Annotated in this window: 209 protein-coding genes, 1 tRNA gene and 1 riboswitch (1 of these 211 cut by a window edge); of the genes, 111 read left to right on the forward strand and 99 right to left on the reverse strand. The window is 62.3% G+C overall.

The genetic code is table 11. From position 1 onward, the window contains the following. From dnaA to gyrB, 5 genes are all read left to right on the forward strand, one after another. Positions 1–1,431 (forward strand): chromosomal replication initiator protein DnaA, encoded by a 1,431-nt coding sequence (gene dnaA, locus E0H22_RS00005; RefSeq protein ID WP_233023744.1) that lies wholly within the window; start codon positions 1–3, stop codon positions 1,429–1,431. Between the two features lie 215 nt (positions 1,432–1,646). Then, complete coding sequence (gene dnaN, locus E0H22_RS00010) at positions 1,647–2,765, forward strand: DNA polymerase III subunit beta (RefSeq protein WP_233023745.1); 1,119 nt, start codon at positions 1,647–1,649, stop codon at positions 2,763–2,765. A 196-nt stretch (positions 2,766–2,961) separates the two neighbouring features. Then, positions 2,962–4,098 (forward strand): DNA replication/repair protein RecF, encoded by a 1,137-nt coding sequence (gene recF / locus E0H22_RS00015; RefSeq protein WP_233023746.1) that lies wholly within the window; start codon positions 2,962–2,964, stop codon positions 4,096–4,098. Positions 4,099–4,176: 78 nt separating this feature from the next. Then, positions 4,177–5,328 carry an FUSC family protein gene (locus E0H22_RS00020; protein ID WP_233023747.1) on the forward strand — a complete coding sequence of 384 codons (1,152 nt, stop codon included), beginning with the start codon at positions 4,177–4,179 and terminating at the stop codon, positions 5,326–5,328. 192 nt (positions 5,329–5,520) lie between these two features. Next, the gene (gene gyrB / locus E0H22_RS00025; RefSeq protein ID WP_233023748.1) at positions 5,521–7,962 is read left to right on the forward strand and encodes a DNA topoisomerase (ATP-hydrolyzing) subunit B; all 2,442 of its coding nucleotides are present in this window, start codon (positions 5,521–5,523) and stop codon (positions 7,960–7,962) included. Between the two features lie 127 nt (positions 7,963–8,089). Here gyrB and E0H22_RS00030 read toward each other — a convergent pair whose 3' ends face one another. Next, positions 8,090–8,608 carry a MarR family winged helix-turn-helix transcriptional regulator gene (locus tag E0H22_RS00030; protein WP_233023749.1) on the reverse strand — a complete coding sequence of 173 codons (519 nt, stop codon included), beginning with the start codon at positions 8,606–8,608 and terminating at the stop codon, positions 8,090–8,092. Between the two features lie 163 nt (positions 8,609–8,771). On the opposite strand from E0H22_RS00030, the gene E0H22_RS00035 reads away from it, so the two are divergent. The 5 genes from E0H22_RS00035 to E0H22_RS00055 are packed head-to-tail and all read left to right on the forward strand — an operon-like array spanning position 8,772 to position 13,809. After that, positions 8,772–9,236, forward strand: a complete 465-nt coding sequence (locus E0H22_RS00035; protein ID WP_233023750.1) for a RidA family protein — start codon at positions 8,772–8,774, stop codon at positions 9,234–9,236. 49 nt (positions 9,237–9,285) lie between these two features. After that, the gene (locus E0H22_RS00040) at positions 9,286–10,836 is read left to right on the forward strand and encodes a sugar ABC transporter ATP-binding protein (protein ID WP_233023751.1); all 1,551 of its coding nucleotides are present in this window, start codon (positions 9,286–9,288) and stop codon (positions 10,834–10,836) included. Further along, entirely contained in the window at positions 10,833–11,810 is a 978-nt protein-coding gene (locus E0H22_RS00045) for an ABC transporter permease (RefSeq protein ID WP_233023752.1), read from the forward strand. Before E0H22_RS00040 ends, E0H22_RS00045 begins: the two co-directional genes overlap by 4 nt. Then, positions 11,807–12,787: an ABC transporter permease gene (locus tag E0H22_RS00050; protein WP_233023753.1), complete on the forward strand. Its 981-nt coding sequence runs from the start codon at positions 11,807–11,809 to the stop codon at positions 12,785–12,787. The genes E0H22_RS00045 and E0H22_RS00050 overlap by 4 nt, the downstream gene beginning before the upstream one ends. A gap of 47 nt (positions 12,788–12,834) precedes the next feature. After that, positions 12,835–13,809, forward strand: a complete 975-nt coding sequence (locus E0H22_RS00055; protein WP_233023754.1) for a sugar ABC transporter substrate-binding protein — start codon at positions 12,835–12,837, stop codon at positions 13,807–13,809. Positions 13,810–14,585: 776 nt separating this feature from the next. Here the strand turns inward: E0H22_RS00055 and E0H22_RS00060 are convergent. Further along, positions 14,586–15,566 (reverse strand): Bug family tripartite tricarboxylate transporter substrate binding protein, encoded by a 981-nt coding sequence (locus E0H22_RS00060; RefSeq protein ID WP_233023755.1) that lies wholly within the window; start codon positions 15,564–15,566, stop codon positions 14,586–14,588. Positions 15,567–15,702: 136 nt separating this feature from the next. Beyond that, on the reverse strand, positions 15,703–16,920 hold the full coding sequence (locus tag E0H22_RS00065) for an FAD-dependent oxidoreductase (RefSeq protein ID WP_233023756.1): 1,218 nt from the start codon (positions 16,918–16,920) through the stop codon (positions 15,703–15,705). Between the two features lie 181 nt (positions 16,921–17,101). On the opposite strand from E0H22_RS00065, the gene E0H22_RS00070 reads away from it, so the two are divergent. Then, on the forward strand, positions 17,102–17,995 hold the full coding sequence (locus E0H22_RS00070; RefSeq protein WP_233023757.1) for a LysR substrate-binding domain-containing protein: 894 nt from the start codon (positions 17,102–17,104) through the stop codon (positions 17,993–17,995). 20 nt (positions 17,996–18,015) lie between these two features. Here the strand turns inward: E0H22_RS00070 and E0H22_RS00075 are convergent, their stop codons facing one another. Continuing rightward, positions 18,016–18,879, reverse strand: a complete 864-nt coding sequence (locus E0H22_RS00075; protein ID WP_233023758.1) for a DMT family transporter — start codon at positions 18,877–18,879, stop codon at positions 18,016–18,018. 121 nt (positions 18,880–19,000) lie between these two features. On the opposite strand from E0H22_RS00075, the gene E0H22_RS00080 reads away from it, so the two are divergent. Further along, positions 19,001–19,825 (forward strand): LysR substrate-binding domain-containing protein, encoded by an 825-nt coding sequence (locus tag E0H22_RS00080; RefSeq protein ID WP_347340817.1) that lies wholly within the window; start codon positions 19,001–19,003, stop codon positions 19,823–19,825. A gap of 27 nt (positions 19,826–19,852) precedes the next feature. On the opposite strand, the gene E0H22_RS00085 is transcribed toward E0H22_RS00080, so the two are convergent. Beyond that, positions 19,853–20,554 (reverse strand): GntR family transcriptional regulator, encoded by a 702-nt coding sequence (locus E0H22_RS00085; RefSeq protein ID WP_233023759.1) that lies wholly within the window; start codon positions 20,552–20,554, stop codon positions 19,853–19,855. Positions 20,555–20,729: 175 nt separating this feature from the next. On the opposite strand from E0H22_RS00085, the gene E0H22_RS00090 reads away from it, so the two are divergent. The 4 genes from E0H22_RS00090 to E0H22_RS00105 all read left to right on the forward strand — a co-directional run bounded on the left by E0H22_RS00090 (position 20,730) and on the right by E0H22_RS00105 (position 24,922). Beyond that, positions 20,730–21,590, forward strand: coding sequence for an ABC transporter ATP-binding protein (locus E0H22_RS00090; protein ID WP_233023760.1), 861 nt, complete (start codon positions 20,730–20,732; stop codon positions 21,588–21,590). Then, on the forward strand, positions 21,591–22,364 hold the full coding sequence (locus E0H22_RS00095) for an ABC transporter permease (RefSeq protein WP_233023761.1): 774 nt from the start codon (positions 21,591–21,593) through the stop codon (positions 22,362–22,364). A gap of 26 nt (positions 22,365–22,390) precedes the next feature. Next, positions 22,391–23,416 (forward strand): ABC transporter substrate-binding protein, encoded by a 1,026-nt coding sequence (locus E0H22_RS00100; RefSeq protein WP_233023762.1) that lies wholly within the window; start codon positions 22,391–22,393, stop codon positions 23,414–23,416. Between the two features lie 72 nt (positions 23,417–23,488). Next, the gene (locus tag E0H22_RS00105) at positions 23,489–24,922 is read left to right on the forward strand and encodes an amidohydrolase family protein (RefSeq protein ID WP_233023763.1); all 1,434 of its coding nucleotides are present in this window, start codon (positions 23,489–23,491) and stop codon (positions 24,920–24,922) included. A gap of 19 nt (positions 24,923–24,941) precedes the next feature. On the opposite strand, the gene E0H22_RS00110 is transcribed toward E0H22_RS00105, so the two are convergent. From E0H22_RS00110 to cyoA, 7 genes are read right to left on the reverse strand one after another with little or no spacing between them, the layout of a single operon-like run. After that, positions 24,942–25,475 (reverse strand): response regulator transcription factor, encoded by a 534-nt coding sequence (locus E0H22_RS00110; protein WP_233023764.1) that lies wholly within the window; start codon positions 25,473–25,475, stop codon positions 24,942–24,944. Further along, positions 25,465–26,847 (reverse strand): ATP-binding protein, encoded by a 1,383-nt coding sequence (locus E0H22_RS00115; protein WP_233023765.1) that lies wholly within the window; start codon positions 26,845–26,847, stop codon positions 25,465–25,467. Before E0H22_RS00115 ends, E0H22_RS00110 begins: the two co-directional genes overlap by 11 nt. Positions 26,848–26,905: 58 nt before the next feature. Beyond that, entirely contained in the window at positions 26,906–27,658 is a 753-nt protein-coding gene (locus E0H22_RS00120) for an SURF1 family protein (protein ID WP_233023766.1), read from the reverse strand. Beyond that, positions 27,658–28,047, reverse strand: a complete 390-nt coding sequence (gene cyoD / locus E0H22_RS00125) for a cytochrome o ubiquinol oxidase subunit IV (protein ID WP_233023767.1) — start codon at positions 28,045–28,047, stop codon at positions 27,658–27,660. The genes E0H22_RS00120 and cyoD overlap by 1 nt, the downstream gene beginning before the upstream one ends. Further along, positions 28,044–28,673, reverse strand: a complete 630-nt coding sequence (cyoC, locus tag E0H22_RS00130; RefSeq protein ID WP_233023768.1) for a cytochrome o ubiquinol oxidase subunit III — start codon at positions 28,671–28,673, stop codon at positions 28,044–28,046. The genes cyoD and cyoC overlap by 4 nt, the downstream gene beginning before the upstream one ends. Next, positions 28,670–30,697, reverse strand: a complete 2,028-nt coding sequence (gene cyoB, locus E0H22_RS00135) for a cytochrome o ubiquinol oxidase subunit I (protein ID WP_233023769.1) — start codon at positions 30,695–30,697, stop codon at positions 28,670–28,672. The genes cyoC and cyoB overlap by 4 nt, the downstream gene beginning before the upstream one ends. Before the next feature lie 15 nt (positions 30,698–30,712). Continuing rightward, on the reverse strand, positions 30,713–31,870 hold the full coding sequence (cyoA, locus tag E0H22_RS00140) for a ubiquinol oxidase subunit II (RefSeq protein WP_233026565.1): 1,158 nt from the start codon (positions 31,868–31,870) through the stop codon (positions 30,713–30,715). Between the two features lie 181 nt (positions 31,871–32,051). On the opposite strand from cyoA, the gene E0H22_RS00145 reads away from it, so the two are divergent. Beyond that, on the forward strand, positions 32,052–33,386 hold the full coding sequence (locus tag E0H22_RS00145) for an MFS transporter (protein WP_430715192.1): 1,335 nt from the start codon (positions 32,052–32,054) through the stop codon (positions 33,384–33,386). Positions 33,387–33,460: 74 nt separating this feature from the next. On the opposite strand, the gene E0H22_RS00150 is transcribed toward E0H22_RS00145, so the two are convergent. Continuing rightward, positions 33,461–34,201, reverse strand: a complete 741-nt coding sequence (locus tag E0H22_RS00150; RefSeq protein WP_233023770.1) for an SDR family oxidoreductase — start codon at positions 34,199–34,201, stop codon at positions 33,461–33,463. Between the two features lie 81 nt (positions 34,202–34,282). On the opposite strand from E0H22_RS00150, the gene E0H22_RS00155 reads away from it, so the two are divergent. Continuing rightward, complete coding sequence (locus E0H22_RS00155) at positions 34,283–34,933, forward strand: TetR/AcrR family transcriptional regulator (RefSeq protein WP_233023771.1); 651 nt, start codon at positions 34,283–34,285, stop codon at positions 34,931–34,933. Positions 34,934–35,026: 93 nt separating this feature from the next. On the opposite strand, the gene E0H22_RS00160 is transcribed toward E0H22_RS00155, so the two are convergent. Further along, on the reverse strand, positions 35,027–35,401 hold the full coding sequence (locus E0H22_RS00160; protein WP_233023772.1) for a nuclear transport factor 2 family protein: 375 nt from the start codon (positions 35,399–35,401) through the stop codon (positions 35,027–35,029). Positions 35,402–35,567: 166 nt separating this feature from the next. On the opposite strand from E0H22_RS00160, the gene E0H22_RS00165 reads away from it, so the two are divergent. Both E0H22_RS00165 and E0H22_RS00170 read left to right on the forward strand, forming a co-directional pair. Next, positions 35,568–36,041: a DUF2867 domain-containing protein gene (locus E0H22_RS00165; protein ID WP_233023773.1), complete on the forward strand. Its 474-nt coding sequence runs from the start codon at positions 35,568–35,570 to the stop codon at positions 36,039–36,041. A 59-nt stretch (positions 36,042–36,100) separates the two neighbouring features. Then, complete coding sequence (locus E0H22_RS00170; RefSeq protein WP_233023774.1) at positions 36,101–36,595, forward strand: hypothetical protein; 495 nt, start codon at positions 36,101–36,103, stop codon at positions 36,593–36,595. On the opposite strand, the gene E0H22_RS00175 is transcribed toward E0H22_RS00170, so the two are convergent. Next, entirely contained in the window at positions 36,579–37,706 is a 1,128-nt protein-coding gene (locus E0H22_RS00175; RefSeq protein ID WP_233026567.1) for an FUSC family protein, read from the reverse strand. The genes E0H22_RS00170 and E0H22_RS00175 overlap by 17 nt on opposite strands. A 141-nt stretch (positions 37,707–37,847) precedes the next feature. Between E0H22_RS00175 and E0H22_RS00180 the strand changes: the two genes are divergently transcribed. From E0H22_RS00180 to E0H22_RS00195, 4 genes are all read left to right on the forward strand, one after another. Next, a complete protein-coding gene (locus E0H22_RS00180) occupies positions 37,848–39,212 on the forward strand; it encodes an MmgE/PrpD family protein (RefSeq protein WP_233023775.1) in 1,365 nt (454 codons plus the stop codon). A 154-nt stretch (positions 39,213–39,366) separates the two neighbouring features. Then, positions 39,367–39,966: a 3-keto-disaccharide hydrolase gene (locus E0H22_RS00185; RefSeq protein WP_233023776.1), complete on the forward strand. Its 600-nt coding sequence runs from the start codon at positions 39,367–39,369 to the stop codon at positions 39,964–39,966. 74 nt (positions 39,967–40,040) lie between these two features. After that, entirely contained in the window at positions 40,041–40,958 is a 918-nt protein-coding gene (locus tag E0H22_RS00190; protein ID WP_233023777.1) for a pirin family protein, read from the forward strand. A gap of 63 nt (positions 40,959–41,021) precedes the next feature. Next, complete coding sequence (locus tag E0H22_RS00195) at positions 41,022–41,939, forward strand: phosphoribosylaminoimidazolesuccinocarboxamide synthase (protein WP_233023778.1); 918 nt, start codon at positions 41,022–41,024, stop codon at positions 41,937–41,939. A gap of 144 nt (positions 41,940–42,083) precedes the next feature. Here the strand turns inward: E0H22_RS00195 and E0H22_RS00200 are convergent, their stop codons facing one another. Next, the gene (locus E0H22_RS00200) at positions 42,084–43,553 is read right to left on the reverse strand and encodes an NAD-dependent succinate-semialdehyde dehydrogenase (RefSeq protein WP_233023779.1); all 1,470 of its coding nucleotides are present in this window, start codon (positions 43,551–43,553) and stop codon (positions 42,084–42,086) included. Between the two features lie 116 nt (positions 43,554–43,669). Continuing rightward, positions 43,670–43,999, reverse strand: a complete 330-nt coding sequence (locus tag E0H22_RS00205; RefSeq protein WP_233023780.1) for a hypothetical protein — start codon at positions 43,997–43,999, stop codon at positions 43,670–43,672. A 271-nt stretch (positions 44,000–44,270) separates the two neighbouring features. On the opposite strand from E0H22_RS00205, the gene E0H22_RS00210 reads away from it, so the two are divergent. Continuing rightward, positions 44,271–45,455, forward strand: coding sequence for a serine hydrolase domain-containing protein (locus E0H22_RS00210; protein WP_233023781.1), 1,185 nt, complete (start codon positions 44,271–44,273; stop codon positions 45,453–45,455). 2 nt (positions 45,456–45,457) lie between these two features. Here E0H22_RS00210 and hppD read toward each other — a convergent pair whose 3' ends face one another. Further along, positions 45,458–46,582 (reverse strand): 4-hydroxyphenylpyruvate dioxygenase, encoded by a 1,125-nt coding sequence (hppD, locus tag E0H22_RS00215; RefSeq protein WP_233023782.1) that lies wholly within the window; start codon positions 46,580–46,582, stop codon positions 45,458–45,460. 137 nt (positions 46,583–46,719) lie between these two features. Here hppD and E0H22_RS00220 point away from each other — a divergent pair, with 137 nt between their 5' ends. Continuing rightward, positions 46,720–47,196 (forward strand): Lrp/AsnC family transcriptional regulator, encoded by a 477-nt coding sequence (locus E0H22_RS00220; RefSeq protein ID WP_233023783.1) that lies wholly within the window; start codon positions 46,720–46,722, stop codon positions 47,194–47,196. 51 nt (positions 47,197–47,247) lie between these two features. Here E0H22_RS00220 and E0H22_RS00225 read toward each other — a convergent pair whose 3' ends face one another. Continuing rightward, complete coding sequence (locus E0H22_RS00225) at positions 47,248–48,057, reverse strand: N-acyl homoserine lactonase family protein (RefSeq protein ID WP_233023784.1); 810 nt, start codon at positions 48,055–48,057, stop codon at positions 47,248–47,250. A gap of 246 nt (positions 48,058–48,303) precedes the next feature. On the opposite strand from E0H22_RS00225, the gene E0H22_RS00230 reads away from it, so the two are divergent. The 5 genes from E0H22_RS00230 (at position 48,304) to E0H22_RS00250 (ending at position 55,687) form a co-directional block, all read left to right on the forward strand. Further along, the gene (locus E0H22_RS00230) at positions 48,304–49,791 is read left to right on the forward strand and encodes a caspase family protein (protein ID WP_233023785.1); all 1,488 of its coding nucleotides are present in this window, start codon (positions 48,304–48,306) and stop codon (positions 49,789–49,791) included. Between the two features lie 166 nt (positions 49,792–49,957). After that, positions 49,958–50,617 (forward strand): OmpA family protein, encoded by a 660-nt coding sequence (locus E0H22_RS00235; RefSeq protein WP_233023786.1) that lies wholly within the window; start codon positions 49,958–49,960, stop codon positions 50,615–50,617. A gap of 169 nt (positions 50,618–50,786) precedes the next feature. Beyond that, positions 50,787–51,680 (forward strand): efflux RND transporter periplasmic adaptor subunit, encoded by an 894-nt coding sequence (locus tag E0H22_RS00240; RefSeq protein WP_233023787.1) that lies wholly within the window; start codon positions 50,787–50,789, stop codon positions 51,678–51,680. Next, positions 51,681–54,788, forward strand: coding sequence for an efflux RND transporter permease subunit (locus E0H22_RS00245; RefSeq protein ID WP_233023788.1), 3,108 nt, complete (start codon positions 51,681–51,683; stop codon positions 54,786–54,788). A 38-nt stretch (positions 54,789–54,826) separates the two neighbouring features. Next, complete coding sequence (locus E0H22_RS00250) at positions 54,827–55,687, forward strand: efflux RND transporter periplasmic adaptor subunit (protein WP_233023789.1); 861 nt, start codon at positions 54,827–54,829, stop codon at positions 55,685–55,687. 43 nt (positions 55,688–55,730) lie between these two features. Here the strand turns inward: E0H22_RS00250 and E0H22_RS00255 are convergent, their stop codons facing one another. Next, positions 55,731–56,597, reverse strand: a complete 867-nt coding sequence (locus E0H22_RS00255; RefSeq protein ID WP_233023790.1) for a caspase family protein — start codon at positions 56,595–56,597, stop codon at positions 55,731–55,733. 338 nt (positions 56,598–56,935) lie between these two features. On the opposite strand from E0H22_RS00255, the gene E0H22_RS00260 reads away from it, so the two are divergent. From E0H22_RS00260 to E0H22_RS00275, 4 genes are all read left to right on the forward strand, one after another. Continuing rightward, positions 56,936–58,687, forward strand: coding sequence for a hypothetical protein (locus E0H22_RS00260; RefSeq protein ID WP_233023791.1), 1,752 nt, complete (start codon positions 56,936–56,938; stop codon positions 58,685–58,687). Between the two features lie 94 nt (positions 58,688–58,781). Beyond that, a complete protein-coding gene (locus E0H22_RS00265) occupies positions 58,782–59,507 on the forward strand; it encodes a thermonuclease family protein (protein ID WP_233026568.1) in 726 nt (241 codons plus the stop codon). Between the two features lie 60 nt (positions 59,508–59,567). Beyond that, positions 59,568–60,428 (forward strand): LssY C-terminal domain-containing protein, encoded by an 861-nt coding sequence (locus tag E0H22_RS00270; RefSeq protein ID WP_233023792.1) that lies wholly within the window; start codon positions 59,568–59,570, stop codon positions 60,426–60,428. 68 nt (positions 60,429–60,496) lie between these two features. Then, complete coding sequence (locus tag E0H22_RS00275) at positions 60,497–61,675, forward strand: pyridoxal-phosphate-dependent aminotransferase family protein (protein ID WP_233023793.1); 1,179 nt, start codon at positions 60,497–60,499, stop codon at positions 61,673–61,675. Positions 61,676–61,890: 215 nt separating this feature from the next. On the opposite strand, the gene E0H22_RS00280 is transcribed toward E0H22_RS00275, so the two are convergent. From E0H22_RS00280 to E0H22_RS00295, 4 genes are all read right to left on the reverse strand, one after another. Further along, a complete protein-coding gene (locus E0H22_RS00280; protein WP_430715296.1) occupies positions 61,891–63,168 on the reverse strand; it encodes an MFS transporter in 1,278 nt (425 codons plus the stop codon). Between the two features lie 66 nt (positions 63,169–63,234). Further along, on the reverse strand, positions 63,235–63,735 hold the full coding sequence (locus E0H22_RS00285) for a PRC-barrel domain-containing protein (protein ID WP_233026570.1): 501 nt from the start codon (positions 63,733–63,735) through the stop codon (positions 63,235–63,237). A 256-nt stretch (positions 63,736–63,991) separates the two neighbouring features. Then, positions 63,992–66,193: an amylo-alpha-1,6-glucosidase gene (locus E0H22_RS00290; RefSeq protein WP_233023794.1), complete on the reverse strand. Its 2,202-nt coding sequence runs from the start codon at positions 66,191–66,193 to the stop codon at positions 63,992–63,994. 72 nt (positions 66,194–66,265) lie between these two features. Next, positions 66,266–68,032, reverse strand: a complete 1,767-nt coding sequence (locus E0H22_RS00295) for an ABC transporter ATP-binding protein (protein WP_233023795.1) — start codon at positions 68,030–68,032, stop codon at positions 66,266–66,268. A gap of 301 nt (positions 68,033–68,333) precedes the next feature. Here E0H22_RS00295 and E0H22_RS00300 point away from each other — a divergent pair, with 301 nt between their 5' ends. From E0H22_RS00300 to E0H22_RS00315, 4 genes are all read left to right on the forward strand, one after another. Further along, complete coding sequence (locus E0H22_RS00300) at positions 68,334–69,398, forward strand: glycosyltransferase family 4 protein (protein ID WP_233023796.1); 1,065 nt, start codon at positions 68,334–68,336, stop codon at positions 69,396–69,398. A 169-nt stretch (positions 69,399–69,567) separates the two neighbouring features. Beyond that, on the forward strand, positions 69,568–71,148 hold the full coding sequence (locus E0H22_RS00305; RefSeq protein ID WP_233023797.1) for a Na+/H+ antiporter: 1,581 nt from the start codon (positions 69,568–69,570) through the stop codon (positions 71,146–71,148). A 105-nt stretch (positions 71,149–71,253) separates the two neighbouring features. After that, positions 71,254–72,003 (forward strand): glucose 1-dehydrogenase, encoded by a 750-nt coding sequence (locus E0H22_RS00310; protein WP_233023798.1) that lies wholly within the window; start codon positions 71,254–71,256, stop codon positions 72,001–72,003. Between the two features lie 167 nt (positions 72,004–72,170). Further along, positions 72,171–72,350 carry a hypothetical protein gene (locus E0H22_RS00315; RefSeq protein WP_233023799.1) on the forward strand — a complete coding sequence of 60 codons (180 nt, stop codon included), beginning with the start codon at positions 72,171–72,173 and terminating at the stop codon, positions 72,348–72,350. On the opposite strand, the gene E0H22_RS00320 is transcribed toward E0H22_RS00315, so the two are convergent. The 5 genes from E0H22_RS00320 to E0H22_RS00340 form a co-directional block, all read right to left on the reverse strand. Further along, the gene (locus tag E0H22_RS00320) at positions 72,347–73,723 is read right to left on the reverse strand and encodes an FAD-containing oxidoreductase (protein WP_233023800.1); all 1,377 of its coding nucleotides are present in this window, start codon (positions 73,721–73,723) and stop codon (positions 72,347–72,349) included. The genes E0H22_RS00315 and E0H22_RS00320 overlap by 4 nt on opposite strands. A gap of 86 nt (positions 73,724–73,809) precedes the next feature. Then, positions 73,810–74,742, reverse strand: a complete 933-nt coding sequence (locus tag E0H22_RS00325; RefSeq protein WP_233023801.1) for a glutathione S-transferase family protein — start codon at positions 74,740–74,742, stop codon at positions 73,810–73,812. A 19-nt stretch (positions 74,743–74,761) separates the two neighbouring features. Then, the gene (locus E0H22_RS00330; RefSeq protein WP_233023802.1) at positions 74,762–74,968 is read right to left on the reverse strand and encodes a hypothetical protein; all 207 of its coding nucleotides are present in this window, start codon (positions 74,966–74,968) and stop codon (positions 74,762–74,764) included. Between the two features lie 110 nt (positions 74,969–75,078). Next, entirely contained in the window at positions 75,079–76,359 is a 1,281-nt protein-coding gene (locus tag E0H22_RS00335; protein WP_233023803.1) for an MFS transporter, read from the reverse strand. A gap of 86 nt (positions 76,360–76,445) precedes the next feature. After that, entirely contained in the window at positions 76,446–78,725 is a 2,280-nt protein-coding gene (locus tag E0H22_RS00340) for an FdhF/YdeP family oxidoreductase (RefSeq protein ID WP_430715297.1), read from the reverse strand. 196 nt (positions 78,726–78,921) lie between these two features. On the opposite strand from E0H22_RS00340, the gene E0H22_RS00345 reads away from it, so the two are divergent. Further along, positions 78,922–80,031 carry an alkene reductase gene (locus tag E0H22_RS00345; RefSeq protein WP_233023804.1) on the forward strand — a complete coding sequence of 370 codons (1,110 nt, stop codon included), beginning with the start codon at positions 78,922–78,924 and terminating at the stop codon, positions 80,029–80,031. 114 nt (positions 80,032–80,145) lie between these two features. Then, positions 80,146–82,275 (forward strand): molybdopterin oxidoreductase family protein, encoded by a 2,130-nt coding sequence (locus tag E0H22_RS00350; RefSeq protein ID WP_233023805.1) that lies wholly within the window; start codon positions 80,146–80,148, stop codon positions 82,273–82,275. A 90-nt stretch (positions 82,276–82,365) separates the two neighbouring features. Here E0H22_RS00350 and E0H22_RS00355 read toward each other — a convergent pair whose 3' ends face one another. Further along, complete coding sequence (locus E0H22_RS00355; protein ID WP_233023806.1) at positions 82,366–84,009, reverse strand: GMC family oxidoreductase; 1,644 nt, start codon at positions 84,007–84,009, stop codon at positions 82,366–82,368. Between the two features lie 293 nt (positions 84,010–84,302). Here E0H22_RS00355 and E0H22_RS00360 point away from each other — a divergent pair, with 293 nt between their 5' ends. Next, positions 84,303–85,382 carry a CaiB/BaiF CoA transferase family protein gene (locus E0H22_RS00360; protein ID WP_233023807.1) on the forward strand — a complete coding sequence of 360 codons (1,080 nt, stop codon included), beginning with the start codon at positions 84,303–84,305 and terminating at the stop codon, positions 85,380–85,382. Between the two features lie 70 nt (positions 85,383–85,452). Here E0H22_RS00360 and E0H22_RS00365 read toward each other — a convergent pair whose 3' ends face one another. Next, on the reverse strand, positions 85,453–86,454 hold the full coding sequence (locus tag E0H22_RS00365) for an adenosine kinase (protein ID WP_233023808.1): 1,002 nt from the start codon (positions 86,452–86,454) through the stop codon (positions 85,453–85,455). A gap of 129 nt (positions 86,455–86,583) precedes the next feature. On the opposite strand from E0H22_RS00365, the gene murJ reads away from it, so the two are divergent. The 4 genes from murJ to E0H22_RS00385 all read left to right on the forward strand — a co-directional run bounded on the left by murJ (position 86,584) and on the right by E0H22_RS00385 (position 90,889). Next, positions 86,584–88,131: a murein biosynthesis integral membrane protein MurJ gene (gene murJ, locus E0H22_RS00370; protein ID WP_233023809.1), complete on the forward strand. Its 1,548-nt coding sequence runs from the start codon at positions 86,584–86,586 to the stop codon at positions 88,129–88,131. 91 nt (positions 88,132–88,222) lie between these two features. After that, on the forward strand, positions 88,223–89,299 hold the full coding sequence (gene trpS / locus E0H22_RS00375; protein ID WP_233023810.1) for a tryptophan--tRNA ligase: 1,077 nt from the start codon (positions 88,223–88,225) through the stop codon (positions 89,297–89,299). Positions 89,300–89,554: 255 nt separating this feature from the next. Further along, complete coding sequence (locus E0H22_RS00380) at positions 89,555–90,049, forward strand: universal stress protein (RefSeq protein ID WP_233023811.1); 495 nt, start codon at positions 89,555–89,557, stop codon at positions 90,047–90,049. A gap of 273 nt (positions 90,050–90,322) precedes the next feature. Continuing rightward, positions 90,323–90,889, forward strand: coding sequence for a NifU family protein (locus E0H22_RS00385; RefSeq protein ID WP_233023812.1), 567 nt, complete (start codon positions 90,323–90,325; stop codon positions 90,887–90,889). A gap of 255 nt (positions 90,890–91,144) precedes the next feature. Here the strand turns inward: E0H22_RS00385 and E0H22_RS00390 are convergent, their stop codons facing one another. Next, complete coding sequence (locus tag E0H22_RS00390) at positions 91,145–92,755, reverse strand: methyl-accepting chemotaxis protein (RefSeq protein ID WP_233026572.1); 1,611 nt, start codon at positions 92,753–92,755, stop codon at positions 91,145–91,147. Between the two features lie 446 nt (positions 92,756–93,201). Between E0H22_RS00390 and tsaB the strand changes: the two genes are divergently transcribed. From tsaB to E0H22_RS00445, 11 genes are all read left to right on the forward strand, one after another. Further along, the gene (tsaB, locus tag E0H22_RS00395) at positions 93,202–93,903 is read left to right on the forward strand and encodes a tRNA (adenosine(37)-N6)-threonylcarbamoyltransferase complex dimerization subunit type 1 TsaB (protein ID WP_233023813.1); all 702 of its coding nucleotides are present in this window, start codon (positions 93,202–93,204) and stop codon (positions 93,901–93,903) included. Next, positions 93,900–94,388 carry a ribosomal protein S18-alanine N-acetyltransferase gene (gene rimI / locus E0H22_RS00400; protein ID WP_233023814.1) on the forward strand — a complete coding sequence of 163 codons (489 nt, stop codon included), beginning with the start codon at positions 93,900–93,902 and terminating at the stop codon, positions 94,386–94,388. The genes tsaB and rimI overlap by 4 nt, the downstream gene beginning before the upstream one ends. Positions 94,389–94,430: 42 nt before the next feature. Next, entirely contained in the window at positions 94,431–94,883 is a 453-nt protein-coding gene (locus E0H22_RS00405; RefSeq protein ID WP_233023815.1) for a Fur family transcriptional regulator, read from the forward strand. After that, entirely contained in the window at positions 94,880–95,608 is a 729-nt protein-coding gene (locus E0H22_RS00410; protein ID WP_233023816.1) for an HAD family hydrolase, read from the forward strand. Before E0H22_RS00405 ends, E0H22_RS00410 begins: the two co-directional genes overlap by 4 nt. Before the next feature lie 381 nt (positions 95,609–95,989). After that, positions 95,990–97,417: a tRNA (N6-isopentenyl adenosine(37)-C2)-methylthiotransferase MiaB gene (gene miaB, locus E0H22_RS00415; RefSeq protein ID WP_233023817.1), complete on the forward strand. Its 1,428-nt coding sequence runs from the start codon at positions 95,990–95,992 to the stop codon at positions 97,415–97,417. A 4-nt stretch (positions 97,418–97,421) separates the two neighbouring features. Continuing rightward, positions 97,422–98,477 carry a PhoH family protein gene (locus E0H22_RS00420; protein ID WP_233023818.1) on the forward strand — a complete coding sequence of 352 codons (1,056 nt, stop codon included), beginning with the start codon at positions 97,422–97,424 and terminating at the stop codon, positions 98,475–98,477. A 65-nt stretch (positions 98,478–98,542) separates the two neighbouring features. Next, the gene (gene ybeY / locus E0H22_RS00425) at positions 98,543–99,073 is read left to right on the forward strand and encodes an rRNA maturation RNase YbeY (protein ID WP_233023819.1); all 531 of its coding nucleotides are present in this window, start codon (positions 98,543–98,545) and stop codon (positions 99,071–99,073) included. A gap of 1 nt (position 99,074) precedes the next feature. Continuing rightward, entirely contained in the window at positions 99,075–100,193 is a 1,119-nt protein-coding gene (locus E0H22_RS00430; RefSeq protein ID WP_233023820.1) for a hemolysin family protein, read from the forward strand. Continuing rightward, positions 100,190–101,797 (forward strand): apolipoprotein N-acyltransferase, encoded by a 1,608-nt coding sequence (lnt, locus tag E0H22_RS00435; RefSeq protein ID WP_233023821.1) that lies wholly within the window; start codon positions 100,190–100,192, stop codon positions 101,795–101,797. The genes E0H22_RS00430 and lnt overlap by 4 nt, the downstream gene beginning before the upstream one ends. 272 nt (positions 101,798–102,069) lie before the next feature. After that, positions 102,070–102,486: a helix-turn-helix domain-containing protein gene (locus E0H22_RS00440; protein WP_233023822.1), complete on the forward strand. Its 417-nt coding sequence runs from the start codon at positions 102,070–102,072 to the stop codon at positions 102,484–102,486. Between the two features lie 120 nt (positions 102,487–102,606). Continuing rightward, positions 102,607–103,305, forward strand: a complete 699-nt coding sequence (locus E0H22_RS00445) for a tRNA (guanine(46)-N(7))-methyltransferase TrmB (RefSeq protein WP_233023823.1) — start codon at positions 102,607–102,609, stop codon at positions 103,303–103,305. A gap of 133 nt (positions 103,306–103,438) precedes the next feature. Here the strand turns inward: E0H22_RS00445 and E0H22_RS00450 are convergent, their stop codons facing one another. Further along, positions 103,439–104,443 carry a 2-hydroxyacid dehydrogenase gene (locus E0H22_RS00450; protein ID WP_233023824.1) on the reverse strand — a complete coding sequence of 335 codons (1,005 nt, stop codon included), beginning with the start codon at positions 104,441–104,443 and terminating at the stop codon, positions 103,439–103,441. A gap of 214 nt (positions 104,444–104,657) precedes the next feature. On the opposite strand from E0H22_RS00450, the gene E0H22_RS00455 reads away from it, so the two are divergent. Then, positions 104,658–105,182, forward strand: a complete 525-nt coding sequence (locus tag E0H22_RS00455; protein ID WP_233023825.1) for an SH3 domain-containing protein — start codon at positions 104,658–104,660, stop codon at positions 105,180–105,182. A gap of 4 nt (positions 105,183–105,186) precedes the next feature. Further along, positions 105,187–105,951 carry an SGNH/GDSL hydrolase family protein gene (locus E0H22_RS00460; RefSeq protein WP_233023826.1) on the forward strand — a complete coding sequence of 255 codons (765 nt, stop codon included), beginning with the start codon at positions 105,187–105,189 and terminating at the stop codon, positions 105,949–105,951. Between the two features lie 290 nt (positions 105,952–106,241). Here E0H22_RS00460 and irrA read toward each other — a convergent pair whose 3' ends face one another. Continuing rightward, positions 106,242–106,709 (reverse strand): iron response transcriptional regulator IrrA, encoded by a 468-nt coding sequence (gene irrA, locus E0H22_RS00465; protein WP_283818847.1) that lies wholly within the window; start codon positions 106,707–106,709, stop codon positions 106,242–106,244. 331 nt (positions 106,710–107,040) lie between these two features. On the opposite strand from irrA, the gene fabA reads away from it, so the two are divergent. Both fabA and fabB read left to right on the forward strand, forming a co-directional pair. Beyond that, on the forward strand, positions 107,041–107,574 hold the full coding sequence (gene fabA / locus E0H22_RS00470) for a bifunctional 3-hydroxydecanoyl-ACP dehydratase/trans-2-decenoyl-ACP isomerase (protein ID WP_233026575.1): 534 nt from the start codon (positions 107,041–107,043) through the stop codon (positions 107,572–107,574). 81 nt (positions 107,575–107,655) lie between these two features. Then, complete coding sequence (gene fabB, locus E0H22_RS00475; protein WP_233023827.1) at positions 107,656–108,882, forward strand: beta-ketoacyl-ACP synthase I; 1,227 nt, start codon at positions 107,656–107,658, stop codon at positions 108,880–108,882. 263 nt (positions 108,883–109,145) lie between these two features. Here the strand turns inward: fabB and E0H22_RS00480 are convergent, their stop codons facing one another. After that, positions 109,146–109,781: an RluA family pseudouridine synthase gene (locus E0H22_RS00480; protein ID WP_233026577.1), complete on the reverse strand. Its 636-nt coding sequence runs from the start codon at positions 109,779–109,781 to the stop codon at positions 109,146–109,148. A gap of 154 nt (positions 109,782–109,935) precedes the next feature. On the opposite strand from E0H22_RS00480, the gene ftsY reads away from it, so the two are divergent. Together ftsY and E0H22_RS00490 are read left to right on the forward strand one after the other, a co-directional pair. Next, positions 109,936–110,880 carry a signal recognition particle-docking protein FtsY gene (gene ftsY / locus E0H22_RS00485; protein WP_233023828.1) on the forward strand — a complete coding sequence of 315 codons (945 nt, stop codon included), beginning with the start codon at positions 109,936–109,938 and terminating at the stop codon, positions 110,878–110,880. A gap of 126 nt (positions 110,881–111,006) precedes the next feature. Then, positions 111,007–111,606, forward strand: coding sequence for a septation protein A (locus E0H22_RS00490; RefSeq protein ID WP_233023829.1), 600 nt, complete (start codon positions 111,007–111,009; stop codon positions 111,604–111,606). Here E0H22_RS00490 and E0H22_RS00495 read toward each other — a convergent pair whose 3' ends face one another. Further along, positions 111,607–112,398, reverse strand: coding sequence for a crotonase/enoyl-CoA hydratase family protein (locus tag E0H22_RS00495; RefSeq protein WP_233023830.1), 792 nt, complete (start codon positions 112,396–112,398; stop codon positions 111,607–111,609). Between the two features lie 84 nt (positions 112,399–112,482). Here E0H22_RS00495 and E0H22_RS00500 point away from each other — a divergent pair, with 84 nt between their 5' ends. After that, on the forward strand, positions 112,483–113,064 hold the full coding sequence (locus E0H22_RS00500) for a TetR/AcrR family transcriptional regulator (protein WP_233023831.1): 582 nt from the start codon (positions 112,483–112,485) through the stop codon (positions 113,062–113,064). Between the two features lie 201 nt (positions 113,065–113,265). Here E0H22_RS00500 and E0H22_RS00505 read toward each other — a convergent pair whose 3' ends face one another. The 3 genes from E0H22_RS00505 to E0H22_RS00520 form a co-directional block, all read right to left on the reverse strand. Beyond that, on the reverse strand, positions 113,266–114,012 hold the full coding sequence (locus tag E0H22_RS00505) for a superoxide dismutase (RefSeq protein WP_233023832.1): 747 nt from the start codon (positions 114,010–114,012) through the stop codon (positions 113,266–113,268). A 185-nt stretch (positions 114,013–114,197) separates the two neighbouring features. Then, positions 114,198–115,322: an OmpA family protein gene (locus E0H22_RS25995; RefSeq protein ID WP_347340818.1), complete on the reverse strand. Its 1,125-nt coding sequence runs from the start codon at positions 115,320–115,322 to the stop codon at positions 114,198–114,200. 1,363 nt (positions 115,323–116,685) lie between these two features. Next, positions 116,686–116,892 carry a hypothetical protein gene (locus tag E0H22_RS00520; protein ID WP_233023835.1) on the reverse strand — a complete coding sequence of 69 codons (207 nt, stop codon included), beginning with the start codon at positions 116,890–116,892 and terminating at the stop codon, positions 116,686–116,688. 136 nt (positions 116,893–117,028) lie between these two features. On the opposite strand from E0H22_RS00520, the gene E0H22_RS00525 reads away from it, so the two are divergent. Beyond that, the gene (locus tag E0H22_RS00525) at positions 117,029–117,415 is read left to right on the forward strand and encodes an MAPEG family protein (RefSeq protein WP_233023836.1); all 387 of its coding nucleotides are present in this window, start codon (positions 117,029–117,031) and stop codon (positions 117,413–117,415) included. 29 nt (positions 117,416–117,444) lie between these two features. Here the strand turns inward: E0H22_RS00525 and E0H22_RS00530 are convergent, their stop codons facing one another. From E0H22_RS00530 to E0H22_RS00545, 4 genes are all read right to left on the reverse strand, one after another. Beyond that, the gene (locus E0H22_RS00530; protein ID WP_233023837.1) at positions 117,445–119,571 is read right to left on the reverse strand and encodes a hybrid sensor histidine kinase/response regulator; all 2,127 of its coding nucleotides are present in this window, start codon (positions 119,569–119,571) and stop codon (positions 117,445–117,447) included. A 156-nt stretch (positions 119,572–119,727) separates the two neighbouring features. Further along, on the reverse strand, positions 119,728–120,498 hold the full coding sequence (locus E0H22_RS00535; protein ID WP_233023838.1) for an ABC transporter permease: 771 nt from the start codon (positions 120,496–120,498) through the stop codon (positions 119,728–119,730). Continuing rightward, positions 120,495–121,283 (reverse strand): ABC transporter ATP-binding protein, encoded by a 789-nt coding sequence (locus E0H22_RS00540; protein ID WP_233023839.1) that lies wholly within the window; start codon positions 121,281–121,283, stop codon positions 120,495–120,497. Before E0H22_RS00540 ends, E0H22_RS00535 begins: the two co-directional genes overlap by 4 nt. 34 nt (positions 121,284–121,317) lie before the next feature. Then, on the reverse strand, positions 121,318–122,334 hold the full coding sequence (locus tag E0H22_RS00545) for an ABC transporter substrate-binding protein (RefSeq protein WP_233023840.1): 1,017 nt from the start codon (positions 122,332–122,334) through the stop codon (positions 121,318–121,320). A 614-nt stretch (positions 122,335–122,948) separates the two neighbouring features. Next, a riboswitch (guanidine-I (ykkC/yxkD leader) is annotated at positions 122,949–123,056 on the forward strand. A gap of 78 nt (positions 123,057–123,134) precedes the next feature. Here E0H22_RS00545 and E0H22_RS00550 point away from each other — a divergent pair. The 6 genes from E0H22_RS00550 (at position 123,135) to uca (ending at position 130,919) form a co-directional block, all read left to right on the forward strand. Further along, positions 123,135–124,211 (forward strand): putative urea ABC transporter substrate-binding protein, encoded by a 1,077-nt coding sequence (locus E0H22_RS00550; RefSeq protein ID WP_233023841.1) that lies wholly within the window; start codon positions 123,135–123,137, stop codon positions 124,209–124,211. A gap of 35 nt (positions 124,212–124,246) precedes the next feature. After that, positions 124,247–125,065 carry an ABC transporter permease gene (locus E0H22_RS00555; RefSeq protein WP_233023842.1) on the forward strand — a complete coding sequence of 273 codons (819 nt, stop codon included), beginning with the start codon at positions 124,247–124,249 and terminating at the stop codon, positions 125,063–125,065. Further along, a complete protein-coding gene (locus E0H22_RS00560; RefSeq protein ID WP_233023843.1) occupies positions 125,062–125,802 on the forward strand; it encodes an ABC transporter ATP-binding protein in 741 nt (246 codons plus the stop codon). Before E0H22_RS00555 ends, E0H22_RS00560 begins: the two co-directional genes overlap by 4 nt. An 86-nt stretch (positions 125,803–125,888) precedes the next feature. Further along, entirely contained in the window at positions 125,889–126,722 is an 834-nt protein-coding gene (locus E0H22_RS00565; RefSeq protein WP_233023844.1) for an urea amidolyase associated protein UAAP1, read from the forward strand. Positions 126,723–126,727: 5 nt separating this feature from the next. After that, positions 126,728–127,384 carry an urea amidolyase associated protein UAAP2 gene (locus E0H22_RS00570; RefSeq protein WP_233023845.1) on the forward strand — a complete coding sequence of 219 codons (657 nt, stop codon included), beginning with the start codon at positions 126,728–126,730 and terminating at the stop codon, positions 127,382–127,384. After that, a complete protein-coding gene (uca, locus tag E0H22_RS00575) occupies positions 127,374–130,919 on the forward strand; it encodes an urea carboxylase (RefSeq protein ID WP_233023846.1) in 3,546 nt (1,181 codons plus the stop codon). Before E0H22_RS00570 ends, uca begins: the two co-directional genes overlap by 11 nt. Before the next feature lie 148 nt (positions 130,920–131,067). On the opposite strand, the gene E0H22_RS00580 is transcribed toward uca, so the two are convergent. From E0H22_RS00580 to sdhC, 4 genes are read right to left on the reverse strand one after another with little or no spacing between them, the layout of a single operon-like run. Then, positions 131,068–131,850 (reverse strand): succinate dehydrogenase iron-sulfur subunit, encoded by a 783-nt coding sequence (locus tag E0H22_RS00580; protein WP_233023847.1) that lies wholly within the window; start codon positions 131,848–131,850, stop codon positions 131,068–131,070. Between the two features lie 20 nt (positions 131,851–131,870). Next, positions 131,871–133,709 (reverse strand): succinate dehydrogenase flavoprotein subunit, encoded by a 1,839-nt coding sequence (gene sdhA, locus E0H22_RS00585; RefSeq protein ID WP_233023848.1) that lies wholly within the window; start codon positions 133,707–133,709, stop codon positions 131,871–131,873. A 3-nt stretch (positions 133,710–133,712) separates the two neighbouring features. After that, positions 133,713–134,111: a succinate dehydrogenase, hydrophobic membrane anchor protein gene (gene sdhD / locus E0H22_RS00590; protein WP_233023849.1), complete on the reverse strand. Its 399-nt coding sequence runs from the start codon at positions 134,109–134,111 to the stop codon at positions 133,713–133,715. Beyond that, positions 134,108–134,506 (reverse strand): succinate dehydrogenase, cytochrome b556 subunit, encoded by a 399-nt coding sequence (gene sdhC / locus E0H22_RS00595; protein ID WP_233023850.1) that lies wholly within the window; start codon positions 134,504–134,506, stop codon positions 134,108–134,110. The genes sdhD and sdhC overlap by 4 nt, the downstream gene beginning before the upstream one ends. Positions 134,507–134,751: 245 nt before the next feature. On the opposite strand from sdhC, the gene E0H22_RS00600 reads away from it, so the two are divergent. Both E0H22_RS00600 and E0H22_RS00605 read left to right on the forward strand, forming a co-directional pair. Beyond that, the gene (locus E0H22_RS00600) at positions 134,752–135,600 is read left to right on the forward strand and encodes a sulfite exporter TauE/SafE family protein (RefSeq protein ID WP_233023851.1); all 849 of its coding nucleotides are present in this window, start codon (positions 134,752–134,754) and stop codon (positions 135,598–135,600) included. A 155-nt stretch (positions 135,601–135,755) separates the two neighbouring features. Then, a complete protein-coding gene (locus E0H22_RS00605) occupies positions 135,756–136,718 on the forward strand; it encodes a cation diffusion facilitator family transporter (protein WP_233023852.1) in 963 nt (320 codons plus the stop codon). Between the two features lie 154 nt (positions 136,719–136,872). Here the strand turns inward: E0H22_RS00605 and E0H22_RS00610 are convergent, their stop codons facing one another. Further along, entirely contained in the window at positions 136,873–138,381 is a 1,509-nt protein-coding gene (locus E0H22_RS00610) for a malonate--CoA ligase (protein ID WP_233023853.1), read from the reverse strand. 291 nt (positions 138,382–138,672) lie between these two features. On the opposite strand from E0H22_RS00610, the gene E0H22_RS00615 reads away from it, so the two are divergent. The 3 genes from E0H22_RS00615 to E0H22_RS00625 all read left to right on the forward strand — a co-directional run bounded on the left by E0H22_RS00615 (position 138,673) and on the right by E0H22_RS00625 (position 140,882). Continuing rightward, positions 138,673–139,257, forward strand: coding sequence for a fasciclin domain-containing protein (locus E0H22_RS00615; protein WP_233023854.1), 585 nt, complete (start codon positions 138,673–138,675; stop codon positions 139,255–139,257). Positions 139,258–139,459: 202 nt separating this feature from the next. Further along, positions 139,460–140,089, forward strand: coding sequence for a cytochrome b/b6 domain-containing protein (locus E0H22_RS00620; RefSeq protein WP_233023855.1), 630 nt, complete (start codon positions 139,460–139,462; stop codon positions 140,087–140,089). A 10-nt stretch (positions 140,090–140,099) separates the two neighbouring features. Then, positions 140,100–140,882 (forward strand): molybdopterin-dependent oxidoreductase, encoded by a 783-nt coding sequence (locus E0H22_RS00625; RefSeq protein ID WP_233023856.1) that lies wholly within the window; start codon positions 140,100–140,102, stop codon positions 140,880–140,882. 8 nt (positions 140,883–140,890) lie between these two features. Here E0H22_RS00625 and E0H22_RS00630 read toward each other — a convergent pair whose 3' ends face one another. Further along, complete coding sequence (locus tag E0H22_RS00630; protein ID WP_430715254.1) at positions 140,891–142,075, reverse strand: YbfB/YjiJ family MFS transporter; 1,185 nt, start codon at positions 142,073–142,075, stop codon at positions 140,891–140,893. A 132-nt stretch (positions 142,076–142,207) separates the two neighbouring features. On the opposite strand from E0H22_RS00630, the gene leuB reads away from it, so the two are divergent. Further along, the gene (leuB, locus tag E0H22_RS00635) at positions 142,208–143,320 is read left to right on the forward strand and encodes a 3-isopropylmalate dehydrogenase (protein WP_233023857.1); all 1,113 of its coding nucleotides are present in this window, start codon (positions 142,208–142,210) and stop codon (positions 143,318–143,320) included. 198 nt (positions 143,321–143,518) lie between these two features. On the opposite strand, the gene E0H22_RS00640 is transcribed toward leuB, so the two are convergent. Continuing rightward, on the reverse strand, positions 143,519–143,902 hold the full coding sequence (locus E0H22_RS00640) for a hypothetical protein (protein WP_233023858.1): 384 nt from the start codon (positions 143,900–143,902) through the stop codon (positions 143,519–143,521). A gap of 508 nt (positions 143,903–144,410) precedes the next feature. Here E0H22_RS00640 and E0H22_RS00645 point away from each other — a divergent pair. Beyond that, complete coding sequence (locus E0H22_RS00645; protein WP_233023859.1) at positions 144,411–145,448, forward strand: aspartate-semialdehyde dehydrogenase; 1,038 nt, start codon at positions 144,411–144,413, stop codon at positions 145,446–145,448. Positions 145,449–145,644: 196 nt separating this feature from the next. On the opposite strand, the gene E0H22_RS00650 is transcribed toward E0H22_RS00645, so the two are convergent. Then, a complete protein-coding gene (locus E0H22_RS00650) occupies positions 145,645–146,298 on the reverse strand; it encodes a carbonic anhydrase (RefSeq protein WP_233023860.1) in 654 nt (217 codons plus the stop codon). Between the two features lie 198 nt (positions 146,299–146,496). Here E0H22_RS00650 and E0H22_RS00655 point away from each other — a divergent pair, with 198 nt between their 5' ends. Then, positions 146,497–147,375 (forward strand): HpcH/HpaI aldolase/citrate lyase family protein, encoded by an 879-nt coding sequence (locus E0H22_RS00655; protein ID WP_233023861.1) that lies wholly within the window; start codon positions 146,497–146,499, stop codon positions 147,373–147,375. A gap of 939 nt (positions 147,376–148,314) precedes the next feature. Here the strand turns inward: E0H22_RS00655 and leuD are convergent. Then, entirely contained in the window at positions 148,315–148,920 is a 606-nt protein-coding gene (gene leuD / locus E0H22_RS00660; protein ID WP_233023862.1) for a 3-isopropylmalate dehydratase small subunit, read from the reverse strand. Between the two features lie 165 nt (positions 148,921–149,085). After that, complete coding sequence (locus E0H22_RS00665; protein ID WP_233023863.1) at positions 149,086–149,487, reverse strand: metallopeptidase family protein; 402 nt, start codon at positions 149,485–149,487, stop codon at positions 149,086–149,088. 168 nt (positions 149,488–149,655) lie between these two features. Here E0H22_RS00665 and E0H22_RS00670 point away from each other — a divergent pair, with 168 nt between their 5' ends. The 4 genes from E0H22_RS00670 to E0H22_RS00685 all read left to right on the forward strand — a co-directional run bounded on the left by E0H22_RS00670 (position 149,656) and on the right by E0H22_RS00685 (position 151,883). Beyond that, the gene (locus E0H22_RS00670; protein ID WP_430715193.1) at positions 149,656–149,955 is read left to right on the forward strand and encodes a hypothetical protein; all 300 of its coding nucleotides are present in this window, start codon (positions 149,656–149,658) and stop codon (positions 149,953–149,955) included. Between the two features lie 202 nt (positions 149,956–150,157). Beyond that, positions 150,158–150,451 carry a hypothetical protein gene (locus E0H22_RS00675; RefSeq protein WP_233023865.1) on the forward strand — a complete coding sequence of 98 codons (294 nt, stop codon included), beginning with the start codon at positions 150,158–150,160 and terminating at the stop codon, positions 150,449–150,451. 188 nt (positions 150,452–150,639) lie between these two features. Beyond that, complete coding sequence (locus tag E0H22_RS00680) at positions 150,640–151,059, forward strand: hypothetical protein (protein WP_233023866.1); 420 nt, start codon at positions 150,640–150,642, stop codon at positions 151,057–151,059. Between the two features lie 194 nt (positions 151,060–151,253). Then, the gene (locus E0H22_RS00685) at positions 151,254–151,883 is read left to right on the forward strand and encodes a hypothetical protein (RefSeq protein WP_430715194.1); all 630 of its coding nucleotides are present in this window, start codon (positions 151,254–151,256) and stop codon (positions 151,881–151,883) included. 99 nt (positions 151,884–151,982) lie between these two features. Here E0H22_RS00685 and E0H22_RS00690 read toward each other — a convergent pair whose 3' ends face one another. From E0H22_RS00690 to E0H22_RS00715, 7 genes are all read right to left on the reverse strand, one after another. Further along, on the reverse strand, positions 151,983–153,152 hold the full coding sequence (locus E0H22_RS00690; protein ID WP_233023868.1) for a winged helix-turn-helix domain-containing protein: 1,170 nt from the start codon (positions 153,150–153,152) through the stop codon (positions 151,983–151,985). 197 nt (positions 153,153–153,349) lie between these two features. After that, entirely contained in the window at positions 153,350–153,559 is a 210-nt protein-coding gene (locus tag E0H22_RS00695) for a cold-shock protein (protein ID WP_233023869.1), read from the reverse strand. Positions 153,560–153,887: 328 nt separating this feature from the next. Further along, complete coding sequence (gene leuC, locus E0H22_RS00700) at positions 153,888–155,300, reverse strand: 3-isopropylmalate dehydratase large subunit (protein ID WP_233023870.1); 1,413 nt, start codon at positions 155,298–155,300, stop codon at positions 153,888–153,890. 113 nt (positions 155,301–155,413) lie between these two features. Beyond that, positions 155,414–155,542 (reverse strand): hypothetical protein, encoded by a 129-nt coding sequence (locus E0H22_RS25905; RefSeq protein WP_256438178.1) that lies wholly within the window; start codon positions 155,540–155,542, stop codon positions 155,414–155,416. 117 nt (positions 155,543–155,659) lie between these two features. Continuing rightward, positions 155,660–156,058, reverse strand: coding sequence for a 50S ribosomal protein L19 (gene rplS / locus E0H22_RS00705; RefSeq protein WP_211911229.1), 399 nt, complete (start codon positions 156,056–156,058; stop codon positions 155,660–155,662). Positions 156,059–156,167: 109 nt separating this feature from the next. Beyond that, entirely contained in the window at positions 156,168–156,923 is a 756-nt protein-coding gene (gene trmD, locus E0H22_RS00710; protein ID WP_233023871.1) for a tRNA (guanosine(37)-N1)-methyltransferase TrmD, read from the reverse strand. Positions 156,924–157,965: 1,042 nt separating this feature from the next. Then, positions 157,966–158,388, reverse strand: a complete 423-nt coding sequence (locus E0H22_RS00715; RefSeq protein WP_233023872.1) for a winged helix-turn-helix transcriptional regulator — start codon at positions 158,386–158,388, stop codon at positions 157,966–157,968. A 132-nt stretch (positions 158,389–158,520) separates the two neighbouring features. Here E0H22_RS00715 and E0H22_RS00720 point away from each other — a divergent pair, with 132 nt between their 5' ends. Continuing rightward, positions 158,521–159,387 carry an SDR family oxidoreductase gene (locus tag E0H22_RS00720; protein ID WP_233023873.1) on the forward strand — a complete coding sequence of 289 codons (867 nt, stop codon included), beginning with the start codon at positions 158,521–158,523 and terminating at the stop codon, positions 159,385–159,387. 144 nt (positions 159,388–159,531) lie between these two features. Here the strand turns inward: E0H22_RS00720 and rimM are convergent, their stop codons facing one another. The 3 genes from rimM to ffh are packed head-to-tail and all read right to left on the reverse strand — an operon-like array spanning position 159,532 to position 161,961. After that, on the reverse strand, positions 159,532–160,062 hold the full coding sequence (rimM, locus tag E0H22_RS00725; protein ID WP_233023874.1) for a ribosome maturation factor RimM: 531 nt from the start codon (positions 160,060–160,062) through the stop codon (positions 159,532–159,534). A gap of 3 nt (positions 160,063–160,065) precedes the next feature. Beyond that, entirely contained in the window at positions 160,066–160,389 is a 324-nt protein-coding gene (gene rpsP / locus E0H22_RS00730) for a 30S ribosomal protein S16 (protein ID WP_233023875.1), read from the reverse strand. Between the two features lie 42 nt (positions 160,390–160,431). Next, entirely contained in the window at positions 160,432–161,961 is a 1,530-nt protein-coding gene (gene ffh, locus E0H22_RS00735) for a signal recognition particle protein (protein ID WP_233023876.1), read from the reverse strand. 326 nt (positions 161,962–162,287) lie between these two features. On the opposite strand from ffh, the gene E0H22_RS00740 reads away from it, so the two are divergent. Next, positions 162,288–163,343 (forward strand): MBL fold metallo-hydrolase, encoded by a 1,056-nt coding sequence (locus E0H22_RS00740; protein WP_233023877.1) that lies wholly within the window; start codon positions 162,288–162,290, stop codon positions 163,341–163,343. 67 nt (positions 163,344–163,410) lie between these two features. On the opposite strand, the gene E0H22_RS00745 is transcribed toward E0H22_RS00740, so the two are convergent. Both E0H22_RS00745 and E0H22_RS00750 read right to left on the reverse strand, forming a co-directional pair. Further along, positions 163,411–164,121, reverse strand: a complete 711-nt coding sequence (locus tag E0H22_RS00745) for an SIMPL domain-containing protein (protein ID WP_233023878.1) — start codon at positions 164,119–164,121, stop codon at positions 163,411–163,413. A gap of 58 nt (positions 164,122–164,179) precedes the next feature. Then, positions 164,180–164,920 (reverse strand): GyrI-like domain-containing protein, encoded by a 741-nt coding sequence (locus E0H22_RS00750; RefSeq protein ID WP_233023879.1) that lies wholly within the window; start codon positions 164,918–164,920, stop codon positions 164,180–164,182. Between the two features lie 124 nt (positions 164,921–165,044). Between E0H22_RS00750 and dapF the strand changes: the two genes are divergently transcribed. Further along, positions 165,045–165,917 carry a diaminopimelate epimerase gene (gene dapF / locus E0H22_RS00755; protein WP_233023880.1) on the forward strand — a complete coding sequence of 291 codons (873 nt, stop codon included), beginning with the start codon at positions 165,045–165,047 and terminating at the stop codon, positions 165,915–165,917. 145 nt (positions 165,918–166,062) lie between these two features. Here dapF and E0H22_RS00760 read toward each other — a convergent pair whose 3' ends face one another. Together E0H22_RS00760 and katG are read right to left on the reverse strand one after the other, a co-directional pair. Next, positions 166,063–166,671 (reverse strand): glutathione S-transferase family protein, encoded by a 609-nt coding sequence (locus E0H22_RS00760; protein ID WP_233023881.1) that lies wholly within the window; start codon positions 166,669–166,671, stop codon positions 166,063–166,065. A gap of 260 nt (positions 166,672–166,931) precedes the next feature. Continuing rightward, complete coding sequence (gene katG, locus E0H22_RS00765; protein ID WP_233023882.1) at positions 166,932–169,121, reverse strand: catalase/peroxidase HPI; 2,190 nt, start codon at positions 169,119–169,121, stop codon at positions 166,932–166,934. Between the two features lie 223 nt (positions 169,122–169,344). Here katG and E0H22_RS00770 point away from each other — a divergent pair, with 223 nt between their 5' ends. Beyond that, on the forward strand, positions 169,345–170,247 hold the full coding sequence (locus tag E0H22_RS00770) for a LysR substrate-binding domain-containing protein (RefSeq protein ID WP_233023883.1): 903 nt from the start codon (positions 169,345–169,347) through the stop codon (positions 170,245–170,247). A gap of 63 nt (positions 170,248–170,310) precedes the next feature. Here the strand turns inward: E0H22_RS00770 and E0H22_RS00775 are convergent, their stop codons facing one another. The 6 genes from E0H22_RS00775 to ccmA all read right to left on the reverse strand — a co-directional run bounded on the left by E0H22_RS00775 (position 170,311) and on the right by ccmA (position 173,878). Further along, entirely contained in the window at positions 170,311–170,682 is a 372-nt protein-coding gene (locus E0H22_RS00775; RefSeq protein ID WP_233023884.1) for a ComEA family DNA-binding protein, read from the reverse strand. A gap of 241 nt (positions 170,683–170,923) precedes the next feature. Continuing rightward, a complete protein-coding gene (locus E0H22_RS00780; protein WP_233023885.1) occupies positions 170,924–171,508 on the reverse strand; it encodes a DsbE family thiol:disulfide interchange protein in 585 nt (194 codons plus the stop codon). Then, a complete protein-coding gene (gene ccmD / locus E0H22_RS00785) occupies positions 171,505–171,687 on the reverse strand; it encodes a heme exporter protein CcmD (RefSeq protein ID WP_430715195.1) in 183 nt (60 codons plus the stop codon). Before ccmD ends, E0H22_RS00780 begins: the two co-directional genes overlap by 4 nt. Further along, the gene (locus E0H22_RS00790; RefSeq protein ID WP_233023886.1) at positions 171,684–172,421 is read right to left on the reverse strand and encodes a heme ABC transporter permease; all 738 of its coding nucleotides are present in this window, start codon (positions 172,419–172,421) and stop codon (positions 171,684–171,686) included. The genes ccmD and E0H22_RS00790 overlap by 4 nt, the downstream gene beginning before the upstream one ends. A gap of 82 nt (positions 172,422–172,503) precedes the next feature. Beyond that, positions 172,504–173,178, reverse strand: coding sequence for a heme exporter protein CcmB (ccmB, locus tag E0H22_RS00795; protein ID WP_233023887.1), 675 nt, complete (start codon positions 173,176–173,178; stop codon positions 172,504–172,506). A gap of 97 nt (positions 173,179–173,275) precedes the next feature. Continuing rightward, complete coding sequence (ccmA, locus tag E0H22_RS00800) at positions 173,276–173,878, reverse strand: heme ABC exporter ATP-binding protein CcmA (RefSeq protein WP_233023888.1); 603 nt, start codon at positions 173,876–173,878, stop codon at positions 173,276–173,278. 227 nt (positions 173,879–174,105) lie between these two features. Between ccmA and acnA the strand changes: the two genes are divergently transcribed. The 3 genes from acnA (at position 174,106) to E0H22_RS00815 (ending at position 178,565) form a co-directional block, all read left to right on the forward strand. Next, the gene (gene acnA, locus E0H22_RS00805) at positions 174,106–176,823 is read left to right on the forward strand and encodes an aconitate hydratase AcnA (RefSeq protein WP_233023889.1); all 2,718 of its coding nucleotides are present in this window, start codon (positions 174,106–174,108) and stop codon (positions 176,821–176,823) included. A gap of 232 nt (positions 176,824–177,055) precedes the next feature. Further along, positions 177,056–177,826 carry a DUF1223 domain-containing protein gene (locus tag E0H22_RS00810; RefSeq protein WP_430715196.1) on the forward strand — a complete coding sequence of 257 codons (771 nt, stop codon included), beginning with the start codon at positions 177,056–177,058 and terminating at the stop codon, positions 177,824–177,826. A gap of 379 nt (positions 177,827–178,205) precedes the next feature. Then, on the forward strand, positions 178,206–178,565 hold the full coding sequence (locus E0H22_RS00815) for a DUF2794 domain-containing protein (RefSeq protein WP_233023891.1): 360 nt from the start codon (positions 178,206–178,208) through the stop codon (positions 178,563–178,565). A 40-nt stretch (positions 178,566–178,605) separates the two neighbouring features. On the opposite strand, the gene E0H22_RS00820 is transcribed toward E0H22_RS00815, so the two are convergent. From E0H22_RS00820 to E0H22_RS00835, 4 genes are all read right to left on the reverse strand, one after another. After that, positions 178,606–179,130, reverse strand: coding sequence for a GNAT family N-acetyltransferase (locus tag E0H22_RS00820; RefSeq protein ID WP_233023892.1), 525 nt, complete (start codon positions 179,128–179,130; stop codon positions 178,606–178,608). A gap of 83 nt (positions 179,131–179,213) precedes the next feature. Further along, the gene (locus E0H22_RS00825; RefSeq protein ID WP_233023893.1) at positions 179,214–179,999 is read right to left on the reverse strand and encodes a Bax inhibitor-1/YccA family protein; all 786 of its coding nucleotides are present in this window, start codon (positions 179,997–179,999) and stop codon (positions 179,214–179,216) included. Between the two features lie 296 nt (positions 180,000–180,295). Further along, positions 180,296–182,860 carry an ABC transporter permease gene (locus tag E0H22_RS00830; RefSeq protein WP_233023894.1) on the reverse strand — a complete coding sequence of 855 codons (2,565 nt, stop codon included), beginning with the start codon at positions 182,858–182,860 and terminating at the stop codon, positions 180,296–180,298. Continuing rightward, complete coding sequence (locus E0H22_RS00835) at positions 182,860–183,570, reverse strand: ABC transporter ATP-binding protein (RefSeq protein ID WP_233023895.1); 711 nt, start codon at positions 183,568–183,570, stop codon at positions 182,860–182,862. The genes E0H22_RS00830 and E0H22_RS00835 overlap by 1 nt, the downstream gene beginning before the upstream one ends. Here E0H22_RS00835 and E0H22_RS00840 point away from each other — a divergent pair. The 6 genes from E0H22_RS00840 to sucD all read left to right on the forward strand — a co-directional run bounded on the left by E0H22_RS00840 (position 183,569) and on the right by sucD (position 190,044). Beyond that, positions 183,569–184,261 carry an arylesterase gene (locus tag E0H22_RS00840; protein WP_233026583.1) on the forward strand — a complete coding sequence of 231 codons (693 nt, stop codon included), beginning with the start codon at positions 183,569–183,571 and terminating at the stop codon, positions 184,259–184,261. The genes E0H22_RS00835 and E0H22_RS00840 overlap by 2 nt on opposite strands. A gap of 242 nt (positions 184,262–184,503) precedes the next feature. After that, positions 184,504–185,055: an RNA 2',3'-cyclic phosphodiesterase gene (gene thpR, locus E0H22_RS00845; protein WP_233023896.1), complete on the forward strand. Its 552-nt coding sequence runs from the start codon at positions 184,504–184,506 to the stop codon at positions 185,053–185,055. Between the two features lie 274 nt (positions 185,056–185,329). After that, entirely contained in the window at positions 185,330–186,514 is a 1,185-nt protein-coding gene (gene zapE / locus E0H22_RS00850) for a cell division protein ZapE (protein WP_233023897.1), read from the forward strand. 267 nt (positions 186,515–186,781) lie between these two features. Continuing rightward, positions 186,782–187,747, forward strand: coding sequence for a malate dehydrogenase (gene mdh / locus E0H22_RS00855; RefSeq protein WP_233023898.1), 966 nt, complete (start codon positions 186,782–186,784; stop codon positions 187,745–187,747). Between the two features lie 208 nt (positions 187,748–187,955). Further along, a complete protein-coding gene (sucC, locus tag E0H22_RS00860) occupies positions 187,956–189,152 on the forward strand; it encodes an ADP-forming succinate--CoA ligase subunit beta (RefSeq protein WP_233023899.1) in 1,197 nt (398 codons plus the stop codon). A 4-nt stretch (positions 189,153–189,156) separates the two neighbouring features. Further along, on the forward strand, positions 189,157–190,044 hold the full coding sequence (sucD, locus tag E0H22_RS00865; protein WP_233023900.1) for a succinate--CoA ligase subunit alpha: 888 nt from the start codon (positions 189,157–189,159) through the stop codon (positions 190,042–190,044). A 196-nt stretch (positions 190,045–190,240) separates the two neighbouring features. Here the strand turns inward: sucD and E0H22_RS00870 are convergent, their stop codons facing one another. Both E0H22_RS00870 and E0H22_RS00875 read right to left on the reverse strand, forming a co-directional pair. Further along, a complete protein-coding gene (locus tag E0H22_RS00870; protein ID WP_233023901.1) occupies positions 190,241–191,461 on the reverse strand; it encodes an ABC transporter substrate-binding protein in 1,221 nt (406 codons plus the stop codon). A gap of 56 nt (positions 191,462–191,517) precedes the next feature. Continuing rightward, positions 191,518–192,249, reverse strand: coding sequence for a TetR/AcrR family transcriptional regulator (locus E0H22_RS00875; RefSeq protein WP_233023902.1), 732 nt, complete (start codon positions 192,247–192,249; stop codon positions 191,518–191,520). 84 nt (positions 192,250–192,333) lie between these two features. On the opposite strand from E0H22_RS00875, the gene E0H22_RS00880 reads away from it, so the two are divergent. Continuing rightward, a complete protein-coding gene (locus E0H22_RS00880) occupies positions 192,334–193,068 on the forward strand; it encodes an SDR family NAD(P)-dependent oxidoreductase (protein WP_233023903.1) in 735 nt (244 codons plus the stop codon). A 64-nt stretch (positions 193,069–193,132) separates the two neighbouring features. Here E0H22_RS00880 and E0H22_RS00885 read toward each other — a convergent pair whose 3' ends face one another. From E0H22_RS00885 to E0H22_RS00895, 3 genes are all read right to left on the reverse strand, one after another. After that, a complete protein-coding gene (locus tag E0H22_RS00885) occupies positions 193,133–194,011 on the reverse strand; it encodes a sulfurtransferase (RefSeq protein ID WP_233023904.1) in 879 nt (292 codons plus the stop codon). 76 nt (positions 194,012–194,087) lie between these two features. Then, complete coding sequence (locus E0H22_RS00890) at positions 194,088–195,212, reverse strand: acyl-CoA dehydrogenase family protein (protein WP_233023905.1); 1,125 nt, start codon at positions 195,210–195,212, stop codon at positions 194,088–194,090. A gap of 133 nt (positions 195,213–195,345) precedes the next feature. Continuing rightward, complete coding sequence (locus E0H22_RS00895; protein WP_233023906.1) at positions 195,346–195,888, reverse strand: OsmC family protein; 543 nt, start codon at positions 195,886–195,888, stop codon at positions 195,346–195,348. Between the two features lie 233 nt (positions 195,889–196,121). Here E0H22_RS00895 and E0H22_RS00900 point away from each other — a divergent pair, with 233 nt between their 5' ends. The 7 genes from E0H22_RS00900 (at position 196,122) to E0H22_RS00930 (ending at position 205,094) form a co-directional block, all read left to right on the forward strand. Next, positions 196,122–196,793 carry a TetR/AcrR family transcriptional regulator gene (locus E0H22_RS00900; RefSeq protein ID WP_233023907.1) on the forward strand — a complete coding sequence of 224 codons (672 nt, stop codon included), beginning with the start codon at positions 196,122–196,124 and terminating at the stop codon, positions 196,791–196,793. Positions 196,794–196,973: 180 nt separating this feature from the next. Next, positions 196,974–199,907 (forward strand): 2-oxoglutarate dehydrogenase E1 component, encoded by a 2,934-nt coding sequence (locus E0H22_RS00905; protein ID WP_233023908.1) that lies wholly within the window; start codon positions 196,974–196,976, stop codon positions 199,905–199,907. A gap of 144 nt (positions 199,908–200,051) precedes the next feature. Continuing rightward, positions 200,052–201,290, forward strand: coding sequence for a 2-oxoglutarate dehydrogenase complex dihydrolipoyllysine-residue succinyltransferase (odhB, locus tag E0H22_RS00910; RefSeq protein WP_233023909.1), 1,239 nt, complete (start codon positions 200,052–200,054; stop codon positions 201,288–201,290). 119 nt (positions 201,291–201,409) lie between these two features. Next, entirely contained in the window at positions 201,410–202,165 is a 756-nt protein-coding gene (locus tag E0H22_RS00915; protein WP_233023910.1) for an SDR family oxidoreductase, read from the forward strand. Between the two features lie 43 nt (positions 202,166–202,208). Beyond that, positions 202,209–203,612 (forward strand): dihydrolipoyl dehydrogenase, encoded by a 1,404-nt coding sequence (gene lpdA, locus E0H22_RS00920; RefSeq protein ID WP_233023911.1) that lies wholly within the window; start codon positions 202,209–202,211, stop codon positions 203,610–203,612. 39 nt (positions 203,613–203,651) lie between these two features. Continuing rightward, positions 203,652–204,182, forward strand: coding sequence for a hypothetical protein (locus tag E0H22_RS00925; RefSeq protein WP_233023912.1), 531 nt, complete (start codon positions 203,652–203,654; stop codon positions 204,180–204,182). Between the two features lie 18 nt (positions 204,183–204,200). Continuing rightward, positions 204,201–205,094 carry an alpha/beta fold hydrolase gene (locus E0H22_RS00930; RefSeq protein ID WP_233023913.1) on the forward strand — a complete coding sequence of 298 codons (894 nt, stop codon included), beginning with the start codon at positions 204,201–204,203 and terminating at the stop codon, positions 205,092–205,094. Between the two features lie 85 nt (positions 205,095–205,179). On the opposite strand, the gene E0H22_RS00935 is transcribed toward E0H22_RS00930, so the two are convergent. Beyond that, positions 205,180–205,770 (reverse strand): DUF4337 domain-containing protein, encoded by a 591-nt coding sequence (locus tag E0H22_RS00935; protein ID WP_233023914.1) that lies wholly within the window; start codon positions 205,768–205,770, stop codon positions 205,180–205,182. A 563-nt stretch (positions 205,771–206,333) separates the two neighbouring features. Continuing rightward, the gene (locus E0H22_RS00940) at positions 206,334–207,323 is read right to left on the reverse strand and encodes a tyrosine recombinase XerC (RefSeq protein WP_233023915.1); all 990 of its coding nucleotides are present in this window, start codon (positions 207,321–207,323) and stop codon (positions 206,334–206,336) included. 139 nt (positions 207,324–207,462) lie between these two features. Here E0H22_RS00940 and E0H22_RS00945 point away from each other — a divergent pair, with 139 nt between their 5' ends. From E0H22_RS00945 to E0H22_RS00960, 4 genes are all read left to right on the forward strand, one after another. Beyond that, entirely contained in the window at positions 207,463–209,661 is a 2,199-nt protein-coding gene (locus E0H22_RS00945; RefSeq protein ID WP_233023916.1) for a primosomal protein N', read from the forward strand. Positions 209,662–209,713: 52 nt separating this feature from the next. Next, on the forward strand, positions 209,714–210,916 hold the full coding sequence (locus E0H22_RS00950; RefSeq protein ID WP_233023917.1) for a divergent polysaccharide deacetylase family protein: 1,203 nt from the start codon (positions 209,714–209,716) through the stop codon (positions 210,914–210,916). 88 nt (positions 210,917–211,004) lie between these two features. Next, the gene (locus E0H22_RS00955) at positions 211,005–211,508 is read left to right on the forward strand and encodes an RNA pyrophosphohydrolase (protein ID WP_233023918.1); all 504 of its coding nucleotides are present in this window, start codon (positions 211,005–211,007) and stop codon (positions 211,506–211,508) included. 4 nt (positions 211,509–211,512) lie between these two features. Beyond that, positions 211,513–212,016 (forward strand): RNA pyrophosphohydrolase, encoded by a 504-nt coding sequence (locus E0H22_RS00960; protein WP_233023919.1) that lies wholly within the window; start codon positions 211,513–211,515, stop codon positions 212,014–212,016. A gap of 50 nt (positions 212,017–212,066) precedes the next feature. Here the strand turns inward: E0H22_RS00960 and E0H22_RS00965 are convergent, their stop codons facing one another. The 5 genes from E0H22_RS00965 to E0H22_RS00985 form a co-directional block, all read right to left on the reverse strand. Then, a complete protein-coding gene (locus tag E0H22_RS00965; RefSeq protein WP_233023920.1) occupies positions 212,067–212,474 on the reverse strand; it encodes a F0F1 ATP synthase subunit epsilon in 408 nt (135 codons plus the stop codon). Positions 212,475–212,577: 103 nt separating this feature from the next. Further along, the gene (gene atpD, locus E0H22_RS00970) at positions 212,578–214,005 is read right to left on the reverse strand and encodes a F0F1 ATP synthase subunit beta (RefSeq protein WP_233023921.1); all 1,428 of its coding nucleotides are present in this window, start codon (positions 214,003–214,005) and stop codon (positions 212,578–212,580) included. 64 nt (positions 214,006–214,069) lie between these two features. Continuing rightward, positions 214,070–214,945, reverse strand: coding sequence for a F0F1 ATP synthase subunit gamma (locus E0H22_RS00975; protein ID WP_233023922.1), 876 nt, complete (start codon positions 214,943–214,945; stop codon positions 214,070–214,072). Between the two features lie 141 nt (positions 214,946–215,086). Next, on the reverse strand, positions 215,087–216,619 hold the full coding sequence (gene atpA, locus E0H22_RS00980) for a F0F1 ATP synthase subunit alpha (RefSeq protein ID WP_233023923.1): 1,533 nt from the start codon (positions 216,617–216,619) through the stop codon (positions 215,087–215,089). Beyond that, the gene (locus E0H22_RS00985) at positions 216,619–217,179 is read right to left on the reverse strand and encodes a F0F1 ATP synthase subunit delta (RefSeq protein ID WP_233023924.1); all 561 of its coding nucleotides are present in this window, start codon (positions 217,177–217,179) and stop codon (positions 216,619–216,621) included. Before E0H22_RS00985 ends, atpA begins: the two co-directional genes overlap by 1 nt. Positions 217,180–217,872: 693 nt before the next feature. Here E0H22_RS00985 and E0H22_RS00990 point away from each other — a divergent pair. Then, positions 217,873–218,400 (forward strand): septal ring lytic transglycosylase RlpA family protein, encoded by a 528-nt coding sequence (locus E0H22_RS00990; protein WP_233023925.1) that lies wholly within the window; start codon positions 217,873–217,875, stop codon positions 218,398–218,400. Between the two features lie 317 nt (positions 218,401–218,717). Then, positions 218,718–219,683 carry a hypothetical protein gene (locus tag E0H22_RS00995; protein ID WP_233023926.1) on the forward strand — a complete coding sequence of 322 codons (966 nt, stop codon included), beginning with the start codon at positions 218,718–218,720 and terminating at the stop codon, positions 219,681–219,683. A gap of 260 nt (positions 219,684–219,943) precedes the next feature. Here the strand turns inward: E0H22_RS00995 and E0H22_RS01000 are convergent, their stop codons facing one another. The 10 genes from E0H22_RS01000 to E0H22_RS01045 all read right to left on the reverse strand — a co-directional run bounded on the left by E0H22_RS01000 (position 219,944) and on the right by E0H22_RS01045 (position 230,396). Continuing rightward, a complete protein-coding gene (locus E0H22_RS01000) occupies positions 219,944–221,356 on the reverse strand; it encodes a S41 family peptidase (RefSeq protein ID WP_233023927.1) in 1,413 nt (470 codons plus the stop codon). Then, on the reverse strand, positions 221,353–222,735 hold the full coding sequence (locus E0H22_RS01005; protein ID WP_430715197.1) for a murein hydrolase activator EnvC family protein: 1,383 nt from the start codon (positions 222,733–222,735) through the stop codon (positions 221,353–221,355). The genes E0H22_RS01000 and E0H22_RS01005 overlap by 4 nt, the downstream gene beginning before the upstream one ends. A gap of 19 nt (positions 222,736–222,754) precedes the next feature. Beyond that, positions 222,755–223,237, reverse strand: a complete 483-nt coding sequence (rlmH, locus tag E0H22_RS01010) for a 23S rRNA (pseudouridine(1915)-N(3))-methyltransferase RlmH (RefSeq protein ID WP_233023929.1) — start codon at positions 223,235–223,237, stop codon at positions 222,755–222,757. Between the two features lie 139 nt (positions 223,238–223,376). Continuing rightward, positions 223,377–223,790 (reverse strand): ribosome silencing factor, encoded by a 414-nt coding sequence (gene rsfS / locus E0H22_RS01015; RefSeq protein ID WP_430715255.1) that lies wholly within the window; start codon positions 223,788–223,790, stop codon positions 223,377–223,379. A gap of 366 nt (positions 223,791–224,156) precedes the next feature. Continuing rightward, positions 224,157–224,747: a nicotinate-nucleotide adenylyltransferase gene (locus E0H22_RS01020; RefSeq protein WP_233026587.1), complete on the reverse strand. Its 591-nt coding sequence runs from the start codon at positions 224,745–224,747 to the stop codon at positions 224,157–224,159. Between the two features lie 65 nt (positions 224,748–224,812). Next, on the reverse strand, positions 224,813–226,105 hold the full coding sequence (locus E0H22_RS01025; protein WP_233023930.1) for a glutamate-5-semialdehyde dehydrogenase: 1,293 nt from the start codon (positions 226,103–226,105) through the stop codon (positions 224,813–224,815). Between the two features lie 108 nt (positions 226,106–226,213). Beyond that, positions 226,214–226,289 (reverse strand) — tRNA-Thr (locus E0H22_RS01030). A 232-nt stretch (positions 226,290–226,521) separates the two neighbouring features. After that, a complete protein-coding gene (locus E0H22_RS01035) occupies positions 226,522–228,249 on the reverse strand; it encodes a heme biosynthesis protein HemY (RefSeq protein ID WP_233023931.1) in 1,728 nt (575 codons plus the stop codon). A gap of 7 nt (positions 228,250–228,256) precedes the next feature. Further along, complete coding sequence (locus tag E0H22_RS01040) at positions 228,257–229,429, reverse strand: COG4223 family protein (protein ID WP_233023932.1); 1,173 nt, start codon at positions 229,427–229,429, stop codon at positions 228,257–228,259. A gap of 235 nt (positions 229,430–229,664) precedes the next feature. Then, positions 229,665–230,396, reverse strand: coding sequence for a uroporphyrinogen-III synthase (locus E0H22_RS01045; RefSeq protein ID WP_233023933.1), 732 nt, complete (start codon positions 230,394–230,396; stop codon positions 229,665–229,667). A 174-nt stretch (positions 230,397–230,570) separates the two neighbouring features. Here E0H22_RS01045 and tsaD point away from each other — a divergent pair, with 174 nt between their 5' ends. Beyond that, positions 230,571–230,686, forward strand: the start of a protein-coding gene (gene tsaD / locus E0H22_RS01050; RefSeq protein ID WP_233026589.1) for a tRNA (adenosine(37)-N6)-threonylcarbamoyltransferase complex transferase subunit TsaD. The gene runs 958 nt beyond the window's last position; only the first 116 of its 1,074 coding nucleotides appear in the window; its start codon is at positions 230,571–230,573; the stop codon falls past the right edge of the window.

The following is a 230,686-nucleotide window of genomic DNA, read 5'->3' on the forward strand; positions in this document are numbered from 1 at the left end:
ATGTCGAACATGGAACAGGATCACTGGACTCGCGTGAAGGGCCGTCTGCGCTCGAGCGTCGGCGAGGACGTTTTCTCGAGCTGGTTCGCACGTATGGATCTGGAAGCCGTACAGGACGATTCCGTGCACCTTTCCGTGCCGACCCGCTTTCTGAAGAGCTGGATCCAGGCTCATTATGCCGAGCGTGTACTGGACGCCTGGAAAGCCGAGATGCCCAAGGTGTCGCGCGTCGATCTCTCCGTGCGTTCGGCCATGCGTAATGTGGCCCCGGTCAGGGACATGGCCCCGCAGGCCGAGCCGCGCCGCAACGAGCCGACGAGCAATCGTCCCGCCGCCGAACTGCGCAGCACCGCAACCGCGCCGGTCTCCGCAAGCCATGAAGCGCTCGGTGGCTCACCGCTCGATCCACGCCTGACCTTTGCCAGCTTCGTGCTCGGTCGCGCCAATACGCTCGCGCATGCAGCCGCGCGCCAGGTCGCCGAAGGTCGCCGCGGCGACCCGGTGATGTTCAACCCGCTTTACATCCATGCCGGCGTCGGCCTCGGCAAAACGCATCTGCTGCAGGCGATCACCTGGGCAGGCAATTCCAGCCCTGACCGCAAGGTGCTGTATCTGACTGCCGAGAAATTCATGTACGGCTTCGTTGCCGCGCTGAAGACACAGACGGCGCTCGCCTTCAAGGAAGCGCTGCGCGGCATCGATGTGCTTGTCATCGACGATCTCCAGTTCCTCCAGGGCAAAACTACTCAGGCCGAGTTTTGTCATACGCTGAATGCACTGATCGATGCCGGGCGCCAGGTGGTGATCGCCGCCGACCGGCCGCCGTCGGATCTGGAAAGCCTCGATGAACGTGTGCGCTCGCGCCTCGCCGGCGGTCTCGTCGTCGAAATGAGCACGCTTGGCGAGGAACTGCGCCTGGGCATTCTGAAATCGCGCGTCGCGGCAGCGCGTGTGCATCACGCCTCGTTCGACGTACCGGAAGCGGTGCTGGAATATCTCGCGCGCAGCATCACCCACAATGGCCGCGATCTCGAAGGCGCGATCAATCGCCTGCTCGCCCATTCGAAGCTGAATGCCACGGCGGTGACGCTGGAAATGGCCGAGCGGGAAGTGCGCGATCTCATTCGCCCGATGGAGCCGAAGCGCATCAAGATCGAGGATATCCAGCGCGTCGTAGCGCGGCAGTATAATGTCAGCCGCTCGGATCTTCTGTCCTCGCGTCGCACCGCCAATGTGGTGCGCCCGCGCCAGGTGGCGATGTATCTGGCCAAGACGCTGACCCTGCGTTCGCTGCCGGAAATCGGCCGCCGCTTTGGTGGCCGCGATCACACCACCGTGCTGCACGCCGTTCGCAAGATCGAGGCGCTCGTCGGCAAGGACACAACGCTGCAGGACGAGGTCGAGAGCCTGAAACGGCAGCTGGCGGAGTAGCCGCTTGAGGATCGTAGCCCGGACGGAACGCCATGAAATCCGGGCTACGCATGCGCATGGGGAATGACGACACCCGTGTGACCATAAACGTGGGGAGGTGCACAGCAATTCATCCCCAAATCTCTTGCACTTCCCGCGCTTTACCGTCACCTTGCGGTCCCCGCGGCGCTCTTCCGGCTGCCCGGAACTCCCATCGGTAATCGGGCGGATTTACTATGAAGGTCACGGTCGAACGCGCGCAGCTCCTCAAGTCGCTCAGCCACGTCCATCGTGTGGTTGAGCGCCGGAACACGATTCCGATCCTCGGCAACGTACTGATCCGTGCCGAAAATGCCCGCCTTTCGCTCAAGGCCACCGACCTCGATCTCGAAGTCACCGAGACGCTCGCTGCCGAAACCGGCACGGCTGGCTCCACCACCGTTCCCGCCCACATGTTCTACGACATCGTCCGCAAGCTGCCGGATGGTTCGCAGATCGTGCTCGAGGCCGACGGCGATCGCTCGGTCATGGCCATTCGCGCCGGCCGCTCGCGTTTCACGCTGCAGACGCTGCCGGAGAATGATTTTCCGGATCTGGCAGCGGGCGAAATGACGCACTCGTTCGCGCTGCCGGCCGCCGACATCAAACGCTTGATCGACCGCACCCAATTCGCGATTTCGACGGAAGAGACCCGCTATTACCTGAATGGCATCTATCTCCACGCCGCAGGCACAGACGCCGCAGCGACTCTGCGCGGCGTCGCCACCGACGGCCACCGTCTGGCGCAGATCGACCTCAAGCAGCCGAAAGGTGCCGAGGGCATGCCGGGCGTGATCGTGCCACGCAAGACCGTCGGCGAAGTGCAGCGCCTAATCGAGGACACCGAAGCCGAGATCACCGTTGAACTGTCGCAGGGCAAGATCCGCTTCACCCTTGGCAATGTGGTGCTGACCTCGAAACTGATCGACGGCACATTCCCTGATTATGGCCGCGTAATCCCGCAGAACAACGACAAGGAACTGGTGATCGACAAGAAGGATTTCGAGAATGCGGTGGACCGCGTCTCGACGATCTCCAGCGAACGGGGCCGCGCCGTGAAGCTGGCGCTGTCGGCCGGAAAGCTGGTCCTGTCCGTCACCAATCCGGATTCGGGCAGTGCAACGGAAGAGCTCGAGGTTGAATATGCCTCGGACGCGCTCGATATCGGCTTCAACTCGCGCTACCTGCTGGACATCGCCGCGCAGATCGAAGGCGAAGTCGCCGTGTTGCGGCTGGCAGACCCGGGTTCGCCCACGCTGGTCCAGGACAAGGACAATAAGGGCGCGCTGTATGTGCTGATGCCGATGCGGGTGTGACGCTGCGCAAAGAGAATGCTGTTGTCGTCACCCGGTCGTGCGCGCAATACGCGCCGGGATCGGGATGACCCAGTAAACATTGACAACTCTGCGGTACACCGGCTCCGGCGTTTGCTGGATCGCCCGGACCAGCCGGGCGATGGCAGGACGAGCTTGGGGCTCACAGATCCATTTGCACTGAGTCCCATCATTACCCATGACCGCCTCCCGTATCCATCGCCTCTCCCTCGCCAATTTCCGCTCCTATCGCGCGGCGTCGCTGGAGACGTCGGCGGACATGGTGGCGCTGGTCGGCCCCAATGGCGCCGGCAAGACCAATTGCATCGAGGCGATCTCGTTTCTTTCACCCGGCCGCGGACTGCGACGCGCCACACTGGAAGATGTCGCCAACAAGGACGGTGACGGCTCGTGGGCCGTTTCGGCGACGGTTGAGGGCGAAGTGGGCCTCGCGACCCTTGGAACGGGCATCGATCCCCCGATCGAAGGCGTATCAAACTCCCGGCGCTGCCGGATCGACCGTGAGCCGGTGGGCTCAGCGGCCGCGTTCGGCGACCACCTGCGCATGGTGTGGCTGACACCGGCAATGGACCAGTTGTTCATGGGCGCCGCCTCGGAACGGCGGCGCTTCTTCGACCGGCTGGTACTGGCCATCGACAAGGATCACAGCAGCCGCGTCTCCGCACTGGAACGCAGCCTGCGTTCGCGCAATCGCCTGCTCGAGGAGCGCAGCAACGACGGACATTGGCTCGACGCGGTCGAGCGCGAGACGGCAGAACTCGCAGTGGCTGTAGCGGCGATGCGCAGCGAGACGGTAACGCGGCTTGCCGCAATGCTGCATGCTCGCGGGGAAGCGTCCGCCTTCCCGTCGGCAATCGTTTCACTCGACGGATGGATGGAGCAGGCGCTTCGCAGCGAGCCGGCAACAGCGGTAGAAGATCGCTACCGCGCCGTTCTGCGCGATAACCGCCCGCGCGATGCCGCCGCCGGCCGCACACTGGACGGTCCGCATCTCACCGACCTGCAGGTAATCTACGCACCGAAAAACATGCCGGCACGCGATGCCTCCACCGGCGAACAGAAAGCTCTGCTGATCGGCCTGATCCTCGCCCATGCCACTCTGGTGGCGGAGATGACCGGCATCACGCCGCTGCTGCTGCTGGACGAAATCGTGGCGCATCTGGACCCCGACCGTCGCAAGTCGCTGTTCGGCGAGCTCGCGACCCTTGGTGCGCAGGTCTGGATGACCGGCGCCGACCCCGCGGCCTTCATCGATATCGGGCCGATGGGCGAACTGTTCGATGTCGTGCAGGGACGCATCGCACGACGCGGTTGAGTGCCATCTGCCCTCATCCTGCGGCCATGATCGATCATCGCTTGCCGCCCATTCCGCATCGCTGCAAGCTATGCTGCGATGCTGACCTTTCTCTTCCTTCATCTCGCGCAGATCGCGAGCGCTTTCTGGACCGAGCTGCGCACGCTGCCTAAACCCGGCCCGCGCATGATCGACGAAATCGAATGCGCGCTCTCGGTGCTGCTTGCAATTCTGATCTCGCACCAGATCGGCGCCGAGAATGTCGGCTGGGCCGCTTTCTCCGGCTATATGGTGATGCGTTCACATGTGGCCGAAAGCTTTGCCCGCGGCGTGCTGCGTGTGATCGGCACGCTGATCGGCGCCGGAGGCGCGCTTTTGCTGGCACCATTTCTGCTGCCGTCAACGCTCCTGCTGAGTCTGGGCTTGATGGTCTGGGGCGGCGTCACGCTCTATTTCGCCATTGTCGGCAAGCGCGCCTACGCCTGGCTGTTCACGGGCCTGACCTTTCTCATGGTCCTGATCGAAGCCATGGAACATGCGAACGAGCCGATCCGGCGCTTCGCCACAACGCGCGTCCTGGAAGTGCTGGCTGGCACCATCGCCTGCGTCATCGTCAGCGCGATCTCGACCTGGACGATCCGGCGCCGGCTGCCCAACCCGGATCAGAACCTGCGCGCCAAGCCGGTCGGCTTGCCAGCCAAGCAATGGCAGGCAACGGTGGCACGCCACGCGCTCACCGGCGCGATCGCGCTGGCGTTAATTCCCGCGGTCTGGCTTGCCTTCGGCATTCCGGAACTCAGCCAATCCGCTATCACGATCTTCGCTGTCATGCTGGTGCCAGCCGCCGCGCTGGCTGGCGGCATCCTGAGCCCGGTGTCATCTCGCGTGATGCAGCGGCTGGTCGGGTGTCTCGTAGGCGGCTTCCTCGGCGGTGCGATCCTGCTGCTGAGCCAGCACTCTCCCACCGCCATGACCATCGGCCTCGTGCTCGGCATCATCATCGGCCGCCATATCGAGAATGGGCCAGCCTCCATGAGCTATGCGGGCCTGCAATTCGTGCTCGCCTTCGTCGTGGTGCTGGTGCCCGACAATTACGCCAATGCGGCCCTGCAGCCCGGCTATGAACGGCTGCTCGGCATCCTTTTCGGCATGGTGCTGCTGGAGCCCGTGGTGCTTGCCGCGCACCTGATCGCACGGCGCGGAGGCCGCAAGGAACCGCGAAATCCGGCGCCAGAAGGAGCCGGACATTAGCGTTTTGCCACGCTCGGAATCCGACTTCCAAAACAGCCGTTCAACGGCTTGAAAATCTGCCTGAAAACCTCATCTATTCAACAGCTTGCTGCGCATGACTTTGCGCTAGTTTCGATGCCGGTTTCGTGGCACAAATAGCGTCCATCAGACGACGTTTCCCGCGCTGATTCGGCACATCTTCGAAGGCATTCCATGACTGAACCAGCCCGGCAGCCCATCGCCGAAACCGAACATGTCGTTCCCGCCGAGTATGGCGCGGAATCGATCCGAGTCCTGAAGGGTCTCGACGCCGTTCGCAAGCGGCCGGGCATGTATATCGGCGACACCGACGACGGTTCCGGCCTGCACCACATGGTCTATGAAGTCGTCGACAATGCCATCGACGAAGCCCTGGCCGGGCATGCCAGCGCGGTTGAGGTCATCCTCAATGCGGATGGCTCGGTAACCGTGCGCGACGACGGCCGCGGCATTCCGGTGGACATCCACAAGGGCGAAGGCATTTCGGCGGCCGAGGTCATCATGACCCAGCTCCATGCCGGCGGCAAATTCGACCAGAACTCCTACAAGGTGTCGGGTGGCCTGCACGGCGTCGGCGTGTCCGTGGTGAATGCGCTATCGAGCAAGCTGATTTTGCGCGTCTGGCGCAACGACAAGGAGCACTACATCGAGTTCGCCCACGGCGAAGCCGTCGCGCCGCTGGCTGTCGTCGGAGACGCCAATGGCAGGCGCGGCACCGAGGTGACGTTCTATGCGTCGGCCGAAACATTCACGATGGTGGAGTATGACTTCGCCACGCTGGAGCATCGCCTGCGCGAACTCGCCTTCTTGAATTCCGGTGTCAACATCAAGCTCTCGGACCTCCGTCATCCCGAGGAGAAGCACGAGACCATGATGTATGAAGGCGGCGTCGAGGAATTCGTCAAATATCTCGACCGTAACAAGAAGGCGATGGTGCCGGCGCCGATCGTGATGCGTTCTGAACAAAACGGCATATCGGTGGAAGTGGCCATGTGGTGGAACGACAGCTATCACGAGAACGTGCTGTGTTTCACCAACAACATCCCGCAGCGCGATGGCGGCACCCATCTCGCCGGGTTCCGCGGCGCGCTGACGCGCCAGGTCAATGGCTATGCCGAGGGCATCGCGAAAAAAGAGAAGATTTCGCTGACCGGCGACGATTGCCGCGAAGGTTTGACGGCGGTTCTTTCCGTGAAGGTGCCGGATCCGAAATTCTCGTCGCAGACCAAGGACAAGCTGGTGTCCTCGGAAGTCCGTCCGGTGGTCGAGAACGGCATCAACGAGGCGCTGGCCGCATGGTTCGAAGAGCATCCCACCGAGGCCAAGACCATTGTCAACAAGGTGATCGAAGCCGGCGCCGCGCGCGAAGCCGCCCGTAAGGCACGCGAGCTGACACGGCGCAAGGGGGCGCTGGATATCGCCTCGCTGCCCGGCAAGCTCGCCGACTGTCAGGAGCGCGATCCCGCCAAATCCGAACTGTTCATCGTCGAGGGCGACTCGGCAGGCGGTTCGGCCAAGCAGGGGCGCAACCGCGAGTTCCAGGCGGTGCTGCCGCTGCGCGGCAAGATTCTCAATGTCGAACGCGCGCGTTTCGACAAGATGCTGTCGTCCGAGCAGATCGGCACGCTAATTACCGCGCTCGGCACCGGCATCGGCCGCGATGATTTCGATCTGTCGAAACTGCGCTACCACAAGATTATCCTGATGACGGACGCCGACGTCGACGGCGCGCATATCCGTACGCTGCTGCTGACCTTCTTCTTCCGCCAGATGCCGACCTTGATCGAGGGCGGTTATCTCTATATCGCGCAGCCGCCGCTCTACAAGGTGACGCGCGGCAAGTCCGAGCAGTATCTGAAGGACGAACGGGCGCTGGAAGACTATCTGATCGAGACCGGTCTCGACGACTGCCTGTTCCGTATGGCCTCCGGCGAAGAACGCACCGGACGCGACCTGCTGGCGCTGGTGGAAGATGCGCGCGTGATCCGCACGACGCTGAACAATCTGCATTCGCGCTATAACCGTGCAGTGGTCGAACAGGCCGCGATCGCCGGCGTCCTCAATGTCGAGGTGACGCGCGATCTTGCCAAAGCCAATGAGGCTGCGACCTATATCGCGCATCGTCTTGACGCCCTGGCCGATGAAGTCGAGCGCGGCTGGACCGGCGCGTTCCGCGAAGGAGAAGGCTTCTTCTTCGAGCGCACGATTCGCGGTGTGAAGGATGTCGCCTTCCTTGACGATGCTCTGCTCGGCTCGGCCGATGCCCGCAAGCTTGAGGAATATGCGCAGCGCCTGCAGGAGGCCTATCCGAAATCCGGCATCCTGCGCCGGAGAGATGCCGAGTTCATTATTCACGGTCCGGTGTCGCTGTTCGAGGCCGTCACCGATGCCGGCCGCAAAGGCGTAGCGCTGCAGCGTTACAAAGGACTCGGCGAGATGAATCCCGGCCAGCTCTGGGAAACCACACTCGACACCAACGAGCGTTCACTGCTGCAGGTAAGGGTGAAGGAAGTCGATGAAGCCGACGATATCTTTACCAAGCTGATGGGCGACGTCGTCGAACCGCGCCGCGAATTCATCCAGGACAACTCGCTAAGCGCAAATGTGGACGTTTAAACGAGATAAGACAGGCACATTCAACCAGCGCAATGCCATTCTGGTTAAAGACATGACAGCGTGGATCTGCGCAAACATTGCCCGCAGTAACAGGCTAGCTAAAGCCCAAGATAACTTCGGAAGATAACTACGGTTCTGAACGCTCGTTCGAGACCAAGAGTTTTCGCAACAAGCGCGTCAAGGTCTTGCGCTCACTATCTGTCAGCACGGCATCGACCGAGCGTGAAAGCTTGAAATGCCGCGCGATCGCTTTGTCTACTGCACTTCGGCCCTTGGCCGTCAGTGTGATCCGCGCTCCGCGGCCATCATCGGGATCCTGACGCCTGATGATAAAGCCGTCCTGTTCGGCACGGCGCAGTCGTGCTGTGAGCCCTCCCGACGACAGCAGGCACTCGGCATAGAGATCTGTGGGACGCACGCCGCTGCTGCTCTCTGCCTCCCGGCGATAAATCGTCAGCAGCAGGTCGAACAGCTCCCAGTTGAAGCCCTGCTCCTGCAGCGCCGGCTCGATGGCACTGCGCATATGCACCGACAGTCGCATGATCCGACCGACGACGTCGAGATGGCCCGCGTCGAGGTCGGGGCGGCGACGAAGCCAGCCTGCGATGATCTGATCAATCGAATCGTTGCTCATAAAGCGAAGCATATAGGCATATCGCCCGGAATATATGCAAGCTCGCCGACGGTGACTTAAACACGCTTACCTTTGCCAAAAGATATTTTATCTTGACTCAAAGACAATCTGCCATCACGCTCGACCTCGATTAAGCAGGCAGCCGACAGGTTGTCCGGTACCCGAGGATAATACGATGACAGCCAAGCCGGCCTTTGCGACCTCTCCAAGCAATCAGCATGTCAAGGAAATCCAGACGCAGCCGGAGCGGAAACCGGACATGCCCTATGCGCCTGCGATTCGTGTCGAAGTCCCATGCGGCATGCTCTTCATCTCCGGAGCCACGCCATCGCCGCTCTATCACAAGCATCCGCATGTGCTTGAAGAGCACGACCATCCCAACTCGATCGAAGAACAGACCCATCGCGCCATGAAGACGATCCAGTCGATCCTCGATCACGAAGGGTTGGCCTGGACCGACATCGTCAAGGTGACGAAGTACCTCACCGACATCCGTGACCAGGACGGCATGGTGAAGGTGATGAAGGAATATTTCGGCGATTGGACGCCGGCCAGCACCACCATCTGCATCAACCAGCTTTCGACCCAGGGCGCCCGTGTCGAACTCGACATGATCGCCGCCATCCCCCCGGGAAAGTAACCGACTCCCGCCCGGCCCCGGGGTCCCGGGCCGAACGAGGCCGACAACGATGCACGGCACCGACATTCGAGATACACAGGAAGATCGCGCGCTGGATGCGGCGGCAACAGGCGCTGCATCCGCGCCGCTGCTGCATCTGAATGCGATCGACAAATCCTTCCCCGGCGTGCATGCGCTGAAAGGTGTGTCGCTCGACATTCACGCCGGCGAGGTCCACGTCATACTCGGCCAGAACGGCGCCGGAAAATCAACCCTGATCAAGGTGCTCTACGGTGCCTATGCCGCCGATAGCGGTCATATCGAGCTCGAAGGCCGACCAGTCGTCATTTCGAGACCAGCGGATGCAAGCGCGCTCGGCATTGCCGTCATCTTCCAGGAATTCTCGCTCGTCCCCTATCTCAACATCGCGCAGAACATTTTTCTCGGCCGCGAAGGCGTATTCAGCCGCTTCGGCTTCATCGACTCGGCAGCCATGCATGCCGCGGCGCACGTCATCCTCGACGACCTCGGGCTCGACTACAACACCCACGCCTTTGCTGCCGAACTTGGTGTGGCACAGCAGCAGATGGTGGAAATCGCCAAAGCATTGTCGCAGAACGCGCGGGTGCTGGTGATGGACGAGCCGACCGCCGCAATCTCGGAGCGGGAATCCGAACGCCTGTTCCAGACAATTGCCCGGTTGACCGGACGCGGTGTTGCGATCGTCTATATCTCCCATCGCATGAAGGAAGTGCAGATGCTCGGAGATCGCGTCACGATCCTGCGCGATGGTGCCGTGGTGACTAGCATCCTGCGCGGTGAGATGAGTCAGGCCGGAATGGTCGGCGCGATGATCGGCCGTAGCTCCGGCTCGCAATTTGTGCGGACACCACGCCCAGCCGGCGAGCCTATCCTGTCCGCGACGAACATCAGCACAGCGAAACTGTCCGATATTTCCATCGAGATCCGTGCCGGCGAAGTCGTGGGGCTGGCGGGCCTTGTCGGATCCGGACGAACCGAGGTCGCACGTGCCGTGTTTGGTGCCGATCCGATCACGAGCGGCGAGATCGCCTTGCGGGGAACACCGGTGCCCTCGGCGCTCGACGCACGCGTGCGAGCCGGCATGGCGCTGCTGCCCGAGGACCGCAAGCAAGAAGGCCTAGCACTCCCGCTCGACATTCGCGACAATGCCACCGTCGCATCGCTGTGGCGCAGCTTCACCTCCGGCTGGTTTTCCCCAGCCGTGGCTGAGCGCAACACCGGTCGGCTGATCTCGCAGTTGGCCATCGCCGCCCACGGCACCCGCCAGACTGTCCGCACGCTCAGCGGTGGCAATCAGCAGAAAGTCGTGCTGGCGAAATGGCTCGCAGCCGGGGCGACTTTGTTTTTGCTCGACGAGCCAACGCGCGGCGTCGATGTCGGCGCGAAGGCTGAGATCTATCGCCTGATCGATCAACTGGTTGATGGTGGCGCCGGTGTCGTCGTCATCAGCTCGGAACTGCCAGAACTCGTGCAGCTATGCGACCGCGCCTATATCATGCGCGACCACCGCATTGTTGGTCATCTCGCAGGCGACGGGTTGACGGAACGGGCCATCCTCGAACTTGCGGTGCACCAATGAGTGTAGTGAGCCAGCCAGCGCAAGCGCCCGGCCTTGCGTTTCGCCTTAGCAGCATCCCCGGCGCCGGCGTCCTGCTCGTGCTGATGCTGGTGCTGTTCACGATCGCCAATCCGCGCTTCGTATCCCAGACTAACCTCGTCAATGTGGGTCTGCAGACTTCGCTGCTGCTGATGATCGCCCTGCCCATGACGCTCATCATTCTCACTGAAGGCCTTGACTTGTCGGCTGGCGCGCTGCTCGGACTGAGCGGCGTGATCGTGGCCGAGGCGTTGTTGGCCGGCTGGGGCATATTCACCTCCTGCGCGATCGCAATTGTGATCAGCATCGCATTCGGCGTACTCAACGGCTTCCTGATTGCGTATCTGACGCTCCCTGCATTCGTGGTCACCCTCGGCACGATGGGACTGATGCAGGGCATCGCCCTGGTCATGACCAATGGCGACCCGGTCGGCGGCTTTACGCCGGCCATCGAGACCTTTTACCGGTCGCAGTTGGGTTTCATCCCAACCCCCATCATCGTTGCCATCATTCTCTACCTCGCGCTCTGGGTGCTGTTGTACCGGACGCGGATCGGCAACTACGTGGTTGCGGTCGGTGGCAACAAGGACGCGCTGCGTCTCGCCGGCATCCGCGCCGATCTGGTGCACCTCGCCGTCTACGTGTTCGGCAGCGCGATCGTCGGTCTGTCCGCGGTGCTACTGATCGGACGCACCAATTCGGCGCATCCGACCGTGGGCATCGGTATGGAATTCGAGGCGATCGCCGCGGTGGTGCTCGGCGGCACGTCGTTCGAAAAAGGCCAGGGCTGGCTGTTTGGTGCGGTCCTCGGCGCGCTGGCCATTACCGTATTGCGCAACGGGCTCAACATTCTGTCCATCGACTCCTCGCTGCAGGTGGTCTGTATCGGCATCCTCCTCATCCTAGCTCTGTTGATCGACCAACGGCGTAAGCAATTCCTGAGGCAGGCAGCATGACAATCTCTGTCGCATCCAGCACTCAGCCCGCACATCTCTCGGCTGAAACGACGGCGTTACTCGGCCGTCTGATCCTGATCTTACTGATCGCTGGCGCGTTGACCGTGGTCGATCCCGGCTTTGCCTCGGTCAGCAATCTCCTCAATATGCTGCGGCAGGCAAGCCTGCTGTTCCTGATCGCATCCGGCCTGACGCTCGTCATCATCGGCGGCGGCCTCGACCTTTCCGTTGGCGCCAATCTCACATTGTCGGCCTGTCTTGCGGCGGCGGCGATCAAGACCACCGGTAATCCCTGGTATGGCGTGGTCGTCGCCATCGTCACCGGCACGCTGATCGGCTCCGTCAACGGACTGATGATCAACCGGCTGCAGTTGCCGCCATTTCTCGCCACTTTCGGCATGCTGTGGGTGGCACAGGGCGTCGCCTACTGGTTCATGGCCGGCCAGACCATCTATGGCATGCCGACCTCGTTCCGCTATTTCGGCACCGGGTTCCTTCTCGGCGTGCCGCTGCCGATCTGGATCATGCTGGCAGTCTGTCTCGCCTGCAGCATTCTCCTTCATCGCACGACCTTCGGCCGCGAAGCTTACTTCATGGGAGCCAACCAGTCCGCGGCGTTTCTCTCCGGCGTTCCGGTCGAGCGGCGGCGTCTCCTGCTTTATATGCTGAGCGGCCTGACATCCGGCATCGCCGCCCTCGTCTATCTCGCCCGGCTCAACGCAGCTGAACCCGGCATCGGCGAGCCTTTGCTCCTCCCGGCCATCGCGGCCGTGCTGGTGGGCGGCACGTCTCTGTTCGGCGGCAGCGGCAATATCGTCGGCACCGTGCTTGGCGCCGTTCTGCTCACCATCATCGTCAACGGCCTTAATTTGCTGAATGTGGCCGCCACCTGGCATCCGTTCGTCAACGGCGCCGTGGTGCTGATCGCCATCCTCGCGGACCTCGTCATCAGCCAACGCCGGTCAGGGAGCACCTGACCCAAGATCATCCAATCGTTTCGTCATCTACAACCAAAGGGGCCATCATGCGAACCACCAGACTATTCCGATGTGTTCTCGCCGCACTCATCTGCGGCACCCTGTCCCATTCGGCGGCGCGGGCCGATGGCGAAACGATCGCTGCATTCACCAAGAACCAGGTGGACCCGCATTTTGAAGGCGTGCGCGCCGGTGTCGCGCAGATGGCCGAGAAGATGCGCGCGACGGTGAAATACTATACACCGACCAAGCCCAACAACATCACTGAAGGCATGTCCCAGCTTGAGGACGTCGGTGTGACCAAGCCGAAGCTGATGCTGTTCATGCCGATCGATGCCAAGGCGCAGGTACCGACCGTCAAGCGCCTGATCGAATCAGGCCTTCCCATCATCAACTACAACGACCGCGGCGGCGATGCGCCTTACCTCTCCTTCATCGGGCAGGACGACTACAAGCTCGGCTACGACATTGCCAAGACTCTTTTCGATCATCTCGGCGGCAAGGGTAACGTTGTCATCCTCGAAGGCGTCAAAGGCTCGACCACCGGCGACGAGCGCAAGCGCGGCTTCGATGCCGCCGTGAAGGACTATCCGAACATCAAGGTGCTGGCCTCGCAGCCCGCAAACTTCCAGCGCCTGCTCGGCATGCAGACGATGGAAAACCTGATCCAGCAATTCAGCAGCATCGACGGCGTGATCTCCGCTGCCGACGCGTCGGCGTTGGGCGCCATCGAAGCGCTCAACGCCGCCGGCCGCAAGAATGTCGCGGTCGTTTCAATAAACGGCGTTCCGGAAGCCGTCGAGGCTGTGAAGGCAGGAAGCCTGCTGGCCATTGCCGAGTTCGACGGTTTCAAGATCGGCTGTGTCGCCACCGCAGTCGGCCTGAACGCCATTCGCGGCCAGAGCGTTCCAAAGCAGGTCATCATCCCTGGTGCGATCATCACGAAAGCCAACTACGCCCCTTGGCTAGTACCGTATAAAGACCGCACTTGTCCCCCCGCCGATGCGTACAAGGGGGGTTAAGCCCAACCGATGCCGTCTGCAGACCCAAGGCACTCAAGCTTATTCTGCAAAGGACGTCCATTTGCCGAGATCGTATGCAAGCATCTGACCTCGGCAGACCCCCTTTCAAAAAATCTCTCTTCTCCACTGCGAGCGATTACTTGCGTTTCGCACATATGATGATGAATGGAGACGAGCTTGACGGGGTCAGAATCCTATCGCCGCGGACAGCCGAGTTCATGACCATCGATCACATCCGCGATCCTGGCGGTTCGACAACTTCGATCGCTGGGCCGCGGGGTATGATTTCGGATTGGGATTTGCAGTTCGTCGCGAGACTAGAATGGCGGTCGTAACGGGTAGTCCTGGAAACTTTAAATGGCCGGGCATCTCCGGGACTTCATTCACCGTCGATCGCAAGCAGCGCGTGGTCGCCCTCACGCTAGTCCAAGCTCCGTCAAACCGCATACAAGCCCGCCACTTCTTCAATGGCATGATCTATTCGGCGATCCCTCGCGACTAGAGGTATTGGGCAGGCTTCAAGCGCCAGTGCACTGATCTTCGATTGTATCAGCGTGTCGGCAGCGTCGGTTTAAGATGGTCATCACCGGTCTGACGGTAGCGCCGTGACAGGAAATCGAGGCGAGAACGTTCTACCACTCCGCCGACACATGATGAGTCTGAATCGGCCGAGACGAGCCAATAATACAAAACGCCCGCTCCATTCTTCGTGAAGCCGGCGTTTTCTTATTGAATGTCTTTGGCTCGGGTGCGGCAGCCGCCTTCCTGTATCCTGCTTAGTTCGAAATCTTCGCTTTCGCGCGCGTCACGATGTTTTCCATTCGCGCCGATTCCTTCTGGATGAACGCCCCGAATTCCTCGGGCTTGTCCGCGATCACGGTTAAGCCAAGACCTTCCAGACGAGATTTGACGGTAGGATCGTGCAACGCATCGACGATGGCTTTGTTGAGCTTCTCGACGATGTCCTTCGGGGTCGCAGCCGGAGCGACGAAGCCGTACCAGATGCCTGCCAGAAGATCGGGCGTGCCTGCCTCCGATGACGACGGCACATTCGGTAATTCCTTTTTGCGCTCCGGCGCTGTGACCATGATCGGCTTCAGCGCGCCGCTTTGCGCCTGCTGGACGACGTTCGAGAAATTGTCGCAGATCATATTGACTCGACCGCCGAGGACGTCCTGAATCGCCGGCGCCGGTCCCTGATACGGGATATGCGTGATGTCGACGCCTTCAAGCACCTTCAGAGTTTCGCCGCAGAGATGACTGGTGCTGCCGTTGCCGGCGGAAGCGAAGGTTAGCTTGCCGGGCTCGGCTTTCGCGAGCGCCACAAGTTCTTTCAGAGTATTGGCTTTCACCGAAGGATCGACGACGATCATGTTGGGTGTGGAAGCTGCATTGGCGATCGGCGTGAAATCTTTCGCCGGATTGTAGACGGGCTTTTCATAGATCCACTGATTGATCGCAAGCACACCGGTGGTTCCGAGCAAGATCGTGTAGCCATCTGGCGGTGCAGAGGCGACGCGGACGGCGCCAATCGTGCCATTGGCACCACCGCGATTTTCAATGATCACCGGAACGCCATTAAGCGACTTGGAGATGAGCGGCCCGAGCAGTCGCGGAATCGAATCGCTGGTGCTTCCCGCCGGGAACGGCACCACGATCGTAATCGGCTTTTCAGGAAAGCCGTTCGCCTCTGCACCCGAGACCGCGAGAGAGAGCGGCGACAACAGCGCCGCAACAACGAATATCGTCAGTTTCATCGATCGATCCTTATTTCGCATTCCGAACACTCTGCATGACATCTTGAGAACCACGGCCTCGGTGCCTTCCCCCGCGTAATTCCTGTCCAGCCAACGGTCGCATGCCGTCGATCATCGTCTCAAAGGCCGTCGACAATCATTCGGACGAACCGAGATGCAACGCCGCGGCGCGATCGAGCGAATCGAGCATCGCGATCCGGCGCAGCAGCGCACGCCCCTTCTCGGGATCTGCTGCCGCAGCACGGATATCGTCCCTGAAGCGGGCGCGATCGGCTTCGTCCTTCGCTTCGAGGTTTTTCTTGTTACGAATCGTGTCCCCCTGGATCGCCTGCATCGTCACCGTGCGACGCTGCAGGTCATAGTCGGCGAGGATGGCTTCGCTATCTTTGCCGTTGATCACTGCGCCGAGCTTCGAGGTCAGGTTCAGCGCATCGTGGATACCCCCATTCATGCCCATGCCGCCGAGCGGATTGTTGATATGAGCGGCATCGCCGGCCAGGAAGGAACGGCCCTTCCGAAAATTGGCAGCGACACGCTGATGCACACGATAAAGCGTCGTATGGGTGATCGGCGCTTCCACATCGTCAGGCACCACGGACCGGATCGACGACGTCACATACTTCTCCGAAAGTGCCTCTTTGTCGGAGATTTCGGCCGGCACCGGCATCATCACGCGCCACGCACCGATGATACGCAGCAGGAAATACCAGCGCTCGGGATCCGCGACATAGCTCACAGACGACACGCCTGGACGCAGCGCGGTGAAATCCACCGGTGTCGTCATGACCAGAAAACGTTCGGGCCAGGTGAAACCTTCAAATTCCATATCCTGACTGCGGCGAACAATGCTATTGGCGCCGTCGGCGCCAATCAGCCAGTCGCAATCATAGATCTTGTCTTCGCCGCTCTTGGTGACCTCGAGAGCGACCGCGTCGCTGGTCTGCGATACGGATTTCACCTCGCAGCCGAACGCGATGGTGAACAACGGATGGTTCTTCAGCCCATCGAGAATGATGCGAGTAAGCTTGAACTGTTCGGCCTGCAGACGGAACGGATGCCGAACTAGATCCGAGATTGCACCGAAATCGAAGGTGCCGAGGACACCGTCGGAAGAGGAAGAATATTGGACAGTCGGCGCTTTCAGACCCTGCGCAATCAATTCCTTGGCGAAGCCGAGATCGTCAAGCATATCGAGCGTCGGTGGATGGAAGGTCGAAGCGCGCGACTCGCCGCTCAGCGTATCGTTCTTTTCCAGCACCAGGACCGGAATGCGTTGACGCACCAGATCGGCAGCCGCGACCATGCCGACAGGGCCGGCGCCAGCGATAATGACCGGGTACTTTTTCGCGCTCATTCGTCCACAACCTCAATTTATGATCGATCGCAGCACCCCCGCGCAGTCGGATCGATCTGTCAGCGGGTGGAGACATGGTCAGCCTCCAATGCCGCCTTTCATCGTAAGGCAAGCTAGGTGCCTTGCGCTTAGGCATGCAAACAATTTAATCTGCAGATATCTTGCGTTTTTGGAATGAACTATGCGCCGCAGAATTCCGAGCCTGGGCGCGCTGATGGCGTTCAGCGCGGCCGCCAAGCATCTCAGCGTCACCCGCGCCGCCGATGAGCTGGCGCTGACAGAAAGCGCAGTGTCGCGCCAGATTGCGCAGCTGGAGGCCCAACTCGGTGTCAAACTCTTTCATCGCATCAAGAAGCGGATCACGCTGACCCGCGCCGGCGCTGCCTACAGCACCCGCGTGGCGCAGACCATCGAGCGGATCGAACGCGATGCGCTGGAAATCATGGGCTATGAGGCGGACGGTACGGTGCTCGATGTCGCGGCGTTGCCCACTGTGGGCACGCAATGGCTGATCCCGCGCCTACCGGACTTCTACGCACGCCATCCGGGCATTGCCGTCAATGTAAGCGCGCGCAATACGCGGTTCTTTTTCAGCGAGACCGCCCTCGATGGCGCGCTTTACTTCGGCCAGCCCGACTGGCCCGGTACGCAGGCCGACTATCTGTTCGACGAAGTGCTGCTGCCGGTCGGCTCACCCGCTTTGATCGGCAGGCGCGGCGAATTGCCCGCGCATGAAGTCGCCGAACTGCGGCTCTTGCATCTGGTCACGAGGCCAGACGCCTGGCGACGCTGGTTCGACGCAGCAGAGCTGGAGGGCACCAATGTCATCCGCGGGCCGCGCTTCGACATTCAATCGACCCTGATCAGCGCAGCAAGCTCCGGCCTCGGCGTCGCGCTGCTGCCGGAGTTTCTAATCTCCGATCAATTGAGGTCGGGCAAACTGCGCGTGGTGTCGAGCCGGGCGCTGAAAAGCGTCGGCTCGTATTACTTCGCCTGCCCGGAGGAAAAAGCGGAAAACCCTTTGCTGCAGGCGTTCCGCGCGTGGCTGCAATCCCAAGCGCAAACCTCGACATAGGTCGCCCACGACAGGCGCCGTTACGACGTCGCCACAAAGATCCCAACGAACACCGCGACAATCCCGGCGGCCAGGTTCCAGCTCAGCGGCTCGCCGAGCATGACGGCGCCGACCAGCGAGGCGGTGACCGGATTGACGGTTACAGACACCGCCACTCGCGTTGGCGTCGTTCGCTCCAACGCAAATGCCCAGAGGTAGAAGACGAGCGCACTGCCGATCGCACCGAGATAGATGGTCGCGAACCATTGCGCCTCTGCGAAAGCAGGCACCGGCGCAAAACTGCCACGCACCCCGGCGATGAGCACCAGAACCGCAGTGCCGACACCCATGGCCATGGTCGTGAAGGCGATCGGCCCGGATCGGCGCATCACCGCTTTCGACCAGATGCTGTACAACGCCATGCACAGTGCTGCGGCGATCATCAACAAATCGCCGCGCCAGGCATCGAGCGGCGCCATTGCCAGGCCGTTCAGCAGCGCAAGCCCGACACCGCCCATGGCGATCAGCACGCCCACCGTCTTGCGCTGGGTCAGCGGCTCGCTGCCGAGCGCAGCGCCGGCTAGCATGGTGAGCAGGGGCAAAGTCGAGAGCGCCAGCGCCCCACGCGCGGCCGTCGTGTAGATCAGCGACGCGTTGAACAGCAGCGGAAACACCGCGAAGAAAAGACAGCCGAGCCCAGCCACTGCCGGCCAGTCATTCCGCGCCGGCCATGCCAAGCCGCGCCACAGCATCAATGGCAGCATCAACGCGAAACCGATGCCGAACCTGAAGGAGCCGATGGCGAACGGATCGACGGTCCCAACCAGATAGCGCGTGGCCCCGATTGCCGTACCCCCGATCCCGCTCGACATGATCGCGGCCAGTATCCCGTAAAGTTCCGCCATCAAGCCCGTCCACTTGCATTGAGGGACAGAGCCGTACCGACGCGAGCGTCATCATGGAATGGAATTGTTTTTATGACCTTGATAACATTCCATGATGAGACCACGCGCACTCGATCCCGATTTGCTGGCCGCTTTCGTCGCGGTGGCCGACCATCGTTCGTTTACCCAAGCGGCTACTGCGCTCAACCTGACCCAGTCGGCCGTCAGCATGCAGATCCGGCGCCTCGAGGATCGCGTGCAAGCCGAGCTGTTTCGGCGCAGCACGACCCATGTGGCGCTGACCGATGCGGGCGAAAGCTTGCTCGGCTATGCTCGCCGGATCCTGTCGCTGAGTGACGAAGCCATGGGTAGATTACGGAACCATGGCATCAAAGGCCGTGTCCGCCTGGGCGTGATGGAGGACTACGGAACGCATGTCGTGCCGCCGTTGCTCGCGCGCTTCGCGGCGAGTCATCCCGCGATCAGCGTCGAAATGGAGACCGGGCTCACCAGCTTGATGCCAGAACGCCTTGGAGAGGATTTCGATCTGGTGATCGGCATGCATGCAGAAGGCAGCAATAGCGGTCAGTTGCTACGCCATGAACGCGCGGTTTGGGCCGGCAGCGCCGGCCATGACGTACCCGACCGCACTCCGCTTCCGCTCGCGCTCTATCCGCAGGGCTGCCTGTTTCGAAAATGGGCGATGGATGCGCTGGATGCGGCGGGACGTCCGTGGCGGCTTGCTTTCGTGAGTCACAGCCAGGCCGCCGTCGCTGCCGTCGTCGCGCAAGGTCTCGCGGTCACGGTTATGAAACAGGGCACGTTTCCCTCACAGTTGCGGCCGCTGTCGGAGAAAAACGGCATGCCCGGGCTGCCCGTGGCCGAGATACGCCTGCACCGCGCCCCAAACGCTCCCGTTGCCGCCAGCCTATTCGCTGACCACCTGACGGCGTCGATCACACCGTAACTCGCCGATCCCCACTGGCGAAAGACGTCAGCCCGTCTCTTCCGCATAGGGCGCCAGCACATCGACGAGATCGCGGCCGCGCGCCGGGCTTGGCTCAACCAGCGCGCGGTTCGCGACTTCGCCGAGATGCGAATGCATCAGCGCCATTGCCTTGTCGGCATCACCGCTCTGCAGGGCATCGATGATGGCAATATGCTCGTTGATGCCGCATTCGGAAGAATGCGGACGACTGAACAGCGAGAGTGTCAGACAACAACGATAGGCGACCTCGCTGACATAGCGGACCAGCACCGGGCTGCTGGTCATCGACGCCAATAGGATGTGGAACTCGGTAGCGAGGCGGATCGAGACGGCGCTTGGCCCTTCATGCGCCTCCTGCTCGGCCGCCACATGCGCCTTCAGGCGCGCGATCTGGGCCGGCTTCAGCTTGCCCGCTAACTTGCGCACGATCAGGCGTTCCAGCTCCATGCGGATATCGAAGATGTCGCGCGCATCCTGCCAGCTCGGCGTCACCACCACGGCGATCCGGTTTCGGCGGAGCTCGACGAGGCCTTCGGAGGCCAGCTGCCCGAGCGCGTGGCGCGCGATGGTGCGGCTGACGCCAAAGCGTTCCCCCAGGGCATCCTCGGGCAGCTTCGTGCCTGGCTCCAGCGCCTGCTCAATGATCGCACGGCGCAGGGCACGGCAGATCATCCCGACTTTGTCTTTGGGATTTGGCGTCTCTGGCATTCTGTCGAACCTGTATCATTCCTCGCATGCAAGCGCTTGCGCGAAGTGCATGCACTTTCGAGCGTCTGTGCCCAATAATTTCGCACAGGAAACATCGATAGAAGCAATTTGAGGTCGATTCGTTCAAGACTCAAGCGTGTCTCAGGTGGCACCTCAATTGCATACACTTATCGCCATGATCAGTATGCAAGAGAACGGGGCCCTAGCCCAGACTACGCTGCGCGCCCCGACCGCCATTGAGCTGTCGCGGACATCGGTGACCTTCGGCCGCGGCGCCAGCGCGACACCGGCATTGTCCGAGACCAACCTTATCATTCCCGATGGCGAATTCCTCGCCCTTGTCGGCCCCTCCGGCTGCGGCAAGTCGACGATTCTCAAGCTGGTCAGCAACCTCATCCGCCCGACCACCGGTGTGGTCATTGTCGGCGGCCGCGAGGTGGCGGCCAAGGCGTTGCGGATCGGCATGGCATTCCAGAACCCGACCATGCTGCCCTGGCTGACCATCGAGCAGAACATCATGCTGCCGCTGAAGATTGTGCAGCCGTTCCGCGCTGAATATCGGCAGAAGCGCAAGACCGAGTTTCGCGACAGAGCGCATGCGCTGCTCGCGCAGGTCGGGCTCAAGGACTTCGGCAAGAAGTATCCATGGCAGCTCTCCGGTGGCATGCTGCAGCGAGCAAATCTATGCCGCGCGCTGATCCACGAGCCGCGCATGCTGCTGCTCGACGAGCCCTTTGGCGCCCTCGATCAGTTCACGAAGGAAGAGCTGTGGTCGATCCTGCAGGAACTATGGCTGCAGCATAAGCCGACGGTGCTGCTGGTTACGCATGATCTGCGCGAAGCCGGTTTCCTCGCCAGCCGCATCTGCGTGATGAGCGCACGGCCAGGCCGCATCCTCGACGACAGCCCGGTGGATTTCCCGCGGCCGCGCGCCATTCCGATGACGTTCGAACCTGACTTCGTTGCGCTGAACCAGCGCCTCCGCGAGCTCATCGTCAACGCGCGCACCAGCGCGTCAGCAACGCAGGAGGCATAAATGAACCTCGGCCTTCGTCAAAAGCTCTGGTCGCTCGGGCTGATCATCGCCTTCTTCGTCGGTTGGCAGCTGTTCTGTATCGTCTCGGGGATGTCCGATTTGATCCTGCCGCGCCCGACGGACGTTCTCGCGACGTTGATCGCGCGTTTCCCGGTGCTATGGCCGCATATCGTGCAAACCCTGGTCACCACCATGACCGGTTTCGCGCTCGGCGTCGGCCTCGGCGTCGTGCTCGGCGCAATCATCGGCGTGTCGAAAGTCGCCTATGACACTGCTTATCCGCTGCTCGTCGGCTTTTCGTCCATCCCCAAAGTCGCGGTCGTGCCGATCTTCGTGCTCTGGTTTGGATCCGGCTCGGTGCCGGCCATCCTCACTGCGTTGTCGATCTGCTTCTTTCCCATCGTTGTGAATATCGCCACCGGCCTCGCCACCACCGAACCGGAAATGGAAGACGTGCTGAAAGCGCTCGGCGCCAGCAAGATGGACATTCTCTGGAATGTCGGCCTGCCGCGCACGATGCCGTTTTTCTTCGCTTCGCTGAAGGTGGCGGTCAGCTACGCCTTTGTCGGCGCGGTGCTGGCAGAGACGGTCGCGTCCAATCGTGGCATCGGCAATGTGATGATGAGCGCATCATCTAACTTCAATGTACCGCTCGTCTTCGCCTGCCTGTTCATTCTCGCGATCCTCGGCGTCGCCCTCTACGTCATTTTCTCCCTGATCGAAGCGCGCGTGACTGGATGGGCCACGCGCAAGAACGATCTCGTCGCGACCTGATCAACACCATCAACCAGGAGACTGTCATGTTGAAGAGATTGACTGCCCTCGCCTTCTCGAGTGTCTTGCTTGCGAGCACCGCGTCCGCGCAGGAGACGACCATCAAATTCACGCTCGGCTGGAAGACGCAAGGCAGCGATGCCGCTTTCTTCTATGCAAAGGACAAGGGTTATTTCAAAGAAGAAGGCCTGAACGTCGTGATCGATCAGGGCGAAGGGTCGGGCGCTACCGTGACCCGCATCATGTCCGGCGCCTGGGATGCCGGCTTCGGCGACGTCAACGCCATCATCCAGAACTCATCCACGCGACCGCAGGATGCGCCGGTCATGGTCTATATGATGTGGAACCAGCCGCCCTTCTCGATCGTCACCAAGAATTCCAGCGGCATCAAGACCATCAAGGATTTCGAAGGCCGCACGCTCGGCGGCGCGCAGGGCACGCCGACGACACGCCTATTGCCGGTGTTCATCCAGAAGAACGGGCTCGCCGCCGACAAGATCAAGGTATCGAACATGGCGCCGAACCTGCAGGAACCGATGCTGATCAAGGGCGACATCGACGCGGCGCTCGTGTTCAACATCACCAGCTACTTCAATCTGGTGTTGAACCGCCAGGATCCCGACAAGGACTTCAAGTGGTTCTCGTTCGGTGAATTCGGTCTCGATCTCTATTCCAACGGAGTGATGGTCTCGCAGAAGCTGCTGAAGGACAATCCGAAGGCGGTGACCGGTCTCGTCCGGGCGATCAACAAGGCAAATATCGCCATCGCCAAGGATCAGAACGAAGCCATGAAGTCCGTCGTCGCCTATGACAATCTGGTCGATGTGCCGGTCGAGAAGCGCCGCATGCAGTTCGCCTTCGACAAACTGATAGTTTCGCCGGAGATGAAGGAAATCGGCATCGGCGACATCAAGGATGACCGCATGGCCCGCGCCATCGGCATGGTGGTCGAAGGCTATGAGCTGAAGCGCACCCCGACGCCGAAGGAAATCTTCTCGCGCGACTTCCTGCCGCCGCGTAGTGAGCGCGAACTCGTCTATACCGCGAATTGACATCCCTTTTGTCCCTGGCGCGATGCGGCACCTCGTGCCGTATCGCGTCCGGGGCACGTTTGGAGTTCAATCATGGTCAAGACGCTGTCTACGGCACACGCCTTCACCGGCACCGCCCTCGTGCCTCAGACCGACATCACTTATACGAACGGTCTGATCACGAAAGTGTCGGCAGGCGCTGCGACCACGCCGCAGGCGAACCACCTCATCATCCCTGCGCTGGTCAACGCCCATGACCATGCACGTCCTTCCATGACCTCCTTCGGCGCGTCAGGGATGCCGTTGGAATCGTGGATCCTTCGCTCGGTTTTCGGTACACCGCCAGACGCCTATCTCGCTGCCGCCGTTTCGCTCGCCCGCTCGGCGCGCGCCGGCTGTGGTGGCGCGATGATCCATTATACCCGCCCGAGCGGTAAATTACCGATTGTCGACGAGGTGATCGCAATCGGGCGGGCCGCACGTGATGTCGGCATCCGGATCGCGTTCGCCCTAGCGATGCGCGACCAGAACCCGCTGGTCTATGGCGATAGCGCAGACGTACTTTCGACTTTGTCCGATGAAGATCGCAGCACGATCCAGGACTTGTTCATCCGCCCGAGCCCCTCAGCGACCGAGTATCTCGACCGCGTCGATGCGATCCATGCCACCATCGCCGGGCCGATGACCGACGTGCAATACGGGCCGGCCGGCGTGCAGTGGTGTTCGCCTGCCTTGCTCGAAGCGATTGCAGAACGTTCCGCAACCACCGGCCGACGCGTCCATATGCATCTGCTGGAGACCATCTATCAGCGGCAATGGGCCGACCGCGCATTTCCGGGTGGCGTGGTACGCTTTCTCAAGAATATCGGCCTGCTGTCCGAGCGTCTGACCATTGCCCACTGCATCCATGCCCGACCGGACGAGCTCGACATGATCGCAGAAGCCGGTGCGACCATCGTAACGAATTTCAGCTCCAACCTGCATCTGCATTCCGGCTTCCCGCCCATCGCGGATGCGCATCGTCGTGGCTGCAGAATTGCGGTTGGTATCGACGGCGTTGCACTTGACGAGGATGACGATGCGATCCGCGAAATGCGGCTCGTGCAAATGGCCCATGGCGGCCTAGGCTTCGAGCGAACCTGGAGCCGCGGAGAGTTTCTATCGCTCGCTGTTCGCAACGGCCGGCGGTCGATCGGCGCACCCGGCCCGGGCGCGCTCGCCGCCGGCGAGGCTGCGGATTTCGTCGTCCTCGATATCGGCCAACTCGACCGCGATGCAATCATGCCGGTGGATCCAATCGACATGCTGTTTGCGCGCGGCAATAGCAGCTGCGTGCGTGAGGTCATCGTCGATGGTCGCACGATCTGCCGCGACGGCAAGCTCACCGGCGTCGATCTCGACGCGATGGAAGCCGAAATCCGCAAGATGTATCGGGCGAGCGCACCGCAGTTCAAGGCGCTTGAGCATGCCTGGAAACCACTTGAAGGCGCGCTGACGCATTGGTTCCGACATCAAGGCTGTTGTTAGCCGAAGATATTCGAACGCCTCAATTCACCTGTCGCTTTTCGAGTTTCCGCGCCAGCGTCCGACGATGCATGCCCAGACGGCGGGCGGTTTCGGAAATATTGAAATCGCTCTCCACCAGCGTCTGGTGAATGCGTTCCCATTCCAGGGTCTTGATGGAGGTCGGACGCTCGGTAAGCGCCACCTGCGTATCGCCAGCAGCTTTCTGGAAAGCCTCCTCGATATCGTCGGTGTTCGACGGCTTCGCGAGATAATGACAGGCGCCGAGCTTGATGGCCTCGACCGCAGTTGCGATGCTGGCATAGCCTGTGAGAACAACGATCAGCATGTCCTCGCTCAACGCATGCAGCGCCTCGACGCAGGCAAGACCGGAGGCCCCGGCGAGCTTGAGATCGACCACCGCATAACCCGGCACCTTGTCGCCGAGCACTTCGGTAAGCGTTTCAAAACCTTCCGCATGCAGCACATTGTAGCCGCGGCGCTCGAACGAGCGCTTGAGGGTGCGGGCAAAGCCTTCGTCATCTTCGACGATGATCAAGAGACGTTCATCGGACATGTCTGTGTGCTCCTATCGCAAGGGCAGACAAAGGCAGGGACAGCGTGACAACGGCACCGCCGACCGGTCGATTATCCGCCACGACCGAACCGCCCAGCTTGCGGACGGCATTGACCACCAGGAACAGGCCCAGCCCGCGGCCCGGCCGGCCTTTGCTCGAATTATAGGGCTTGCCAAGATTTGCCAGCATCTCCGCGGCAAAGCCCGGCCCCATATCGCTCACTTTCAGCACCAGCATATCGCCCGCCCGTTCCAGCGCGATGCGGATCCAGAGCGGCGAGACCTCATTGGCGTTGTCGAGCACATTGAAGATCGTCTGCTTCAAGGCTGAGTCGGAAACGATCGGCATATCCTCGCCGAAGTTGTTCTCGTAAACCAGCGTGCCGCTCGACCGCGCCATCCGCCAATCCTCGACGAGTTCACCAAAGAAATCATTCACGGATGTCACTGCAGGCGCCTCGCCGCGCATGTCTCCGGCCGACATCAGGATGCCGGTCACGATCGATTTGCAGCGTTGCACCTCGGCTTGCATTTCGGCGATCTCTTCCATCAGCTCGGGATTGCTGGCGAGCGCCGGCATGCGTCGCCAATCGCTGAGGATCACAGAGAGTGACGCCAGCGGCGTGCCGAGTTCGTGCGCGGCGCCAGAGGCAAGAAGCCCCATGCGGACGATATGGTCTTCCTCGGCAGCCTGCTGACGTAATGCAGCGAGACCATTGTCGCGGTCACGCAGGTTGCGGGCGATACGCGTCATGAACACGACGATCAGCGCCGCATCGAGCACGAAGCAGATCAAGGTGCCGACGATGTGGATCTGGAACAGATGATCCGCCATCCCGGCTGGTAAAGCCAGCGGGCGATGAAAGATGATCAGCCCTGCGAAGCACAGGCTGGCGACGATCACAATCACCCAGGTGAAGCGGGCATTGAGCAGCATCGCACCAAGCGTGACCTGCAGCAGATAGAGCGACACGAAAGGGTTGGTGGCGCCGCCGCTGAGATAAAGCTGCGCCGTCAGCGCGGCGACATCAAGCAGCAGGAGCAGAAGCAATTCGCGATCGCGCGCATCGGTCTGCTTGCGCAACCATTCCTGACTGATGACATTGAGAAAGATCGAACCGCACAGCACCGAGATCATCGGCATCAGCGGCAGCTCGACGCCCATCACGAAATGGACGAAGCCGATGGTGACCACCTGACCAATCACGGCGATCCAACGCAGCTGGATCAGCTGGTTGATGTTCTTGACGTTGGTGGTTTCGTCGAGCGGCAGGGTGACAGGCGAAACGGTGACAGCGCGCGGAACGGCATCCGGACCGACACCGGCGCCGTCCGATCCAATTATGTTGCCAGAAACTCCGAAACCCTGCATTTCGCACCGTCATGCGCGATGTGCACGATCCTGCCTGATCGGCGCGACATCTGTCATGTCATACGCGAGATGGTGATTTTTTCCGAATCTTCCACTCGTGGCGCCCGACATGGACAGCGCCGGCGGCGAGCATCAAAGCCAGCCCGAACCAGGTCAGCGCGTAGACGGCGTGATTGTTCGGGAAGGAGACGACCGTCAGGCCCCCATGGGGCTGACCGGGCGCATCGAGGGACTTGTCGGCATCAATGAAATAGGGCGCGACCACGGCGAGATTCTGGCTCTCGGCGATTGCAGCGACATCCCTGGAAAACCAGCGGCCCGCGGCAGGATCGTTGTTGCGCAAGAAGCCACCTTTGGGCTCGGAGATGCGCAACAGGCCGGTCACAGTTACGGACGATGCGGGAGGTGCAAAAGCACCGGCCTTGCGCTCGTCCGGGCTGACAAAGCCGCGATTGACGAGAACCGTGAAGCCAGTATCGGTGCGCAACGGGGTCAGAACCCAAAAGCCCGCGCCGAGATCGGACACGGCCTGCACCATCACGTCCTTGCCCGGCACGAATGTGCCCGACGCTGTGACGCGGCGATATTCGTCAGTCGTACGGGAAATGGCCAGCCACGCCGCGGGCCCGGGTGCAGCAGCGGGCGCGGCGTGGCTGCGCTGATCGACACGTTCGATCAGATCCAGTTTCCAGGCACGGCGCTCGACCTGCCAGATACCGAGCGCTGTCAAGCCTGCAATCCCGAGGATGGCGAGAATCGCCAGCACCGAAAGCGTCACCGTGCCGCGCGGGGCGCGGTCGGTGTCGCTCATCAGGGCATGTTCCTCATGTCGTGGACGGGCATCATGTTCACGTTCAGATGGTACATCACCCACAACGAGCCGGCGAGCGCGATCACCACGACGATGACGGTGAAAATGAGCGCCATCATGGTCCAGCCGCCGTCCGACGTCGTATTCATGTGCAGGAAGTAGACCATGTGAACCACGATCTGCACCATAGCCATGGCAACGATGATCGCGATGGTCCAGTTCTTGTTCTCGATCGCACCGGTCATCACCAGATAGAACGGGATGGCGGTGAGAATGACCGAAAGAATGAAGCCGGTCATGTAGGACTTGAACGAGCCGTGGTCGCGGCCGTCATCGTGGCCATGCGCGTGATCGTCGTGACCGTGACCAGCGTGTGCGTCGGCGTTCATCGCACGACTCCCATCAGATAGACGAAGGTGAAGACGCCGATCCAGACGACGTCGAGGAAGTGCCAGAACATACTGAGACACATCAGGCGCCGCTGATTGGCCTCGATAAGGCCGAACTTCGCCACCTGCACCATCAACACCACAAGCCAGATGATGCCGAAGGTGACGTGCAAACCGTGAGTGCCGACCAGCGTGAAAAAGGACGAGAGGAAAGCGCTGCGCCACCAGCCCGCACCTTCATGGATCATATGGTGGAACTCGTAGAGCTCAATTCCCAGGAAGGCGAGCCCGAACAGGCCGGTAATCGCCAGCCACATCTGGGTCGCGCCGACCTTGCCCTTCTGCATCTCCAGCATGGCGAAGCCATAGGTGATGGAGGAGAACAGCAGCATCGCGGTGTTGAGCGCGACCAGCTTGAGATCGAACAGATCCTTCGGTCCCGGACCGGCGGCGTAGCTCGTGCCGAGCACGCCGAAGGTCGCGAACAGCATCGCGAAGATCAGGCAGTCGCTCATCAGATAGAGCCAGAAACCGAGCATGGTGCTCTGGCCGGGCGGATGATCGTGCTCGTCGGCGACGTAGAAGACCGGCGCCTCGCCGTTCATGGTTTGGGTCGGTGCGCTCATGATGCGGCCTGTGCTGCCAAGAGCTTGGTACGCTCGGCTTCCGTGTTGATGACCTGATCCACCGGGATGTGGAAGTCACGCTTGTAGTTGAAGGTGTGATAGATGGCGCCGGCGATGAGCGAGACGAAGGCGACCACGGCCAACAGCCACATGTGCCAGATCAGCGCGAAACCCAGTGCAGTCGCAAAGCCTGACAGGATGATGCCAGCACCGGTGTTCTTCGGCATATGAATCGGCTTGAAACCCTCCAGTGGACGTTGATAGCCGCGCTGCTTCATGTCGTACCAGGCGTCATTGTCATGCACGACCGGCGTGAAGGCGAAGTTGTAGTCCGGCGGCGGCGACGAGGTGGCCCATTCCAGGGTACGGCCGTTCCATGGATCGCCAGTATTGTCGACCAGTTGCTTGCGCTGCCAGACGCTGACGGCGATCTGCAGCAGCAAGGCGCCGATGCCGGCCGCGATCATCGCCGCACCGATGCCGGCAATGACGAACCAGATCTGCAGCGACGGGTCGTCGAACACGCGCATGCGGCGGGTGACGCCCATGAAGCCGAGCACATAGAGCGGCGTAAAGGCGACCCAGAAGCCGACGACCCAGAACCAGAACGACACCTTGCCCCAGAACTCATTAAGCTTGAAGCCGAACGCCTTCGGGAACCAGAAATTAATCGCGGCGAACACACCGAACACCACGCCACCGATGATGACGTTGTGGAAGTGAGCGATCAGGAACAGCGAGTTATGCAGCACGAAGTCGGCCGGCGGAATCGCCAGCATGACGCCGGTCATACCGCCGATGACGAAGGTCAGCATGAAGGCCACGGTCCACATCATCGGCAGATCGAACCGGATTCGGCCACGATACATCGTGAACAGCCAGTTGAAGATCTTCGCGCCCGTCGGGATCGAAATGATCATGGTCGTGATTCCGAAGAAGGAATTCACGCTGGCGCCCGAGCCCATGGTAAAGAAGTGATGCAGCCAGACGAGATAGGACAGGATCGTGATGACGATCGTGGCGTAGACCATCGACGTGTAGCCGAACAGCTTTTTGCCTGAGAACGTCGAAGTCACTTCCGAGAACACGCCGAACAGCGGCAGGATCAGAATGTAGACTTCCGGGTGGCCCCAGATCCAGATCAGGTTCACGTACATCATCGGGTTGCCGCCGAGATCGTTCGTGAAGAAGTTGGTGCCGACGTAACGGTCCAGCGACAGCAGCGCCAAAACCGCGGTGAGCACCGGGAAGGACGCGACGATCAGGACGTTGGTGCAGAGCGAGGTCCAGGTGAAGACCGGCATCTTCATCATGGTCATGCCGGGGCAGCGCATCTTCACGATGGTCGCAATCAGGTTGATGCCTGATAGTGTCGTGCCGACACCCGCGACCTGCAGCGCCCATATGTAATAATCGACGCCTACATCCGGGCTGTAGCCGATATTCGACAGCGGCGGATAGGCCAGCCAGCCGGTCTTGGCGAATTCGCCGACGAACAGCGAGATCATCACCAGCACGGCGCCACCGGTGGTCATCCAGAACGAGAAGTTGTTCAGGAACGGGAACGAAACGTCGCGGGCGCCGATCTGCAGCGGCACGATGTAGTTCATCAAGCCGGTCACAAAAGGCATCGCCACGAAGAAGATCATGATCACGCCGTGGGCGGTGAAGACCTGATCGTAGTGGTGGGCGTTGAGATAGCCCTCAGAGCCACCGAAGGCGAGCGCCTGCTGCAGACGCATCATGACTGCATCGGCGAAGCCGCGCAGGAACATCACGAGACCGAGGATCATATACATGATACCGATCTTCTTGTGGTCCACGCTGGTGAACCATTCCTTCCAGAGATAACCCCAGAGACGGAAATAGGTCAGGCCAGCCACGAGCGCGATGCCACCGAGCGCAACGGCGCAAAAGGTGGCGACGACGATCGGCTCGTGCAGCGGCAACGACTCGAAAGTAAGGCGGCCGAAGAGAATCTTCGCCAAGCCGGTGTTTTCAGCAATTCCGGTAGCAGCAGACATGGGACTCGATCCGGATCAGGTGTTGGAAGCGCGTCGCTCAGCGGACGACGGCACAGGCGTGAATTGAAATGGTGCGGGCGCACGGGTGCGCGACAAGCCGGCGCCACTCATCGGCGTCGGATCGCCCGGCGTGAATGTGCGGTCGGCCGCTTCGCGGACGGCGTCGGCGACGGTGCAGACGCTGGCGACGTAGTTCTTGACCGAAGCCGAACCGTCGAGTTGCGAGACATTGTACTTCAGCGGCAGGATGTTGCGGGCGCTGGCGAGGCCCATGCCGCCCTTGCTGTCGATCGCCATCATTTCGCTCATGCACATCTTGCCGGGCTGGGCGCACTGATTGAGGATCAGCTTGTACAGATCGGCATCGACGCTGCTGTAGAGCTTCACCGGCACCTTCTCGCTCGGCTTTTCGAGCTCGAGATAGATGTCGCGGCTCAACTTGTCCTGACTCCCCTTGGCCTTGGCAATCCAGGCATCGAAGCCGGCCTGATCGACGCCGTGGAAGGCGAAGCGCATATTGGAGAAGCCGGCACCCGAATAGTTGGCCGAAAAGCCTTCATACTTACCGGGCTTGTTGATGACGGCGTGAAGCTTCGTTTCCATGCCGGGCATCGCATAAATCTGGCCGGCCAGCGCGGGAATGTAGAACGAGTTCATCACCGAAGTGCCGGTGATCTTGAAGCGGATCTGGCGATCCAGCGGGGCGACGAGCTCGTTGACCGCAGCCACGCCATATTCCGGATAGATAAAGAGCCACTTCCAGTCGAGCGCCACAACCTCGACGACAAGCGGATCGTTCAGAGTCGCGGCCTGGCCCGGCGCGATACGATCGAGGCGACGATACGGATCGAGGAGATGAGTGCTGCTCCAGGTTACGGCGCCGAGGCAGATGATGATCAGCAGCGGCATCGACCAGATAACGAGTTCGAGATGGGTGGAGTGATCCCAATCCGGCTCATATGGAGCGGCGGTATTCGACTGGCGGTACTTCCAGGCGAAGAACACGGTGAGCGCCATCACCGGGATAATGATGAGCAGCATCAGAACCACAGAAACGACTACGAGGTCGCGCTGTTGCACTGCGATGTCACCCGCAGGATTCATGACCACGAAATTGCAGCCGCCCAGCAAGGCAACCAAGGGCAGCAGAAGGAGGATTCTCAGGCGGCTCAAGGTCTTACCCATTCGATAATGTCCGTTCGCGCGCACGGTTAGGCGCATTTGCTGCAGGGCAACATTGGACAATTTGTCCAATGGTTCGGAACTGAGCTTCACGACAAATCGTCAACTGGCCGGCATGCATTCTTGCGCCGAATTCAGTATATGCAACCTACGATACGAATGGATTGAAGATATGGCGCAAGCGACATCGACGATGGAACAGGATGCGCGTCGCCTCAACGCGGACAGCCATGGTCAGGTGAATCCGGGCGAGATCGCCATCGGCGTGATCATCGGGCGCACGTCGGAATTCTTCGACTTCTTCGTCTATGCGATCGCCTCGGTGCTGGTATTTCCGAAGCTGGTCTTCCCGAATCTCGATCCGCTGACCGGTACTCTCTATTCTTTCGCGATCTTTGCGCTCGCCTTCATCGCGCGCCCGATCGGCACCATCATCTTCACGGAGATCGACCGCCGTCAGGGCAAGGGCGCGAAGATGACCGTGGCGCTGTTCCTGCTCGGCGTCTCCACCGTCGCCATCGCGTTCCTGCCCGGCCACGAGACCATCGGTGTCGCGTCTGCCTGGCTGCTTGCCGCTGCGCGCATTGGCCAGGGCCTCTCCTGGGGCGGCACCTGGGACGGTCTCGCTTCGCTACTCGCGCTGAACGCGCCGGAAGGCCGCAAGGGTTGGTACGCCATGATCCCGCAGCTCGGCGCCCCGATCGGCCTGATCGTCGCTTCGGCATTGTTCGCTTTCTTCGTCGATACCCTGTCGGCGGAAGACTTCCTCGATTGGGGCTGGCGCTACCCGTTCTTCGTCGCTTTCGCCATCAACGTGGTCGCGCTGTTCGCACGCCTGCGCATGGTGGTGACCCCGGGCTACACCGAACTGTTCGAAAGCCGTGAACTCGAACCGTCGTCGGTGCCGGAAACCCTTGCACAGCAGGGCCGTACCATCGTTGTCGGCGCCTTCGCGCCGCTGGCTTCTTTCGCCCTCTTCCATATGGTCACGGTGTTTCCGCTGTCCTGGGTGTTCCTGTTCACGCGTGAAACGCCCGGCCGCTTTCTTGTGATCGAATGCATCGGCGCCGTAGTCGGCATCATCGCGATGCTGTTCTCGGGCTATATCGCCGACAAAGTCGGCCGCCGTACCCTGCTTGCAGGCTCGGCAATCGCGATCGCGGTGTTCTCCGGCTTCGCTCCGCAGATGCTGGACGGCGGCCTCGTCGGCGAACTCGCCTTCATGGTCCTGGGCTTTGTATTGCTCGGCCTGTCGCTCGGCCAGTCCTCGGGCTCGGTCGCATCGAGCTTCCGCAAGCGCTATCGCTACACCGGCTCGGCACTCACCACCGACCTCGCCTGGCTGTTCGGTGCCGGCTTCGCGCCGCTGGCCGCGCTTCTGCTGTCGAGCCATTTCGGCCTGTCATCGTCGGGTGTCTATCTGCTTTCAGGCGCGGTCTGCACGCTGCTGGCGATTTCAATCAACCGCCAGTTCGCCAGCCGCGACGCTGAAGCGGTTCAGCCGTGAACACGGCAGAGCAAGCCAGATAACAAAAAGGGCCCGGCATCTGCCGGGCCCTTTTCGTTTACCCCCGCAAACGCTCAGGCGTTGGCGCCGCCATCCACCAGAAGGCCGGTGCCGGTGATCTGACGCGCGGCAGGACTCGCCAGGAAAGCAACCGCGGCCCCGATATCTTCCGGCTTGCCGTAATGCCCCAGCGCCGAAAACGCGCGCTGCGCATCCGATGTCTCGCCCTCGGCCGGATTCATATCGGTATCGGTCGATCCTGGATGGACAAGATTGACTGTGATACCGCGTGGGCCAAGCTCGCGGGCCAGACCGCGGGTGAAAGACAGTAGCGCTGATTTCGACATCGAGTAGACGGTGATCCCTGGGAACGGGACGCGCTCGGCAAGATTGGAGCCGATCGAAATGATGCGGCCGCCCTGCCCAAGCAGCGGAATGGCAGCCTGCGAAGCCAGCACCACCGAGCGCACATTGACGTCGAGGATGGCATCGATATCGGCGAGGCTCATCTCGGCCACCGGGCCGCCGCGGGCGATGCCGGCATTATTGACGAGAATGTCGAGGCCACCGAGCTTCTCAGCGGCGTCCTTAACCGACCGCTTCACGGCGTTCGCATCGGCGCTGTCAGCCCGGATCGCAAAGCCATGTCGGCCGAACGTTTCGATGGCGCGGACGACCTCCGCGGCCTTGTCGGCGGAGCGCTCGTAAGTAATTGCAACGTCAGCCCCTTTTGCCGCGAGCGCTTTTGCTATGGCCGCGCCGATGCCGCGTGATGCGCCGGTGACTAGGGCGCGCTTTCCAGTCAGATCGTTCATGCTTTTTCTTTCTGTAGTGAACAATATAGAAATCAGCTAAGCGCATTGCGGCGGACGGTCAAGGGAATTATATAACGATCGATGCAGAAAACGGATAACACGCTCTCGACCACTCCGGCCAAGCCCAGCCGTGGCCGCCCGCGCGCTTTCGACCGCGAGGCCGCGCTGGCGGCAGCAACGCGTCTGTTCTGGCAAAAAGGCTATGCCGCTACCTCCATTTCGGAGCTCACCGAGGCCATGGGGATTGGAACGCCGAGCCTCTATGCGGCCTTCGGATCGAAAGAGGCGCTGTACGGCGAGGCGCTGCGTTATTATGGCCAGAATTACGAAGGGCTGGTCTGGGGCAATTTCGCCAAGGCCCCAACGGCGCGCGAGGCGATCGCGGCACTCCTGATGGATTCGGCTGCAGCCTTGACCGCTTCGGTTGGACGCTGCGAGCCGCTTGGCTGCATGGTCACGCTCTCGACGGTGGGCAGCGAAGGACAAGTAGAGCTGGGCGAAACCGTGCGCGCAGCGCGCGCGGGTGGGCTCGAAAGAGTCAGCGAGCGACTTCGCCGTGCGGTCGATAACGACGAGCTCGATGCATCGATCGATATCAACGGGCTCGCGCGGTTCGTGCTCGCCGTGCAGAACGGCATGTCGCTGATGGCGCGGGATGGGGCGAGCCGGGAAGAATTAGAGGCCGTGGCCCGCCACACGATGCGTGGCTGGGACAGCCAAACCGGCGCCTGACACAGCATCGGATATATGGCGCCGCGAGGCGCGGAGCGATTGATTCAGGTCCAACTGCCAGAGTCGTCAGGTGGACTCGCTCCGGCCGAAGGGTCAGTCCCGCAAATCGTAGCGATAAGATTTCGAGACGATTTGCCAGCCGTCGGCGAGCTTCATCGCGACCAGATAGTCGGTGAAGTAGCGCGGCGGCAATTGGCAGCGCACCTTGATAAAAGCTGTCTTCTCATCGGAGCGATCGACCGTAACGATGAAATCCTCGCGCGCCTTGCCATCGGCCTTGCCGGAGCTCCGCTTGCGGACCATCGCCATCCAGTCCGGCACAGTGAGAACCTTGAGCTCACCATTCTCGACCCAGCGCAGATCTGCGCTCGGATGGAAGATCGCGCCGAGCTTATCGGCATCAGCTTCGTAAAGGCCATCAAAATAGTGCTGGATCACGGCTTCGACGGTCGAACGATCATAGGTCACGGCATTCCTCCACGCACGATTTGCCTTGCCTGTATGACATGGAAGTCATGGCGGGCATACCCTGCCGGTCAACCGCCGGTACGCACGGGGCCTATGACAATTTGTCTAGGCTTCATGACGGCAAAGCAGGCGCACAATTCTAGCCAGCCATTGCTGGAGTTTCGAGATGGTCTCAGCAGTCCAGCCTACCGCCGACATCGACGCATTCCTTGCCGGCGCGCAATTCGCCGATGCCTTCTGCATCACGACCGCTACGACGCTGTCCGCGCGCGAGGCCGCCGAACGCATGCTCAGCCGCTCGCCGTGGTGGGTGGACGCGCTGATGAAGCTCCGCGACGCCATCGTCACGCCACTTGGGTTGAAGACGGCGAAATCGGCACGCAATGAAAAGGTTGAAAAGGTGGGTTTCTTCCCGCTGCTGAGCGAGACGCCGCAGCGCCTGGTGGCTGGCTTCAATGACAGCCACCTCGATTTTCGCGTGGTGATCGACGTCGCATCCCTCGAAGCCGGCCAACGCGTGACGGCAACGACCATCGTACTGACCCATAACTGGATTGGCCGGACCTATCTCACGATCATCACACCGTTCCACCGTATGGTCGTCCGTTCCATGCTGAAGCAGGTGCAACAAAAACCGTGAACCAGCCGATCTGACGCAGACCAAGCTGGAACGGCTGCGCTGCCCCTCGGTTAATGCGCATGACATTTTCAGAGTTCGACCTCCAGCGCGACGAGAACGTCCATCTTACGCTGGCCCGTGCCTTCGATGCGGCCTGGGAACCGTTCATCGCCCGTGAAGGTGATACCGTCGATACCCACGACAATCGCCGCCGCCTTGCCGCACGTATCGTCGCGCTGGCCCGATCCGGGCAAACCGATGAGAACGAGCTCGGAGAGGCTGGCCTGATCTATATGCGGGTGCTGACCGACGCGGCCCGCCTTTCCGAGCGCATCCGCGAAATGCCGTCGCCTGCACTGGTGCCTCAGGATGCGGATCATCGAGAGTTTGGCCACGATGCCGTCGAGGCGATGTCGTCGGCTCTCGATCTATGTATCGAGGAATTGCCACTGTTCATTCCCGCCGATGCCGTTCAGGTCCTCTCGAACTGCATCGTCGATGAAGCCGCTCGCGGCGAGCGCGATCCCGAGCGATTGCATTTTCACGCCATGGCGACGCTCATGTCGCGTCAATGACTTTCTTGCCCGCCAGCGGCGGATCGGCCTCGGCCCATTCGGAAACGCAACGCTCGAGGTCCTTCAGGTTCTGCCTCATCTGCTCCAGCGAAAAACCGATGGCAAAAAAGCGCTCGGCCATATCGCCGGGCAGGCCGCGCGTCAGCCCTTCCTGACGGAGTTTGGCGACCTCCTCTCCGTAGAGTTTCAAGGCCGTCTGCACCGGATAAATGGCCGGCGCACCGGTACCGCTACGCAGCGCCACCGCGGTCGAATGCAGGAAGGTTGCCATTGCCTCGCTCACCCGCGCCAGCGGGCCGGCAAGCCTGACCTGCAACGGCGATGGCAGAGGCACAACGGTGGAACGCCCGATCATGACCAGATCGTGGCGCAGACGCAGCGTGGTGCGCAGTAGCGGACCGGTATCGGGTCCCTTGGAGAGGTGCGCCGCACGTTCGCGCTCGGCTTCGGCACCGATCGCCTGCAGGCTGGTGATCGCATGACCGATGCCATCCTGAAGCCGATGCAACGCTTCGTTATCGCGACCACGCGTCAGCGCGGCCAAAAGCTCGGAGAGAGCCGTGGCGATCAGATCGAGCGCGTGCGCCGCATTGATCCGGACCTGGCTATGCGCGCGCGAGGGCAGTACGATGAAGGACACGAGCAAACCGGTGATCGCGCCGACGGTGACTTCGAGCACCCGATCGATGGCAGACTCCAGCGGCGTGTTGTGGTTCATTAATGGCAACAGCAGCACGATGATGGCCGTCACCGGCGCGACATTGAGGCTGGGATTGATGGCGGCGATGAAGGCCAGCGGCGCCACTGCCAGCACCAGGACGAGCAGCAGCATGCTCTCATTGGAATGTGGAATCAGGATCGCCACGGCGCCGCCATAAACCGCGCCACCGATGGTACCGATGAGATAATCGCGCGTCGCTTTTAGCGAGCGCCCCACGCTCATCTGGGTGACGATGATTGCAGTCAGCACCGCCCAGAGCGGCAGCTTGAGCCCAAATGTCAGCGCCACGATCAGCGACGTCAGCGCGGCCGCCGTCACCCGGATGCCAAGCCCGAGTTCGATCGTATGGGCGCGGAAGAAGGCCGCCACACGTTTCAGCACTCCAAACATTTCCCGGAATACGGACATGTGACGATCGATCCCTGACGCGGATAATGGCCGGCTCGCATGGCTGGTCCCCGCGCCGCCATACCAGCTTGAAACGCCGATTGTGCTTGCTTAAGGCTAATTCGATAAGAGTGAGGAAACACAATGGCCAACGAGACCGCAACGCTTGCCGCCTATGTCGCCAGCCTGAAATTCGACGACATTCCACAGGAGGTGCTGGAACGCGCCAAGTGCCTCATTCTCGATTATCTCGGCAGCACCATCCGCGCCCGCAGCGAAGCCGAATCCACGCCCTCGCTCCTGAAGATGCTGGAAACCCTGTCGCTGGACGGCAAGGGTGGCTCCACCGTGTTCGGCGACAGCAAGACCTGGACGCCTGCCGTGGCCGCCCTGCTCAACGGCGCGCTCGGCCACTCGCTCGATTTCGACGACACCCATGCCGACTCCTCGCTGCATCCCAGTGCCCCGGTCGTCCCGGCAGCCTTCGCCGTCGGCGAGATGGTTGACGCTTCAGGCAAGGACGTACTGACCGCCATCGTCGCCGGCTATGAAGTTTGTTGCCGGCTCGGCAACGCGCTCGACCCGACGTCGCATTACGCCAAGGGTTTCCACCCGACAGCCACTGCCGGCACCTATGGCGCCGCCGCAGCTGCGGGAAAGCTGTTCGGCCTGTCCAAGAAACAGCTGATCTCCGCCTTCGGCGTGTCGGGCAGTCAGGCCGCAGGTTCGTTGCAATTCCTGGTCAATGGCGCCTGGAACAAGCGCTACCAGGTGGGTGCCGCGGCCATGAATGGCGTGATCGCAGCCACACTGGCACGCAACGCATTCATCGGCGCGACGGAATCGGTGGAAGGCAAACATGGCCTGCTGGTGGGCTATAGCGACGACGCCCATCCGGAGAAGGCCACAGCTGATCTCGGCTCGGTCTACGAGACCATGAAAATCGGCGTAAAACCCTATCCGAGCTGCCGCTACACCCATGCTGCCATCGACACACTGATCGCCATGCGCCGCGAGCACAATCTCACGCCCGAGCAGGTCAAGCGCGTCGAGATCGGCCTGCATCGCAACGGCATCACGCTGACCGGCGACGCCGCCACCAAGCGCCACCCAACCTCCATCGTCGGCGGCCAATTCTCAATGTTCTTCACCGGGGCGCTGGCGCTGGACCAAGGCTCGTTCGGCTGGGACGATTACAAACGCCTGGGCGATACGGCCATCGATAGGCTGGCCGACCGCTTCGACGTGGTTCAGGACGAGCGCCTGGAAGGCAAGCGCCATCCCTTCGGAGCGCGCGTGAGCATCCACACAGAGGACGGCGTGCACGAGCGCATCGCGCCCGATCCGTCGGGCGAGCCGGACTCCTTCCCGGACGCAACCGCCATGCAGCAGAAGTTTCTGCAGCTTGCACGTCCCGTACTCGACAAGCGCGCCGACACATTTGCAGATGCGATCCTGACGCTGGAGCAGTTCGATCGCGTGACGACCGCCACGGCGCTGGGGCGCTAATTCCCCGCAATCGTGTCCCGGACTCGACGCGTCGCGCGGGGACACAGAACGCGCCTTAGCATCCGCACAATCGAAAGTCGCTGCGCGCGCGTTTACACCTTCCCGCTCCCGTTGCTATCGTTGCGACAATAAGAAGCAACGGGAGGAGACCACTATGAAGCGTATATTTGCGATCGTGGCTGTCGCTGCGGTCGGCGTAAGTGCCATTGTCGCCATTCAGCCGGCATCGAGCCAAGACGGCTGGGTGACACTGGTCGATGGCACCAAGATGGGCGACTGGGACAAGGTCGCCGATGCCAACTGGACCATGAAAGACGGCGCTCTGGTCGCCGACAAGCTGACCGCGGGCAAGGATCCCGCTTATCTCGTCAGCAAGAAGTCCTACAAGGATTTCCAGATCAAGGCCGAGTTCTGGACCGATGAAGACGCCAATAGCGGCATCTTCATCCGTTGCAAGACGGCCAAGGTGATCGACTCCAAGGAGTGCTACGAGGTCAACATCTTCGACAAGCGCCCCGACCCGACCTATGGCACCGGCGCCATCGTCGATGTGGCCAAGGTCAACCCGATGCCGAAAGCGGCGGGCAAGTGGAACACCTATGAGATCACCGCCAAGGGGCCGAAGATGACGGTCATCCTGAACGGCCAGAAGACCGCGGATGTCGAGGACGGCAAACTCGCCAGCGGCCCGATTGCCCTGCAATACGGCTCCGGCGTGGTGAAATTCCGCAAGGTGCAGATCAAGGAACTGTGATCCGCCAGGGCGGACAGAGCGTCGCGAAATCTGCGACTACTCCCGCCCGGCCTTTTCCTGCTAGGGTGCCAGCCATGAGCTGGCACCCTTCCAACGACCCCATCCTCGGCGATCCCTTCACCTGCGACGCGCTTGAGCTCGCCATCGTCCCGCGCACGCGCGACCTCGGCGACGGGTTTGCCGTCCGCCGTGCGCTGCCCCACGGCAAACGGCAGATGGTCGGCCCTTTCATCTTCTTCGACCATTTCGGCCCGATGCAGTTCATCGCCGGCAAGGGCATGGATGTGCGACCGCATCCGCATATCGGCCTCGCTACCGTCACCTATCTGTTCGACGGCGCCATCATGCATCGCGACAGCGAGGGCAATGTCCGCGAGATCCAGCCCGGCGCCATGAACCTGATGACGGCCGGCCGCGGCATCGCCCATTCCGAACGTACCCCGGACGTCCAGCGCGCCAATGGCCAGAAGATGCTCGGCCTGCAGAGCTGGATTGCCCTGCCGGCCGGCTCGGAAGAGATCGATCCGTCGTTCCAGCACTATGGCGCGGACAGCCTGCCGACCGTGCAGGACAATGGTTTTTCCGCCCGCGTGATCGCCGGCAAGGCGTTCGGCAAGGCTTCGCCCGTGTCCATGGTGTCACCGTGGTTCTATGTGGAGGTCACTGCCAATGCCGGCGCCACGCTGCCGCTCGATCCCGATCACGAGGAGCGCGCGATCTATGTAGTGGATGGCGAAATCGACATCGCCGGCGACCGCCATGAAGGCCCGAAACTGCTGATCTTCCGTCCTGGCGACGAAATCACCATCAAGGTGCAGCGCGACACCCGCATGATGTTCCTCGGCGGCGACGCGCTGGAAGGGCCGCGGCATCTGTGGTGGAATTTCGTGTCCTCCAGCAAGGAGCGCATCGAACAGGCCAAGCAGGACTGGAAGACCGGCCGCTTCGCCCATGTGCCCGACGAACACGAATTTATCCCGCTGCCGGAATAGGGTAACGTCGTCGCCACGACGCCCCGGCAAACGGCCGGTGCCCTGATTTCGAAAGTGACTGACATGACCACGATGGCCTCGAGCGACCTGCCCCTTCCCAAGATCGGGCGTGGCAAGGTCCGCGATATCTATTCCGTCGGCGAGGACCGCGTGCTGCTGCTGACCACCGACCGCATCAGCGCCTTCGATGTGGTCATGAACGAGACCATCCCGATGAAGGGTGCGGTGCTGACGCAGATCAGTGCCTGGTGGTTCAACCAGCTCAACGGCGTGGTGCCCCATCACATGCTCTCCGTCGATGCCGACGAGATCATCAGCGAAGTGCGCGCTCTGGAAGGTCATCGCGACGCCATCGTCGGCCGCGCCATGCTGTGCAAGCGGACCACCGTCTTCCCGATCGAATGTGTGATCCGCGGCTATATTTCAGGCTCGGCCTGGAAGGAGTATGCCGCATCGGGCACGCTGGCCGGCGAGAAGCTCGAAGACGGGCTGCTCGAAAGCCAGAAATTCGCGCAGCCGGTGTTCAGCCCGGCCACCAAGGCCGAGACCGGTCATGACGAGAACATCACCGTCGGCCGCATGCGCGAGATCGTCGGCGAGGAAGACGCCTTCACGCTCGAGAGCATGACCCGCGCCATCTACACCCAGGGCGAGGAGATCGCCCGCGAGGCCGGCATCATCATCTGCGATACCAAATTTGAATTCGGCCGCGACAACGCCGGCCGCATCATCCTGATCGACGAGGTGATGACCCCCGACAGCTCGCGCTTCTGGGCGGCCGACGTCTACAAGCCCGGCCAGCCGCAGCCGAGCTTCGATAAGCAACCGCTGCGCGACTGGCTTGATGTCGAGCGCAAGGCCGGGCGCTGGAACGGCGAGGCCCCACCGCCGACGCTGCCGCAGGAAGTGATCGATGCCACCAGCCGGCGCTACCTGGACGCCTATCGCCGCCTCACCGGCGCCGAACTCACTGTCGAATAGGCGCTTTGCCGAAGAGGCCGCCTTCAACGCCCTATTGGTAGAACCTCAATACCGGACGATCGTGGTGTGCGGTGTTAACAGTCAGCGCGATGCCCGGCACCAAGCCGGACATCTCGTGCATTCCTGATGCCGAAGGCAGGAACGTTAGATCCCCGACATCATGATGTATTTGATCTCGACATATTCTTCCATGCCGTGACGGGAGCCTTCGCGGCCGAGGCCCGACTCCTTCACGCCGCCGAACGGCGCGACTTCCGTCGTGATCAGGCCGGTATTGACGCCCACCATGCCTGATTCCAGCGCTTCAGCAACGCGCCAGACGCGGCCGAGATCCCGCGAGTAGAAGTAGGATGCCAGACCGAAAGGCGAGGCGTTGCACATGGCGATGACGTCGGCTTCGTCCTTGAAACGAAACACCGGCGCCAGCGGACCGAAGGTTTCTTCCTGCGCGACGATCGCATCCGGCTTTACATTGGCGAGCACGGTCGGCTCGAAGAATGTGCCGCCTAGCGCATGGCGCTTACCGCCGGTCACGATCTTGGCGCCGCCCTTTACCGCATCGGCGATATGGCGCTCGACCTTCTCCACCGACTCCATGTTGATCAGCGGCCCCTGGGTAACACCCTGCTCGGTGCCGTCGCCGATCTTCATCGCGGCGACCTTCTTCGACAACTTCTCGACGAACTGGTCGTAGATGCCATCCTGGGCATAGAGGCGATTTGCGCAAACGCAGGTCTGCCCCATGTTGCGGTACTTCGAGACGATCGCGCCTTCGACGGCCGCATCGATATCGGCGTCGTCGAAGACCACGAAGGGCGCGTTGCCGCCGAGTTCGAGGCCGAGCTTCTTCACGCCGACCGAGGCTTGCTTGTAGAGAATCTTGCCGACTTCGGTCGATCCGGTGAAACCGACGAAGCGCACCGCCGGATGCTCGCACAGGACGAGGCCGATTTCCGACGCCTTGCCGGTGATAATGTTGAGCACGCCCTTGGGCACGCCCGCCCGCTCGGCGAGCTCAGCCAGCGCCAACGCCGACAGCGGAGTCTCGTTGGCCGGCTTGAGCACCACGGTGCAGCCGGCAGCAAGCGCTGGCGACACCTTGCGGGTGATCATCGAGTTCGGGAAATTCCAGGGCGTGATGGCGCCGCACACACCGATCGGCTGCTTGATCGCAAGCAACCGCGCATCGGCGCGCTGGGTCGGGATGGTTTCGCCGTAAACGCGGCGGGCTTCCTCGGCGAAAAATTCAATATAGGCCGCGCCGATATCGACTTCGCCAAGAGCCTCGGCCAATGGCTTGCCCTGCTCCGAGGTCAGGATCAGCGCGAGATCTTCGCGGTTGGCGATGATCAGTTCGAACCACTTGCGCAGGATGTTGGAGCGCTGCTTGGCGGTGAACTTCGCCCAGGCCGGAAAAGCCTTCTCAGCCGCTTCGACGGCTTGCGTCGTTTCCTTGGCGCCCATGTTCGGCACCTTGGCAATCTCGGACATGTTGACCGGATTGGTGACCACGGTCTCGCCGGTGCCGACCCAGGCGCCGTCGATGTAGCACTTGTCGCGCAGCAGCGAGGGGTCCTTCAGGCGGGTGGCAAGCGAGGAAGTGGCGGGTGACATGGGCTATTCTCCTGCAGAAAATCTCGCGGACGTATAGCCGCGGAATAATGCCGGAGTACAGGCCCGATTACCATCGCGCGGCGAATGGCAGCTATCGCGCCCCGGGCCGTCTGCGATCAGGCTGCGCCGCGCATATAGGCTTCGCGCCGATCAACCATCCGCTCGAAAGCAATCTTCGCTGTCGCGCGGCTGGAAGTCGGGAAAGTCCGATATTCGAGATCCGGCAGCATCGCTGCATCGCGGCGGCCGAACCAGGAAATGAATGATTTGGACGGCGCCGAAATTTTCGCCAGCGCTTGCGCCAGATTGTCGGTGGCTTCGAAAGCAAACAGCGCTCCCGTTTGAGCGACCCTGACCTCGAAGAGGCCCGCACCGATCGGAGCTTCGATGATCTCGCCACGCGACGCGCGGGGATAGCGCTTCCATTCGGTCCAGTTCGCAATCATACGTCGTACTCCGCAGCTCGGCGCTACTCGTTAGTGTCGGAAGGCGCTTTCACGTTCAGATCGAATTTTGAACATGGTTGCGCCGATTTTGTTCCGGCGGGGATCGTGTGATCGTCACATAAAGCCAAATGGGTGTGACGAAGCGCCAAAACCAGCACCTTTTAATCACTTCCTGGCGATCACCCGCTTTCGCAATGCGCCGGAAAGCCGGTAGCATGATCCAAAATAACACTTCAACGTTCCTCATGAACGTTCCTTGGGGAGGACATCCATGCCGTCCAGTACCGATATCGACCGGATCATGCAGCAGGCCTGTGACAGCGGCGTCATTCCTGGAGCAGTCGTGATGGCCGCAACCGGCGATGAGGTGATCTATCAGGGCGCCTTCGGCAAACGCGACATCAGCAAGGATGCCGCGATGACCACCGACAGCGTGTTCTGGATAGCCTCAATGACCAAGGCAATCACCGGGGCGGCGGCGATGCAGCTGGTTGAGCGCGGCAAGCTGTCACTGGATGCGCCGATCGGCGAGGTGCTGCCCGACCTCTCTGCCATTCAGGTACTGGATGGGTTTGATGCCGATGGCGAACCACTGTTGCGGCCGGCCCGGCGCCCGATCACGCTCAGGCAGCTTCTTACCCATACTGCCGGCTTCTGCTACGACATGATGAATGCCGATATGGGACGCTGGTTGGAAAAGACCGGCACGCCTGTCTTCCGAACCGGCCTCAATGCCGCGATGCGGGTGCCGATCATGACCGATCCCGGCACACGCTGGGAATACGGCACCAATATCGACTTCGTCGGCAAGGCCGTGGAAGCGGCGAGCGGACAAAGGCTGGACCTGTATTTTCGCGAGCACATCCTCGATCCGCTTGGGATGTCCGACACGGCATTCAGGATTGGCGATGCGCAACGCCAGAGGCTGGTGAAAGTGCACCGGCGCAATGCCGACGGCTCGCTATTGCCTATCGATTTCGAAATCAAGCAGGATCCGGAATTCTTCGCCGGCGGCGGCGGCCTGTATGGCACCGCACCAGACTACATCAAATTCACGCGGATGATGCTGGGCAAAGGCATTTTTAACGGCAACCGCTTGCTGCAACCGGAAACCGTCGCCCTGATGAGCGAGAATCATATCGGTGACCTGCATGTCACACCGATGCTGTCAGCACTGCCTGCCGTCACCAACGACGCTGAACTCTGCCCGGGGATCGAGAAGAAACACGGCCTCAGCTTCGTGATCAACGTGGCCCCGACGCCCGAAGGCCGCAGCGCCGGCAGCCTGGCATGGGCGGGCCTCGCCAACACCTATTATTGGATCGACCCGGTGCGCGATGTCACCGGCGTGATCCTGATGCAGGTGTTGCCCTTTGCGGACCGCGCCTGTCTTCAGGTATTCTCGGATTTCGAACGCGCCGTCTATGCAAGGGTGGATGCAAGGAAGGCGGCGTAACTCTACGCCGCACTCTTGTCGCTCACGTGCAGCACGCCACGCCGAATCTGGTCCTCCTCGATGGACTCGAACAGGGCCTTGAAGTTGCCTTCACCGAAACCATCGTCGCCCTTCCTCTGGATGAATTCGAAGAAGATCGGACCGATGGCGTTGGCGGAGAAGATCTGCAGCAGCACCTTGGTCTCGCCGCCGTGGACCACGCCTTCGCCATCGATAAGGATGCCGTTCTTCTGCAGGCGCGGCACATCCTCGCCATGCTTGGGCAGGCGCGTATCGATCTTCTCGAAATAGGTATCCGGCGGCGACGGCATGAAAGGCAGGCCGTCGGTGCGCAGGCGTTCGATGGTGGCGTAAATATCCTTCACGCCGCAGGCGATGTGCTGGATGCCTTCGCCGCGATAGGTGTTGAGATATTCTTCGATCTGGCCGCTATCGCCGGCATCCTCGTTGATCGGAATGCGAATCTTGCCGTCCGGGCTAGTCAATGCCCGTGAAAACAGGCCGGAGGCGCGACCCTCAATGTCGAAGAAGCGTATCTGGCGGAAATTGAACAGCTTCTCGTAGAAGCCCGTCCACACATCCATGCGGCCGCGATGGACGTTGTGGGTGAGGTGATCGAGATAGAACAGGCCGGCGCCGACAGGGCGCGGATTCTTGGTGCCGAGCCATTCGAATTCAAGGTCATAGGCAGAGCCCTTGGTCCCGTAGCGCTCGACAAAATAGAGCAGACTACCGCCAATACCCTTGATGGCAGGGACGTCGAGGGTCTTTTCAACCAAGCTCACGTCGGCTGGCTCGGCACCGAGAGCGATAGCGCGCTTATAGGCCTTGTCTGCATCGACAACGCGAAAGGCCATGGAGGGCGCACAGGGACCATGTGCGGCGACGAACTGGAAACCATGGGTACCCGGCTCTTCGTTTACGAGATAGTTGATATCGCCCTGGCGATAGACCGTGATCTTTTTCGTCCTGTGCCTCGCAACCGGCGTGTAACCCATCAGCTTGAACAGCACGTGCAGCTCTTCGGGATTGGGATGGGCGTATTCGACGAATTCGAAGCCGTCGGTGCCCATCGGATTGTCGGCCGAAATCGTGGCGGCTGGTGCGTCGTGCGGAAACGGACCCATCTTCGTTCTCCCTGGCCTGCTGCGGGCATATGTTGCTTGAGGGAAGTCTGGAACGTCCGGCATGCAAAGTGCGTGCAATCTCGATTGCGAAGTGCCACGATCATGCACGATCTGTGCGTAAAAGGAGCGAAACTCGCATGACCGAGGTAGATTCGTTCGATCTGAAGATGTTGGCCGCGCTGCAGGACGATGGTCGGCTGACCAATCAGCAACTCGCCGATAATGTCGGCCTGTCCGCCTCGCAATGCTCACGGCGCCGGATGCGTCTCGAAGATGAGAAGGTGATCTCGGGCTATCATGCTGATCTCGCGCCGGAAGCGCTCGGCTTCGGTGTGGTCGCCTTCATCCAGGTCACGCTCGCGACCCACTCGCCTGACAATGCGAAGAAATTTCGCACGCTGGTGCAGCGCGTGGACGAAATCCAGGAAGCCTATTCGCTCACCGGCGATGCCGATTATGTGCTGAAGGCAATCTTGCGTGACCTCAAAGGGCTATCCAATCTCGTCAATGACGTGCTGATGCCCCATCAGAGCGTCGCGCATGTACGCTCGTCGATCGTGTTGGATCGGTTGAAAGAAACCAGCAAGCTGCCACTCAAGGTGCTGCGATCGTAGACCGCAGGACGGCTTACTGCGCTTGCACTCAACCGATCCTGCGCATACTCCTCACCTTTCGACGAAGGAGCGCGATGGCGGCCGATGCACGGCATAGGCATCTGCCGTGCCATCCACACGCGGATAGAGTTCGCGCACAAGCGGATCGTGACCGGGGATGATGCGATCGGGATGGCCGGCGAGACGCTCGCAGGTCCGCCAGCCATCGACCATGTCACCAATATTGTAGACAATCGGAAACGGACTGCGGCGATGCAGATTGCCATAGTAGTGCGCTGCGTCCGAGGCCAACACCACCGGGCCGCGTTCGGTCTCCACACGCACGACCTGCAAGCCATCGGAATGGCCGCCGACGCGATGCAGGGTGATGCCGGGAGCGACCTCGCCCTCGCCATTATGGAAGGTGACACGCTCACTATAAACGTGGCGGACCATCAAGGTGACATCCTCGGCCGAAAACGGATGCCGGAGCAGGCCGTTGCACATGCAACGACCCGTGGCATAGGCTATCTCGCGATCCTGCAAATGAAAGCGCGCGTTTGGAAACCGATCGAGATTCCCCGCATGGTCATAATGCAGATGGGTGACGACAACGTCGCGAATCACCGCCGCGTTCACACCGAATTGCGTCAGCGCATCGACCGGATTGATCGCCAGCGCACGATTGCGCTCTTTGGCCGCAACTTCGTTGAAACCGGTATCGACGAGAATATCCCGCCCGCCACCACGGACGAGCCAGACGAAGTAGTCGAGATCGGCCGCCGTGGCCTCATGCGGATCGGGCGACAGGTAGTTCATCGCCGGCGTCCGCGGTGTCATTGTGGCGTAGCGGATAGCAAAGATTTCATAGGTCGGCTTCATGGAGCGTCATCCCGCGCTTCTGTTGTTGCAGCCACCAAGCCAGTTTCATGCGCAAAAATCAAACCGTTCCAGCCTTCGGAACGTCCGCCTTCGTGAGAAGCCGAACACGATGAAACGCGATACTGCATAAAGAAAAGCAATGCGCTGACGGCCACAACACGGATGGTTTGATAATACATATTGCGTGGACTAAGGTCGCCGCGGCGCGGGGTCGTTGCCGCGTCTTTTGTATTGGACCGGCTCACTATGAAGATTCGAATTGCGCTGATCGCTTTGCTGGCGCTCTCCACCGCTCCCGTCAGGCACGCCACCGCTGCCGAGGACCGCGTTCCGCGGATCGCTCTGGTGATCGGCAATGCCAAGTATCCGGACGCCGAAGCCCCCCTCAAGGAACCGATCAACGATGCCCGCGACATTGCGGCCGAGCTGAAACGTGCCGGCTTCGAAGTCGAGACCGGCGAGAATCTCAGCGGCGATGGCATGCGCCGCGCGTTGGAAAAACTCTATGGCAAGGTGACGCCGGGCACGGTGGCATTGGTGTTCTTCAGCGGTTACGGCATCCAGTCGTCGCGCCAGAGCTATATGATCCCGGTCGATGCGCAGATCTGGACCGAAGCCGACGTCCGCCGCGACGGCTTCAGCCTCGAGACGACGCTCAACGAACTTAACGGCCGCGGCGCCGGGGTGAAGATCGCCTTGCTGGACGCATCGCGCCGCAACCCATTCGAGCGGCGGTTCCGCAGCTTCTCCGCCGGCCTCGCGCCGGTGATCGCACCCAGCAACACGCTGGTGATGTATTCCGCCGCCCTCAGCTCTGTGGTGAGCGAGGCCGGCTCCGATCGCAGCCTGTTCGCAACCGAACTGCTCAGAGAGATCAAGGTCCCGGACATTACGGCCGAACAGACCCTGAACCGCACCCGCGTTAACGTTACGCGCGCCTCGCGCAGCGAGCAAGTGCCGTGGATATCGTCGTCGCTGGCAGAAGATTTCGCCTTCATCCCAGGTGCGCGTCCCTCATCCGCGGCCGTTACCACTGCGCCAGCGACTGAGCCAACCCCGGCGCCAACCGTATCGCCGCGTCCCGCGCCTGTCGCACCTGCGCCCGCCAAACAGGCTGCCGTCACTCCCACCCCTCAGCCGGCCGCGCCAGCTCCAGCGCCGCCTCCGGCGACCGCGCCCGCAGCGCCACCGGCCGCCGACGCACCACGCGATGAAAACAAGATCCTGCTGACGCTGGCCGACGATCCGACGGTAAAATCTCTGAACAGCAAGATCGCCGAAAACACTGAAGATGTCGGCGCGCTTTATAGGCGCGGCCAGGTGTATGCCAGCAAAGGTGCTTATTCCGCCGCTCTGAAGGACTTCGACGCAACCATCAGACTCAGCCCCAAGGACGTCGAAGCCTATAACAACCGGTGCTGGGTCCGTGCCGTGACCAACGATCTTGCCGGCGCGCTCAAGGACTGCAACGAAGCGCTGCGGTTGCGGCCGAATTTCGTCGATGCGCTGGATAGTCGCGGCCTGGTCAATCTCAAGAACGGCCAGAGCAAGAATGCCGTTACCGATTTCGATGCAGCCCTGAAGATCAACCCACAACTGACGTCCTCGCTCTATGGGCGCGGCCTTGCCAAGCAGCGCCTCGGCCAGACCGCCGAAGGCGAACTCGACATTAACAATGCCAAGGCAATGGACCCCGATATCGTGAAGGAATTTGCCGCCTACGGCGTGCGCTGAGACCCCGGCAAGGCGACACACAATTTTGCCAAAATGGGCTTGAACCAACGTAGCGCAGACGGACACTACTGAACAACAAGCCGGACGCCGACCTTGTCAGACGGCCGGGAAACGACTTCGGAGTGAGCCTCGCGCCTGTTGCGCGATCGAAAAGAGAGATGCTGTCATGTCGAGATCGTCCACACGCTTTAGCGTCAATGTCATCCGCGCGGCCTTCATCGCAGGCGCTACCATCACCTTTACTGCCGGCACGGTAGTCGCGGCCGATGACATCACATCCGATCAGATTCTCCGCGCGCTGGCGCCGAAGAAGCCGCTCACCCGAGGCCTCTCGATGACTCCTCCGACCGAGCCAGCTATCAATGCTGCCGAAGGCAAGTTCATGGATTCGATTCGCAACCGCAGTACCCGCTCGTTGTCGATGGGCGAGCGCGAACAGATCGCTACCATCGCGCAGACCAAGCCGGCGATCGATCTGGAGATCAATTTTGACTACAACTCGGCGAATATCAGCAAGCGCTCAATGTCGTCGGTACTGGCGCTTGGCAAAGCGTTGAGCAGCCCCGACCTCAAGGGCTCGACCTTCGTGGTCGCCGGTCACACCGACGCCGTCGGCGGCGAAGAGTACAATCAGGACCTGTCGGAGCGCCGTGCAGATTCGATCAAGCGCTATCTGATCGAGCGCTTCGGCATCGCCGGCGCCGATCTCGTGACAGTCGGCTATGGCAAGACCAAGCCGAAGAGCGGTCTTGCGCCGACCGACCCGACCAACCGCCGCGTTCAGGTCGTGAATATGGCCAATAAAGCAACCGCCTCGTCACAGTAATGCGCTGAGGTACACATCACCGCTGCGGATTGACGCATGACAGCGTTCCGGCCTCACGGAGCGCTGTTTGCTTTTGGCGATCATACACATCCCGTATAGGATCGCCCCCACCCTGCCGAGGCACCGCGCATTGACCGGTGTCCGCCCTGCCAAGTGGACCTATTCGACAATGAAGGCCTCTGCCCGCACCGCCCCGGCCCTTGCTATCCTGTCGTTGGCGACGGCAGCCGTCGCCGCCGATCCCGCTCCGGGCGGATCGCCCAACGGCGCGGTCGTGACCGTCGCCAAGGCGACCAATGCCTGTTTCTCCGATCAGGTGCGAGTCACCGGTTTCGTCGTGCCGCGACGCGAAGCGCAGGTTGGCGTCGATACCGAAGGCTCTCGCGTCTCTGAAGTTCTGGTTAAGGAAGGAGACATGGTCACCGAGAACCAGGAGCTCGCACGATTGCTTCCGCCGCCATCCGCCAGCAACGCGCGCCCCAATGCGGTACCGTTGCGCGCTCCCGCCGCTGGCCTCGTGACGACGGTGCAGACCCAGGCCGGCGCGCCGGCATCGCCGCAGGCCGGGCCGATGTTCAAGATCGCGATCAACAATGAGCTTGAACTCGACGCCGAAGTGCCAAGCATTCACATCCTGAAGCTCAATCCCGGCGCCACCGCGCGGATTAGTCGAGACGACCATGCAGACGTGTTCGGCAAGGTGCGGGTAGTGTCTCCGCAAATCGATCGCACCACGCAGCTTGGCCATGTCCGACTGTCGCTCGCGCCCAATCCGTCGATCAAGGTCGGCATGTTCGCGCGCGCCAATATCGATGCGCGCCGCAGCTGCGGTGTCGCCGTTCCGCGCTCGGCCATCGAGCACTTCACCGTGCAACTGGTGAAGGGCAATGTGATCGAGACGCGACGCGTGAAGGTCGGTCTGGTCTCCGACAGTTCCACCGAAATACTCGAGGGTGTCGAGGTCGGCGACATCGTCGTCGCCGATGCCGGCACATCGCTGCATGACGGCGACAGAGTTCAGACCATCTTCGTCGACGATCTCGACCGTTCGCGAGTGCGCTAAATGGCAATGAATATCTCGGCATGGTCGATCCGTCATCCGCTTCCCTCTGTCGTCTTTTCGATCATCCTTCTGCTGCTGGGCTGGGTGAGCTTCACCAAACTGGCGATCACGCGACTCCCGAGTGCGGACATTCCCGTGATCTCCGTCGCGGTGGCGCAATTCGGCGCCGCGCCCGCGGAACTCGAGGCGCAGGTCACTAAAACGATCGAGGACGGCGTCTCCGGCGTGGAAGGCGTCCGGCATATTTCATCCTCGATCACCGACGGCCTATCGGTCACCACCGTCCAGTTTGCTCTGGAGACAAACACCGACCGCGCACTCAATGACGTGAAGGACGCCGTCACCCGCGTCCGCGCCAACCTGCCGCAAAACGTCAACGAACCGCTGATCCAGCGAGTGGACGTGATTGGCTTGCCGATCGTCACTTATGCCGCGATCTCGCCGGGCAAAACGCCTGAACAACTCTCCTGGTTCGTCGACGACGTCGTGAAGCGCGCGCTACAAGGCGTTCGCGGCGTGGCACAGGTCGAGCGCATCGGCGGTGTCGAGCGCGAAATCCTCGTTTCGCTCGATCCTGATCGGCTGCAGGCTGCCGGCCTGACCGCAGTGGACGTCTCACGCCGCCTGCGCGGCACCAATGTCGATCTCGCTGGCGGCCGCGCCGAAATCGGCAGGAATGACCAGGCGATCCGCACGCTTGCGGGCGCCAAGACGCTGAACGAACTCGCGGGCACTATGATCAGCCTGCCTTCCGGCGGCGAAGTACGGCTGGAAGACCTCGGCACCGTGACCGACACCATCGCCGATCGCCGCACCTTCGCACGTCTCAATGGCGAACCCGTCGTGGCGCTCGGCATTAAGCGCTCCAAGGGAGCCAGCGACGTGGTGGTCGCGGAAGCCGTACAGAAACGTATCGACTCGTTGAAAGAATCCTATCCGGATGTCGATCTGAAATTGATCGACACGTCAGTGGATTTCACCAAAGGCAATTACGACGCCGCCATGAGCACCCTGTTCGAGGGCGCGGCACTGGCGGTCATCGTCGTATTCCTGTTCCTGCGCGATCTGCGCGCTACCGTGATCGCCGCGGTCTCGCTGCCGCTCTCCATCTTCCCGGCATTCTGGGTGATGGACATGCTCGGCTTTTCGCTCAATCTCGTGAGTTTTCTGGCAATCACGCTGTCCACCGGCATTCTCGTTGACGACGCCATCGTCGAGATCGAGAACATCGTGCGGCACATGCGCATGGGCAAATCGCCCTATCGCGCTGCGCTGGAAGCCGCTGACGAAATCGGTCTCGCGGTGATCGCCATCAGTCTCACCATTATCGCGATTTTCGCGCCCGCCAGCTTCATGTCCGGCATCGCCGGCCAGTTCTTCAAGCAGTTCGGCATCACCGTTTCGGTGCAGGTGTTCTTCTCGCTGCTTGCTGCACGCTTCGTCACGCCTGTGCTCGCGGCCTATTTCATGAAGGATCACAAGCACGACGATCCACCGCCTGGCCGCATTCTGCAGCTTTACCACAAGCTCGTGACCCTCTCGGTGAAGCGCTATTATCTGACCGTGCTATTCGGTATCGGCGTCTTCGCATTGTCGATCCTGAGCATCCAGCTGCTGCCGCAAGGTTTCCTGCCGGCGCAAGACACAGCCCGTTCGCTGTTGGCAATGGAACTACCGCCCGGATCGCAGCTTGCTTTCACGGAAAAGACCACGGAAGCGATCGTCCAGCAGCTGCGCAAACGGCCGGAGATCAAAAGCGTCTTTGTCGATGGCGGCCGCGTGCCGCCCGGCATCTCCGAAGTCCGCCGTGCCTCGCTGATCATCAACTATACTCCAAAGGGCGACCGCAAGATCTCGCAGCGCGAACTCGAACTCGCGATTGGCGAAGAACTGCAAAGCGTCCCTGACATCCGCTACTGGTTCCTCGATGAGAATGGCCTGCGCGCCATCTCACTGGTCGTAACAGGACCTGACATCAATATCGTCAGCAACGTTGCGAACGAACTCGCGACCCAGATGAAGCGCATTCCGCTGATCGCCAATGTGATCTCGGAAACCTCGCTTGACCGCCCTGAACTGCGCGTCCAGCCGCGCGCCGACCTCGCAGCACGTCTTGGTGTTTCGACCGAAGGGCTTTCCGAGACCATCCGCGTCGCCACCATCGGTGACGTCGGTCCGGCATTGGCAAAGTTCGATGCCGGCGATCGGCTTGTGCCTATTCGCGTGCAACTCGAGGACAGCGCACGTTCCGACATCCAGGTCCTGGAGCAACTTCGCGTGCCAATCGGCGGCGGGCGCGGTGGTGTGCCGCTGTCGGTCGTCGCCGACATCAAGCTCGATCAAGGACCGACCAGCATCAATCGCTACGATCGTGAACGTCAGGCCACCGTCGCCGCCGATCTTGTCGGAACCGCAGCGCTCGGCGATGCCCTGAAGAAGATCTACGAACTGCCTGTCATGAAGACGCTGCCGAAGAACGTCAGCGTCAAACAATCCGGCGATGCCGAAAGCCTGAACGAACTCGCGGACGGCTTTGCGACCGCGATCTCAGCCGGCTTGATGATGGTCTATGCGGTGCTGGTGCTGCTGTTCGGCACCTTCCTGCAACCGATCACCATCCTGTTCTCATTGCCGCTCTCCATCGGCGGCGCGATCATGGCACTCCTCGTTACCGGCAAGCAACTGACCACGCCGGTCTGGATCGGCATCCTGATGCTGATGGGCATCGTCACCAAGAACGCAATCATGCTGGTGGAATTCGCGGTGGAGTCGATTCGCGAGGGCAAGCCGCGCGATGTCGCCATCATTGATGCCGGCATGAAGCGTGCGCGGCCGATCGTGATGACTACCATCGCCATGGCGGCAGGTATGATGCCTTCGGCTCTGGCTTGGGGCGCAGGCGGCGAATTCCGCTCGCCGATGGCGCTCGCCGTGATTGGCGGCCTGATCTTCTCCACGCTGCTGTCGCTGATCTTCGTACCCGCGATGTTCCTGATGATGGATGATGTCGGCAACCTGTCGTGGCGCTTCGGCCGCAAACTGCTGGTTTCCAGCGGCGAGGAAGATCGCAGCCATCCGCCGACCAGCCATGAACAGGTTGACCGATGATCGTGTCGCGCACCTCCTCCACGCAACGGACCAGCGTCATGTTGAAGCGCCTCCTGCTCGCGACAGCTCTCTTTTCACTCGCGACGCCGTGCCTTGCCGCCGACGAGACCGACCTCGCCAAGGGCGCCACCGTTACCGTGCTGGCAGCATCCAAGCAGTGTTTCGCCGATACGGTCGATGTCGCAGGCCTGCTGCTGCCGCGCGAGGAAATCTCGATCCGGCCCGACCGGCCCGGCCTGAAGGTCGCCGAAGTGACGGTCGACGCCGGCGAGACTGTCACCGCCGGCCAGATCCTTGCAAGGTTGACCTCACCGGATGGCGGTTCTGTCCAGCTTCAGGCGACTGTCGCCGGTCTCGTCAGCTCATCGACAGCCGTGGTGGGCACCATGGCCTCAGCCCGCGGCGAAGCGCTGTTCAACATCATTTCGCGCAGCGAATTCGACTTCATCGGTCAGGTGCCCACCCGCGATCTACCGAAGCTCAAGGTCGATCAGACCGCGAAGATCAAGGTCATCGGCATCGGTGAACTCGATGCGAAAGTCCGCCGCGTCGCTCCGTCGGTGGAACCGAACAGCCAGCTCGGTCAGGTGGTGATCGCGCTGAACTCGCCGCGCCGGCTGATGAGTAACTCCTACGCGCGCGCGATGATCAAGACCGGGGAAAGCTGCGGCGTCGCGCTGCCACTTACCGCGATCCTCTATAGCTCGGGCGGTACCGTCGTGCAGGTGGTGCGTCGCCACCGGATCGAAACGCGGCGCGTCGAGGTCGGACTGTTGTCCGGCGGACAGGTCGAAATCCGCGAAGGCCTCAATGAAGGCGATATCGTCGTCGCACGCGCAGGCGCCCTGCTGCGCGAGGGCGACCCGGTACGGCCAGTGACGGCGACTGCAGGGAAATGATCCGGTCCGCGGCGCGGGACGATAACGTTCACCCAGATGGAGTTTAGCTGCCCGCGCGAGCCGTCACAGCGGCGCCGAACTTAACGTCGTCGATGAGCGACGACGACACGGCAGGCACCTGCTCACCGTCCGAGGCGCGGGTGACAGCGGTACGGGTATTCGTGAACGCGGCTTCGGCGCTGACCGGCTTCGCCTTCAAGTTCTTCAACAGTTCGGTGGCAAGCAGGCTGTTCTGGCCTTCGATATCGTCAGCGACCTTGCCCGGCGTTGCCGAGGTGAGGATCAATGCCTTCTCGGGCAGATCGATGGGTGCGAGACCGCGCGAATAGGCGCGGAAGCGGCGCTCGTAGGGATTGCGGCGGGATGCATCGAGCACCACCAGCTTGGCCTGTGCCCCTTGCTCCTTCATCACATCGAGTACGGATTCGACGCTCATCCCCTGACGCCGCACATCGCGTTCGCGCCAGATCGCCGCATCGACCGGGATCATGTAGCTCTGGCGACCGACCTGCACACCGTAACCGCCGAAATACAGCATCACCGTGCTGTCGGGCTTGATCTTGTTCTTCAACCGCTCGACGGCGCGGATCATGTCATCGCGCGTGGCATCTTCGATTACATCGACATCGAAACCATCCTGACGCAGCGCATGTGTGACAGCGCGTGCATCGTTGATCGGCTGCTGTAGCGGCGAGCCCGCATCCGGATAGTGACCGTTGCCGATAACCAGGGCCAGACGCGAGCTGTTCGCAACGCTCTGCGTCGTCTCAAGACCGACGGCAGCGCGGGCGGAATCCATCACATGCTTGTTCAGCGCGGCATGAGCGCCGAGCGCGAGCGAGACCAGACCGGCAAACGCCACGGTGATGGTGATCGATCGACGGGAGATGCGAAATTGCCCTAAGTGCATAACGTCGTTTCCTGCTCATCATCTACGCGCAACCATTTGGTCGTACGGACGTCTGATAGGTTTGATGGGATGCCGAACCAATGAGGAGCAAATGTGCTCAACTTGCGGCACCGCAACGAACCCGCTGTTAACCCGTCAGGATCAACCGGGCAACGGGTAAAGGGCTCCATTTAAGACAGGGTTACCGACGCACCGGAACCGTCATGCGTCTTCAACAATTGCGGTTCCTGCGAATTCATGCTGGATTTCAAGGGCTTGCAGGTGTCGGGAGACATTTCGGCGCATTTGGCGGCGGTCCATTTCAAGACGTGCGCAGACGTCGCACCGAAAGATGCTCCATGACTGTGACCCAGTTGGTTCGCGCCGCCTTCGAAACGCTGACTGCCCGGAAGAACGGACCGACACTCTATGACCTGTGCGACCCCATTCTTCGCCATCCTGGTACCGGCGACGCCCATATCGTCAAATTCTACAATACGGCGCTCGGGAACCCGGCACTTCGGTCATTGCTGCGACGGACCGGCCTGCCCGAATTGAGCGATCCCGACCGTTTCAAAGCCCTCCAGAACGCTCTGATCGCTGCCCGGGACGATGCCATGCCGGATTGGGCGGCAATCGGTCGGCCAGTGGCCGAGCTGCTTGATACCGTCAGCCTGACGCATCCGGCTCCGCCTCAAGTACCGGCGGCCGGTTGCGCACCCCCGATCGATCAGATCGACGACGTGATCCGCAGTTGCGGCAAGCATCTGCTGGGCTCTTTTGAAAAAAATGGCTTCATCCCGACCTATGCGGCCTTCAATCTGATCGGCGATCCCGACATGCATGGCAGGGAGTTCCTGATGGCGCTGACCGGGTTGAATGCCCGCGGTTACAAGAACTCGACCCTGCTGTTTACGCTCGCACGCATCTTCATCGCCCGCTCGCCCGCGGCGAAACTGATCAATCCGCCCTGGACCGGTATTGCCGAGCTGATGTGGGAGCCGGTGCAGATTCGCCATCGCTCCGCCTATTACGACGCCTTTTTCACCGAGGCCCTGCTTGCTTTCGGCGAGACCGGACTATCAACCCGCGATCAGCTCGCAAAATCGCGCTGCGCCATCGATGCGATGATCGAGTTCTGCCTTGTCACTTCACGCGAGGAGGTGAAAGCGCATGACGGCAGCAGGGTCCATGTGGTCACGGCACTGGCGCCGCCCCCGCATCCACGCTTCAGTCGTTTCTTCGCACAGATCAAACAGGATCTCGGCTTCGGCATCTATGTGCCGGACTGCGACACCACGGCTTGCTCGTTTTCTGCCGCAACGCAGGCCGGTTCGAACGATCCTGTTCTCGATCAACCGCTGCTCGACTTCTATGCGGGTTATCAGGTCAACGAAGGCAGCAACGAACCGCTCGTCACGGTGCCGATCAACGACACCATCAATTATGACGGCGCCATCGCCACCTGGATCGACAATCTCGACGGCCAGCGCCCCTATGGCAACGATCTGGACCCCACACTCAATCTCGATGTGCTCGAAGTTTCGTTCCGCAACTGCACCCGCTGGCAGATACTGGAAACACCCAAGCGGCTGTTAACAGTGCAGCGAATTATCGGTTTTCAACGACGGCTCGTCGAATCCGGCGCCTTCGCCGATCCGAAATCGCATATCTATTATCTGCCGGAGCTCTACTGCGCTTATTTCGGCCGCTGCTACGCGGCATTTCGCGCACTGCCCGACGATGCGCAACGCAAGCTCGATCCCGACAATACATTCGAATTCATCAAGCCACACATTCTCGCTTATGTCGCAGAGGAAATGATCGCCCGCGAGATGAACGTGTTCGACGCGGCCCTCGCACTGATGACGCTGGGCCATCTCGGCGGCGACATCGCGCTCTTTGTTCCGCCGTTGCAATGCATCATTCGCAACCATGGCGAAGGCGGCCGCAAGGGACCTTTCAAGGCCTATGAATGGAACAAGATGAAGACACCTACCCGCATTCTGGTTGGCGGACCTGAAGTCACTTCGGCTTTCGTACTTATGGGTCTTGCCCTGGCGCGGCCCGTACTACAGAGCCGCCAATCGTCTCCGCTCGCGCGGAGTTGAGACAATCTATCCATCGCGCTCTGGCATCCGCGACGAAATGGCGGCACTGTTCTTCGATTGTCGTCACGATCCTGTAATTCAAGGCCTCATGCGCATGTCCCGCCTGTTCTGCTTCGTCCTCCTCATTCTCAGCCTGCCGACATTGGCTGAGGCCGCCGATGTCACCGGCGTTCCGAAGATCCGCGACGCCAATCAGGTCACCATCGGCAACACGCGTATCCGTCTCGCGGGATCCGACGCTCCCGGGCTCGATCAGCTATGTCTCAATACTGATAGCGAACGCTGGAACTGCGGCGTCGCCGCCCATGATGCGCTGGTGGCGCGGGCGAGCGACAAGATTTGGACCTGCCGCCCGCAACGTACCGATCGTTTCGGTCGCACCATCGCCAAATGCGAGGCCGACGGTGAAGACATCGCGCAATGGCTGGTGAAGAACGGCTGGGCGCTGTCCTATGTTCGTTTCTCCCATGCCTATGATGCGGACGAGAAAACGGCTCGCGAAGCACCGATCGGACTTTGGACCGGCGCCTTCGTCGCGCCGTGGGACTGGCGTGTCCGCAATAAGAAAGCGGGGACACTCGGCGCAGTCAAACCGACGCCCGAGACGCTACCGATCCTGCTTGCATCGGCATCTGGCGCCACACCGCCCTCGCCAGCCTGCCGGATCAAGGGAAATGTCAACCGCTCCGGCGTCTGCATCTATCACACTCCGGAAAGCCGCTGGTATGCCAAGATCAAGATGCGCGTCAGCAAGGGCACACGCTGGTTTTGTTCTAAAGAAGAGGCCGAAGCCGCCGGTTGCCGCGAAACTCGTCGATGATCCAATCGCCCGGCGATGACATCACGGCGCTGACGTGGCAGGGTCCGCCGGCGATTCCCCATGGGCGAGATCTTGGACCAGCCGGACAGCCATCCCATAGCAGAGCAGCAGCGCCGTAGCCGGACCTATCGGGCGCTGCGGCTGACGCTGCTTGCCGGGATCATCTATGGCGGCATCGCATATTTGCTGTTGCCCGAACTCTGGACTCACTATGAGCACCAGCAATCGCTGGCCGGCATGCCGATGACCACCATGACCCCGCAGGGCATTCCCGGCGATCCCATCAATATTGGCCTGATCGGCGACAGGAAGGACGTCATCTGCGCTATGCATGCGGCAGGCTGGTATCCGGCCGATCCGGTGACGCTGAAATCGTCGCTCGAGATCATCGGCAGCGTGCTGCTCGATCGCCCCTATCATAACGCGCCGGTGTCACCGCTGATCTATCTTGGCCGCCGCGAAGATCTCGCTTTCGAGAAACCGTCCGGCACCAGTCCCGATCGTCGCCATCACGTGCGACTCTGGCTGGTGCTTGAGAAAGGGCAGGAGGATCGCCCGGTTTGGCTCGGCGATGCCACCTTCGATCGCAGCGTCGGCATCAGCAAGTACACCGGGGCCATCACCCATCATATCGCCGCAGATGTCGATGCCGAACGTGCGCTGCTCGCCGACGATCTCGAAAAGGCAGGTATGGTGGAGGCCAAGTATCAAGTCACCGGTGTCGGTCCCACTATCGCCGGCCGTAATGGCGGCGGCGATCTGTACTTCACCGACGGCGAGATCTGGATCCAGCGTCTCGTGGTCGGCTGCGCGAAGCGCAGCGAGCCACCCGAAACGATCCCGAGCCCGGCCGCGACCGAAATCAAGGACCAGATCTTCCGCGCCGTCGCGAACGTGATCGGCCCGACATCGACAAACTGATGACGTCACAATATTGATTTTGCCCCGTGCCATGCGACGATGGCCGATCAATTCAACAAGGACAAAAAATGGTCGTTCGCGCAGGTCGTGAGTTTCTCGCCATCCCCGGCCCTACCACCATGCCAGACGAAGTGCTGCGAGCAATGCATCGCCCGCCGCTGGACATCTATTCAGACGCCATGGTGCAGCTTACTCACGGGCTGCTCGACGACCTGCGTACAGTGTTCGCGACCAAAGGCCGAACCTATATCTACATCGCCAACGGTCATGGCACATGGGAAGCGACTCTCACCAATGTCTTGTCGCGTGGCGACAGGATTCTGGTGCTTGAGAGCGGCCGTTTCGCCGTCGGCTGGGGTAATGCAGCGCGCCTCATGGGCGTCGACGTCCAGAGCCTGAAGGGTGACTGGAATCGCGCCATCCGGCCGGCCGAGGTCGAGGCGGCGCTGCGCCAGGATGTCGAGCACAAGATCAAGGCTGTCCTCGCCGTGCAGATCGACACGGCATCGGGTGCCTATAACGATATCGAAGCGATCGGTAAGGCGATCAAGGCTGCGGGCCATCCGGCGCTGTTCATGGTCGATGCGGTCGCTTCGCTCGGCTGTATGCCGTTCGAGATGGATGCCTGGGGCATCGATGTCGCGATGTCCGCCTCGCAGAAGGGGCTGATGACGCCGCCAGGCCTCGGCTTTGTCGCAGCCAACGACCGCGCCCGCGAAGTGCACAAATCGGCCGGCTTGCGCACACCCTATTTCGACTGGACCGAGCGCGACGGCAATGAACATTACCAAAAGCATTCCGGCACGGCGCCGGTGCATCTGATGTTCGCCCAGCGTCAGGCGCTCGACATGCTGTTCGACGAGAAACTGGACAACGTATTCCAGCGCCACCGCTTGCTGGCGGATGCTGTGCGGCGCGCGGTAACCGTCTGGGCGGAAGGTGGCGCACTCAGCTTCAACATTACCGCGCCGAAAGAACGCGCCAACACCGTCACGACGATCAAGATGGCGAATCCGGCGCCACTGCTCGCCTATTGCCGGGAGAAATGCGGCGTCATTCTCGGCGTCGGCATCGGCGATCTGCAGGGCAAGGCGTTTCGCATTGCCCATATGGGCCACGTCAATGCACCGATGATCCTCGGAACGCTCAGCGTTGTCGAAATGGGCCTGCAGGCGCTCGGCATCCCGCATGGCAAGGGCGGCGTGACGGCGGCCATCAACTATCTCGGCGAGAACGTGAAACCTTAGATCGTTTGCGACCATGATAGAGCCGTGTCCCGGGCGCGCTGCAGCGCAGGCGATGCGACGCGTCGCCGACAACGCTGCTGCGCAGAACCGGGACCGTGCAAAGCGTGGCGTTTGTTGCGGTCCCGGCTCTGCGGAGCGGCATGCCTGCGAAGCTTCGCTTCGCTTGGAATGCCGCGTCGCGTCCGGGACACGATTCCATCAAAACAAAAACTGCGCTAGGCCTCGCCCGCTTCACGATGATCTCGCCTGGTTTCCGGCATCACCAGCAGGATGAGCAGAAAACCCAGCGCTGCGACACAGGACAGGCCGACAAAAGCGACCGGCGCACCGAACCTGTCCGCCACATAACCCGCGGTGACGGTGCTGAGCGATGCACCGATGCCGGTCGCGGTACCAATGATCCCCTGCGCCAGATTGAATCGACCGCGACCGAAAGTGATATCGGATACGATCAGCGGAATCATCACGGCAAAGACCGCTGCGGTGATGCCATCGAAGATCTGCACGGCAACGAGCGCAAACGGATCGGTCACTACCGAGAATAGCAGACCGCGGATCGCGAGCGCTGTGAACGCCGCCAACAACAATGGCCGGCGCCCCCATTGCTGGGCTTTGCGGCCGATCGTCGGCGAGGTCGCAGCGACAAAGGCCTGCGGCACCACGATACAGAAAGCGATGAGCGCCGGGGCCCAATCGGCCGAGCGCGTGGTGACGACGCCGGCCATCAACGGCAGCATGGCCGCATTGGCGAGCTGGAGCAACAGCACGGCGCAGCCAAAGATCAGCAAAGGTTTCTGGCGCACGAGATCGCGGAAGCGAAACGGTGGGGTGTTCTCGTTCTGCCCGGTCGCCTGACCATGAGCACGCGCCGGATCGATCTCCTGATGGCGAATACGCGACAGCGCATAGAGCACCGGAATCGCCAAAAGGAACGTGACGATGAACACCGAACGGCTCGACAACAGATAGCCGCAAGTCCCCATCACCGCGGCCGCCACGCCATTGCCGAGCGATGCGAAGCGCGCATTCCGACCGAGACGTTCACCGATGCGCATCGGCCCAACCAGACCGAGACTGATCGCAGCTATCGCAGGGCCGAGCACGCAGCTCGCCATGGCATGCAACGTCGCGGCCGTGGCGACGACAGGGAAAATCGGCAGCGCCGCATAAGCGAGCGCACAACAGGCGATCGTGCATACCGCGGCGCCAGCGACGAGCCGTGTCGAACGCACGGCATCGATGATAGCGCCACCCGGGATCTGGCCGAGCAGCGCGATGATGCCGCCGATCGACAATACGAAGCCGATTTCGACCTGTGTCCACTTCTGCGTGGTCAAGTAAACTGCGACGAAAGGCCCGAAGCCGGTCTGCACATCGGCGAGGAAGAAGATGAACCAATCGAGCCCGCGCAGACTCTGTCTCGAAGGCTCCGGCGGTCGGCGATCCGGCCTCTTGTCTTCAGTCTCCGGAGCGATCCGGGGAGCGCACGCAATCTCCGGCACCGCCTCGTTCTCGGGCCGGATACGGTCGGGAGCACGTGTGGTCGCCTGAACCGCCAATTATCGCTCCTGCATGGTAATGGGCGGAAATTTCAGCGGCGTCAGCGTACCGGACGCACCGAGAACGACGATCGGTTGATCGTCCTTGTATTCCGGCGCGGCCCGCACCTGTTCGCGCGTCAGATCGAGCGTAATGCTCGCGGTCTTATCGGCCACGTTCCAGAAATGCAGCGCTGCCCAATCGACCACGATCTTGCGCGAGCCGACACCGAGAAACCCGCCGAAGTCGATGACGGCGCCGCGCACCTGCCCAGCGCGGTCGACGATGACATCGGCGATGCGGCCCATGTTCTCGCTGGCCGGACTGCGCACATCCCGCCCGAGAATCCCTTTGGCATCGAATGCATCGATCACCGTCACCGACGGCGGCTTGGCGGCAGGCGGCACCGCATCGGGCTTTGCGGCATCCTGCCGTGGTGCGAGAGCCGGAGAAGCGGACTTCGCAGGATCACTCGCAGCAGGCGGCGCAACCGCTTGCGCAGGCGGCGACTGCTGCTCCAATGTCGGCGCGGGTGGCGGAACCGCTTGCTGCGATGGCGGCGGTGCCGGGTTGGCGGCAGGCGTCGAATCCGACGGCGCAGCCGGTGACGATGGCGTCGTATCGGAGTTGGACGATGGCACAGGTGCATCCGCCGCGAAGGCCGCAGCATTCACCGCCAATACAGCAAGCATTCCGGCAACAAGACGGATTGCGGGCATGAACAGTTCCTCACTCAGACTCGTCGCTGACACCAAACGCGACAGCGACCCGAACGCATCAATGCGTCAACACCATCGAAACCCGGATCTGGCCGCGGCTGCGAAGCACCTCCAGCGATACGTCGTCATGATGCTTCCGCAGGCATATATCGACGCTGGATTCGCCGAGCCGTACATCGCGCAGGATCACCTGCTGCAGAAACGATGGCAGCCGTGGATCGCGGAAGCGGATTTCGCCGCGCGCAATGTCGAATTCAATTCCGAGCGCCGCCTCGAGCAGGGTGAACGGCGTCGCGCTCGCCCAGGCCTGCGGCGCGCAGGCCACGGGATACAACGTCGGACCACGGCGTTTCTCGCGCTGGAAGCCGCAAAACAGCTCCGGGAGACGACGCAAATCCATGTAGGTCGCCGTGTCGAACAGGCCCTTGAACACCGTTTCGACCGAATGTTTCAAACCATAGCGTGCCAGGCCCAGCGCGATCAGGGCGTTGTCATGCGGCCATATCGAGCCGTCATGATAGGACATCGGGTTGTAGCGAGCTTCACCGCGAGCGATGGTGCGAATGCCCCAGCCGGTGAAAAAATGCGGTCGCATCAAATCCGCGGCGACCATCCGCGCGCGCTCTTCGCGCACCATGCCGGTAAACAGCAACTGACCGGCATTGGACGAGCGGACCACACAGGGCAGCTTGGCGCCGTCCAGAGCCAGCGCATAGGTGCCGATCTCCTCGCACCAGAACGCGGCCTCGAAGCGATCGGCGAGTTGCCGGGCTTCGGCCTCAAGTTGTTTGGCGCGCTCTACCAGCTGCAGTCGCAGTGCCATCCGCGCGGCGAGGTTCTTGGCCGCATAAACATAACCCTGCACTTCGGCCAGCGCGATATTGCCTTCGGCAAGCTTGCCATCGGCATGAAAGATCGCGTCATACGAATCTTTCCAACCCTGATTCTGCAGTCCTTGTTCGGTGGCACGCTGATATTCGACGAAGCCATCCTGGTCGGGGTCACCGGGCCCATCGATCCATCCCAATGCGGCCTCCACGGCCGGCCACAGCGCGCGCAGCGTCTCTTCGTCGCCCGTGCGTTCGACATAGAGGCCGGCCAGCAGCACGAAAAGCGGTGTCGAGTCGACACTTCCATAATATTGCGCGAACGGAACCTCGCGCAGCGCCGCCATTTCTCCGCCGCGCATTTCATGCAGGATCTTGCCGGGCTCGGCATCGTTCTCAGGGTTGATTTCTCTCGCCTGGAATGCCGCCAGACGCGACAGCACACCCTTCGCCACGCGCGGATCGATCCATAGCATCTGCAACGCAGTGATCAGGCCATCGCGGCCGAACGTGGTCGAATACCAGGGAATGCCGGCATAGGGGTAACGCCCCTGCGGCGTATTGGTCATGAGGATATTGAGATCGCCCATGGCCTGACACAGCACCTCGTTGAAAATGTCGTTCGAGGTCTCGATTGTGGTTGCACCCTTGCTGAAATTGCGCATCTCGCGACGATGCGCCAGCAGGCCACGGAGAAACGGCACTGGCTTGTGATCAAGCTCGACATTGCAACTCGCCGCAACGAACAGCGACGTCACTTCCTGCGGCTCAAGCTCGAAACGATAGGTCGCCTTGTTTGCCGACAATTGCGACGGACGCGGATCGAAAGACAGCATCGTGCGCAGCGGCTTGCCGTCGAGACCGGTATATTCCAGCGCGACATGGCCGGGATCGACGAGACGGCTTGTCGCGACACCGCGATGTTTTCTCTTTTCGCCGCGAACTTCGAACAGATCGGCGAAGTCGTTGTCGAAACAGAGTGTCAGATCGAAGCCGGCACGCGCGTTGCCGTGATTCTGCAAGCCGATCCGCTGATAGGCCGCACCGCGCCATAGAAAGACGGTGCGCACGATATGCAGCATATCCTTTTGCAGGATGATGCGCCCGTTGCGATAGATGTCCGGATTGGTGAGATCGATGGTGAGCGAGGAGTTGTCGTCGCGCAGATTGGAACCGAGCAGAAGCGGCTGGACATCGTTCAGCGCGAGTTCGAGGCGAGCCAGATAGCGCGTATCCTCGTTAAACAGGCCATCCGGCCCCCCAGCGGAAGCGCCGATGTCGCCATGACTGTCGAGCACGGCGAAGGTATCGTCGTGCTTCAGCGCGCGCCGCGGCCGCGAGGCGGGACCTGTCATCGGAATGTAGAACGGCGACTCCGCGACCTTCTGATCTGCGAGTACATCGCGTTTGGCAGCGGCGGCTTCGACGGGCATGGATGACCTCGGCCAGTTGAATGGACATAGCGATACGCATGCGGAAACGCATCACGCAGATTAGCTGAGTCGTCAGGCCGCGTGGGCGGCGAGACGGCTCATTTCCTGCGTCACGAGCTCGCGATACGGCCCTTGTCCCTGCATCAGGATGTCCGGCTTTCCGTCCTCGATGATCTTGCCGCTGCGCAGCACGACCACGCGGTCGAAATTGCGCAAGGTCGCCAGACGATGCGCGATGGCGATCACCGTGCGACCGCGCATCAGACGCGCCAATGCCTCACGGATGGCTTCCTCCGACTCGCTGTCGAGCGCGGCCGTCGCCTCGTCGAGCAGCAGAATAGGTGCGTCCTTAAGGAAAGCGCGCGCGATGGCGATGCGCTGCCGCTGTCCTCCCGAAAGCTTGACGCCACGATCGCCGACCATGGTGTCGAGGCCTTCCGGCAGCTGCTCAATGAAATCGCAACGCGCATCGATGGCAGCCTGCATGACCTCTTCGTCCGTCGCATTCGGGCGGCCGTAACGGATGTTTTCGAGAATCGAACGGTGGAACAGCGAAATATCCTGCGGCACGACCGAAATGGCATGGCGCAGACTCTGCTGTGTGACGCGCGAAATATCCTGGCCGTCGATGCTGATGTTACCTTCCTGTACGTCGTAGAAGCGCTGAAGCAACACGAACAGACTCGACTTGCCCCCGCCGGACTGGCCGACCAGACCGACACGCTGGCCGGCATTAAGCCGCAACGTGAACCTGTCGAACACCTTGTGTCCACCGGGATACTGGAAGGTGATGTTGTTGAAGGCGATGGCTGCACCCGACTTCACCAGCGGTTCGGCCTCCGGATGGTCGCGCAGTTCATGCGGCACCAGCAGCGTCGCAACAGCCTCCGACAGACGGGCGATGTGCTGGGTGACGTCCACCAGCGCAACGGCGAGATCGCGTGTGGCATGGAGAATGGAAATACCGAGCGTGCAGATCAGCACCACTTCGCCTGTCGAAGCACCGCCGCGCTGCCAGAGCAGGATGGCCCAGCCAAGAAGACCGACGGTCAGCACCACAGTAATCGCCGCGTGGACAAGACGCAGACGTTCGAGATAGCGCAAGCTGCGACCGCGTGCGTAAAGCTCGCGATCCACGGTGTTGTCGAAACGTTTGTGTTCGAAGTTCAGTCCGCAGAAGGCACGAACGAGCGGCAGATTGTTCACCACATCGACCATTTCGCCATCGACCGATGCGGCCTTGTCGGCAAAATCGTTGTGCAGGCTCTTGCCGGCGGCGGCCATCCTGAACATCAGAGCGACGACGGCGCCGGCAATGACCGTGAGACCCGCCGCCATCGGCAGACTGACCGTTCCAATCAGCAGGATGGCAGCGAAGGTCGCCACAATCGGCGGCATCACGTTCCAGATGAACATGTTCTCGATGGTAAAAACCGCGTTCGACGTTGCCGTGATCCGGCTGGTCAGCATGCCCGGCAGACGATCCGTGAAATAGTTCGGCGCATGCCCGGTGAGATGGCGAAAGATATCACGCCTGAGATCACCGGTAACATTGACGAAAGTGTAGCTGGCGATCCAGCCGGCAAGGCGCCACAAAAACATATCCGCGGTAATCAACGCGATCAAAATACCGAATGCCCACCAGATCAGTGTTCCTGCATTCGACGGGCCTGCAGAAAGACCATCGACCAGATTCTTGATTCCGTATTGCGTGCCAACCGAGCAGGCGACGGCACCGAGAATGGCTGCCAGGATGATGGAATGCGAGAGCGCGCGCTTTCTGATGTACCGCATCACGAAAGCGAAAGGGCGGTGCGCATAACCGGAGAGACAATCCATTGCGTTACTAAACCCCTTGAACAGCGATGAAACTAACGAACGGCGGCGCGACCCGTGAACGACGGCGCTTCAATCGCAAATTCCCCATGCTCTCGCCTTTCCGGCGCAACAATCGACCTGCACCACTGGTTCCGCGAAACTGAAAGAGCGTGATGGCAACAGCAAGACGACAGTGTGAACGAAAATCGCCGACGCAGAAGGAACTTCGCAGCTGCGAGAACGTTCCGTCGCCTGGCAAATCCGTTCCCGCCGACGTCTCCAGGTTCGCTAGCCCCTCACTTCCAACATGGGAGATATGTAAATGCGCATCGCGCAAGTGGCTCCACTGACTGAAGCCGTTCCGCCAAAGCTTTATGGCGGCACAGAACGTGTCGTGCATTGGTTGACCGAAGAGCTTGTCGCGCAAGGGCACGACGTCACGCTTTTCGCCAGCGGCGATTCACAGACAACTGCCAGGCTCGATGCCGGTTGGCCGAAGGCTTTACGCCTCGATGGCTCGGTACGCGATCCCAACGCATTGCACATGGAAATGCTCGAACGCGTCCGTCGCAAATGTGACGACGGGGAATTCGATATCCTGCATTTCCACCTCGACTACTATCCGTTCTCACTCTTTTCCCGACAACCGACGCCATTCGTGACGACGCTCCATGGCCGCCTCGATCTGCCTGAGCACCAACCGACTTTCACGACCTTCTCGAAGATTCCTGTCATCTCGATCTCCGATGCGCAGCGTCGTCCGGTGCCGCAGGCAAACTTCATCAAAACCATCTATCACGGCCTGCCCGAGACTCTGCTGACACCCCAGGCCGTCAAGCCAGGTTATCTGGCCGTCCTCGGCCGCATCGCGCCCGAGAAGGGCGTGGATCGCGCCATCAAGATCGCCATCCGCGCCGGCGTACCGCTGAAGATCGCCGCCAAGATCGATCGGGCCGACGAGGAGTATTACGAGGTCGTGGTGAAGCCCCTGATGGATCATCCGCTCGTCGAGTTCATCGGCGAGATCAGCGATCGCGAAAAGCCGGAATTCCTGTCGGGGGCCTATGGACTGCTGCTGCCGATCGACTGGCCCGAGCCATTCGGCCTCGTGATGATCGAAGCCATGGCCTGCGGCACGCCGGTGATTGCGTATAATCGCGGCTCGGTGCCGGAAATCATCGATCAGGGCCTCACCGGCTTCATTGTCGAGGACGAACTCAGCGCCGTGAACGCCGTCGGCCGCCTGGCCGATATGGATCGGGCGGCGATTCGCAGGCATTTCGAGACGCGGTTCACAGCGCGTCGCATGGCGCAGGACTATGTCGAGGCCTATCGCAGCCAAATGGAGCAGAAGACACAGCTCCGGCTGGTCAGCAGCGCCGAATAATCAGCGATTATTCCAACGACGAAGAGAGCGGCCGCAAGGGCCGCTCTTTTCGTATGCGGCGACCATCGCCAGATCGCTGCCGCCATCGCAGTTTTGCGAGACGACAGAATGGACTGCGACCTTCGGTCGCGCCATAAATGGGGCGTCCTCTGCAGCCCGATAGGTCCTCATGTCCGCCGTCGTCCGTTTCGAAGTCATCCTGCTTCTGATGGCCGTCATCGTCGGGCTCGATCTCGTGGCCCGGCGTCTGCAGCTGCCGCGCGCGGCCGCGCTGATCCTGGGCGGCATTGGTCTTGCGCTGATCCCTGGCACACCGGATCTCGAAATCGATCCTGAACTCGTTCTGGTGCTGTTCCTGCCACCACTGCTCATGTCGAGTGCCTGGTTCACCTCGTGGCGCGATTTCCGCGCCGATCTGCGCATCATCCTGCAGCTCGCGGTCGGCGCGGTGTTCTTCACCACGCTCGTCGTCGGCGTCGTCGCACACCTGGTGATACCGGACCTGCCATGGGCCGCCTGTTTCGCGCTTGGTGCGATCGTTTCGCCGCCGGATTCCGTCGCCGCCAAGGCAGTGCTGCAGAAGGTCGCATTACCTCACCGGATCATCGTGTTGCTGGAAGGCGAGAGTCTCGTCAACGATGCATCCGGGCTCGTGCTGCTGCGGTTCGCCGTTGCCGCGGCGTTGACGGGCTCGTTCAGCGCCGGCGCCGCGACTATCAGTTTCTTCACGGTCGCGATCGGCGGCCTGGCGGTCGGCGTCATCTTCGCGTTTGGCGCGCTGATGGTGATCAAACGCATCAAGGAGATCGATCTTGCGATCGCCTGGACCTTCCTGATCGCCTGGATTTCCTATATCGCCGCCGAACGGCTGCATGTCTCCGGCGTGCTCTCGACGGTGGCCTGTGGCATGATCCTCGGCTGGAAACAACACGAATTCTTCGGCGCCGCTCTGCGCACCCGCGCGACGGCGACATGGAGTGTCGTCGTTTTCGTACTGGAATCTCTCGTGTTCATCCTGATCGGCCTGTCCCTGCGCGGCGTGCTGCATCGTCTTGGCGGGCCTGACGCGCTGGCTGCAATGGCGCCAGCGACGGCCGCGATCATCGCCGCGGTGATCCTCGCCCGGTTCGTGTGGATGTATCCCGGTACATATCTTCCGCGCATGTTGATGCCGAAACTCCGCGCCCGCGACCCCGCTCCGCCATGGTCGATGCCATTCGTCATGAGCTGGGCCGGCCTGCGTGGCGTTGTCAGTCTCGCCGCCGCGCTGTCCCTGCCGGAACAGTTTCCCGGCCGTGACATGATCCTGGCGATCACATTCGCCGTGATCCTGGTAACGGTGTTGATACAGGGGTCGACGCTGGCGCCGATCGTTCGCTTCCTGATGAAGGGCGATTACAAGACGCATCACCGCTCCAGACTCAGCGAAGCGCAGGCCCGTGCACGCGTCGCCGCCGCGCAGTTTGCTGCGATCGAGAAAGCGTCGCGCAATGACGATGGCACCCATCGGCACCCGCGCCTGTTCGAGCAATACACCTACCGGAAGAGCGCTGCAGCACGTTATGCCGAGGAGGCCGAAACGCTGTCTTCGCAACGCACCGACCACTATGCGACCGTGCTCGCCGCCATCGAGGCCGGCCGCCATGAGCTCCTGCGGATGCATCGTGCCGACGAGATCCATGACAGCGTGTTGCAGGCCATCGAGGAAGGACTCGATCTCGAGGAAGTCAATGCGAGACGGCATCTCTGACCCATGCCGAAGCTTCCCACCAAGCGCATCAGCCTCTAATCTTTCGCCATTGCTGTCAGTTCACACAACACGCGCGGCCAGCGCGCGGCAATGGGAGAAAACCTCATGAGACTTCAGGGCCTGTCCACCATCGTCACCGGCGGCGCATCCGGCTTCGGCGCCGAGATCGCGCGCGCCTATGCGCGCGAAGGCGCCAGGGTCGTGATCTTCGATCTAAATGCCGATGGCGCAAGGAAAGTGGCTGACGAGATCGGCGCCAGCGCAATCGCGCATGGCGGCAGTGTCGCCAACAAGGCCGACGTCGATGCCGCTGTGAAACTCGCGGTCGACAAATTCGGCAAGCTCGATGTGGTCGTCAACAATGCCGGCTGGACCTTCCGCAACAAGCCGATGCTGGAGGTGACAGAAGAAGAATTCGATCGGGTCTTCGACGTCAATGTGAAGTCGATCTTCCTGATGACCAATGCCTGCGTACCCGTCATGAAGAAACAGAAGAGCGGCCGCATCATCAATATCGGCTCCACCGCCGGCGTGCGCCCACGCCCCGGCCTCACCTGGTACAACGCCTCCAAGGGCGCGGTGAACCTGATGTCGAAATCGATGGCCGTGGAGCTTGCGCCCGACGGCATCCGCGTCAACTGCATCGCACCCGTCATGGGCGAAACCGGCCTGCTGGAAGCGTTCATGGGGGTGCCGGACACGCCGGAGAATCGCGCCAAGTTCATCGGCACCATTCCGCTCGGCCGCATGTCTCGCCCGTCGGATATCGCCAATGCCTGTGTCTATATGGCGGGCGAGGAATCCGAATTCCTCACCGGCGTGATCCTGCCGGTCGATGGCGGCCGAACCATCTAGGAAATTCGTAAACCATCGAATCCGGTGAGATTCGATTCACCAATTCCTTTAAGCAGTTCAGCCCAGGTTCATGCGATGATGTCTGCATGATCGAGGGACAAACCTCGGCAGGGAAGGCGTCAGGGTCAGGCCGGTCAACGGCCTGGCCCCGCTCTTTGGGGATCATCATGGCAGCAAAGAAGAAAGTGGCTCCGCGCAGGAAAGCGGCGTCATTTGAGCCCGTGCATCCGGTTTTCGCCGTTTTGCGCACCGCGACCCGCAGTGTCGTCAACATGGCGGTCGTCAGCACGGCCTGTGGCATGACGCTGCTGACCTTGATGGGCGTGTTGAAGTTCCAGCTCGCCTAGGCACTCTTCATACTGCCCAGCAGTGTCGGGATCAGTTCCGACACCGTGGGATGCACCGGCACCGCCCATTGCAGTTCAGTATAGTCCGCGCCGGCATTCATGATATCGAGAATGCCGTGAATGGCCTCATCGCCTGAGGTGCCTAGGATCGCGGCGCCGAGAATTTTCTTCGACTGCGCATCGACGATCACCTGCATCTTTCCGAAGGTCTCACCTTTTTCCACCGCGCGGCCCACATGTTTCATCAGCCGCTCGCCGATTAGCAGCCTTTTGCCCGTGGCTTTCGCCTGCGTCACCGTCATGCCGACGCGTCCAAGCGGCGGATCGATAAACAGCGCATAGCCGGGAATACGATCGCTGACTTTCCGCCTCTGGCCGTCGAGAAGATTGGCGACGATAATTTCGAAATCGTTGTAAGCGGTATGCGTGAAAGCACCGCGACCGTTGCAATCGCCCATTGCGTAGATGCCAGGGACACCGGTCGCAAGACCATCGTCGACCTTGATGTAGCCACGCTCGTCCACTTCCACGCCGGCTTTGTCGAGACCGAGATCGTCGGTGTTCGGCTGCCGTCCCACGGCTAGCAGCACATCGCTGCCGATGACCTCTGGCTCCCCCTCGCTGCAATCGACGCCGACGGCAACGCCATCCGGATGCGGCTTGAAAGTGATGCATTCGGCGCTGGTCCGAACATGAATGCCTTCGGCTTCCAGAATCTCGCGGATCATCTCGGAAATATCGGAGTCCTCGCGCGACACCAGACGCGGTCCCTTCTCGACCACCGTCACCTCCGCGCCGAAACGGCGGTACATCTGCGCAAATTCGAGACCTATATAGCTGCCGCCGACCACGACGAGATGTTTTGGCACCCTGTCGAGCTTCAGCATGCCGCTATTGGTGAGATACGGCACATCGTTCACACCCGGGAAATCCGGCACCACGGGACGACCGCCGACATTGACGAAGATCTTCGGCGCCGTCAGCAGCTCATCGCCAACGCGCACGGTGGTTGCGGATTCGAAACGCGCATGACCGTCGAACACCGTGCAATTCGTCATCTTGCGCAACCAGACTTCGACTCCGCTCCGCGAGTCCATAGTGACCTTGTCGGCACGCGCGCGCACCCTGACCATGTCAATGCGCACGGGCGCATCGATCATCACGCCGTATTCGCTGCCACGTCTTGCAAGATGCGCCGCATATGCACTCGCCACCATGGTCTTGGTCGGCTTGCAGCCGGTATTGACGCATGTGCCACCGAACAGATGACGCTCGATGACGGCCACTTTCTGCCCGGCCGCTGTCAGGCGACCAGCAAGCGGAGGACCCGCCTGACCGGTACCGATGATGATGGCGTCAAATTGATGTGCCATGTCCAGACAGCCTCCAAATGAATGCGAGCTTCCGTTCAAACCTTATTGGCACATATTCCAAGCGAAAAAACGGCGTCTGGCTCCGCTCAGGCCGCGGCCACGGCCACGGCCACGGCGAAGCCGATGCGTGGGAAATGAACCGCGACCACTCCGATTTCCGGATCTTCGCGGCGGATGATCACGCGCTCGCGATTTGCTGCGAGACATGTGCCTTTCACGGTATCGAAACCCCAGTCGGTCGGCGTCACCACCAGCGGCATCCCGATCGGCCACTCTGATGCCGTATCGCTCACAGGCTCCGGTTCGATGGCGCGAGCCACATCGAGCGCTGCGTCCGGTGTCATTGTCTGAGCGCCGCCATGCCCGAGGGCAGCGATACGATCCATCCATGTCAGCACGCCCGGATAATCGGACAGGCCTTCGTTCTCGCCGAGATTGCCACGCGCATACCACAACGGGTGATAGACGGCGACATCGGCCAGTGAAAGCTGTTTGCCGAGAATGAAGGGACCGCCCTCGGCAAGACATTGATCAATCCATGCCAGATGGTATCGAAACTGATCGCGCAACGATGGCACGCGTGGACGCATCTTTTCGCTGTCCCAGCCATCGAACCTGCCGGCAGTGAATGTCGCGCGATCGGCGTGCAGTTCCGGCGGAAAACGATCGCCATTGATGCCGAAGACGAGACCGAGCGATGTCGCGAACAAGGCCTGGTCTGCCCAGCCAGCGATCATGTCGGCACGGCCGCGTGCCCCAAGCGGATACAATGAGGGATCGGGAAAGCGCCGCTCGAGTTCGGCAAGGATCAGCCGCGTATCACAATAGATGTCGGCGCCAATCTGCAGCACGGGAATGCGCCGATAGCCGCCTGTCAACGGGATAAGCTGCGGCTTCGGAGCCATGCGTGGCTGCTCCACCGAGCGCCAGCGCAGGCTCTTCGCCCCGAATGTGATCCGGACTTTCTCGGCGAATGGCGAACGCGAATAGTGATGAAGAATGAGATCTGGCGCTGCCACCCGCGAGACGATCCGTCAGTCAGTGTTTGGTCGCTGACGATGCATCCTGCATCGCCTCGAATTCGGCGAGCGGATAGACGAGGCCGTCCGGGCTCGTGATCTCGATATCCCAGCTGCCATCTTCCAGCAGCTCCTTGGCTTTCTTGACGGCGCCCGCAGCGTTGTCGCGGCGGAGTGATACGGTGCCGGACGTGTCAGTCCCTTTGACGAAGAAAGGCAAGTTCATCCTCCCTCTGCAAATCTACTGTCCGCGGCATCATCGCCGCGTCACACGATATCTGATCACAAGCCGATGCGTCGCGCCAGCAACTTGAAAGTGACGCCAGCGCGACATCTTCACGGTTTCGCGCGCAAGGTAGACGGGCGTGTCAGTGCGAAGAAGATTAAAGCGCCGGTGGTCAGACATACCGCCATGACAATCAGTACCGCCGGCAGTCCCCAATAGGCGGCGACTGGACTGGTAATCGACTGCATGACTGCCGTGCCAAGAAAGAAGGCCAGATTGGAGGCCGACAACGCCTTGCCGATGTTCTCGGGTGCAACGGCTTGACGGACCATGCCATAGATGAGCGGCTGCATGGCAACGAGGAAACCGAACGTTACCAGCAACACGCTATCGACAGCCACCGGCAGCAACGGAACACCGAGCAGACGCGCAAGCGGGTAGCCGGGTGCGCCGGACGCCATGATCAGCAGCAGAGCGGCGGCAACCAGATGCACGCCGAGCAACAGCACGCGGCGGCCGCCGAACTTGCGATCGATGATGCCCGATACCACCGGCGCGATCACCAGCGCGATGGTAAATAGCAGCAGCACATTGCCGGCCTCGATGCGCGACAGGCCCTTGATTGTCATCAACCAGGGCCCGGCCCAGAGCCCGCGCAGCACAAGCTGCATTGCCAGCGATACGAAAGCGAGGATGATGATGCCGCGCAGTGCCCGCGACAGACCGAGACGCAACACCGAAACCATTTCAACACCGAGAGCCCGCTGCTGTCCCTCCGGCCGCACGATCGGCACGATCACGGCAATGAGACCTGCCACGATGACGGCAGCGGCGGCCGCAGTCCAGTAACCGGCACGCCAGCCCCAGTGCTCGACGACATAGGCCAGCGGGCTGGCGGACAGCAGCAGGCCGGAATTCCCGAAGGACAGGATGATACCCGACCACAAGCCGAACTGCGCCGCCGTCAACCGCTTGGCCGCGAGCGTGATCGGGCACATCAGCATCCCCGACGTCGCCATACCGATCGTGGCCTGCGAAACGAAGAAGGACAGCGGGCCGGTCGAGAAGGCAGCGATCGCCGCACCGACGATCGTGCCTGCGAACAGCACCAGCGACACTGAGCGAATGCTGTAGCGATCCAGCGCAACACCGACCGGGATCTGCAGCATGGCGAAGAAAAAATGATAGGCTGAGGTCAACGCCGCCAATGTCTGCGGGGTGACGCCGAGATCGGGCGCCATCACGTCGATCGCCAGAGCCGGCGTGGTCCGCAGCATGTTGGACAGCACGTGCCCGCAAGTGAGAATGAGCAGCGCAGCCATCAGCGCCACGCTGACGCGCGGTTCGGCAGCTTCGGGCTTTGCGGGAGACAGAGTTTCGGCAGCAGTCATAATGACGCTCGCCTACGAGATAATGTCGCAGGCGACAACCGCCACGAAAGCCGTGGCGGTCATGCATGACCCATGCTGCACCGCAGCTAAGCTGCGGCGGCAATCTTTACCGGCACCGACTTGTAGGCGGGCGTACCTGAACGCGCATCATGCGCGTCAAGCGCAACCAGCACATTGGCTTCGGGATAGTAGACCGCGATCGAGCCTTTCGGGATGTCATAGGCCACCGCCGTGACGCCGCGCATGGCGCGTACCGGACCATTTGGCGCATCCAGGACCACATCGATGACATCGCCATGGGCGAGGCCGCGGCTGACGAGATCGTCTGCATTGACGAAGACGATGTCACGACGTCCGGTAATGCCGCGATAGCGGTCGTTCATGCCGTAAATCGTCGTGTTGTACTGATCATGGCTGCGCAATGTCGTCAGCGTCAGCGCATGCTGATCCGACCCGTCTTCATAGAATCCCGGAAACACCAGGAACTGGGCCTTTCCGCTTTCCGTCAGCCATTCGCGTTCCGACGCAGCATTGCGCAGGCGGAAACCGCCGGGCTTCTTGATGCGCTCGTTATAATTCTCGAAGGCGGGAAACACCGATTCGATGGCGTCGCGAATCCTGTTGTAATCGGCGACAAGGTCGAGCCAATCCACTTTCGTGTTCGGCAACGTGGCAATCGCCATGTCCGCGACGACACGAGCTTCCGAGCGCAGATGCTCCGACGCCGGTTGCAACCCACCCCGCGAGCCGTGCACCATGGACATCGAGTCTTCCACGGTGACGAGTTGCTTGCCCGTCGCCTGAATGTCGACCTCGGTGCGACCGAGGCAAGGCAGGATGATCGACTCCTTCGCGGTCAGCAGGTGCGAGCGATTCAGTTTGGTGGCGATATGCACGGCGAGATCGAGGCTGCGCATCGCTGGATAGGTCACCTCCGGATCCGGCATCGCCACCGCGAGGTTGCCGCCGAGCGCGATCAGCGCCTTGGAGCGCCCATCGCGGATCGCCTTCACCGACGCAACCGCATCATGCCCATGCGCGCGCGGCGGATCGAAACCGAATACACGCTTGATGCCATCGAGCAATGCATCATTCGGCACTTCGGTGATGCCGACGGTCCGATCTCCCTGCACGTTCGAGTGCCCGCGCAGCGGCGAAATGCCGGCGCCCGGGCGGCCTAAATTACCGCGCAACAGCAGCAGATTGGCGATGTGCTGCACATTCGCTACGCCCTGCCGATGCTGGGTGATGCCCATGCCGTAATTGATGATGACGCTCTTGGCATTGGCATAGATACGGCCGAGATGCTCGATCTCCGCACGCGTCAGGCCCGACGATGCTTCGACCGCTTGCCATGAGGTCGCATCGAGATCGGCAAGAAGCCCTTCGATGCCTTCGGTGTGTTCGGCGATAAAAGCACGATCGAGCACATCCGGCCCGCCAGCGGCACGGCTCTCGGCATCGAGCGCCACCACCGCTTTCATCATGCCCTTCAGCACTGCCAGATCGCCACCGACCTTGATCTGGTAATAGACCGACGACAGCTTCGTCGCATGACCTGTCAGCATTTCCGACGGATGCTGCGGCGAGATGAAACGTTCCAGCCCGCGCTCGCGCAGCGGATTGATCGAGACGATGGCCGCGCCACGCTTGGCGCAGGCACGCAGCGTGTTGAGCATCCGCGGATGATTGGTGCCGGGATTATGACCGATGCAGAAGACGGCGTCCGCATGATCGAAATCCTCCAGCGTCACCGTACCCTTACCGATGCCGATAGACTTCGGCAGGCCGACGCTGGTCGCCTCGTGGCACATGTTCGAGCAGTCGGGAAAATTGTTGGTGCCGTATTCGCGCACGAACAACTGATACAGGAACGCGGCTTCGTTGGAGCAGCGGCCCGACGTATAGAACTCCGCCATGTTGGGATCGGGCAATGCGCGCAAACCGGCACCGATGCGCGCCATCGCGTCTTCCCACGAGATGGGTAGAAACTTGTCGCTCGCAGCGTCATACGCCATGGGATGAGTCAGACGCCCCTGATTTTCCAGAGCGTGGTCGTGCCATTCCCACAGCTCGCTCACCGTATGCTGCGCGAAAAATTCCGGCGTGGTGCGTTTGGCCGTCGCCTCCCAGGCCACGGCCTTGGCGCCGTTCTCGCAAAACTCGAAGGACGAGGTGTGTTTCGGATCGGGCCATGCGCAGCCCGGACAATCGAAGCCTGTCGGCTGATTCATGGTGAGGAGGCCGCGGGTCTCATCGACCACCGCGAGCTGGCTGCGTACCGCATCGGCCACAGCGCGCAGCGCGCCCCAGCCTCCGGCCGCGCTCTGATACTCGCCGACGCCCTCGACCTTCTTCTTCACCAACTCAGCCATCGCGAGCCTTTCCAGTTTCCCGGCCCATATGGCCGCCATTATTCCGTCTCGTAGCACTATTCGTTGCATCGCAGCGAATAGACCTTCTCAACTTTGATTGACCAGCGGTGCTTGCGTATTGGACCATATGTTCTCGAAATATAATCTTCGTGCCTATCGCCCGATTGAATTTTTGAATGGAGCCCGGATGTCCTCGTCGCTGTTCGCCCCGCTGAAAGTTGGTCCTTTTACATTGAGCCACCGCGTTGCCATGGCCCCGCTTACGCGCATGCGCGCTGAGAAATCGTCGCTCGCCGCCCGCGCGCTCAATGCCGAGTATTACGCACAGCGCGCCAGCCAGGGCGGGCTCATCATCGCCGAAGCCTCGCAGGTGATGCCCGAGGGACAAGGCAGTCCGAACACGCCGGGCATCTATTCGCCAGAGCAGATCGCCGGCTGGAAACAGGTGGTCGACGCGGTCCATGCCAAGGGCGGCGTTATCTTCCTGCAGCTCTGGCATGTCGGCCGCGTCTCGCACTCCTCGCTGCAGCCTGACGGCAAGTTACCTGTCTCGGCTTCAGCCATCGCGATCAACGGTACCACGCGGCTGGTCTCCGGGGAGACCGTGCCTTATGAAACGCCGCGCGCGCTGGAGACGAACGAAATCCCGGGCATCATCGAGGCCTACCGGCAAGCCACGCGCAATGCCCACGAAGCGGGCTTCGACGGCGTCGAGGTGCATGGCGCCAATGGCTATCTGCTCGAACAGTTCCTGCAGACCCGCAGCAATCAACGCACCGATCAATATGGCGGCTCCATCGAGAACCGCGCCCGGCTGCTGCTCGAAGTGACCAGGGCTGTGGTCGATGCCTGGAGCGCCGACCGTGTCGCGGTGCGGATTTCACCCTATGGCGTATCGAACGATTCCGGCGAAGCCGATCCGATGCCGCTCTACAGCTACGTGGTCCGCGAACTTGACAAGCTCGGCCTCGCTTACCTGCATCTGGTCGAACCGCGCACCAGTGGTGTCGGCCGCGCCGAGGTGTTCCACGAAAATGTGCCGAAGGCCTATGAGCTGTTCCGCCCGCTCTGGAACGGCGTGCTGGTCACCGCCGGCGGTTTTGACGGCGCTTCTGCCCAGGAGGCCGTCGCATCGGGGAATGTGGACGTCGTCGCCTTCGGCCGCCCGTTTATCGCCAATCCGGATCTGCCGGAACGCATCAGACTGAAGGCGCCGTTTACGCCCTACAACCGCGCCACCTTTTATGGCGGCGAGGAAAAGGGCTACACGGATTATCCGTTCCATCGGGTTGGGTAGACGACAACTTCCTTCACCCCGCATCTTGCGCGGGGAAAGGTTAGGCACAGCACCGCCGAACATATACGCAGGACCACGGCTTCCCCTGCCGCGGCCCTGTGCTAGTTTCTGCATATGAACATCCAGTCCAAGATCGCGATCAAGCACTCCACCTGCCCGCATGACTGTCCATCGGCCTGCGGGCTCGATATCGAGGTGATCGACGGCCGATCAATCGGCCGGGTCCGCGGCTCCAAGCAACAGACCTACACCGCCGGCGTCGTCTGCGCGAAAGTCGCGCGCTATGCCGAGCGCATCCATCATCCCGAACGGCTGATGCATCCGATGCGCCGCACCGGCCCGAAGGGGTCCGGGCAATTTGCACGCATCACCTGGGACGAGGCGCTGGACGAGATCGCCGCCAAGTTTAACGCAGTCGAGCGCGACTTCGGCGCGGAATCCGTCTGGCCCTATTACTATGCCGGCACCATGGGCCTGGTGATGCGCGACGGGCTCAACCGCCTGACGCATGAAAAGAAATATTCGCGCTTCTACGGCACCATCTGCTCGACCATTGCCTGGGCCGGCTTCGCCGCCGGCACCGGCAAGATCGCCGGTGTCGATCCGCGCGAGATGGTGAAGTCGGACCTGATCGTGATTTGGGGCACCAATCCGGTCTCGACCCAGGTCAATGTGATGACCCATGCGACGAAGGCCCGCAAGGAACGCGGCGCGAAGATCGCGGCCATCGATATCTACGACAACGACACCATGAAGCAGGCGGACATCAAGATCCTGCTCCGCCCCGGCACCGATGGCGCGTTCGCCTGCGGTGTCATGCATGTGTTGTTTCGCGACGGCTTTGCCGATCGTGCCTATCTCGAAAAATTCACCGACGCCTCGCCCGAACTGGAATCGCATCTGGCGACACGCACGCCGGAATGGGCGTCGGCCATCTGCGGTGTACCGGCGTCGGAGATCGAAGCCTTCGCGCATCTGATCGGCAACACGCCGCGCAGCTTCTTTCGCCTCGGCTATGGTTTTACCCGCAGCCGCAACGGGGCGGCGCAGATGCATGCGGCGCTCTGCATTCCTGCCGTCACCGGCGCCTGGCAGCATGAAGGCGGCGGCGCCTTCTTCAACAATGGCGCGATCTGGAAATTCGACAAGACGTTGATCGAGGGCCTTGATCTCGTCGATCCCAAAGTGCGCCGCCTCGATCAATCCAGGATCGGCCGCATCCTCACCGGCGATGCGGAAGCCCTGCAGAACGGCCCGCCGGTCAAGGCGATGCTGATCCAGAACACCAACCCCGTCACCGTCGCGCCGGAGCAGGCGCTGGTCCGGCAGGGCTTTGCCCGCGAGGACCTGTTCGTCGCCGTGCATGAGCAATTCATGACCGAAACGGCCATGATGGCCGATCTCGTGCTGCCGGCCACCATGTTCATGGAACATGACGATCTCTATTACGGCGGCGGCCATCAGCACATCTCGGTCGGAGCAAAGCTGATCGATGCGCCGGAAGAGTGCCGGTCCAATCACGAAGTTCTGCAAGGTCTCGCCTCACGCCTTGGCGCCACGCATCGCGGCTTTGCGATGACATCGCGCGAGATGATCGACGAAACGCTAAGGAGCAGCGGCCGCGGCGGCATCGACGCGCTTGAGGCCGATATCTGGCGTGACCTGCAGCCGGATTTCCGCACGTCGCACTATCTTGACGGCTTCGCCCATGCAGACGGCAAATTCCATTTCAAGGCCGACTGGGCCAATGTGCCCCTCGCCAATGCCGGCCTGATGGGCGCGTGGGAAGACATGCCGTCCTTCCCCGACCACTGGGCCGTGATCGAGGCGATCGACGAGGCGCATCCGTTCCGCCTCGCCACCAGCCCGTCACGCAGCTTCCTGAATACGAGCTTCAATGAAACGCCGTCATCCCAGGCCCGCGAAGGAGCGCCGACGGTGATGATTCATCCGGTGGACGCTGCCGATCACGGCATCGCCGACGGTGACGCCGTAACGCTCGGCAATCCGCGCGGCGAGACCACACTGACCGCACGCATCTTCGATGGCGTCAGGCGCGGCGTGCTGATTGCGGAATCGATCTTCCCGAACAAATCCCATTTCGGCGGCCGCGGCATCAATATGCTGACGGGCGGTGAAGCGGTTGCACCCTATGGCGGCGCCGCATTTCACGACAACAAGGTGTGGGTGAAGAAGGCGCAACCCCGAACTGTCATCGCCCGGCTTGACCGGGCGATCCAGTAGACACCGACCTAAGTGATTGAACACTCCAGTCGGTGTATACTGGATCACCCGCTTTCGCGGGTGATGACAAGCGAGGACGTGATCAGCAACTCACCGCGTATCCTCCAGAATCATATCCGACGCCTTCTCCGCGATCATGATCACCGGCGCGTTGGTATTGCCCGACATCAGATCCGGCATGATCGACGCATCGATCACGCGCAACCCTTCAAGTCCTCGCACACGCAGTCGCTGATCCACCACCGCCCGCGCATCGCTGCCCATGCGGCAGGTCGAGGTCGGGTGATAGACCGTGCTGCCACGTTTGCGACAGAAAGCGAGCCAATCCTCGTCGGTCACCACACCCGGGCCAGGATCGACTTCTTTGGTGACGAACGGCTTCATGGCCGGCGCATTCAGGATCTTGCGCAGGATCTTGAGCCCTTCGACATTTGCGGTGCGATCCGTCTCCGTCGCCAGATAGTTGATGCGGATTTCCGGCGGCACCGAAGGATCGGCGCTCTTGATCTTGAGCGAGCCACGGCTCTCCGGACGCAACTGGCACACTGACGCCGAATAGCCCGAAAAGGTATGCAGTTTCTCGCCCATCTTGTCGGTCGAGAACGGAAGGAAGTGGATCTGGATATCCGGCGAGGCCATGCGCGGATCGGTCTTGAAGAACGCGCCGGTGGTCCCCGCGGCGTAGGTCAGCGGTCCCTTGCGAAAGGCGGCGTATTTCAGCCCCATCATCACCCGGCGAACCGGATGATTGACGTAATCATTGAGCGTAATCTTCTGCGGGCACTCCATCACCATGCGTACCTGCATGTGATCCTGCAGATCCGCACCGACGCCCGGCGCGTCGAGCAGAACATCGATCCCGTGCTGTTTCAACAGATCTGCGGGGCCAACACCGGAGAGCTGCAGCAACTGCGGCGAATTATATGCGCCGCTCGATATCAGCACTTCCTTGCGCGCGAAGGCCGTCTTGACCTTACCATGCTGCTTGAACTGCACGCCCACCGCACGCTTACCCTCGAAGACGAGACGCTGGGCCGGCGCATCGGTCTCGACACGCAGATTGCCGTGGCCGTTCTTCAGCGCCGGCCGCAGATAAGCGCGCGCCGTCGAGGCACGGCGACCGCCTTTGGTCGTGGTCTGAAACCAGCCGGCACCTTCCTGCGTCGCACCGTTGAAGTCGTTGTTCACCGGAAGGCCGGTCTGCGCCGCCGCGACGATAAACGCTTCCGACAGCGGATCGGGACAGCGCGAATCCGACACCGGCAGCGGACCGCCGACACCGTGATAGTCGTCAGGCCCCCGCGCCTGATTCTCCGCTTTCTTGAAATAAGGCAGCACGTCGTCATAGCCCCAACCTGCATTGCCGAGTTGCCGCCAGCGATCGTAATCTTCGTGCTGGCCGCGCACATAGAGCAGGCCGTTGATGGAGCTGGAGCCGCCAAGCACCTTGCCGCGCGGCTGAAACACCTTGCGGTCGTTGAGACCGGGCTCGGGTTCGGTCTCATACATCCAGTTGACGGATTTTTCCTTGAACAGCTTGCCGTAGCCAAGCGGGACATGGATCCAGATGTTGCGGTCCTGCGGGCCGGCCTCGAGCAGCAGCACCGAGAATTTGCCTGATGCCGACAGGCGATTGGCGAGCACGCAGCCGGCCGAGCCGGCTCCCACAATGACGTAATCGGCCTCGATGGCATCCGCCGGCAATCGTCGCGCCGACGCAGTTGAACCGTTCATGTTTCCCCCGAATGGTTTTCAGCAACTGAAAACGGAAATCAGAGGGAAGTAAATGGGACGAAAATCGGCGCATGGCCGGCATGCGCCGCTTTCCGCCCGTGGTGCGATTGCCCAATGCGCGGAGTGATCGATGCACGACCACTTTGGTAGCGACAGGCTGCGATTTTGTGCGCTGCCGCGTGCATAGCCGCATGCGTCGCCGCGGCCAAATGATGCTTGCCCTTGCCACGCGGCGCGGTAACAGTTTTCCGCAATAAACCGGCACCGCCGGACCAACAACACGGGAAACGCACGTGACGGACGCCAAACTCTCCGGCCCGCTGAAGGGCACGCGCATTGTCGAATTCGCCGGCATCGGCCCTGGTCCCTTCGCCTGCATGCTGCTTGCCGATATGGGTGCCGAAGTCATCACGCTGGTACGTCCCAAGCAAATGCCGAAAGGCGCGGCCGCGCGCGGCCGCAAGATCGTCGAGGTCGATCTCAAGGATAAAGCCAGCATCGCGCAGGTGCTGTCGCTGCTCGATGGCGCCGATGCGCTCGTCGAGGGCTATCGTCCCGGCGTGATGGAGCGCCTTGGCCTCGGGCCTGATGTCGCGCTCGGCCGCAACAAAAAACTCGTCTATGGCCGCATGACCGGCTGGGGACAGGACGGCCCGCTCGCGCAAGCCGCCGGCCATGACATCAACTACATTTCCATTACCGGCGCTCTCGCCGCCATCGGCGGCGCCGACAAACCGGTGCCGCCGCTCAACCTCGTCGGCGATTTCGGCGGCGGCTCCATGTATCTCGTGATGGGCATGCTCGCCGCGATGCTCGAAGCCAACAAGTCGGGCCAGGGTCAGGTGGTGGATGCCGCCATGTGCGACGGCGCGGCCTCGCTGATCACCATGTTTTTCGATATGACCGCGGCCGGCCGCTGGAAGGAACAGCGCGAAGCCAACATGCTGGACGGCGGCGCGCATTTCTACGGCGTCTATGAATGCAGCTGCGGCAATTTCATCTCGATCGGCTCCATCGAGCCGCAATTCTACGCGCAACTGCGGGAGCTCGCCGGCCTCGGTGAGAGCTGCTTCGATGCGCAGATGGACCAGAAGCAGTGGGCCGCCCTGAAAGACAAGCTCGTCGCCGTATTCAAGACCAAGAGCCGCGACGAATGGTGCAGGATCATGGAAGGCACCGATGTGTGCTTCGCACCGGTGCTGACCATGTCGGAAGCGACCAGGCATCCGCATATGGTGGCGCGCGAAGTCTTCATCCAGCACGACGGCGCGACGCAGCCGGGACCAGCGCCGCGCTTCTCGCGCACGCCATCAGCGGCACGCATGCCAGTGAAGGCGGAGCTGGGTGAGGCCGTGAAGGACTGGGCAAACTAGAGCACTCTCGAAGAGGAAGCGCGCCTCTTATCCCTCCCCGGAGCGAAGCGACTGGGGAGGGAAAGAAAGATCAAACCGGCAGGCCGTTCTTCTGCGCCAGCTCCTTCAGCGACACCTGCGGGCGGGCGCCGATATGCTGGATCACTTCGGCCGCCGCGAGCGCGCCGAGCTTGCCGGCATTTTCATAACCGACATTGCGCACGAGACCGAACAGGAAGCCAGCCGCGAACAGGTCGCCGGCACCCGTGGTATCCACCAGCTTCTCGATCTTGTGTGCGGGCACGGCCACCACGCCTTCGGCCGAAACCACGACACAGCCCTTCTCGCTGCGGGTGACGACGCCGAGCCGGATATCCTTGCGGAGTTCGCCGAGCGCCGCGTCGAAATCATCGGTCTCGTAGAGCGAGCTCAGCTCGGACTCGTTCGCGAAAATAATATCGACGGTGCCGTTGCGCATCAGGTCGAGGAATTCGCTGCGATAGCGGCCCACGCAGAACGCGTCCGACAGCGTCAAGGCGACCTTTCGGCCGGCGTCATGAGCAATCTTCGAAGCCTTGATGAAGGCTTCCTTGGCGCTGGTCGGATCCCACAGATAGCCTTCGAGATAGATATATTGCGAGGCCGCGATCGCCGCCGGATCGATATCCTCCGGGGTCAGGTCCTGCGCGGCGCCGAGATAGGTGTTCATGGTGCGCTCGCCATCCGGCGTCACCAGGATATAGGAACAGCCGGTGGCCGGGCCGGCCGCCGCCGGCTTGGTCTCGTAGGCCACGCCGGCGGCGCGGATGTCGTGGATATAGAGCGTGCCGATCTGGTCGTCCTTGACCTTGCCGACATAAGCGACGCTGGCGCCGAGGCTGGCGAGGCCAACGATGGTGTTGGCCGCCGAGCCGCCCGACATTTCCGTGGCCGGGCCCATCGCGTCATAGATCGCCTTGGCACGGGCTTCGTCGATCAGCGCCATGCCGCCCTTGTTCATCTGATGGGTGGCGAGAAATGCGTCGTCGGTCTGCACCAGCACGTCGAAGATCGCGTTGCCGATCGCAAGCACGTCGTATTTCGCTGAAGTCATTAAGATTATCCCGTTGCGGCGATTGCGGGGGCGGGGCGAATGGTTTTCAACTCATCCCGCTGCGGCCTGATGGCTGCGACTATCACACCCCGCCCGGCGCCAGCAAGGATGCCTCCCCGTGACGGTTCCATGATCCGCTCCATTTTGATGGTTTCCACGGGCACGCTGGCCTCGCGCCTGCTCGGTTTCGTGCGCGACGCCATGGTCGCGGCATTGCTGGGCGCGGGCGCCGTTGCGGATGCCTTTCTGGTGGCGTTTCAGCTGGTCAATGTGGTGCGCCGCCTGCTCACCGAGGGGGCGCTGAATGCCGCGCTGATTCCGGCATGGGCGCGCATCGACGCCCGCGAAGGACCGGAGGCTGCTGCGGCTTTTGCGGGCCGTGTCCTTTGCACCGTCGGCGTGGCCGTGCTCGTTGCCGCGCTCCTCATCGGCCTGGCGATGCCGACGGTCATTGCGCTGGTTGCGCCTGGCTTTATCGGCCATCCCGCGCTGCAGCTGGCAGTCGATCATGCGCGGCTGATGCTGCCTTATCTCGCCTTTGCTGGACCGGTCACCGTGATGATGGGGCTCTACAATGCGCAGGGACGGTTCGCGCTCACGGCGTTTTCTCCGCTGTTGTTCAATGGCGCGTTGATTGCGGTGATGACGCTACTGCTGGCGTTTCCGCAGGCCGCGACCACTGCCGCTATGGCCATGGCGGCGACCGTCGGAATCGCCGGTTTTCTGCAGTTGTCGATGCTCTCGCTGCGGCAACACGGCGGCAGACTTGCGGCACCCTTGCGACTGTCGTTCGATCACCAGATGCGCGATTTTTTCCGCAAGGCACTGCCCGGAATGGTCGCCAGTTCCGGCCCGCAGCTCCTCATCGTCGGCGCCGCCATCGTCGCCTCGACAATGCCCTCAGCCGTCTCATGGCTGTACTTCGCCAATCGCCTGATCGAACTGCCGCTCGGCATCGTCGGCACCGCGATGGGCACGGTGCTGATCCCGGAATTGACGCGCGCGGCGCGCGAGGACGATCACGCGATGATGACCCATGCGCAATCGCGCGGGATCGAACTGGCCATCGGCCTCACATTGCCGGCGACACTGGGACTCATCGTGCTGAGCGAGCCCATCGTCCGGCTGCTGTTCGAACACGGCGCCTTCACCGCGCATGACGCGGCGGCCACCGCCCAGGCATTACTCTGGCTCGCGCTTGCATTGCCGGCGCATGTGCTGATCAAGGCGCTGTCGCCGGCCTTTTTCGCGCGCGAGAACACGCATACGCCACTGGTCGTGACGCTGGTCGGTCTGGCGGTCGCGATCGTCGCCGCTTATTTGCTCGGCGCATCTTTCGGCGCAAGCGGCATCGCGGCGGCGATTGCGCTGGCGGCGTGGAGCAGTGCGGCCGTGCTGATGATCCAGGCCGGCCGCACGTTCGGCTGGGCGATCGATGCGGATGCGAAACGGCGGCTGCCGGTTATCGTGCTGGCGGCGGCTCTCATGGGCGCGCTGCTGTGGCTGCTAGCGCAGGCGATGCCCACCGCCGATCACAAGCTCGGCCGGGCAGCTTTGCTGGCGCTCCAGATCGCATGCGGGCTGGCGATCTACGCGGTACCGCTCATGCTCACCGGCACATTGCGCTGGCGGGATGTCCGCGCATCGCTCAAGAAGTCACGCGACACCGCTGCATGACCTCACGAGATTGATCATGGACGCCGCGCGGCGCCTGTGGCAAGGGACGCCGCGGCCCGCATTCCACCACGGGCCTAGAAGGAACTCGGCTATGTCATCTGCTTCAACGGCATCCACCCCCGCATTTACCCAGCGCGTCTTTTCCGGCGTCCAGCCGACCGGCAATCTGCATCTCGGTAACTATCTCGGCGCCATCGTCAACTTCGTCAAATTGCAGGAGCAGTACAGCTGCCTGTATTGCGTCGTGGACATGCATGCGATCACCGTAGCCCCCAGTGTCTGGGGCGGCCCGGACGAGCTGCGCCGCTGCACCCGTGAAGTCACCGCCGCCTTCATCGCCGCGGGCATCGATCCGAAAAAGCAGATCATCTTCAACCAGAGCCAGGTCGCCGGCCATGCCGAGCTCACCTGGGTGTTCAATTGCGTCGCACGCCTCGGCTGGCTGAACCGCATGACCCAGTTCAAGGAGAAGGCCGGCAAAGACCGCGAAAACGCGTCCGTGGGTCTCTACGACTATCCCGTACTGATGGCCGCCGATATCCTGCTGTATCGTGCCACGCATGTGCCTGTCGGCGAAGACCAGAAGCAGCATCTCGAACTCGCACGCGACATCGCACAGAAGTTCAATAACGACTTCTCCGAATCCATCGCGAAGCAGGGCCACAAAGGTTCCTACTTCCCGCAGCCCGAGCCTGTCATCACCGGCCCGGCGACGCGCGTGATGAGCCTGCGCGACGGCACCAAGAAAATGTCGAAGTCCGATCCGTCGGATTATTCGCGCATCAATCTCACCGATGACGCCGACGCCATCGCGCAAAAAATCCGCAAGGCGAAGACCGATCCGGAGCCGTTGCCGTCCGAAGAAAAGGGCCTCGAGCCGCGGCCGGAAGCCGACAATCTCGTCGGCATCTACGCCGCGCTGTCGGGCCGCAGCAAGGCCGACATTCTTGGCGAATTCGGCGGCGCGCAGTTCTCTGGCTTCAAGGCCAATCTCGTCGACCTCGCCGTTGAAAAACTGTCGCCGATCGCAAACGAGATGAAGCGGCTGTCGGCGGATCACGCTTATGTCGACGCCGTGCTTGCCGACGGCAGCGACCGCGCGCGGGCGATTGCGGATGAAACCATGGTATCCGTGAAGGATATCATGGGCTTTGTACGCAAACGGTAATCATACGGAACCGTGCCCCGGGCGCGATGCGGCGCGGAGTGACGCTTCACGTCCCGGGGCACGATCTTCCTTTCAACGCGACCGATTCCATTTCTTCGCCACAATCGTCGCGGCGCAGGCTTATGCCTGCGTCGCGCTTGTCGAATGCGCATGCGCCGTGGCAGCATGAGGGAGTGAGCCAGTTTTTCTCAGAACATGATCTGATCCGAAACCGGTATCCACTTTTCGGGATCATGCTCTAGCATCGGGACATGCATGAGCGCACAGCGACGTAGTTACGAAAGCGGCCACAAGCCGAAATGCCTCGTGGTGGTCGACGACAGCGAGGAATGGGATCGCGCGGTGTATTACGCCAGCCGCTGGGCCGTGCGTGTCGGCGGCGGCGTGGTGATGCTGCGGGTCATCGAGACCGAAGACCGTAACCAGCAATGGCTCGGCGTTGCCGAGGTGATGCGCGCCGAAGCCGAGGAAGGCGCCAATGCCGCGCTCGACCGCGCCTCCGGCCGCGCCAACGGCCTCGCCGCCATCACCCCGGAGCGTGTGATCCGCGAGGGCGAGCCGACCGCGCAGATCCTCGACGTGATCGACAAGGACGTGGACATTTCCATGCTGGTGCTGGCGGCCTCCGCCGGCGCCGAAGGGCCGGGGCCGATCGTCACCATGATCTCGAAGATGGTCGGGACATTTCCGGTGCCGGTGGTGGTGGTACCGGGCAGCCTGACGGATCTGGATATCGACGGGCTGTCGTAGGCCCAAACACCGGCCTCAGACCCCAAACACCGCTCTCATGGTGAGGAGGCGCGAAGCGCCGTCTCGAACCATGAGCTGGCCTGGCTCCGGGTCTGCGGCTCCCCTTCGAGACGCGCGCGATGCGCGCTCCTCAGGGTGAGGGCGGAGTTTTCTCAGAATGAGAGACGGAGTGTGCGAGAAGAGGTAAAAGCACCTTGATTCGTGCCTTTTCCGTCGCCATCTGCTACGGACAGCCCACGCGCCGGCCTTGAACCGGCGACGCAGGAGAGATCGATGTTCATCCAGACCGAAGCGACCCCCAATCCCGCCACGCTGAAATTCATTCCGGGCCGGGACGTGCTGACCAGCGGCACCATGGAATTTACCTCTCCCGAAGCGGCGTCCCGCTCGCCGCTCGCGGAAAAACTGTTTGCCGTCAAGGGCGTCACCGGCGTGTTCTATGGCGCCGATTTCGTCACCGTGACCAAGGATGACAGCGACTGGCAGCACCTCAAGCCCGCGATTCTTGGCGCCATCATGGAACACTACATGTCCGGCGCACCGCTGCTCGCCGATGGCAGCGCGCCCGAAGGTGACATTTCCGATGACGACGAGTTCTTCGACGATAACGATGCCGAGACCGTCGATACCATAAAGGACCTGATCGAAACCCGCGTGCGCCCGGCCGTCGCCAATGACGGCGGCGACATCACCTTCCGCGGCTTCAAGGACGGCGTGGTTTATCTCGCAATGAAAGGCGCCTGCTCGGGCTGCCCGTCATCGACGGCCACGCTGCAGCATGGCATCCAGAATCTGCTGAAGCATTTCGTGCCGGAAGTACAGGAAGTGCGGCCGATCTAGCATCGGCCCTCACGGCGAGGAGGCGCCATGGGCGCCGTCTCGAACCATGAGATGTGGGAGCTCCATCTCCATCCTTCGAGACGCGCGCCGTGCGCACTCCTCAGGATGAGCGTGGAGGTACTTGGTTGATACCGTCCTCGCTCGGCTCGACCGGGCGCTCCAGTAAACTCTAAACTCTGCCGCCGCAGTTCAATCGAGAAGCTCGCGTGTACTGGATCGCCCGCTTTCGCGGGCGATGACAGTCAGAGCGAACAATTATCTTCCGATGCCCGCCGCCTCTTCCGCGGCGCGCTGCATGCTTGATGACATCTCGTTCGTCACCACGCTCTGCTCTTCCACCGCCGCAGCAGTCGCGGTGACATATTCACTCACGTGCTGGATCTCGCTCTTGATCGCGTTTAGTGCATTGACGACATCCGCCGAAATGCCGTTGAGGCTGCCGATCTCGCTGGATATCCTGTCGGTTGCCTGCTTCGCCTGGGTCGCAAGATTCTTCACCTCGGATGCGACCACGGCAAAGCCGCGTCCGGCCTCGCCTGCCCGTGCCGATTCGATCGTAGCATTGAGCGCCAGCAGATTGATCTGGCCGGTGATATTCCCGATCAGATCCAAGATGCCACTCATCGCCTGCGCGGCCGCCGACAGGCGCTGTGCCTGACTGTCGGCCTCATCGACCTTGCCAACCGCCGACATCGCCGTCTCGCGCGACTTCGTCATCGCTTCGGAAATCTCGCGCACCGACGCATTGAGTTCTTCCGCCCCCGCCGCGACCGATTCCATCATGTCGCGCACACGCTCGCTCTTCTTCCGCGCGATCACCTGCGCGGTGACGTCGGACGCGTATTTAACCACCTTGTAGGGCGCGCCGTTGAGATCGAAGATCGGATTGTAGGACGCCTGAATCCAGACCTGCTTGCCGTTCTTGCCAACCCGCTTGTATTCGGCAGCCTGATATTCGCCGCGCCGCAGGCTCGCCCAGAACGCCCGGTAGGCATCGCCGCCGCGCTCTTCATCCGGCACAAACATGCTGTGATGCTTGTCCTGAATCTCGGACAGCACATAGTCCATGACCGACAGGAAGTTCTGATTCGCATTGAGCACGATGCCATCGAGATTGAACTCGACCACCGCCTGCGACTTTCCGATCGCCTCGATCTGCCCGGAGAAGTTCGCGGCGCGCAGTTTCTGTTCGGTCACGTCGGAGGCGAATTTGATGATCTTGAGAGGCTTGCCGCTCTCATCAAGGATCGGATTGTAGGTGGCCAGTATCCAGACCTCCCTGCCGCCCTTGCCGATCCGCTTGTATTCGGCGGCCTGATATTCGCCCCGGTTGAGGCCGGCCCAGAAATCGCGATAGGCAGCGCCGTTGCGATCTGCCGGCGTTACGAACATGCTGTGGTGCTTGCCGCGAATTTCATTCAGCGAATAGCCCATGACATCGAGAAAGATCTGGTTGGCATCGAGGATAGTTCCGTCCAGATCGAATTCGATGACAGCCTGCGCACGCTCAATGGCGGCGATCTTACCCCTGTCCTCAAGGCTGCGAACCTTCTGCACGGTGATGTCGCTGCAGAACTTGACGACGCCCATGGGCTTTCCCGCTTCGTCCAGAATCGGGTTGTAGGAACCATGGATCCAGACCTCTCGGCCATCCTTGCCAAGGCGCTTGAACTCGCCGGATTGATAGATGCCGCGATTCAACACGCCCCAGAAATCGCGATAGGCGGCGCTGTTGCGCGTGTCGGGCATCACGAACATGCTGTGATGCTTGCCCCGAATTTCGGCGAGCGTGTAACCCATCGTCGCCAGAAAATTCTCATTGGCCGTGATGATCGTGCCGTCGAGATTGAATTCGATCAGCGCCATCGACTTGTTGATCGCCGCCGCCTGGGCAAGCGCGTTGCGCGCGGCCTTACTCGTCAACCAGTGCATCTCGAAGGCTTTCTCTTTTAATAGTTTCCGGGAAATCGTTTCGTCAAAAACAAATAAGGCCGGCGAAGGTGAAGTCGGACACGGCTCCGCTGGCTGGTATCCTTCTCCCACGCATCTGCGAAAAATTGATTAAGTGCGCCCACCGCATGAGGCACAGAGAGACTCCAGCGGCTTGCAGATTGAGCGACAAAACCGCAATCGTCCGTAAGTCTCGGGTTTTCTTGCTATCTTTCAATCAAAGGTAATTTCTATAGGTTTGCGGTACGACGTTCGCCAGGCCGCGAGTCATGAGCGAGAGCGGCATGGCTTTACCTGCATTCGAATATTATAGGTATGTGACCGGCCCGATCCCGCCGGCCTGACGAGACCACGAATCGCCCATGATTATCCTCGCCATCGATACGGCACTCGACGCCTGCGCCGCCGGTATTTTAGATACCGGCACCGGGCACTTGATCGCGCATGAATCGCTACCGATGGCGCGCGGCCATGCGGAAGCGCTGATGCCGCTGCTGGCGCGCGTGATGACGCAATCCGGGATCGCCTTTGCCGAGCTCGACCGCATCGCCGTTACCACCGGGCCAGGCAGCTTTACCGGCCTGCGGGTGGGGCTTTCCGCCGGCCGCGGCATCGGGCTTGCCGCCGGCAAGCCCGTGGTCGGCGTCACCACGCTGGCGGCCTATGCGGCGCCGGTGGTGAGTCGAAATGGTGATGTCCCGGTGATCGCCAGCATCGATGCGCGACACGACCATGTGTATTTCCAGGCGGTGAGCGGCAATGGCACCTCGCTGCAGCGACCTTGCGTCATTCCGATCAACGAGGCGATCGAGGCGGCGCGCTTCGGGGCACCGCATCTGGTCGGCAATGCCGCAAACCTGCTGGCTGCGCGCTGGCCGGCCGACGCGCTGCAACCGGTTGCCATCGATGAACAGGCCGCGCCGGAGATATCCTGGGTGGCGTGGCTCGGCGCCGCCGTCGATCCGCAGACCGCTCTGGCGCGTCCATTCTATCTGCGCGCGCCCGATGCCAAGCCGCAATCGAGTCTGATGGGCGGCCTCCACCAGACGCAGCCAGCGCCATGACACTGCTGTCCTGGTTACCATCCTTTCGTCCCGCGCCGGCGGTGGTCGAGCCGGCAGTGCCAAAGGATGCCGCGCAACTCGCACGCCTGCACGCCGCATCGTTTCACCGCGGCTGGGGCGACGGCGAGTTCGAGCAGATGCTGCACGAGGAGAACACGCTGATCCATCGCCTGCGACAGGGCCGCCATCTCATTGGCTTTGCGGCATCGCGGCTGGCCGTAGACGAAGCGGAAATCCTCTCCATCGCGGTAGCGCCGGAGCAGCGCGGCCGCGGCCTGTCACGCGATCTGCTTCTCACCCACCTCGGCCATCTCGCCGGCCGCAGCGTGCGCACCGTGTTCCTCGAAGTGGAGGAGAACAATATGCCGGCGCGGCGGCTCTATGACCGCACGGGTTTTACGGTGGTCGGGCGGCGCGAGCGCTATTACAAGGAAGCGAACGGCGTCGAATTGAATGCCCTGATCATGCGCCGCGACTTGTCCTGACGCCGCCCGGATGGCAAAAGAAGCCACGGCGAGACCAGACCTATGAATGTTTTGAAATCGACATCTTCCAAAGTGAGCGGCATCGAAGCGCGCTGCGCTGCAACGGGCATGCGCATGACGGAACAGCGCCGCGTGATCGCGCGCGTGCTGGCGGAAGCCGACGATCATCCCGACGTGGAAGAACTCTATCGCCGCTGCGTCGCCATCGACGACAAGATTTCGATCTCGACGGTGTATCGCACCGTCAAACTGTTCGAGGATGCCGGCATCATCGAACGTCATGACTTCCGCGAAGGCCGCGCGCGCTACGAGACCATGCGCGACACGCATCACGATCACCTGATCAATCTGCGTGACGGAACCGTCATCGAATTCACTTCTGAAGCGATCGAGAAGTTGCAGGCTGAAGTCGCCGCCAAGCTCGGCTACAAGCTCGTCGATCACCGGCTCGAGCTGTATTGCGTACCGCTCGACGAGGACAAATCGGGCAAGTGACGGCGCTTTCTTCCCCCAACCCTTCTTCCAGCTTCGATCTCGTCATCTTTGATTGCGACGGTGTACTCGTCGACAGCGAGGCGCTGGCCTGCGTGGTGCATGCGGATGTGCTGACGGCCTATGGCTATGCCATCACCGCCGCGCAGGTGCATGAACGTTTCCTCGGCCGTTCGGCGCGCGAGGCGCGGGCGGAAGTCGAGGCCGAGATGGGCCGCGTGCTGCCGGACGCGTATACGGACTCGCTGCGTTCCACCATCGATCGGGTGTTCGGCGAGCAGCTGCAGCCGGTTCCGCATATCGGTGACGTGCTGACAAGCCTCACGCAGAAGAAATGCGTGGCTTCGTCCGGCACGCCGACGCGGATTCGCAGCAGCCTCACCACCACGAAACTGATCCACCATTTCGGCGAGCACCTCTATTCGGCGCTGCAGGTGGAGCGGGGCAAACCGGCGCCGGACCTGTTCCTGTTCGCGGCAGCGCAGATGGGGATCGATCCCGCCCACTGCGTGGTGATCGAGGACAGCATCCACGGCGTCACGGGAGCCGTGGCGGCAGGCATGACGGTGTTCGGCTTCCATGGCGGCACTCATTGCAGCCCGGCCACCGCAGGGGCCCTGCAGGCCGCCGGCGCGCATCTCGTCTTCGACGACATGCGCCGGCTGCCGGCGCTGATCGAGGCTGGCGTGCCTGGCTCACGCGCCTTCGATCCGGACGATCGCATGTAAAGCATGAGATGGCCGCAGGCTCCGAGCCCGGCAATCTCATGGTTCGAGACCGCGCTGCGCGCCTCCCCACCATGAGGGACGGAGGACAGACCGCATTTTCAGTCAGACTCTCAGGACGAGGGCTGATGGCTGAGGATGGCGCCGTAGAAGACCCTCATGGTGAGGAACCCGCAAAGCGGGCGTCTCGAACCTATGCAGGCCAAGCACTATCGCCATCGCTCAAACACCATATGCGATAGCCCCAGGGCAGATCCCGCGTAACCTGTTGTAACGATTATATTTTGTTGCAGGCGCTGGATTTATCGGGCGCGAGCCTATAATTGAACGTCGCGCGCAAGACGCGCCTTTCTCCAGTTTTTCGGGTTCCAGAAAACTTACGCAATGACCGCGCCGCGCAAGCTGCACATCAAATCCTTCGGCTGCCAGATGAACGTCTACGATGCCCAGCGCATGGTGGACACGCTGGCGCCTGAAGGCTTCGTCGAGACGGCCAGCGCCGACGATGCGGATCTGGTGATCCTCAACACCTGCCACATCCGCGAGAAGGCCTCGGAGAAGGTCTATTCGGAGCTGGGCAAGCTGCGCCTCGCCAAGGCCGAGGCGGCGCAAAGCGGCAAGCAGATGAATGTCGTGGTGGCCGGCTGCGTCGCGCAGGCCGAGGGCGACGAGATCATCCGTCGCGCGCCCGTGGTCGATGTCGTGGTCGGGCCGCAGAGCTATCACAACCTGCCGCAGCTGCTCGCCAAAGCGAAGCAGGGCGAACGCGCGCTGGATACGGACTTTCCGGTCGAGGACAAGTTTGGCTTCCTGCCGGCGCCAAAGCCCGCGGCGATCCGCGCCCGCGGCGTCTCCGCTTTCGTGACGGTGCAGGAAGGCTGCGACAAGTTCTGCACGTTCTGCGTCGTGCCCTATACGCGCGGCGCGGAAGTGTCGCGCCCGGTGGCGCAGATCGTCGAGGATACAAAGCGCCTCGCCGACAACGGCGTGCGCGAGATCACGCTGATCGGCCAGAACGTCAACGGCTATCACGGCGAAGGTCCGGACGGGCGCCCGTGGGCGCTGGGCACGCTGATCTTCCGCCTCGCCGAGATTCCCGGCATCGCCCGCATCCGCTATTCCACCAGCCATCCGCGCGATGTCGAGGATACGCTGATACAGGCGCATCGCGATCTGCCGCAGCTGATGCCTTTCGTGCATCTGCCGGTGCAGTCCGGTTCGGACCGGATTCTGGCGGCCATGAACAGAAAACACACGGCAGACGACTATCGCAGGGTCATCGACCGTTTTCGCGCCGCACGGCAAGACATTGCTTTTACGTCGGATTTCATTGTCGGCTTTCCCGGCGAGACGGAACCGGACTTTGCCGACACACTCGCACTCGTCACACAAATCGGTTACGCTGGCGCGTATTCCTTCAAGTATTCGCCGCGGCCGGGTACGCCGGCTGCGGAATTGCAGGAGACGGTGTCACAGGCCGACATGGACGAGCGACTGACGCGGCTACAGACTCTGATCGACAGCCAGCAAGCGGCCTTCAACAAGGTTGCCATCGGCCAGACTGTCGATGTGCTGTTCGAGCGCGCCGCCCGCAATCCGGGCCAGATCGTCGGCCGCACCGCCTTTCTCCAGCCCGCTCATGTGATGGCGTCCGAGGACATCATCGGCCAGGTGCTGCCGGTCCATATCGAAAGCCTCGAGCGTTACAGCCTGATCGGCACGCTGGCGCAAGGTACCTCCGCATCAGCTTCGCGCCCTAACCTTTCACCGCCTGAGTTATCGCAGCCAGTCCTCACCGCCACGGGAGCCTGAATTCTTGGCAAAGAGTGCATCGGATTCGTCTACGCTCGCTGCTCGCAAACCCGACTTCACCGCTTCAGCCGAGACGCAGGTCGTCATCGACTTCGATGACAACCGCGCGGCTTCTGCACTGGTCGGCCCCTACGGCCAGAACCTCGCGCTGATCGAGCGACGTCTGAATGTCGTCGTCGATTCGCGCGGCAATCACATCACCCTCACCGGCACCCGCGACGCCTGCGACGCCGGGCGGCGCGTGCTGGAAATGCTCTATACGCAGGCCGCGCAGGGCATCGAACTCGCGCAGGGCGATGTCGAAGGCGCGATCCGCGCCACGCTGGCGCAGGGCTCGCTGTTTCCGTTCGATCCGAAGCATCCGTCGAAACCGATCTCGAATTTCGAGGCGATCAATCTGCGCAAGCGCCCGGTGCGGGCGCGCACGGCAGCACAGGATTCCTATATCCGCGCGCTGAAGAGCAACGAACTCGTGTTCGGCGTCGGCCCGGCCGGCACCGGCAAGACCTGGCTCGCGGTGGCGCATGCCTGCATGCTGTTCGAACGCAAGGAAGTCGATCGCATCATCCTGTCGCGCCCCGCCGTGGAAGCCGGCGAGCGCCTGGGCTTCCTGCCCGGCGACCTCAAGGAAAAGGTAGATCCGTATCTGCGTCCGATCTATGACGCGCTCTACGACCTGATGGATGCGCGCATCGTCGAGCGCGCGCTGCAGGCCAACGAGATCGAAATCGCGCCGCTCGCCTTCATGCGCGGCCGCACGCTGACCAACGCGGCGATCATTCTCGACGAAGCGCAGAACACCACATCGATGCAGATGAAGATGTTTCTGACGCGTCTCGGCGAGAACAGCCGCATGATCATCACCGGCGACCCGTCGCAGGTCGACTTGCCGAACGGTCAGGTCTCCGGCCTGTCCGAAGCCGTGCGCCTGCTCGACGGCGTGCAGGGCATCGCGCAGGTGCATTTCAAGGGCGAGGACGTGGTGCGCCATGAGCTGGTGGCACGCATCGTCGCCGCCTATGAGGGAGCGGCACCCAAAGCCCAGGCTGCCAAGAGCTGATGCAAATATCCAAGACGAACGGCGGAGACAGGATATGCTCCGTCGATGAGAAAACCTATCGACCCATGACCATCCATATTCCACCCGCGACCGAAGTTCTCGTCGTCGCCGATTGCTGGTCCGCCGAGCCCGAGGCCGACGCGATCATTCACCGTGCCATCGAGGCCGCATCGGGCATGGTGGAGGACGACACCGCCGATGCCGAACTCGCCGTCATGCTCACGGACGACACCGGCATCCGCACGCTGAACAACAACTGGCGCGGCTTCGACAAGGCCACCAACGTTCTGTCGTTTCCAGCCCTGCAGCCGCCCGAAGGCGCCGAGGTGCCCGACGACATGCCGAAAATGCTCGGCGACATTGCCATCGCCTATGAAACGACACGCCGCGAGGCCGACGAGGAAGCGAAACCGTTCGCCAATCATCTCAGCCATCTCGCCGTGCACGGCTTCCTGCATCTCGTCGGTTACGATCACGAGAATGAAGAAGAAGCCGAGGAAATGGAGCAGATGGAGCGCGAGATTCTGGCGACGCTCGGAATCCCCGACCCCTATGCGGATAGCGATCCGCAAGCCAGCCGGGGCGAGGTGATCTGACATGCCGGAGGGCGATAGTAACAACGGCAAGCCGAACGGGACGACCAATCTGCCTGCGGTGGTGCATGACGGCGAGGTCATGCGCCCCGCCGCCGAAAGCTGGCTCACACGCGCCATCCGATCGCTGTTCGGATGGAAGACCGGATCGGTGCGCGCCGATCTGCAGGTGGTGCTCGATGCATCCGAACCGGAGGAGACCGGCTTCTCCACCGTCGAGCGCACCATGCTGCGCAACATCCTCGGCCTCAACGAACGCCGCATTGCCGATGTGATGGTGCACCGCTCCGATATCGTCGCGGTGAAGCAGGACATTTCGCTCGGCGAGTTGATGAGCCTGTTCGAGAGCGCCGGTCATTCGCGCCTCGTCGTCTATAACGAAACGCTCGACGATCCCGTCGGCATCGTTCATATCCGCGACCTGCTCGGCTACATGACCATCAAGGCCCGTAGCGAACCGAAGCCCAGCGTTGCAAAGCGCAAGAAGCCGCTGCCTGCGGGCCTCGACCTGCGCAGCGTCGATCTGGCGCAAACCGTTGCGGAGACCGGCATCATCCGCAAGCTGCTCTATGTGCCGCCCTCCATGCGCGCCATCGACCTGCTGGCGCAGATGCAGGCCGCACGGCTGCATCTGGCGCTCGTGGTAGACGAGTATGGCGGCACCGACGGCCTCGTATCCATCGAGGACATTGTCGAGCAGATCGTCGGCGAGATCGACGACGAGCACGACAGCGAGGAGCCGCCCTCCATCGTCAAGCAAGGCGACTACTTCATCGCCGATGCGCGCACCAGTCTGGACGACGCACGCAAGATGATCGGCCAGGATTTCGAAACCGGCGAAGACGGCGAGGATGTCGAAACACTGGGCGGCTACATCGTCACCCATGTCGGTCGCCTGCCCGTGCGCGGCGAAGTGATTGCCGGCCCCGGCGAATTCGAGATCGAAGTGCTCGACGCCGATCCGCGCCGCGTCAAGCGGCTTCGCATCGGCCCGCGCAAGGAGCGCCCCGCTCCGCGCGTCCGCGAACCGCGCAAGCGCGGCGCTGCACCCGACACCGCTCATTCGCAAGCGAACGCTCCTGCGAATCCGCCCCCCTCCGGAGACAGCGCGGGAACGCCGTGATCCCCAAGCAGCTACGCAATATCGCACTCAGCATCATTCTTGCCTGGGGCTGGAAGCGCGCCGCCATCGCCTTCCTTGCCGGCGCAGCCTCATCGCTGGCGATGGCGCCGTTCAATGCGTGGCCAATCCTCTTCATCACATTCCCGGTCGTCGTCTGGCTGATCGACGGCGCGGCCGCCGGCAAGATGCGGGGCATCCCTGCAGCCGCGATGGCGGGCTGGTGGTTCGGCTTCGGCTATTTCGTGCCCGGCCTCTACTGGATCGGCTATGCCTTCCTCGTCGATGCCGAGACGTTTGCCTGGCTGCTGCCGGCTGCAATCTGCGGCCTGCCCGCTTATCTCGCCCTGTATTCTGCGCTCGGCTTCGCCATCGCACGCCTGCTGTGGACGAAGGATGCCTCGCGCGTGCTCGCGCTCGCGGCCAGTCTGACCATCGGCGAGTGGCTGCGCGGACATCTGCTCACCGGCTTTCCCTGGAATGCTTTCGGCTACGCGCTGACCGAGCCGCTGCCGCTGGCGCAGACCATGTCGCTGATCGGGCTATGGGGCATGACGTTCCTTGCCGTCGCGATCTTCGCAGCGCCAGCAACACTGACGGATAGCTCCTCGCGCACGCAGCGGCCATGGCTTGCGCCCGTGCTGGCGGCGATGCTGCTGATCGCGATGGGAGTCTATGGCGCCATCCGCCTTGGAAACACGCCGACACAATTCGTCGCCAATGTGAAGCTGCGCATCATGCAGCCTGCGATCTCGCAGGACAAACGCTTCAACTATTCCGCCAAGGCGGACGTGATGAGCAAATATCTTGCGCTCTCCAATCGTTCGACCGGCCCCGAGAATAACGGCGTCGGCTCGGCTAATGTGCTGATCTGGCCGGAATCCGCTTTCCCGTTCTTCCTGTCGCGTGAGGCCGATGCGATGGCGCAGATCGCCGATCTGCTGCCAAAGGGCACCGTGCTGATTACCGGCGCCGTACGACCACCGGACCAGCCGCCCGGTACGCGCGTCACCCGCGCCTATAACTCGATTTATGTCATCGACCATGACGGCACGATGCTGTCCGTCTATGACAAGCTGCATCTGGTGCCGTTCGGCGAATATCTGCCTTGGCAGAGCCTGCTGGAGAGGATCGGGCTGCAGCAACTCACCAAGGTGCATGGCGGCTTCATCCCGGGCACGCGGCGCAAGCCGATGGATGTGCCCGGCGCACCGCCGATGCTGCCGCTGATCTGCTATGAAGCCGTATTCCCCGATGACATCGTGATCCAGAACGACCGTCCGGGATGGATCGTGAATCTCACCAATGACGGCTGGTTCGGAATTTCCACCGGCCCCTATCAGCATCTCCAGCAGAGCCGGATTCGCGCGATCGAAGAAGGACTTCCGCTGGTTCGTGCTGCGAATACCGGGATTTCCGTCGTCGTCGATCCCGTCGGCCGCATCATCGCGCAGCTCGGTCTCGGCGTCGAAGGCGTCCTCGACTCCCGCCTGCCTGCGGCGATTCAGCCCACCTTTTACGGGAAGACAGGTGATCTCCCTGCCATGATCGGTATCGCAATGACGATCATTTTCGTGGCCCGCCGTCGCGTAAGGTCCCGCGACTGATTGGTATCTCAAGTATCTGAGATAGTTAGGACCGGTTTCGATACTCCCGCCCGATGCCTAAGCCTGAAGGCTTTATGAGCTAGCTTTATTAGCTCTATTTCTCGTCAATTGAGAAATTAAGCATTCCGGCGCCCAAATTTCTACTTAGGAAGATTTACGCCGCTGCTATATAGTCTATTAGGATACCGCCGGCTCGCCACTGACGCCGACCAGCGACGGACATCTTCTCTGCTCCGTCTTTCTCATTTTGTTTGTGATCAGGAGTATTTGAGATGTCGACGAAAGCGCCCAATCCTGTTGACAAATATGTCGGCAGCCGTGTGCGCATGCGCCGTATTATGCTGGGCATGAGCCAGGAGAAGTTGGGCGAAGCCCTCGGACTCACATTTCAACAAGTCCAGAAATACGAGAAGGGCACCAACCGCGTCGGTGCCAGCCGCCTGCAGCAAATTTCGGAGATTCTGCAAGTGCCGGTCTCCTTCCTGTTCGAAGGCGGCCCCGGTGCTATCGAAACCAGCAACGGTTTTGGCGAAGCGGCATCCCCCACTTATGTATCCGATTTTCTCGCCACCTCCGAAGGTCTTGCACTGACGCGCGCATTCACGCGCATCTCCGACAGCAAGCTCCGCCGCAGCATCGTCGATCTCGTCGAGCAGATCGCTGCCCGCGAAATAACGGAAGTGAACTAAGTCACGTAGGGTGGGCAAAAGCGCGTAGCGCTGTGCCCACCCTACAGTCGACGATCATTAAGCCGGTATTCGTCAATACATCGATGGCGCAAGGCGCATTTCGGCGCTATCAACCGCGCCATGACGACTGACGACACCAAACGCTACACCGGCTCCTTCTTCGGCCGCCGCAAGGGCCACAAGCTACGCGACCATCAGGCCGGCCTGATGACCGAACTGCTTCCTGCTCTCACGGTCGATATCACCCAGCCCGCCCCCGACGATTTGCGCATGCTGTTCGGCGGCGATGTCGAGGCGGTTCGCCTCGAAATCGGCTTCGGCGGCGGCGAGCATCTGGTGGCCGAGGCGCTGGCCCATCCACATATCGGCTTCATCGGCTGCGAGCCCTATATCAACGGCATGGCCAAGATCCTGGTGCAGATCGAGGCGCAGAACATCCGCAACATCCGCCTCGTCGCCGGCGATGCGGCGGAACTGCTGAACTGGGCGCCATCGCAGTCGCTGAAGCGCATCGACCTGATCCATCCCGATCCATGGCCGAAGAAGAAGCACTGGAAGCGCCGGTTCGTGCAGGACGCCACGCTGGCGACGATGGCACGCGTGCTGGCGCCGCAGGGTGAGTTTCGTTTCGTCTGCGATATCGAGAGTTATGTGGCGTGGACGCTGTGGCATGTGACGCGGTCGCCGGCCTTTATCTGGCTCGCTGAACGGGCAGATGATTGGCGCCTGCCGTGGCCGAACTACACCATGACGCGCTATGGACGGAAGGCCACGCGCGAGGGGCGGAAAGCCAGCTATCTGATGTTCCGGTTGAAGTAGGAAAACTTGTCCCGGACGCGATGCGGCCCCCTTGTGCCGCTTCGCAGAGCCGAGACCGTTCCAGCCTCCGAGCTTTGCGCGGCCCTGGTTCTGCAAAGCAGCGTTATGCGCTGCATTGCGCCCGGGACAAGGATCACAGCATGTTCGGCAGCACACGATCCGGTGGCTTGTGCGCGTCCAGGAATGTGCGGATGTTGATGATCACCTTCTCGCCCATCTCGACGCGGCCTTCCACCGTGGCCGAGCCCATATGCGGCAACAGCACCACCTTGCCGGCCTTGGCGAGACGCACCAGCTTCGGATTCACCGCCGGTTCATGCTCGAACACGTCGAGCGCGGCGCCGGCGATGTCGCCGCTTTCGATCAGCTTGGTCAGCGTCTCCTCGTCGATCACCTCGCCGCGCGCGGTGTTGACGATATAGGCGTCCTTGCGAATCAGCTTGAGACGGCGCGCAGACAAGAGATGGAACGTGGCCGGCGTGTGCGGACAGTTCACCGAGATGATGTCCATGCGCGCCAGCATCTGGTCGAGCGAATCCCAGTAGGTCGCATCGAGTTCGTCGGCGATCTTCGGCGCCACCGGTTTACGGTTGTGATAGTGGATCTGCAGCCCGAAGGCCTTGGCGCGGCGTGCCACCGCCTGGCCGATGCGGCCCATGCCGATGATACCAAGGCGCTTGCCGCCGAGACGCTTGCCGAGCATCCAGGTCGGCGACCAGCCCTGCCAGTCCTCCCGCCCTTCGGTGAGGATCGCGGCGCCCTCGATGAGGCGGCGCGGCACCGCGAGGATCAGCGACATGGTCATGTCGGCCGTATCCTCGGTGAGCACTTTGGGCGTGTTGGTGACGGTGATGCCTTTTGCCTGCGCAGCAGCGACGTCGATATTGTCGACGCCATTGCCGAAATTGGCGATCAGCCTGATCTTGCAGTCGGGCTGATCGAGCAGTTCCTTGGTGATCTCGTCGGTGACGGTGGGGACCAGAACATCGGCGGTGCGGATCGCCTCGGCGAGCTGTTCCTGCGTCATCGGCACATCGTCGACGTTGATGCGCGCATCGAACAGCTCGCGCATCCGCGTCTCGATGGACTCCGGCAGACGGCGGGTGACGACAACGAGGGGCTTCTTCTTGACCGTCATATCCTGCTCACTCGCCCCTTGTCCGTTCAGTCCGCATTAACCCGGTTGATCGAAACTCCGGCAGCCGCACAAATGCACCGTTTCCTCGGGTTCCCCGACACTTAGCCACGTGTCCCCGGGTCCAGGTTCTCTCTAGCAGAGAACCGGGCCGAAACAAGAACCCGAAGGCCTGCGTGCAATGCGACAGGAATGGAATGGAACGAGGTTGGGTTAAATGTCGAGGCGTTGTGCGTATGCGGGTTTGGCGGCTGTGGCATTCGTCGTCGCGGTGATCGATCCGGTCCTCGCCGCCAACACCGTCCCGCTCGGCGCCAGCGGCCTGCCGGTGCCGCGCTATGTCAGCCTCAAGTCCGACCATGTGAATGTCCGCGCCGGCCCGACCAAGGACAACGACGTCGCCTGGGTCTATACCAAGGCCGGCCTGCCGGTGGAGATCACCGCCGAATTCGAGAACTGGCGCCGGGTCCGCGATTCCGAGGGCTCCGAAGGCTGGGTCTATCATTCCCTGCTGTCCGGCCGCCGCACCGCGGTGGTGACCATGAAGAACAAGGACGAGCTGGCGGCCATCTATGACGATCCCGATGCCAGGAGCGCTGTCGCGGCACGCCTGCAGGCCGGCGTGGTGGCGCAGGTGAGGCGCTGCCGCGATAGCTGGTGCCGCGTGACCGGCAACGGCTTCGACGGCTGGATCGAACAGCAGCGCCTGTGGGGCGTCTATGCCGACGAGAAAGTGAACTGAGCGGATGCGCACCGGGCTGCTGGCCCTCGCTCTCGCGCTCCTGCCTCAGCTTGCCCTGGCGCAGCCGGTCGTCGAGCAATGCCTCGCCACTGGGCAACGCCTGACAGACGCCGCACCGCTCTCGCGCACATCCGCGCAGCTCCGTGCATTTGGACCGCTGCGCATCGTCGCGATCGGTTCGTCATCGACGCGCGGGCTGTGGCAATCCGATCCTGCATCGACCTATCCGGGCATGCTGAAGTCCGAGCTGGAGCGGCTGAAGCCGGGCCTGCAGGTGTCCATCGTCAATAGCGGGCGCAATGCCGACACCATCCCCGGCAACGTCGCACGCTTCGAACGCGACGTCTTCGCGCACAAGCCCGATCTCGTGATCTGGCAGATCGGCACCAATGACGTGACCTGGCTGCAAAGCAGCGACCGCCTGACCGGCAGGATCGTCGACGGCATCCGGCAGCTCAAGGCCGCGGGTGCCGATGTGGTGCTGCTGGACCAGCAATATGCGCCGGCGCTTCTGGCGACCAACTACAGCAAGATGCAGGCGAGTATCGCGGAGGCCGCCAGGCGGGAGAATGTGCCGCTGTTCTCGCGCTTCGAGCTGATGCGCCGCGCCGTCGACGGCGGGCTGCCGATGACCGCGCTGACGAGCTGGGACGGTCTGCACAGCTCCGCGGCCGGCTATGAATGCACCGGCCGCGCATTGGCGCGCGCGATCATGGCCACGATGCCTGCAAAAGAAAACGCGCCAGCGAAACGCCAGCGCGGGAGATAGTCCCCAGTCCGCCCTCATGGTGAGGAGCGCGCAGCGCCGTCTCGAACCATGAGATGGCTTGGCTCGGCGCTCTTTTGCCATCCTTCGAGACGCCGCTACGCGGCTCCTCAGGATGAGGGGGAGCTCGTTATGTTTGATTCCTAGGATGGGAAGAGCCAACGGGACGCGCGAAGCGCGCCCGATCATAAACTCCGCGAAACCCATCATTCCGCCGTCGCGGCAACGGCCGCCGATGGGATTCGCTCCGGCGCTATCGCACCTGCGCTCTACCCATCCGACACACAGCGCAATTAGCGCTTCTTGCGCAGGCGGACGACCATGTCGATGCGGCTGATCTCGAAGCCCTCCGGAACGTCCGGCATCTTGGCCAGCACGAGGTTCTGGTTCGGGATATCGACCAGCTCGTGATTGTTCTCGAAGTAATAGTGATGATGCGTCGTCACGTTGGTATCGAAATAGGTCTTCGTACCATCGACACTGACCTGACGGAGCAGGCCGGCGTCGGTGAGCTGGTTGAGCGTGTTGTACACGGTCGCCAACGACACCGGCACCTTGGCCATCGTGGCTTCTTCATACAACATTTCAGCCGTCAGATGGCGGGCGCCCTTGCCGAACAGCAGCCAGCCCAGCGCCATGCGCTGGCGGGTGGGACGCAGGCCGACCGACTGCAGCATTTCGTTGACGTCATGCCACGGGCAACCAGTCAGGGCCGGCTGGCGGCCATGGCTGATTTCCGCAACCGCGGTTGCGTCATCCATCGTCGAAATGCTGTCGCTGATATCCACGTCAGTAACCCTGCCACATCCACGCAATTCTACTCGGAAATTCCCCAATAATATAAAAACGCATGGCTCTAGATGCAAGATTCTCGCAACTAGGCGCTTTCGGACGCGGAACCCCGCACTGCAGCACTATGCCCGGGCGCGAATATGCCGTTAAAAGCGGGCGATACGCCGCTTTGCCGCCTTATGAGCGTATGATAGAGAGCCCCCCACCGGGACAGGTTCCCGCGTGATTTTGAACGATTCTATACGGCTGCCTTGGTTAAAATGGCCGTTTGACAGGAAAAGACCCGGAAAGCCGAGCATGTTGCAGGAACGACGAAACAGCTACGCCTATGAAGACTTGCTGGCCTGCGGCCGCGGCGAGCTGTTCGGACCAGGCAACGCGCAGCTGCCGCTGCCGCCCATGCTGATGTTCGATCGCATCACCGAAATCAACGAGACCGGCGGCGAGTTCGGCAAGGGCTTCATCCAGGCCGAACTCGACGTCAATCCGGACCTCTGGTTCTTCTCCTGTCATTTCAAGAACGACCCGGTGATGCCGGGCTGCCTCGGCCTTGACGCCATGTGGCAGCTGGTCGGCTTCTTTCTGGGCTGGTCGGGCGGCATCGGTCCCGGCCGCGCCCTCGGCCTCGCCGATCTGAAATTCACAGGTCAGGTTCTGACCAACGTCAAGAAGGTCGTCTATACGATCGATGTGAAACGCGTGATGCGCTCGAAATTGTGGCTCGGCATTGCCGATGGCTCGCTTTCCGCCGATGGCGAGATTATCTATCGGGCAAAGGATCTGAAGGTCGGCCTGTTCAAGCAGGATGCCGCCGCAACGCAGCCGGCAGCGTAAGAGTCGCTGCATCTCGACGGCGGTTTCCGAGGGGGTAACCGCCAGGTCCACAACAACGTAAATTCAGAGGGCGAGACGATCATGAGACGGGTTGTCGTCACCGGGATGGGCATTGTCTCATCCATCGGAAACAACACTCAGGAAGTGCTTGCGAGCCTCCATGAGGCCAAGTCCGGCATTACGCGCGCCGAGAAACATGCGGAGCTGGGCTTTCGCTCGCAGGTGCAGGGCGCGCCGACCATCAATCCCGCCGACGTGGTCGATCGCCGCGCGATGCGCTTCCTCGGCGAAGGCGCCGCATGGAATCACATCGCCATGGAGCAGGCGATCCAGGACTCCGGCCTCTCGCCGGAGGATGTGTCCAACGAACGCACCGGCATCATCATGGGCTCAGGCGGTCCGAGCGCACGCACTATTGTCGATTCCGCCGACATCACCCGCAGCAAGGGCCCAAAGCGCGTCGGCCCGTTCGCCGTACCGAAGGCGATGTCGTCCACCGCGTCCGCAACGCTCGCGACATGGTTCAAGATCAAGGGCGTGAACTATTCGATCTCGTCCGCCTGCGCGACCTCGAACCACTGCATCGGCAACGCCTATGAAATGATCCAGTGGGGCAAGCAGGATGTCGTGTTCGCTGGCGGCTGCGAAGAACTCGACTGGTCGCTGTCGGTGCTGTTCGACGCCATGGGCGCGATGTCGTCGAAGTATAACGACACGCCGGCCACCGCATCGCGTCCCTATGACGTCAATCGCGACGGTTTTGTCATCGCAGGCGGCGCCGGTGTTCTCGTGCTCGAAGAGCTCGAACACGCCAAGGCGCGCGGCGCCAAGATTTATGGCGAGATCATCGGCTATGGCGCGACCTCGGACGGTTACGACATGGTCGCGCCGTCGGGCGAAGGTGCCGAGCGCTGCATGAAGATGGCGCTGGCCACCACCGGCGGCATCAAGATCGACTACATCAATCCGCATGCCACCTCGACGCCAGCCGGCGATCCACCGGAAATCCAGGCGATCCGCAACGTGTTCGGCACCGGCGACAAGTGCCCGCCGATCTCGGCGACCAAGGCGCTCACCGGCCATTCGCTCGGCGCCACCGGCGTGCAGGAAGCGATCTATTCGTTGCTGATGATGCAGAACGGCTTCATCTGCGAAAGCGCGAACATCACCGAACTCGATCCGGTGTTCGCCGACATGCCGATCGTGCGCAAGCGTATCGACAATGCCAAGCTCGGCGTCGTGCTGTCGAACTCGTTCGGCTTCGGCGGAACGAACGCGACGCTGGTGTTCAAGCGGCTGGATGCGTAACGCCGGCCCTCATGGTGAGGAGCGCGCACTTGCGCGCGTCTCGAACCATGAGATGAGGAGCTCCACTGCCATCCTTCGAGACGCGCGCCAACTGGCGCGCTCCTCAGGATGAGGGCGGAGATGGAAGTCAACAAGCTCCGCAGCTGTAGGATGGGTTGAGCGCAGGCGCGACGCGAAAACTCATCGGCGGAGCTTGCCACGTCGTTCGGTCGATGGGGTTTCGCTTCGCTCAACCCATCCTACGGCCTCGACGCTTTCTGCCCCTACTCCCCATTCCACCCACACGCCCGCATCCTCTGCTGCAGATGCGGCGGCACCGGTGCCGTCACCCGCACCGGATCCTTGTTGCGCGAGATCGGAATCACGATCTCCCGCGCATGCAGATGCAAGGTCGGCTCGCCGAAGCGGGGGCCATTGCCATAGATGTTGTCGCCGACGATCGGATAGCCCGATGCGGAGGTGTGCACGCGTAGCTGATGCGTGCGGCCAGTGACCGGCTCCAGCGCCAGCCAGCTCATGCCGCCGCCGCGGCCCAGTACCTTGAAATTCGAGACCGATTTCAGTCCCTCCGGGTCCGGCTTCATCCACCAGCCGCGGTCCGCGTTGAGACGCCCGAGCGGCATGTCGATGACACCCTCGTCGGCCTCTGGCCCACCTTCCACCACCGCCCAATAGGTCTTGGAAATGCGGCTGTGCTTGAACAGGAGCCCCAGCGAGGCCGTGGCCTTGCGATGGCGGCCCAGCACCAGGCAGCCGGAGGTGTCGCGATCGAGCCGATGCGCGAGCACGGGCGGGCGCGGCAGGCCGTATTGCAGGAACTTGAAGGAATTCTCCAAATTCGGCCCACCTTTGGGACCACGATGCACCGGCAAGCCGGCCGGCTTGTCGATTACCAGCATCAGGCCGTCCCGGTGCAGCACCCGCGACAGAATGTCGGCTTCGGTCAGATCGCCGACAAGAGAGGGCTCGACGACCGCAATCGGCAGGGCGTCGACGTCACTTTCACTGGCATTACTTTGATTCATGGCGCGAAACGGCTAACACACCCCCGACATGAGCGACACTCCCCAAACGCCAAAACAGAGCTGGTGGCGACGGCTCTCCGACGGCCTGAAGCGTACATCGAGCTCGATCGGCTCGGCGGTGGCCGATCTCGTGACCAAGCGCAAGCTCGACCGCGCGATGCTCGAGGATATCGAGGACGTGCTGCTGCGCGCCGATCTCGGCTCCGACGTGGCCGCCCGCATCGCCAAGGCGGTCGGCCAGGGTCGCTTCGACAAGGCGATCTCCGCCGATGAAGTGAAGGCCGTTGTCGCCGCCGAGGTCGAGAAGGTGCTGGCGCCCGTCGCCAAGCCGCTCGAAATCGACGGCAGCAAGAAGCCCTTCGTCCTGCTCGTGGTCGGCGTCAACGGTTCCGGTAAGACCACCACCATCGGCAAGCTGGCCTCGAAACTCACTGCCGAAGGCCGCAAGGTGATGCTCGCCGCCGGCGACACGTTTCGCGCCGCGGCCATCGAGCAACTGAAGGTCTGGGGTGATCGCAACAAGGTGCCGGTGATCGCCGGAACACAGGGTTCGGACTCCGCAAGCCTCGCTTTCTCTGCCGTGACGGCTGCCCGCGACGACAATCGCGACGTGCTGCTGATCGACACCGCCGGCCGCCTGCAGAACAAGGCCGAGCTGATGAACGAGCTCGAAAAGGTCGTGCGCGTCATCAAGAAGGTGGACAGCACCGCGCCGCATGCGGTGCTGCTCGTGCTCGATGCCACGGTGGGACAAAACGCGCTGTCGCAGGTCGAGGCATTTCATCGTACGGCTGGCGTCACCGGCCTTGTCATGACCAAGCTCGACGGCACTGCCCGCGGCGGCATCCTCGTGGCGCTGGCGGAGAAATACAAGCTGCCGGTGCATTTCATCGGCGTCGGCGAAGGCATCGACGATCTCGCGCCATTCACGGCGAAAGATTTTGCGAAGGCTGTGGCCGGCATTGAGTCTTAGCCGCCATCCTTCGAGACGCGCGCCCATTGGCGCGCTCCTCAGGATGAGGGTGGAGTGTGAGGTAAGAGCCCTCACCCTGAGGAGGCGCGAAGCGCCGTCTCGAAGGGCGAGGGCGTGAGAGGATCGATGGACAAGCAACAACCGCATCCCCTGTTCAAGCTCGCCACCGAACTCGGGCCGCTGATCGTCTTCTTCGTGGCCAATTCGAAATTCGGCCTGTTCGCCGCCACCGGCGCCTTCATGGTGGCGATCGTGGCGGCGATGATCGCCTCCTATGTGGTGGTGAAGCATGTGCCGATCATGGCGATCGTCACGGCCTTCGTGGTGCTCGTGTTCGGCGGGCTGACACTGTGGCTGCATGACGAGACCTTCATCAAGGTGAAGCCGACCATCATCTATGGCCTGTTCGCCGTGGTGCTCGGCGGCGGCCTGCTATTCGGCCGCTCTTTCATCGCCATCATGTTCGATCAGGTCTTCAATCTCACGCCCGAAGGCTGGCGCGCGCTGACGCTGCGCTGGACGCTGTTCTTCGCCGCCATGGCCGTACTGAACGAGGTAATCTGGCGCACCCAGAGCACCGATTTCTGGGTGACATTCAAGGCCTTCGGTGTGATCCCGATCACCATGCTGTTCGCCGTCTTGCAGATGCCGCTGATCAAACGCCATGGCGCCGAGCCGGCAACGCTTGCCGAGAGCGAGCGCGATGCGGGTGATGTGACGAAATAGTCACCGGCCCTCGAAGACCGGCACGCGACGGTCCACCCATGCGTCCAGGCCTTCGCCGAGATCGTGGGTCGGCGCCATCCGCGCAAATTGCTCGCACTCGACTTCAAGCCCTTCACCGATCGACAGATTGATCCCCCGCGTCACCGCGGTAATCACGCCGGTTACCGCAAGCGGCGAATGGCGCAGGATGCGCTGTGCCAGATCATGTGCCGCAGACAGCAACCGGTGATGCGGCACTACCTTATTGACGAGACCGATCTGCAGCGCGTGGGCGGGTGAAAAACTATCGCCGGTCAGCAGCAATTCCAGCCCGCGCTTGCGGCCGGCGAGCCGCGGCAGGCGCTGGGTGCCGCCAAAGGTTGGCGGCATGCCGAGCCTGATTTCGGGCTTGGCGAAAGTCGCCTGCTCACTGGCCACCGCCAGATGCACGGCCTCGGCGATCTCGCAGCCGCCGCCATAAGCGAGACCGTTAATCGCCGCGATGACCGGCTTGGGAAAGGCCTCCAGCCGCGCGGTCATCGCCTGCCCGCGGCGGACGAATTGGCGCAGTGCTTCCTGCGTTCCCCGCTTCACACTGTCCCTGAATTCCGGGATATCCGCGCCAGCGGAAAATGCTTGCTCGCCCGCGCCTGTGAGAATCATGGCACGGATATGGTCGGTCAGTTCAATCTGGTCGAGCAGTGCCATTAGGCGATCGATCAACGCGTAATTCATCGCATTGAGCTGGTCAGGACGGTTGAGCGTCAACAGTGCGACGTCCCGATCGACGCGCATGGTCACGAATTCGGTCATATCAAGCTCCGGTCTTGCGATCTGCGCGCGATCGTAAGAAGCTTGGCTCTTCGTGTATATTCACTGGGCAGTATACATCCGGCCATGACCGCCAGACCGACCAAGGACCGTATCGTCGCAGCCGCCAGCAAGCTGTTCTATGACGAGGGAATTCGCGGCGTCAGCGTCGATGCCGTAGCCGAGAAGGCCGGCGTCACCAAACGGACGTTGTACTATCACTTCAAGAGCAAGGACGACCTGATCGCCGCCTATCTCGAAGGGCGCGACCAGCCGAATCTCGCATTGTTCAAGCGCTGGTTCGACGAGGCCGTTGGCGGGCTGGCTGCGAAAGTGCAAGCCATCTTCGACAATCTCGCGCGGGCGGCGCGGCACCCGAAATGGCGCGGCTGCGGCTTTCTGCGAACGTCAGCCGAACTGGCCAATATGCCCGGCCATCCCGCGATGAAGATCGGCGCTGCGCACAAGAAGAAATTCGAAGCGTGGCTGCAGGCGGAGTTCGAAGCGGCCAAACTATCGGATGCGCCGTTGCTTGCGCGACACGTCGCGCTTCTGCTCGACGGATCATTCGCGACAGTGCTGCTGCACAGGGACCCTGCTTACATGGAAGCAGCAGGTCTTGCTGCGCACAAGCTTGTCAGCGCCGCGAAACCGAAGCGGCGCTCTTGAATTCACATTCGATCGCGGAAGAGCTTGAGGCCATCCTTCGAGACGCGGCCTAAGATGGCCGCTCCTCAGGATGAGGAAAGAGCATAGCGCTATAGAAGACCCTCATGGTGAGGAGCCCGCACAGCGGGCGTCTCGACGCCATGCAGACCGAGCACTATCCTCATCCATGGGTTCCCCTGCGCAAAATGCAGGGAGAAAGATTCACACAGCCAGCGTACCGGCCTTTGCTGCGGCGTAGCGTTCGGCGACCTTGGTCCAGTTCACCGTATTCCACCAGGCCTTCAGATAGTCCGCGCGTCGGTTCTGGTAGGAGAGATAGTAAGCGTGCTCCCACACGTCGTTGCCCATCAGCGCGCGCTTGCCGTCTATGATCGGATTGTCCTGGTTCGGACGCGTCTCGATAGACAGCTTGCCGGCCTTGTCGACGATCACAAAAACCCAGCCGGAACCGAACTGACGACCGCCGGCCGCATTGAAGTCGGTCTGGAATTTTTCCATGCCGCCAAGATCGCGATCGATGGCGGCAAGTACCTCGCCTTCCGGCTTGCCGCCATTCGGGCCCATGATCTGCCAGAACATGGTGTGATTGGCATGGCCGCCAAGATTGTTGCGCACGCCGGTGCGGATATTATCCGGCACGCTGTTAAGATTGCCGAGCACCTCGACGACCGGTTTCTCGCCGAGCATCGGATTGTCCTTGGCAAAAGTGTTGAGATTGGCGACGAAGGCCGAGTGATGCCGGCCGTGATGGATTTCCATCGTCTTGGCGTCGATATGCGGCTCGAACGCATTCACCGGATAGGTAAGCGGCGGCAACACGAAAGGCGCGGTGCCGGCCGGCGCTGCCGCAGGCGCAGCGGCCTGGGCAAAAGCGAGGCGTGGCGCGGCGACCGCGGCAGCCATGCCGGTCGCAGCGAACATCAAGTGGCGTCGGGACATCGATGGCATGGGGGCTTCTCCTCGGTTTTGCTGGCCGTCACATGCGGCCTTGGCAACTACGTGCGGTTGATGTGCCAGTTTCATATGCGGTCATTGTGACGCAGCGGCGCAATGGCATCACGTCCCGGAGAGGTCGAAGCGCCTCAAGCAAAACGGCCGGGATCTCTCCCGGCCGTCGGTATCCAGCAACTTGCTCAGCGGCGTGGCGGAGCCGTACCCGGGGGCGGCGGCGGCAGCGAGGCCTGACCGCCGTTGAGCAGCGGGGTGATGTTGCGGATGGTCACGCGGCGGTTCTGACGCTCCGGACCGTCGGTCTGGATCTTCAGATACTGCTCGCCATAGCCTTGCGACGTCAGGTTCTCCGGGGGCACCTGGAACTGCTGGGTCAGCAACTCGGCCGCCGCTTCCGCGCGACGATCCGACAGCGACAGATTGTCGATGTCGGAGCCGACCGCGTCGGTGTGGCCCTCGATTAGGAACACCGCCTTCGGATTGCGCGAGATGGCACGGTTCAGGCCATCGGCGATCACCTGCAGTTTCGACGCCTGGTCGGGCGAGATGGTCCAGGAGCCGGTATCGAAGTTGATCGAATCCAGATCGATCGACGGCATGCGCTGGCGCACCATCGGGCTGTAGCGGATTTCATCCAGCGTATAGCGGCGCTCGATGCGATCCACAGGCGGTGCGATCAGCGTGTCGTAGACCAGCTCCGGCGAGGCCTGATCGTAGTCCACGATGTAGCGATTCTGCGGGATGCGGATCACCGGCGGCGGCAGATCGACATAGAAGTTGCCGGGACCACGCGGATCGCGGAACGAATTGTCGATGATGATGATCTCCTGCCCGTTGCGATCCCTGCGGATGCGGCGCAGCAGCTGGCCGTCGCGGCCGACCACCGTGATGATCTGCGAGCCGTCCGGCCGCACGATGATGGTGCGATCGTCACCACCGACACGTTCGGTGCGGATGTCGCGCGCCCCATAGCGGAAGCGATCGAGTTCGTTGTGGCGGATGAAGGCCTGTCCGGTCGGATCCTGCACGATGATGCGCCCAGGTTCCGTATAGACGGTGCGCCCGCCTTCCTGGCGTTCGCTACGCTGACCGCGGAAATCCTCCAGACGGCGCGGTCCTTGCGGAGCGGCACCGGGTGCGATCGGCGTCAGGGTCGCCGCTGGCGGCGGCGCGGGCGGGATCGGCGCGGTCACCTGCGGAGCCGGCGGCTGCACGACCTTGATATTGCCCCCGCCGGGAGCGACCACGACAGGCGCGGCACTCGGCGTGGCTGGCGGAGCGGCTGCCGCGGGTGGGGCGGCGGGCACCGCCGGAGCGGGTGGAGCGCCAGGCGCGGCCGCATTCGGCGGGGTCGACGGGGCCCCCGGTGCGCCAGGCGCACCCGGACCGCCGGAACGACGGCCTTCGCGACCCTCACGGCCTTCCGGTCCGCCTGGACGACCCGTGGGCGGCGTGCCGGCGGGCGGCGTTGCCGAAGGCGCGGGCGCTGCCGCAGGCGGCGTGGCGGCTGCTGGAGGCGTTGCCGGAGCCGCCGCGGGCGGCGGCGCCGGACGGGCAGCTGGCGGTGTCACGGGCTGGGCGGGAGTCTGAGCGGCAGGTGGCGTAGCCGGAGGAACCGGACGCGCACCAGGCTCGCGCCGCTCGCCGGGTTCACGGCGTTCACCGCTCGGACCTTCCCTGCGTTCGCCGCCGGGGGGTTCACGGCGCTCGGGGCGTGCGGCGGGAGGCGTCGGGGCAGCCGGCGGCTCGGCGCGCGGCGCCGGTGCGGCAGCCGGAGGTGCGGGCGGCGTCGGGCGTGGGGTCGGTGCAGCCTCGGGAGCCGGGCGCGGCTGAGCAGCCGCAGGAGGCGCGGGTGGGGTCGGACGCGGCGCTGCTGGCGGCTCGGCACGTGGCGCTGGCGCGGCAGCCGGAGGCGCGGGTGGGCGTGGCGCTGCTGGAGGTTCGGCGCGCGGCGCTGGCGCCGCGGCGGGAGGCGGAGCCGGACGGGCGGCGGGCGGCGCCTCACGCGGATGAGGTTCGCGCGGTGGGGCGCCGGCACCCGCCGGCGGCGCAGGACGCGCGGCTGGTGGCGGTCCCTTTGGGGGCTCCTTGCGTTGTTCGCCCTCCGCAGCGGGGGGCGCCGCCTGCGCGAGCAGGACGGGTGCATCGCTGCTCGATGCATGAGATGCAGTGACTGCAATCTGCGTTACTCCGAACGCAGTTGTCGCCAGCAGGACGAGACGAAGTTTTGTCATGATGAGCTAGGGCCCCTCGCTAAGAACAGGTCGGCAAAAATCATTTTATCAGCCGAACAAATCGGCAGATCGATGAACGAATAAGCATGGGGCCGGAATGTGGCGGCCCGCAAAGCCACAGTCGTATTTATTTCACGCAGAACAAAGGCCCGAACGCACATTGTTCATGGCACGTTCAGGCCGTTTATTTAGTAGCGGCATCCGGACATCACCGCCGGTGGCTGCTGTCCCGGCACCTCGTCCGGATTTGGCATCGGAATATCCGCGGGTAGATCGCCCGGTAACTCATCCGGTCGCGAAGGCTCGCCCGGCTCCCTCATAGGCGGCGGCACTTCCGGACGCGGATTGCCTGGCGGGCTTTCCTGCGGCGGCTCCGAAGGCTTGCCCGGCGGAAGCGGCGGGTCCTCGACAGGCTTGTTACCAGATTCTACGCGGCTCATCGGGTCGCAACCTTATCGGCGAAGACTGACATCGTGCCGCTCGCGAGAGCGTAGGTTTGGTTGTCCGCATCGGCAGCACAATCGATACAGACGGCCATCGGACGGGCACGAAGCTTTTCACCGTCGATGACGAGCAGGTCGAGATTGCCTCTCTTCATCAATCCCGAGGAACGTTCGGTATCGCGAGCACTGTCATTCGCCATATGCGTTCTCCCTTGTGGAGGTAACGGATGCGAGCAGACGATGTTCCCGGCACGACCGGACGGCTCCGGGATTTGACAGCGGATCAGGAACCCCCCATCACGAATCATGCGCGTCATCACACCGGGGGAACATTCAATGCCGTTTGCCTATTGGAGCATTCTGATTGCCGCAGCGCTTCCATTGCTCATCGTCGGCTATGCCAAATCCGGATGCCGCGACAACAACACACCACGCGACAGCGCCGACAATCTGACCGGTGCCAGGCGCCGTGCCTACGCCGCGCATCAAAATGCGTTCGAGAGTTTGCCGTTCTACGCCGCTGCAGTGCTCGGCGCGCTGACCTTCGGCGCTTCAGCGAAAACCGTCGGCGTGCTGGCCGCGGTCTATCTCGTGTTCCGCATCGCCCATGCCTTGTTCTATATCGCAGACAAAGCGACACCGCGGTCGCTTGCTTATGCAGGAGGCTTCTTCACCAATGTCGGGATCTTCGCGCTGCCGGCACTGCAGATCAATTTCATCTGAAACCGTCATTGCGAGGCGTGCCCGAACCGTCAGGCTGTTTCGCGCCGGGCCTTGCGCCAATTGCCGGCCTTGGTCAGGACGCGCGAGAGCTGTTCGATGGAATAGGGTTTCTGCAGCAGCTCGAAGCCGAAGGTGCCGTTCTGTGCCAGAACATGGCTATAGCCCGACGTCAGCACGACGGGCAGGTCCGGATGAAGTTCGCGTATCTGCTGGGCAAGTTCGATTCCGCTGGTGCCGGGCATCACCACATCCGAGAACACGACATCGTAGCGATCGGCATGACTCGTGATCTCATCCAGCGCTTCCCTGGCGCTTTGCCTGAGCTCGGTCGTATAACCGAGCTCGCGCAACGCGTCGGTCGTGAAGGTGCCCACGTCGCGATTGTCCTCGACCACCAGCACCGATAGTCCATTGCCATCGACCAGCGGCGCTTCGTCCGTGGGCGGGGGCCGCACGGCGCTGCCGGCGACCCGCGGCAAGTAAAGCGTGAAGATGCTGCCTTTGCCGACTTCGCTGGCCACGACAACTTCACCGCCTGACTGCTTGGCGAAACCGAACACCTGCGACAGACCCAGACCTGTACCCTGCCCGACTTCCTTGGTGGTGTAGAACGGTTCAAAGATGCGCTCGAACTGATCGGGGGAAATACCGCAGCCGGAATCTGCGATGGCGACGGCGACGTAGCCGTCCTTGCGTGGCATCGTCGCCGACGGGAGCCATTCGCTGGCGGTGACGCTGATGGCAAGCCGTCCTTCGCCCTTCATCGCATCGCGGGCGTTGACGGCGATGTTGATCAGCGCCGTCTCGAACTGGCCGAGATCGGCATCCGCGTAAAGGGGCTTGTCAGGGAGATGCGTGACGATTTCGACCGAGGCGCCGGTCAGCGTCCCGATGATGTCCGTGACCGAACTCACGCATTGCCCAACATCGAATACTTCCGGCTTCAGAGTCTGCCGACGCGCAAAAGCAAGCAGCTGGGCCGTGAGCTTCGCCGCGCGGGTCACCGTATCGGAGATTGCGGCCACATAGCGGGCGCGGCGCTCGGGCGCGAGATCGGGCCGCTGCAACAGGTCTACGGACGAGCGAATTACCGTGAGCAGATTGTTGAAGTCATGCGCGACACCGCCTGTCAGCTGTCCCAGCGCTTCGAGACGCTGACCATGTTTCAGAGCTTCTTCAGCTTCACGCCGTTTCGTCGCCTCGAAGTTCAGACGACGCGTGCGCCGCAGGGCGAACAATAGAAGCCCGAACAACAGAGCGGTCGCTGGAATACCGAAGATCAAATGATAGCCGATCGCCTTCAGCCAGCGATCGCGAATGGCTGAGGTTTCAAGGCCCGCCGAAACATACACCGGATAGCCAGCGAGCCGCCGATAGCCGATGCGGCGTTCGATATTGTCGCCGGGCGCGCGGATGGTTATGAGGCTGCCATCCGGGTTTTCCGACAACGAGCGCCCCACGGGTCCCTTGGGATCGAGCCGTGCGCTGCGTTCGAGATTGGGATAACGCGCGAGGACCGACCCGTCGGTCAGTCCCAGCGCGAAAAAACTGCCCGGCGCGCGGCCGATGCGCGCATAGAACTTCTCGAAATATTCCGGAAGTACCGAGGCCTGCACGACGCCGGTGAAATGCCCATTGAGGCTGACGCGGCGACGGCTGACACCGAAGAATGGCGCTCCCTGATAAGGCGGCCGGGGCAGCAGGTTCGCACCGATAAAGGTGCCGACATCGCTAGCCACGTGAGCCCTGTAGTAGTCGCGATCGGAGAAGTCGATGTGGGGCAAAGCGAGATCGAGGCTGTTGATCAGGGCGCGGCCCTTGTTGTCGAACACCCAGACCGATTTGAGCTGCGGCAGCGCGTCCGTCAGCTGCTTGAGCCGCGCCGACATCGCGTCGACATTGGCGCGAAGCTCGTCGTCGGAACGACCGCGGACAATCTCGTTGATTTCCGACAGACTGCGATCGATCGTCTCGAACACTTTTAATGCATGTTCGTGTGCGACATCGAGCGTGCGCTCGATTTCACGATCGGCATTCTCGTTGGTGGAGAACCAGGAATTGCTGGCGGCGAAGACGAACAGCGCAACGGGAAAGGCCAGGGACGCGGCCATCATCCACTGGAGCATTCTCAGAGAATTGTGCTGTTCTGTCTTCACAGTCCCTGCCCGCTTCGCGCCAATCTAGCGCATGGAGCGGGATCGACCAACCCCGCACCGCGGCAGGAACCTCCGTGCGCGGAATGACGCAGCAGAGCTGAATTTCTGCGCTGCATCGTGCCCGAGAAGCAAGATGCCGTCCAGACCAGACTTGCGCTAGCCGGCGCTCATCTGCGAACGGAAGGCCCAGCGGGTGGAACGCTGCTCGATCCACGCGAACACGGCATACATCAGCACGCCCTCGAAGGCGAGCAGCAGCAATGCGGCATAGACATTCGCCATGCGGAAACTGGCGCCTTCCTGCGCGATCAGAAAGCCGAGGCCGGCATTGGCGCCGAGGGTTTCGGAAACGACGGTGCCGACAAAGGCCAGTGTGATCGCAACTTTCAGCGAGCCAAAGAAGTAAGGCAGCGCGCGCGGAATGCCGACTTTCAGCATGATATCGAGCTTGCGCGCGCCAAGCGCGCGCAGCACGTCCTCGAGCTCCGGTTCCGTGGTCGCGAGGCCGGTGGCGATGTTGACCACGATCGGGAAGAAGGAGATCAGAAACGCCGTGACGATGGCCGGCACTTCACCGATCCCGAACCACAGGATCAGCAGCGGCACGATGGCGACTTTCGGGATGGTGTTGAAGCCGATCATCACCGGATAGAGCCCGCGATAGATCGTCCGCGACCAGCCGACCACGAGACCGAGCATGACGCCGAACACCACGGCCAACGCGAAGCCGACCATCGTGACCCACAGCGTGACCCAGGAGTGATAGAGGAACACCTTCCACAGCTTGAACATCGCCGCGAAGGCTGCCGATGGCGGCTGCAGCACCGAGGTGTTGATCTTGAAGGCCGCGCAGGCGCCCTCCCAGATGAGGAAGAGCGCGACGGTGAACATCCAGGGCGCGAGTTTCTCGACGAGACGCGACGTCATGACTTACGCACCTCCGCGATCTTCAGGCGCAGTTCATGCACGATATCGCCGAATTCCTTGTGATAGGTAACTTCAAGATCGCGCGGGCGCGCAAAATCGACCGGCTTGATCTGCACGATGTGGCCGGGACGCGCGCTCATGACATAGATATTGTCGGCGAGGAACGCAGCCTCGCGCAGGTCGTGCGTGACGAGGATCACCGTGAAGCCGAGGCGCTGCCAGAGGTCGCGCAGCACGCACCACAGTTCCTCACGGGTGAAGGCATCCAGCGCCGCGAAGGGCTCGTCGAGCATCAGCAGCGCCGGCTCATGGATCAACGAGCGACACAGCGAGACGCGCTGCTGCATGCCGCCGGAGAGCTCCCACGGATAACGATCGCCAAACCCCGCGAGCCCGACGGTCGCGAGCAACTGCTCGGCCTTGGCGCGGAACTCGGCTTTCTTCGACCGGAACTGCGAGCGATGGGGTTCGACGATTTCCAGCGGCAGCAACACATTGTCGATGACCTTGCGCCACGGCAGCAGATTGGCGTGCTGGAACGCCATGCCGGCCATTTTGACCGGCCCTTTTACTTCCTTGCCATCGATGGCGATGGTGCCGGCGGTCGGCCTGTGCAGGCCGGTGACCAGCCGCATCAAGGTGGATTTGCCACACCCGGACGGCCCGACCACGGCGGCGAATTCGCCGCGCGCGATCTTCAACGTCGCGTCCTGAAGGGCAGTGATCTCCCCGGTGGCGCCGCTATATTTCAGCGTCACGCCATCGATATCCACGAACCTGTCCATGCGTGTCCGATCCCGACCTCTTGTCTTGCCGGGATCAGAGCTTGCGTTCGCCGGCCGGCGGCAGATATTCCGACGTGAACAGATCGCCCGCCTTCGGCTTCGGATTCTTGAACTCGTAGGTCACCGCGATCTGCTCGATGGCGTCGGTCATGCGTTTCTCGTCGATGCCGCCGACGCCGTTGGCCTTCACCCACGGGGTGATGAAATTGTCCTTCAGCGACATCTTGAGGCGTGCCAGCTCGATCTTCTCGTCTGCGGTCTCGTTGCGCTTCATCACCGACTTGATGGCGGCGTCGGGGTCCTTCGCGGTGTCGATGATTCCCTTGATAGTGGCGCGCACAAAGCCGGCAACCGCCTTCGGATTCGCCTTGGCGAATTCCGGATTGACCATGATGGCGTTGCCGTACAGCACGAGGCCGTAATCGGACATCAGCATCACCTTGATGTCCTTCTCGGCGATGCCCTTGGCCATCAGGTTGAAATAAGACGAGAACGAGAAGCCGGTGATGGCATCGACCTTGCCATCGGCAAGCATCGGCTCGCGTACGGGGAAGCCGACATTCTCGATCTTCACCTTTGCATCGTCGATCTTGTTCTCCTTCACAAAGGCTTTCCACTGTGCGAAGGCGCCGTCCGGCGCCGGTGCACCAAGAATCTTGCCTTCGAGATCCTTCGGCACATTGATGCCGGCCCTGGTGACGGAGACGATGGAGAAGGGCGGTACATCATAGACCATCAGCACGGCCTTGACGTCCTTGTCTGGATTCTGGTCGCGGAAGCGCGCCAGCGAATTGATGTCGAAGAAGCCGATCGGATAGGTGCCGGCGGCGACGCGCGCGATGCCGGCGACGGAGCCCGGACCGCTGTCGATTGTCACGTCAAGCCCTTCGGCCTTGTAATAACCCTTGTCGAGGGCGACGAAATACGGCGCGGACGGTCCCTCGAACTTCCAGTCGAGGGCGAATTTAACGGCGGTATCAGCGTTTGCCGACAGTGCCGATGCCAACAATGCTGCACCTGCAATCGCACTCAAACCAAACTGACGAAACATCCTGGAAATCCCCCGCGATTATGCCAAGCGCAAGCTAGCACAGGCCACGCCAGCCGTGGCGATTGCGTTTTACAGCCGAAGGTCGTCACAGTTGCACCAAACCCGCTCACAGATCGGCAATCTGCTCACATTATACACAAGAAGAGCACCTGCCTGCTGGCACCGACCGATATTTGCTCAACACACCGCCTCGGAAAAGACAGCCACAGGCGGCTGAGTTTGCTCGGGAAGGCACAACGGCTCTGTAAACAAGCCAAACGCCGCTCATCGGGCTTGTCCGAGACGCTCGCCGGTAAACTAGCGGAATTCAGATCGTCGGCGGAGGCTTGGACGTGCGGTGCGCGCCGGAAGATCGAGGAGCGATGCCGGCCCGGGCATGAAGGCCCTCCGCGAGGAGACGCAGGAAGCTTTTGATCATTTTCATGGAAGCTCTCGCTGATCTGGTCCCTCAAACTAGTCCCGCGACCAACAATCCGGAGGCCTGAATGATGAGCAGCGCCGCTCATTCCGATGGCAGCCCGTTTCGATCTTCACCACAAATGCGGTCACGACAGGCCGTTTTATCTAGAGAATTCAATAAACAAAAATTGGCACGCTGTGTGCTTATGTGTAGTTGAGTTGGCCGCTAGGGTTCCGGCTTTGCTGATGCGAAGCGCTGGTCCGAGAGCGGCCGCTGTGAGGGAGACATCCTCACTGCACGGCGGGACAAAAACCCGGGAGACCTCGTGAGCCAAGGGATTGGCAGCGCGATGGTCTATGGCCAATCCCTTTTTGTAGTTCTTGCAAGAAGGATGAGCCAGATGGGCACTAAGTCTTTTGCTAGCTTCCGCACGATGATCGGCGCTTCTCTCCTCGCTCTCGCGATGGCAGCGCCTGCCTGCGCCGCCCCCAAGAAGGATTTCAAGGTCGCCTGGTCGATCTATGTCGGCTGGATGCCCTGGGGCTACGCGGCCGATACGGGCATCGTCAAGAAGTGGGCGGACAAATACGGCATCACAATCGAAGTGAAGCAGTTCAACGACTACGTCGAGTCTGTCAATCAGTACACCGCCGGTAGTTTCGATGCCGTGACGATCACCAACATGGATGCCCTCTCGATTCCCGCTGCCGGCGGCGTCGATACGACGGCCATGATCGTGGGCGATTTCTCCAACGGAAACGACGCCGTTATCCTGAAAAACAAGAGCGATCTCGCGGCCATCAAGGGGCAGAAGATCAATCTCGTCGAATTCTCTGTCTCGCACTACCTTCTTGCGCGTGCGCTGGAAAGCAAGCAGCTTTCCGAAAGAGACATCAAGGTCGTCAACACATCCGACGCGGATCTTGCCGCAGCGTTCAAGACACCTGACGTCACCGCCGTCGTGACATGGAACCCCATCGTGTCTGAAGTCCTCGCGTCACCCGACGCGAAGAAGGTGTTCGATTCCTCACAGATCCCGGGCGAGATCATGGACCTGATGGTTGCGAACACCGACGTCCTGAAGGACAACCCGAATTTCGGCAAAGCACTCGTCGGCATCTGGTACGAGACCCTCGCCAGGATGACTGCACCGGGCGCAGAAGGCGCGGCAGCCCAGGAAGCGATGGCCAAGGCATCTGGAACGGACCTCGCCGGATTCCAGAGCCAGCTGGCATCGACGAAGCTGTTCGATACCGCGCCATCAGCCCTCGAATTCACGAAGAGTGCGATGGTCGGATCGACGATGGATCGCGTTCGCAAGTTCCTTTTCGACAAGGCCCTGCTTGGTAAGGACGCCAAGTCTGCGGACGCGATAGGCATCGAACTGTCGGACAAGACGGTGCTCGGCAACAAGGCCAACGTGAAGCTTCGCTTCGACGCCACGTTCATGGATGCCGCGGCGAGCGGCAAACTTTAACCGTCGGCTTCGTCGTCGCTCGAGGAACAGCCGTCATGCGCCTCATGAATCTCAGACCGGGCCGACAATCCCGCTTCTACCTCGCGGGGTTACCATTCGTGCTCCTCGCTTTGGCGTACTTCACCGGTTCAAGCGTGAGACTCGCGGAGAACCCCAACGATAAATTGCTGCCTGCGTTATCCAGTATGGCGCAGGCGGTGAAACACATGGCGTTCGAGACCGACCTTCGCACCGGAAGCATCCTGATGCTATCGGATACCATCGCGAGCGGCACTCGGCTTCTCGCTGCGCTTGCAATCTCGACGTCTGCCGCATTGGTGCTGGGAATCGCGATCGGCCTGTTACCGGGCGTGAACGCGTTGCTGGCTCCCTTCGTCAGCATCGTATCGATGATTCCGCCGCTGGCGTTGCTACCCATCCTGTTCATCGTGATGGGGCTCGGAGAGAACTCGAAGGTCGCCCTGATCGTGATCGGCACATTGCCGTGCATGGTTCGCGACCTCACGATGCGCGTTCTGGAGCTTCCGCGCGAACAGCTGATCAAGGCACAGACGCTCGGTGCTTCGACATGGCAGGTTGCGATACGTGTGGTGTTACCCCAGGTGCTGCCGCGCCTGATCGACTCACTGAGACTTCAACTTGGCCCGGCATGGCTGTTCCTCATCGCCGCGGAAGCGATCGCCTCCGATTCTGGCCTCGGCTATCGGATCTTCCTCGTTCGTCGCTATCTCGCGATGGATGTGATCATTCCCTACGTCATCTGGATCACCTGTCTCGCCTTCCTGATGGATGCGGGATTACGGCTCCTGCAACGTCGATCGTTCCCATGGTTCGCTTCTGTGAGGGCGGAATGAGCGCGATCCGGTTCGACGAGGTCTGGAAGGAATACGGCGACCATATCGTTCTGGAGCGTGTCACGCTCGATGTGGCGCCACGTGCCTTCATCGCCCTGGTCGGTCCTTCGGGATGCGGCAAGACAACGTTTCTGCGCATGCTACTGGGCGAGGAAAGCCCGACCCGCGGCCAGATACTGGTGGACGGACAACCGCTGAAAGCTGAGCCCAATGCCGATCGCGGCGTGGTCTTCCAGCGCTATTCGGTATTTCCGCATCTGACGGTGCTCCAGAACGTCCTGCTCGGGCGGGAATTGCAGCAATCGAGATTTATCGGACAGCTGTTCGGACAGGCAAAGCGCGCGGCCACTGAACAGGCAATGTCATTACTGGCGGAGGTCGGCCTGTCCGGCCATGAGAGCAAGTTTCCAGCGGCTCTCTCCGGCGGAATGCAGCAGCGACTGGCGCTGGCACAGGCGATCATGGGGGGCCCGAAGATACTCCTGCTGGACGAGCCCTTCGGTGCCCTCGATCCCGGAATCCGCGCGGATATTCACGTGCTGATGAAACGATTGTGGAACGAGACCGAACTGACGGTCGTCATGGTCACCCACGATCTCAGCGAGGCCTTCAGGCTCGCGACGCGCGTGATCGCTTTCGAGCGGAGTCGGAATCGTCCCGAAGAACGTGAACGCTACGGCGCGACCATCTCGCGCGATCTGGAAATCTACCCGCGCCGTATGGCGACCGCGCGGTAATCCATCATCAGCTCCGGTCGGGACGACCCGCCGCAACGAGGAGCATCTGCCGGGACGACCCGGCACCGATGAGAAGGAGAACGACCGTGATCCCGACGAAGGAACAGCAAGCCGAAATCGACGCCAACAAAAGGCGCTACGAACAACTGAAGAGCGCGGGTCAGGCCAGCGCACCGCGTGCACTGCCAGGACCGACCTCTCGCGATGGCGCAGCCATCAACAGCACCGCGATTTTCGCGCAGGAAACGATCCCTGGCGGTTGGTACTGGACCACGCGCCTGAATGCCGGCGATGCGATCCGGATCCTCAACCGCAGTGGAACGTCCTGTGTCAGCCTGCTGGCCTGGAATAGCAGCGACCCCAGCGAGCGCCTGAATCATGCGGACACCATAAAAGTGCAATGGACTGCAACGCTGCGAAAGGGCCGCGTCATCCTCTCCGATATGGGGCGGGTCATGTTCGGCATCGTGGAGGACACCAGCTTCATGCACGATACGCTGGCTGGCGGATCCACCGCCGCCACAAACGCAGCGCGCTACGGGAACGCCCCAACGCGCAACACCCGTGACAACTTCGTCCTCGCCGCGGGAAAGCTGGGTCTCGATCGTCGCGACGTGATGCCTTGCATCAACCTGTTTGCGCCCGTCAGCGTCAATGTGGACGGGCGCTTCGCCTGGAATGCAAACGGGCGGGAGGCCGGAGACTTCATCGATCTCCGCGCTGAGATGGACATGCTGATCGCATTGTCGAACTGCCCCCATCCGCTAGATCCGGCTCCCACCTACGATCCGCAACCGGTCGACATCGTCTGCTACGCCGCAGATCCCGCCGCCGGCGACGACCTCTGCCGAACCGCGAGCGCGGAGGCCATCCGCGCTTTCGAGAACAATGACATCGGTTTCAAGCGGGCAGCAAGGTGAGCATTATGATGAACCCTTCCATCCCAGCCCAGTCCCGTATCGTGCTCGATTGCGTGATCCCCGCCAGCGCGCCGTGGTCGGCGATCGTGCGAAAAGGTCAGACGATCCGTATCGTCGACAGCCACGGCCAGCAGGCTGTCGATACGCTGTTCTACCGCGCTGACGACCTGCAGGAGCGCTACAGCGCCCAGGATACGCTCAGGGCCCAGGGCTCGGCCTATATCAGCACAGGCAGCAATATTCTCTCCAACGAAGGCCGCGTGATGCTGCGCGTCGTCGCCGATACCTGCGGCCTGCATGACACGTCCGCCGGCGCCTGCTCGTGCGAAAGCAACACCGTGCGATTCGGACACGAGACCAAGTATCTTCATGCCTGCCGCGAGAACTTCCTCATCGCGGCCGCTCGGCACGGTCTCTCCAAGCGGGACATCGTCCCGAATCTGAATTTCTTCATGAACGTTCCGATTGATCCGTCGGGCAACTTCACCGTGGTGGACGGCGTCTCGAAGCCGGGTGACTACGTCGACCTCGTTGCCGAAATGGACGTGCTCTGTCTGATCTCGAACTGCCCACAGATCAACAATCCCTGCAATGGCTTCTTTCCGACGCCGATCCAGATCTTGATCTACGAGGCCGCGAAGGAAACGACCGATGTTCAGTAAAGTCCTGATCGCCAATCGCGGCGAGATCGCCGGCCGTATCGGCAAGACCCTGCGCCGCATGGGCATCGGATCGGTGGCCATCTATTCCGATCCAGACCGCTTCACCCGGCCGGTTCGGGAGGCAGACCAGGCTGTACGCATCGGCTCAGCACCGGCGACCGAGAGCTATCTCGATATCGACGCCGTCATCGCGGCTTGTCTCTCAACCGGCGCGGAAGCCGTCCATCCCGGCTATGGCTTCCTGTCCGAGAACAAGCGCTTCGCGGAACGATTGGCCGCGCATGGAATCCGGTTCATCGGCCCACGCCCGGAGCATCTCGACGCATTCGGACTCAAGCACAAGGCGCGCGAGCTCGCCAGACAGAGCGGCGTACCGCTGCTGCCGGGCTCCGAGTTGCTGGACACCATCGACGAGGCCATGGCGGAAGCCGAACGCATCGGTTTTCCGCTGATGCTGAAGAGCACCGCGGGCGGAGGTGGCATCGGCATGCAGCTTTGCCACGACGCGGCGACACTGCGTGACCGGTTCGAAACGGTGCAGCGCACGGCGCGCGCGAGCTTCGGCGATGCGCGGGTATATCTCGAACGGTTCGTCAGCGAAGCACGCCATATCGAGGTGCAAATCTTCGGAAATGGAAAGGGTGACATCATCGCGCTCGGCGAGCGCGATTGCTCGTTGCAGCGACGCAACCAGAAAGTTGTCGAGGAAACCCCCGCGCCGGGGATCACCGACCAGATGCGCGCCGCCCTGCATGCAGCGGCCGTGGCACTCGGCAAGAGCGTCAATTACGAATCCGCAGGTACCGTGGAGTTCATCTACGACGTCCAGCGGCAGGAATTCTATTTCCTCGAGGTCAATACCCGCTTGCAGGTCGAGCATCCCGTCACGGAGTCGATCTACGGCATCGATCTCGTCGAATGGATGATCCGTCAAGCCGCCGGTGAGGACGTGCTGGCAGGACGAGAGACATTGACTCCCGTGGGTGCCGCGATCGAAGTCCGCGTCTATGCGGAAAACCCCAGCGCCGGCTTCCGCCCGAGTTCGGGGCGATTGACAACGGTGTCGTTTCCCGACGACGTCCGGATCGATGGCTGGATCGAGACCGGATCCGAAGTGACGTCCTTCTATGACCCGATGCTCGCCAAGGTGATTGCGGTTGCGGACACGCGCGAGGCTGCCATCACCAAGCTTGGAGTAGCGCTTGAACGGACGACGATCGCGGGGATCGAAACCAATCTCGGTTATCTCAGGGCGATCGTCGGTTCGGATGACTTTCGGAACGGCCGGGTCGCGACCAGCGTTCTCGGCAGCTTTTCGTTTCGTCCAAACACCATGGATGTACTGGCTCCCGGCGCTCAATCGACCATCCAGGAACTGCCAGGGCGGATCGGCCTGTGGGATGTCGGCGTACCGCCGAGCGGACCGATGGACGACTTGTCGTTTCGCCTGGCCAATACGGTCGTCGGCAACCGGGAAACGACGACGGCGCTGGAGATGACGGCCAGAGGCGCGACGCTCCGATTCAATGTCGATCGGACCTTCGCCCTGGTCGGCGCAAGGATGAAGGCCACCTTGGATGGCGCGGAGGTTGCGAACAACGAGCCGATCCACGCGCGCGCGGGCCAGACCCTCGCCATCGGGACGATCGAGGGGCCCGGGCTGCGAACCTATCTCGCGGTCAGAGGCGGCTTCGATGTGCCGGAATATCTCGGTTCGCGGGCGACGTTCTCCCTCGGCGGCTTCGGCGGGCATGCGACCGGTGCGCTGAAGGTTGGCGATGTCCTGCACCTCGGGCAGACGGAGCATGCGCCTCCGCGCGCCCTGACCTCGCCGGAAGTGCCGCCGCTCACACGCGACTGGCGAATCGGCGTGGTCTACGGACCACACGGTGCACCTGACTTCTTTCTAGATCAGGACATCACGACACTGTTCGAGGCGGAGTATGAGGTGCACTTCAACTCCGCGCGCACGGGTGTACGACTGACAGGACCGAAGCCCGGTTGGGCGCGAGCGGATGGCGGCGAAGCGGGCCTTCATCCATCGAATATCCACGACAATGCCTATGCGATCGGCGCGATCGACTTCACGGGCGACATGCCGATCATTCTGGGTCCGGACGGTCCGAGCCTGGGCGGCTTCGTCTGCCCCGCGGTCACCGCGCATGGTGAAATGTGGAAGCTGGGTCAGCTCAAACCCGGCGACAAACTGCGCTTCGTCGCAGCGCACCGGGACGGCGATCCCGTCGCCGGCCCCTCCGCCTCCACGGGGCCGATCAATCTCGGTTCGCCGGTCATCGCGCGCAACGAGACGGGGACGATCCCTGTCGTCTACCGCCGCGCGGGCGACGACAACGTGCTGGTCGAATATGGGCCGATGACGCTCGATATCGGTCTGCGCATGCGCGTGCATCTGCTTGCACAGGCGATCCTGGAGGCCGAGCTACCTGGTATTATCGAGCTGACCCCCGGCATTCGTTCGCTGCAGATCCATTACGATGGCCGGGTTCTGCCACGGACGCGCCTGCTGGATTCGCTCCATCGCATCGAGGCCGGCCTGCCGTCGATCGATGACATGACTGTGCCGAGCCGCATTGTCAGGCTGCCGCTCTCATGGAACGATCCGCAGGCAGAGCTGGCTATGCGGAAGTACCAGGAGTTGGTGCGGCCGAACGCTCCATGGTGTCCCTCGAATATCGAGTTCATCCGGCGAATGAACGGGTTGCCGGACGAGGAAGCGGTCAAGCGGGTCATCTTCGATGCCAGCTATCTCGTTCTCGGACTCGGTGACGTCTATCTCGGCGCACCGGTAGCGACTCCGATCGATCCGCGGCATCGGCTGGTCACGACCAAGTACAATCCGGCGCGCACATGGACGCCCGAGAACGCCGTCGGCATCGGCGGCGCCTATATGTGCGTCTACGGGATGGAAGGACCCGGCGGATATCAACTGTTTGGACGCACCATCCAGATGTGGAATAGCTGGCGGTCGACTTCGGAGTTCGAGCCCGGCAAACCATGGCTGCTGCGCTTCTTCGACCAGATCCAGTTCTTTCCCGTCAGTGCTGACGAACTGCTCGAGGCGCGCGAGGCCTTTCCGCACGGTCAGTATCCGCTCACGATCGAGCCGACGCAGTTTTCGTTTGCGGAGTATCAATCATTCCTGCGACGCGAGAGCGAGAGCATCGCGGCGTTCAAGACACGTCAGCAAAGTGCATTCGAAGCCGAGCGTCAGCGCTGGCACGACGACAAGATCGACGAAGTCAGTATGGATAGCGACGAACCGGCAACAGCTGCGGCGGATGACGTTCCGGAAGGGCACGTTGCGGTCTATTCCGAAGCGCCAGGAAGCGTATGGAAGGTACTCGCGGAAGAGGGAGCGGATATCCAGGTGGGCGACACGCTGATCATCGTGGAATCCATGAAGATGGAAATCGCGATCCAGTCGACGTCGAGCGGAACGATGCGGAAAGTCAGCGTGCGTCCCGGGCAGGTCGTCAATGTCGGCGACCAGGTCTGCATCCTGCAGATGAACTGACAGATGCGCGAGAACGGCCGAGTCGCCTGTGCCGCTCTCCCGTGCGCCAAAACTTCTCCCGAAACATTAAAGCCTCCGGCTGTTGAGCCGGAGGCTTTGTAGAGCTTACTTGTCTGGCGATGAAGACGCCTGACCTTGGCGGATAACGTCAGACCTGACGCTCGACCATCTTCATCTTGAGTTCGGCGATGGCTTCCGAGGGATTGAGTCCCTTCGGGCAAGCCTTGGCGCAGTTCATGATCGTGTGGCAGCGATAGAGGCGGAACGGATCCTCGAGATTGTCGAGACGCTCACCGGTGGCTTCGTCGCGCGAATCCTTGACCCAGCGGGTCGCCTGCAACAGCGCTGCCGGACCGAGGAAGCGATCGCTATTCCACCAGTAGCTCGGGCACGAGGTCGAGCAGCAGGCGCACAGGATGCACTCGTAGAGACCGTTGAGCTTCTCACGATCTTCGTGGCTCTGGCGCCATTCCTTCTGCGGGGTCGGCGTGGTGGTCTTCAACCACGGCTCGATCGACGCATACTGGGCATAGAAGTTGGTGAGGTCCGGCACCAGGTCCTTTACCACCGGTTGATGCGGCAGCGGGTTGACCTTGATGGCACCGTCGGCGACTTCGTCCATCGCGCGGGTGCAGGCCAGCGTGTTCTGGCCATCGATATTCATGGCGCAGGAACCGCACACGCCTTCACGGCAGGAGCGACGGAAGGTCAGGGTCGGATCGATGTTGTTCTTGATCCAGATCAGACCGTCCAGGATCATCGGACCGCAGTCGTTCAGATCGACGTGGTAGGTATCGACCGACGGGTTCTTGCCGTCATCCGGATTCCAGCGATAGACGCGGAACTCGCGCGTCTGCGTTGCGCCGGCGGGCTTCGGCCATTCCTTGCCGCCGGTGATCTTGGAATTCTTCGGGAGTGCGAACTCAGCCATCTTCTCGAGCCTTCGCTTTCTCAGTACACGCGCGCTTTGGGCGGGATGTACTGCACGTCATTCGTCATCGTGTAGTCGTGCACCGGGCGATAGTCGATGGTGGTCTTGCCGCCCTCACCGATCCACGCCAGCGTGTGCTTCATCCAGTTCTTGTCGTCGCGATCCGCGAAGTCCTCGCGGGCATGCGCGCCGCGGCTCTCGGTGCGGTTGGCCGCGGAGTCCATGGTGACGATGGCCTGACCGATCAGGTTGTCGTATTCCAGCGTCTCCATCAGGTCCGAATTCCACACCAGCGATCGGTCCGACACGCCGATGTCGTCGATGCCGTCATAGACCTTGTGGATCAGTTCCTTGCCTTCGTTGAGAACGTCGCCGGTGCGGAACACGGCGCAGTTGGTCTGCATGACCTGCTGCATGCTCTCGCGCATCTTCGCCGTGGGCGTGCCGCCCTTGGCGTTGCGGAAGTGATCGAGACGACCGAGCGCCATCTCCGCCGAGTTCGCTGGGAGGTCCGGCTGCTTCGCATTCGGCGTCAGCTTCTCGGCGAGACGCAGCGCAGCGGCGCGACCGAACACGACGAGATCGATCAGCGAGTTGGAGCCGAGGCGGTTGGCGCCATGCACCGACACGCAAGCGGCTTCGCCGACGGCCATCAGACCCGGGACCACCGCGTTGTCGTCGCCACCCTTCTTGGTGACGACTTCGCCGTGATAGTTCGTGGGAATGCCGCCCATGTTGTAGTGCACGGTCGGGATCATCGGGATCGGTTCGCGGGTCACGTCGACGCCGGCGAAGATGCGTGCGGATTCCGAGATGCCCGGCAGGCGTTCATGCAGGATCGCCGGATCGAGGTGATCCAGATGCAGGAAGATGTGATCCTTCTTCTTGCCGACGCCACGGCCTTCGCGGATCTCAATGGTCATCGCGCGCGAGACGACGTCACGCGAGGCGAGGTCCTTTGCCGACGGCGCGTAGCGCTCCATGAAGCGCTCGCCTTCGGAGTTGACGAGATAGCCGCCCTCGCCGCGGGCGCCTTCGGTGACAAGACAGCCCGAGCCATAGATGCCGGTCGGGTGGAACTGGACGAATTCCATATCCTGCAGTGGCAGGCCGGCGCGCAGCGCCATGCCACCACCGTCGCCGGTACACGTATGCGCCGACGTACAGGAAGCGTAGGCGCGGCCATAGCCGCCGGTGGCGAGAATGACGGTCTGCGCCTTGAAGCGATGCAGCGTGCCGTCGTCCATCTTCAGCGCGATGACGCCGCGGCAGGTGCCCTGATCGTCCATGATCAGGTCGATGGCGAAGTACTCGATGAAGAACTCGGCGGCGTGACGCAGCGCCTGGCCATACATCGTGTGCAGCATGGCGTGACCGGTACGGTCGGCCGCCGCGCAGGTGCGCTGCGCCTGGCCCTTGCCGTAATCCATGGTCATGCCGCCGAACGGGCGCTGATAGATCTTGCCATCTTCGGTGCGCGAGAACGGCACGCCCCAGTGCTCGAGCTCGTAAACGGCGTCGGGCGCGTTGCGCACCATGTATTCGATCGAGTCCTGATCGCCCAGCCAGTCCGACCCCTTCACGGTGTCGTACATGTGCCAGCGCCAGTTGTCCTCGTGCATGTTGCCGAGCGAGGCCGAGATGCCGCCCTGCGCCGCAACCGTGTGCGAGCGGGTCGGGAATACCTTGGTGATGCAGGCGGTGCGCAGACCGGCTTCGCCGCAGCCGACGGTCGCGCGCAGGCCGGCACCGCCGGCGCCCACGACGACGACGTCATAGGTGTGATCTTCGATGGGATAGGCGTAACCGTTGGTGGCGGGGCCGCCAACGCCGTTCGCGCCATTGCCGTTTGCGGCCATGCGCTACACTCCAGATGAAAGTTTGAAAATGGCGTAGGCCGATGCCAGCGCAATAACGGCCGAGAAGAAGTTGTTGGCCATGATGGAAACCAGCTTCAGCTTCTCGTCATGGACATAGTCCTCAATGACGATCTGCATGCCGATCCGCATATGGACGACGCTTGCGATGATGAAGAGCAGCAGCGTGATGGCGACCACCGGCGAGCCGAGGATCTGCGCGGCGCCGGCCTGATTGCGGCCAAGCAGCGACATCACGATGAAGATGACCGGAATCAACAGCAGCAGCATCGCGACGGCGGTGAGGCGCTGACGCCAGTGGTCGCGCGTGCCGGAATGCGAGGAGCCATGATTACGAACGCGGCCAAGCGGCGTCCGCATCGATTTCTGAGAGGGCGAGCTCATCGGCCACCTCCGATGGCGTAGGCAATGATCCAGAGCAGGATGGTGATGACGATACCGGCAATCAGCGCCGCGCGGGTGAGCCATTCACGCTCGTTGGGCTTGAAGCCGTAACCGAGATCCCAGACCAGATACCGGATTCCGCTCATGGCGTGATGGACCAGCGCCCAGGTGTAACCGAACGCAATCAGGCGCCCGATGATGCTGCCCGTGAAGGCCTGCACATAAGCATAAGCCGCGGGGCCGGAAGCGGCGGCGATGAGCCACCAGACGAGAAGCAGGGTGCCGAAATACAAGGCAATGCCGGTGGCACGATGGATGATGGACAGAGCCATCGTCAGCGTCCGGCGATAGATTTGCAGGTGCGGCGAAAGGGGGCGTTCGATCCTGGCGGCCATTCAACAACTTTGACAGGTTAATGGGCATCAAGTGCCCGAATTGGGATCGCGTAGAGCAATTCTATTTACGAAGTCGATCCAGCGAGTGCAATCGCGAAATGATATAAACGGAATTCCTGTTCAGAGTTTGAAATCAGCATTGCGCGCGGCGGGATTGACACTTGGCATGCCACGGGCGCAGAGCCGGTGAAGCGCGATTCAGGCAAGCTTTATGGCGCAATCGCAAAAACAAATCGGGGCGGGAAATGACGGGGCTGAATATCACCGAAGTTGTCGAGCTGGCGGTCCTCCTGGTGGCAGTTGGTGGACTGAGCGGTTTCCTCGCCGGGATATTCGGAATCGGCGGCGGCGCTATCCTTGTGCCTGTGTTTTACGAGTGTTTTCGCATTGCCGGCGTGCCGCTGGAGGTGCGGATGCCGCTCTGCATCGGCACCTCGCTGGCCATCATTATCCCGACCTCGCTACGCTCGTTCCGCGCCCACCTCGCTCGCGGCGCGGTGGATATGGAGATCCTGCGCAAGTGGTGGCTGCCGATCCTGTTCGGCGTCGCGGTGGGCAGCGTAACCGCCCGCTTCGCTCCGGAGCGGCTGTTCAAGATCGTCTTCGTGATGGTGGCGTGGTCCGCTGCTGCACGGCTGCTATTCGCGCGTGAGGGGTGGAAACTCGGCGACGACCTGCCCGGCGGGCCGCTGATGAAAGTCTATGGCTTCTTCGTCGGCCTGCTCTCGACGCTGATGGGCATTGGCGGCGGGCTGTTTTCGAATCTGCTGATGACCTTCTACGGCCGCCCGATCCATCAGGCGGTGGCCACCTCATCAGCGCTTGCGGTACTGATCTCGATCCCCGGTGCGCTCGGCTACATCTATGCCGGCTGGCCGGCAGCCGCGACCTATCCCGAGGTCGCCCCGCTGCAACTCCCCTTCGCCCTCGGCTACGTCTCGCTGATTGGCGCGCTGCTGGTGATACCGACCAGCCTGCTCACCGCGCCGTTCGGCGTGAAGGCCGCGCATGCGATGTCCAAACGCATGCTGGAAATCGCGTTCGGAGCTTACCTGTTCATCGTCGGCAGTCGGTTCGTGGTGGCGCTGCTATGATGCGTAGGGCGGATGAGCCGAAGGCGTAATCCGCCGGCCGAGCTCAAAGCGGAAACTCCGCGGCGGATGACGCTTCGCTCATCCGCCCTACAACTACGGGCTCACGTTATACTATCCGTAATAGTATCCATATGCAGGCTTGCTATGGAGGGCGCATGGTTCAGGCTCATCACCACGATCACGCGCATGATCACAACGACCACGCCGGCCATGCGCATGGACCGGGCGGACACGTCCATGCGCCCGCCAGTTTCGGCAAGGCGTTTGCCATCGGCATCGCGCTCAACACCGTCTTCGTCGTCGTCGAAGCCATTTACGGTTATGCATCGGGCTCGATGGCGCTGGTGGCCGACGCCGGACACAATCTCTCCGACGTGCTCGGCCTGATCGCCGCATGGACTGCTGCGGTGCTGGCGAAACGCGCCGCGACGCCGCGCTATACTTACGGCCTCAAGGGCTCGTCGATTCTCGCCGCGCTGTTCAACGCCGTCTTCCTGCTGGTCGCCGTCGGCGCCATCGCCTGGGAAGCGGTGCTGCGGTTGTTCAATCCCGAGCCGGTAACCGAGATCACGGTCATCGTGGTCGCCACCATCGGCATCCTCATCAACGGCGCCACCGCCCTGATGTTCGCCTCCGGCCGCAACAGCGACCTCAACATCCGCGGCGCCTATTTGCACATGGTCGCAGACGCCGCCGTATCGGTCGGCGTCGTGATCGCTGCCATCGTCATCATGTTCACCGGCTGGCTTTGGATCGACGCCGTCACCAGCCTCGTCATCTGCGTGCTGATCATCTGGGGCACCTGGAGCCTGCTGCGCGACTCCACGGCAATGTCGCTGGCTGCCGTGCCACGCGGGATCGATCCCATAGCGGTCCGTGCCTACCTGGCGACATGCGAAGGCGTCGCTGATGTGCATGACCTGCATATCTGGCCGATGAGCACCACCGAAGTCGCCCTCACCTGCCATCTGGTGATTCCGACGGGCGCACCCGGCGATGCTTATCTGATGGGGATCGCCGGGCGGCTGAAGCGTGACTTCGGCATCGAACACGCCACGATTCAGATCGAAACCGATCCCAATTCGGCGTGTGCATTGGCGCCGGAGCATGTGATTTAATGCCCCCATACTTTGTCCTCATCCTGAGGAGCGCGCATACGCGCGCGCCTCGAAGGATGGTGGCACACTCCTAGCCAAGTCATCTCATGGTTCGAGACGCGCGCGAGCGGAGCGCTCCTCACCATGAGAGACAGAGTTAGTTCGAGAGGCGACGTTACTTCGCGTAAATATCCTTATACGTCTCGCGCAGGACGTTCTTCTGCACCTTGCCCATGGTGTTGCGCGGCAGATCGTCCACGAAGATCACGCGCTTCGGCATCTTGAACTTTGCGATCTGCCCGTCGAGCGCCTTGATCACCGCCGCCTCATCGAGCGCTGTCTTCTTGTCGGTCACCACGACCGCGGTGACACCTTCACCGAAATCCGCATGCGGCACGCCGATCACGGCGCTTTCCACCACGCCAGGCATGGCATCGATCTCGCTCTCGATTTCCTTCGGATAGACGTTGAAGCCCCCGGAAATAACGAGATCCTTGCCGCGGCCGAGGATATGGACATAACCCTTGCGATCGATCTTGCCGAGATCGCCAGTGATGAAGAAACCGTCGTCGCGAAATTCCGATTTGGTCTTTTCCGGCATCCGCCAATAGCCCTTGAACACGTTCGGGCCCTTCACCTCGATCATGCCGATCGTGTCCTCATCGAACTCCTTGCCCGTTTCCGGATCGGTGACGCGCACGGAGACGCCGGGCAGCGGGAAGCCGACGGCGCCGGGAACGCGCTCGCCGTCATAGGGGTTCGAGGTGTTCATGTTGGTTTCGGTCATGCCGTAGCGCTCGAGCACCGCGTGGCCGGTGCGCGCGAACCATTCGCGATGGGTGTCGGCCAGCAGCGGCGCCGAGCCCGAGATGAACAGCCGCATATGGCTGCACGTCTCCTTCGACAGGTTCGGCGACTGCAGGAGGCGCGTATAGAAGGTCGGCACCCCCATCAGCACTGTCGCGCGCGCCATCAATTGAATGATGCGCTCAGGATCGAGCTTCGGCAGGAAGATCATCGACGCGCGCGAGAACAGCGTGACATTGCTCGCCACGAACAGGCCATGCGTGTGATAGATCGGCAGCGCGTGGATCAGCACGTCGTCCTTGGTAAAGCGCCAGTAGTCCACGAGGCTCAGCGAGTTCGATGCGAGATTGTCGTGGCTCAGCATCGCGCCCTTGGAGCGGCCGGTCGTACCCGATGTGTAGAGGATCGCGGCGAGATCGTCATTGCCGCGCGCGACAGTGGCAAAGGCCGGCTTCTCCTTGTCGGCAGCGTCGGTGAGCGATCCCTTGCCGTCCGCGCCGAGCGTCTCGACCCGCGCGCCGACCTTGGCGGCAATCGCCTCGATGCCTTCCTTCTTGGCGGGATCGCACACCACCAGCGACGGTTCGGCGTCGGCGATGAAGTAATCGAGCTCGTTTAACGTATACGCCGTGTTGAGCGGCAGATAGACCGCGCCGGCACGCACGGTTGCGAGATACAGGACGAGCGCGGGCACCGATTTTTCGGTTTGCGCTGCAACGCGGTCGCCGACCTTCACGCCGCGCGCCACCAGCACATTCGCCACCTGCCCTGCCCAGGCGACGAGATCGCCGTAGCTGATGTGCTTGCCGTCCGGCGTCTCGATGGCGAGGCGCGACGGATCTTCAAGCTTGTCGAACAGGCGGGAGAACAGATTCATGGCATTCACACATCGATTGGAGGAGCCAGACAATCGCACCGAGACCAAACCTGCGATTGCATCAAACTATCCGTTGTCTCTAGCAAGAACGGACCGCCTTCCGCAACGCGCGCGCGAACGCAGTGCGTCGCCGAAAGTTTCAGGATCGACGAAAAATATAGCCTGAAACTGGCCCTGAGCCCTTGCGTAGCTCGGCCATCGACGGCGACAGGCCTCGCAGGCAAAGCGGCGTCGAGAACCTTTCAGCGCACGGTGCCGATGGCACCTTCAACGACACTCGGGAGACGACTCATGTCCAAGCGTATCGCACTTTTGTCCGCCGTCGCCTTCGGCACGCTCGCCATCACGGGCGCCATGCCGGTTCCGGCCCAGGCCAAGGACAAGATGATGAAGAGCGAGATGTCCGGCGAAAAGACCGTGATGGTCGGCGGGGCACCGATGTACCCGTCAAAGAACATTGTCGAAAACGCCGTCAATTCGAAGGATCACACCACGCTGGTCGCCGCCGTGAAAGCCGCCGGCCTCGTCGATACGCTCGCCGGCCCGGGCCCGTTCACCGTGTTCGCGCCGACCAATGCCGCTTTCGCCAAGCTGCCCAAAGGCACCGTCGAGACCCTGGTCAAGCCTGAAAACAAGGCCACCCTCACCAAGATCCTGACCTACCATGTGGTCCCCGGCAAACTCGAAGCCGCCGACCTCAAGGACGGCCAGAAGCTGACCACCGTGGAAGGCGAACAGCTCACCGTGAGGAAGACCGGCGGCAAGACCATGCTGGTCGATGCGAAGGGCGGTTCCTCCACTGTCACGATTCCGAACGTCAACCAGTCTAACGGCGTCATCCACGTCATCGATACCGTCGTGATGCCGAAAGCCTGACATCCTTACGTGTCCGGACCGTATCGGATACCGGGACACAAGCTCCCCTTCGGGACGCGCGTATCAGAAGCGAGCCGGGTGCCGGCTCGCTTTTTTGTGATCCCGGGCATAAATGCAGCAGTGGGGTTGTTGATGAGATGGACGTAACGATGACCCGCTTCGCTCCGTAAGGCTGACAGGGGCCACGATCTCGGATTATGCCATGTCGAGTATCTCGATCGACGACGCACAGAACGCGTCTGCAACAAGCAAGGCGATCCAGCCCGTCTGGGTTCGCGTACTGCACTGGATCAATGCCGTCGCGATGGTGATCATGATCATGTCGGGCTGGCAGATCTACAATGCTTCGCCGCTGTTCGATTTCGTTTTTCCGCGCAGCATCACGCTCGGCGGCTGGCTCGGCGGCGGCATCATGTGGCATCTCGCCGGCATGTGGCTGCTGGTCATCAACGGCCTGCTCTATGTCCTGCTCGGCATCGTCACCGGCCGCTTCCGCAGGAGGCTGCTGCCGATCTCCACGTCAGGCGTGATCGGCGATACCCGGGCAGCGCTCACCGGCAAGCTCTCGCATGCCGATCTCTCCACCTACAATCAGGTGCAGCGACTGCTCTATATCGGCATCCTCATTGTCGGCGTCGTCATCGTGCTGTCCGGCCTCGCAATCTGGAAGCCGGTGCAGTTCCAGTATCTCACTGCCATTTTCGGCGGCTACGACACTGCGCGTTACGTCCATTTCGTGATGATGGCCTCCATCGTCGGCTTCCTCGTCATCCATGTCGCGCTGGCGTTGATCGTGCCTAAGAGCCTGCGCGCGATGATCATCGGACGCTGAGGAGCAGATCATGCTGAAGAAGATGCGCTCGCTCATCATTCCCGGTGTCGACAAGCAGCTACTGGTAAAGGACGCCGTCAAACTGATGCCCGACCTGTCGCGCCGACGCTTCATCGCTTCCGGCGCGAGTTTTGGCGCGCTGACGCTGCTGACCGGCTGCAACGTGTCCGACAGCGTTTCCGCGGAGAGCCTGCTGACCCAGATCTCCAAGTTCAACGACATGGTGCAGGCAAAAATCTTCAATCCGAATGTGATGGCGCCGACCTATTCGGAGAAGGACATCCGCCGCCCCTTCCCGTTCAACGGCTTTTACTCGGAGGACGAGGCGCCGGAGATCGACGGCAAGGAATGGAAGCTCGAAGTCTCCGGCCTCGTCGACAACAACAGGTCCTGGACGCTGGAAGAGCTGTACAAGCTGCCGGAGGTTTCGCAGATCACGCGCCACATTTGCGTCGAGGGCTGGAGCGCCATCGGCTCGTGGCAGGGCACGCCGCTGCGCGACTTCCTCAAGCTGATCGGCGCCGATACGCAGGCGAAATGGGTACATTTCCGCTGCGCCGAGGACTATGCCAGTTCGCTCGACATGCCCACTGCGCTGCATGCGCAGACGCAGATGACGTTCAAGTTCGACAACCAGATCCTGCCGCGCGCCTACGGCTATCCGATGAAGATCCGGGTGCCGACCAAGCTTGGCTTCAAGAATCCGAAATATGTGACGTCGCTGGAAGTCACCAACGACTACAAGGGCGGTTACTGGGAAGACCAGGGGTATAATGATTTCAGTGGGAGCTAGACTCCGCCCTACGCTTCGAGCTTCTTCTGGAACGCCGACAACACCGCGCCCACGGCCAGCGTCGCCGCTGACACCACCAGCGCCGACGTCAAACTTCCCGTCGCGTCTGATATCGCGCCCACGGCAATCGGCCCTATGGTCTGCCCGATGCCGAACACGATGGTCACCACGGCGATCGCCTTCGGCCACGCGTCCTTTGGATAGTTGAACCGCACGAAGGCCGTCGTCGCCGCAACCACCGCGAAGAAGGCAACCCCGAACACTGCCGCCGATATACCAAGAATGATCGGCGAATGGCCGAGCAGCGGCATGGCTGCGCCCACGGCGTTGGTGCCGAGGATGATGGCCATTGCGGTTCCGCTCTGGCCGCGCGCGAGCACACCGCGCCATGCCCATGGCGCCGCAAACGAGCTGACACCGATCACGCACCAGAATGCGCTCTGCGCAACCGCGCTGCCGCCGCCATCACGCACATAGGCGATCATGAAGGTCATGTAGGCGATGTAGCCGGCGCCGAACATGAAATAGGCGACGAGATAGATGGCCATCGGCCAGATCTTGATCGATGGCACCGGCGCATCCGATGTATGATCCGAGGCATCGATCAGGCGCCGCAGCAGCGGCAGTCCCATCACCACCGAGACGACACCCAGCACCAGCCAGACGATCCACCACGAGCCCCGACCAAAGCCTTGCAGCACGAAGGGGGCGATCAGGCCCGATAGCAGGATGCCCATGCCCGGGCCCGCATAGAACAGGCTGAGCAGATAGGCGGAGCGTTCGGGATGCGTGAGGCCGATACTGGCCGCGAGCGCGCCGCCCGCCACGAAGGAGATGGCGGCGCCAAAGCCGGTGACGAAGCGGGCGATGCTGAGCAGCGTGAAATCCGCGGTGACGCCACAGAGCAAGAGCGACGCAACGCAGGCCACCGTGCCGATCCGGATCACCGCGAACAGGCCGTAACGTTTGCCGAGGCTGGACGCGGCCAGCGCACCGAGCAGGTAGCCGGCGGCATTGACGGTATTCATGAAGCCTGCGGACGAATAGGACCATTGCAGGCTGTCGCGCATATCCGGCAGCACCAGAGAATAGGCGAAACGGCCGATACCAAGCCCGATGGCCGGCGCAAGCGACAAAGCAAGGATCAGCAACGCCGGATTGCGGCGCATCAACGAGGTGTCAGGCAAGGTCAGGCGTTCTCCCGGACGCACTGTCGCAGCTTTCGTGAGCCTTGCAATCGGCACGTGCAGCAGGGCTGTCTTGCCAATACGGCAATGACGGCTTAGCACTCGCCCGAAATTCGACTTTCAGAGAAGGAAACGATCATGGCGGCGCATAAATTGCTGGTTCTCCCCGGCGACGGGATCGGCCCCGAAGTGATGGCGGAAGTGACGCGCCTGATCGACTGGATCGACGCCCAGGGCATTGCCAAATTCGAGACCGAGACCGGCCTTGTCGGCGGTGCGTCCATCGATGCCGACGGCGTGCCGATCACCGATGCCACCATGGCCAAGGCCGACACCGCCGACGCCATCATCTTCGGCGCCATTGGCGGTCCGAAATGGGATGGCGTGGCTTACGAGAACCGCCCGGAAGCCGGCCTCCTGCGCCTGCGAAAGGATCTCGGCCTGTTCGCCAATCTGCGCCCGGCAGTCTGCTACCCCGCCCTCGCCGACTCTTCGAGCCTGAAGCGCGAGGTGGTCGAAGGCCTCGACATCATGATCGTGCGCGAACTCACCGGCGGCGTCTATTTCGGCGAACCGAAGACCATCACCGATCTCGGCAACGGCCAGAAGCGCGCCATCGATACCCAGGTCTACGACACCTATGAGATCGAGCGCATCGCCCGCGTCGCTTTCGATCTGGCCCGCAAGCGCCAGAACAAGGTGACGTCGATGGAGAAGCGCAACGTGATGAAGTCGGGTGTACTCTGGAACGAGGTCGTGACCCAGGTGCATGGCCGCGAATACAAGGACGTCACACTGGAGCATCAGCTCGCCGATTCCGGCGGCATGAATCTGGTGAAGTGGCCGAAACAGTTCGATGTCATCGTCACCGACAACTTGTTCGGCGACATGCTCTCGGATATCGCGGCCATGCTCACCGGCTCACTCGGCATGCTGCCCTCGGCCTCGCTCGGCGAGGTCGATGCCAAGACCGGCAAGCGCAAGGCGATGTATGAGCCGGTGCATGGTTCGGCGCCGGACATTGCCGGCCAGGGCAAGGCCAATCCGCTGGCGATGATCGCCTCCTTCGGCATGGCGCTGCGCTATTCGCTCGATCTCGGCGACCTCGCCGACAAGGTCGATCAAGCGATCGCCGCCGTGCTGGCCAAGGGCCTGCGCACCGCCGACCTGAAGTCGGAAGGCGCCACGATCATCTCGACGGCGCAGATGGGCGAAGCGGTGCTCGCCGAGCTGCAGGCGCTGTACAAGTAGGAACGTCAAAAGCTTCGCCCTCATGGTGAGGAGCGTGCAAAGCGCGCGTCTCGAACCATGAACGGAGTGCTCGGCCATCCTTCGAGACGCGGTCGAAGGCGACTCGCTCCCCAGGATGAGGATGGAGTTTAATATCCTCCCAAGAACAAGAAATGCCCGGCGCGAGCCGGGCATTTTCATATCGGGATTGCGCCGAGCTCAGTATGGCAGCGGGATACGGTTCGGGTAGCCGCCGAGATCCCAGTCGCTGTACAGCGGCTGGCGGTCGAGCGGACGGTTCAGGTTGCCGCGGGCGAAGGACTGACCGGGCGGATAAGCATAATCGGTGAACTTGCGGTCGCCGGGCAGCACTTCGGTGCCGGCATCCAGCCACGAGCGTCGCGAGATGTAGACGCGGGTGCGCGGACCCTGCTGATAGGACACATTCGGGCCGCGGGGACCGTAATTGAAACGGCCGTTATCGACGGTGACCTGCTTGCGCTTGGTCTGGGCTTCGGCGGGGGTGGCGACGCCGATGGTGATGACGGCAGCCGCCGCGAGCAGTGCACCGGTCAGTTTGGCGGCGGAGAATTTCAAGGTCATCTAGTCCTCTTGGCACTCTGATTCTTCGTCAAGAATCGCAATTCGCAAGCTCCTGGCAACTTAGCTGGCCGGACGGCAGCCCTACAAGGTCAATCGGGCCACACTTTTGGAGAATAATGCGCGGTGTGGCCGAATGTTGCATGCATTCCAAGGTCTTGGTCGTCACGCTGTTTCAGGTATGCAGACGGCCGTTCGGGCTGATCGCCCATTCTTCAGGCCCCAGCGCAGGATGCCCTTGTGGTCATCACCGGAAATGCCGGCGAATTTCGTAAGCCGCTGTAATTCCAGCCGTATCCATCTGCCGGACAGCGAACGCGCGACGGCCGCCGCCCAGCCACAGCACGCAGGATCTTGGCAAGCAGGATCATGGCAAGCGGAGTCAGACACCCCATATAAGCCGCTGGAAACGCTTATGACATTGTGTTGACGGCGTTTCTCGCTTAGAAGCGCACGCGCTTCGGTTTTCGCAGATGGCGGATCGAAGGCGTTTTTCTTCGGAGAGTGAACGATGGGTTACAAAGTCGCGCTGGTCGGAGCGACCGGCAATGTCGGGCGTGAAATGCTCAGCATTCTGGACGAACGTAAATTCCCCGCTGACGAGGTCGTGGCGCTTGCGTCCCGCCGCAGCATGGGCGTTGAAGTCTCGTTTGGCGACAAAACCCTGAAATGCAAGGACCTCGAGACCTACGACTTCAGCGACGTCGATATCTGCCTGATGTCGGCCGGCGGAGCCGTGTCCAAGGAATGGTCGCCGAAGATCGGCGCAGCCGGCGCCGTGGTCATCGACAACTCGTCGACCTGGCGCATGGATCCAGATGTGCCGCTGGTCGTGCCGGAAGTGAACGCGGCTGCGGTCGATGGCTTCGCGAAGAAGAACATCATCGCAAACCCGAACTGCTCGACCGCGCAGCTCGTGGTGGCACTGAAGCCGCTGCATGACAAGGCGACCATCAAGCGCGTCGTCGTGGCGACCTATCAGTCGGTGTCGGGCGCCGGCAAGGACGCCATGGACGAACTGTTCTCGCAGACCAAGGCCGTCTACACCAACAGCGAGATCGTCAACACCAAATTCCCGAAGCGCATCGCCTTCAACGCGATCCCCCATATCGACGTCTTCATGGAGGATGGCTACACGAAGGAAGAGTGGAAGATGATGGCGGAGACCAAGAAGATTCTTGATCCCAAGATCAAACTCTCCGCGACCGCCGTGCGCATTCCGGTGTTTGTCAGCCACTCGGAAGCGGTCAATGTCGAATTCGAGAATCCGATCTCGGCCGACGAAGCCCGCGACATCCTGCGCAATGCGCCGGGTTGCCTGGTGATCGACAAGCGCGAACCCGGCGGCTACGTCACGCCCTATGAAGCGGCTGGCGAAGACGCGACCTACATCAGCCGTATCCGCGAGGATGCGACGGTGGAGAACGGCCTCGCTTTCTGGTGCGTCTCGGACAATCTGCGCAAGGGCGCGGCGCTCAACGCCGTGCAGATCGCGGAATGCCTGATCAACCGCAAGCTGATCACCGCCAAGAAGAAGAAGGCGGCGTAAGGCACTTCAAACGGACATACGAAAGGCCGGGTGCTTCGCATCCGGCCTTTTTGTTTGCTGTATTGAGAAACACTCTGCCCCTCATGGTGAGGAGGCGCGCAGCGCCGTCTCGAACCATGAGCTGGCCTGGCTCCGAGCTTGAGGCCATCCTTCGAGACGCGCGCAAGAGCGCGCTCCTCAGGATGAGGGTCGGAGCTTACGCCGACTTCGCCTGCGCCACCGGCTTGAACACCTTCTCGGTCTTGTCCAGCACCGACAGCGATCCCACCGCGACACCGAAATAGGCGCCGTGCAGGAGAAGGTCGCCGGCATCGACGCGCTTCTTCACGAAGGGGAAGGTCATCAGGTTTTCGAGGCTGCGGAACACCGCGGCCTTCTCGATGCGGGTGACGAAATCCTGCATCGTCTCGTGATCGCGAATCTCGACGGTCTCGCCGGGTTTGGTGAACATCGACATCCAGCGGCCGATGAAATCGCCCGGCGACAGCGGCGCGGCCTTGTCGACGAAAGCGCGGATGCCGCCGCATTGCGCGTGCCCGAGAATGACGATGTGCTTCACCTTCAGAACCTGCACGGCATATTCCAGCGCGGCGGAGACGCCATGCGCGTTGCCGTCTGGCTGATAGGGCGGCACCAGATTGGCGATGTTGCGCACCACGAACAATTCACCCGGTGACGCATCGAAGATGACCTCCGGCGACACGCGCGAGTCGCAGCAGCCGATCACCATCACTTCGGGGAACTGGCCCTTCTCGGACAATTCACGAAACCGCGCCTGTTCGGTGGGCAAGCGTTCCGACGAGAAGGTCTGGTAGCCGGCGATGAGTTGCTGCGGAAATGTTGCGGTCATGATCTGCCTCGTTTGAGCATGATCCCGAAAAGCGGGGGCCGGTTTCCGGCCGGGTCATGCTCAGACACAAAATAGGTTTCGTCACGGATAACCATAGCTCGCGGGTGCGAACAAGCCTTCCGGGCGACAGGCTGAAATGCTATCGCGGACGGAAACCGCCTCCCCCAGAAGCATACACCATCTCGAGGAAATGACGCCATGACCCGCCCGCGCCGCAGCCACTTGTTCATGCCCGGCTCCAATCCGCGTGCGCTGGAAAAGGCGCGCACGGTTGCCGCCGACGGCATCATTCTCGATCTCGAAGACGCCGTGGCGCCCGACGCGAAAGCAACCGCCCGCAACGCCATCGCCGAGACGCTGGCCAAAGGCGGTTTCGGCAAACGCGAGATGCTGATCCGCATCAACGCGCTGGATTCGCCGTGGTGGATCGATGACGTGGCGATGGCTGCCAAGGCGAAGCCCGACGGCATTCTGGTGCCGAAGATTTCCAGCGTCGAAGACCTCAATGCGGTGGCCGATCGGCTCGCCGATCTCAATGCCGACATGTCGATCAAGGTGTGGGCGATGATCGAGACCTCGCGCGCGATCCTGCATGCGGAAGAACTCGCCGCCTGTTCGAAGGATGCGGAAGTCCGTCTCGCCGGCTTCGTGTTCGGCCCCAACGACATCGCCCGCGAGACGCGCATCCGCATGATGCCGGGCCGCGTATCGATGCTCGGCATGATCACCCATTGCGTGCTCGCGGCGCGCATGTACGGCCTCGACATTCTCGACGGCCCCTACAGCAATTTCAGCGACAATGAAGGTTTTATCGCCGAAGCCGAGCAGGGCCGCGACATCGGCTTCGACGGCAAGACGCTGATCCATCCCGCGCAGATCGAGGCCTGCAACAAGGTGTTCACGCCGCCGGCCGAAGAAGTCGCACAGGCCAGGCGCATCATCGCGGCCTTCGAACAGCCGGAAAATGCGAGCCGCGGCGCGATTCAGCTCGACGGCAAGATGGTCGAGCGCCTGCATGCCGAGATGGCGAAACGAACCATCGCGATCGCGGATGCGATCGCGGCGATGGGAAGCTGAGACATCCCTTCTTCTCCCTCCCCCAAGCGCGGCACAGCCGCGCGCAGCGGGGAGGGTGGATCGGCGGCGAAGCCGGCGAGACGGGTGGGGGCTTCCGCAAACTCCGACGTCACGTGGGGCGCCCCACCCCGGCCCTCCCCGCTGCGCCGCTGCGCGGCTTGAGGGAGGGAGCACATCTGCCGGCGCGTCGTTGCCTGATCAACCTGTCAAACAGCCCCGTGATGTCTGGAATCATGCGCTCGCATTCTCGCGGCGCTTGCGCGTCCGAGGTGTGAGCAGGTCTCCCCTCGAAGACATGAGGGGAGCGGCACGCCGCCAGGCGCGAGTGGTGGTTTCTGACGCTGCCCCTGCCTGCCGGATCGCCGGCAAACCTGAGCCGCGCAACGCCTGACGGCGTGCCACCGCGACGGTTTTTGGCCGAGGGACCGTGCTTCCGGGTACTGGAAGCTGGCAGGTGCCCTGCCATCGGACCGGCTTTCGCCAGCCGTCATCCGCACCCGTCCAGCCGCAAGCGGCAGAGCCCCGTAGTGGGCCCGGACGGTGACCCCAGGCCCCCCGAGTGCGAGGGATACGTCCTCCCCCGCCCGCAGGCGCCGCATCTCGCCCCGCTCAAAGACGCCTCATGAGAGCGCCCCTCGCGAACAAGACGGGAGAGATATAGGGCAATGAGAGGAATATTGTCAAGAACAAAATAGGAACGACATGCTGCGTCATTCCGGGGACGGACCGGCGCCGCACGCCGGAGCCCGGCATCCTGCAGTGGCGGTCACCTCTGCCCTCGCGCGAGGAGGGAGGTGATCCTCACTTCGAGGTTCCGGGTTCGCTCGCTGACGCGAGCGCCCCGGAATGACCTGATGGGGCCCTATGGGACCTACGACATTGGCGTTCGTGGCGCTCCCTCTCACCACGCAGCTGCGCTGCGCGGTGACAAAGGCACGCTTACGCCCAGGCGCGCTCGGTCTTCAGCTTCTCTTCGTAGCTGTCGATGGCGGTCTTCTTTTCCATCGTCAGGCCGATATCGTCGAGACCGTTGATCAGGCAGTGCTTGCGGAACGGGTCGATCTCGAACTTCACCGTGCCGCCGTCGGGACCGCGGATCTCCTGGTTCGGCAGATCGATGGTGATGGTGGCATTGGCGCCGCGCTCGGCATCGTCGAACAGCGCGTCGAGATCCTTCTGCGAGACGCGGATCGGCAGAATGCCGTTCTTGAAGCAGTTGTTGTAGAAGATGTCGCCGAACGAGGTGGAGATGACGCAGCGGATGCCGAAATCCAGCAGCGCCCAGGGCGCATGCTCGCGCGACGAGCCGCAGCCGAAATTGTCGCCGGCGACCAGAATTTTCGCCTGGCGATAGGCCGGCTTGTTGAGCACGAAAGCGGGATTCTCGCTGCCGTCGTCGTTATAGCGGGCATCCGAGAAAAGGCCCTTGCCGAGACCGGTGCGCTTGATGGTTTTCAGATACTGCTTCGGGATGATCATGTCGGTATCGACATTGATGACCTTCATCGGCGCAGCGACGCCTTCCAGCGTGGTGAACTTGTCCATGGCGTGTCCTCGGAATTGAAGGAGCTTTTTAGCCGGATCGGGCGGACGCTCCAAGCTGCATTTCTGCAGTGCTGGGATCAGGTCAGCCCCCGTTCTCATCCAGAGCCGCGCAGCGGCGCAATTGCGCCGCCAGGCCTCCTCACCGTGAGGACGGAGCTGGAGGCCCTAGTCCGTCACCTGCGCCTCGATGGCCTCCATGTCGTCGTCGGACAGGCCGAAATGGTGGCCGATCTCGTGGACGAGGACGTGGCGGACGATATGGCCGAGGGTTTCGTCGTGCCCGGCCCAGTAATCGAGGATCGGGCGGCGATACAGCCAGATCATATTGGGCATCTGGCCCGACACGTCATGGGACTGGAACGGCAGCCCGACTCCCTGAAACAGGCCGAGCAGATCGAACTCGGTCTCGGCCTGCAATTCCTCCAGCACCTCGTCGGTGGGGAAATCGTCGACCCTGACGATCACCCCCGCGCACAGCCTGCGAAATTCCTCCGGCAGGAGGGCGAGCATGGCATGGGCCATCTCTTCCATCTCGGCGAGGTCGGGAGCTTTTGCCTGATGCCACATGGGTTCCTGTCTAGCCGATCCCGTTCTGTTGGCAAGGCGGCCCGGCGCGGTTGACGCGCGGGCGTCAATCGGAGACTTTGCGGTCGTTTTCTAGAGACGCATGACCCGATCCGAGAACCGGTATCCACTTTTCGGGTCATGCTCACGACGGTGGTTTTGGGGCGTAGCATGCGGATCATGACAGCGACACTGGCGGTGGCGACGCTGGCCTTCGGCGGCCTCTCGCTGGACGGCGCAATCGCGCAGACCGCGCCGGCTGCGCAGCGCTCGACCGACATCTCCGCCCAGAGCAGCAGCGGCCGTCCGCGCGTGCGCATCTATCGCGACGACGACACCCGCGGCGTCTATCCCCGCTACAACCCCGGACCGAATGCGGTGCGCGATTGCACGGCCAATCTCGTGCAGGAGTATCGCCCCAGCGGCACCGTGATCGTGCCGCGCATGAACTGCTACTGGCGCCGCGGCTGAAACGGCATCCGTTTCATCGAAGGCCGATCAGCTTGGCTGTCACCTGCGCTTTCGTTCCGTCGCCGCGACAAAGAACCCTGCGACATATCGCGCGACACATGTTCATTTCGCGTTCAGCTCCCGAAACCTAGCGTTCCCGCATGGGCAATGAGCCCCGTGCAGCGTGCACAGTCAGATGCCCGCGGAATCCAGGAGAGAACACGTGAACCTGAAAAAACTTTTCGGCCTCGCCGCCATCGCCGGCCTGATGTTCGTGGCTGCACCGGCCCAGCAAGCCAACGCGGTCTCGCTCAACAATCCCGGCGTTGCCACAACCGTGCAAGGCGCAGGTGAAGGCTTGACGACCCAGGTGCAGTATCGCCGCCATCACCACCACGGTCACCGGCACCATCATGTGCGCCGTCACCATGGCTGGCATCGCCCGCACCATGTGCGCCGCCACTACCATGTGCATCGCCCGCACATCCACCATCATCATCGCCGCCACTGGCGCTGATTGGAACCGCTCTGGCGTGACAGCCGAACCGCAACATGCGTCGGCTGTCACTCGGACCGTTCCACATCGCGCAACCCGCCGCGTCTCCTTGTCGCGGGAAATCGGATCATCCTGACGCGTTGACGGATCAAGGCGACAGACAGACTTCAACGAGGACAATCATGAGAACATGGGTAGGCGCAGCTCTGATGGCTGCAACCGTTACGCTCGGCGGCATCTTCGCAGCAGCGCCGGCGATGGCCGCATCGCCTGCCAAGGCCGCGGCGGGAGACAAAGCGCGCGTGACCGACTTCAGCTCGCAGCATCGCCATCACGGACATCGTCACCACGGGCATCGGCATCACTTCCATGGCCACCGCCATTGGGGCCATCACCGCCATTGGGGTCACCGTCACTACGGCTATCGGCCGTATTACGGGCCGCGTTATGGCTATGGCTATCGGCCGTACTACCGGTCCTATTACGGCCCGGCCTATTACGGGCGCCCCTATGCTTATCGTCCGGCCTATTACGGCGGCTACGGCTACCGGCCCTATGGCTATGGCTACGGCCCGGGCTTCGCCGTCGGCGGGCCGATCAGCGTCGGCTTTTCGTTCGGCCGCTGGTAAGCCAGCCACATCGCAAGACGATCACGACGGGCGCCTTCACGGCGCCCGTTTCATTTTGACGCGCTTATTCATGGCGCGTTCAGATCATCGCTCCTAGCCTGCGCATCAAGGGCGCACAGGTCACGCAGGGCCGACGCGTGCAGATTCTCATCTGCAGCGACCATGGCCGCTGCGCGACAGGGAGGATGATCGCAATGACAACAGATCGAACATCCGCGATCCGAAGCGTGATGGCACGCACGCTCGGCCTCGCCGCAACAGCTACCGTCGTGCTGTCGCTGACATCCACCGCACAAGCGCTGTCACTCAGCAACCCAGCCATGGCGCCGGCCGCCAAACAGGCGCGCGACGCGCTCACGACGCAGGTGCGCCATGGCGGCGGTCATGGCGGCGGAGGCGGCTTCCGCGGCGGCGGAGGATTCCGTGGCGGCGGTTTCCATGGCGGAGGTTTCCGCGGCGGCGGGCATGCGTTTCATGGTGGCGGCTTCCATCGGCCCGCTTTCGCGGGCGGCGGATTTCGGCACGGGCCGGCCTTTCATGGCGGCGCCATCCGCTACAGCAGACCGGCTTTCGCGCGACGCGGCGTCTACGCGCCCGCTTTTTACAGCCATCGCCGCCACTTCCACCGCCATCGCTATTTCGGGCCGCGCTATTACGGCTATTACGGCCCGCGCTACTATGGACCGAGCTACTATTACGGCCCGCGCCGCTTCTGCCGCGTGATCTGGACCTATTACGGTCCGCGCAAGATCTGCCGCTATCGCCCGTGGTATCATCGCCACTGGCACCATCGGCATCACCACCGGTTCAACGTGTATTGGTGAACTGTGACGTAGGGCGGATGAGCGAAGTGTAATCCGCCGCGGAGTCTGCACCATGAATTCGGCCGGCGGATGACGCCTTCGGCTCATCCGCCCTACGACCTATTCACCCAGCTGAAACGCCTCGAAGCGGTGCAGCTCGTCCTCGATGCGCCGCTTCCATTCCTTGCGCGGCGCTTTCTTGTCCGCGCCCTCGCCGACCCAGCTCCATTGCTGCAGCAACAGCTTGCGATTCTGCCGGTCGGCCTTGAGATCGATCGCCGCGACGATCTTGTCATCCACCAGCACCGGCAGCGCGAAATAGCCGAGCTTGCGCTTCTCCTTCGGCACATAGGCTTCGAAGCGGTGGTCGTGACCGAAAACGAGATGCGTGCGCTTGCGCTGGATGATCAGCGGATCGAATGGCGACAGCAGATGGACGAGGCCATGCGGCTCGTTCTCCGTCGCCTCGATGATCTCCGGCGTCGCCCAGTGTTCCTGCTTGCCGGCGCCTTCGAGGGCGACCGGCAGCAATTCGCCCTTGCGCATGCGCGCCTCGATCAGCTTGCGTACACCGGCCTTCGAGGGCGCATCGAGATGACAGATCGAATCCAGACTGACGATGCCCTGCGCCCGCAACGCGCGATCGAGCAGATAGGCGAATCTCTCATTGGCCGTCGCGGCTTTCGGCAAGCGATCCCAACCGAAATGCCGGAGCAGGAGATCGTAGGTCTTCAGCATGCCGGTGCGTTCGGAGACCGTGAGATGCCCTTCGAAAAACGCCAGCTGCAGCGCGCGCCTGGACGGCTTGCGACTGGCCCATTCGTGATCCTTCTCGCGCAAGACGTCGTCCTCGATATCGCGGATCGACAGCGGCCCGGCCTTCGCCAGCCGCATCACCTTGCGCTTGTCCGCCGGCGTTACCGCGGCAAACCAGCCATGGCCGTTGGTGCGATAGTATTTCATGTCGGAAATGAAGAAGCGCAGATCTGCCGTCGGCACATAGGCCAGCGCATGGGTCCAATATTCGAACACGCTCTTGTCGATGGACTGCGCCTGTTTGAGATCGACGCGTCGATAACCCGGAATGCGCGCGAACAGAATGTGATGGTGGCTGCGCTCGATGACGTTGATGGTGTCGATCTGCACATAGCCGAGATGCGCCACGGCCCGCGCCACCGCCTCCGGCCCCTCGCCGAACGGCGCGCGCTCATCGAGCCGCTGGGCGCGAAGCCAGATGCGACGGGCGGAAAGCTGATCAATCGGTACGGGCAGGATTCGAGAGCGCGGCATGGGCTGCCAGAAAAACAGAAGCAGCCACCAGCATGCAACTTCAAAACGACGCGCGCACGGCCAAACACCGCGCGATCGAGCACCGGGCGTTTGATTCGCGCATAAAAAAGCGCCCCGCCGTTTCCAGCGGGACGTTCTCCAGGCTACCGTTCAGTACATCCGTGAAACGAGCGCCGACCGAAACTTGAGGTTCCGGCTTATGCCAGCGAGAGATTCTCGGCGCTGACCTTGCCGCGCATCTTGTCGGTCTTCAGTTCGAAATTGACCTGCTGGCCTTCATTCAGGCCGCTGAGGCCGGCGCGCTCGACGGCACTGATATGCACGAACACATCCTTGCTGCCATCGTTCGGCTGAATGAAACCAAAGCCTTTGTCGCTGTTGAACCACTTCACGGTACCGGTCGTCATCACACTTCTCCAAGAACAGCCTGCCGATTTGGATGCATCAACACGATGCAGGCATGACTGTGTGTTGTTCCACACGACCTCCGTGTGGAACTATCCAATCTCAGCGAAGTCTTGGGCGAAGGGCTGCTACTGCAGCTATCGGCGAAGTCAGAGCCGTCAAATCGAATATCGCGGCACCATAGAGCAATCCAACGAAAATACAAGCGCGGCGCTAATCGCCTTGAATTGCTCGCATATGGGTTGTTCTCGTGACGACACGTATCGTCACCGCACGACGAAAACGGCCCGTCGATGCGGGCCGTTTTGTTAGTTCATCCAGCGATGATGGTCAGTGCCACTCGCGAATATCGACGAAATGACCTGCAATGGCGGCAGCCGCTGCCATTGCCGGCGACACCAGATGGGTGCGACCCTTGTGACCCTGACGGCCTTCGAAGTTGCGGTTCGAGGTGGCGGCGCAGCGCTCTTCCGGCTTCAGCTTGTCCGGATTCATCGCCAGGCACATGGAGCAGCCGGGCTCGCGCCATTCGAAGCCGGCCTTGATGAAGATCTTGTCGAGACCTTCGGCTTCCGCCTGCTCCTTCACCAGACCCGAGCCCGGCACGATCATGCCCGACACATTGCCGTTGATGGTCTTGCCTTCGACCATCTTCGCCGCGGCGCGCATGTCCTCAATGCGGCCATTGGTGCAGGAGCCGATGAAGACGCGGTCGATCTTGATGTCGGTGATCTTGGTGCCGGCGGTGAGGCCCATATAGGCCAGCGCGCGCTCCTTGGAGAGGCGCTTGGCTTCGTCCGCGATGTCGGCCGGATCCGGCACCTTGCCGGTGATCGAAATGACGTCCTCCGGCGACGTGCCCCAGGTGACGATGGGCGGCAGCTTGGCGGCATCGAGACGAATCTCGTGATCGAAATGCGCGCCTTCGTCCGAGCGCAGCGTGTCCCAGTAGCGCACCGCGCGGTCCCACATCTCGCCCTTCGGCGCCATCGGGCGGTCCTTGAGGAATTCATAGGCCACTTCATCCGGCGCGATCAGGCCGGCGCGGGCACCGCCTTCGATCGACATGTTGCAGACCGTCATGCGGCCTTCCATCGACAGCGAACGGATCGCCTCGCCGGCATATTCCAGCACATAGCCGGTGCCGCCGGCGGTGCCGATCTCGCCGATGATGGCCAAAATAATATCCTTGCCGGTGACGCCATCGGGCAGCTTGCCGTCGACGACGGCGCGCATGTTCTTCGCCTTCTTCTGGATCAGCGTCTGCGTTGCCAGCACATGCTCGACTTCCGACGTCCCGATGCCATGGGCGAGCGCGCCGAAGGCCCCGTGCGTGGAGGTGTGGCTGTCACCGCAAACGATGGTGGTGCCCGGCAGCGTAAAACCCTGCTCGGGGCCGATGACGTGGACGATGCCCTGGCGCTTGTCGAACTCGTTGTAATATTCGATACCGAATTCGCGGACGTTCTCTGCCAGAGTCCTGATCTGCTCGGCGCTTTCCGGATCGGGATTGGGCAGCGTGCGGTCGGTGGTGGGCACGTTGTGATCGACCACCGCGAGCGTCTTCGACGGCGCATGCACCTTGCGGCCGGCGGCGCGCAGACCTTCGAAAGCCTGCGGCGAGGTCACTTCATGCACCAGATGGCGGTCGATATAGAGCAGGCAGGTGCCGTCGGCGGCTTCCTCGACGAGGTGGTCGTTCCAGATCTTGTCGTACAAAGTGGTCGGCTTGGATGTTGTCATTTTGATTGGGCCTGACTTGGAAATTTCGGATCAGTTTCGCTGCCGGAAAATCTGCCGCGATGACGGCACATGGCGCGCAACCGAGAAACGGACGGCGTGACGCGTGAGATGGCTCACGCGCTTCTAAGCGCACCCACGATCGAGGTCGTGAAGCGACCGAAGAAGCGACCGGGCAGCCGACTGTGATCGTCGATGACGATGCGCAACGCATGCTGGTGCAGGTCTAGAAACATTCCAGTCATATAGCATCGGGGGAACGCAACGCCAATGCGGCAGAGGCATGCCGCATCGGCGCAACAAAAAAGCGCGGCTTGCGCCGCGCTTTTCCGAAACCAGAAATCCTCGCGTGACGCGACAGATTACTCGGCAGCAGCCGCGACCTTGGCCTTCGCAGGACGCTCGGTCTTCTTCTCGGTGATGCGGGCCGACTTGCCGCGCAGATCGCGCAGGTAATACAGCTTGGCGCGACGCACCTTGCCGCGGCGCACGACCTTGATCGAGTCGATCATCGGGGACAGCAGCGGGAACACGCGCTCGACACCCTCGCCATACGAAATCTTGCGAACGGTGAAGCTCTCATTGATGCCACCGCCGTTGCGACCGATGCAGACGCCTTCATAGGCCTGCACGCGGGTGCGCTCGCCTTCGACAACCTTCACGTTGACGATGACGGTATCGCCGGGACCGAATTCCGGAATCGACTTGGTTGCGGAAAGGCGGTCGAACTGCTCTTTTTCGAGCGTCTGAATGAGGTTCATCGAAATCTCCATCGGCGGCGCGCCCAGACGTCGGCGCGGGCTGCGCGCGAAATTCTTACCCTGCCATTGCACGGATGTGGCGCTGCTCTACAGCAAAGCGAAGCCGTTGTCACCCGTCCGTCGTGAATTTTGGCGATTTTCGCTTCCTGCCCGATTCCGGGGCTTTCGGACGGGCTGCCCACAGATCGGGCCGCCGTTTCTCAGTCAAGGCCTCGGCTTCGGCCAGCCGCCAGGCGGCGACCCTGGCGTGATCGCCGGACAGCAGGATATCCGGGATCGGCCGGCCTTCGAACACCTGCGGACGGGTGTATTGCGGGTATTCCAGTAACCCATGGGAAAAACTCTCGTCCGAGCCGGATTCGAGCTTGCCCATCACACCCGGCAGCAGCCGCACGCAGGCGTCGATCAGGGTCATCGCGGCGATTTCGCCGCCGGAGAGCACGTAGTCGCCGATCGAGACCTCCTCGAGCCCGCGGGCGTCGATGACGCGCTGGTCGATGCCCTCGAAACGGCCGCAGACGATCAGCGGCCCCGGCCCGGCGGCGAGTTCCGCCACGCGCGACTGGGTCAACGGCCGACCGCGCGGGCTCATCATCAGCCTGGGGCGCTCCGCTGCGGCCTCTACGGCATCGATGGCCGCGGCCAGCACATCGGCGCGCAGCACCATGCCCGGCCCGCCGCCGGCCGGCGTGTCATCGACGCTGCGATGCCTGTCGGTGGCGGACGCACGGATGTCCCGTGCTTCCAGCGACCAGAGGCCGGAGGCCAGCGCGCGGCCCGCGAGGCTGATGCCCAGCGGCCCCGGAAACATCTCGGGAAACAGCGTCAGCACGGTGGCGCGCCAGGGGGATGATACGGAGGTCATGGCTCTCCATCGCGCGTTGCGTGCGGGGCGTCAAACGCGGTGCCTTCATGCGCGGGCTTGCCCCGCGTATCCGTGCCTTCCGACTTTAGGCAGCTAACCCACAAAGGCGTACGCCGGGTGCTATTGATGACTACACAACCGATTTTGGCTGGTGCAATCTGCCAAAATGACAAGGCTGCGTCTCGGATTAGCACGGATCGCGACATTTCTCGCCACGGTCTTCTTTTACACGTGGCTGACCGTTAAGGGCGTTGTAGCCCTTGTAGGGGCTACGACCGTCGGTGACGATTACAATCAATTAGTTGAGCGGCTACCGGGTGTTCTAAATTGGCTATTCTCGACGCCATCTTGGGTACCGGCAGTTCTCGCTTCTGTGCTGACGGGATTCCTTATTTGGTTATCATGGCCGTCTCGGCAACCATTTCTCGCTAACCACGACGGCAGCGAGAATTCGCCGTCGGAACCGATAACGAGGGGAGGACAACACCATCCGCCATCAGACAATTGGATATCTGATTTGCGGCTTGTCCCCTCGGATCCCGCGAGGATCATGTCCCTTGTAATAACCCCCGCTGTGGGAGGATGCCAGCTCGGGATTTTTGTGGACCTGAGCTATTGGCGAACCTCTATATCTCGAGCTGGATGGAGCGAGCCAGAGCGTCTGTACCTTGGCGACACACAGTTGCGCGCTAAGAATCTCAAATTCTCGCTACCCGTCATCGAGAAAACGACACCGGAGAATCCGCTAAAAGGCTGGCTTTGGAAGTGTCTGGATACTAACGGAAATCCGTCGGGCGGCCAGCCCTGCTTCATTCATGGGAAGCTGCGCGCTGTCTTTGTGTTTATTGACGCGAATGGGCGCGAGCAGAAATTTCCATTTCTGATGCTCAAAGAAATCGGCAACCCCGACGTTGCGCCCTTCCACCCGCTACGACTTCGAACATTTAGGCGATTGCGGATAGCTCGATTGAACAGATCGGCCAACGTAGTAAGCAGCCTGCGTATTTGACACCTAAAGCCGAAATTGTAGGACGGCGCCTTCTCAAGCCGCCGAAATATATTCGCTGGTGTCCGCCGCATCGAAGGCGGTGCGGGAGGCCTTGATCTCGGCAAAGCTGCGCTCGGCCCAGTCGATCAAGCTCGCCAGCGGCGCCATTGCGGACTGGCCGAGCGGCGACAGGCGGTATTCGACCGATGGCGGCTTGGTCGGGAAGACGTGGCGCGTGATCAGCCCGTCGCGCTGCAGATCGCGCAGCGACTGGGTCAACATCCGCTTGGAAATATCCGGCACGGCGCGCTGCAGTTCGCTGAAGCGGCGCGGTTTTGCAGCCAGCGCCACCAGCAGCAGCGAGGTCCATTTATCGCCGATGCGGTCCAGCACATTGCGGACCGGACAGCCCTCGGCATCGAAGCCCTGGGCCTGCCATTCCTCGAAACGGGTCGCCAGGGGCGCATCATTGGGCATCGGAAGACTCCTAGGGGCCGGAGGGAGGTCACCTGCAGGTAACCTGGCGAGAAAAACCTGCCTCCTTACGGAAACGGGATGCGGTCTCTATTCAAGACTTACTGTTCATCAGAGACCATATAGGAATCCAGCATGTCGAACCACCGTATTCTCGTCACCGCAGCCAATGGCCAGCTCGGCCGCCTCACCATCGCCGCGCTGCTGGCGCGCGTTCCCGCCAGCCAGATCGTCGCCGGCATGCGCGATCCGGCCAAAGGCGCCGATCTCGCCGCGCAGGGCGTGACCGTCGTCGCGGCCGATTACAGCAAGCCGGAGACGCTGGACGCCGCCTTCAAGGGCATCGACCGCGCGCTGCTGATCTCCTCGAACGAACTCGGCCAGCGCGTGGCGCAGCACCGCAATGCCATCGAGGCGGCCAAGCGCGCCGGCGTGAAGCTGATCGCCTATACGAGCGTGCTGCGTGCGGACACGTCGAAACTCTCGGTCGCACTGGAGCATCTGCCGACGGAAGAGCTGATCCGCGCCTCGGGCGTGCCCTTCGTGCTGTTGCGTAATGGCTGGTACACGGAGAACTACACTGCCTCGATCCCCGCCGCATTGGCGCATAATGCGCTCATCAGCAGCGCCGGCGATGGCCGCATCGCATCGGCATCGCGCGCAGACTATGCTGCCGCGGCGGCGGCCGTGCTCGCGGAAGAAGGTCACGCCGGCAAGGTCTATGAGCTGGGCGGCGACGAGGCTTTCACGCTGGAGCAGTTTGCAGCGGAGATCACAAAACAATCCGGCAAGACTGTTGCCTATGTCCGCCTACCCGAAGCCGACTTCAAGGCGGCGCTGCTCGGGGCGGGGCTGCCGCCAGAACTTGCGGAGCTGATTGCGACGTCGGATACGGCGGCAGCGGACGGCGCACTGTTCGACGACAGCCGCACCCTCGGCAAGCTGATCGGACGGAAGACGACATCGTTTGCAGAGACGATCAGGGAAGCACTGGCGAGCTAAGAAATCGTGTCCCGGACGCAGTGCATCACGACGTGGTGGGCTGCTGAGCCGGGACCGTGCCAGACGCCAGCGTTTGCCGCGATCCCGGCTCTGCGAAGCGGCACAAGAGCGCCGCACCGCGTCCGGGACACGAGGAGCTGAACTTTAGTCCTCAGCCGCGGCGGGATCGTCGCCATCGATCTCGCCCGGCATTTCGATCACCACTTTGCCGCCCGCGATATCGACGGTCGGCACCACGGCATCGGTGAACGGCAGCATCAATGTCGGCCCCGAAGGCGGCGCGATCTCGATGATGTCGCCGGCGCCGAAATCATGCATCGCGACGACACGGCCGATCGCCTCGCCCGCGGCAGTCTCCGCAGCGAGTCCGATCAGGTCCGCGTGGTAATACTCACCGTCCTCGGTGTCGGGCAGCGCATCGCGCGCCACAAAAAGCTCGACGCCATTGAGGCGGGCGGCGGCATCGCGATCGGTGACGCCTTTCAGCGTCGCCACCAGATGCCCCTTGGCCTCACGCACGTTGTCGATCTCGATGGTCCGCTTGCCGTCTTTCGTGGCAAGCGGCCCGTAGTCGAGCACGGCATACGGATCTTCCGTAAAGGTCCATAGCCGGACCTGACCGCGCACCCCATGCGGCGCGCCGATGCGCGCGACGCAGATTTGCGCTGAGGTCACGTCTTACTTGCCGGCTTCGGCGGCCTTGCGCTCCTTGCGCGGCACGGCCTTCTCGGGATTGTTGCGCGGCTCGCGCTTCTTGACGCCGGCGGCATCGAGGAAGCGGGCAACGCGGTCCGACGGCTGGGCGCCCTTGGCGAGCCAGGACTTCACCTTCTCCATGTCGAGCTTCAGGCGCAGCTCGTTGTCCTTGGCGAGCAGCGGATTGAAGTAGCCGAGACGCTCGATGAAGCGGCCATCGCGCGGGAAGCGCGAGTCGGCGACGACGACGTGATAGACGGGACGCTTCTTGGTGCCTGCGCGGGCGAGGCGGATAACGACGGACATGTAAAGCTCCTGGGTATTCGTTCGAATGTGATGTGAAGTTCGTTATTTCTTTTTCCCGAAACCGGGAAAGCCGCCGAGACCTGGTTTTCCAAGGCCTGGCAGCGTCGGTTTGCCCAGACCTGGCAGGCCCGGGAAATTCTTCGGCAATTCAGGCAGCGCGCCCGGCCCCTGCGGCAGCTTCTCGGCCATCGCCTTGACCTGCTCGGGCGACGGCATGGCGCCGCCGCCGAACCCCATCGCCTGGGCGAGGCCGGCCATCGGGCCGCGCTTGCCGGAGCCCATGGCCTTCATCATATCGGCCATGTTCCGGTGCATCTTCAGCACCTTGTTGACTTCCTCGACCTTGAGGCCGGCGCCGGCGGCGATCCTCTTTTTACGGCTGGCCTTGAGGATATCGGGCGACTTGCGCTCCTGACGCGTCATGGAATCGATGACGGCGATCTGGCGCTTCACCACGCGGTCGTCGAGACCGGCAGCGGCGATCTGGTTCTTCATCTTGGCGATGCCGGGCATCATGCCCATCAGACCGGAGAGACCGCCCATATTGGTCATCTGGATGAGCTGCTCGCGCATGTCGTTCAGATCGAACTGACCCTTGCGCATGCGCTCGGCGGTGCGCGCGGCCTTCTCGGCGTCGATGCTGGCGGCAGCCTTCTCGACCAGCGAGACAACGTCGCCCATGCCGAGAATGCGGCCGGCGATACGACTCGGATGGAAATCTTCCAGCGCATCGGTCTTTTCGCCGGTGCCGATCAGCTTGATCGGCTTGCCGGTGACGGCGCGCATCGACAGCGCGGCGCCGCCGCGGCCGTCGCCGTCCACGCGGGTCAGCACGATGCCGGTGAGGCCGACGCGCTCGTTGAAGGAGCGCGCGAGATTGACGGCGTCCTGACCGGTCAGCGAGTCCGCGACCAGCAGCACTTCATGCGGATTGGCCGTCGACTTGATGGTCGCAGCTTCCTGCATCATGTCTTCGTCGAGCGTGGTGCGGCCGGCGGTGTCGAGCAGCACGACGTCGTAGCCGCCGAGCTTCGCGGCTTCGATCGCGCGCTTGGCGATCTGTTCGGGCTGCTGGCCGGCGACGATCGGCAGGGTCGGCACGTCGAGATCGCGGCCGAGCACCGCGAGCTGCTCCATGGCGGCCGGACGATAGACGTCGAGCGAAGCCATCAGCACCTTGCGCTTGTCGCGCTGGGTGAGGCGGCGGGCGAGCTTTGCGGTCGTCGTGGTCTTACCGGAGCCCTGCAGACCGACCATCATGATGGCGACCGGCGGCACGGCGTTGAAATCGAGGCCGCCCTCGTCCTCGGCGCCGAGCGTCTTGACCAGTTCGTCATGGACGATCTTGACGACCATCTGGCCGGGCTTGACCGACTTGACGACGGTGGCGCCGATGGCCTGCTCACGCACGCGATCGGTGAAGGAGCGGACGACTTCGAGCGCGACGTCGGCCTCGAGCAGCGCCCGGCGCACTTCGCGCATCGCGGAATCGACATCAGCCTCCGACAGCGCACCGCGCCCGGTGAGCTTATCGAGAATTCCGCCAAGCCGTTCCGACAGATTGTCGAACATCGCGTACCGCTTCCGAATGCCATCCCCGAGGGAAAGGCGATGAACAAAACACTTTCGCGCCCGAGGGCGCATCGCGCTGTCGGGCGTTGACCTCCGGACTCTCGGTCCGGTCGGCGGGTCGAAAAGAAGACTTTCCGAGAATTTGCGAGGGACTTACGGCCGGAGGTGGGCGGAGTCAAGGAATTTCGGCCGCGCGCGCCCCTCGGGGGCAGGCAAGCTATTGTCTAAAAACAGCTTTCTCGGGATTTCCCTGACTGCATCTTTGACGTTTGGCAAATTGCCGCTCCGGAACTACATGTGAGCAATCACTCACCGCTGTTCCTCGCATGATTTCCCGCCGCAAGCTTCTCGCCTCCATCGGCGCCGTCACCGCCACCGGTGTCTCGGCTTTCTGGATTTCCCGCATGCCCAATTACACCGGCCCCGTCTCGGACCATTTCGACGGCAAGGTTTTCTTCGATCCCGATGGCGCGCCGCCGAAATCGCTCGGCGAAGTGCTGCGCTGGCAGTTCGGCGGCGGGCGCAAGCGGGAAGTCTGGCCGGACTGGGTGGAGAACGAATTCGCCGACACCCCGCCAGCGAAGGTCGAGAGCGGCATCAGGCTGTCCTATGTCGGCCATGCCTCCTGGCTGATCCAGACGGCGGGAATCAACATCCTGTTCGATCCGGTGTGGTCGGACCGCGTTTCGCCGTTCTCCTTCGCAGGACCGCAACGTCACAACGCGCCGGGCATCGCATTCGACAAACTACCGAAAATCGATGTCGTGCTGGTCTCGCACGGGCATTACGACCACCTCGACATTCCCACGTTGTCGAAGCTGCAGGCGAGTTTCGCACCGCGGGTGATCACGCCGCTGGGCAACGACGTGACCATGACAAGCGGCGACAGCGCCATCAAAGCCGAGGCCTATGACTGGAAGGATCGCGTTGAGCTCGGCAACGGCGTTGCGGCGACGCTGGTGCCGACGCGGCACTGGACGGCACGCGGCCTGTTCGATCGCAACCGCTGCCTGTGGGCGAGCTTCGTGCTGGAGACGCCGAGCGGCAAGCTCTACATCGTCGGCGACAGCGGCTATGGCGACGGCGGGCACTTTCGCCGCGTGCGCGAAGCGCATGGCGATATCCGGCTCGCGATTCTCCCCATTGGGGCCTATGAGCCGCGCTGGTTCATGAAAGACCAGCATATGAACCCGGAAGACGCCGTGAAGGCGCTGAACGACTGCGGCGCGCGGCAGGCACTCGCAAGCCACCACTCCACGTTTCAGCTGACGGACGAGGCGATCGACGGGCCGGTGAAAGGATTGACGGCCGCGCTCGCGGCGGCGGAGATGCCTCAGGACAGATTTGTGACGTTGAAGCCCGGTCAAGTGTTCGAGATTTAGATGTTCGTCCCGGACGCGACGCAGCACGCCGCCCTCGCAGCGAAGCTTCGCGTCCGGCACAAGAACATCACTGCCCCGACTTGATCTCCCAGCTCACGCTGACATTCACCCGCAACGTCTCTTCGCCCTGCGCAACCGGCGCCGAGGCGAAATCGGCGGAGGCCTTGCGCGCCATCATCGGGATCGGCGGCGGATTGGCGCCATCTTCGGAAATGTTGATCGGCTTGCCGAGCGTGACGCCGGCAGCTTTCGCATAGAGCTCGGCCTTGCGGCGCGCATCGGCAATCGCTTGCGTCCGCGCGTCGTCGAGCAGTTGCGACGCCTTGGTCACGATAAAATTGATGCCGCCAACCTCGTTCGCACCAGAGGTCACCAGTGTATCGATGGTGCTCGCGACCTTGGTCACGTCATGCACACGGATCGTCACGCGATTGCTGGCACGATAGCCGGTGATGACGTTCGGGCCGGGATTGGGCCTGGTCTGCTGCGCATATTGCGGAAACAGCGACAGCCGCGACGTCTGCATGTCCTTCTCGTCAATGCCGGCGCCCTTCAGCGCAGCCAGCACCTTGGCCATCGCGGCGTTGTTCGCCTCCGACGCCTCGCGCGCCGTTTTGGCCTCCGAGGTGACGCCACCATCGACGAGTGCGAGATCCGGTGGCACCGAGACGGTACCTTCACCGGACACCGTGATCATCGGTGGCGTGGGCGCCTGTGCGAAGGCGGGCGTGGCGATAAGCGCAATGCCGAAAGCGGCGAGTGTCAGATGATGTTTCATGCGGGGTTTGTCGGCATCGTCCAAGGCTCTTTTATGACGAGGCTCTTTTATGACCAAACTACTTCAGCGGCACGAAGACATTGATGACCAGCTTGTCTTCCGCGGTCTTTAGCGGATCGGTCATGTATTCCTCGATGAACGTATCTTTGGCTTCCAGCTTCTTGTCGTCGAGGTGGTTGGTGATCGCCTCGTAGGTGTTGTCCATGTTGTCGTAGGACCCGCGATGGACGAATTTCAGCGCACGGCCTTCCGGTGACTTGCCCATGCTCATGTTCTTCGGAAGATTCTTCAGCTCCTGATCGACCGGCATCTCCGCGAAGAAGGTGAAGCCGGTGTCGTCGGTGGAGGTGTAGACGATCAGCGGATTGCCCGACGGCTTGACCTTCTGCTTGTCCAGGAACGTGGTCAGCTGCTTGAACGCATCCATCAGCGTGTCGAAGGCCGAGTCCCAGTTCGCCTTGCCCGTATAAGTGAGCACCTGCCTGGACGTCAGCGTGTTTTCCTCGCCGAACGGATCGGCGGCCTGGACCGGTGCCGGTGCCGGCGTCGCAGGGGTAGCGGGCGCCTCGGCGGCAGCGGGCGGAGCGGCTGGTGCTGCGGGGGCGGCCGGTGTGGCGGGGGCCGCAGGCGCAGCCGGGGTCGGCGCCGGGGCCGACGGAGTGGGCGTCGTCTCCGCGGGCTTCGTCTCGGCCGGGGGCGTGGCAGGCGGCGATTGCGCCCAGACTGCAACGTTCAGCGACAGCACGGCGGCCGAGGTCAGCGCGGCGGCAGTGGCGAAGCGGGACAGGGAGCGGAACATGCAGGAAGTCTCCAATGGCAGCCGGCGCGGCGAACAGATACCGATGGTAACATGCGTCGCCAATGGCCGCACTGGCCATTGCGGCCCGTCTCGCCATATAAAGCGGGCAACATCAGGACAAACCATGAGCGCGCTGGCCAACCACTCCTTCGCCAAGATGAACGGCATCGGCAACGAGATCGTCGTGATCGACATGCGGGACACCACCGCGCCGATCACCCCGGCCGATGCGCGCGCCGTGGCCGGCCCCGCGGGCATCGCCTATGACCAGCTGATGGTGCTCACGAAGCCGCGCCTGCCCGGCACCGAGGCTTTCGTCTCGATCTACAACAATGACGGCTCCGAAGCCGGCGCCTGCGGCAACGGCATGCGCTGCGTGGCGCAGCAGACCTTTGCCGGCACGGACAAGACCGGCCTCACATTCGAGACCCGGGCCGGCCTGATCAATTGCTGGCGCAGCGTGGACGGCGAGACCTTCACGGTGGACATGGGCATTCCGAAGTTCGGCTGGCAGGACATTCCTCTCGCCGAGGAATTCCGCGACACCCGCGGCATCGAATTGCAGATCGGCCCGATCGACGCCCCGATCCTGCACACGCCCTCGGTGGCGAGCATGGGCAATCCGCATGCGATCTTCTGGGTCGACGACATCCACGCCTACGACCTCGAACGCTTCGGACCGCTGCTGGAGAACCATCCGATTTTCCCGGAACGCGCCAACATCACCCTCGCCCATATCGTCGACCGCGAGCATATCGTGATGCGTACCTGGGAACGCGGCGCCGGCCTCACCAAGGCGTGCGGCACGGCCGCTTGCGCGACGGCCGTCTCGGCCGCGCGCCTGCGCCGAACCGAACGCAAGGTGCATATGACCCTGCCCGGCGGCGACCTCGTGATCGACTGGCGCGAGAGCGACGACCACGTGCTCATGACCGGCGGCGCGACCTTCGAATATGAAGGCCGCTTCGATCCCGCGCTGTTCGCCTCGGTGGCGTGAATCGAAACTCAAATTTTGTCCCGGACGCGATGCGGCACGAAGTGCCGCCTCGCGGAGCCGGGATCGTTACGAACTCCCGCGTTTGATACGGTCCCGGCTCTGCGGAGCAACGTTACGCATTGCACCGCGTCCGGACACGATGTCTTCAATCCAGCTTCTCGCCCGACGCGTATTCTTCGGCGCGCTTGAAGGCCGGACGCGCGGCGCAGCGGTCCAGATAGCGTTCGAAGGCCGGACGCGACGGCACCATCTTGAACAGGCGGATCGCAAAATTCAGGCCGGAGCCGATGGCGATGTCGGCGGCCGAAAACTGCTCGCCGAGAATCCACGGACCTTCTTCCAGCGCGGCTTCGAGGACATCGAACACGCGCTGCGCATCGCCCCAGCCTGCTGCGACCGTATTCATCTCGATCTTGGTGGCGATCTGCACGATGGCCGGCTCGATGCAGCTCGGCGCGAAGAACAGCCAATAGAGATATTTGGCGCGATGGGAATCGCCCAGCGGCGGAGCAAGCTTCGCTTCGGGATAGCGCTCGGCAACATAAGTGCAGATCGCCGCGGCTTCCGCCATGGTGGCCTCGCCATCCTGCAGCGCCGGCACCTTGCCCATTGGATTCACTGCAAGGAATTCCAACGTGCGCTGCGAGCCTTTCTGGATGTCGATCAGCACGCGCTCATAGGGAACGCCGGTCTCTTCCATCAACCACAGAGCAGTGAACGATCGCGAACGCGGCGACCAGTAGAGTTTCATCATCGGACACCTCCCGTTTTGGAGAAGATAGTTCTGCGAGGATTCGACGAACGGCGCAAGGCGGTGAACCAAACACAATCCCTCATGGTGAGGAGGCGCGCAGCGCCGTCTCGAACCATGAGATGCCCTGGCTCGGCGTGCGTGGCCATGGTTCGAGACGCGCGCGTTGCGCGCTCCTCACCATGAGGACGGAGTGGAACGGAAAAGAAAAAGCCCCCGCGACATGGTCGCGAGGGCTTCGTTGTTAGGTGCGCAGTGGTTGCCTACTCGGCTGCCTGCAGCGTCTTCGGCTTGTCGGCGAGATCGAAGCGGTCCGCATTCATCACCTTGGTCCAGGCCTTGACGAAGTCCTTCACGAACTTCTCCTTGGCGTCGCTGGAGCCATAGACCTCGGCAATCGCACGCAGCTGGGCATGGGAGCCGAAGATCAGATCGACACGGGTGGCCGTCCACTTCACCGCATTGGTCTTGCGGTCGCGGCCTTCATAGGTGTTCTCGCCGTTCGGCGCCCACACCGTGCCCATGTCGAGCAGGTTGACGAAGTAGTCGTTCGTCAGCGTACCCACCTTCGAGGTGAAGACGCCATGCTTGCTGTCGCCGACATTGGCGCCGAGGACGCGCAGGCCGCCGACCAGCACCGTCATTTCCGGCGCGGTGAGGGTGAGCAGCTGCGCCCGATCGACCAGCGCTTCCTCCAGCTTCATGAACTGCGTCTTCTTGCTGTTCACATAGTTGCGGAAGCCATCGGCGCGCGGCTCGAGCGGCGCGAACGACTGCACGTCGGTCTGGTCCTGGGTCGCATCGCCACGGCCCGGCAGGAACGGCACGGTGACCGTGACGCCCGCATCCTTCGCAGCCTTTTCCACGGCAGCCGAACCGGCAAGCACGATCAGGTCGGCGAGCGAGATCTTGCCGCTCTCCTTCTGAATCGCTTCCAGCTTGCCCAACACCTTGGCGAGCTGCGCCGGCTGGTTGACTTCCCAGTCCTTCTGCGGCGCGAGGCGGACCCGCGCGCCGTTGGCACCACCGCGCTTGTCAGAGCCACGGAAGGTCGAGGCCGACGCCCAGGCGGTGCCGATGAGTTCGGAAACCGAAAGACCCGAGGCCAGAACCTTCGCCTTGAGATCGGCGATGTCCTTGTCACCGAGAGCCGGCTTGTCGTTGGCCGGAACGCGATCCTGCCAGATCAGTTCTTCCTGCGGCACCAGCTTGCCGCGATAACGCACGAACGGCCCCATGTCGCGATGGGTCAGCTTGAACCAGGCGCGGGCGAAGGCATCGGCGAACTGATCGGGATTCTCGTAGAAGCGGCGCGAGATCTTTTCGTAGATCGGATCGAAGCGCAGCGCGAGATCTGAGGTGAGCATGGTCGGCAGCAGCTTCTTCGACGCGTCATGCGCATGCGGGATATCCGCGGTCGCATTCTTCGCCACCCACTGATGCGCGCCGGCCGGGCTCTTGGTCAGTTCCCACTCGTACTTGAACAGATTGTCGAAGAAATGGTTGCTCCACTTGGTCGGCGTCTGCGTCCAGGTCACTTCGAGGCCGCTACCGATGGCATCGCCGCCGATGCCGGTGCCGAACTTGCTCTTCCAGCCGAGGCCCTGGGCTTCCAGCTCGGCGCCTTCCGGATCGACACCGACCAGCGATGCATCGCCGGCACCGTGGGTTTTGCCGAAGGTGTGACCGCCGGCAATCAACGCCACGGTTTCTTCGTCATTCATGGCCATGCGGAAGAAGGTTTCGCGGATATCGCGCGCCGAAGCGAGCGGATCTGGCGTGCCGTTCGGGCCTTCCGGATTGACATAGATGAGGCCCATCTGCACGGCGCCGAGCGGCTCCGCAAGCTGCCGTTCGCCGCTATAGCGCTCGTCGCCGAGCCAGGTGCCTTCCGGACCCCAATAGAGTTCTTCCGGCTCCCACACATCGGCGCGGCCGCCGGCGAAACCGAAGGTTTTGAAGCCCATGGATTCGAGCGCGACGTTGCCGGTGAGGATCATCAGATCAGCCCAGGAAATCTTGTTGCCGTATTTCTGCTTGATCGGCCACAGCAGGCGGCGGGCCTTGTCGAGGTTGACGTTATCGGGCCACGAATTCAGCGGCGCGAAACGCTGCTGGCCCTGGCCGGCGCCGCCGCGGCCGTCGGTGATGCGATAGGTGCCTGCCGAATGCCAGGCCATGCGGATGAACAGGCCGCCATAGTGGCCGAAGTCCGCCGGCCACCAGTCCTGCGAATCGGTCATCAGCGCCGTCAGGTCCTTGATGACGGCATCGAGATCAAGCTTCTCGAATTCCTTGGCGTAATCGAACGCCTCGCCCATCGGATCGGCCGAGGGATGGTTGGTGTGGAGAATGCCGACATCGAGATGCTCCGGCCACCAGCCGCGATTGTTCTGGCCCTTGCTTCCATGAATCACCGGGCACTTGCCGGCGCCATCAGTCTTCGCGTCCATCTCGTTCTCCTTCGGCTGTTGGCGAGCGGCCCGCAGCGATCCGGGGATCACCGCGCCAAAACCACTCAATTTTCCAAAAGCTCTATCTTTTCAATTGCCTGACGAATTTCGGCGGCAGGCGAGCGCCCACCATGGCGGAAATTCGTGACGACAGATTGGAAGCTTTCTTAGATCAGGTCCAGTCGAATTGTCTTCGGCTTTCGATCAGTTTATCTGATTGAGAATGATCACCCTGCGCCAGCTTCGCTATCTCTCCGCGCTCGCCAAACACGGCCATTTCGGCCGCGCCGCCGAGGCCTGCGCCGTGACCCAGCCGGCGCTGTCGATGCAGATCCGCGATCTCGAACGGACGCTCGGCGTGCAGGTGGTGGAACGGCGGCCAGGCGAGGTGATCCTCACCGATGTCGGCCGTGAGGTGGCACGGCGCGGCGAGGACGTGCTGGCGGCATCCCGCGATCTCGTCGACTTCGCCCGGCATCGCGGCGGCGTGCTGACCGGACGGCTGACACTCGGCGTGATCCCGTCGCTGGCGCCCTATCTCCTGCCGCGCATTCTGCCGGCGCTGCAGAAGCAGTTTCCCGAGCTCCGGCTCGAACTACGCGAGACACAAACGCGCCAGCTCGTCGACGACGTGAAGAGCGGCGTGCTCGATGTCGCCATGCTGGCGCTGCCGCTCGGCGAGGTGGAGATCGAAACGCTGAAGCTGTTCGACGACACTTTCCTGCTGGCGGTGCCGGCCAATGATGCGCGGCCCGCGGAGCAGCGCATCAAGGCGTCGGAGATCGATCAGAGCCGACTCATTCTGCTCGAAGACGGACATTGCCTCCGCGATCAGGCATTGGCCTTCTGCGCCACCGCGCGCGGTGGCATGACCGCAGCGGGCACCGCCTTCGCCGCGTCGAGCCTGTCCACGGTCATCCAGATGGTGGCAAGCGGCTATGGCGTGACGCTGATCCCGCAGATCGCCGCCGATGTCGAACAGCGCGACACCCGTGTGAAATTCCTGCGGCTCGAAAATCCGCAGCCCGGCCGCACGATCGGTCTTGCTTTCCGCAGGACATCGCCGCGCAAGACCGATTTCGCGGCGCTCGGCGACGCGGTGAAGGACTGCGTGCTGGATCGCTGAACGGTCCGCACAGAAACAACGCACCGGCGCGGATGCGCCGATGCGTTGTGCTCATGAGAGCGCTCAGCTCTTCTGCTTCGCGACCACCTTGTCCTTGATGCCGTCATAGGTCTTTTCCGGCACGATCTTCTTCTGCACCAGTTCGTCCTTGCCCTTATACGGCCGGCCTTTGACGATGGCAGTCGCATAGGCCTTGCCGATGCCCGGCAGCGCTTCCAGTGCCTCGGGCGTTGCCGAGTTGATATCGACGAGATCGGTCTTTGCCGATGCCGCGCCTGTCGTGGCCGCGGGTGCGGCGGCCTTCGGCGCAGCGACGGGGGCCATCTTGCTGGCAGGTGTGGCTGGCTGCACCGTTTGCGCCATCGAAGGCGCAGTGGCGGCCAGTCCGAGCGAGAGAGCGACAGCGGTCAGTGTAGCAAGCTTGAAGTAACGCATCGGTTTGTCCCTCCAGGACAGTTAAGTAACAAACCGATTGAGATGTTCATTCATGGCGGAGCCATGGCGCCAAAATGAACCGCAGATAAAAGCTGAAATTTATTTTTAGTAGCTCAACTCCGCCCCTCATGGTGAGGAGGCGCGGAGCGCCGTCTCGAACCATGAGATGGCCTGGCTCCCGAGTCTGTAGCCATCCTTCGAGACGCGCGCTTTGCGCGCTCCTCAGGATGAGGGACGGAGACTAGCTACCAGCCTTCAGCGCCTTCTCGATTTCCGGCATCAGCACCTTGGCGAGATTGTCCTGATTGATACCACCGACGAGCTTGTAAACGACCTTGCCGTCGCGGCCGACGATGAAGGTTTCCGGTACGCCATAGACGCCCCATTCGATCGACGCGCGGCCATTGCCGTCGACGCCGACGATGCCGAATGGATTGCCGTAACGGCCGAGAAAGCGGCGGGCGTTGTCGGCATTGTCCTTGTAGTTGATACCGACCAGCTGCAGCCGCGTGTCCTTGCCGAGCTCGGTGAGGATCGGCGCCTCCTCATGGCACGGCACGCACCATGACGCCCAGACATTGACGAGGCTGACCTTGCCCATGAAGGCCGCAGGATCGAGACCGGGAACCGGCGCGCTGCTTTCATGAAGCCCCTGCAGCGCCGGCAATGCGGTTTGCGGCGCCGGTCGGCCGATGAGTGCCGACGGCAGCCGCTGCGGATCGACGCCGAGCCGAAACCAGAACAATGCGGCCAACGCGGCGAAGACCGCCAGCGGCAATGCCAGCACCCAGCGGCGCTTCGGGGCTGTGGTCGCGATCTCGCTCATTTCAGATCCGTAGCGCCACGGCCGGAGCGACGTGCGATGCCGGCCTCTTCGAGCGCATGCAGCTTCGCGCGGACGCGGCGATGATCGAGGGCGATCCAGGCGATGAGGATCAGCACAACGGCCGCGACCAGCGCGTAGGACGTCACGATAAACGAGGCGTAGGGGCCGAGCGACATCATGGCGGCGCCACCGGCTTCGAGGCTTGCAGCATCTGCAGCGCCCGCAGGCGGCGGCGCATGATCTCGTTACGCATGGCGGCGAGATGCAGCGTGACGAACAGCAGCGAGAATGCCACCGCCATGACGAGCAGTGGATAAAGATAGGACTTGTCGAGGGTCGAGCCGCCCATGCGGATCACCGAGGCGGGCTGGTGCAGCGTATTCCACCAGTCGACGGAGAACTTGATGATCGGGATATTGATGGCGCCGACCAGCGTCAGCACGGCGGCGGCGCGGGCCGCGCGCGAGGGATCTTCCACCGCGCGCCACAACGCGATCAGGCCGAGATACATCAGGAACAGGATCAGCACCGAGGTCAGCCGGGCGTCCCATTCCCAATAGGTGCCCCACATCGGCCGGCCCCACAGCGAACCCGTCACCAGTGCGAGAAACGTAAAGGCCGCGCCGATCGGCGCCGCCGCCTTGGCGGCGACATCGGCGAGCGGGTGGCGCCACACCAGCGTGCCCAGCGAGGCCACGCTCATCACGCCCCAGACAAACATCGCCAGCCAGGCATTCGGCACATGGATGAACATGATCTTGACCGTCGCGCCCTGCTGGTAGTCGTCCGGCGCCAGCACGGCCTGATAGAGGCCAATCACGAGCAGCGCGCCGGTGAGCATCGCAAGCCATGGCAGAATGCGGGTCGTGAGGGACAGGAACCGGGTCGGGTTGGCAAGTTCGGTCAGCGTCATGGCATTTCCACTAGTCGCGGCCGCGCCCGCGATCAATGCAACTTATTCTCATTCACCGCGGGTTGCCATGGATCGGCCTCGCTCAATCCATCCCATGCCGCAGGCTTGCCGCCGCGGCGAATGGTCCGATCACGAGACTCGCCAGCGAGATTGCGCACAGGATCGAGAACGGCGTTCCGAACGCCATCGTGCCCTGTTCGGCGATGGCCACATTCGATGCGGCAACGCCGAAGATCAACACCGGGATCGACAACGGCAGCACCAGTACGGCGAGCAGCAGGCCGCCCCGCTGCAGCGTCACCGCCAGCGCGGCGCCGATCATGCCGGTGAAGGTCAGCGCAGGGGTGCCGACCAGCAGCGTCAGCGCCACGGATAGCGTCGCAGTGGCGTCGAGATTGAGGAGCAGGCCGAGCACCGGCGTGGCGACGACAAGCGGGACGCCGGCGGCCAGCCAATGCGCAAGCGCCTTGGCGGCGCAGGTGAATTCCAGTGGCGTACGGCTCATCAGAATGAGATCGAGCGAACCGTCGTCGTGATCGGCCATGAACAGGCGATCCAGGGTGAGGAGGCTCGCCAGCAGCGCGCCGAGCCAGAGGATTGCAGGACCGAGCCGCATCAAAAGATTGAGATCAGGACCGATCGCGAAAGGCATCAGCACGACGACGGTGAGGAAGAACAGCACCCCGATCAGCGCGCCGCCACCGACGCGCAGCGCGATGCGGATGTCGCGGCGGGCGATGGCGAGCAGCGCGGTCATGAGAGGCGCTCCCGATGCCAGACGCTCGGTAGCTTCCTTCCCCCCCGCGGGGGGGCACAACTGGCCGAGCACGATTGCATCTTTGCTGCGATGGGACTCACGCCTCACCCCCGACACGCAATTCCCGCGCCGCGATCCCGAGCGGCGTATGGGTCGCCGCCACGATCAGGCCGCCGCCGGCCAGATGCGCCGTCATCAACCCTGCAAACACCTTCTGGCTGCCTGCATCCAGCGCCGAGGTCGGCTCGTCCAGCAACCAGATCGGGCGCTTGACCGTCAGCAGCCGGGCGATCGAAAGCCGACGCCGCTGGCCCGCGGACAGGACGCCCGCCGGCAGCTGAGCGGCGTGGCCGAGCCCCACCGCCTCCAGCGCAGCAGACGGCTCCGAGGCCGCGCCGCCCAGGAATTCGGCCCAGAAACCAAGGTTTTCCGCCACCGTCAGCGCCGGCTTCAGGGCGTCGCGATGACCGAGGTAGTGGGCCTGCTCGGCGACGCTCAGCTCGACGTCGCCGCCCGCCAGCGCAATCGTTCCGCCAGACGGCATAAGCAGCCCCGCAATCAGCCGCAGCAGGGACGTCTTGCCGGCGCCGTTGGGACCCACCACCGCCACCGCCTCGCCCGCCAATGCCTCGAAATCGAGGCCTGCAAACACCTCGCGGCCTGCGCGCACGCACCGCAATCCCTGGCCCGCCAGCCGCATCGTCACCCTTCCATAGCCCACTGATTTGGTTCAGAAGTCCCGCGGCGTTGTTGCACCATTTCGCAGGGCTGCAAACGATTGTCGCTGTGGCGGTGCCTCTAGAAAGATTCTATAAGCCCGGCATTGATGCAGCACACAATCGGCGCCCGCAAGCGAACGGCCACGCCGCCGATGGTGTTTCGGCACCCCGCCCGGGGTGTCTGTCAACTGGATTGGGACCCCTTCACATGACCTCGCTCGACAGTTTCAAGTGCCGCAAGACCCTCAAGGTCGGCACCAAAACATACGTCTATTACAGCCTGCCCCAGGCCGAAAAGAACGGCCTCACCGGCATCTCGAAACTGCCCTATTCGATGAAGGTCCTGCTCGAGAATCTGCTGCGCAACGAAGACGACCGCACCGTCAAGAAGGCGGACATCATCGCCTTCTCCAAATGGGCCAGGAAGCGCAAGCTCGAACACGAAATCTCGTTCCGCCCCGCCCGCGTGCTGATGCAGGACTTCACCGGCGTTCCGGCCGTGGTCGATCTGGCCGCGATGCGCAACGCAATGCAGGCACTGAAGGGCGACCCGAAGAAGATCAACCCGCTGGTCCCGGTCGATCTGGTCATCGACCACTCGGTGATCGTCAACTTCTTCGGTGACAACAAGGCGTTCGGCAAGAACGTCGCCGAAGAATACAAGCAGAACAAGGAACGCTACGAGTTCCTGAAGTGGGGCCAGAGCGCCTTCTCGAACTTCTCCGTGGTGCCGCCCGGCACCGGCATCTGCCACCAGGTCAATCTCGAATATCTCGCCCAGACCGTCTGGACCAAGAAGCAGAAGATGAAGGTCGGCCGCACCACCGGCACCTTCGAAGTCGCTTATCCGGACACGCTGGTCGGCACCGATTCGCACACCACGATGGTCAACGGCGTCGCCGTCCTCGGCTGGGGCGTCGGCGGCATCGAGGCGGAAGCTGCGATGCTCGGCCAGCCGCAATCGATGCTGCTGCCTGACGTGGTCGGCTTCAAGCTCTCGGGCCAGCTCAAGGAAGGCGTCACCGCCACCGACCTCGTGCTCACCGTCACCCAGATGCTGCGCAAGCTCGGCGTGGTCGGCAAGTTCGTTGAATTCTACGGCCCCGGCCTCGACTATCTCTCTGTCGCCGACAAGGCGACCATCGCCAACATGGCCCCGGAATATGGCGCGACCTGCGGCTTCTTCCCGGTCGACAGCGAAACCGTCGACTTCCTCAAGACCACCGGCCGCAAGGCTGCGCGCGTCGCGCTCGTCGAAGCCTATGCCAAGGCGCAGGGCCTGTATCGCACCGCCAAGTCGCCGGATCCGGTGTTCACCGAAACGCTGAAGCTCGATCTCGGTGACGTGGTGCCGTCGATGGCCGGTCCGAAGCGTCCGGAAGGCCGCGTCGCGCTGCCTGCCATTGCGGAAGGCTTCGCAACCGCGCTGGCCGGCGAATACAAGAAGAGCAACGCCACCGAACGCTTCAAGGTCGAAGGCAAGAACTTCGATCTCGGCCATGGCGATGTCGTCATTGCCGCCATCACCTCCTGCACCAACACCTCGAATCCGAGCGTGTTGGTGGCCGCCGGCCTGCTCGCCCGCAATGCCGTCGCCAAGGGCCTGAAGGCCAAACCGTGGGTGAAGACCTCGCTGGCGCCGGGCTCGCAAGTCGTCGCCGAATATCTCGCCAATTCGGGCCTGCAGCTCGATCTCGACAAGGTCGGCTTCAACCTGGTCGGCTTCGGCTGCACCACCTGTATCGGCAATTCCGGCCCGCTTCCGGAAGAGATCTCGAAGTCGATCAACGAGAACGGCATCGTCGCCGCCGCCGTGCTCTCGGGCAACCGTAACTTTGAAGGCCGCGTCTCGCCCGACGTGCAGGCGAACTATCTCGCCTCGCCGCCGCTGGTCGTCGCCCATGCCCTCGCCGGCACCGTGACCAAGAACCTCGCGGTAGAGCCGATCGGCGAAGGCAAGGATGGCAAGCCGGTCTATCTGAAGGACATCTGGCCGACCGCGCAGGAAGTGAATGCCTTCATCAAGAAGTACGTCACCTCGACGATCTTCAAGAAGAAGTACGCCAACGTGTTCGACGGCGACAAGAACTGGCAGAAGATCAAGACGGTGGAGAGCGAGACCTACAAGTGGAACATGAGCTCCACTTACGTGCAGAACCCGCCCTACTTCGAAGGCATGAAGAAGGAGCCCGCGCCAACCACCGATATCGTCGGCGCACGCATCCTGGCTCTGTTCGGCGACAAGATCACCACCGACCACATCTCGCCGGCCGGTTCGATCAAGCTCACCTCGCCCGCCGGCAAGTATCTGTCGGAGCATCAGGTGCGTCCCGCCGACTTCAACCAGTACGGCACGCGCCGCGGCAACCATGAAGTGATGATGCGCGGCACCTTCGCCAATATCCGCATCAAGAACTTCATGATGCAGGGCGCCGACGGCAACGTGCCGGAAGGCGGCATGACCAAGCACTGGCCCGACGGCGAAGCGATGTCGATCTACGATGCCGCGATGAAGTATCAGGCCGAGCAGGTGCCGCTGGTGATCTTCGGCGGCGCCGAGTACGGCAACGGCTCGTCGCGCGACTGGGCGGCCAAGGGAACGCGCCTGCTCGGCGTTCGCGCCGTGATCACGGAGAGCTTCGAGCGCATCCACCGCTCGAACCTTGTCGGCATGGGCGTGTTGCCGCTCACCTTCGAGAATGGCTCGTCCTGGAAGAAGCTCGGCCTTAAGGGCGACGAAAAGGTCACCATCCAGGGCCTCGTCGGCGATCTCAAGCCGCGCCAGCAGCTGATCGCCGAAATCACCTCGCCCGATGGCTCGGTGCACAAGGAGCCCCTGCTCTGTCGCATCGATACGCTCGACGAGCTGGAATACTATCGTAACGGCGGCATCCTGCACTATGTGCTGCGTCAGCTCGCCGCGTAACCCGCAGCGGCTGTGACGTCGTGCCTCACCTCGAAGTGAGTGGCTAGTGATTGGAAGGCGGCCTAAGAAGGGCCGCCTTCTGCATTTGGCATGATCCCGAAAAATGGATTCGGTTTCGGATCAGATCATGCTCCGGCGTGATCGGCGGCACGATTGTTTTGATATCCATCGAGCGACACCTGTCCGGTTCGCCTGTATCTGGTTTGTCCAACTTCGAACGCGACACGTCTTGATGAAATCTCTCCGTGACACACCTCGATGGACTGGCGCTCTCGGAGCCTGCATCGCCGTCATGTTCGGTCACAACGCGTTCGCCGCAGGCACACAGACGCAGCCGCGCGCCGTCGTCGAGCTGTTCACCTCGCAAGGGTGCTCATCCTGCCCGCCGGCGGACCGGATCATTGGCGATCTTGCCCGGGATCCCTCGGTGATCGCGCTGAGCATGCCGGTCGATTACTGGGACTATCTCGGCTGGAAGGACACGCTGGCCGATTCGCGCTTCAGCGCGCGCCAGAAGGCCTACTCTCAGATGCGCGGCGATCGCGACATCTATACGCCGCAGGCGGTCGTCAACGGCGCGACGCAGGTCATCGGCAGCGACGCGGCAAAAATCAAGGATGCCATCGGCGCCACCAAGCAGAGGACGTCGGTGATGACGGTGCCGGTGTCGATCTCCGTATCCGGCAAGCATGTGAACGTCACCGTCGCCGCGTCCACCGAAGCATCCAACTACAACCACGGCGAGGTATGGATCTGTTCGGTGTCGAGGTCGGTACCGATTACGGTCGGCCGCGGCGAGAATCGCGGACGCGAACTCACTTACTACAATGTGGTTCGCAACTGGCTGAAGGTGGGCGACTGGAACGGCAGCGCCGCCAGCTGGACGGTGCCGCTGGAGAATGTGTCGCGCGACGGCGTCGATGCGGCGGTCGTCTATGTGCAGGACGGCTCGCGCGACAGGCCGGGCCCCATGCGCGGCGCAGCGTTTACCTCGCTGCAATAAATCCCGCTGGCAAAAATCCCTCATTGTCGTTGAGCGCGGTCGCTCGACGTGCACAGCCGGACCGACCGGATGGCCCCCCAAAAAAGAAAAGGACCAACTTACGTTGGCCCAGTGGGGATTTATCTACTCTCTGCGCAGGGCCCGATCCCGTCGACCACGGGGGGCTGGGGGCTGAGGAATCCGAGACCGAAAGAACCGGACCCGACGCAGTGTCTCTTTGTAGAAAGTCACAAGGGCGTCCGATGGGCCAAAATTGGGCGGCAATAAGATTCGCCTAACGTTCCCGTGACGGGAGGTTTCTACTGCCCGCTTCACGGCCCGGCCCTTGCGGCGAATGACAGATGGCGCAATCATGTAGGTGATGTGACAGGAGGCGCCGATGCACATGATTCCGGGAGACAATGACCCCGTCGCGAATCGCACGACGACAGGCCCGGCGCCCGCGCCTGTCGTCAGCTTCAACCGCATCGAGCTCAGCCGAATCCTCAATCTCTACGGACGCATGGTCGCCGACGGCGAGTGGCGGGACTACGCGATCGATTTTCTGCGCGACCGCGCCGTGTTTTCGGTATTCCGCCGCTCCTCGGAAATGCCGATCTACCGGATCGAGAAGGATCCGAAACTGACACGCAAACAGGGCATGTACAGCGTGATCTCCGCCACCGGCATGATCCTCCGCCGCGGGCATGAACTTGACCGGGTGCTGCTGGTGATCGATCGCAAGCTGGCTGTGGTGTGATCTCTGGGGCCATCGCCGGCGCGTAGCGACCGCGGAAGTGTTAGGGCAGCGTCCCGCTGCCGTCGCCCAGTGCGCGTTGCATCGCTACGGTGTCGAGCCAGCGGCCGAATTTGAAGCCGACATCCGGGTGGGTGCCGATCATCTGGAAGCCGGCATTGCCGTGGACGGCGATCGAGCCGGCATTGGCGCTGTCGCCGATCACCGCGATCATCTGCCGAAAGCCTTTTGCCTCGCAAGCCTCGATCAGCGCCGCGAGCAGCTTGCCGCCGATGCCGCGGCGCTGCGCCGCCGGGGCGAGATAGATCGAATCCTCGACCGTGAAGCGGTAGGCGACACGCGGCCGGTAGGGACCGGCATAGGCGTAACCCAGCACCTGATCGCCATCGGTTCCCACGAAATAGGGAAAGCCGCCATTCGCCAGCGTCTCGAAGCGCCTTGTCATCTCGGCGAGATCCGGCGGATCGATCTCGAAGGTCGCGGTGCCGTGAAGAACCGCGTCTTCGTAGATGGCAGTGATGGCGGGAAGGTCAGCGGCAGTCGCCGCGCGGATGCTGATCTCGGTCATGGTGGAACCGTAAGTCTGCCCCGGACAAAAGAAAAGCCCCGGCTTTTGGCCGGGGCTTCGATCGTTTCCGCGACGCGCGGAACTTACTCTCTCTGTCCGAGCAACTGCAGCAGCAGCGTGAACAGGTTGATGAAGTTCAGGTACAGCGACAGCGCGCCGGTGATGGCCGCACGTTCTGCGATATCACCACCCTGCGAGGCGTAGCCGTAGATGTAATCGTTCTTCAGGCGCTGGGTGTCGTAGGCAGTGAGGCCTGCGAAGATCAGCACGCCGACCACCGAGACGACGAACTGCAGCATCGACGACGCCACGAAGATGTTCACGATGCTCGCGATGATGATGCCGAACAGGCCCATCAGCAGGAACGAGCCCATGCCCGTCATGTCACGCTTGGTGGTGTAGCCATAGAGGCTCAGCGCACCGAACGAGGCCGCCGTGATGAAGAACACACGCACGATCGAGGTGTGGGTGTACACCAGGAAGATCGACGACAGCGACACGCCCATCAGCGCCGCGAACACCCAGAACAGGAGCTGCGCGGTGGCCGGCTTCAACCGGTTGATGCCGAAGGAGATGGCGAACACCATCACCAGCGGGGCGGCGATGAAAACCCACTTCAGCGGGCTGGCGAACATGTAATAGCCGAACGCCGACAGGTGGGTCGAACCGACCCGGGCGACGGCGTTGGAGGCGTCGGTGACGGCGCCCATATACACGCCCAAAGCGGCGAAGCCGGTAATGGCCAGGCCGATGGTCATGTAGTTGTAGATGCGCAGCATGTAGGAGCGCAGGCCTGCATCGACCGCGGCGGTGTCACGCGTGGCGGCACGGCCGAAGGGAGAGGCGTAGTTACGGTCTAGATCCGACATGGTCGAAACCTCGATAAGTTGTCCAGGCGCCCGCAAAGGGTGTGCGTCGCTGGTTCGAATTGTATCCCAGATTCAACGCCGTTCGGGATGAAAATCTCGACACAAACGCTGAAGGCCTGACCCAAAGGGTATGTGGTAAACTAACACATTCGCTGCAAGCTTCCACGCGTGGCGGAATGTCGCTCCGCAACAGATCTGCGCGAAACCGGGTCAACCGTCTCGTCGCGAGCGTCGGTCGATTCTCCATGGTTTGGACCGAATCGCGCACTGCAGTGACCGCATGATACCGAAACGGGTCACAAATTCCGCAATACGGTGGCAGGCTTCCGGGTCAGGGCTACCAACGTACCCAGCAGACCGAGGCCCACTGTGACAATAAGCGCCGCCAGCACGACGCCGGCTGCGCTGCCGGCCTGCCATGCGAAGCTCAGATTCATCAACCGCGTGACGATCAGCCATGCCGCCACCGACCCAGCGATGACGCCGAACACCGCGGTGGCGAAGCCGATCATCAGATATTCGAGCGCATAGGCGCCAAGCAGACGTGCGCGGGTGGCGCCGAGTGTCTTCAAGATGACGGCGTCATAAACGCGGTGGCGATGGCCGGCGGCGAGCGCGCCTGACAGCACCAGGATCGCCGACAGCAGCGTCACCGCGCTGGCACCGCGGATGGCGAGCGTCAGATTGGTGATCACCGCCCCGACCGTATCGAGCGCTTCGCGCACCCGCACCGTCGTCACCATCGGAAAGGCGTCCGCCACCGCCTTCACCAGCGCGGCATCCTGGGCGGGAGCGCCCTGCGGCTCGGTCAAGGTCGCGATATGCGTATGCGGCGCACCACGGAACGTGTTCGGCGAAAACACCAGGACGAAGTTAATTCCGAGACTCTGCCAGTCGACACTGCGCAGGCTGCCGATCCTGGCCGAGATGTCACGGCCCAGAACATTCACCACAACATCATCGCCGAGCTTGAGACCGAGGCCATCGGCGAGCTTCTTCTCGAACGACACCAGCGGGGGGCCACTGTAGTTCCTCGGCCACCACTCGCCTTCCACCACCCTCGATCCACGCGGAATCTCATTGGTGTAACTGATGCCGCGATCGCTCTGCAGCACCCATTCCGCATCGGTCGAGGGCTTGAGATCCTCCGCCTTGACGCCGCGCGCGGCCACAATGCGACCGCGCAGCATCGGCACTTCCTCCACCGTCGATTGCGGCTGCTTGTCCTTGAGGAACGTCGTGAAGCGATCCGCATCGGTGGAGGGGATATCGATGAAATAGAACGACGGCGCCTTCTCCGGCAACGAGGCCATGAACTGGCGGCGCAGATTGCCGTCGATCTGGGTCACGGTCACCAGCACCGTGAGACCAAGGCCGAGCGATAACACGACCGAGGGTGTCAATGCACCCGGCCGATGGATATTGGCGATGGCGAGCCTCAGCATGGTCATGCGTGGACGCGGGAGTTTCCGGGCAATGGCCATCAGCATGCCGGCGATCCCGCGCAGCAAAACAAACACCACAAACGACGACAACACGAAGATGGCGGCGATACGCTTGTCATAGGCAAGCCCGATCACGATGGCGATCAGCACCGAAACGACCAGTGCCATCCAGGCGATGTAGCGTGCCTGCGGCCGCTTCGATTCGGTATGCGCAGCATCGCGGAACAGCGCTGCGACGGGAACATCATGCACCCGCGCCAGCGGCCACAGGCCAAAGGCAAGCGCGGTCAGCAACCCGTAAAGCAGCGACAGTGCCAGCGCACCGGGATGCAGCGCTGGAACCACCGGCAGCGGCAGCAGATGGCCGAACAGCCCCACGATGGCGAAAGGCAGCATCGCGCCCAGCGCGAGACCGATCAGCGAGCCAATCACCGCGAGCACCATCACCTGCGTCAGATACACCGCGAACACGTCGCGGCCGGTGGCGCCGAGCGCCTTCAGCGCGGCGATCACCTCACGGCGCCGGTCGATATGGCTCCGGACCGCATTGGCAACACCGACGCCGCCGACAAGAAGCGAGGCAAGGCCGACCAGGGTGAGGAACTGGGTGAACCGCGAAATGCTGCGCTCGAGCTGCGGCGAGGCATTGTCGCGCGAGCGGATTTCCCAGCCGGCCTGCGGCAGCTGGCTGCGGACATCGTCGGTCAGGATTTTGGCGGCACGATCACCGCTGTCCGGCAAGCGAACGCGATAGGTCCATCGGACGAGGCTGCCGGGCTGCAGCAGCGCGGTGGCGCGCAGCGCATCCGCGCTGACGAGGAAGCGCGGTGCGAAACCGACACCACCCGCGAGCTTGTCCGGTTCAGACTCAACGACGCTGCGAATCTGGAAGGTCGCACTGCCGACGTTGACGCGATCGCCAAGTTGGAGGCCGAGGCGCGCGAGCAACGTCGCGTCGGATGCGGCGCCATAGGCGCCGTCGCGCTCGGCCAGCAAATCGGAAACCGGCATCTCCGGCGTCAGTTTCAAGCGGCCGAGCAACGGATAAGCGTCGTCCACCGCCTTCATCTCGACCAGCGCGAGATTTCCGTCCGACGCACGAACCATGCCGCGCAGCGTCGCCGCGACGGAGACATCGCCACGCTGGCGCAGGAAGGCGATTTCGTCCGGCTTCGCCTCGCGCTGCATCAGCGAGAAAGCGACATCGCCGCCGAGCAATGTGCGGCCCTCGCGAGCAAGGCCGTCATGCAAACTCGCCGCGACCGAGCCGACCCCGGCGATCGCCAGCACACCGAGTGCGATACATGCGATGAAAACATAAAAGCCGCTGAGAGCGCCGCGCAGTTCGCGAAGCGCGTAACGCAGAGCCACCGACGGGCCGCGTGTCGGCGCGGGATTGTCGGTCATGACCGCCATCAAGCCGTCTCGATACGTCCGGAACGCAGGCGAACCACCCGGTCGCAACGTTCGGCGAGTCCATGGTCATGGGTGACCAGCACCAGCGTCATGCCGCGCTCGGCGTGCTGCGCGAACAGGAGGTCGACGATCTGGCCGCCGGTATTTTCGTCGAGATTGCCGGTCGGCTCATCCGCGACGAGGATGGCCGGATCGGGCGCGAGCGCACGCGCCAGCGCGACACGCTGCTGCTCGCCGCCGGAAAGCTGGCGCGGATAATGGTGCAGACGGGCGCCGAGACCCACCGCCTCCAGCTCCGCCGCCGCGCGCGCGCCAGGATCGGGATGGCCGGCAAGCTCCAGCGGCACGGCGACATTCTCCAGCGCCGTCATGGTCGGGATCAGATGGAAGGACTGGAAGACGATACCGACGTGGCGACCGCGAAAGCGCGCCAATCCGTCCTCGTCGAGATCATTGAAAGCCGTGCCATTGACCACCACCTGACCTGAGTCAGGCCGCTCCAGCCCCGCCATCACCATCAGCAGCGTGGATTTGCCGGAGCCCGACGGGCCGATCAACCCGATCGCCTCGCCCGGCCCCACGCGCAGGTTGATATCCTTGAGGATATGCACGCGCGCTGCACCCGTGCCGAGCGACAGGTTGAGGTTGGAAATGGAAATGGTGTCCGGCGCAGTGCCGGCCAAGGATGGGGTATCGATGCGCGTGTCCATGTCGGTGTCATATGGCACTTCATTTGCGGCGGTCGAGAGGTGGTTTCGCAGGTTTGTGTGCCTGTTGTTTGCCGGATGGCTCGTCATGATGCCGCAGGCACGGGCCTCCGCGCAGACCCCCGCCGCCCCCGTAAAGCTGGTGGTGCTTGGGGACTCGCTGAGCGCAGGCTACAATCTGCCGGCCGCGGCGGCGTTTCCGGTCCGATTGCAGAAGGCGCTGAACGACAAGGGCATCGCAGTCGAGATCGCCAATGCCGGCGTATCCGGCGACACCACGTCGGGCGGCCTCGGCCGTCTCGACTGGTCAGTCCCGGATGGTACCCAGGGCGTGATCCTGGAACTGGGTGCCAATGACGCGCTCCGCGGCGTCGACCCGAAAATCCCGCGCGAGGCGCTTGCCGAAATCATCAAGCGACTGCAGGGGCGCGGCATCAAGGTTCTGCTCTGCGGCATGCTTGCGCCACCGAATTACGGCAGGGATTATGCGGACAGATTCAATGCGATCTATCCGGATCTCGCCAGGCAGTTCGACATTCCGCTGTATCCATTCTTCCTCGATGGCGTTGCCGGCGAGAGCAAACTCAATCTTCCCGACGGCATGCATCCGACCGCAGATGGCGTCGATGTCGTGGTGAACAAAATATTACCGACAGTGGAAGCTTTCGTGGCATCGCTTGCGCCGAAGAACTGAGCAATTGCCGATCTGGCGATCACGATCCGCCTGTGCTCGTCGAGTTATTCGGAACCTGACGCTGCGATGACATGCTTTGCTTCGCAGAGTCACATAACTCGGGTACAAAAGTGACATCGGTGATTCGTGGATTTGTTCGATTCGCCGGCTCGTTTGTTCGGGCATGATTTTCGCCGAGCGGTGCCATCTCACGCATCCGCACCTTTCGGCGAAAATCGCGCCCCGACAAAAAGGAGCTGACTATGCCGCGTCTATTCGCCGGACTGGAAATTCCAGCCGAGATCGGCCAGCGATTGGCCAATTTGCGTGGTGGCCTCCCCGGCGCGCGCTGGATCGACCCCGAAAATTATCACGTCACCCTCCGCTTCATCGGCGACATCGACGGCATCTCGGCGAACGAGATCGCATATCTGATGTCGCGCATCGAACGGAAGCCCTTCAAGGTCGAGATCCGCGGGCTGTCGAGCTTCGGTGGCAACAAACCTCGGGCCATCGTCGCCAATGTGGAGCCGAGCAAGCCCTTGCTCGAACTGCAGGCCGAACTGGAGCGGCTGGTGCGCCGCTGCGGACTGGAGCCGGAAGGCCGCAAGTTCACACCGCATGTGACGCTCGCCCGGCTGCGCGACGCGTCGTGCCGGGATGTCGCCGACTATCTCTCGGTGCGCGGATACTTTCCGACGCAGGCATTCACGGCGGAACAATTCGTCCTGTTCTCCTCGCGCGCCTCGACCGGTGGCGGGCCGTATCTGGTGGAGAATTCCTACGAGCTGTGCGCGGGTGTGAGAGCGGCGTAGCTAGCTAGCAGCGACGCTCTGATTTCGCTCCCTCTTGCGGGGTGGCCGGCCCTCTTGGGCGGGCCGCGTGGGGATGCCCCACGTGACGTCGAGCGTGCGGAAGCACCCCGCCCGTCTCGATGCTTGCTGAACGCTCGCTTCGATCCCCCCTCCTCGCTGCGCACGGCTTCGTCGCGCCTGAGGGAGGGAAAAAGGAGCGTCACCGCTCGCCGCATATCCGCCTCCTCCAAATCCCATCTTGCATTTTGCGGGCACATCAGGCCGTTAGGCGCCCATGCCCGCCCCGCACACATCCTTTCGCGAACAATACAGAGCTCTCGTCGCCACCGGCACCATCGAGGCCGATCCGGCACAAGCCGAGGCTGTCGAGGCCATCGCTGCGCTCGACACCAAGCTCGCCACCTACGAGCCGCCGCGCAAGAAAGGCTTCTTCGGCCGGTTATTCGGCGGCGATAAGGATACACAGCCGCCGAAGGGGCTCTATGTCCATGGCGAGGTCGGTCGCGGCAAGACCATGCTCATGGACCTGTTCTTCGAAAGCAGCCCGGTCCAGCACAAGCGCCGCGCGCACTTCCATGAGTTCATGGCCGATGCCCATGAACGCATCTACGATTTCCGCCAGAAGATCGCGAGCGGCGCTCTTCCTGACGAAGACGTCATCATGCTGACGGCGAATTCGATCTTCGAAGAAGCCTGGCTGCTGTGCTTCGACGAGTTTCACGTCACCGACATCGCCGACGCAATGATCCTCGGTCGCCTGTTCGCAAGGCTGTTCGAACTCGGCACGGTGGTGTTCGCGACCTCCAATGTGGAGCCGGTGAACCTCTACAAAGGTGGCCTCAACCGCGCGCTGTTCCTGCCCTTCATCAAGCAGATCGAAGATCACATGGATGTGCGCAAACTCGACTCGCGCACCGATTTCCGCATGGAAAAGCTGGTCGGTGTGAAGAGCTGGCTGGTGCCGGACGATGCTGCTGCCAAAGCACAGCTCGATGCAGCTTTTACCAAACTCACCGGCGGCGCACAGGGCAAGTCGCGTGAACTCGTCGTGAAGGGCCGCAAGCTACATGTGCCGTTCGAGGCGCAGGGCGTCGCACGCTTCACGTTCCGCGATCTCTGCGAAAAACCGCTGGGCGCCTCCGACTATCTCAAGCTGGCGCATGAGTATCACACACTGTTCATCGAACATGTGCCGATGATGGACTACGCCAACCGCAACGCGGCCAAGCGCTTCATCTCGCTGATTGATACGCTGTACGACAATGCCGTGAAATTGATGGCGACGGCGGCGGCCGAGCCACCCGACCTCTATTCGGCCGACCAGGGCGTCGAGAAGTTCGAATTCGTCCGCACGGCGTCCCGCCTGTTCGAAATGGGATCGGAGAGTTATCTGGCGCTGCCACACGGCCGCAGCGATTCCACGGCGTCCGGCGCGACCACGGGCCTGGTGGAGACTTAGAACGCCTCCACATCATTGCGAGGAGCCGAAGGCGACGAAGCAATCCAGTTCTTGGGTTTTCTGGATGGCTTTGCTTCGCTTCGCTCGCAATGACGACGGAGCGCGTCAGGTATACCAGGCTGCATCCTCCCCAAATCCGCCTCACGGCCCTCTCGCCCGACAAATGGGCAGGGGCTGACTTGAACGGGTTGCACGAAAGCGATAACCAGCCTCTCGGCATTTACTGCTCTCTCCTCCCACCCCTGCGGGTTCAAAGGATATTTTCTCATGGCGCGTAATAAGATCGCACTGATTGGCTCGGGTCAGATCGGCGGAACGCTGGCTCACCTGGTTGGCCTCAAGGAACTCGGCGACGTGGTGATGTTCGACATCGCCGAGGGTATCCCGCAGGGCAAATCGCTGGACATTGCTCAGTCATCGCCGGTCGATGGCTTCGATTCCAAGCTGTCCGGCGCCAATTCCTATGAAGCGATCGAAGGCGCCGACGTTATCATCGTCACCGCTGGCGTGCCGCGCAAGCCGGGCATGAGCCGCGACGACCTGCTCTCGATCAACCTCAAGGTGATGGAGCAGGTGGGCGCGGGCATCAAGAAGTATGCTCCGAACGCTTTCGTGATCTGCATCACCAACCCGCTCGACGCCATGGTCTGGGCGCTGCAGAAGGCCTGCGGTCTTCCGGCGAACAAAGTGGTCGGCATGGCGGGCGTGCTGGACTCGGCGCGCTTCCGCTACTTCCTGGCCGATGAATTCAACGTCTCGGTCGAAGACGTCACCGCCTTCGTGCTCGGCGGCCACGGCGACACCATGGTTCCGCTGGTCAAGTACTCGACCGTTGCCGGCATCCCGCTGCCCGACCTCGTGAAGATGGGCTGGACCTCGCAGGCCCGCGTTGACGAAATCGTCGACCGCACCCGCAACGGCGGCGCCGAGATCGTCAACCTGCTGAAGACCGGCTCGGCCTTCTATGCCCCGGCCGCTTCGGCGATCGCCATGGCCGAGAGCTATCTCAAGGACAAGAAGCGCGTGCTGCCCTGCGCCGTTCATCTCAATGGTGAGTATGGCGTCAAGGACATGTATGTCGGCGTGCCTGTCGTGATCGGCGCCAAGGGTGTCGAGCGCGTGGTCGAGATTGAACTCGTCGGTAAGGACAAGGAAGGCTTTGACAAGTCGGTGGCTTCGGTGGTCGGCCTTATGGACGCCTGCAAGAAGATCGCGCCCGACCTACTCGGCTAAAACTTCGATGAAATGAACCGGCACCCCTGGGGTGCCGGTTTTGCATTTGACGTGGTTGGCCATCCCTGCGACGAACCCATCCAGCCAACTTCGTCCGTCACACGGAATTACCGGCAACTTTGACATCTGGCTCTCGTGGTATACGGTATGCCAATTCAAAGAAACGGCGTGAATTCCAATTTCACCATCGGGGGTTCGGGAGCATCTTATGAATATCCATGAATATCAGGCGAAAGCCGTTCTAAAGGAGTTCGGCGTGCCCGTCTCCAAGGGCGTGCCGGTCCTCAAGGCCGAAGAAGCCGAGGCCGCGGCGAAGCAGCTCGGAGGTCCGCTCTGGGTCGTGAAGAGCCAGATCCATGCCGGAGGTCGCGGCAAGGGCAAATTCAAGGAAGCCTCGGCTGGCGACAAGGGCGGTGTCCGCCTCGCCAAGTCGGTGGATGAGGTAAAGGAATTCGCCAAGCAGATGCTCGGCGCGACCCTCGTCACCGTGCAGACCGGCGAAGCCGGCAAGCAGGTCAACCGCCTCTATATCGAAGACGGTTCGGACATCGAGAAGGAGTTCTATCTCTCGCTGCTCGTCGACCGCGAGACCTCACGCGTCGCGTTCGTCGTCTCGACCGAAGGCGGCATGAACATCGAGGACGTAGCCCACGACACCCCTGAGAAGATCATCACCTTCTCGGTCGATCCGGCCACCGGCGTGATGGGCCACCACGGCCGTACGGTTGCGCAGGCGCTGGGCCTCAAGGGCGATCTCGCCAAGCAGGCCGAGAAGCTGACCGCGCAGCTCTACACGGCGTTCATCGCCAAGGACATGGACATGCTGGAGATCAATCCGCTGATCGTGTCCAAGCAGGGCGAACTGAAGTGCCTCGACGCCAAAATGTCGTTCGATTCGAACTCGCTCTATCGTCATCCCGAGATCGTCGCGCTGCGCGACACCACGGAAGAGGACGAGAAGGAGATCGAGGCCTCGAAGTATGACCTCGCTTACATCGCACTCGACGGCACCATCGGCTGCATGGTCAACGGCGCCGGCCTCGCGATGGCTACGCTCGACATCATCAAGCTCTATGGCGAAAGCCCGGCCAACTTCCTCGACGTCGGCGGCGGCGCTTCGGAAGAGAAGGTGACCGCGGCGTTCAAGATCATCACCGCCGACCCGAACGTGAAGGGCATCCTGGTCAACATCTTCGGCGGCATCATGAAGTGTGATGTCATCGCCAAGGGTGTGGTTGGCGCCGTGAAGGCCGTCGGCCTCAAGGTGCCGTTGGTTGTCCGCCTCGAAGGCACCAATGTCGAGGAAGGCAAGCAGATCATCCGCGACTCCGGCCTTAACGTTTTGCCCGCCGACGATCTCGACGACGCCGCGCAAAAAATCGTCAACGCGGTGAAGGGAAAGTAAGCTCATGTCAGTCTTGATCGACAAGAACACCAAGGTCATCACCCAGGGCTTCACCGGCAAGAACGGCACCTTCCACTCCGAACAGGCGATCGCCTACGGCACCAAGGTGGTCGGCGGTACCTCGCCGGGTAAAGGCGGCTCGACCCATATCGGTCTGCCCGTGTTCGACACCGTGGCGGAAGCACGCGACAAGACCGGCGCCGATGCGTCGGTGATCTACGTTCCGCCGCCGGGCGCAGCCGACGCGATCTGCGAAGCCATTGACGCGGAAATCCCGCTGATCGTCTGCATCACCGAGGGCATTCCGGTGCTCGACATGGTGCGCGTGAAGCGTTCGCTGTCGGGCTCGAAATCGCGTCTGATCGGCCCGAACTGCCCGGGCGTCGTCACCGCCGGCGAATCGAAGATCGGCATTATGCCGGCCAACATCTTCAAGCCTGGCAAGGTCGGCATCCTGTCGCGTTCCGGCACGCTGACCTATGAGGCCGTGTTCCAGACCACCCAGGCCGGCCTCGGCCAGACCTCGGCGGTCGGCATCGGCGGCGACCCAGTCAAGGGCACCGAGTTCATCGACGTGCTCGAGATGTTCCTGGCCGACGACAAGACCGAGTCGATCATCATGATCGGCGAGATTGGTGGTTCGGCGGAAGAAGACGCGGCGCAGTTCATCAAGGACGAAGCCAAGCGCGGCCGCAAGAAGCCGATGGTCGGCTTCATCGGCGGCGTCACCGCTCCTCCCGGCCGCCGCATGGGCCATGCCGGCGCCATCGTCTCCGGCGGCAAGGGCGACGCCCAGTCGAAGATCGCCGCGATGGAGGCCGCGGGCATCCGCGTCTCGCCGTCGCCGGCCCGCCTCGGCACCACGCTGGTGGACGTGCTCGCAGGGAAGTAAGTCGCGAACATCGAGCTGAAATGACGAAGGCCCGCTCGAAAGAGCGGGCCTTTTGCTTTGCGCCAACACTAGGTTTGTCATCGCCCGCGAAAGCGCGCGATCCAGTAAACGCTGATGTTTGTGATGAAACACCGTTGCCAGAGTTTACTGGGTCGCCCAGTCAAGCCGGGCGACGAGATTGGCGCACGTTGTTGTCTCACTGCCCCACCGCATCCGTATTGAACACCTCGCCCTCCGGCACCCAGGTCTTGCCGTCGAAACGCGCGATCTGCATTTGCGTGTAGGGCGCGTAGCGATCGGGCCGCGTGGAGATCGAGATGCCGGGCAATAGCAGCGGGGCGACGACTTTGTTGAGATTGGTTGCCTGCTTCAGCAGGTTTTCGCGCGTAAGATCGTTGCCGCACATCTCGATGATCTTCACGGTCATATAGGCCGAGATATAGCCGGTCACATTGCTGCCATCGGCGATGTCGTCGCGTGGATACCATTTGGCGATGAATTCCTTGAACTCCTTCATGTCGGGCGCATTGTCCCAGCTCGGATCTGTGGGCCCCTTGAAGGCCAGCGCAGTCAGCACGCCTGTGGAGGCCTCGCTGCCCGCCGGCTCCATCACGCCCTTGATGGAGGACGACACGCTGACCACGAAGTTCAGCGGCTTCCAACCAAGCTCATGCACCTTGCGAATTGCCTGAGCGCCGAATTTCGGCGTCGCCATGGTGAACAGCGTATCGGCGCCCGACGCCTTCAGCGCAACCACCTGCGAATCCACCGTCGGGTCGGAGACTTCATAAGTCACCTCCTTGACGATCATGGTCTTGGCCTTGTCGCCGAGACCATCCTTCAATCCTTTTATATAGTCCTTGCCGGCATCGTCATTCTGCGAGAAAACACCGAGCTTCGCGTTGGGCCTGTTCTTCAGCAGATACTTTGCGAAGATCATGCCCTCCATCTGATACGGCGGATAGAGCTGGGTGGTCCAAGGAAAGTTCTTGGGATCATCCCACTTCGCAGCCCCCGTCGAGATGAACAGCTGCGGCACTTTTTTCTGGTTGAGATATTTCTGGATCGCCGAATTGGTCGGCGTGCCTATCGTGCCGATGATCGCCAGCACCTCGTCCTGCTCAACCAACCGGCGTGTCTGCTCTACCGTCTTCGGCGGTGAGTAAGCGTCGTCCAGCGAGATCAGCTTGATCTTGCGTCCGTTCACGCCGCCTTTGGCGTTGACCATCTCGTAATAGGCTTCTTCGATACGTCCCTGCGTGCCATAGGCCGAAGCCGGGCCGCTATAGGGCATGGTCTGCCCGATCTTGATCTCTTTGTCGGTGACGCCAGGCCCATATTTATTCTGGGCGATGGCGGGATGGTTGGCGGCCATCAGCAATGCGCCGGCTGCCGCGAGAGCGACACGTATGGTCATGGCGTATCTCCCCTTGTATTTGGCCGCAATCTTTGTTGCGTGCCGTTGCAGAAACATCAGATCGCTTGCAAATCGTCTCCGTGTTCATTGCTGCGACCACGCTTCACCGGCGCACGACGGCGAATACGTCGGGCCAAGGCCTGTAGCGTGGCCTTCGAAGGCTTCGGTCTCAACATGCCTTCGATGGTGTCAATGAGATTCTCCATGGTCGCCTCAGCGCTCCAGACGCGATGGGAGGCGCCGCCTTCCAGCGCTGCCTCGCGCGACGACATCGCCGCGCGTAGGTAGAGCGACATCAGCATCAGCCGCTGATTGACGAGGTCGGGATCGATCTCGGCCATGAATGCACGCAGATGAGCAAGCGCTCGTTCATAGCCGGAGGCCCATTTGCCCTCCAGAGCATCCATGAACATCTGCCGATGACTCATCTGCAACATGGTGATGAAGCGGATGTAAGTGTCTTCCTGCGGCGGCAGACTACCGTCGCCCGCAAGATCGGTCGATGGCCACACCAGGCATTCGATAATCTCGCGCAGATTTCGCGGACCACCGCGGGCCTCGATCGCATCCAGCATCGCATTGCGGCGATTGTCGATCAGCTTCGCGCCATCGGCGACAAGCTCCCGCGCAAGTTCGTCCTTACTGCCAAAATAATAGTGGAGCGAGCCGGAATTCCGCTGTCCCGCAGCGAGCACGATGTCGCGCACGCTGACGCCGTCATAGCCGCGCAACGCGAACAGGCGCCGCGCCGCGATCTTCAGCAAATCCCTGGTGCTCGCCTCCGTCATATTGACAACGCTGTCACAAGGCTCAGATTAGGTCAATTGCTTTAAGCGATCGACCTAGTCTCGCAATATACGAGGGAACGCGACATGAACGAGCTGGATTTTAGCGGCAAGACCGTCCTCGTGGTCGGGGGATCAAGCGGCATCGGAAATGGCATTGCCCATGGATTTCGCAACAAAGGTGCCGAAGTCCATGTCTACGGAACGCGCGCCAGCGCTGCTGACTACAAGGGCGAGGAGGGCTCGGATCTCACTGGCCTTCACTATGGCAAGCTCGATGTGAGTAGTTCTGCAGAGATTGAGGCAATCAAACCCGCTTTCACCAAGCTCGATGTTCTCGTGCTGGCGCAGGGAACCGTGCTCTACAAGCGCGCCGAGTTCGCCATGGAGGGGTTTCGCAAAGTGATGGAAGTCAATCTGATGAGCCTGATGGCCTGCAGCGCGAGATTCCACCCGATGCTGAAGGCGAGCGGCGGCACGGTGATCATCGTCTCCTCCACCGCGGCCTTCCATGCCACCAAGGGCAATCCCTCCTACAACGCATCAAAGACCGGCGCTGTCGGTCTCGTGCGCACGCTGGGTGTGGCCTGGGCGGAAGACGGTATCCGCGTCAACGGCATTGCGCCGGGGCTGGTCGATACCAAGCTCACCAAGGTAACAACGGACAATCCCAAGCGGCTGGAAGGCGCGCTGGCAAAAATTCCATTGCAGCGATTGGGCACGCCCGCGGACATGGCGGGCGCTGCGCTGTTTCTGGCATCGCCGCTGTCGTCCTATATCGTCGGGCAAAGCCTGGTCGTGGATGGCGGACTGATTCTGTAACGACAGAAAATCGCGGGATTCCGGGTGCGCGCAAAAGCGCGCCCCGGAATGACCGCTAATCGACCTACGCCGCCACCGCCTGTTTCTCGCCGACCACCGGCAAGCCCTCCTCGATCGGATATTTCGGATCACGGCTCCATTCGTTCCACGAGCCGAAATACATCCTCACATCGGCGACGCCGGCATTCTTCAGCGCCAGGAACGTGTTCGAGGCCCGTGCCCCCTTGAAGCAGTAGAGATAGACCGTCGTGGCCGGCGTGATGCCCACCGTGGCGCATTCGGCGAGAATCTCGTTCTTTGACTTGAAGCGCGGTCCCTCGGCGGTCGGCTTCATCATGCGGTACCACTCGATCCAGACCGCGCCCGGAATGCGGCCCATGCGCGGGCAGAAATCCTTACCATAGGGCGACGAGCTTTCGCCGATCCATTCATCGACATCGCGCACGTCGAGAAGCGCAATCGACGGATTACCAAGGGCGGCCTGCATCGTCGCCGCATCGATCAGGATCGAGCCGGCCTCCGGCTTGATCGCGAAGGATGCAGGCTTGGGCGTCGGAACATCCACCGTGGTGGGCAGTCCCTTCATCATCCAGGCATCGAAGCCGCCATGCAGCACTTTGATCTTGGGGTAGCCGAGGAATTCGAGCAGGAAGTAACCGCGGCACGATTGGCCGAAGCCGGAATTCATTGACTGCTCGTAGATCACCGCGGTTTCTGCACCGGACAGGCCGGCGCCGCCGAAAGCTTCGGCAAATTTTTTCTTCAGTTCGTCCATGCCTTCAGGTGTCGAAGTAGCGAGGAACGTAAAAATCTCATGGAGATTGACGGCGCCAGGGATGTGCCCGGCCGCATAAGCATCGGGATTGCGCGTGTCGATGATGACACACGGCTCATGCTTCATGAAGGTCGCGAGGTCGTCTGCGGAAATGAGAACGTCTGCCATTTTAGCCTCCACTCATGTTGAACATCGTTGTTGAACCGTCTGTAGAAGAGCCGTCGGTGTATTGCCCCGACCTAAGTCAATGGGCGTTACCTCCTTGCTGTTCGCGGGCATTGTCCGCGAGCATCTTGCGGAGCTGTTTGGTCGCGGGAGTGACGATCGCCACGAAATAGGCCTCGCGCAGGCGCCGCTGCGCGCGATGAGATTTGAGATAGCCGCGCGCACCACAATGCAGCATCGCGGCATGGGCGGCGGCGACCGCCGCGTCGCCCGCACGCAAGCGCAGATCGACCACGGCACGCCAGTAGTCGTTACCCGTCTCGTATGGCGTCGCGGCGAGCATCATCGTCTCAGCCTCCATCTTCGCCAGCATGCCGGCAAAATCCTCAGGCTGCTGCGGCAGGAAGCAATTGACGTGGGCAAGCGAGGGTTTCACGCTCTCCATGATGGCGACGCAGTCGCGGAGCAATCCGTGCGCCATGCCCATCTGCATCAGGATGAAGCCGGCTCGGATCTTCTTTACGAAGGGCATCGCCGGTGCGGCGAGCACGTGGTCATCGGGAATGAAGGTATCGCGGAATTGCACCGCATATGTACCGGTCCCATCCATGGCGAGGAACGGCTTGCATGATGTCAGCGAGAGGTTCTCATCCGCACAGTCGGCGATGAACATCACTTTCTCGCCGGTCTCCTCGATCTCGAAGATCGTGCCGAACAGATGGCCAGGTCCGAGATTGGAGACCCATGGCAGCGCGCCGCGTATGATGTATCCGCCTTCGGTGCGTTTTCCCTTTAACTTCAGCTTCTCGATGCCGAAGAAGCTCTTCATCGGGTTGGAAAGTCCGGTGCCGCCGAGCGTCCTGCCGCTGGCGGCGGCGCTTAGATACTTCGCTTTCAGCACGGCATTCTCGGAGTTGAGAATGTACCAGACCAGTGTGTTCTGGCACCACGCCATGAAGGCTGTGGAGCCGCAGGTCTCGCCGATGACGGAGATGCCAGCGATCGTGTCGCGCAGATCGGCGTGAGCCGACCATGCGCCCGCATCGCCGAGATGGCGCAGCGCCCGATCGGGATAGATCGTGCCTTCGTCGATCTCCAGCGCGATTGGCGTCAGCTCACGCCGCGCGACGGCGCCGATGCGATCGGCGAGCGGTTCGACATCGCCGACAACAGACTCTTTCAACAACGCAGCCGATGCAGTCATCGCGATCTCCGCAATGTGGAAGCACCATCGTTCGTCATTGCGCGGAGCGTTAGCGACGAAGCAATCCAGAACCTGCTTCCGAAAAGACTGGACCGCTTCGCTTCGCAATGACGGGGTTGATGACGACGTGACGTTACGCGGACACTTCGAGATTGACCGGACGGGTGAACGTGTTGGCGACGGGTGACCACTTCTTCACATGGGTGATCAACGCATCGACTTCCGATTGCGGAATGCCTTCGCATTCCATGTCGACCTTGACGCGCACATCGGTGAAGCCGACCGGCTTTTCGCTGACATCGCCGGTGCCCCACACGGCAGTGATGTTGAGATCGCCTTCGAGCTGCAGTTCGAGCTTGTTGACGATCCAGCCCCGATGCACCGCATTGGCGTGCAGGCCGACGGCGAGGCAGGAACCGAGCGCAGCTAACGAGGCTTCCGACGGATTCGGCGCGGTGTCGTCGCCGAGTAATGCCGGCGGCTCATCGACGATGTAGGGCGGCAGACTGCGGATGTAGTTGGCGTGGCGGAATTTGCCTTCGGCGACGGTCTTGCACTTCAGCGTCTTGATGACGTTCGGATTGGCCTTCCCGTTGGCGATCAGCTGTTCGAGTCCGCCCTTGTCGATCGGTGCGAGGCAGCCGGTCAGGACGGTTTTGGCGGCAACAGCGGTCATGGACGTCTCCTTGATAAAAATACAGAACGGTCTGTATCTTTGCAGGATGCATGCCATCGCAGTCCGCCCATGCCACACCGAATGATTTCAAGGAGTTATGGGAGAGCACCCCGATCCGTTACCGCCTAAGCCGCAGTCAGTGGCGCCGATTCATCAGCCAAACGCTCGAATCTTGATCACGGCGCCGGACGCTCGCTTGCGCCGGCGTTCGCGCATGTCATATTGACGCGGTAATGACCGATCCGACGCCTCAAGACACCGAAAGGGCCACGCCGCGCGACCGGCTGATGGACGCGGCGACGCGGCTGTTCTGCAAGAACGGCATCAACGCCACCGGCATCGACGCCATCGTGGCCGAGGCCGGGACAGCCAAGACCACGCTGTACAAGATCTTCAAATCAAAGGGAGATCTGGTCGAAGCCGTGCTCGAGACCGAAGGCAGGAGCTGGCGTGCCTGGTTTCTCGCGGCGATCGCAGCGCCTGCCACCCCCCGGGAGAAGCTCGATGCCATCTTCCCGGCGCTGAAAAGATGGTTTGGCGAGGACAGCTATACGGGCTGCGTTTTCATCAACGCCGTGGGCGAACACCCGAAGGACGAGACCCGGCTCCGCGACCTCACAATTCAGCATAAGACATTTGTTCTCAAACACATAAGCGAACTCGCACACGCCGCGGGCGCATCCCGGCCGGATGCGCTGGCGCACCAGATCGGCCTGCTGATGGACGGCGCAATTGTCGCCGCGATGGTGACGCGCGACCCCGATGTGGCCGACGCTGCGGCCCAAGCCGCGGCCGCCCTGCTCGACGGCGCCTGCGGCCCCGCCAGATCAAAGCGCAAGAGAACGGTCGTTCTCCAGGGCGGCGCTGCTGCATTGGCGAAAGAAGACCTTAGTGTCGTCGAATAGTTGAGATTTAATCGACAAAACCGCAGAACACAAAGAATTGACGAATTATTCAGTTCTTCGTGTTTTTAAGGCGAACTTTCAAACTAGATAGGTTAGAAGGTCGCCGCACCAGGTTGGGTCCGTACAAGGCCAAACCCCTCGCCCGAACTTCCGCGCGACTAGAAAATTCAGGACGCCACAATGTCTCGCCAGGACGCGAACGCCGCTTTTGCCCTCTCTTCATTCCTCCAGGGCGCCAACGCTACTTACATCGACGACCTCTATGCCCGCTTCGAAAAGGACCCCTCCTCGGTGGATGCCGAGTGGCAGGAGTTCTTCAAGAGTCTGAAGGACACGTCCGCGGACGTACGGAAGAATGCCGCCGGTCCGTCCTGGGAAAAATCAAACTGGCCGGTGACGCCAAATGACGATCTGACCCATGCTCTGGACGGCAACTGGGCCAAGGTCGAGAAGGCCATCGGCGCCAAGCTCGCCGCCAAAGCCGAGAAGGGCGAGCAGGTTCCGGTCGGCGATCTGATTCAGGCGACACGCGATTCGGTCCGCGCCCTGATGCTGATCCGCGCCTACCGCATGCGCGGCCACTTCCACGCCAATCTCGATCCGCTCGGCATCGAAGGTGTCAAGGATCACGAAGAACTCGATCCGAAGTCCTACGGCTTCACCGACGCCGATCTCGACCGCAAGATCTTCATCGATAACGTCATCGGCCTCGAATACGGCACGCTCCGCGAGATCACCGCGATCCTCCAGCGCACCTATTGCCAGACGCTCGGCGTCGAGTTCATGCACATCTCCAATCCGGCGCAGAAGGCCTGGATCCAGGAACGCATCGAAGGGCCGGACAAGGAAATCTCGTTCACGCCGGAAGGTCGCCGCGCCATTCTGATGAAGCTGATCGAAGCCGATGGCTTCGAGAAGTTCTGCGACGTCAAGTTCACCGGCACCAAGCGCTTCGGCCTCGACGGTGGCGAATCGCTGATCCCCGCACTTGAACAAATCATCAAGCGCGGCGGAAGCCTCGGCGTGAAGGAAATCGTGCTGGGCATGCCGCATCGCGGCCGCCTCAACGTGCTGACCCAGGTCATGGGCAAGCCGCACCGCGCCCTGTTCCATGAGTTCAAGGGTGGCTCGGCGAATCCCGACGAAGTCGAGGGCTCAGGCGACGTGAAGTATCACCTCGGCGCATCGTCGGACCGCGAATTCGACCAGAACAAGATCCATCTGTCGCTGACCGCCAACCCGTCGCATCTCGAAATCGTCGATCCCGTGGTGCTCGGCAAGGTTCGCGCCAAGCAGGATCAGCACGGCGATCCGCCGGACATGCGCGTCTCGGTGCTGCCGCTGCTCATGCATGGCGACGCAGCCTTCGCAGGCCAGGGCGTCGTGGCGGAATGTTTCGCGCTGTCGGACCTGAAGGGCTATCGCACCGGCGGTTCGATCCACTTCATCGTCAACAACCAGATCGGCTTCACCACCTATCCGCGTTACTCGCGTTCGTCGCCCTATCCGTCCGACGTCGCCAAGATGATCGACGCGCCGATCTTCCACGTGAACGGCGACGATCCGGAAGCTGTCGTGTTCGCGGCCAAGATCGCCGTGGAATTCCGTCAGAAGTTCCACAAGCCTGTCGTCATCGACATGTTCTGCTATCGCCGCCACGGCCACAACGAAGGCGACGAGCCGGCATTCACCCAACCGGTGATGTACAAGAAGATCGGCGCGCATCAGTCGACCGTCGATATGTATGCCAAGCGCCTGATCGCCGAGAACGTGCTGACCCAGGCCGATTTCGACAAGGCGAAGGCCGACTGGCGCGCCAAGCTCGATACCGAGCTTGAAGCCGGCACCAGCTACAAGCCGAATAAGGCCGACTGGCTCGACGGCAAGTGGGCCGGCCTCAAGATCGCCCATGAGGACGAAGAGCCGCGCCGCGGTGTCACCGGCGTCGATGTCGCGACGCTGAAGGCGATCGGCACCCAGATCACCAAGGTGCCGGATGGCTTCCGCATCCACCGCACCGTGCAGCGTTTCCTCGACGCACGCGCCAAGGCGATCGCATCAGGCGAAGGCATCGACTGGGCCACTGGCGAAGCACTTGCCTTCTGCTCGCTGATGGAAGAAGGCCACCACATCCGCCTGTCCGGCCAGGACTCCGAGCGCGGCACGTTCTCGCAGCGTCACTCGGTCTGGTTCGACCAGGAAGACGAGAGCCGCTACACGCCGTTCAACCATCTCGGCGAGAAGCAGGGTCGCTACGAGGTTATCAATTCGCTGCTGTCGGAAGAAGCCGTGCTCGGCTTCGAATATGGCTACTCCCTCGCCGAGCCGAACACGTTGACCCTATGGGAAGCGCAGTTCGGTGATTTCGCCAATGGCGCGCAGGTCGTGTTCGACCAGTTCATCTCCTCGGGCGAGCGTAAGTGGCTACGCATGTCGGGCCTCGTCTGCCTTCTGCCGCACGGCTATGAAGGCCAGGGACCCGAGCACTCCTCTGCACGCCTCGAGCGCTTCCTGCAGATGTGCGCGGAAGACAACATGCAGGTGGTCAACCCGACGACCCCGGCGAATTACTTCCATATGCTGCGCCGTCAGCTCAAGCGCGAGATCCGCAAGCCGCTGATCGTGATGACGCCGAAGTCGCTGCTGCGCCACAAGCGTGCCGTGTCGAAGCTCGACGAACTCGGTGCGGGTACCTCGTTCCACCGCGTGCTGTTCGACGATGCCGAGAAGCTGCAGCCGGACAACAAGATCCGCCGCGTCGTGCTGTGCTCCGGCAAGGTCTATTATGATCTTTTCGAAGAGCGCGAGAAGCGCGGCATCGACGACATCTACCTGCTGCGTATCGAGCAGCTCTATCCGGTGCCGCTGAAGACGCTGGTACAGGAACTGACCCGGTTCAAGGGCGCAGAGTTCGTCTGGTGCCAGGAAGAGCCGCGCAATATGGGCGGCTGGCACTTCATCGAGCCCTATCTGGAATGGGTGCTCAACCAGATCAACGCCACACACAAGCGTCCGCGTTACGCCGGCCGCGCCGCCTCGGCCGCGACGGCCACCGGCCTGATGTCCAAGCATCTCGCTCAGCTCAAGGCGTTCCTCGACGAAGCGCTGGGCTAAGCATTCACCGTCACTGCAATGCCCCGCTTCGCGCGGGGCATTCGCGCACCCGTCTTATTTGAAATCTACACTTCGACCTCTTTCAGGCCTGATCGATCCCAAAACTTTCGGATCGGATCGTCCGGCCGCAACAGGAAGCAGACCATGACTGACATTCGCGTTCCCACGCTCGGCGAGTCCGTGACCGAAGCCACCATCGGCCGCTGGTTCAAGAAGCCCGGCGATGCCGTCGCCGTCGACGAGCCGTTGGTTGAACTCGAGACCGACAAGGTCACCATCGAAGTGCCGGCGCCGTCGGCCGGTACGCTCAGCGAAATCGTCGCCAAGGATGGCGAAACCGTCGCCGTCGGCGCGCTGCTCGGTCAGATCACCGACGGCGCTGGTGGCGCCAAACCGGCTGCTGCCGCGCCGAAGGCCGAAGCTGCTCCGGCTGCTGCGCCGGCCGCCGCCGCTGCAGCACCGTCGAAGACTCTCGCGGCTGATACCCCGCTCGCTCCGTCGGTGCGCAAGCTCTCGGCTGAGAGCGGCGTCGACGCCGCCGGTGTCGCCGGTTCGGGCAAGGATGGGCGCGTGACCAAGGGCGACATGCTCGCCGCCATCGAAAAGGCGGCCTCGTCGCCGACCCCGGTGAACCAGCCAGCCGCTGCCGTGCAAGTGCGCGCCGCTTCTCCGGCTGACGATGCTGCCCGCGAAGAGCGCGTGAAGATGACGCGCCTGCGTCAGACCATCGCCCGCCGCCTCAAGGACGTGCAGAACACCGCTGCGATGCTCACCACCTTCAACGAGGTCGACATGACCGCGGTGATGGCGCTGCGCACGCAGTATAAGGACGTGTTCGAGAAGAAGCACGGCAACAAGCTCGGCTTCATGGGCTTCTTCACCAAGGCCTGCGTGCAGGCGCTGAAGGACATCCCTGCCGTCAATGCGGAGATCGACGGCAGCGACATCATCTACAAGAACTACTACCACATCGGCGTTGCCGTCGGCACCGACAAGGGCCTCGTGGTCCCGGTCGTGCGCGAATGCGACTCGAAGTCGATCTCCCAGATCGAGCGCGACATCGCCGACTTCGGCAAGCGCGCCCGTGACGGCCAGCTCAAGATCGACGAGATGCAGGGCGGCACCTTCACCATCACCAATGGCGGCATCTACGGCTCGCTGATGTCGACCCCGATCCTGAACGCCCCGCAGGCCGGCATCCTCGGCATGCACAAGATCCAGGAGCGTCCGGTCGTGGTCGGCGGCAAGATCGAGATCCGTCCGATGATGTATCTGGCGCTCAGCTACGATCACCGCGTGATCGACGGCAAGGAAGCGGTGACGTTCCTCGTGCGCGTCAAGGAGAGCCTGGAAGATCCGGCACGTCTCGTTCTGGATCTGTAAGTAGAACATCGTCATGGCCGGGTTTGTCCTGGCCATGACGCCTTGCTTCCTTCATCGACAGCTGAGACGTGGATGACCGGGACAAGCCCGGGCATGACGGAGACAAAGGGCTGGTGCTCATGACTGCTAGTCAAGACAGCGTCGTCATCATCACCGGCGGAAGCCGTGGCATCGGCCGCGCGACAGCGCTCAAGGCGGCTGCTCAGGGCTTCAAGGTCGTGGTCGCCTACGCCAGCAACAAGACGGCGGCCGACGAGGTCGTTGCGCAGATCGAAGCCGGAAACGGCAAGTCCATCGCCGTGAAATGCGATGTCGGCTCGGAGGCCGACATCCTCGCCCTGTTCAAGGCTGCCGATGCCTTCGGTCCGCTCGGCGCGCTGGTGAACAATGCCGGCATCGTCGGCCCCAGCATCCGTGTCGAGGACATGACCGCCGAACGCATCACCCGCATGATGGCGGTGAATGTCACCGGCAGCTTCCTCTGCGCCCGCGAGGCGGTGAAGCGCATGTCCACCAGGCATGGCGGCAAAGGCGGCGTCATCGTCAATCTGTCATCGGTCGCTGCAAAACTGGGCTCGGCCAATACTTACGTCGATTATGCGGCGTCGAAAGGCGCCATAGATACCTTCACCGTCGGTCTCAGCCAGGAAGTCGCCGCCGAAGGCATCCGTGTCGTCGGCCTTCGTCCCGGCCTGATCGACACCGAGATCCACGCCAGCGGCGGCGAGCCCGATCGTGCGCATCGTCTCGCTGTCCATGTACCGATGAAACGTGTCGGCACCGCAGATGAAATCGCCAATGCGATCGTCTGGCTGCTGTCCGGCGATGCCTCCTACATCACGTCATCCATTCTCGACGTGTCGGGTGGCCGTTAACACCCCACATCCAATTCAATCCCAAGCACCACAGGACTTCATCATGGCTACTTACGATCTCGTCGTCATCGGCACCGGCCCCGGAGGCTATGTTTGCGCGATCCGCGCAGCGCAGCTCGGCATGAAGGTGGCCGTGGTCGAGAAGAACAGCACGCTGGGTGGCACCTGTCTCAATGTCGGCTGCATGCCGTCGAAGGCGCTGCTGCACGCGTCCGAGCTTTTCGAGGAAGCCGGCCACTCCTTTGCCAAGATGGGCATCAAGGTCGCGGCGCCAGCCCTCGATATGCCAGCGATGATGAACTTCAAGCAGCAGGGCATCGACGGCAACGTCAAGGGCGTCGAATTCCTGATGAAGAAGAACAAGATCGATGTCGTCTCCGGCACCGGCAAAGTGCTCGGCACCGGCAAAGTTGAAGTCACCGGCGCTGACGGCAAGGCCCAGACGCTGGAGACCAAGAACATCGTGATTGCTTCGGGTTCGGCTGTCGCCAATCTGAAGGGCATCGCGATCGACGAGAAGCGTATCGTCTCCTCCACGGGCGCGCTCTCGCTCGAGAAGGTTCCGGAAAAACTGATCGTGGTCGGCGCCGGTGTGATCGGCCTCGAACTCGGCTCGGTGTGGCGCCGGCTCGGCGCGCAGGTGACTGTCGTTGAATTCCTCGATCGCATCCTGCCCGGCATGGACGGCGAAGTCGCAAAACAGTTCCAGCGCATGCTGGAGAAGCAGGGCATGACCTTCAAGCTCGGCGCCAAGGTGACCGGTGTTGACTCGTCGGGCAAGACGCTCAAGGCGAATATCGAGCCCGCCGCTGGCGGCGCTGCTGAATCGCTCGAAGCCGACGTCATTCTCGTGGCCATCGGCCGCACGCCCTACACCGCCGGTCTCGGCCTGCAGGAAGCCGGCGTTGCGCTGGACGAGCGCGGCCGCATCAAGATCGACCATCACTTCGCCACCAATGTGAAGGGCGTCTATGCCATCGGTGACGTGGTTGCCGGTCCGATGCTCGCACACAAGGCGGAAGACGAAGGCGTGGCGGTTGCCGAGATCCTGGCCGGCCAGGCCGGTCACGTGAACTATGACGTGATCCCGGGCGTCGTCTACACCACGCCCGAGGTCGCCGCGGTCGGCAAGACCGAGGAAGAACTCAAGGCCGCTGGTGTGAACTACACTGTCGGCAAGTTCCCGTTTACGGCCAATGGCCGCTCGAAGGTCAACCAGACCACCGACGGTTTCGTGAAGATTCTGGCCGACGCCAAAACCGATCGCGTGCTCGGCGTGCACATGATCGGCCGCGAAGTTGGCGAGATGATCCACGAAGCCTGCGTACTGATGGAATTCGGCGGTTCCGCCGAGGACCTGGCCCGTACCTGCCACGCGCATCCGACCCGCTCGGAAGCGGTCAAGGAAGCGGCGCTTGCAGTGGGCAAGCGTGCCATCCATATGTGAGGCTCCCGTCGGCCTTGTGCCGACATGGAGATTTCGCTGATGATGCGCCGCGCGTTGCAGCCGTTCTGGTTCCTGCTCGCTTCGATCTTCCTGATCGAAGCATGGCTGTGGGATCACCTTGAGCCGGTCGTTGCGCGCGTCGTCGCCGTCATTCCGCTGCGCGCCTTCAAGGCATGGTGCGCGGCGAAGGTCGCGGGATTGTCACCCTATCCTTCGCTGCTCATCTTCGTCGTCCCGGTGACTTTGCTACTGGTGCCGCTGAAATTCGCCGAAGTCTATCTGCTCACGCACCATCTGTGGATCAGCGCGATTGTTCTGATCGTCGCTTCCAAATTCGTCGGAATGGGCGTGCTGGCCTTCTCCTTCGATGTCACGCGTGACAAACTGCTGCAGATCGGCTGGTTTCGCGCGTTCTTCATATTCCTCGTCAATATGAAACAGCGGGCGCATGATTTCGTCGCACCGGTAATGTCGCGCATCAAGGCAAAGATCGCCGCACTACGCGGCCGATCATCGCGGTGGCTGCGCTTCGCGCAGCGTCTTCGCAACCGCGTTCACTCGACGCGCTAGGCAAACAGGAGAGCGGATTTGGCTGAACTCGCACGTATCCGAACTCCTCTTCTCGATCTCGCCTATGAACAGAGTGGCCCGAGCGACGGTCTCCCAGCGATCCTTCTGCATGGCTTTCCGTATGACATCCGTAGCTATGACGATGCTGCGGCGCTGATCAACGACGCCGGCTTTCGCACCATCGTGCCCTATCTGCGCGGTTATGGACCAACGCGTTTCCTGTCGAAGGAGACGATCCGCTCCGGACAGCAAGCCGCGCTCGGGCAGGACCTGCTCGATTTCATGGACGCGCTGCGGATCGAAAAAGCGGTCGTCGCGGGCTACGACTGGGGCGGCCGCGCGGCCTGCATCGTCTCGGCGCTATGGCCCGAGCGCGTGCATGGCCTCGTCAGTTGCACCGGCTACAATATCCAGGATCTCACCAACGCCACCCGGCCTTACGAACCGGAACAGGAAGTGCGGCAGTGGTATCAATACTACTTCCACACCGAACGCGGCCGGAACGGCCTGACGCAGAACCACGCCGGTATCAGCAAGCTGCTGTGGAAGATGTGGTCACCCTCCTGGGATTTCGACGATGCGACTTTCGCGCGCTCGGCATCCTCATTCGACAATGAGGATTTCGTCGATGTGGTCGTGCAATCCTACATGCACCGCACCGCCAGTGTGGCCGGCGATCCCGCCTATGATTTTGTCGAGGACCGGCTCGCTGCGCAGCCGAGGATCGATGTGCCGACCATTGTGCTGCATGGAGAAGACGACGGCGTGGGTCCGGTCAAGGCATCGGAGAATCACGGCCGACACTTTACCGGCCATTATGAGCGCCGCGTCATCGCGGGAGCCGGGCACAATGTCCCGCAAGAAAAGCCCCAGGAGTTTGCGGAAGCGGTGATCGAGTTGTGCAGAAGGTAGCGCTCCCTTTTCACCTCTCCCCTACCAGGGAGAGGTGTTCGAGCGCCGCCGCGACACCTGAACATCGCCGCGCATTCCTTTTTTGTCACATCAGATGCACGGCATGCGGCGCGAACAGGCCGATGGCGGTAAAGCCGAGGCCGACGAGACCGAGCGCGCCCGCGACCCAGGCCAGCGCGAGCATGCCTGTAATGATCGTTGCCGAGGCGAGCACGATTCCGATCTGGAAGGCAGCTGAAGCCACTTCGTAGTGATGATAACGCGCCATTGCGAGATCGCGCTCATGCTCCGCATGCTTCGCGCGCGCGGCGAGCTGTTCGGAGCCTTCACCGGTTTCCGGCTCGTTGCGGTAACGTTGCGCCGTCTTGTTCCAGTCATCGATCTGCTTGGCCAGCGCCGCCTTCGCGGCATCGTCGCCCATCAGGCCCAGGCTGAGTTTGGCGTGTTCCGAGGTCGCCTGCACCACGGTACGGCGGACGCTCTTGGCCTGGAAGAAGGCCCACAGATTCGAAGCCTCGACATTCTTGCTGATCGATTCGGTCTGCGCGCCCTTGCCGAGCGTTTCCGAGAACGCCAGAAACAGCGCCAGCAGCGAAATCAGCAGTGCGATCTTCTTGTTCGAGCCGGACGCATGCTCGGCATGCTCCGCGTGCTCCATACTCTCATGCGCGCCCATCAGGTCCCCCATGGCAAAAGCGGCCGAGCTTTGGCCGAACAGATTGTCGCATGCAAGGACAATGTGGCGATGACGGGGGTCGTCGCCAGCAACTCCCGCCTCATGGTCAGGAGGCCCAGCGGTGCAATTGCGCCGCTGACCGCGCCGTCTCGAACCATGAGTTGTGGGCGCGCCGCATCCATCCTTCGAGACGCGGCCTACGGCCGCTCCTCAGAGAGAGTCTGCCTCATCAAGCGATCTGGAGCGCTTTTCGACTGCTTTTGCTCGGAACAATGCCCGTTCAGCTCAGGATCTCGATCCTCCGTCCCTCATCCTGAGGAGCCGCGCAGCGGCGTCTCCCTTGCGAATGGCGTAGCCATTCGCAAGGGATGGCCGAAAAGGCTCCGCGCCAAGCCATCTCATGGTTCGAGACGGCGCTGCGCGCCTCCTCACCTCAGCCTGAACGCAACTGCGTTCAGGCGGGAGGGACAGAGTGTGTCGCGCGCCGTCTGGGCGACCAGCAGCGCCAAACTACTGACTGCATTTCCAGTCAGACTCTCAGGACGAGGGGGAGATTGCTGCGACTACGCCCGCGGATGCGCCGTCTTGTAGACCTCGAAAAGCCGTTCGGTATCGATTCCGGTGTAGATCTGCGTGGTCGAAAGCGAGGCGTGCCCGAGCAGTTCCTGGATGGCACGCAGATCGCCGCCACGGGTCAGCAGGTGGGTGGCGAAAGAATGGCGGAGCGCATGCGGGGTGGCGCTGTCGGGCAGACCGAGAGCCCCGCGCATCCGCTCCATGGTGAGCTGGATGATGCGCGGCGACAGCGGACCGCCGCGAGCGCCCACGAATATCGGGCCATCCGCCGGTAATGGATGGGGACACATGGCTGCGTATTCCGCAATCAACTCCAGCACATTGTGCAGCACCGGCACCATGCGGGTCTTGTTGCCTTTGCCGTTGACGATCAGGACATCGCCCTTGCCGGGGGAGGGCACGTCCCGGCGCTTCAAATCAAGCGCTTCGGAGATGCGCAGGCCAGACCCATAGAGCAGCGCCATGACGGCGGCATCGCGTGCCCAGATCCACGGCTCACGATTCTCCCCCGCCCGCTCGTCGGCGTCGGTGAGGCGCTTGGCGGAGGCCATTTGCAGCGGCTTCGGCAGGCTTTTGCCAATCTTCGGCGCACGTATCGAAGACAGCGCACCGACCGAACCGAGCCCCTCGCGTTCGAGGAAGCGGGCGAACGAGCGCAATCCCGCCAGCGCCCGCATCAGCGAGCGCCCGGCGATGTCATCACCGCGCCGCGCTGCCATGAAGGCGCGGACGTCATTGGCCGCAAGCTTCGCAAATCGCGTCAGCGTCACCTGCCCGCCCCAGTGATCGGCGAGAAACAGCATGAACTGACGGACGTCGCGCGCATAGGCCTCGAGCGTCTTCGGCGACAGCCGCCGCTCGGCACGCAGATGCGACAGCCAGCGCGTCATCTGCAGCGAGACATCCGCATCGGCGCAAATCAGCTCAATGGCCGGCTGTTTCGACTCGGCAGGCTGGTTCTTTGCGGCTTTGGCCATGGGCGATCCACTGAATGAGGCAGCGATTATCCCGTCCGCGGGTTTCGCATTGGTGAACCGCTGGCCTCGCGGCAGCATGACGCCTAAATTGGACGTTCCGTTGTTCGACGATTTTGCCCTCGCGAGTTCCGATCCGCCCATGAGTTCAGCTCCACGCCCCCCCTCCTCGTCGGGGATCGTCGATGTGCTGGTGCCGGTGGCGCTGGATCAGGCCTATTCCTACAGGGTGCCGCGCGGGCTGGACCTGCAGCCGGGCGACGTCGTTACCGTGCCGCTCGGCGCCCGCGAGGTGATCGGCGTGGTCTGGGCGGAAAACACCAATCCCGATCCGCGCCTGCACAATCGGCTCAAGGACGTCGGCGAAAAACTCGACGTCCCCTCATTGCGGCAGGAATTGCGGCAGCTGGTCGACTGGGTCGCGAATTACACACTGTCCGCCCGCGGCATGGTGATGCGCATGACCCTGCGCATGGGCGAACATCTCGGCCCCGAGCGCATGAAGCTCGGTGTCCGCCTCGTCGGAGAGGCGCCGAAGCGCATGACCTCGGCACGCGTCCGCGTGATCGAAATTCTGCGCGACGGATTGCTGCATGGCAAATCCGATGCAGCACGCGAGGCCGGCGTCAGCGCCGGTGTGATCGACGGACTGGTGGATGAAGGCACGCTGGCCGTCGAGGTCATGCCGCCGCCGTTGCCGCCACCGCCGCCCGATCCATCCTTCGTCGAACCGGATTTTTCGCCCGATCAAGCTGTGGCGGCCGAAGCGATCCGCAAGCTCGCCTCGACAGGCGCGTTTCAGGCGGCGCTCCTCGACGGGGTCACCGGCTCCGGCAAAACCGAAGTTTATTTCGAAGCGGTGGCCGAGATCATCAAGCGCGGCGAACAGGTCCTGATCCTGATGCCGGAAATCGCCCTGACCGGACAATTTCTCGACCGCTTCGCCAGACGCTTTGGCGTGCGGCCGATGGAGTGGCATTCCGAGCTGACGCCGCGCACCCGCGCGCGCAACTGGGCTGCGATCGCCAATGGCGATGCACATGTCGTGGTCGGCGCACGCTCGGCGCTCTTCCTGCCCTATGCGAAGCTCGGCCTCATCATCATCGATGAAGAACACGATCAGGCCTACAAGCAGGATGAAGGCGCGCATTATCACGCCCGCGACATGGCCGTCGTCCGCGCTTCCATCGCCGGGATTCCGATCGTGCTGGCGTCAGCCACGCCCTCCGTCGAATCGGAAGTGAATGCGCGCAAGGGCCGCTATCAGCGCATCGCGCTGCCGTCGCGGTTCGGCGGCCAGCACATGCCACAGATCGAAGCTATCGATTTGCGCCGCGAAGGCCCGTCGCGCGGACGCTTCATCGCACCGCGGCTGGCCGAGAAAATCGTGCATGCGATCGAGCGTAAGGAACAGGCATTGCTGTTTCTCAACCGCCGTGGCTATGCACCTCTCACACTGTGCCGCAGCTGCGGTCATCGCTTCGCCTGCACCATTTGCGACGCCTGGCTGGTCGATCACCGTTTCCGAAAGCGCCTTGTGTGCCATCATTGCGGTTACTCGGAACCGCGACCGCATCAGTGCCCGCATTGCGGCGCCGAGGAATCGCTGGCGGCCATCGGCCCCGGTGTCGAGCGCCTGCAGGAAGAGGCGGCCGACCTGTTTCCCGGCGCACGCACCATGGTGCTGTCGAGCGATCTCATCACCTCGGTGGAATCGATGCGTGCCGAACTTGCCGAGATCGCGGAAGGCCGCGTCGACGTCATCATTGGCACCCAGCTGGTCGCCAAGGGACATAATTTTCCGCGCCTCAACCTAGTCGGTGTGATCGATGCAGATCTGGGCCTCGGCAATGGCGATCCGCGCGCGGCGGAGCGCACCTTCCAGATGCTCAATCAGGTGATCGGCCGGGCCGGCCGCGAGCAGGGCCGCGGCGTCGGCTATCTGCAGACTCATCAACCCGAGCATCCCGTCATGAAGGCGCTGGTCGCGAACGACCGCGAGGCGTTCTACGACAACGAGATCGAATCGCGCGAGCGCGCCGGCTATCCGCCGTTCGGCCGGCTGGCGGCGATGATCATTTCGGGTGGCGACCGGCCGACGGCGGAAGGTTTTGCACGAAAACTCGCGGCCTGTGCGCCGGTCGACGAGCGCATCCTCGTGCTCGGCCCGGCCGAGGCTCCGCTGGCCGTGATCAAGGGGCGATATCGGTTCCGGCTCCTGGTGAAGTCAGCCCGAAACGTCGATCTCTCGCGCTACTTGCGGGATTGGCTTGCCCATGCGCCCAAAACAGCGGGCAATCTCAAGCTCGAGGTCGACGTCGATCCACAGAGCTTCCTGTAGCCACGGGTGGCGTGCCGCCATGCTATGGTCTGCCGATTGATTCGGGAGACCCTTGGCCGTGTCGGCGGACGATCTGAGCGCCCCGCTGGGACAGAAACCTGCGCAAGTTAAGCGCCGGTTCCGGCTGCCCTTTACCGGCACCCAGGCCGCTGCAACGGCACTCGGCCTGCTGATGGTCGGCTTTGCCGGCGTCGCTGTCTTCCACAAGGATCCGATGGGTGGCGAGCCGGTCGCACGCGTTGCCATCAAGGCCCCCGAAACGGCACCCCAGAAGCCACCGAGCCCCCCGCCGGTCGATGTAAAGCATGGCATGCCGGATGTCGCCAGGATCGATGCGCCGGGCCAGAAGACGATCACCATCATCGATGGCTCCAGCGGCGCCCGGCAGAACGTGGTGGTCGCCACCGACGGGTCGGAAGGCGCAGCGCCCGACGCAGCGCCCGTCATGACCGGCATCGACCAGAAGCTGCTTGAACAATCCCGCTATGGCATGGTGCCCATTGCGGTGGGCGGCCTGAAGCCGGTCAATGTCTATGCCGCCGGCTCCGAGGCCGAGCGCACCAAGGCGATACGGACGCCGAGCATCGCCATCGTGATCGGCGGCCTCGGTGTCGGCGCCGCCAAGACCATCGAGGCCATCACCAAACTGCCGCCGGCCGTCACGCTCGCCTTCACGCCTTATGGCTCCGATCCCAGCAAGCTGGTCGAGCGCGCCCGCGCACAGCGCCACGAGATCCTGCTGCAGTTGCCGCTCGAACCATTTGACTATCCCGACAACGACCCCGGCCCGCAGACGCTGCTGGCATCCGCGACGCCCGAGCAGAACATCGACCGCATGATGTGGCATATGAGCCGCTTCCAGGGCTATGTCGGTATCGGCAACTTCATGGGCGCCCGCTTTATCGCCACCGACGCGGCCATGCAGGCGGTCGCGAAGGAGGCCAACAAGCGCGGTCTGGCACTGTTTGACGACGGATCGTCGTCGCGCAGCGTGGCGCCGGCCGCGGCCGAAGCATTGGGCATGCCGTTTGCGCGCGCCGATCTGACCATCGACGCCGCGCCGAATTCGGCCGAAATCGACAAGGCACTGGCGAAGCTGGAAGGTCTCGCAAAAGAACGGGGTCTCGCCGTCGGCGCGGCGTCCTCTTTGCCAATTTCAATCGAGAAGATAAGCACTTGGGCGAAAGCCCTGGAATCGCGGGGGATCATGCTGGTGCCATTGACAACCGCGATGCTGAAATCAAAATCTAGCTAGCGTTGGAGTTGGAGGCCTGCGGTTCGGACAGAGCGCGACACGGCCTCAGGGGGACGCATGGCGGCCGGCCCGGCCAGGAAGCAATGGAATGACGCGATACGAAGATCTGCCTTACCGAACCTGTGTCGGCGTCATGCTGCTCAACCCTCAGGGGCGCGTTTTCATCGGCCGCCGCGCGGGCGGTATCGAGCATGTGGACGACACCCATGTCTGGCAGATGCCGCAGGGTGGCGTCGATCCCGGCGAGGACACCTGGGAAGCCGCCAAGCGCGAGCTCTATGAGGAGACCAGCGTCAGATCCGTCGAGAAACTTGGCGAGGTGCCGGACTGGCTGATCTATGACATTCCGCGCACCGTCGCCGGTCGGGCCTGGAAGGGTCGCTATCGCGGCCAGCGGCAGCGCTGGTTCGCGCTCCGCTTCACCGGCAACGAGAGCGAGATCAATGTCGTGCAGCCGCCGCACGGCCACAAGGCCGAGTTCGTCAGCTGGCGCTGGGAGCCGATGAAAAACCTTCCGGAATTGATCGTGCCGTTCAAGCGGCCAGTCTATGAACGCGTGGTGAAGGAATTCGCCGGCCTCGCCGGCGATTGATGCTGTGACGACCGACTCCCGTCCCTATCGGCCCAATGTGGGCATCGCGCTGTTCAACGCTGGCGGCGAAGTTCTGATCGGCCGCCGGTTCAAGGATGACGGGCCGGAGATCGTCCTGCCCGGCCTCGAATGGCAGATGCCGCAAGGCGGTGTCGACCCGGACGAGGATTTTCGTGTCGCCGCGATGCGTGAATTGTGGGAGGAGACCGGGGTCTCGCACGCCGATTATCTCGGCGAAACCGGCTGGATGACCTACGACTTCATCCCGCATGACGATCCCACCCACCGCTTCGCGCAGTTTCGCGGCCAGCGGCAGAAATGGTTCGCGCTGCGTTTCACTGGCGCCGATGACGAGGTCGATCCGCTGACGCCCCGCAACGGACAGCCCGCGGAGTTCGACGCGTGGCGCTGGGAGCGCCTCGACCGCGTCGCCGATCTGGTGGTGCCGTTTCGGCGCGCGGTGTATCGGGCGGTGGCAACGGAATTCGCAAGGTTTGTCCAGCCGTAAAAAAGCCCCGGGATCGCTCCCGGGGCTTTTTATCTTTTCTAGTCGGACGCTTAGTGCATCGCCGTCGAGGTGATGTTCTGCTGGATTACCTTGAACTGATCAAGGCGCTCGATGGCACGGTCGAGGGCGTTACCTTCCTTCTCGCTGAGTTTCTCTTCCATCTCGGCGATATCCTTCGCAAAGGCTTCGCGATCGAGTTCGGCGAGCGAGGTGGCGACATCCGCCAGCACCGTCAAACCCTTTTCGGAGATTTCAGCGATACCGCCGAGCACGATGATTTTCTCATGCTTGCCACCGGTCGTGACGGTCATGATGCCTGGGCGCAGGGCGACCACAGCCGGCGCGTGGCCAGCCATCACGCCGACATCGCCCTCGGCGCCGGGAATGTCGACCTGCTCGACTTCGCCTGAGAAGGCGAGCTTTTCCGGCGAGACGAGATCGAAGTGGAAGGTGGCCATCGTAACAACTCTCTTGGCTGATTTCCGCGGGCAACGCCTGCGGTCGAGCAGTCAGAACATCGAAATCGCTGCCGGCTGAACCGGCAGCGATAACCTTTCGAACTTAAGCGGCTTCGGCAGCCAGCTTCTTGCCCTTCTCGACAGCTTCTTCGATCGTGCCGACCATGTAGAAGGCAGCTTCCGGCAGGTGATCGTACTTACCTTCCACCAAGCCCTTGAAGCCCTTGATGGTGTCGGCGAGGTCGACAAACTTGCCCGGCGAGCCGGTGAAGATTTCAGCGACGTGGAACGGCTGCGACATGAAGCGCTCGATCTTGCGGGCGCGGGCCACGGCCAGCTTGTCCTCTTCGGACAGTTCGTCCATGCCGAGAATGGCGATGATGTCCTGCAGCGCCTTGTAGCGCTGGAGCACCTGCTGAACCTGACGGGCGACCGCATAGTGCTCCTCGCCGACAACCAGCGGAGAGAGCATGCGCGAGGTCGAGTCGAGCGGGTCCACCGCCGGATAGATGCCCTTTTCGGCGATCGAGCGCGACAGCGTGGTGGTCGCGTCAAGATGCGCGAACGAAGCGGCCGGCGCCGGGTCGGTCAAGTCGTCGGCCGGCACGTAAATGGCCTGCACCGAGGTGATCGAACCCTTGGTAGTGGTGGTGATGCGTTCCTGCAGCGCGCCCATGTCGGTCGCGAGCGTCGGCTGATAACCCACCGCCGAAGGAATACGGCCGAGCAGCGCCGACACTTCCGAACCCGCCTGGGTGAAGCGGAAGATGTTGTCGACGAAGAACAGCACGTCCTGGCCCTTGTCGCGGAAGTCTTCTGCGATGGTCAGACCGGTGAGCGCGACGCGGGCGCGGGCGCCCGGCGGTTCATTCATCTGGCCGAACACGAGGGCGCACTTCGAGCCTTCGCCGCCGCCCTTCTTGTTCACATTGGACTCGATGAACTCGTGATAGAGGTCGTTACCTTCGCGGGTACGCTCGCCGACGCCGGCGAACACCGAGTAGCCACCGTGCGCCTTGGCGACGTTGTTGATCAGTTCCTGAATGAGAACGGTCTTGCCCACGCCGGCGCCGCCGAACAGGCCGATTTTGCCGCCCTTGGCGTAGGGAGCCAGCAGGTCGACGACCTTGATGCCGGTGACGAGAATTTCCGCTTCCGTGGACTGGTCGGTGTATTCCGGAGCCGCCGCGTGAATCGGGCGCTTGGTGTCGGACTTCACCGGGCCGGCTTCGTCGATCGGCTCGCCGATGACGTTGATGATGCGACCGAGGGTGCCTTCGCCCACCGGCACCGTGATCGGCTGGCCGGAGTCGGTGACTTCCTGACCACGGACCAGACCTTCGGTGGTGTCCATCGCGATGGCGCGGACGGTGGATTCGCCGAGATGCTGAGCGACTTCGAGCACCAGACGGTTGCCACCGTTCTTGGTCTCGAGTGAGTTCAGAATGGCGGGCAGGTGACCTTCGAACTGCACGTCGACGACGGCGCCGATGACCTGGGTGATGCGTCCGGTTTGGTTGGCAGAAGCCATGGAAACTATCTCCTTGAAGTACGCGGTTCGGCCTGCGGGGAGACCGGAAGTGTTGGGTTGTTTGTTAGACGGCCTCGGCGCCGGAAATGATTTCGATCAGTTCCTTCGTGATCTGCGCCTGACGGGTCCGGTTGTAGACGAGGGTCTGCTTGCGGATCATCTCGCCGGCGTTGCGGGTCGCGTTATCCATCGCGCTCATCTGCGCGCCGTAGAACGAGGCGTTGTTTTCCAGCAAGGCGCGGAAGACCTGTACCGCCAGGTTGCGCGGCAACAGACCGTTGAGGATTTCGTCTTCCGCCGGCTCGTAGTCGTAAACCGGGGTCGGGCCAGTGGTCTCGGCCTGTTTGGTGACTTCCAGCGGGATGATCTGCTGGGCGGTCGGAATCTGGGCGATGACCGACTTGAAGCGCGAATAGAACAGCGTGCAGACGTCGAACTCACCCGCTTCGAAGCGGGCGATCACCTTCTTGGCGATATCCTCGGCATTGACGAAGCCGAGTTGACGTACCGAGCGCAGCTCGATGTTCTCGATGATCTGCTTGTCGAACTGGCGGCGCAGTTGCTCATAGCCCTTGCGGCCGACGCAGAAAAACTTGACCGTCTTGCCCTGGGCCATCAGCGCCTGGGCGCGCTCGCGGGCGAGACGCACGATCGACGAGTTGAAGGCGCCGGACAGGCCGCGCTCGCCGGTACAAACCAGCAGCAGATGCGTCTTGTCGTTGCCATTGCCGACCAGCAGCTGCGGGCCGGAGCCTGCAGTCGAAGCGCCGGCGATCGACGCGATCACCGCATCCATCTTCTCGGCGTAGGGACGCGCGGCTTCAGCGGCGGTCTGCGCCCGGCGCAGCTTCGACGCCGCAACCATCTGCATCGCCTTGGTGATCTTCTGCGTCGCCTTCGTCGAGGCGATGCGAACGCGCATGTCTTTCAGTGAGGCCATTCTCAGTCCACCCCGGCAATCACGCCTTCAGGCGGATCGCGAACCTCTGGATCGTCATGCCCGGCCGTGTGCCGGACAGTTACATTTCAAATGCATTCCAACACATCGATGGCCGGGCGAGCCCGGCCATGACAGTCAGCGTTACGCGAAGGTCTTCGCGAAACCTTCGACCGCTGCCTTCAGCTTGGCGGCGGTGTCATCGCTGAGATCGCGGCTGTCGCGGATCGAGGCGAGGATGTCGGCGTTCTTGCCGCGCAGCAGCGACAGCAGACCGTCTTCGAAGGCGCGAACCTTGTTCAGCGGAAGCGCGTCGAGATAGCCGTTGGTACCGGCCCAGATCACGGCGACCTGCTCTTCCATCTTCAGCGGCGAGAACTGCGGCTGCTTCAGGAGTTCAGTCAGGCGCGAACCGCGGTTCAAGAGGCGCTGGGTCGAGGCGTCGAGGTCCGAGCCGAACTGCGCGAAGGCCGCCATTTCGCGGTACTGCGCGAGCTCACCCTTGATCTTGCCGGCGACCTTCTTCATCGCCTTGGTCTGCGCCGACGAACCGACGCGCGACACCGACAGACCGACGTTCACTGCCGGGCGGATACCCTGGAAGAACAGGTCGGTCTCAAGGAAGATCTGACCGTCGGTGATCGAAATCACGTTGGTCGGGATGTAGGCCGACACGTCGTTCGCCTGGGTTTCGATGACCGGGAGAGCGGTCAGCGAGCCATTGCCCTGCTCATCGTTCAGCTTCGCAGCGCGCTCGAGGAGACGCGAGTGAAGGTAGAACACGTCGCCCGGATAAGCTTCGCGGCCCGGCGGACGGCGCAGCAGCAGCGACATCTGGCGATAGGCGACCGCCTGCTTCGACAAGTCGTCATAGATGATGACGGCGTGCATGCCGTTGTCGCGGAAATACTCGCCCATGGTGCAGCCGGTGAACGGCGCCAGGTACTGCATCGGAGCCGGGTCCGACGCGGTCGCCGCGACGACGACCGAGTACTCCATCGCGCCCTGCTCTTCGAGCACCTTCACGAACTGGGCCACCGTCGAGCGCTTCTGACCGACCGCGACGTAAACGCAGTACAGTTTCTGACTTTCCGGAGCGCCGGCCACGTTGAGCGGCTTCTGGTTCAGGATGGTGTCGAGGGCGATCGCGGTCTTGCCGGTTTGGCGGTCGCCGATGATCAGCTCGCGCTGGCCGCGGCCAACCGGGATCAGGGCGTCGATCGACTTCAGGCCGGTCGCCATCGGCTCATGCACCGACTTGCGCGGAATGATGCCGGGCGCCTTGACGTCCACGCGCATGCGCTTCTCGGCCTGGATCGGGCCCTTGCCGTCGATCGGATTACCGAGCGCGTCGACGACCCGGCCGAGCAGACCCTTGCCGACCGGCGCGTCCACAATGGCGCGGGTGCGCTTGACGGTCTGACCTTCCTTAATTTCACGGTCGGCACCGAAAATAACGACGCCGACATTGTCGGTTTCGAGGTTCAGCGCCATACCGCGCGTGCCGTTCTCGAACTCGACCATTTCACCGGCCTGAACATTGTCGAGGCCGTAAACGCGGGCGATACCGTCACCGACGGACAGCACCTGACCGACTTCAGAAACCTCGGCTTCCTGGCCGAAATTCTTGATCTGATCCTTGAGGATTGCGGAAATTTCTGCGGCGCGGATGTCCATCAGCCTGCCTCTTTCATCGCGTGCTTGATCGAGTTGAGTTTGGTGCGAAGCGAACTATCGACCATGCGGCTGCCGAGTTTCACGACAAGCCCGCCGATGATGGACGGATCGACCTTCACGTTGAGCGCGACATCCTTGCCGGTCACTGACTTCAGTGCGGCCTTCAAGGCGTCGAGATTCTTGTCCGAGAGCGGCTCGGCCACAGTGACGTCTGCAGTAGCCTCGCCCTTGAACTTCGCGACCAGCGCGTTGAAGGCGCGGATCACGTCGCCCACCGCAAACAGGCGGCGATTGGCGGTCAGGACATTGAGAAAATTGGCAGTGATGCCGGAGATACCGGCCTTGGCGAGCACCGCACCGAGCGCCTTGCGCTGATCGTCGGCGGTGAACACCGGACTGCGAACGAGGCGAGCCAGATCGGCGCTCTCGCCCAGCAGTGCTGCAAACTTGTCGAGATCGGCCTTCACCGCATCGACGGATTTTTCGTCACGCGCCAGCTCGAACAGGGCTGTTGCGTAACGACCGGACACTCCCGAAACCGACGGATCTTCTGCTGCCACGAATTGTGCTCTTCAGGCTGTCAAATTCGCAAGGGGAGAACCAGCGCCGACCGGAAGGTCGCCAAGCGGCTCAAGTCCTTGGAATTCAAGCGGGACTTCGATTCTTGCGGCAGTGGCAGAGCGCCCCCGCCCGTTCAAATCGCGGCTTTGCTAGCATGGCGCGCACGGCCATGCAACGCGACGAAAGCGTTTGATGATGCCTTGTCGCAGCTACGGACGAAGAATCGTTTCAGAGGACCGCGCGGCGAAAAATTCGACGTCGGCAAAGCCAGTTTGCGCCACCTCGACATTACGCAACCTGAATTCCGCTCAGCGGCAGGTGAGTCCATTTTCATCGCCGAGGCAATTCACAACACGGTGCGCATCGGCAGAGCGCCAGGGCGCCGCCGACAGGTGCGATCGCCCGGCAGGCAGAGCCGGTCGTGGATGATTACTTAATGAATGCTTTCAGAACGAAAATATCACTTCGATATACAATAGTTGAAAGTATCTTTGAGTAATTAATTGAGTTAAAAATCAGTTAAACGCTCCCTTTTGCTATAAAGCCAGCCATCACAAGATATTTCATTGTGAAATGGAACAATTCCATCGCCCATTTTACGCCTCAATACGTCGTCAAATGCAGCCTCAGTGAAATCGGGACGGGGGTCCACTTGCCACGGTTGTGGCAATACTGTCTGAGGATTACGATATATGCTGCGTTACGGAAAGTCGGCATTGGGTTTTGTGACCCAGCCGCGCATGGCAGTGGCGCTAATTGCCGCCACTGTCGCTCTTGGGGGAACGGTGACGGAGGCTTCGGCCAAGTCCAAACACCGCCATCATCACAAGTATCACCATCATCACGCCGCCAAGACTGCGGCGCCCGCCTCGCCCTTCGAAGCCAATGCCTCGCTCGGCCCGTTCGCGCCGGCGGCTGAAGCGCCTGTCCGCACCGGCGGCCGCAGCTTTTCGGGCGTCGCCTCCTATTACGGCAATGAAGCAGGCAGCCGCACCGCGTCGGGCCAGCGCTTCAATCAGAATGCCATGACCGCCGCGCATCGTTCGCTGCCTTTCGGCACCAAGCTGCGCGTGACCCATGGCGGCCGCAGCGTCGTCGTCACCGTCAATGACCGTGGTCCGTTCATCAAAGGCCGTGTGCTCGACCTGTCCAAGGGTGCAGCGAGCGCCATCGGCCTGACCGGCCGCGGTGTCGGCAGAGTTGTTGCCGAAGTCATGTAAGAAGAACGAGCGTATCGCGTTCTGATCTTACGGGTTCAGTAGCGTTGCGTATGTATTGCGTAGAGTAGCGTTGAGTAAAAGAGCCTGCCGCCATCGAATGACGGCAGGCTTTTTTGTATCCTCTCCCTCATCCTGAGGAGCCGCGCAGCGGCGTCTCGAAGGATGGCCGCACACTCTGAGCCGGGCGAGCTCATGGTTCGAGACGGCGCTGCGCGCCTCCTCACCATGAGGGCCGAGCTTCGCGCTGAACACCAGACGTCGAACCGCATCGTGCGCCGATGCGACAACCGCGCATCGATGTTTGAAACGAAGGACAGATGATGCGCGCGAATGCCATCCGCCGAACCCTTGTCATTTTTTCATGCCTCGTCGCTTGCGGGCTGGTGCCAACCGGCGCCATAGCCCAGGCGCCGCAGCGCGTGGATGGCACCACGGTGACCATGACTCCGCCGACAGGCTTCGAGCCTGCCAAGGACTTTTCGGGCTTCGCCGATCGCAAGACCAAATCCAGCATCCTGATCGCCGAACTGCCGCCGGAGGCCTGGCCGCAACTCTCCAACCTGTTCGGCAACCTCCACACCGTGCGAGCAGGCTTCAAACAGAAGGGCATCGACGTTGCGACACTGGACAAGGTACCGACGGCGTCGGGCGAAGCCTTCCTCGCCAGCGGTACGCAAACGGTCGCAGATACCAAGCTCGCCAAATGGGTGGCATTGGCACGAGGCAGCCGCACCGTGATGATCACGATCCAGGCCATGCCGGCTGCAAAGCTCGACGATGCCACGGTCAAGGCGATGCTGAAGACGGTATCGCTCGGGGATGCGCCTTCGGTTGCCGACAAACTGGCCAGCCTGCCTTTCACGGTGACGCCGTCGGCACCGTTCCGCGTACTCGATGTGATGGCTGGCAGCACCGTGGCCATGACCGTCGGCGACAAGGACGTCGATCCGAAAGGTGAGCAGCCATTGCTGATCGTTTCCGCACAGATCGGCAACTCACCGGTGCTCAGCGAAGACCCCACCGTGATTGCCAGGACCCTGCTGCGCCAAACCAGGAATTTGGACAAGTCGACCATCGACAGCGAGAAGCGCGTATCATTCGGCGGCGTCAGCGACGCCGTGCTGCTGGAAGGCACGACCGACGGCGACAAGCGCTTCGTGCAGTATTTCGCGACCGGACCGAGCGGGCGTTTTGTACGGATGATCTCATATTTCGCCGCCGATCGCAGCGCGGAGCTCCGCCCGGCCATCGAGCAAATCGGGAAATCCGTTGCATTCAAATAGCGCAAACAAACTCTGCTCCTCAGAGGAGCCGCGCAGCGGCGTCTCGAAGGATGGCCGCAGACTGAGGAGCCCAGCCAGCTCATGGTTCGAGACGGCGCTATCAGCGGCGCAATTACGCCGCCAGGCCTCCTCACCTCAGCCTGAACGCAACTGCGTTCAGGCGGGAGGAACTGAGTTGTCAGGCTATGTTTTCCAAGCGCACCAATAAAAAAGGGCGGCCCGAACGGCCGCCCTTTTCTCATTCCTTCAAACTCAACCGATCAGTTCGGCTTCGCAGCCGGCTTGTCGCCGGCGGGCTTGTTGTCGTTCGACGGCTTGTCGGCCGGCTTGCTGGTGTCCTGCGCAGCCTTCACCTCCGGCTGGGTCACGGTGGCATTCGACGTCACCTTGATCCCGTGGAGCAGATCCGCCGCGGCCTTCAGTGCCTTGTCGTTCTTAGCATCCGGCGGCACGTAGGACTGCGAACCGGTCTTTTCGTCGCCATCGTTCTTCAGATGGCCGCGAAGTGAGGCTTCACCCTTAGTATCGGTGCGCGACTTCAGCTCATCCGGCACGTCCTGCACGATCTCGATATCCGGCACGATACCCTTCGCCTGGATCGACTTGCCCGACGGCGTGTAATAGCGCGCCGTGGTGAGGCGCAGCGCGCCATTGCCTGAACCGAGCGGGATGATGGTCTGCACCGAGCCCTTGCCGAACGAACGCGTGCCGAGAATGGTCGCACGCTTGTGATCCTGCAGCGCGCCGGCGACGATTTCCGACGCAGAAGCCGAACCGCCATTGATCAGCACCACCACCGGCTTGCCCTTGGTCAGGTCACCGTTATGCGCGGTGCGGCGCTGGGTTTCCTCGGCATTGCGGCCACGGGTCGAGACGATTTCACCGCGATCGAGGAACGCATCCGAGACAGTGACCGCTTCTTCCAGCAGGCCGCCCGGATTGTTGCGGAGATCGATGATGTAGCCCTTCACCTTGTCGGCACCGATTGCAGCGGTCTGCGCCGCGATCTCGCGCTTCAGACCTTCGGTGGTCTGCTCATTGAAGGTGGTGATGCGGATATAGGCGATGTCGTCGCTCTCGACCCGAGCGCGCACAGAACGGACCCGAATATTGTCACGCACCAGCGTGACATCGATCGGATTGTCCTGGCCCTTGCGGATAATCTTGAGTTTGATCTTGGTATTCACCGGGCCGCGCATCTTCTCGACCGCCTGGTTCAGGGTGAGACCCTGCACGGCTTCATCGTCGAGATTGGTGATGATGTCGTTGGCCATGATGCCGGCCTTCGAGGCAGGGGTATCGTCGATCGGCGACACCACCTTGATCAGGCCGTCCTCCATCGTGACTTCGATGCCGAGACCGCCGAACTCACCACGGGTCTGCACCTGCATGTCGCGGAAGCTTTTCGCATCCATGTAACTGGAATGCGGATCGAGACCGGTGAGCATGCCGGAGATCGCGGACTCGACCAACTTGCTGTCGTCCGGCTTCTCGACATAGTCGCTGCGGACGCGCTCGAACACATCACCGAACAAATTGAGCTGGCGATAGGTGTCGGAGGTAGCGGCGCGCGCACTGGTGCCCATGAATACCGCGCGTGGCTGAGTCACAAATAGCGTCAAGGCGGCGCCCGTGGCTGCACTCAGCAGAATAATCGAAGTCTTGCGCATCATCCGCGAACCTTTTCGCCTTCGTTAGCGGCCCACCAGGGGCCGGGGTCAATTGGAGTGCCGTCCTTACGGAACTCGATATACAGAACAGGCTGGCTGGCATTGGCTGTCGGTACCGGGCCTGCGAGCACGGAGGCTACCCGAGACGTCGACCCCATGACGGCGATCGGCTCCCCGGCGAGCACGAACTGACCAATGTTCACCGAAATTCGCTCCATCCCGGCGATCAGAACATGATATCCGCCCCCGGCATTGAGGATCAAGAGTTGTCCATAGCTGCGGAACGGTCCTGAATAGACGACCCAACCGTCACACGGAGTTGTGACCTGCGCGCCTGCCCGCGCCGCTACCGAGATGCCCTTTTCGACACCACCGACACCGTCCTGGGTGCCGTAGTTCCGTAAGCGGATTCCGTTCACCGGCATTGCCAGCATACCCTTGGCCGAAGCGAAGGCGATGGCCGGCGCCATACGGCCGGAGTTCTTCAGGGCATCGACATTCGGCTTGCCGTTGGCGAGATCGGCGGGCACGCCCTGCAAGCTCGCTGCTTGCGCGGCCTTCGCCGCCGCCTTGGATTCCTGCTCCATCTTGGCGACGAGCCCCTGCAGGCTGTCGACCTGGCGGGCCAAGGTCACCGCCCGGGCGTTTTCCGCATCCATGTCCTTCTCGACCGCAGCGAGCTGGCGCTGGCGTTCGCCGGTGAAGGAGGCGAGACGGGCTTGTTCTTCCTTGAGTTTGTCGCGATCGGCGGCGAGCTGATCGCGCTCGGCCGAAATCGCCTTGCGCAGATTCACCAGCTCGCCAAGGTCGGCGACGAGCTTCTCCGCACGTGCGCGCATATCCGGCACCACGGAGCCGAGCAGCATCGCCGTCCGCAGCGACTGCAGGGCGTCTTCGGGCCGCACGAGCAACGCCGGCGGAGCGCGACGACCGGCGCGCTGGAGCGCCGCCAGAACTTCCGCGATCTCGCCACGCCGCGAATCCAGCGAGGCTCGTATCTCGCGCTCACGACTATCCAGCGGACGCAGCCTCGCTTCGGCATCGTCGATCTTGGCTTCGACGCCGCGCACGCGTGCGGCGACATCAATCAGCTGCTGATTGAGCTTGCCGCGATCCTGACCGATGGCGGCAATGTCGGCCTTCAGCTTGGCCTGCAACTCCGCGGCCTTCTTCTGCTGCTCTCGCGCCGCTTCGAGTTCCTGCTCGCGCTGACGGATCAGATCGGTCGCCGGTGCGGCGGCTTCCTGCTGTTGCGGAGCTGGCGTCGTTTGCGCTCCGGCGGATTCGATACCGCCGCCCGCTAGTCCAGCCGACAGCAACATGACCGGAAACGACGCAGCACGTCGTCCGATATCACGGTGAGGAGGCCGCAGCGACAGCATCAAAGTTTCGAAAGCGCCTTTACACGCGATGATAAGGGTGGCCAGCGAGAATCGTGGCAGCCCGATAAACCTGTTCCAGGAGCATGACGCGAACCATCTGGTGCGGCCATGTCGCCGAGCCGAAGGCCATGGTGAATTTGGCTTTGCGCCGCAATTCAGGCGAAAGTCCGTCCGCGCCGCCGATGACAAAAACATAATGTGACACCGATTCGTCCCGTGCCTTGCCAAGATGGCGCGCGAAACTGGCGCTATCAATGCTCGAACCGCGTTCGTCCATGGTAACGAGGATGGATTTATCGGGAATCAGGGCCGCAATGGCTGTACCCTCCTCGGCCATCCGGGTCGCCGTATCGCGCGCCCGGCTTTCCGGAATTTCGTGGACCGTGAGACTGCGAAAGCCGAGCTTGCGGCCGATATCGTCGAATCGTTCGCGATAACGCTCGGCAAGCTCGCGCTCAGGACCTTGCTTGAGTTTGCCGATGGCAATGACGAGGAGATGCATGGGTATGACCTAACGCCAGCCCTCATCCTGAGGAGCGCGCTTTTGCGCGCGTCTCGAAGGATGTCCGCCAGCTCAAAGCCACGCGACCTCATGGTTCGAGACGCGCGCCAGCAGCGCGTTCCTCACCATAAGGGCGGAGTTAGACGGCCTTCAAACTCACCCGCTGTTCGTCCTGCGTGTTCTGCGCCCACAGCCGTTCGATATTGTAGAACTCACGGACTTCCGGCCTGAACACATGCAGGATCACTTCGCCGGTATCGATCAGCACCCAATCGGCATTGGTCATGCCTTCGATGTGCAGTTTCTTCTGCCCGGCTTCCTTCAGGCCCTTGGCGACGTTCTCGGCGATCGAACTGACATGGCGGTTCGAGCGGCCGGTGGTCACGACCAGGAAATCGGAAAATGCCGACTTGCCGCGCAGGTCGATGGTGACGGTCTCTTCCGCTTTCATGTCCTCGAGCCGCGCCATCACCAGATTGAGCGTTTCGGTCGCGCTGTCACGCACCACCTCGGCGGCTGCAGCCTTCTTCGGCGCGTCCTTCTTGGCGATCATGGCTTTGGTCGCGGTCGATTTGGCGGCTTTGGGAGCGGCGGCCTTTTTCGGCGCAGCAGCTTTCCTGGCTGGCGCCTTCTTCACGACCTTGTCGGCCGCAGTCTTTTCAACCGGAGCCTTCTTGGCGGAAACGGACTTCACCGAAACCTTCTTTTCGGACGAAGCGACGGCCGCTGACTGAACATTCTTGGACGGAGTCTTTTTGGAAGCGCCCGTCTTGGGCAATGAGGTGGCCAGGTGACCGTTCCTTTCACTATGAGGGATCGCCAGATCCGGCGCCCGGTTGATCCAATACGCATATGTGTTCGCCGGACTCACACGTCCAGCACGCAAACATACTAGCACGCCTCGCGGTTGCAGGGGGACTCAGCTTTTCCAGCTGCCGTCCGGGTTCCGCAGGCGCGTGGAGGACATGGTCAGTTTCAGGCCGGACAGGAACGTCCAGGCGGGCGGATTGCGCTCCGCCAGAGAGCCGGAATCGCCCTCTTTGACCCGAAAGCGCGCCAGAGCTTGCGGCGCCTGTGCGGCCAAAGCGCGGCAACCTTGCGACGCCGGACTGGGCGAGGCGCGGTCGATAACGGCGATCGGAATGCTGTCCGCAATCTGCTGCCATCGCCCCCAGCGGTGAAACTGGGCGAGATTGTCGGCTCCCATGATCCAGACGAAACGAGCTTGCGAGCATCGCCGGCGCAGATAGGTGACGGTATCGACGGTATAGCGTGTACCAATGACGCTTTCGAGACAACTGACGATGATCCGCGGATGATCGGCAACCCTGGCAGCCGCTTCGGCACGCTCTCTGAGAGCATGAAGATTACCGTTATATTTCAATGGATTACCTGGGGACACCAGCCACCAGACAACATCCAGCTGCAGCCGCTTCATGGAGAACAGCGTCGCGGCGCGATGGGCCGCATGGGGCGGATTGAACGACCCCCCCAGCAACCCGATTCGCAAACCCTCGCTGAGCGGCGGCAGGCCGTGCATGAAGACCGGTGATCGTGGCGCCCGCAGGCAATCCATCACGGCCGCGTCTGCCCGGTGCCGTGGACGCGATATTTGAAGCTGGTCAGCTGTTCGGCGCCGACGGGGCCGCGGGCGTGGAATTTGCCGGTGGCGATGCCGATTTCGGCGCCGAAGCCGAACTCGCCGCCATCGGCGAATTGGGTCGAGGCATTGTGCAGCACGATGGCGGAATCGACCTCATTGAGGAAGCGGGCCGCCACCGCATCGTCCTCGGTCACCACGGCATCGGTATGATGCGAGGAATGCGCGTGGATGTGCCCCAGCGCATCGTCGAGACCATCGACCACGCGCGCCGCAATGATCGCGTCCTCGTATTCGGTATCCCAATCCTCGGCGGTCGCAGGTTTCACGCGCGCATCCGCCTGCTGTACGGCATCATCGCCGCGCACCTCGCAGCCGGCGGCCAGCAGCATCTCCACCAGCGGCTTCAGATGCGTACCGGCCACAGCCTTGTCCACCAGCAGCGTCTCGGCGGCGCCGCAGACGCCCGGCCGGCGCATCTTGGCGTTCAGCACGATCGACTTCGCCATATCGAGCTTGGCGGCACGATCCACATAGACGTGATTGACGCCTTCGAGATGCGCGAACACCGGCACCCGCGCTTCCGCCTCGACACGGGCGACCAGGCTCTTGCCGCCGCGCGGCACGATCACATCGAGGCCGCCGTTCAGGCCGGTGAGCATCAGCCCCACCGCGGCGCGATCCCGCGTCGGCACCAGCGAGATTGCGGCCTCCGGCAATCCGGCTTCGCGCAGGCCCTGCACGAGGCATTCATGGATGGCGCGGCAGGAGCGGAAACTGTCGGAGCCGCCGCGCAAAATCACCGCATTGCCCGACTTCAGACACAGCACCCCGGCATCCGCCGCGACATTCGGCCGGCTCTCGAAAATCACGCCGACGACGCCCAGCGGCACGCGCACGCGCTCGATGAACATGCCGTTCGGCCGCTGCCAGCGCTCGCTCACGCGCCCGACGGGATCGGCGATGTCGTGGATGACACGGATGCCATCGGCCATCCCCTGCACGCGCGCGTCGGTCAAGGTCAGCCGGTCGATGAAGGCCGACGTCGCGCCATTGGCGCGGACTTCGGCCACATCCTCGGCATTGGCCGCCAAAATCGCCGCCGACCCCGCGCGGATCGCCGCTTCCATGGCCGCCAGCGCCCGGTTCTTCTGCGCGGTCGGCGCCACCGCAAGCACCCGTGCCGCCGCGCGGGCGCGGGCAGCGAGGTCGTTCATCAGAACCGGCAAATCGGCCGATCCGTCGATGGCTTTCAGCGAGGCGGTCATGGAAGGCTCGGGGGTCAAGATACGGAACTATCGACTCAAAATAGGAGGTCGAGTCCGGAAGGTCAAAGCTTGGGGTGCGAGAAGCAGCATCAGCAAGCGCCGGAAAACTGGTGCCGCAAACAGGACTCGAACCTGTGACCCCGTCATTACGAATGACGTGCTCTACCAACTGAGCTATTGCGGCGGACCAAGATCGCGATTCGGCTGGGAAGCCGGTCGCGCTGGGGCCTCTGATATCGCCCGCACCCCGGTTTTGCAAGGTGAGACTGGCGCTTGCGGCCATCCTTCGAGACGCCCGCTACACGGGCTCCTCAGGATGAGGGAAGGAGTATGGCGCCGTAGAAGACCCCCCGTGGTGAGGGGCCCGCGCAGCGGGCGTCTCGAACCATGCAGGCCGAGCACTGCCTCATTCGGTCTCAGCCGCCCCAGCGGCGCATGAAGCCGCGCCAGCCGCCCTGCTGCTGGCCGCCGTTCAACTCCGCGAATTCGTCACGATAGGGGTCTTCCTCGTCGACCCCGGGATCGTCCGGCGCGCGCGTGATGGGAATCACGGCGGGAATCGGCACTATCGGCTTGGCACCCTTGGCGATGTCGGCACGCTCGCGAAACAGCGGAACCGGGGCAGGTTCGGGCTTGGGCGACGGCGGGACATCGGCGGGCGGGGTTTCCGCGATCGGTTCCGGATCGGGCGCGGCCGGCGTAGCGGGCGTCAGGATGGGCTCGGGCGGCTTTTCGGCGATGGGCGTGGCCAGGCCGGGCTCGGCCAATGGCTGAACCGCCGGGCGCGGCATCGGCGGCGCCAGGACGGTTTCGCGCAGGATTTCGGCTTCCAGGGAGGCCAGCGGATCGGCCTCGCCGGACGGCAAGGCGGCCAGCGGTTCCTGCCACTGGAAGGCATCGATGCGGCCGGTGACCGGAGACACCGGGCGCCAGCGCTCCGAGACATAGCCGTCCGCCGTCCAGACCGGATCGTGACGAGCGCGGACGGCGCGCAGGGTCCAGGCGCGGGCACGGCCGCTGTCGCCATGTTCGGTACGCTCCAGCTCGGCCATCAGCATGGCGACGCGCTGGGTCGGCTCCGCGATGAACGGCGCCAGCGCATCGCGGGCCCGAGTGAATTCGGAGGCATCGATGGCCGCGCGGGCGATGGCGAGGGCGCCTTCCACATGGCCGGGCACCTTCGACGCCAGCGTCTCGACGCGAACGAGGCGCTGACGCGCGGAATCGCCGAGTTTCACGTGGGCATAGGCGTCGGCGAGATCGGGGTGCGGCTGCGCCAGCCATGCCGTTTCGATGATTTTCATGGCGCGGCGGATCTGATGCGCCTCGCTCTGAAACCGAGCGGCGAGCACGGCGGCCGGAATCAGCGTCGGCGCGAGGCGGACGGCTTCCATGGCGCTGTCACGGGAGAGGTCACGGTCTTTCGTCTCGGCATCGAGCGCACGGGCCGTGAGCAGTACGCCACGCTGGCGCCGATAGGCGGCGCGATCGATCAGGCCGGAGGACAGATTGTCATCGAGAATTCTCAACGCCCCGGTCCAGTCGGACTGGGCGCAGCGGAAGCCGAGCACCGCCTGCGCGGCCCATGTCGAATTCGGCGCGAGCTTCAGGGCTTCCTCCGCCAGAGCCACGGCGCTGTGCGGATCGTCGCTGCGCTGGGCCTCGATAAAGAGACCGCGCAGGCCGAGCAGGCGGGTGTCCTGCCGCTCCGCCATCGCCTGAAACGCCCGATGTGCACCGGCGCGATCGCCGTCGAGCTGGGCGGATTGCGCATGCAGCAGCAGCGCGAGGGGATCATCCGAGGACAGACGCCGGGCGACGCCGGCATGGCGCCTGGCGACGGCGCTATCGCCCTGACCGATGGCGAGCAGGCCTTGCGTCACGGCATGACGCCCGCGCGCCTGACGCTTGTTGCGGCGATGACGGCGATAGCGCGCAGGCGCCCGCCAAAGGCTGAAGATCAGCCACACCACCAGCATGCCGGCGACGATCACCAGGCCGAGCACCAGCACAAAGACCGGCAGCGACGTCGACAGCGTCCAGCCGCCCCAGGAGAGCACGACATCGCCGGTCTGGTCGGCCACCCATGCGGCGCCGAAAGCCAGCAGCGCGATCAGGATGAGGAAGGCAACGATACGGATCATCGGGGACTCACGGCGCCGGTTTGGAGAGCGCCGCCATCGCGTCGGCTGCGAATTGGCGGGAGGCTGCCAGCGCCGCATCGCGCGCGGCGAGCCTATCAAGCCACGGCTGCACAGCCGTGCGATCCGAAGGCGTGAGGGTGAGCAGTTCGCGCCTCGCGGCGGCGACATCGTTGCTGCGGGCCGCGGCAGTGACGCGCGCGACGGCCCCGTGATTGCCGCCGCCGACCGTATCGGTGCGCTCGATGCGCACGAGCTTTGCGGCGCCGGCCTGCAGGCGATCGAGGAGGCCGGTGTTCGACGCCGCCGTTTCGCTTTGCGCCGGTGCGAGTTTCGGCAGCAGCGCGAGCAATTCGCGGCTCAGCGCAGCGTCTCCGGGCACGCCGGACGCGGCGAAGGCATCGAGCGGCTTGAGCACAGCCGAATCGGCCGCGAGGGGTTTCACCGCGGCGAGGGCGGCGGCATAGGGCTCGCCCTGCCGCACGGACGCATCGAGCAACGACGCGGCGACGGTCCGGCGCAATGCGGTGTCATCGACGGGCTTTGCACTCTGCTGTTCGGCAGAGGATTTCAGATCGCCGGCGGTGCGCTCGATGGCGTTCAGGCGCTCGGTGATCGGTGCGAGATCGACAACGGCGGCTGCGGGGCGCGGGGCGGATTTGAGCGTGTTGATCTCGGCACTGGCACGATCCGCTTGCGTCCTGGCAGCAGCGAGATCGCTGCGCAACGCGGCGATCGATTTTTCCAGCCCGTCGATGCGGGTGGCGAGGCTGGTGTCCGGCTTCGGCAGCGGGCGCGCTTCGAGCTCGGCGACGCGCGCCGCCAGTGCGTCATGCGCGGAGTGATCCGCCGGCGTCATGCCGGTGAGCGCAATCCATGCGGCACCGGCGACAACCGCGCCGGCCACGGCACCTGCAGCAATGGGCAGCACCAGAGTCGATGTTTTCCGCGGCGGCGAGACAGCCTCATCTGCAGCGGGCTCGGCAGCGAAAGGCGGCATGTCGGAAGGCGACGTATCGTGATCGGACGCGTCCGGCCGCGGCGCGTCCGAAGATGGCGCGGCGGGCTCTTCGCTCGCTTTGGGCCGTTCCGTCACATTGGTGGCGGCGAGTTCGAGGGTCGGCGGCTGGCGCCTGGGCCGGCCGGCATTTGGAACCGATCCTGTCTCATTGTCATCGGCCATGATGCAGTCCCTCGTGAGTCACACCGCCCCCTTAGCAGAGATTGGGTGGCCTCTCTGTTAACGCCGGTTTTTAGAGCAAGTTTGTCGCCCCTTCTGTCCCGGACGCGATGCGGCACGAAGTGCCGCTTCGCAGAGCCGGGACCGCAACAAACTCCGGCGCCTGGTACGGTCCCGGTTCTGCGAAGCAGCGCAAGAGCGCTGCATCGCGCCCGGGACAATGACCAAGAACCGGTTTTTAGCGCGCATTTGGCGGGATGGCACGCGTGAGCGTGGCGAATAGGGCATCTTCGTTCGGCGCCGCGGCGGCCATGACATTTGTCGCACCCGTGTCATGGGCGATTTTCGCCACCGCGTCGGACAGGCAGAGATGCGGGATTGCCAGCGCGGAAATCTCGACGCCGGCAAGGCCCACGGCCTGGAAAAAAGCACGGGCGCTGCGACGGGAATAATGCAGGACGGCCTCGATCCGGCCGGAGGCGAAGGCGGCGATCACGTCATCAGGCAGGTCCGTGACCGGCGCCATGCGGTAGGTGGTGTGGGTCACGACCTCGAAACCGCGTGTGCCGAGTTCGCCGGCGAGATCGCGGGAGAGATCGGCACCGGCGAGATAGAGCAGCGGTTTGACCGCCTGCGCCCGCGCCGTCAGCAGCGCGCACAGGTCAAGGGCGTCGCCGCCGGCGGAGATGACATCGCGGAAACCGGCATCCAGCGCGGCCTGCGCGGTGCGGTCGCCGACGGCAAAGACGGGCAGGCGGAACAGGCTTTGGGCGCCGGGCTGGTCGGCAAGGCCGCGCAGGGCATTGGCCGAGGTCACGATCACGGCGCCGAAACCGGCGTCCGCATCGAGCGAAACCAAGACTTTTTCGAAGCGGAGCATCGGCGCCGGGAGGCCGACATAGCCCTGCGCGCGCAAGGCTGCGACGGTGCGGGCATTGTCCGGCTGCGGGCGGGTGACGAGAATGGCCATGGAAACGATCTTTATTGGTGCACGGTCAGATCCGAAAACCGGCCCCGCTTTTCGGGATCGTGCACGTGGTTTCGGAATGATTGCGCCTGCCGACCCCGCAGTGCTAGGCCGGAGCCAGCAGAAACCGATATTTCGCTGACAATGCAAGGACCAAGCGTGACTGCCGACCAACCCATGCTGGTGCTGGGGATCGAGACGACCTGCGATGAGACCGCGGCCGCCGTGATCGAACGGGCGCCGGACGGCAGCGGCCGCATTCTTTCCAATGTCGTGCATTCGCAGATTGGCGA

Origin of the sequence: Rhodopseudomonas boonkerdii (assembly GCF_021184025.1) — a bacterium.
GTDB classification, from domain to species: domain Bacteria; phylum Pseudomonadota; class Alphaproteobacteria; order Rhizobiales; family Xanthobacteraceae; genus Tardiphaga; species Tardiphaga boonkerdii.

Coding starts and splice junctions, on each gene's coding strand:
- E0H22_RS00555 (WP_233023842.1), top strand. CDS start 124,247: ATGCGCCTCATGAATCTCAGACCGGGCCGACAATCCCGCTTCTACCTC.
- E0H22_RS00665 (WP_233023863.1), bottom strand. CDS start 149,487: ATGTGGCATCAGGCAAAAGCTCCCGACCTCGCCGAGATGGAAGAGATG.
- lpdA (WP_233023911.1), top strand. CDS start 202,209: ATGGCTACTTACGATCTCGTCGTCATCGGCACCGGCCCCGGAGGCTAT.
- E0H22_RS00185 (WP_233023776.1), top strand. CDS start 39,367: ATGAAGCGTATATTTGCGATCGTGGCTGTCGCTGCGGTCGGCGTAAGT.
- E0H22_RS00365 (WP_233023808.1), bottom strand. CDS start 86,454: ATGACTTCAGCGAAATACGACGTGCTTGCGATCGGCAACGCGATCTTC.
- E0H22_RS01025 (WP_233023930.1), bottom strand. CDS start 226,105: ATGACCGCCTCGCTGAAAGCCATCGACGGATCGGCCGATTTGCCGGTT.
- E0H22_RS00775 (WP_233023884.1), bottom strand. CDS start 170,682: ATGCGTTACTTCAAGCTTGCTACACTGACCGCTGTCGCTCTCTCGCTC.
- E0H22_RS00905 (WP_233023908.1), top strand. CDS start 196,974: ATGTCTCGCCAGGACGCGAACGCCGCTTTTGCCCTCTCTTCATTCCTC.
- E0H22_RS00035 (WP_233023750.1), top strand. CDS start 8,772: ATGACAGCCAAGCCGGCCTTTGCGACCTCTCCAAGCAATCAGCATGTC.
- E0H22_RS00345 (WP_233023804.1), top strand. CDS start 78,922: ATGTCCTCGTCGCTGTTCGCCCCGCTGAAAGTTGGTCCTTTTACATTG.
- E0H22_RS00900 (WP_233023907.1), top strand. CDS start 196,122: ATGACCGATCCGACGCCTCAAGACACCGAAAGGGCCACGCCGCGCGAC.
- leuC (WP_233023870.1), bottom strand. CDS start 155,300: ATGACAACATCCAAGCCGACCACTTTGTACGACAAGATCTGGAACGAC.
- E0H22_RS00060 (WP_233023755.1), bottom strand. CDS start 15,566: ATGAAACTGACGATATTCGTTGTTGCGGCGCTGTTGTCGCCGCTCTCT.
- odhB (WP_233023909.1), top strand. CDS start 200,052: ATGACTGACATTCGCGTTCCCACGCTCGGCGAGTCCGTGACCGAAGCC.
- murJ (WP_233023809.1), top strand. CDS start 86,584: ATGATCCGCTCCATTTTGATGGTTTCCACGGGCACGCTGGCCTCGCGC.
- E0H22_RS00115 (WP_233023765.1), bottom strand. CDS start 26,847: ATGCAGGGTTTCGGAGTTTCTGGCAACATAATTGGATCGGACGGCGCC.
- E0H22_RS00875 (WP_233023902.1), bottom strand. CDS start 192,249: ATGACGGAGGCGAGCACCAGGGATTTGCTGAAGATCGCGGCGCGGCGC.
- zapE (WP_233023897.1), top strand. CDS start 185,330: ATGCCCGCCCCGCACACATCCTTTCGCGAACAATACAGAGCTCTCGTC.
- E0H22_RS00720 (WP_233023873.1), top strand. CDS start 158,521: ATGTCGAACCACCGTATTCTCGTCACCGCAGCCAATGGCCAGCTCGGC.
- E0H22_RS00505 (WP_233023832.1), bottom strand. CDS start 114,012: ATGCCATCGATGTCCCGACGCCACTTGATGTTCGCTGCGACCGGCATG.
- E0H22_RS00110 (WP_233023764.1), bottom strand. CDS start 25,475: ATGTCCGATGAACGTCTCTTGATCATCGTCGAAGATGACGAAGGCTTT.
- E0H22_RS00065 (WP_233023756.1), bottom strand. CDS start 16,920: ATGAGCGCGAAAAAGTACCCGGTCATTATCGCTGGCGCCGGCCCTGTC.
- E0H22_RS00490 (WP_233023829.1), top strand. CDS start 111,007: ATGGACAAGCAACAACCGCATCCCCTGTTCAAGCTCGCCACCGAACTC.
- E0H22_RS00495 (WP_233023830.1), bottom strand. CDS start 112,398: ATGACCGAATTCGTGACCATGCGCGTCGATCGGGACGTCGCACTGTTG.
- E0H22_RS00105 (WP_233023763.1), top strand. CDS start 23,489: ATGGTCAAGACGCTGTCTACGGCACACGCCTTCACCGGCACCGCCCTC.
- E0H22_RS00260 (WP_233023791.1), top strand. CDS start 56,936: ATGACTGTGACCCAGTTGGTTCGCGCCGCCTTCGAAACGCTGACTGCC.
- ccmB (WP_233023887.1), bottom strand. CDS start 173,178: ATGACCGCGCTGCTCGCCATCGCCCGCCGCGACATCCGCATCGCGCTG.
- E0H22_RS00525 (WP_233023836.1), top strand. CDS start 117,029: ATGCCGTTTGCCTATTGGAGCATTCTGATTGCCGCAGCGCTTCCATTG.
- E0H22_RS00255 (WP_233023790.1), bottom strand. CDS start 56,597: ATGCACTTAGGGCAATTTCGCATCTCCCGTCGATCGATCACCATCACC.
- E0H22_RS00220 (WP_233023783.1), top strand. CDS start 46,720: ATGACCGAGGTAGATTCGTTCGATCTGAAGATGTTGGCCGCGCTGCAG.
- E0H22_RS00195 (WP_233023778.1), top strand. CDS start 41,022: ATGACCACGATGGCCTCGAGCGACCTGCCCCTTCCCAAGATCGGGCGT.
- dnaN (WP_233023745.1), top strand. CDS start 1,647: ATGAAGGTCACGGTCGAACGCGCGCAGCTCCTCAAGTCGCTCAGCCAC.
- E0H22_RS00690 (WP_233023868.1), bottom strand. CDS start 153,152: ATGCCGCGCTCTCGAATCCTGCCCGTACCGATTGATCAGCTTTCCGCC.
- fabB (WP_233023827.1), top strand. CDS start 107,656: ATGAGACGGGTTGTCGTCACCGGGATGGGCATTGTCTCATCCATCGGA.
- E0H22_RS00350 (WP_233023805.1), top strand. CDS start 80,146: ATGAACATCCAGTCCAAGATCGCGATCAAGCACTCCACCTGCCCGCAT.
- E0H22_RS00405 (WP_233023815.1), top strand. CDS start 94,431: ATGAATGTTTTGAAATCGACATCTTCCAAAGTGAGCGGCATCGAAGCG.
- E0H22_RS00825 (WP_233023893.1), bottom strand. CDS start 179,999: ATGTCGGATCTAGACCGTAACTACGCCTCTCCCTTCGGCCGTGCCGCC.
- E0H22_RS00190 (WP_233023777.1), top strand. CDS start 40,041: ATGAGCTGGCACCCTTCCAACGACCCCATCCTCGGCGATCCCTTCACC.
- leuB (WP_233023857.1), top strand. CDS start 142,208: ATGGCGGCGCATAAATTGCTGGTTCTCCCCGGCGACGGGATCGGCCCC.
- E0H22_RS00055 (WP_233023754.1), top strand. CDS start 12,835: ATGCGAACCACCAGACTATTCCGATGTGTTCTCGCCGCACTCATCTGC.
- E0H22_RS00640 (WP_233023858.1), bottom strand. CDS start 143,902: ATGACCTTGAAATTCTCCGCCGCCAAACTGACCGGTGCACTGCTCGCG.
- E0H22_RS00460 (WP_233023826.1), top strand. CDS start 105,187: ATGCGCACCGGGCTGCTGGCCCTCGCTCTCGCGCTCCTGCCTCAGCTT.
- E0H22_RS00770 (WP_233023883.1), top strand. CDS start 169,345: ATGATCACCCTGCGCCAGCTTCGCTATCTCTCCGCGCTCGCCAAACAC.
- recF (WP_233023746.1), top strand. CDS start 2,962: ATGACCGCCTCCCGTATCCATCGCCTCTCCCTCGCCAATTTCCGCTCC.
- E0H22_RS00290 (WP_233023794.1), bottom strand. CDS start 66,193: ATGCCCGTCGAAGCCGCCGCTGCCAAACGCGATGTACTCGCAGATCAG.
- E0H22_RS00355 (WP_233023806.1), bottom strand. CDS start 84,009: ATGAACGGTTCAACTGCGTCGGCGCGACGATTGCCGGCGGATGCCATC.
- tsaB (WP_233023813.1), top strand. CDS start 93,202: ATGATTATCCTCGCCATCGATACGGCACTCGACGCCTGCGCCGCCGGT.
- E0H22_RS00210 (WP_233023781.1), top strand. CDS start 44,271: ATGCCGTCCAGTACCGATATCGACCGGATCATGCAGCAGGCCTGTGAC.
- E0H22_RS00180 (WP_233023775.1), top strand. CDS start 37,848: ATGGCCAACGAGACCGCAACGCTTGCCGCCTATGTCGCCAGCCTGAAA.
- ccmA (WP_233023888.1), bottom strand. CDS start 173,878: ATGCGGCTGGCGGGCCAGGGATTGCGGTGCGTGCGCGCAGGCCGCGAG.
- E0H22_RS00040 (WP_233023751.1), top strand. CDS start 9,286: ATGCACGGCACCGACATTCGAGATACACAGGAAGATCGCGCGCTGGAT.
- E0H22_RS00680 (WP_233023866.1), top strand. CDS start 150,640: ATGGCTGCAACCGTTACGCTCGGCGGCATCTTCGCAGCAGCGCCGGCG.
- rsfS (WP_430715255.1), bottom strand. CDS start 223,790: ATGATCGCCAAGAAGGACGCGCCGAAGAAGGCTGCAGCCGCCGAGGTG.
- uca (WP_233023846.1), top strand. CDS start 127,374: ATGTTCAGTAAAGTCCTGATCGCCAATCGCGGCGAGATCGCCGGCCGT.
- E0H22_RS00760 (WP_233023881.1), bottom strand. CDS start 166,671: ATGATGAAACTCTACTGGTCGCCGCGTTCGCGATCGTTCACTGCTCTG.
- E0H22_RS00440 (WP_233023822.1), top strand. CDS start 102,070: ATGTCGACGAAAGCGCCCAATCCTGTTGACAAATATGTCGGCAGCCGT.
- E0H22_RS00550 (WP_233023841.1), top strand. CDS start 123,135: ATGGGCACTAAGTCTTTTGCTAGCTTCCGCACGATGATCGGCGCTTCT.
- E0H22_RS00695 (WP_233023869.1), bottom strand. CDS start 153,559: ATGACGACCGGTACCGTGAAGTGGTTCAACAGCGACAAAGGCTTTGGT.
- E0H22_RS00235 (WP_233023786.1), top strand. CDS start 49,958: ATGTCGAGATCGTCCACACGCTTTAGCGTCAATGTCATCCGCGCGGCC.
- E0H22_RS00175 (WP_233026567.1), bottom strand. CDS start 37,706: ATGTTTGGAGTGCTGAAACGTGTGGCGGCCTTCTTCCGCGCCCATACG.
- E0H22_RS00085 (WP_233023759.1), bottom strand. CDS start 20,554: ATGCCAGAGACGCCAAATCCCAAAGACAAAGTCGGGATGATCTGCCGT.
- atpA (WP_233023923.1), bottom strand. CDS start 216,619: ATGGACATCCGCGCCGCAGAAATTTCCGCAATCCTCAAGGATCAGATC.
- ccmD (WP_430715195.1), bottom strand. CDS start 171,687: ATGATGTCGCTCGGCCCCTACGCCTCGTTTATCGTGACGTCCTACGCG.
- ftsY (WP_233023828.1), top strand. CDS start 109,936: ATGAGCGACACTCCCCAAACGCCAAAACAGAGCTGGTGGCGACGGCTC.
- acnA (WP_233023889.1), top strand. CDS start 174,106: ATGACCTCGCTCGACAGTTTCAAGTGCCGCAAGACCCTCAAGGTCGGC.
- E0H22_RS00540 (WP_233023839.1), bottom strand. CDS start 121,283: ATGGACAGGTTCGTGGATATCGATGGCGTGACGCTGAAATATAGCGGC.
- E0H22_RS00995 (WP_233023926.1), top strand. CDS start 218,718: ATGATGCGCGCGAATGCCATCCGCCGAACCCTTGTCATTTTTTCATGC.
- rlmH (WP_233023929.1), bottom strand. CDS start 223,237: ATGCATCTCCTCGTCATTGCCATCGGCAAACTCAAGCAAGGTCCTGAG.
- E0H22_RS00745 (WP_233023878.1), bottom strand. CDS start 164,121: ATGAAACATCATCTGACACTCGCCGCTTTCGGCATTGCGCTTATCGCC.
- E0H22_RS00275 (WP_233023793.1), top strand. CDS start 60,497: ATGGTCGTTCGCGCAGGTCGTGAGTTTCTCGCCATCCCCGGCCCTACC.
- E0H22_RS00655 (WP_233023861.1), top strand. CDS start 146,497: ATGACCCGCCCGCGCCGCAGCCACTTGTTCATGCCCGGCTCCAATCCG.
- E0H22_RS00965 (WP_233023920.1), bottom strand. CDS start 212,474: ATGGCCACCTTCCACTTCGATCTCGTCTCGCCGGAAAAGCTCGCCTTC.
- E0H22_RS00880 (WP_233023903.1), top strand. CDS start 192,334: ATGAACGAGCTGGATTTTAGCGGCAAGACCGTCCTCGTGGTCGGGGGA.
- E0H22_RS00075 (WP_233023758.1), bottom strand. CDS start 18,879: ATGGCGGAACTTTACGGGATACTGGCCGCGATCATGTCGAGCGGGATC.
- E0H22_RS00390 (WP_233026572.1), bottom strand. CDS start 92,755: ATGGCGCTGATCGAATTCAATCTCGACGGCACGATCATCACGGCCAAT.
- sucD (WP_233023900.1), top strand. CDS start 189,157: ATGTCAGTCTTGATCGACAAGAACACCAAGGTCATCACCCAGGGCTTC.
- dapF (WP_233023880.1), top strand. CDS start 165,045: ATGAGCGCGCTGGCCAACCACTCCTTCGCCAAGATGAACGGCATCGGC.
- E0H22_RS00835 (WP_233023895.1), bottom strand. CDS start 183,570: ATGGACACGCGCATCGATACCCCATCCTTGGCCGGCACTGCGCCGGAC.
- E0H22_RS00240 (WP_233023787.1), top strand. CDS start 50,787: ATGAAGGCCTCTGCCCGCACCGCCCCGGCCCTTGCTATCCTGTCGTTG.
- E0H22_RS00230 (WP_233023785.1), top strand. CDS start 48,304: ATGAAGATTCGAATTGCGCTGATCGCTTTGCTGGCGCTCTCCACCGCT.
- rpsP (WP_233023875.1), bottom strand. CDS start 160,389: ATGTCCGTCGTTATCCGCCTCGCCCGCGCAGGCACCAAGAAGCGTCCC.
- E0H22_RS00445 (WP_233023823.1), top strand. CDS start 102,607: ATGACGACTGACGACACCAAACGCTACACCGGCTCCTTCTTCGGCCGC.
- E0H22_RS00170 (WP_233023774.1), top strand. CDS start 36,101: ATGACATTTTCAGAGTTCGACCTCCAGCGCGACGAGAACGTCCATCTT.
- E0H22_RS00815 (WP_233023891.1), top strand. CDS start 178,206: ATGCACATGATTCCGGGAGACAATGACCCCGTCGCGAATCGCACGACG.
- E0H22_RS00975 (WP_233023922.1), bottom strand. CDS start 214,945: ATGGCCTCACTGAAAGACATGCGCGTTCGCATCGCCTCGACGAAGGCG.
- E0H22_RS00310 (WP_233023798.1), top strand. CDS start 71,254: ATGAGACTTCAGGGCCTGTCCACCATCGTCACCGGCGGCGCATCCGGC.
- E0H22_RS00750 (WP_233023879.1), bottom strand. CDS start 164,920: ATGTTCCGCTCCCTGTCCCGCTTCGCCACTGCCGCCGCGCTGACCTCG.
- E0H22_RS00685 (WP_430715194.1), top strand. CDS start 151,254: ATGACAACAGATCGAACATCCGCGATCCGAAGCGTGATGGCACGCACG.
- E0H22_RS00535 (WP_233023838.1), bottom strand. CDS start 120,498: ATGACGTCGCGTCTCGTCGAGAAACTCGCGCCCTGGATGTTCACCGTC.
- E0H22_RS00780 (WP_233023885.1), bottom strand. CDS start 171,508: ATGAGCGAGATCGCGACCACAGCCCCGAAGCGCCGCTGGGTGCTGGCA.
- E0H22_RS00545 (WP_233023840.1), bottom strand. CDS start 122,334: ATGTTTCGTCAGTTTGGTTTGAGTGCGATTGCAGGTGCAGCATTGTTG.
- E0H22_RS00890 (WP_233023905.1), bottom strand. CDS start 195,212: ATGACTGCATCGGCTGCGTTGTTGAAAGAGTCTGTTGTCGGCGATGTC.
- hppD (WP_233023782.1), bottom strand. CDS start 46,582: ATGGGTCCGTTTCCGCACGACGCACCAGCCGCCACGATTTCGGCCGAC.
- E0H22_RS00320 (WP_233023800.1), bottom strand. CDS start 73,723: ATGGCACATCAATTTGACGCCATCATCATCGGTACCGGTCAGGCGGGT.
- E0H22_RS01005 (WP_430715197.1), bottom strand. CDS start 222,735: ATGCTGTCGCTGCGGCCTCCTCACCGTGATATCGGACGACGTGCTGCG.
- E0H22_RS00620 (WP_233023855.1), top strand. CDS start 139,460: ATGTCGAGTATCTCGATCGACGACGCACAGAACGCGTCTGCAACAAGC.
- rimI (WP_233023814.1), top strand. CDS start 93,900: ATGACACTGCTGTCCTGGTTACCATCCTTTCGTCCCGCGCCGGCGGTG.
- E0H22_RS00625 (WP_233023856.1), top strand. CDS start 140,100: ATGCTGAAGAAGATGCGCTCGCTCATCATTCCCGGTGTCGACAAGCAG.
- ffh (WP_233023876.1), bottom strand. CDS start 161,961: ATGTTCGACAATCTGTCGGAACGGCTTGGCGGAATTCTCGATAAGCTC.
- E0H22_RS00935 (WP_233023914.1), bottom strand. CDS start 205,770: ATGGGCGCGCATGAGAGTATGGAGCACGCGGAGCATGCCGAGCATGCG.
- E0H22_RS00520 (WP_233023835.1), bottom strand. CDS start 116,892: ATGGCGAATGACAGTGCTCGCGATACCGAACGTTCCTCGGGATTGATG.
- E0H22_RS00740 (WP_233023877.1), top strand. CDS start 162,288: ATGATTTCCCGCCGCAAGCTTCTCGCCTCCATCGGCGCCGTCACCGCC.
- E0H22_RS00020 (WP_233023747.1), top strand. CDS start 4,177: ATGCTGACCTTTCTCTTCCTTCATCTCGCGCAGATCGCGAGCGCTTTC.
- E0H22_RS00315 (WP_233023799.1), top strand. CDS start 72,171: ATGGCAGCAAAGAAGAAAGTGGCTCCGCGCAGGAAAGCGGCGTCATTT.
- sucC (WP_233023899.1), top strand. CDS start 187,956: ATGAATATCCATGAATATCAGGCGAAAGCCGTTCTAAAGGAGTTCGGC.
- E0H22_RS01000 (WP_233023927.1), bottom strand. CDS start 221,356: ATGATGCGCAAGACTTCGATTATTCTGCTGAGTGCAGCCACGGGCGCC.
- E0H22_RS00305 (WP_233023797.1), top strand. CDS start 69,568: ATGTCCGCCGTCGTCCGTTTCGAAGTCATCCTGCTTCTGATGGCCGTC.
- E0H22_RS00205 (WP_233023780.1), bottom strand. CDS start 43,999: ATGATTGCGAACTGGACCGAATGGAAGCGCTATCCCCGCGCGTCGCGT.
- leuD (WP_233023862.1), bottom strand. CDS start 148,920: ATGGACAAGTTCACCACGCTGGAAGGCGTCGCTGCGCCGATGAAGGTC.
- E0H22_RS00925 (WP_233023912.1), top strand. CDS start 203,652: ATGATGCGCCGCGCGTTGCAGCCGTTCTGGTTCCTGCTCGCTTCGATC.
- rplS (WP_211911229.1), bottom strand. CDS start 156,058: ATGAACCTCATTCAGACGCTCGAAAAAGAGCAGTTCGACCGCCTTTCC.
- E0H22_RS00895 (WP_233023906.1), bottom strand. CDS start 195,888: ATGACCGCTGTTGCCGCCAAAACCGTCCTGACCGGCTGCCTCGCACCG.
- mdh (WP_233023898.1), top strand. CDS start 186,782: ATGGCGCGTAATAAGATCGCACTGATTGGCTCGGGTCAGATCGGCGGA.
- trmD (WP_233023871.1), bottom strand. CDS start 156,923: ATGACCTCCGTATCATCCCCCTGGCGCGCCACCGTGCTGACGCTGTTT.
- dnaA (WP_233023744.1), top strand. CDS start 1: ATGTCGAACATGGAACAGGATCACTGGACTCGCGTGAAGGGCCGTCTG.
- E0H22_RS25905 (WP_256438178.1), bottom strand. CDS start 155,542: ATGACTGGAATGTTTCTAGACCTGCACCAGCATGCGTTGCGCATCGTC.
- E0H22_RS00245 (WP_233023788.1), top strand. CDS start 51,681: ATGGCAATGAATATCTCGGCATGGTCGATCCGTCATCCGCTTCCCTCT.
- E0H22_RS00100 (WP_233023762.1), top strand. CDS start 22,391: ATGTTGAAGAGATTGACTGCCCTCGCCTTCTCGAGTGTCTTGCTTGCG.
- E0H22_RS00295 (WP_233023795.1), bottom strand. CDS start 68,032: ATGGATTGTCTCTCCGGTTATGCGCACCGCCCTTTCGCTTTCGTGATG.
- E0H22_RS00450 (WP_233023824.1), bottom strand. CDS start 104,443: ATGACGGTCAAGAAGAAGCCCCTCGTTGTCGTCACCCGCCGTCTGCCG.
- E0H22_RS00810 (WP_430715196.1), top strand. CDS start 177,056: ATGAAATCTCTCCGTGACACACCTCGATGGACTGGCGCTCTCGGAGCC.
- E0H22_RS01045 (WP_233023933.1), bottom strand. CDS start 230,396: ATGGCCATTCTCGTCACCCGCCCGCAGCCGGACAATGCCCGCACCGTC.
- E0H22_RS01040 (WP_233023932.1), bottom strand. CDS start 229,429: ATGGCCGATGACAATGAGACAGGATCGGTTCCAAATGCCGGCCGGCCC.
- miaB (WP_233023817.1), top strand. CDS start 95,990: ATGACCGCGCCGCGCAAGCTGCACATCAAATCCTTCGGCTGCCAGATG.
- cyoB (WP_233023769.1), bottom strand. CDS start 30,697: ATGTCTGCTGCTACCGGAATTGCTGAAAACACCGGCTTGGCGAAGATT.
- ybeY (WP_233023819.1), top strand. CDS start 98,543: ATGACCATCCATATTCCACCCGCGACCGAAGTTCTCGTCGTCGCCGAT.
- E0H22_RS00885 (WP_233023904.1), bottom strand. CDS start 194,011: ATGGCAGACGTTCTCATTTCCGCAGACGACCTCGCGACCTTCATGAAG.
- E0H22_RS00945 (WP_233023916.1), top strand. CDS start 207,463: ATGAGTTCAGCTCCACGCCCCCCCTCCTCGTCGGGGATCGTCGATGTG.
- E0H22_RS00145 (WP_430715192.1), top strand. CDS start 32,052: ATGGCGCAAGCGACATCGACGATGGAACAGGATGCGCGTCGCCTCAAC.
- E0H22_RS00580 (WP_233023847.1), bottom strand. CDS start 131,850: ATGGCTGAGTTCGCACTCCCGAAGAATTCCAAGATCACCGGCGGCAAG.
- E0H22_RS00610 (WP_233023853.1), bottom strand. CDS start 138,381: ATGAATCTGTTCTCCCGCCTGTTCGACAAGCTTGAAGATCCGTCGCGC.
- E0H22_RS00570 (WP_233023845.1), top strand. CDS start 126,728: ATGATGAACCCTTCCATCCCAGCCCAGTCCCGTATCGTGCTCGATTGC.
- E0H22_RS00120 (WP_233023766.1), bottom strand. CDS start 27,658: ATGAGCGACACCGACCGCGCCCCGCGCGGCACGGTGACGCTTTCGGTG.
- E0H22_RS00050 (WP_233023753.1), top strand. CDS start 11,807: ATGACAATCTCTGTCGCATCCAGCACTCAGCCCGCACATCTCTCGGCT.
- E0H22_RS00250 (WP_233023789.1), top strand. CDS start 54,827: ATGTTGAAGCGCCTCCTGCTCGCGACAGCTCTCTTTTCACTCGCGACG.
- E0H22_RS00385 (WP_233023812.1), top strand. CDS start 90,323: ATGTTCATCCAGACCGAAGCGACCCCCAATCCCGCCACGCTGAAATTC.
- E0H22_RS00670 (WP_430715193.1), top strand. CDS start 149,656: ATGCGGATCATGACAGCGACACTGGCGGTGGCGACGCTGGCCTTCGGC.
- E0H22_RS00915 (WP_233023910.1), top strand. CDS start 201,410: ATGACTGCTAGTCAAGACAGCGTCGTCATCATCACCGGCGGAAGCCGT.
- E0H22_RS00940 (WP_233023915.1), bottom strand. CDS start 207,323: ATGGCCAAAGCCGCAAAGAACCAGCCTGCCGAGTCGAAACAGCCGGCC.
- E0H22_RS00200 (WP_233023779.1), bottom strand. CDS start 43,553: ATGTCACCCGCCACTTCCTCGCTTGCCACCCGCCTGAAGGACCCCTCG.
- E0H22_RS00265 (WP_233026568.1), top strand. CDS start 58,782: ATGTCCCGCCTGTTCTGCTTCGTCCTCCTCATTCTCAGCCTGCCGACA.
- cyoD (WP_233023767.1), bottom strand. CDS start 28,047: ATGAACGCCGACGCACACGCTGGTCACGGTCACGACGATCACGCGCAT.
- sdhD (WP_233023849.1), bottom strand. CDS start 134,111: ATGAGCTCGCCCTCTCAGAAATCGATGCGGACGCCGCTTGGCCGCGTT.
- sdhA (WP_233023848.1), bottom strand. CDS start 133,709: ATGGCCGCAAACGGCAATGGCGCGAACGGCGTTGGCGGCCCCGCCACC.
- atpD (WP_233023921.1), bottom strand. CDS start 214,005: ATGGCTTCTGCCAACCAAACCGGACGCATCACCCAGGTCATCGGCGCC.
- E0H22_RS00645 (WP_233023859.1), top strand. CDS start 144,411: ATGGGTTACAAAGTCGCGCTGGTCGGAGCGACCGGCAATGTCGGGCGT.
- E0H22_RS00615 (WP_233023854.1), top strand. CDS start 138,673: ATGTCCAAGCGTATCGCACTTTTGTCCGCCGTCGCCTTCGGCACGCTC.
- cyoC (WP_233023768.1), bottom strand. CDS start 28,673: ATGAGCGCACCGACCCAAACCATGAACGGCGAGGCGCCGGTCTTCTAC.
- E0H22_RS00300 (WP_233023796.1), top strand. CDS start 68,334: ATGCGCATCGCGCAAGTGGCTCCACTGACTGAAGCCGTTCCGCCAAAG.
- E0H22_RS00500 (WP_233023831.1), top strand. CDS start 112,483: ATGACCGCCAGACCGACCAAGGACCGTATCGTCGCAGCCGCCAGCAAG.
- E0H22_RS00095 (WP_233023761.1), top strand. CDS start 21,591: ATGAACCTCGGCCTTCGTCAAAAGCTCTGGTCGCTCGGGCTGATCATC.
- sdhC (WP_233023850.1), bottom strand. CDS start 134,506: ATGGCCGCCAGGATCGAACGCCCCCTTTCGCCGCACCTGCAAATCTAT.
- E0H22_RS00605 (WP_233023852.1), top strand. CDS start 135,756: ATGGTTCAGGCTCATCACCACGATCACGCGCATGATCACAACGACCAC.
- E0H22_RS00560 (WP_233023843.1), top strand. CDS start 125,062: ATGAGCGCGATCCGGTTCGACGAGGTCTGGAAGGAATACGGCGACCAT.
- gyrB (WP_233023748.1), top strand. CDS start 5,521: ATGACTGAACCAGCCCGGCAGCCCATCGCCGAAACCGAACATGTCGTT.
- irrA (WP_283818847.1), bottom strand. CDS start 106,709: ATGGATGACGCAACCGCGGTTGCGGAAATCAGCCATGGCCGCCAGCCG.
- E0H22_RS00455 (WP_233023825.1), top strand. CDS start 104,658: ATGTCGAGGCGTTGTGCGTATGCGGGTTTGGCGGCTGTGGCATTCGTC.
- E0H22_RS00165 (WP_233023773.1), top strand. CDS start 35,568: ATGGTCTCAGCAGTCCAGCCTACCGCCGACATCGACGCATTCCTTGCC.
- E0H22_RS00070 (WP_233023757.1), top strand. CDS start 17,102: ATGCGCCGCAGAATTCCGAGCCTGGGCGCGCTGATGGCGTTCAGCGCG.
- E0H22_RS00225 (WP_233023784.1), bottom strand. CDS start 48,057: ATGAAGCCGACCTATGAAATCTTTGCTATCCGCTACGCCACAATGACA.
- E0H22_RS00840 (WP_233026583.1), top strand. CDS start 183,569: ATGTCGGTGTCATATGGCACTTCATTTGCGGCGGTCGAGAGGTGGTTT.
- E0H22_RS00715 (WP_233023872.1), bottom strand. CDS start 158,388: ATGCCCAATGATGCGCCCCTGGCGACCCGTTTCGAGGAATGGCAGGCC.
- E0H22_RS00990 (WP_233023925.1), top strand. CDS start 217,873: ATGCTGCGTTACGGAAAGTCGGCATTGGGTTTTGTGACCCAGCCGCGC.
- trpS (WP_233023810.1), top strand. CDS start 88,223: ATGTCATCTGCTTCAACGGCATCCACCCCCGCATTTACCCAGCGCGTC.
- E0H22_RS00870 (WP_233023901.1), bottom strand. CDS start 191,461: ATGACCATACGTGTCGCTCTCGCGGCAGCCGGCGCATTGCTGATGGCC.
- E0H22_RS00155 (WP_233023771.1), top strand. CDS start 34,283: ATGCAGAAAACGGATAACACGCTCTCGACCACTCCGGCCAAGCCCAGC.
- E0H22_RS00790 (WP_233023886.1), bottom strand. CDS start 172,421: ATGACGCTGACCGAACTTGCCAACCCGACCCGGTTCCTGTCCCTCACG.
- E0H22_RS00480 (WP_233026577.1), bottom strand. CDS start 109,781: ATGCTGGTAATCGACAAGCCGGCCGGCTTGCCGGTGCATCGTGGTCCC.
- E0H22_RS00090 (WP_233023760.1), top strand. CDS start 20,730: ATGATCAGTATGCAAGAGAACGGGGCCCTAGCCCAGACTACGCTGCGC.
- E0H22_RS00380 (WP_233023811.1), top strand. CDS start 89,555: ATGAGCGCACAGCGACGTAGTTACGAAAGCGGCCACAAGCCGAAATGC.
- E0H22_RS00830 (WP_233023894.1), bottom strand. CDS start 182,860: ATGGCGGTCATGACCGACAATCCCGCGCCGACACGCGGCCCGTCGGTG.
- E0H22_RS00270 (WP_233023792.1), top strand. CDS start 59,568: ATGGGCGAGATCTTGGACCAGCCGGACAGCCATCCCATAGCAGAGCAG.
- E0H22_RS00335 (WP_233023803.1), bottom strand. CDS start 76,359: ATGACTGCTGCCGAAACTCTGTCTCCCGCAAAGCCCGAAGCTGCCGAA.
- E0H22_RS00330 (WP_233023802.1), bottom strand. CDS start 74,968: ATGAACTTGCCTTTCTTCGTCAAAGGGACTGACACGTCCGGCACCGTA.
- E0H22_RS00600 (WP_233023851.1), top strand. CDS start 134,752: ATGACGGGGCTGAATATCACCGAAGTTGTCGAGCTGGCGGTCCTCCTG.
- E0H22_RS00150 (WP_233023770.1), bottom strand. CDS start 34,201: ATGAACGATCTGACTGGAAAGCGCGCCCTAGTCACCGGCGCATCACGC.
- katG (WP_233023882.1), bottom strand. CDS start 169,121: ATGGACGCGAAGACTGATGGCGCCGGCAAGTGCCCGGTGATTCATGGA.
- thpR (WP_233023896.1), top strand. CDS start 184,504: ATGCCGCGTCTATTCGCCGGACTGGAAATTCCAGCCGAGATCGGCCAG.
- E0H22_RS00045 (WP_233023752.1), top strand. CDS start 10,833: ATGAGTGTAGTGAGCCAGCCAGCGCAAGCGCCCGGCCTTGCGTTTCGC.
- E0H22_RS00650 (WP_233023860.1), bottom strand. CDS start 146,298: ATGACCGCAACATTTCCGCAGCAACTCATCGCCGGCTACCAGACCTTC.
- E0H22_RS01035 (WP_233023931.1), bottom strand. CDS start 228,249: ATGATCCGTATCGTTGCCTTCCTCATCCTGATCGCGCTGCTGGCTTTC.
- E0H22_RS00030 (WP_233023749.1), bottom strand. CDS start 8,608: ATGCTTCGCTTTATGAGCAACGATTCGATTGATCAGATCATCGCAGGC.
- E0H22_RS00955 (WP_233023918.1), top strand. CDS start 211,005: ATGACGCGATACGAAGATCTGCCTTACCGAACCTGTGTCGGCGTCATG.
- E0H22_RS00820 (WP_233023892.1), bottom strand. CDS start 179,130: ATGACCGAGATCAGCATCCGCGCGGCGACTGCCGCTGACCTTCCCGCC.
- E0H22_RS00430 (WP_233023820.1), top strand. CDS start 99,075: ATGCCGGAGGGCGATAGTAACAACGGCAAGCCGAACGGGACGACCAAT.